At 41.7% G+C, this 230,686-nt stretch carries 212 protein-coding genes, 21 pseudogenes and 5 riboswitches (2 of these 238 cut by a window edge); of the genes and pseudogenes, 192 read left to right on the top strand and 41 right to left on the bottom strand.

The annotated features are described in order from the left end of the window. The 5 genes and pseudogenes from Len3610_RS18785 to Len3610_RS18800 all read left to right on the top strand — a co-directional run. Positions 1-527: the 3' portion of a DUF6414 family protein gene (locus Len3610_RS18785; RefSeq protein ID WP_176449277.1), read on the top strand. Its footprint begins 220 nt before the window's first position; only the last 527 of its 747 coding nucleotides appear in the window; its start codon lies beyond the left edge, outside the window; its stop codon occupies positions 525-527. Next, positions 520-1,446, top strand: coding sequence for an AAA family ATPase (locus Len3610_RS18790; RefSeq protein ID WP_176449278.1), 927 nt, complete (start codon positions 520-522; stop codon positions 1,444-1,446). Before Len3610_RS18785 ends, Len3610_RS18790 begins: the two co-directional genes overlap by 8 nt. A 1,743-nt stretch (positions 1,447-3,189) precedes the next feature. Next, a pseudogene (locus tag Len3610_RS21310) lies at positions 3,190-3,589 on the top strand (alcohol dehydrogenase); the annotation flags it as partial. Positions 3,590-3,787: 198 nt separating this feature from the next. Further along, positions 3,788-4,162, top strand: coding sequence for a hypothetical protein (locus Len3610_RS18795; RefSeq protein ID WP_176449279.1), 375 nt, complete (start codon positions 3,788-3,790; stop codon positions 4,160-4,162). Positions 4,163-4,196: 34 nt separating this feature from the next. After that, a complete protein-coding gene (locus Len3610_RS18800; RefSeq protein ID WP_176449280.1) occupies positions 4,197-4,682 on the top strand; it encodes a hypothetical protein in 486 nt (161 codons plus the stop codon). Positions 4,683-5,152: 470 nt separating this feature from the next. Here Len3610_RS18800 and Len3610_RS18805 read toward each other — a convergent pair whose 3' ends face one another. The 3 genes from Len3610_RS18805 to Len3610_RS18815 form a co-directional block, all read right to left on the bottom strand. Then, entirely contained in the window at positions 5,153-6,352 is a 1,200-nt protein-coding gene (locus tag Len3610_RS18805; protein ID WP_176449281.1) for a site-specific integrase, read from the bottom strand. After that, positions 6,327-6,806, bottom strand: coding sequence for an ImmA/IrrE family metallo-endopeptidase (locus tag Len3610_RS18810; RefSeq protein ID WP_176449282.1), 480 nt, complete (start codon positions 6,804-6,806; stop codon positions 6,327-6,329). The genes Len3610_RS18805 and Len3610_RS18810 overlap by 26 nt, the downstream gene beginning before the upstream one ends. A 124-nt stretch (positions 6,807-6,930) precedes the next feature. Continuing rightward, complete coding sequence (locus Len3610_RS18815; RefSeq protein WP_255259686.1) at positions 6,931-7,326, bottom strand: helix-turn-helix domain-containing protein; 396 nt, start codon at positions 7,324-7,326, stop codon at positions 6,931-6,933. 151 nt (positions 7,327-7,477) lie between these two features. Here Len3610_RS18815 and Len3610_RS18820 point away from each other — a divergent pair, with 151 nt between their 5' ends. The 11 genes from Len3610_RS18820 (at position 7,478) to Len3610_RS18870 (ending at position 12,681) form a co-directional block, all read left to right on the top strand. Further along, the gene (locus Len3610_RS18820) at positions 7,478-7,693 is read left to right on the top strand and encodes a helix-turn-helix domain-containing protein (protein WP_176449283.1); all 216 of its coding nucleotides are present in this window, start codon (positions 7,478-7,480) and stop codon (positions 7,691-7,693) included. A gap of 405 nt (positions 7,694-8,098) precedes the next feature. Then, entirely contained in the window at positions 8,099-8,908 is an 810-nt protein-coding gene (locus Len3610_RS18825) for a phage replisome organizer N-terminal domain-containing protein (RefSeq protein ID WP_176449284.1), read from the top strand. A 12-nt stretch (positions 8,909-8,920) separates the two neighbouring features. After that, positions 8,921-9,700, top strand: a complete 780-nt coding sequence (locus Len3610_RS18830) for an ATP-binding protein (protein ID WP_176449285.1) — start codon at positions 8,921-8,923, stop codon at positions 9,698-9,700. A 1-nt stretch (position 9,701) separates the two neighbouring features. After that, a complete protein-coding gene (locus Len3610_RS18835; RefSeq protein WP_138603602.1) occupies positions 9,702-9,884 on the top strand; it encodes a hypothetical protein in 183 nt (60 codons plus the stop codon). A gap of 89 nt (positions 9,885-9,973) precedes the next feature. Next, positions 9,974-10,177: a hypothetical protein gene (locus Len3610_RS18840; protein ID WP_138603603.1), complete on the top strand. Its 204-nt coding sequence runs from the start codon at positions 9,974-9,976 to the stop codon at positions 10,175-10,177. Between the two features lie 15 nt (positions 10,178-10,192). Beyond that, positions 10,193-10,420 carry a hypothetical protein gene (locus tag Len3610_RS18845; protein ID WP_138603604.1) on the top strand — a complete coding sequence of 76 codons (228 nt, stop codon included), beginning with the start codon at positions 10,193-10,195 and terminating at the stop codon, positions 10,418-10,420. A gap of 52 nt (positions 10,421-10,472) precedes the next feature. Further along, positions 10,473-10,895 carry a hypothetical protein gene (locus Len3610_RS18850; protein ID WP_138603605.1) on the top strand — a complete coding sequence of 141 codons (423 nt, stop codon included), beginning with the start codon at positions 10,473-10,475 and terminating at the stop codon, positions 10,893-10,895. Further along, a complete protein-coding gene (locus tag Len3610_RS18855) occupies positions 10,888-11,133 on the top strand; it encodes a hypothetical protein (protein WP_176449286.1) in 246 nt (81 codons plus the stop codon). The genes Len3610_RS18850 and Len3610_RS18855 overlap by 8 nt, the downstream gene beginning before the upstream one ends. 14 nt (positions 11,134-11,147) lie before the next feature. Then, the gene (locus Len3610_RS18860; protein ID WP_171046351.1) at positions 11,148-11,318 is read left to right on the top strand and encodes a hypothetical protein; all 171 of its coding nucleotides are present in this window, start codon (positions 11,148-11,150) and stop codon (positions 11,316-11,318) included. 54 nt (positions 11,319-11,372) lie between these two features. Continuing rightward, positions 11,373-11,855 carry an ArpU family phage packaging/lysis transcriptional regulator gene (locus Len3610_RS18865; RefSeq protein ID WP_138603606.1) on the top strand — a complete coding sequence of 161 codons (483 nt, stop codon included), beginning with the start codon at positions 11,373-11,375 and terminating at the stop codon, positions 11,853-11,855. Positions 11,856-12,345: 490 nt separating this feature from the next. Next, a complete protein-coding gene (locus Len3610_RS18870) occupies positions 12,346-12,681 on the top strand; it encodes a YolD-like family protein (protein WP_176449287.1) in 336 nt (111 codons plus the stop codon). Positions 12,682-12,900: 219 nt separating this feature from the next. On the opposite strand, the gene Len3610_RS18875 is transcribed toward Len3610_RS18870, so the two are convergent. The 4 genes and pseudogenes from Len3610_RS18875 to Len3610_RS22015 all read right to left on the bottom strand — a co-directional run bounded on the left by Len3610_RS18875 (position 12,901) and on the right by Len3610_RS22015 (position 14,455). Then, positions 12,901-13,365 (bottom strand): hypothetical protein, encoded by a 465-nt coding sequence (locus Len3610_RS18875; protein ID WP_010529113.1) that lies wholly within the window; start codon positions 13,363-13,365, stop codon positions 12,901-12,903. Between the two features lie 81 nt (positions 13,366-13,446). Next, positions 13,447-13,722, bottom strand: a pseudogene (locus Len3610_RS22005) (DUF3231 family protein); the annotation flags it as partial. 92 nt (positions 13,723-13,814) lie between these two features. Further along, a complete protein-coding gene (locus Len3610_RS22010) occupies positions 13,815-14,000 on the bottom strand; it encodes a DUF3231 family protein (protein WP_010529115.1) in 186 nt (61 codons plus the stop codon). Beyond that, positions 13,993-14,455 (bottom strand): annotated as a pseudogene (locus Len3610_RS22015) (DUF3231 family protein). The gene Len3610_RS22010 and the pseudogene Len3610_RS22015 overlap by 8 nt, the downstream one beginning before the upstream one ends. An 800-nt stretch (positions 14,456-15,255) precedes the next feature. On the opposite strand from Len3610_RS22015, the pseudogene Len3610_RS18900 reads away from it, so the two are divergent. Continuing rightward, positions 15,256-15,354: pseudogene (locus Len3610_RS18900) on the top strand (transposase); the annotation flags it as partial. A gap of 262 nt (positions 15,355-15,616) precedes the next feature. After that, positions 15,617-17,449, top strand: coding sequence for a CocE/NonD family hydrolase (locus tag Len3610_RS18905; protein WP_010529119.1), 1,833 nt, complete (start codon positions 15,617-15,619; stop codon positions 17,447-17,449). A 682-nt stretch (positions 17,450-18,131) separates the two neighbouring features. On the opposite strand, the gene Len3610_RS18910 is transcribed toward Len3610_RS18905, so the two are convergent. Beyond that, positions 18,132-18,677, bottom strand: a complete 546-nt coding sequence (locus tag Len3610_RS18910) for a CBO0543 family protein (RefSeq protein ID WP_176449289.1) — start codon at positions 18,675-18,677, stop codon at positions 18,132-18,134. 547 nt (positions 18,678-19,224) lie between these two features. Then, positions 19,225-19,671 (bottom strand): MarR family winged helix-turn-helix transcriptional regulator, encoded by a 447-nt coding sequence (locus tag Len3610_RS18915; RefSeq protein WP_010529123.1) that lies wholly within the window; start codon positions 19,669-19,671, stop codon positions 19,225-19,227. Positions 19,672-19,817: 146 nt separating this feature from the next. Here Len3610_RS18915 and Len3610_RS18920 point away from each other — a divergent pair. The 33 genes and pseudogenes from Len3610_RS18920 (at position 19,818) to Len3610_RS19080 (ending at position 52,406) form a co-directional block, all read left to right on the top strand. Further along, positions 19,818-20,246 (top strand): annotated as a pseudogene (locus Len3610_RS18920) (organic hydroperoxide resistance protein). After that, on the top strand, positions 20,246-21,271 hold the full coding sequence (locus tag Len3610_RS18925; RefSeq protein ID WP_176449290.1) for an NADP-dependent oxidoreductase: 1,026 nt from the start codon (positions 20,246-20,248) through the stop codon (positions 21,269-21,271). Before Len3610_RS18920 ends, Len3610_RS18925 begins: the two are co-directional and overlap by 1 nt. A 42-nt stretch (positions 21,272-21,313) precedes the next feature. Beyond that, positions 21,314-22,243, top strand: coding sequence for an NADP-dependent oxidoreductase (locus Len3610_RS18930; protein ID WP_176449291.1), 930 nt, complete (start codon positions 21,314-21,316; stop codon positions 22,241-22,243). Positions 22,244-22,293: 50 nt separating this feature from the next. Beyond that, a pseudogene (locus tag Len3610_RS18935) lies at positions 22,294-22,564 on the top strand (aldehyde dehydrogenase family protein). A gap of 190 nt (positions 22,565-22,754) precedes the next feature. After that, complete coding sequence (locus Len3610_RS18940) at positions 22,755-23,393, top strand: SDR family oxidoreductase (protein ID WP_010529126.1); 639 nt, start codon at positions 22,755-22,757, stop codon at positions 23,391-23,393. Between the two features lie 116 nt (positions 23,394-23,509). Then, positions 23,510-24,631 (top strand): annotated as a pseudogene (locus Len3610_RS18945) (NADH-dependent flavin oxidoreductase). A 651-nt stretch (positions 24,632-25,282) separates the two neighbouring features. Continuing rightward, a complete protein-coding gene (locus Len3610_RS18950; protein ID WP_176449292.1) occupies positions 25,283-25,540 on the top strand; it encodes a hypothetical protein in 258 nt (85 codons plus the stop codon). A 388-nt stretch (positions 25,541-25,928) separates the two neighbouring features. Then, complete coding sequence (locus tag Len3610_RS18955; protein WP_010529449.1) at positions 25,929-28,199, top strand: YhgE/Pip domain-containing protein; 2,271 nt, start codon at positions 25,929-25,931, stop codon at positions 28,197-28,199. 1,083 nt (positions 28,200-29,282) lie between these two features. After that, positions 29,283-29,585 carry a hypothetical protein gene (locus Len3610_RS18960; RefSeq protein WP_176449293.1) on the top strand — a complete coding sequence of 101 codons (303 nt, stop codon included), beginning with the start codon at positions 29,283-29,285 and terminating at the stop codon, positions 29,583-29,585. A 5-nt stretch (positions 29,586-29,590) separates the two neighbouring features. Next, positions 29,591-29,824 (top strand): pilin, encoded by a 234-nt coding sequence (locus tag Len3610_RS18965; protein ID WP_176449294.1) that lies wholly within the window; start codon positions 29,591-29,593, stop codon positions 29,822-29,824. Between the two features lie 14 nt (positions 29,825-29,838). Then, positions 29,839-30,024, top strand: a complete 186-nt coding sequence (locus tag Len3610_RS18970) for a hypothetical protein (protein WP_176449295.1) — start codon at positions 29,839-29,841, stop codon at positions 30,022-30,024. A 51-nt stretch (positions 30,025-30,075) separates the two neighbouring features. Next, positions 30,076-30,675, top strand: a complete 600-nt coding sequence (locus tag Len3610_RS18975; RefSeq protein WP_176449296.1) for a hypothetical protein — start codon at positions 30,076-30,078, stop codon at positions 30,673-30,675. Positions 30,676-30,714: 39 nt separating this feature from the next. Then, positions 30,715-31,488, top strand: coding sequence for a hypothetical protein (locus Len3610_RS18980; protein WP_176449297.1), 774 nt, complete (start codon positions 30,715-30,717; stop codon positions 31,486-31,488). Next, positions 31,463-32,506: a toprim domain-containing protein gene (locus Len3610_RS18985; RefSeq protein WP_255259687.1), complete on the top strand. Its 1,044-nt coding sequence runs from the start codon at positions 31,463-31,465 to the stop codon at positions 32,504-32,506. The genes Len3610_RS18980 and Len3610_RS18985 overlap by 26 nt, the downstream gene beginning before the upstream one ends. Next, positions 32,490-34,772, top strand: a complete 2,283-nt coding sequence (locus Len3610_RS18990; protein ID WP_176449298.1) for a VirD4-like conjugal transfer protein, CD1115 family — start codon at positions 32,490-32,492, stop codon at positions 34,770-34,772. The genes Len3610_RS18985 and Len3610_RS18990 overlap by 17 nt, the downstream gene beginning before the upstream one ends. Positions 34,773-34,797: 25 nt before the next feature. Then, positions 34,798-35,052 (top strand): YdbC family protein, encoded by a 255-nt coding sequence (locus Len3610_RS18995; RefSeq protein ID WP_176449299.1) that lies wholly within the window; start codon positions 34,798-34,800, stop codon positions 35,050-35,052. Positions 35,053-35,118: 66 nt separating this feature from the next. Further along, a complete protein-coding gene (locus tag Len3610_RS19000) occupies positions 35,119-35,712 on the top strand; it encodes a hypothetical protein (RefSeq protein WP_255259688.1) in 594 nt (197 codons plus the stop codon). A gap of 85 nt (positions 35,713-35,797) precedes the next feature. Then, positions 35,798-37,726 (top strand): pLS20_p028 family conjugation system transmembrane protein, encoded by a 1,929-nt coding sequence (locus Len3610_RS19005; RefSeq protein WP_176449301.1) that lies wholly within the window; start codon positions 35,798-35,800, stop codon positions 37,724-37,726. After that, positions 37,698-38,006, top strand: a complete 309-nt coding sequence (locus tag Len3610_RS19010) for a DUF5592 family protein (RefSeq protein ID WP_176449302.1) — start codon at positions 37,698-37,700, stop codon at positions 38,004-38,006. The genes Len3610_RS19005 and Len3610_RS19010 overlap by 29 nt, the downstream gene beginning before the upstream one ends. A gap of 28 nt (positions 38,007-38,034) precedes the next feature. Beyond that, positions 38,035-38,670 (top strand): TraC-like domain-containing protein, encoded by a 636-nt coding sequence (locus Len3610_RS19015; RefSeq protein WP_176449303.1) that lies wholly within the window; start codon positions 38,035-38,037, stop codon positions 38,668-38,670. A 13-nt stretch (positions 38,671-38,683) separates the two neighbouring features. After that, positions 38,684-40,612, top strand: coding sequence for a VirB4 family type IV secretion system protein (locus Len3610_RS19020; protein ID WP_176449304.1), 1,929 nt, complete (start codon positions 38,684-38,686; stop codon positions 40,610-40,612). Continuing rightward, positions 40,612-41,292 (top strand): hypothetical protein, encoded by a 681-nt coding sequence (locus Len3610_RS19025; protein ID WP_176449305.1) that lies wholly within the window; start codon positions 40,612-40,614, stop codon positions 41,290-41,292. Before Len3610_RS19020 ends, Len3610_RS19025 begins: the two co-directional genes overlap by 1 nt. After that, positions 41,289-42,416: a M23 family metallopeptidase gene (locus Len3610_RS19030; RefSeq protein WP_176449306.1), complete on the top strand. Its 1,128-nt coding sequence runs from the start codon at positions 41,289-41,291 to the stop codon at positions 42,414-42,416. The genes Len3610_RS19025 and Len3610_RS19030 overlap by 4 nt, the downstream gene beginning before the upstream one ends. 22 nt (positions 42,417-42,438) lie before the next feature. Then, the gene (locus Len3610_RS19035; protein ID WP_176449307.1) at positions 42,439-43,461 is read left to right on the top strand and encodes a hypothetical protein; all 1,023 of its coding nucleotides are present in this window, start codon (positions 42,439-42,441) and stop codon (positions 43,459-43,461) included. A 297-nt stretch (positions 43,462-43,758) separates the two neighbouring features. After that, positions 43,759-44,079: a hypothetical protein gene (locus tag Len3610_RS19040; RefSeq protein ID WP_176449748.1), complete on the top strand. Its 321-nt coding sequence runs from the start codon at positions 43,759-43,761 to the stop codon at positions 44,077-44,079. Positions 44,080-44,093: 14 nt separating this feature from the next. Continuing rightward, positions 44,094-44,555 carry a ribbon-helix-helix domain-containing protein gene (locus Len3610_RS19045; protein ID WP_176449308.1) on the top strand — a complete coding sequence of 154 codons (462 nt, stop codon included), beginning with the start codon at positions 44,094-44,096 and terminating at the stop codon, positions 44,553-44,555. Between the two features lie 3 nt (positions 44,556-44,558). Then, the gene (gene mobP2, locus Len3610_RS19050; RefSeq protein WP_176449309.1) at positions 44,559-45,803 is read left to right on the top strand and encodes a MobP2 family relaxase; all 1,245 of its coding nucleotides are present in this window, start codon (positions 44,559-44,561) and stop codon (positions 45,801-45,803) included. A 20-nt stretch (positions 45,804-45,823) separates the two neighbouring features. After that, positions 45,824-46,342, top strand: coding sequence for a restriction endonuclease (locus Len3610_RS19055; RefSeq protein ID WP_176449310.1), 519 nt, complete (start codon positions 45,824-45,826; stop codon positions 46,340-46,342). Then, positions 46,339-48,480: a type IA DNA topoisomerase gene (locus Len3610_RS19060; RefSeq protein WP_176449311.1), complete on the top strand. Its 2,142-nt coding sequence runs from the start codon at positions 46,339-46,341 to the stop codon at positions 48,478-48,480. Before Len3610_RS19055 ends, Len3610_RS19060 begins: the two co-directional genes overlap by 4 nt. A 4-nt stretch (positions 48,481-48,484) precedes the next feature. After that, the gene (locus Len3610_RS19065; protein ID WP_176449312.1) at positions 48,485-48,712 is read left to right on the top strand and encodes a hypothetical protein; all 228 of its coding nucleotides are present in this window, start codon (positions 48,485-48,487) and stop codon (positions 48,710-48,712) included. A 66-nt stretch (positions 48,713-48,778) separates the two neighbouring features. Further along, entirely contained in the window at positions 48,779-49,246 is a 468-nt protein-coding gene (locus Len3610_RS19070) for a hypothetical protein (RefSeq protein WP_176449313.1), read from the top strand. 12 nt (positions 49,247-49,258) lie between these two features. Continuing rightward, the gene (locus Len3610_RS19075; RefSeq protein ID WP_176449314.1) at positions 49,259-51,055 is read left to right on the top strand and encodes an LPD25 domain-containing protein; all 1,797 of its coding nucleotides are present in this window, start codon (positions 49,259-49,261) and stop codon (positions 51,053-51,055) included. Between the two features lie 673 nt (positions 51,056-51,728). Further along, positions 51,729-52,406: a site-specific DNA-methyltransferase gene (locus tag Len3610_RS19080; protein WP_176449315.1), complete on the top strand. Its 678-nt coding sequence runs from the start codon at positions 51,729-51,731 to the stop codon at positions 52,404-52,406. 86 nt (positions 52,407-52,492) lie between these two features. Here the strand turns inward: Len3610_RS19080 and Len3610_RS19085 are convergent, their stop codons facing one another. Beyond that, positions 52,493-53,848: an IS1182 family transposase gene (locus Len3610_RS19085; protein ID WP_176449316.1), complete on the bottom strand. Its 1,356-nt coding sequence runs from the start codon at positions 53,846-53,848 to the stop codon at positions 52,493-52,495. 77 nt (positions 53,849-53,925) lie between these two features. Between Len3610_RS19085 and Len3610_RS19090 the strand changes: the two genes are divergently transcribed. Together Len3610_RS19090 and Len3610_RS19095 are read left to right on the top strand one after the other, a co-directional pair. After that, positions 53,926-55,389 carry a site-specific DNA-methyltransferase gene (locus Len3610_RS19090; protein WP_176449317.1) on the top strand — a complete coding sequence of 488 codons (1,464 nt, stop codon included), beginning with the start codon at positions 53,926-53,928 and terminating at the stop codon, positions 55,387-55,389. A gap of 3 nt (positions 55,390-55,392) precedes the next feature. Then, positions 55,393-58,134, top strand: coding sequence for a DEAD/DEAH box helicase family protein (locus tag Len3610_RS19095; protein WP_176449318.1), 2,742 nt, complete (start codon positions 55,393-55,395; stop codon positions 58,132-58,134). Between the two features lie 335 nt (positions 58,135-58,469). Here the strand turns inward: Len3610_RS19095 and Len3610_RS19100 are convergent, their stop codons facing one another. Next, positions 58,470-59,477, bottom strand: coding sequence for a tyrosine-type recombinase/integrase (locus Len3610_RS19100; RefSeq protein WP_255259689.1), 1,008 nt, complete (start codon positions 59,475-59,477; stop codon positions 58,470-58,472). Between the two features lie 413 nt (positions 59,478-59,890). On the opposite strand from Len3610_RS19100, the gene Len3610_RS19105 reads away from it, so the two are divergent. The 6 genes from Len3610_RS19105 to ltrA all read left to right on the top strand — a co-directional run bounded on the left by Len3610_RS19105 (position 59,891) and on the right by ltrA (position 66,732). Beyond that, positions 59,891-61,141 (top strand): APC family permease, encoded by a 1,251-nt coding sequence (locus Len3610_RS19105; protein ID WP_176449320.1) that lies wholly within the window; start codon positions 59,891-59,893, stop codon positions 61,139-61,141. A gap of 5 nt (positions 61,142-61,146) precedes the next feature. After that, positions 61,147-61,719 carry a bifunctional transcriptional activator/DNA repair enzyme AdaA gene (locus Len3610_RS19110; protein ID WP_176449321.1) on the top strand — a complete coding sequence of 191 codons (573 nt, stop codon included), beginning with the start codon at positions 61,147-61,149 and terminating at the stop codon, positions 61,717-61,719. Further along, positions 61,709-62,188, top strand: coding sequence for a methylated-DNA--[protein]-cysteine S-methyltransferase (locus Len3610_RS21490; protein WP_176449322.1), 480 nt, complete (start codon positions 61,709-61,711; stop codon positions 62,186-62,188). Before Len3610_RS19110 ends, Len3610_RS21490 begins: the two co-directional genes overlap by 11 nt. Before the next feature lie 1,053 nt (positions 62,189-63,241). Beyond that, on the top strand, positions 63,242-63,769 hold the full coding sequence (locus Len3610_RS21320) for a YitT family protein (protein WP_255259690.1): 528 nt from the start codon (positions 63,242-63,244) through the stop codon (positions 63,767-63,769). A 3-nt stretch (positions 63,770-63,772) separates the two neighbouring features. Beyond that, complete coding sequence (locus tag Len3610_RS21325; RefSeq protein WP_255259691.1) at positions 63,773-64,024, top strand: DUF2179 domain-containing protein; 252 nt, start codon at positions 63,773-63,775, stop codon at positions 64,022-64,024. An 899-nt stretch (positions 64,025-64,923) separates the two neighbouring features. Continuing rightward, on the top strand, positions 64,924-66,732 hold the full coding sequence (gene ltrA, locus Len3610_RS19125; RefSeq protein ID WP_176449323.1) for a group II intron reverse transcriptase/maturase: 1,809 nt from the start codon (positions 64,924-64,926) through the stop codon (positions 66,730-66,732). 199 nt (positions 66,733-66,931) lie between these two features. Here the strand turns inward: ltrA and Len3610_RS19130 are convergent, their stop codons facing one another. Beyond that, the gene (locus Len3610_RS19130) at positions 66,932-68,023 is read right to left on the bottom strand and encodes a PRK06851 family protein (RefSeq protein ID WP_176449324.1); all 1,092 of its coding nucleotides are present in this window, start codon (positions 68,021-68,023) and stop codon (positions 66,932-66,934) included. Between the two features lie 253 nt (positions 68,024-68,276). Here Len3610_RS19130 and Len3610_RS22020 point away from each other — a divergent pair, with 253 nt between their 5' ends. The 3 genes and pseudogenes from Len3610_RS22020 (at position 68,277) to Len3610_RS19150 (ending at position 71,735) form a co-directional block, all read left to right on the top strand. Continuing rightward, the gene (locus tag Len3610_RS22020; RefSeq protein ID WP_176449325.1) at positions 68,277-68,576 is read left to right on the top strand and encodes an HNH endonuclease; all 300 of its coding nucleotides are present in this window, start codon (positions 68,277-68,279) and stop codon (positions 68,574-68,576) included. Positions 68,577-68,730: 154 nt separating this feature from the next. After that, positions 68,731-70,076 (top strand): annotated as a pseudogene (locus Len3610_RS21330) (transposase); the annotation flags it as partial. A gap of 1,074 nt (positions 70,077-71,150) precedes the next feature. Beyond that, positions 71,151-71,735 (top strand): pyridoxamine 5'-phosphate oxidase family protein, encoded by a 585-nt coding sequence (locus Len3610_RS19150; RefSeq protein ID WP_176449328.1) that lies wholly within the window; start codon positions 71,151-71,153, stop codon positions 71,733-71,735. Between the two features lie 869 nt (positions 71,736-72,604). Here the strand turns inward: Len3610_RS19150 and Len3610_RS19155 are convergent. After that, a complete protein-coding gene (locus Len3610_RS19155; RefSeq protein WP_176449329.1) occupies positions 72,605-73,507 on the bottom strand; it encodes a glutamate biosynthesis transcriptional regulator GltC in 903 nt (300 codons plus the stop codon). A gap of 136 nt (positions 73,508-73,643) precedes the next feature. Here Len3610_RS19155 and gltB point away from each other — a divergent pair, with 136 nt between their 5' ends. The 5 genes and pseudogenes from gltB (at position 73,644) to carB (ending at position 85,858) form a co-directional block, all read left to right on the top strand. Beyond that, positions 73,644-78,197, top strand: coding sequence for a glutamate synthase large subunit (gene gltB, locus Len3610_RS19160; RefSeq protein ID WP_176449749.1), 4,554 nt, complete (start codon positions 73,644-73,646; stop codon positions 78,195-78,197). 45 nt (positions 78,198-78,242) lie between these two features. After that, positions 78,243-79,730 carry a glutamate synthase subunit beta gene (locus Len3610_RS19165; protein WP_176449330.1) on the top strand — a complete coding sequence of 496 codons (1,488 nt, stop codon included), beginning with the start codon at positions 78,243-78,245 and terminating at the stop codon, positions 79,728-79,730. A gap of 3 nt (positions 79,731-79,733) precedes the next feature. After that, positions 79,734-80,966 (top strand): annotated as a pseudogene (gene glnA / locus Len3610_RS19170) (type I glutamate--ammonia ligase); the annotation flags it as partial. Positions 80,967-81,563: 597 nt separating this feature from the next. Continuing rightward, positions 81,564-82,663, top strand: a pseudogene (locus tag Len3610_RS19175) (carbamoyl phosphate synthase small subunit). Further along, a pseudogene (gene carB / locus Len3610_RS19180) lies at positions 82,656-85,858 on the top strand (carbamoyl-phosphate synthase large subunit). Before Len3610_RS19175 ends, carB begins: the two co-directional pseudogenes overlap by 8 nt. 166 nt (positions 85,859-86,024) lie before the next feature. Here the strand turns inward: carB and asnB are convergent. Then, positions 86,025-87,872: pseudogene (gene asnB, locus Len3610_RS19185) on the bottom strand (asparagine synthase (glutamine-hydrolyzing)). 228 nt (positions 87,873-88,100) lie between these two features. Between asnB and dapD the strand changes: the two are divergent. From dapD to Len3610_RS19200, 3 genes are read left to right on the top strand one after another with little or no spacing between them, the layout of a single operon-like run. Next, positions 88,101-88,832 carry a 2,3,4,5-tetrahydropyridine-2,6-dicarboxylate N-acetyltransferase gene (gene dapD / locus Len3610_RS19190; protein WP_176449750.1) on the top strand — a complete coding sequence of 244 codons (732 nt, stop codon included), beginning with the start codon at positions 88,101-88,103 and terminating at the stop codon, positions 88,830-88,832. 2 nt (positions 88,833-88,834) lie between these two features. Then, entirely contained in the window at positions 88,835-90,046 is a 1,212-nt protein-coding gene (locus tag Len3610_RS19195; RefSeq protein WP_255259692.1) for an aspartate aminotransferase family protein, read from the top strand. Next, positions 90,043-91,176: an N-acetyldiaminopimelate deacetylase gene (locus Len3610_RS19200; RefSeq protein WP_176449332.1), complete on the top strand. Its 1,134-nt coding sequence runs from the start codon at positions 90,043-90,045 to the stop codon at positions 91,174-91,176. Before Len3610_RS19195 ends, Len3610_RS19200 begins: the two co-directional genes overlap by 4 nt. Positions 91,177-91,517: 341 nt before the next feature. On the opposite strand, the gene dapF is transcribed toward Len3610_RS19200, so the two are convergent. Continuing rightward, on the bottom strand, positions 91,518-92,387 hold the full coding sequence (dapF, locus tag Len3610_RS19205) for a diaminopimelate epimerase (RefSeq protein ID WP_255259693.1): 870 nt from the start codon (positions 92,385-92,387) through the stop codon (positions 91,518-91,520). Between the two features lie 381 nt (positions 92,388-92,768). Here dapF and Len3610_RS22025 point away from each other — a divergent pair, with 381 nt between their 5' ends. Then, positions 92,769-92,897, top strand: a complete 129-nt coding sequence (locus tag Len3610_RS22025) for a CGNR zinc finger domain-containing protein (RefSeq protein ID WP_369693608.1) — start codon at positions 92,769-92,771, stop codon at positions 92,895-92,897. 500 nt (positions 92,898-93,397) lie between these two features. Here Len3610_RS22025 and Len3610_RS19215 read toward each other — a convergent pair whose 3' ends face one another. The 4 genes from Len3610_RS19215 to Len3610_RS19230 all read right to left on the bottom strand — a co-directional run bounded on the left by Len3610_RS19215 (position 93,398) and on the right by Len3610_RS19230 (position 95,638). After that, on the bottom strand, positions 93,398-93,775 hold the full coding sequence (locus Len3610_RS19215; protein WP_176449335.1) for a carbonic anhydrase: 378 nt from the start codon (positions 93,773-93,775) through the stop codon (positions 93,398-93,400). Positions 93,776-94,163: 388 nt separating this feature from the next. Continuing rightward, positions 94,164-94,499, bottom strand: a complete 336-nt coding sequence (locus tag Len3610_RS19220; protein ID WP_176449752.1) for a type II toxin-antitoxin system PemK/MazF family toxin — start codon at positions 94,497-94,499, stop codon at positions 94,164-94,166. After that, positions 94,499-94,738, bottom strand: a complete 240-nt coding sequence (locus Len3610_RS19225; RefSeq protein ID WP_176449336.1) for an AbrB/MazE/SpoVT family DNA-binding domain-containing protein — start codon at positions 94,736-94,738, stop codon at positions 94,499-94,501. The genes Len3610_RS19220 and Len3610_RS19225 overlap by 1 nt, the downstream gene beginning before the upstream one ends. Before the next feature lie 639 nt (positions 94,739-95,377). Beyond that, on the bottom strand, positions 95,378-95,638 hold the full coding sequence (locus Len3610_RS19230) for a hypothetical protein (protein ID WP_176449337.1): 261 nt from the start codon (positions 95,636-95,638) through the stop codon (positions 95,378-95,380). Positions 95,639-96,181: 543 nt separating this feature from the next. Here Len3610_RS19230 and Len3610_RS19235 point away from each other — a divergent pair. Beyond that, a complete protein-coding gene (locus Len3610_RS19235; RefSeq protein ID WP_176449338.1) occupies positions 96,182-96,880 on the top strand; it encodes a hypothetical protein in 699 nt (232 codons plus the stop codon). A gap of 345 nt (positions 96,881-97,225) precedes the next feature. Further along, positions 97,226-97,876 (top strand): DUF6241 domain-containing protein, encoded by a 651-nt coding sequence (locus Len3610_RS19240; protein ID WP_176449339.1) that lies wholly within the window; start codon positions 97,226-97,228, stop codon positions 97,874-97,876. A 79-nt stretch (positions 97,877-97,955) separates the two neighbouring features. Here Len3610_RS19240 and Len3610_RS19245 read toward each other — a convergent pair whose 3' ends face one another. Continuing rightward, entirely contained in the window at positions 97,956-98,462 is a 507-nt protein-coding gene (locus tag Len3610_RS19245; protein WP_176449340.1) for a YcxB family protein, read from the bottom strand. Between the two features lie 1,064 nt (positions 98,463-99,526). On the opposite strand from Len3610_RS19245, the gene Len3610_RS19250 reads away from it, so the two are divergent. From Len3610_RS19250 to Len3610_RS19305, 13 genes and pseudogenes are all read left to right on the top strand, one after another. Next, complete coding sequence (locus Len3610_RS19250; RefSeq protein WP_176449341.1) at positions 99,527-99,718, top strand: hypothetical protein; 192 nt, start codon at positions 99,527-99,529, stop codon at positions 99,716-99,718. Then, on the top strand, positions 99,669-100,709 hold the full coding sequence (locus Len3610_RS19255) for a hypothetical protein (protein WP_176449342.1): 1,041 nt from the start codon (positions 99,669-99,671) through the stop codon (positions 100,707-100,709). The genes Len3610_RS19250 and Len3610_RS19255 overlap by 50 nt, the downstream gene beginning before the upstream one ends. A gap of 860 nt (positions 100,710-101,569) precedes the next feature. After that, positions 101,570-101,830, top strand: coding sequence for a metal-sensitive transcriptional regulator (locus tag Len3610_RS19260; protein WP_176449343.1), 261 nt, complete (start codon positions 101,570-101,572; stop codon positions 101,828-101,830). A gap of 303 nt (positions 101,831-102,133) precedes the next feature. Further along, positions 102,134-102,433, top strand: coding sequence for a rhodanese-like domain-containing protein (locus Len3610_RS19265; protein ID WP_176449344.1), 300 nt, complete (start codon positions 102,134-102,136; stop codon positions 102,431-102,433). Positions 102,434-102,526: 93 nt separating this feature from the next. Beyond that, complete coding sequence (locus Len3610_RS19270; RefSeq protein ID WP_176449345.1) at positions 102,527-102,928, top strand: DsrE/DsrF/DrsH-like family protein; 402 nt, start codon at positions 102,527-102,529, stop codon at positions 102,926-102,928. A 27-nt stretch (positions 102,929-102,955) separates the two neighbouring features. Beyond that, a complete protein-coding gene (locus Len3610_RS19275) occupies positions 102,956-104,086 on the top strand; it encodes an MBL fold metallo-hydrolase (protein ID WP_176449346.1) in 1,131 nt (376 codons plus the stop codon). A gap of 235 nt (positions 104,087-104,321) precedes the next feature. After that, entirely contained in the window at positions 104,322-104,549 is a 228-nt protein-coding gene (locus tag Len3610_RS19280) for a sulfurtransferase TusA family protein (protein WP_010529525.1), read from the top strand. A 52-nt stretch (positions 104,550-104,601) separates the two neighbouring features. Further along, a pseudogene (locus Len3610_RS19285) lies at positions 104,602-105,366 on the top strand (sulfite exporter TauE/SafE family protein); the annotation flags it as partial. Between the two features lie 184 nt (positions 105,367-105,550). Continuing rightward, positions 105,551-105,634: pseudogene (locus tag Len3610_RS21335) on the top strand (hypothetical protein); the annotation flags it as partial. A gap of 67 nt (positions 105,635-105,701) precedes the next feature. Continuing rightward, positions 105,702-105,944 (top strand): hypothetical protein, encoded by a 243-nt coding sequence (locus Len3610_RS19290; RefSeq protein ID WP_176449347.1) that lies wholly within the window; start codon positions 105,702-105,704, stop codon positions 105,942-105,944. A 65-nt stretch (positions 105,945-106,009) separates the two neighbouring features. Then, positions 106,010-106,213 (top strand): hypothetical protein, encoded by a 204-nt coding sequence (locus tag Len3610_RS19295; protein ID WP_176449348.1) that lies wholly within the window; start codon positions 106,010-106,012, stop codon positions 106,211-106,213. A 207-nt stretch (positions 106,214-106,420) separates the two neighbouring features. Next, the gene (locus Len3610_RS19300) at positions 106,421-107,089 is read left to right on the top strand and encodes a hypothetical protein (RefSeq protein WP_176449349.1); all 669 of its coding nucleotides are present in this window, start codon (positions 106,421-106,423) and stop codon (positions 107,087-107,089) included. A gap of 114 nt (positions 107,090-107,203) precedes the next feature. Continuing rightward, entirely contained in the window at positions 107,204-107,809 is a 606-nt protein-coding gene (locus Len3610_RS19305) for a hypothetical protein (protein WP_176449350.1), read from the top strand. Between the two features lie 786 nt (positions 107,810-108,595). Here the strand turns inward: Len3610_RS19305 and Len3610_RS19310 are convergent. Beyond that, complete coding sequence (locus Len3610_RS19310) at positions 108,596-109,375, bottom strand: MBL fold metallo-hydrolase (protein ID WP_176449351.1); 780 nt, start codon at positions 109,373-109,375, stop codon at positions 108,596-108,598. 115 nt (positions 109,376-109,490) lie between these two features. On the opposite strand from Len3610_RS19310, the gene Len3610_RS19315 reads away from it, so the two are divergent. The 7 genes from Len3610_RS19315 (at position 109,491) to Len3610_RS19345 (ending at position 115,104) form a co-directional block, all read left to right on the top strand. Continuing rightward, positions 109,491-109,913 (top strand): Lrp/AsnC family transcriptional regulator, encoded by a 423-nt coding sequence (locus tag Len3610_RS19315; RefSeq protein ID WP_176449352.1) that lies wholly within the window; start codon positions 109,491-109,493, stop codon positions 109,911-109,913. 530 nt (positions 109,914-110,443) lie between these two features. Then, a complete protein-coding gene (locus tag Len3610_RS19320; protein ID WP_176449353.1) occupies positions 110,444-111,040 on the top strand; it encodes a TlpA family protein disulfide reductase in 597 nt (198 codons plus the stop codon). A 213-nt stretch (positions 111,041-111,253) separates the two neighbouring features. Further along, the gene (locus tag Len3610_RS19325; RefSeq protein WP_176449354.1) at positions 111,254-111,901 is read left to right on the top strand and encodes a hypothetical protein; all 648 of its coding nucleotides are present in this window, start codon (positions 111,254-111,256) and stop codon (positions 111,899-111,901) included. Beyond that, on the top strand, positions 111,901-112,659 hold the full coding sequence (locus Len3610_RS19330) for a cytochrome c biogenesis CcdA family protein (RefSeq protein ID WP_176449355.1): 759 nt from the start codon (positions 111,901-111,903) through the stop codon (positions 112,657-112,659). The genes Len3610_RS19325 and Len3610_RS19330 overlap by 1 nt, the downstream gene beginning before the upstream one ends. Before the next feature lie 60 nt (positions 112,660-112,719). Continuing rightward, positions 112,720-113,403, top strand: coding sequence for a response regulator transcription factor (locus Len3610_RS19335; RefSeq protein ID WP_176449753.1), 684 nt, complete (start codon positions 112,720-112,722; stop codon positions 113,401-113,403). Beyond that, positions 113,396-114,484 (top strand): sensor histidine kinase, encoded by a 1,089-nt coding sequence (locus Len3610_RS19340; RefSeq protein ID WP_255259694.1) that lies wholly within the window; start codon positions 113,396-113,398, stop codon positions 114,482-114,484. The genes Len3610_RS19335 and Len3610_RS19340 overlap by 8 nt, the downstream gene beginning before the upstream one ends. A 44-nt stretch (positions 114,485-114,528) precedes the next feature. Continuing rightward, on the top strand, positions 114,529-115,104 hold the full coding sequence (locus tag Len3610_RS19345; RefSeq protein ID WP_255259695.1) for a class I SAM-dependent methyltransferase: 576 nt from the start codon (positions 114,529-114,531) through the stop codon (positions 115,102-115,104). A 218-nt stretch (positions 115,105-115,322) separates the two neighbouring features. Here Len3610_RS19345 and Len3610_RS19350 read toward each other — a convergent pair. After that, positions 115,323-115,412, bottom strand: a pseudogene (locus Len3610_RS19350) (carboxylesterase); the annotation flags it as partial. Between the two features lie 494 nt (positions 115,413-115,906). Between Len3610_RS19350 and Len3610_RS19355 the strand changes: the two are divergent. The 13 genes and pseudogenes from Len3610_RS19355 to Len3610_RS21360 all read left to right on the top strand — a co-directional run bounded on the left by Len3610_RS19355 (position 115,907) and on the right by Len3610_RS21360 (position 127,966). Next, positions 115,907-116,320 (top strand): annotated as a pseudogene (locus tag Len3610_RS19355) (YugN family protein). Between the two features lie 362 nt (positions 116,321-116,682). Next, positions 116,683-117,294 carry an NAD(P)H:quinone oxidoreductase gene (gene wrbA, locus Len3610_RS19360; RefSeq protein ID WP_176449358.1) on the top strand — a complete coding sequence of 204 codons (612 nt, stop codon included), beginning with the start codon at positions 116,683-116,685 and terminating at the stop codon, positions 117,292-117,294. 357 nt (positions 117,295-117,651) lie between these two features. Beyond that, positions 117,652-118,968: a S8 family peptidase gene (locus Len3610_RS19365; protein WP_176449359.1), complete on the top strand. Its 1,317-nt coding sequence runs from the start codon at positions 117,652-117,654 to the stop codon at positions 118,966-118,968. A 555-nt stretch (positions 118,969-119,523) separates the two neighbouring features. Next, the gene (locus Len3610_RS19370) at positions 119,524-120,765 is read left to right on the top strand and encodes a Bcr/CflA family efflux MFS transporter (RefSeq protein WP_176449754.1); all 1,242 of its coding nucleotides are present in this window, start codon (positions 119,524-119,526) and stop codon (positions 120,763-120,765) included. Between the two features lie 700 nt (positions 120,766-121,465). Continuing rightward, positions 121,466-122,371, top strand: coding sequence for an endonuclease (locus Len3610_RS19375; RefSeq protein WP_176449360.1), 906 nt, complete (start codon positions 121,466-121,468; stop codon positions 122,369-122,371). Positions 122,372-122,486: 115 nt separating this feature from the next. Next, positions 122,487-122,748, top strand: a pseudogene (locus tag Len3610_RS19380) (ArsR/SmtB family transcription factor); the annotation flags it as partial. Between the two features lie 181 nt (positions 122,749-122,929). Continuing rightward, positions 122,930-123,259: pseudogene (locus Len3610_RS21340) on the top strand (ArsB/NhaD family transporter). Positions 123,260-123,272: 13 nt separating this feature from the next. Next, positions 123,273-123,458: an ArsB/NhaD family transporter gene (locus tag Len3610_RS21345; protein WP_255259696.1), complete on the top strand. Its 186-nt coding sequence runs from the start codon at positions 123,273-123,275 to the stop codon at positions 123,456-123,458. A gap of 207 nt (positions 123,459-123,665) precedes the next feature. Further along, positions 123,666-124,124 (top strand): ArsB/NhaD family transporter, encoded by a 459-nt coding sequence (locus tag Len3610_RS21350; RefSeq protein ID WP_255259697.1) that lies wholly within the window; start codon positions 123,666-123,668, stop codon positions 124,122-124,124. Positions 124,125-124,246: 122 nt separating this feature from the next. Next, positions 124,247-124,678, top strand: a complete 432-nt coding sequence (gene arsC / locus Len3610_RS19390; RefSeq protein WP_176449361.1) for an arsenate reductase (thioredoxin) — start codon at positions 124,247-124,249, stop codon at positions 124,676-124,678. 1,889 nt (positions 124,679-126,567) lie between these two features. Further along, a pseudogene (locus tag Len3610_RS19395) lies at positions 126,568-126,856 on the top strand (PadR family transcriptional regulator). Between the two features lie 250 nt (positions 126,857-127,106). After that, complete coding sequence (locus Len3610_RS21355) at positions 127,107-127,709, top strand: chromate transporter (protein WP_255259698.1); 603 nt, start codon at positions 127,107-127,109, stop codon at positions 127,707-127,709. A gap of 26 nt (positions 127,710-127,735) precedes the next feature. After that, a complete protein-coding gene (locus Len3610_RS21360) occupies positions 127,736-127,966 on the top strand; it encodes a chromate transporter (RefSeq protein WP_255259699.1) in 231 nt (76 codons plus the stop codon). A gap of 28 nt (positions 127,967-127,994) precedes the next feature. On the opposite strand, the gene Len3610_RS21365 is transcribed toward Len3610_RS21360, so the two are convergent. Next, positions 127,995-128,195, bottom strand: coding sequence for a hypothetical protein (locus tag Len3610_RS21365; protein ID WP_255259700.1), 201 nt, complete (start codon positions 128,193-128,195; stop codon positions 127,995-127,997). Between the two features lie 236 nt (positions 128,196-128,431). On the opposite strand from Len3610_RS21365, the gene Len3610_RS21370 reads away from it, so the two are divergent. From Len3610_RS21370 to Len3610_RS22035, 7 genes are all read left to right on the top strand, one after another. Further along, the gene (locus Len3610_RS21370; protein WP_255259701.1) at positions 128,432-128,734 is read left to right on the top strand and encodes a TetR/AcrR family transcriptional regulator; all 303 of its coding nucleotides are present in this window, start codon (positions 128,432-128,434) and stop codon (positions 128,732-128,734) included. Between the two features lie 521 nt (positions 128,735-129,255). After that, on the top strand, positions 129,256-129,669 hold the full coding sequence (locus tag Len3610_RS21375; RefSeq protein ID WP_255259702.1) for an MFS transporter: 414 nt from the start codon (positions 129,256-129,258) through the stop codon (positions 129,667-129,669). Positions 129,670-130,224: 555 nt separating this feature from the next. Next, entirely contained in the window at positions 130,225-130,371 is a 147-nt protein-coding gene (locus Len3610_RS19415) for a hypothetical protein (RefSeq protein ID WP_176449362.1), read from the top strand. Positions 130,372-130,391: 20 nt separating this feature from the next. Further along, positions 130,392-130,634 carry a class I SAM-dependent methyltransferase gene (locus tag Len3610_RS19420; protein ID WP_176449363.1) on the top strand — a complete coding sequence of 81 codons (243 nt, stop codon included), beginning with the start codon at positions 130,392-130,394 and terminating at the stop codon, positions 130,632-130,634. A gap of 118 nt (positions 130,635-130,752) precedes the next feature. After that, positions 130,753-130,995: a hypothetical protein gene (locus tag Len3610_RS19425; protein WP_176449364.1), complete on the top strand. Its 243-nt coding sequence runs from the start codon at positions 130,753-130,755 to the stop codon at positions 130,993-130,995. A gap of 151 nt (positions 130,996-131,146) precedes the next feature. Further along, positions 131,147-131,296, top strand: coding sequence for a trimeric intracellular cation channel family protein (locus tag Len3610_RS22030; protein WP_369693609.1), 150 nt, complete (start codon positions 131,147-131,149; stop codon positions 131,294-131,296). Between the two features lie 49 nt (positions 131,297-131,345). Further along, the gene (locus Len3610_RS22035) at positions 131,346-131,618 is read left to right on the top strand and encodes a TRIC cation channel family protein (RefSeq protein WP_369693610.1); all 273 of its coding nucleotides are present in this window, start codon (positions 131,346-131,348) and stop codon (positions 131,616-131,618) included. Positions 131,619-131,725: 107 nt separating this feature from the next. Here Len3610_RS22035 and Len3610_RS22040 read toward each other — a convergent pair whose 3' ends face one another. Together Len3610_RS22040 and Len3610_RS19440 are read right to left on the bottom strand one after the other, a co-directional pair. Next, positions 131,726-131,974 carry an EamA family transporter gene (locus Len3610_RS22040; RefSeq protein ID WP_176449365.1) on the bottom strand — a complete coding sequence of 83 codons (249 nt, stop codon included), beginning with the start codon at positions 131,972-131,974 and terminating at the stop codon, positions 131,726-131,728. A gap of 55 nt (positions 131,975-132,029) precedes the next feature. Further along, entirely contained in the window at positions 132,030-132,554 is a 525-nt protein-coding gene (locus Len3610_RS19440) for a DMT family transporter (protein WP_176449366.1), read from the bottom strand. 245 nt (positions 132,555-132,799) lie between these two features. Here Len3610_RS19440 and Len3610_RS19445 point away from each other — a divergent pair, with 245 nt between their 5' ends. The 12 genes from Len3610_RS19445 (at position 132,800) to Len3610_RS20330 (ending at position 143,535) form a co-directional block, all read left to right on the top strand. Beyond that, positions 132,800-134,428: an ATP-binding protein gene (locus Len3610_RS19445; protein ID WP_255259703.1), complete on the top strand. Its 1,629-nt coding sequence runs from the start codon at positions 132,800-132,802 to the stop codon at positions 134,426-134,428. Then, complete coding sequence (locus Len3610_RS19450; protein WP_176449368.1) at positions 134,421-135,137, top strand: response regulator; 717 nt, start codon at positions 134,421-134,423, stop codon at positions 135,135-135,137. Before Len3610_RS19445 ends, Len3610_RS19450 begins: the two co-directional genes overlap by 8 nt. 194 nt (positions 135,138-135,331) lie before the next feature. Next, positions 135,332-136,672 (top strand): CitMHS family transporter, encoded by a 1,341-nt coding sequence (locus Len3610_RS19455; protein WP_176449369.1) that lies wholly within the window; start codon positions 135,332-135,334, stop codon positions 136,670-136,672. Then, the gene (locus tag Len3610_RS19460) at positions 136,659-137,219 is read left to right on the top strand and encodes a hypothetical protein (RefSeq protein ID WP_176449370.1); all 561 of its coding nucleotides are present in this window, start codon (positions 136,659-136,661) and stop codon (positions 137,217-137,219) included. Before Len3610_RS19455 ends, Len3610_RS19460 begins: the two co-directional genes overlap by 14 nt. Before the next feature lie 714 nt (positions 137,220-137,933). Further along, positions 137,934-138,797: an ATP phosphoribosyltransferase regulatory subunit gene (locus Len3610_RS19465; RefSeq protein WP_369693611.1), complete on the top strand. Its 864-nt coding sequence runs from the start codon at positions 137,934-137,936 to the stop codon at positions 138,795-138,797. Continuing rightward, positions 138,781-139,215, top strand: a complete 435-nt coding sequence (locus tag Len3610_RS22045) for a His/Gly/Thr/Pro-type tRNA ligase C-terminal domain-containing protein (RefSeq protein ID WP_369693612.1) — start codon at positions 138,781-138,783, stop codon at positions 139,213-139,215. The genes Len3610_RS19465 and Len3610_RS22045 overlap by 17 nt, the downstream gene beginning before the upstream one ends. A 421-nt stretch (positions 139,216-139,636) precedes the next feature. After that, positions 139,637-139,849 carry a VanZ family protein gene (locus Len3610_RS22050; RefSeq protein WP_369693613.1) on the top strand — a complete coding sequence of 71 codons (213 nt, stop codon included), beginning with the start codon at positions 139,637-139,639 and terminating at the stop codon, positions 139,847-139,849. 148 nt (positions 139,850-139,997) lie between these two features. Continuing rightward, complete coding sequence (locus Len3610_RS19475) at positions 139,998-140,231, top strand: hypothetical protein (protein ID WP_176449371.1); 234 nt, start codon at positions 139,998-140,000, stop codon at positions 140,229-140,231. Positions 140,232-140,371: 140 nt separating this feature from the next. Beyond that, positions 140,372-140,548, top strand: coding sequence for a hypothetical protein (locus tag Len3610_RS19480; RefSeq protein WP_176449372.1), 177 nt, complete (start codon positions 140,372-140,374; stop codon positions 140,546-140,548). 152 nt (positions 140,549-140,700) lie between these two features. Next, on the top strand, positions 140,701-141,303 hold the full coding sequence (locus tag Len3610_RS19485; protein ID WP_176449373.1) for a hypothetical protein: 603 nt from the start codon (positions 140,701-140,703) through the stop codon (positions 141,301-141,303). 625 nt (positions 141,304-141,928) lie between these two features. Then, the gene (locus tag Len3610_RS21380) at positions 141,929-142,054 is read left to right on the top strand and encodes a hypothetical protein (RefSeq protein ID WP_255259704.1); all 126 of its coding nucleotides are present in this window, start codon (positions 141,929-141,931) and stop codon (positions 142,052-142,054) included. Between the two features lie 1,112 nt (positions 142,055-143,166). Then, a complete protein-coding gene (locus Len3610_RS20330) occupies positions 143,167-143,535 on the top strand; it encodes a hypothetical protein (RefSeq protein WP_217994041.1) in 369 nt (122 codons plus the stop codon). Positions 143,536-143,675: 140 nt separating this feature from the next. Here Len3610_RS20330 and Len3610_RS20335 read toward each other — a convergent pair whose 3' ends face one another. Both Len3610_RS20335 and Len3610_RS21495 read right to left on the bottom strand, forming a co-directional pair. Then, positions 143,676-143,903 (bottom strand): C40 family peptidase, encoded by a 228-nt coding sequence (locus tag Len3610_RS20335; RefSeq protein WP_217994072.1) that lies wholly within the window; start codon positions 143,901-143,903, stop codon positions 143,676-143,678. Further along, positions 143,848-144,474, bottom strand: coding sequence for a C40 family peptidase (locus Len3610_RS21495; protein WP_217994042.1), 627 nt, complete (start codon positions 144,472-144,474; stop codon positions 143,848-143,850). Before Len3610_RS21495 ends, Len3610_RS20335 begins: the two co-directional genes overlap by 56 nt. Positions 144,475-144,805: 331 nt before the next feature. On the opposite strand from Len3610_RS21495, the gene Len3610_RS21395 reads away from it, so the two are divergent. The 9 genes from Len3610_RS21395 to Len3610_RS19535 all read left to right on the top strand — a co-directional run bounded on the left by Len3610_RS21395 (position 144,806) and on the right by Len3610_RS19535 (position 155,034). Further along, positions 144,806-144,973: a transposase gene (locus Len3610_RS21395; RefSeq protein WP_255259705.1), complete on the top strand. Its 168-nt coding sequence runs from the start codon at positions 144,806-144,808 to the stop codon at positions 144,971-144,973. Then, positions 144,933-145,337, top strand: coding sequence for an RNA-guided endonuclease InsQ/TnpB family protein (locus Len3610_RS19500; protein ID WP_255259706.1), 405 nt, complete (start codon positions 144,933-144,935; stop codon positions 145,335-145,337). The genes Len3610_RS21395 and Len3610_RS19500 overlap by 41 nt, the downstream gene beginning before the upstream one ends. Before the next feature lie 397 nt (positions 145,338-145,734). Further along, positions 145,735-145,842, top strand: a riboswitch (SAM riboswitch). Positions 145,843-146,012: 170 nt separating this feature from the next. Further along, positions 146,013-146,132: riboswitch (SAM riboswitch) on the top strand. Between the two features lie 143 nt (positions 146,133-146,275). After that, positions 146,276-146,740, top strand: coding sequence for an OsmC family protein (locus Len3610_RS19505; RefSeq protein ID WP_176449374.1), 465 nt, complete (start codon positions 146,276-146,278; stop codon positions 146,738-146,740). 83 nt (positions 146,741-146,823) lie between these two features. Further along, positions 146,824-147,993, top strand: a complete 1,170-nt coding sequence (locus Len3610_RS19510) for a thiolase family protein (RefSeq protein ID WP_176449375.1) — start codon at positions 146,824-146,826, stop codon at positions 147,991-147,993. Then, positions 147,990-149,933, top strand: coding sequence for an acetoacetate--CoA ligase (locus tag Len3610_RS19515; RefSeq protein ID WP_176449376.1), 1,944 nt, complete (start codon positions 147,990-147,992; stop codon positions 149,931-149,933). The genes Len3610_RS19510 and Len3610_RS19515 overlap by 4 nt, the downstream gene beginning before the upstream one ends. Further along, positions 149,933-151,093: a thiolase family protein gene (locus Len3610_RS19520; RefSeq protein WP_176449377.1), complete on the top strand. Its 1,161-nt coding sequence runs from the start codon at positions 149,933-149,935 to the stop codon at positions 151,091-151,093. Before Len3610_RS19515 ends, Len3610_RS19520 begins: the two co-directional genes overlap by 1 nt. Further along, the gene (locus Len3610_RS19525) at positions 151,090-151,503 is read left to right on the top strand and encodes a Zn-ribbon domain-containing OB-fold protein (protein ID WP_176449378.1); all 414 of its coding nucleotides are present in this window, start codon (positions 151,090-151,092) and stop codon (positions 151,501-151,503) included. The genes Len3610_RS19520 and Len3610_RS19525 overlap by 4 nt, the downstream gene beginning before the upstream one ends. Positions 151,504-151,689: 186 nt before the next feature. Next, positions 151,690-153,096, top strand: coding sequence for a sodium:solute symporter family protein (locus tag Len3610_RS19530; protein WP_255259707.1), 1,407 nt, complete (start codon positions 151,690-151,692; stop codon positions 153,094-153,096). A gap of 543 nt (positions 153,097-153,639) precedes the next feature. Then, positions 153,640-155,034, top strand: a complete 1,395-nt coding sequence (locus Len3610_RS19535) for a sodium:solute symporter family protein (RefSeq protein ID WP_176449379.1) — start codon at positions 153,640-153,642, stop codon at positions 155,032-155,034. Here Len3610_RS19535 and Len3610_RS22055 read toward each other — a convergent pair. After that, positions 155,016-155,357 (bottom strand): DUF421 domain-containing protein, encoded by a 342-nt coding sequence (locus Len3610_RS22055; protein ID WP_369693614.1) that lies wholly within the window; start codon positions 155,355-155,357, stop codon positions 155,016-155,018. The genes Len3610_RS19535 and Len3610_RS22055 overlap by 19 nt on opposite strands. A gap of 176 nt (positions 155,358-155,533) precedes the next feature. Between Len3610_RS22055 and Len3610_RS19545 the strand changes: the two genes are divergently transcribed. From Len3610_RS19545 to Len3610_RS19590, 10 genes are all read left to right on the top strand, one after another. Continuing rightward, a complete protein-coding gene (locus Len3610_RS19545) occupies positions 155,534-155,791 on the top strand; it encodes a YkvS family protein (RefSeq protein ID WP_176449380.1) in 258 nt (85 codons plus the stop codon). Beyond that, positions 155,788-155,931 carry an FbpB family small basic protein gene (locus Len3610_RS19550; RefSeq protein WP_176449381.1) on the top strand — a complete coding sequence of 48 codons (144 nt, stop codon included), beginning with the start codon at positions 155,788-155,790 and terminating at the stop codon, positions 155,929-155,931. The genes Len3610_RS19545 and Len3610_RS19550 overlap by 4 nt, the downstream gene beginning before the upstream one ends. 354 nt (positions 155,932-156,285) lie before the next feature. After that, complete coding sequence (locus Len3610_RS19555) at positions 156,286-157,440, top strand: betaine/proline/choline family ABC transporter ATP-binding protein (RefSeq protein WP_176449382.1); 1,155 nt, start codon at positions 156,286-156,288, stop codon at positions 157,438-157,440. Between the two features lie 13 nt (positions 157,441-157,453). Further along, the gene (locus Len3610_RS19560) at positions 157,454-158,098 is read left to right on the top strand and encodes an ABC transporter permease (protein ID WP_176449383.1); all 645 of its coding nucleotides are present in this window, start codon (positions 157,454-157,456) and stop codon (positions 158,096-158,098) included. Positions 158,099-158,100: 2 nt separating this feature from the next. Continuing rightward, the gene (locus tag Len3610_RS19565) at positions 158,101-159,045 is read left to right on the top strand and encodes an osmoprotectant ABC transporter substrate-binding protein (RefSeq protein ID WP_303699853.1); all 945 of its coding nucleotides are present in this window, start codon (positions 158,101-158,103) and stop codon (positions 159,043-159,045) included. A gap of 1 nt (position 159,046) precedes the next feature. Next, complete coding sequence (locus Len3610_RS19570) at positions 159,047-159,694, top strand: ABC transporter permease (RefSeq protein WP_176449384.1); 648 nt, start codon at positions 159,047-159,049, stop codon at positions 159,692-159,694. A gap of 185 nt (positions 159,695-159,879) precedes the next feature. After that, positions 159,880-160,434 (top strand): GbsR/MarR family transcriptional regulator, encoded by a 555-nt coding sequence (locus tag Len3610_RS19575; protein WP_255259708.1) that lies wholly within the window; start codon positions 159,880-159,882, stop codon positions 160,432-160,434. Next, the gene (locus tag Len3610_RS19580; RefSeq protein WP_176449386.1) at positions 160,427-161,320 is read left to right on the top strand and encodes a beta-keto acid cleavage family enzyme; all 894 of its coding nucleotides are present in this window, start codon (positions 160,427-160,429) and stop codon (positions 161,318-161,320) included. The genes Len3610_RS19575 and Len3610_RS19580 overlap by 8 nt, the downstream gene beginning before the upstream one ends. A gap of 1 nt (position 161,321) precedes the next feature. Next, positions 161,322-162,290, top strand: coding sequence for a 3-hydroxyacyl-CoA dehydrogenase NAD-binding domain-containing protein (locus Len3610_RS19585; protein ID WP_217994043.1), 969 nt, complete (start codon positions 161,322-161,324; stop codon positions 162,288-162,290). Positions 162,291-162,323: 33 nt separating this feature from the next. Further along, positions 162,324-162,800, top strand: coding sequence for a thioesterase family protein (locus tag Len3610_RS19590; RefSeq protein ID WP_176449388.1), 477 nt, complete (start codon positions 162,324-162,326; stop codon positions 162,798-162,800). 126 nt (positions 162,801-162,926) lie between these two features. On the opposite strand, the gene opp4C is transcribed toward Len3610_RS19590, so the two are convergent. The 7 genes from opp4C to Len3610_RS19625 form a co-directional block, all read right to left on the bottom strand. After that, complete coding sequence (opp4C, locus tag Len3610_RS19595; RefSeq protein WP_176449389.1) at positions 162,927-163,850, bottom strand: oligopeptide ABC transporter permease; 924 nt, start codon at positions 163,848-163,850, stop codon at positions 162,927-162,929. A 10-nt stretch (positions 163,851-163,860) separates the two neighbouring features. Continuing rightward, entirely contained in the window at positions 163,861-164,829 is a 969-nt protein-coding gene (locus tag Len3610_RS19600) for an ABC transporter permease (protein WP_176449390.1), read from the bottom strand. Between the two features lie 125 nt (positions 164,830-164,954). After that, the gene (locus tag Len3610_RS19605; RefSeq protein ID WP_255259709.1) at positions 164,955-166,757 is read right to left on the bottom strand and encodes a peptide-binding protein; all 1,803 of its coding nucleotides are present in this window, start codon (positions 166,755-166,757) and stop codon (positions 164,955-164,957) included. A 93-nt stretch (positions 166,758-166,850) separates the two neighbouring features. Next, on the bottom strand, positions 166,851-167,888 hold the full coding sequence (locus tag Len3610_RS19610; protein WP_176449391.1) for an ABC transporter ATP-binding protein: 1,038 nt from the start codon (positions 167,886-167,888) through the stop codon (positions 166,851-166,853). Positions 167,889-167,902: 14 nt separating this feature from the next. After that, positions 167,903-168,874, bottom strand: coding sequence for an ABC transporter ATP-binding protein (locus Len3610_RS19615; protein ID WP_176449392.1), 972 nt, complete (start codon positions 168,872-168,874; stop codon positions 167,903-167,905). A 302-nt stretch (positions 168,875-169,176) separates the two neighbouring features. Further along, complete coding sequence (gene fetB / locus Len3610_RS19620) at positions 169,177-169,944, bottom strand: ABC transporter permease (RefSeq protein WP_176449393.1); 768 nt, start codon at positions 169,942-169,944, stop codon at positions 169,177-169,179. Continuing rightward, positions 169,941-170,669: an ABC transporter ATP-binding protein gene (locus tag Len3610_RS19625; RefSeq protein ID WP_176449394.1), complete on the bottom strand. Its 729-nt coding sequence runs from the start codon at positions 170,667-170,669 to the stop codon at positions 169,941-169,943. Before Len3610_RS19625 ends, fetB begins: the two co-directional genes overlap by 4 nt. A gap of 258 nt (positions 170,670-170,927) precedes the next feature. Between Len3610_RS19625 and Len3610_RS19630 the strand changes: the two genes are divergently transcribed. The 3 genes from Len3610_RS19630 (at position 170,928) to Len3610_RS19640 (ending at position 174,203) form a co-directional block, all read left to right on the top strand. Then, complete coding sequence (locus tag Len3610_RS19630) at positions 170,928-172,106, top strand: D-alanyl-D-alanine carboxypeptidase family protein (protein WP_176449395.1); 1,179 nt, start codon at positions 170,928-170,930, stop codon at positions 172,104-172,106. 709 nt (positions 172,107-172,815) lie between these two features. Next, positions 172,816-173,184 (top strand): DUF4181 domain-containing protein, encoded by a 369-nt coding sequence (locus Len3610_RS19635; RefSeq protein WP_176449396.1) that lies wholly within the window; start codon positions 172,816-172,818, stop codon positions 173,182-173,184. 452 nt (positions 173,185-173,636) lie between these two features. After that, positions 173,637-174,203, top strand: coding sequence for an SDR family NAD(P)-dependent oxidoreductase (locus Len3610_RS19640; protein WP_255259710.1), 567 nt, complete (start codon positions 173,637-173,639; stop codon positions 174,201-174,203). Between the two features lie 2,028 nt (positions 174,204-176,231). On the opposite strand, the gene Len3610_RS19645 is transcribed toward Len3610_RS19640, so the two are convergent. Beyond that, positions 176,232-177,233 carry a DUF3231 family protein gene (locus tag Len3610_RS19645; protein WP_176449397.1) on the bottom strand — a complete coding sequence of 334 codons (1,002 nt, stop codon included), beginning with the start codon at positions 177,231-177,233 and terminating at the stop codon, positions 176,232-176,234. A gap of 251 nt (positions 177,234-177,484) precedes the next feature. Between Len3610_RS19645 and Len3610_RS19650 the strand changes: the two are divergent. From Len3610_RS19650 to Len3610_RS19720, 15 genes and pseudogenes are all read left to right on the top strand, one after another. Continuing rightward, a pseudogene (locus Len3610_RS19650) lies at positions 177,485-178,917 on the top strand (spore germination protein). A 3-nt stretch (positions 178,918-178,920) separates the two neighbouring features. Beyond that, positions 178,921-180,024, top strand: a complete 1,104-nt coding sequence (locus tag Len3610_RS19655; RefSeq protein ID WP_176449398.1) for a GerAB/ArcD/ProY family transporter — start codon at positions 178,921-178,923, stop codon at positions 180,022-180,024. Continuing rightward, complete coding sequence (locus tag Len3610_RS19660; RefSeq protein WP_176449399.1) at positions 180,021-181,193, top strand: Ger(x)C family spore germination protein; 1,173 nt, start codon at positions 180,021-180,023, stop codon at positions 181,191-181,193. Before Len3610_RS19655 ends, Len3610_RS19660 begins: the two co-directional genes overlap by 4 nt. A gap of 14 nt (positions 181,194-181,207) precedes the next feature. After that, complete coding sequence (locus tag Len3610_RS19665) at positions 181,208-181,360, top strand: hypothetical protein (RefSeq protein WP_176449400.1); 153 nt, start codon at positions 181,208-181,210, stop codon at positions 181,358-181,360. A 591-nt stretch (positions 181,361-181,951) separates the two neighbouring features. Further along, positions 181,952-183,448: an amidase gene (locus Len3610_RS19670; RefSeq protein ID WP_176449401.1), complete on the top strand. Its 1,497-nt coding sequence runs from the start codon at positions 181,952-181,954 to the stop codon at positions 183,446-183,448. A gap of 138 nt (positions 183,449-183,586) precedes the next feature. Further along, a complete protein-coding gene (tnpA, locus tag Len3610_RS19675) occupies positions 183,587-184,000 on the top strand; it encodes an IS200/IS605 family transposase (RefSeq protein WP_176449402.1) in 414 nt (137 codons plus the stop codon). A gap of 80 nt (positions 184,001-184,080) precedes the next feature. Next, a complete protein-coding gene (locus Len3610_RS19680) occupies positions 184,081-184,953 on the top strand; it encodes an RNA-guided endonuclease InsQ/TnpB family protein (protein WP_255259931.1) in 873 nt (290 codons plus the stop codon). A gap of 12 nt (positions 184,954-184,965) precedes the next feature. Further along, positions 184,966-185,103 (top strand): annotated as a pseudogene (locus tag Len3610_RS22060) (zinc ribbon domain-containing protein); the annotation flags it as partial. Positions 185,104-185,245: 142 nt separating this feature from the next. Then, entirely contained in the window at positions 185,246-186,211 is a 966-nt protein-coding gene (locus tag Len3610_RS19690) for an AAA family ATPase (RefSeq protein WP_176449405.1), read from the top strand. After that, positions 186,208-187,476 carry a DUF58 domain-containing protein gene (locus Len3610_RS19695; protein WP_176449406.1) on the top strand — a complete coding sequence of 423 codons (1,269 nt, stop codon included), beginning with the start codon at positions 186,208-186,210 and terminating at the stop codon, positions 187,474-187,476. Before Len3610_RS19690 ends, Len3610_RS19695 begins: the two co-directional genes overlap by 4 nt. Continuing rightward, the gene (locus Len3610_RS19700; RefSeq protein WP_176449407.1) at positions 187,473-189,662 is read left to right on the top strand and encodes a transglutaminase domain-containing protein; all 2,190 of its coding nucleotides are present in this window, start codon (positions 187,473-187,475) and stop codon (positions 189,660-189,662) included. Before Len3610_RS19695 ends, Len3610_RS19700 begins: the two co-directional genes overlap by 4 nt. A 38-nt stretch (positions 189,663-189,700) precedes the next feature. Beyond that, positions 189,701-189,802: riboswitch (purine riboswitch) on the top strand. A gap of 77 nt (positions 189,803-189,879) precedes the next feature. Beyond that, positions 189,880-190,056, top strand: a complete 177-nt coding sequence (locus Len3610_RS19705; protein WP_176449408.1) for a hypothetical protein — start codon at positions 189,880-189,882, stop codon at positions 190,054-190,056. A gap of 86 nt (positions 190,057-190,142) precedes the next feature. Further along, positions 190,143-191,678: a glutamine-hydrolyzing GMP synthase gene (gene guaA, locus Len3610_RS19710; RefSeq protein WP_176449409.1), complete on the top strand. Its 1,536-nt coding sequence runs from the start codon at positions 190,143-190,145 to the stop codon at positions 191,676-191,678. Positions 191,679-191,751: 73 nt separating this feature from the next. Further along, positions 191,752-191,853, top strand: a riboswitch (purine riboswitch). A 242-nt stretch (positions 191,854-192,095) separates the two neighbouring features. After that, positions 192,096-193,430, top strand: coding sequence for an NCS2 family permease (locus Len3610_RS19715; protein WP_176449410.1), 1,335 nt, complete (start codon positions 192,096-192,098; stop codon positions 193,428-193,430). 96 nt (positions 193,431-193,526) lie between these two features. After that, positions 193,527-193,703, top strand: a complete 177-nt coding sequence (locus tag Len3610_RS19720) for a hypothetical protein (protein ID WP_176449411.1) — start codon at positions 193,527-193,529, stop codon at positions 193,701-193,703. A gap of 15 nt (positions 193,704-193,718) precedes the next feature. Here the strand turns inward: Len3610_RS19720 and msrA are convergent, their stop codons facing one another. After that, complete coding sequence (gene msrA / locus Len3610_RS19725) at positions 193,719-194,255, bottom strand: peptide-methionine (S)-S-oxide reductase MsrA (protein ID WP_176449412.1); 537 nt, start codon at positions 194,253-194,255, stop codon at positions 193,719-193,721. Positions 194,256-194,453: 198 nt separating this feature from the next. Between msrA and Len3610_RS19730 the strand changes: the two genes are divergently transcribed. Next, entirely contained in the window at positions 194,454-195,170 is a 717-nt protein-coding gene (locus Len3610_RS19730; RefSeq protein ID WP_176449413.1) for an MOSC domain-containing protein, read from the top strand. Here Len3610_RS19730 and Len3610_RS19735 read toward each other — a convergent pair. Then, the gene (locus Len3610_RS19735; RefSeq protein ID WP_176449414.1) at positions 195,167-195,595 is read right to left on the bottom strand and encodes an Hsp20/alpha crystallin family protein; all 429 of its coding nucleotides are present in this window, start codon (positions 195,593-195,595) and stop codon (positions 195,167-195,169) included. The genes Len3610_RS19730 and Len3610_RS19735 overlap by 4 nt on opposite strands. 116 nt (positions 195,596-195,711) lie before the next feature. Here Len3610_RS19735 and Len3610_RS19740 point away from each other — a divergent pair, with 116 nt between their 5' ends. Beyond that, a complete protein-coding gene (locus Len3610_RS19740) occupies positions 195,712-196,335 on the top strand; it encodes a DUF2179 domain-containing protein (RefSeq protein WP_176449415.1) in 624 nt (207 codons plus the stop codon). Positions 196,336-196,396: 61 nt separating this feature from the next. On the opposite strand, the gene Len3610_RS19745 is transcribed toward Len3610_RS19740, so the two are convergent. Then, on the bottom strand, positions 196,397-196,582 hold the full coding sequence (locus tag Len3610_RS19745; protein WP_176449416.1) for a hypothetical protein: 186 nt from the start codon (positions 196,580-196,582) through the stop codon (positions 196,397-196,399). A 132-nt stretch (positions 196,583-196,714) separates the two neighbouring features. Beyond that, positions 196,715-196,814: riboswitch (purine riboswitch) on the top strand. A gap of 181 nt (positions 196,815-196,995) precedes the next feature. Between Len3610_RS19745 and purE the strand changes: the two genes are divergently transcribed. The 10 genes from purE to purN all read left to right on the top strand — a co-directional run bounded on the left by purE (position 196,996) and on the right by purN (position 206,836). After that, complete coding sequence (purE, locus tag Len3610_RS19750) at positions 196,996-197,487, top strand: 5-(carboxyamino)imidazole ribonucleotide mutase (protein WP_176449417.1); 492 nt, start codon at positions 196,996-196,998, stop codon at positions 197,485-197,487. Further along, entirely contained in the window at positions 197,474-198,604 is a 1,131-nt protein-coding gene (purK, locus tag Len3610_RS19755) for a 5-(carboxyamino)imidazole ribonucleotide synthase (RefSeq protein ID WP_176449418.1), read from the top strand. Before purE ends, purK begins: the two co-directional genes overlap by 14 nt. Further along, positions 198,601-199,902 (top strand): adenylosuccinate lyase, encoded by a 1,302-nt coding sequence (gene purB, locus Len3610_RS19760; RefSeq protein ID WP_176449419.1) that lies wholly within the window; start codon positions 198,601-198,603, stop codon positions 199,900-199,902. The genes purK and purB overlap by 4 nt, the downstream gene beginning before the upstream one ends. Next, positions 199,902-200,615 (top strand): phosphoribosylaminoimidazolesuccinocarboxamide synthase, encoded by a 714-nt coding sequence (gene purC, locus Len3610_RS19765; protein ID WP_303699854.1) that lies wholly within the window; start codon positions 199,902-199,904, stop codon positions 200,613-200,615. Before purB ends, purC begins: the two co-directional genes overlap by 1 nt. Further along, complete coding sequence (gene purS, locus Len3610_RS19770) at positions 200,612-200,863, top strand: phosphoribosylformylglycinamidine synthase subunit PurS (RefSeq protein ID WP_176449420.1); 252 nt, start codon at positions 200,612-200,614, stop codon at positions 200,861-200,863. The genes purC and purS overlap by 4 nt, the downstream gene beginning before the upstream one ends. After that, positions 200,860-201,543 (top strand): phosphoribosylformylglycinamidine synthase subunit PurQ, encoded by a 684-nt coding sequence (purQ, locus tag Len3610_RS19775; RefSeq protein ID WP_176449421.1) that lies wholly within the window; start codon positions 200,860-200,862, stop codon positions 201,541-201,543. The genes purS and purQ overlap by 4 nt, the downstream gene beginning before the upstream one ends. After that, positions 201,527-203,746, top strand: a complete 2,220-nt coding sequence (gene purL / locus Len3610_RS19780) for a phosphoribosylformylglycinamidine synthase subunit PurL (protein ID WP_176449422.1) — start codon at positions 201,527-201,529, stop codon at positions 203,744-203,746. The genes purQ and purL overlap by 17 nt, the downstream gene beginning before the upstream one ends. Then, positions 203,731-205,137 carry an amidophosphoribosyltransferase gene (purF, locus tag Len3610_RS19785; RefSeq protein WP_176449423.1) on the top strand — a complete coding sequence of 469 codons (1,407 nt, stop codon included), beginning with the start codon at positions 203,731-203,733 and terminating at the stop codon, positions 205,135-205,137. Before purL ends, purF begins: the two co-directional genes overlap by 16 nt. 110 nt (positions 205,138-205,247) lie before the next feature. After that, positions 205,248-206,267, top strand: a complete 1,020-nt coding sequence (purM, locus tag Len3610_RS19790) for a phosphoribosylformylglycinamidine cyclo-ligase (RefSeq protein ID WP_176449424.1) — start codon at positions 205,248-205,250, stop codon at positions 206,265-206,267. After that, entirely contained in the window at positions 206,264-206,836 is a 573-nt protein-coding gene (gene purN / locus Len3610_RS19795) for a phosphoribosylglycinamide formyltransferase (protein ID WP_176449425.1), read from the top strand. Before purM ends, purN begins: the two co-directional genes overlap by 4 nt. Here the strand turns inward: purN and Len3610_RS19800 are convergent. Further along, positions 206,826-206,999, bottom strand: coding sequence for a hypothetical protein (locus tag Len3610_RS19800; RefSeq protein ID WP_176449426.1), 174 nt, complete (start codon positions 206,997-206,999; stop codon positions 206,826-206,828). The genes purN and Len3610_RS19800 overlap by 11 nt on opposite strands. A gap of 51 nt (positions 207,000-207,050) precedes the next feature. Here Len3610_RS19800 and purH point away from each other — a divergent pair, with 51 nt between their 5' ends. Together purH and purD are read left to right on the top strand one after the other, a co-directional pair. Then, positions 207,051-208,574: a bifunctional phosphoribosylaminoimidazolecarboxamide formyltransferase/IMP cyclohydrolase gene (purH, locus tag Len3610_RS19805; RefSeq protein ID WP_176449427.1), complete on the top strand. Its 1,524-nt coding sequence runs from the start codon at positions 207,051-207,053 to the stop codon at positions 208,572-208,574. An 18-nt stretch (positions 208,575-208,592) separates the two neighbouring features. Continuing rightward, positions 208,593-209,843, top strand: coding sequence for a phosphoribosylamine--glycine ligase (gene purD / locus Len3610_RS19810; RefSeq protein WP_176449428.1), 1,251 nt, complete (start codon positions 208,593-208,595; stop codon positions 209,841-209,843). A 75-nt stretch (positions 209,844-209,918) separates the two neighbouring features. Here the strand turns inward: purD and Len3610_RS19815 are convergent, their stop codons facing one another. Continuing rightward, complete coding sequence (locus Len3610_RS19815; RefSeq protein WP_176449429.1) at positions 209,919-210,965, bottom strand: NAD(P)/FAD-dependent oxidoreductase; 1,047 nt, start codon at positions 210,963-210,965, stop codon at positions 209,919-209,921. Between the two features lie 241 nt (positions 210,966-211,206). On the opposite strand from Len3610_RS19815, the gene Len3610_RS19820 reads away from it, so the two are divergent. From Len3610_RS19820 to Len3610_RS19895, 16 genes are all read left to right on the top strand, one after another. Continuing rightward, positions 211,207-212,205, top strand: a complete 999-nt coding sequence (locus Len3610_RS19820; RefSeq protein WP_176449430.1) for an ABC transporter substrate-binding protein — start codon at positions 211,207-211,209, stop codon at positions 212,203-212,205. 696 nt (positions 212,206-212,901) lie between these two features. Beyond that, positions 212,902-214,641, top strand: coding sequence for an adenine deaminase C-terminal domain-containing protein (locus Len3610_RS19825; RefSeq protein WP_176449431.1), 1,740 nt, complete (start codon positions 212,902-212,904; stop codon positions 214,639-214,641). A gap of 55 nt (positions 214,642-214,696) precedes the next feature. Further along, the gene (locus Len3610_RS19830) at positions 214,697-215,755 is read left to right on the top strand and encodes a DUF3048 domain-containing protein (protein WP_176449432.1); all 1,059 of its coding nucleotides are present in this window, start codon (positions 214,697-214,699) and stop codon (positions 215,753-215,755) included. A gap of 18 nt (positions 215,756-215,773) precedes the next feature. Continuing rightward, positions 215,774-216,076: a YerC/YecD family TrpR-related protein gene (locus tag Len3610_RS19835; protein WP_176449433.1), complete on the top strand. Its 303-nt coding sequence runs from the start codon at positions 215,774-215,776 to the stop codon at positions 216,074-216,076. 203 nt (positions 216,077-216,279) lie between these two features. Next, entirely contained in the window at positions 216,280-216,969 is a 690-nt protein-coding gene (locus Len3610_RS19840; RefSeq protein WP_176449434.1) for a heptaprenylglyceryl phosphate synthase, read from the top strand. A 77-nt stretch (positions 216,970-217,046) separates the two neighbouring features. After that, entirely contained in the window at positions 217,047-219,263 is a 2,217-nt protein-coding gene (gene pcrA / locus Len3610_RS19845; RefSeq protein WP_176449435.1) for a DNA helicase PcrA, read from the top strand. A 14-nt stretch (positions 219,264-219,277) separates the two neighbouring features. Beyond that, positions 219,278-221,281, top strand: coding sequence for an NAD-dependent DNA ligase LigA (gene ligA, locus Len3610_RS19850; RefSeq protein ID WP_176449436.1), 2,004 nt, complete (start codon positions 219,278-219,280; stop codon positions 221,279-221,281). 13 nt (positions 221,282-221,294) lie between these two features. After that, positions 221,295-222,470, top strand: coding sequence for a CamS family sex pheromone protein (locus tag Len3610_RS19855; RefSeq protein WP_176449437.1), 1,176 nt, complete (start codon positions 221,295-221,297; stop codon positions 222,468-222,470). A 256-nt stretch (positions 222,471-222,726) separates the two neighbouring features. Continuing rightward, positions 222,727-223,995, top strand: a complete 1,269-nt coding sequence (locus Len3610_RS19860) for a helix-turn-helix domain-containing protein (RefSeq protein ID WP_176449438.1) — start codon at positions 222,727-222,729, stop codon at positions 223,993-223,995. A 15-nt stretch (positions 223,996-224,010) separates the two neighbouring features. Further along, the gene (locus Len3610_RS19865) at positions 224,011-224,151 is read left to right on the top strand and encodes a hypothetical protein (protein WP_176449439.1); all 141 of its coding nucleotides are present in this window, start codon (positions 224,011-224,013) and stop codon (positions 224,149-224,151) included. A gap of 330 nt (positions 224,152-224,481) precedes the next feature. Then, positions 224,482-226,005 (top strand): sodium/proline symporter PutP, encoded by a 1,524-nt coding sequence (gene putP, locus Len3610_RS19870; protein WP_176449440.1) that lies wholly within the window; start codon positions 224,482-224,484, stop codon positions 226,003-226,005. Positions 226,006-226,179: 174 nt separating this feature from the next. Continuing rightward, entirely contained in the window at positions 226,180-226,383 is a 204-nt protein-coding gene (locus tag Len3610_RS19875) for a hypothetical protein (RefSeq protein WP_176449441.1), read from the top strand. A gap of 441 nt (positions 226,384-226,824) precedes the next feature. After that, positions 226,825-227,115, top strand: a complete 291-nt coding sequence (gene gatC, locus Len3610_RS19880; protein WP_176449442.1) for an Asp-tRNA(Asn)/Glu-tRNA(Gln) amidotransferase subunit GatC — start codon at positions 226,825-226,827, stop codon at positions 227,113-227,115. A 12-nt stretch (positions 227,116-227,127) separates the two neighbouring features. Then, a complete protein-coding gene (gene gatA, locus Len3610_RS19885; RefSeq protein ID WP_176449443.1) occupies positions 227,128-228,597 on the top strand; it encodes an Asp-tRNA(Asn)/Glu-tRNA(Gln) amidotransferase subunit GatA in 1,470 nt (489 codons plus the stop codon). Next, positions 228,594-230,024, top strand: coding sequence for an Asp-tRNA(Asn)/Glu-tRNA(Gln) amidotransferase subunit GatB (gene gatB / locus Len3610_RS19890; RefSeq protein WP_176449444.1), 1,431 nt, complete (start codon positions 228,594-228,596; stop codon positions 230,022-230,024). The genes gatA and gatB overlap by 4 nt, the downstream gene beginning before the upstream one ends. A gap of 271 nt (positions 230,025-230,295) precedes the next feature. Continuing rightward, a protein-coding gene (locus tag Len3610_RS19895; protein WP_176449445.1) for a diacylglycerol kinase crosses the window boundary here: on the top strand, positions 230,296-230,686 show its 5' end (the start). It continues 521 nt past the right edge of the window; only the first 391 of its 912 coding nucleotides appear in the window; it begins with the start codon at positions 230,296-230,298; the stop codon falls past the right edge of the window.

The following is a 230,686-nucleotide window of genomic DNA, read 5'->3' on the forward strand; positions in this document are numbered from 1 at the left end:
AAGTCCTTAAAAACACTTTTACAACCACGGTTCTAACAGATTTTGTTAGTGAAACAAAAGATGGAAGAAGTGAAGACATTACAGTTTTTAGGGATTATAGGTTGATGGCAAAAAAAGATTCATTTGCTTTTGCAAAAATGTATACCCCCTACACAGTTTTACTTAAAGACGATATTGATCATATAAACATTTCCAAGCTAGATGAGGCTTTAGAACACGCAAAAGGGTATTATGAGCTTATAGGAATAAAGAATAATAATAAAGTTGTTCTTCGATTTAATATAGATGCTTTTCGTAATAATTATGGATTGACTGATTTAATTAAAATGGATTTAAATTATTATGCCATTCAAGTAGGGGAATGTTTGGAAGACGACTTATTAATGGAGAAAGAAATGTCGGAGGAAACTAAAGAACCAAATAAATTAAGTGCCATGGATATATTTGAAGGGAAATGCCCTGAAAATCCATATTTAAAAGTATATGATGTTATTCTGGCAGGGGTAGGTACTGATTTGAATGAATAATAAAATTACAATTTTCAATGGACCTAAAAAAGAGTTCACAAAAATATTACCCGATACTTATGAGAATTTTACCGACATTATTCGAATAATTGATTCAAAGTTAAAAGAAGTGAAGTTAGTGACTGACCTTAACGATTATGATCATGATTCAGAAAAGTTGTATGCAGAAAATTTAGTGGTGTATTCTGATGAATACACTGGAGTTAATGACCATGTCATTGATAACTTTATAAATCATATAACCATGATTTATGAAATTGACAATTTATTTCTTCAAAACCCACCAGAAAAACTGCGAAATCAATTTAAAAGAGAGTCTAATGGTCGGTTAGAGATTGTATCGTACCCGTATAAATTAATAGACAAAGATATTTTAAAACAAATAAAAGAGGGCTTCTCCAATAAAATTATCGGACAAATTCACTTGAAAATGGATTTACTATCAGTTTTATATCCATTAGTTCAGGAACAATTTGAAAAGCCAGTTGTAATTTTGTTCTATGGACCAACTGGAGTAGGAAAGACTGAAACCGCAAGGTATATAAGTACTCTTTTAGAGGGGGAATTGTTTCGCAAACAATTTTCCATGTTTCAAAATGAAAGTTTTGCGTCATATCTGTTTGGTCAAGGTACGAAACAAAGCTCATTTGCTAAGGATTTATTGGATAGAGAGTCCAACATAATTGTTTTAGACGAATTTGATAAGGCCAATCAAATATTCCATAGTGCTTTTTATCAAATGTTTGACGAGGGTGTATTTGTTGATAAAGACCATACTGTAAATCTGGGAAAAGCTCTTATTATTTGTACGTCAAATTATAAATCAGAGTCAGATATAAAGAGGAATCTAGGAGAGCTTTTTTCGAGGTTCGATGGTGATGAGTTTAAACTTTATCCAGGACTGCCAAGCAAACAATAATTGAAAGCGAATATGATAAACAATTAGAACATTTTAGCAATGAGGAGCAAGGTAAAATTATAAAAGAAAATATTAAAGATAAACTATTGTATCATGTAGATGACTTTGAAAATGCAAGGCAAATAAAGAAGTTAGTAGACAGCTTTGGTCCATGCCATTAATCAAGGGATGTAGGTAAAAAGGTATGGGTGGAAAACAGGATCCCCCTTGTAAAAAATCTGAAGCAGATACTAATTAAGGTGTAAGTGAAGATCTTTGTTTCCAAAAACTATTCATTGCCGAATTTGGGAGTAATTCAACAATCAATCTAATCGCTTAGGTTTAGGGAGTCCAAATACTGCCATTTCGCGTTTTTGGTGGTTCTATAGGAAAATGATCTTTCCCCTGCAAAAATTGTTTAACTTCAAATACAATTCCATACTGGAAACCAATTTATATTCTTTCCGTAATCGGCCGCGCGACAAGTTCCGCTATAAACGCTTTGAAGCGTGAAACATGGCGGGGAGCAGCCGACAGAGAGAAAAGGAGAGTGTAAGTCTTTGCATCGCCAATTGACGATTCGGGGCGATTAGCATATCCAATGCGGGAGAGTACAACCACGAGCTTGGATGGGCGCGGGGCGGCCTATTACACAGAGAAATAAGGGTCGGAGCTGTGCGGCTAGCAAGAGGAGGGAAGGAAGGATACTGCAGCCCCGAAATCCCGGCGGCGCTCTGAAGCTGTTGAAGGGACATGCACGCGCGACCCATCCGGGGAGGGAGGCCGGAGTCCTGTGGAAAGAAACGGGTCACATGCACCATAGGGAGCAGCCCGGGGGTATGGGTCTTGGGCATCCAAGGAAAGTTCTCAGGAGATAACGTCGGAAAATCCTACTCCAGCGGGATGAACAACAACCAGCAAAGACCAACCTTATAAGCATAAGTGAAATGGGATTGGAGGATTTAGGATTGACGCATGAGGCCGTATTAACGAGAATAGCGGTAATGCCCGATTAAGTGCAGAAAATAGATGTACTTCAACAAAAGGTAACACCGGGAGTGAGTGGAAGGGCCTCTGGCGCCCGGGGTCGGTAGCGGGGGTAGTAAATAAACCCAGAACACTGAGTCTGGTAACTGTCCATCCCGTTGCAAAGACTAGCTATTAGGTAAACCTATTTATCTATGGGTGCATATGGGTGTCACCATTTAAACCTGGGATAGGCAGGGAAGGCCTAAACGGCGACAGAAGACCCGGGGTCAGAACCGGACTCGGGAAATCCGACCGTCCGGGATCGTAGGGCTCAAGGAAACGTGGTAAGTGAAACGGTCATACCACACTATGCGCGCCTGGAAATCTATCCCGACAATTTAATTAATTTCAAACTTTGGCCAACGGAGGATGGGAATGAATGAAACCTGAAACCATCCCGTCAACAAATCCTGCATGCGTCAAGGCTGACAGGTTTTGGGGTATGAAGCACAGATGATTGGGCAGAACGAAGGCTGGAGCCACTCTTTTCTTTAAGAGAAGATATGCCAACGGATATGCCGCACGGCTGAAAAACTGGATATGGTGAGAATGTTCTCACGAAAGGGAACTGACAAACTTCCGAATGTACGGGTCTAGAGTTTGAACATAGGGAAACTTATGTGTCATCCAACGATGACGTGAGTGGTGTAGAGTAAAATGCGCCCTCTGAAATACGCTATACCGAACAATGGCGGTATCCAGCTCACAGGCTTAAAGGAAGCACCTACGTCCAGTAGGGGAGAGGTTACTTGGCAGGAGTTCGTTAAAACATCAGCGGATATACAGTGACAATTCCAGATTCTATTGATGACTTTATAGTTGCGCAAATGTACATAAATCCAATCACAGCTTGGGTCATCTGTACCCAAAGAGTCAAGTTTAAGCCCAGATGATGTCCTCTTAGTCAACACCTGTGGCTCATCTGTTCTCATAAGCCGTATTGGGTATTTATTTTGCCCGATTATTTCCGATAACAAGGAATGATAATTATTTGAAGGATCTACAAAGACTTGGTGCTTCTTGTGTGCTTAATACCTCGGTCGATTCATTGGGTGAAACAGTTATGGATTTAACTGTTGGGGTTGGGTCCGATGCAGCTCTTGATTCAATTGGAGACCCAAATGGTAACGACATAGAGAGACCGTTATTAAACGGTCTCAATTTTGGTGTTTTATCCCTTCGGTGGATAAGGATCGTTTCCATAAAAATCTGCACCTCGTTTTTCTCCCTCTATAAATTAAATCTGATATTATAACTAAAAACCTACAATATATGCAGGAAAATAGAATTTATTGTCGAATTATGTAAATAAAGAAAAAGGAGCTGATATATATTGAGAGATAAAGAGTTTGAATTGGTATCCACTTTCTTGGGTGAAACTTTTAAGTTTCATAAGAATCCAAAGTCTAAATTACTATTTGAACTATCCAATAATAATATCATTATTGGCATAACTACCTCTATCTCATGTATAGATTGTTTTCTTCCAGACGAAGAAGGTATCTATCATTATGCCGGTGATATAAATTTCGGTCTTGATGACAATGAAAATTATATTAATTTACACAGTAGGTCAATTTCTGCTATAAGTTTTAATGGTGAAAAAATCTCAGTGCCAAATCATAATGATAATCTCACGAATGTTAAAATTAATTTAAATGTTGATAAGTCAGTTAATTGGTTTGAGAAACTGTCTAAAAAGTTTTAATAAAGAGAAAATAAATAACAAGGCGGGATCGTTAATGAATGAGTATGTATTAGAAGAATCACTAAGGGAAGAAGGAAAAATAACTATAGAACCACTTAAACAATGGTATTGTGATAATTGCGAGGAAATAATACAATCAGCTGATAAAGGTTGGTTGGAATGGCTAAGAAACATTAATGATGATAAAGAATATAATTTTAGAATTGTTCACCACAGCAGTGAATGTATGTATGATGATAGAAATATGAAAGATTATGTGACTAAAGATATGCATTTACAACATTATACGGGTGCAGATGGTCTTAGTAGGTTGCTGGAAATATTATTAAGAAATAAAGTAGACTCTAAAGAAGTTGTTCATATCATAAGAAGATTGCACGCTCCATTTTATGAACAATCCTTACTCTATAGGGATGTTGCAAAAGAAGATAATTATTTTTCAGGAGATCCCGAATTATATTTTACAGTCAGTGAAAATCTAAATATCATAAAAGAATATGCTATAAAAAACTCTTACTAATGCTGTTTTGATAATTTCAGAATTAGATAAAGGCAGGAGTTAATGTCTGTAAGGGAGGATTGCAGCGCCACATCTCTCGAAACATTTATTGATGAGCGTAAAAAGTACTATGTTAGCTGAAATTGCACTTTTTATGTTCATGGGAGATGGTGAAGGCGGTGCAGAAGTTTATTCAATTGCTTCCAACTTGACCAGACAAGATTCTATAGTAGTCACATAAAGAATATGATAAAGATAATTGTTCATGTTCATGTTTTGTTCATGTTTGTGTTTAATATTGGTCTTTTTTATGTTTGTTGAAAATACAAAAACATTGATTTAATAGGGTTTTTAGAGGTTGTTTGTTCATGCTTATATGGTTAATATATGGGCGGCATGATGTAAATCATCGCCCGTAAACCTTGATTTGAGAGTGTTTATAAGAGGTTTAAAGCCTTTGTAATATTAAAAATGTCACAAGAAAGTAACATTTAATTGATTTTTATTTTGGAAAGGGCGTTTTCGTATAAGTTGCTAACTTTTGCGGAAGCGTCCTTTTTCATCTTCTTGGTTACATGTGTATAGATTTTCAAAGTCGTTTGTGGGTCATCGTGTCCAACCCTTTCCATAACCGTCGCAAGGTCAACGCCAGCTTCAGCCATCATGCTTATGTGGGTGTGTCTGAAGATATGGGGCGTCGCCTTTTTTTCAATGTTGGTATATTCCATCAGCCTAGCCATCCTCATCACAATATTTTTTTGTATATAAGGATAACCATTCGCTCGGCAAAAAACGAAATCACCGTCATGTTCCACTTCATAACGATATTTCATTTTGATCTTTTTCTGACGTTTGTAATGTGATTTAATAAGCTGCATAATTTCAGAGTCCACTTCAATCGACCGTATTGACCCATTCGTTTTTGGCGGTGTTAATTCAAATTTGCGCATGTTGTTATCTTCGTTATAGAGTGTTTTTGTAATTCGAACGGTATTAGTGCTAAAGTTAATGTCAGACCATTTTAATGCACATAACTCTCCGGAGCGCATGCCTGAAAGGGCTAATAGATAGAAACGCTCGATATCTAATTCCTGGCCATTATCTAAAGTGGCATTTAAAAACTCGTTCAATTCTTCGTTTGTTAAATATTTTTGTTCAATAGGTGCTATTTCAATTTCCTCAACTGTTTTTCGTTTTTTAGGTATAATAACATCGCGATTTGGACTTTCTTTAATAAGCCTATCCTTTATTGCATGTTGAAAAATCATGCCAGCTGATGTGTTTACTCCTTGGACTGTAGTCCGGGCATAATTTGGGGAAATGTCATTAATGAATTTTTGATACATGGAATACGTAATCTTTCCAATTGGGCTTTTTGCCATGTAACGGTTTAGTATAGCGACTTCTTTTTCCCGGATCCGTACTGTGCTCCTTTTAACGCCTGTTTGTTTGTATACTTCCAACCAAGCAGCTGCAACTTGATCAAATGTAACACGTTTTCCTGAATTCTCGTCAATTTTATCTTCTTGAGTTGACCGGACAGCTTTTTTCACACGTTCTTTGGCTTCTCGTTGTGTCTTTGCACGTCGTTTTATTTGTTTGCGCTTTCCTGTTGCAGGGTCAGGTTCTCCATCGGCAATACACTCCCATTTAACTTGTCCAGATTTAGTTTTGAATTTTTGACAGTACATGATTCATGCCCTCCTTATATAGTTTGTTTTGATACATTTCTAATCGTCTAACAGCGAAATCATATTCAACGTTAAATAAATTCATAATGGTGTCTACTGAAATATAGTCTATTTTCTGTAACATGAAGGTTGGCACACAGAAATGGTAAGCAAAATGATTGGCTTGCCATTCCTGCATGTCTAAAAACAAACGATGCAAAGTTAGATGGTTTCCACAATGCCTCAAATAATGACCAACTTCATGACCAAATAACTGCCACTCTCGCTGTCTTGTCGATTTTTGGATCACTAAATCATTTCCGAAACGGAGACTGAATTTGCCGTAATAAATATTTAAATTGAGCCTCTTAGCAATATTATCAATTGTTAATTGTTCAGGTCTATTGATACGGAGAAACTTGTACAAATTCTGAATATAATCTTCAAGATGAGTATTAATATAACAACCCTCCACCGGAACGTATGTTCTAATAAAGTGTAAAATTAAAGGTATACAATTATATGTACACCGTGTAATTTCCTATTTTCCTAAATTCGCTTATCTTCTGCTACTATAGTCTCCGTATTTGGCTGTAGAATTATTTTTTTCCCTTTTTCCTTTTAAAATGGAGATATTCAATAGTATCAAGCACTTCTCTTCTTTCCTCATCAGACATGTTTCTCCAGTTGTTGAACATTAAGTCAGTTTGTGGATCTTTTAATAATTCTTTTAATTCCTCATCAACCCCCTTGATAGGATCGTCTGTTCTTCCATGAAGATAGTCTGTATCAATATCAAATAAATCAGCAATTTGATTAATGATGTCCAAAGGCGGTGTTTTAGTACCACGTTCATAAGCTGTATAGGTGACTCTAGCCACACCAATTTTCTCAGCAACATGTTGTTGGGTCCATTTTTTGTCGGTTTTCTTTAGTTCTTCTCTATAATTTTTTAGACGTTCAGAGAGGAGACTCATATTATCACTACTTTCCACCTACTACCTACATTATAAAGGTTTCTTTCAGTAACTTCATCCTTTGTTCCTAAAAGTATAACAAACTTTTTTATTATTATTGACAAGTTCCTTTAAGTAACATAACATTATAAGTATAACGTTTCTATAAGGAACATAAAGGAGGTGCGAAATGAGATTTTGGCTTAAAGAAATTCGGGGTAAAAGGGGATACACCCAAAATGAAGTTTCTTGTCTATCTGAGATTTCAAGAAGTCATTACACTCGTATAGAACGAGGAACAAAAAAGCCCTCTGTTGATACAGCGAAAAATATTGCTAATTCATTGAGGTTTAACTGGATAAAATTTTTTAGTAATGATTGTCCCAAAAAGGAACAAAATGAGTAATGTTATTTGAATTAAAAACTACATTTTAAGGATGGTGATGAGAATGCCAAGCACAACATTCAGCTCGGAGGAAATACAAACGTTCGCAAACGAAATCAAAAAACAATTGGTAGCCGATCCTCGTTGAAGAATTAAAGGAATCAGAATTGCCACCATTGCTGACAAGAAAACAGTTCATGGATATTACAGGGGTTGGTCCTACTAAGTGTAATGAGTTATTCAACCGTGGAGATTTCCCAGTCACGAGGGAGTTAGGTCATCCTAAAGTGCCTACAAAGATGTTTTTTGATTGGTTATACGCATCAGCACAGAATGCACAAGAAGTGCGTATGAAGTATCCATACAGCGCCATTTAAAATATATTAAGTAAAGAAACATGTCCCAAATAGGTAAGGAGAGATAGTAATGCAAGATCTAAAATGGATTAAATTAGATATATCTATGTTTGAGGATGAAAAAATAAAATTGATAGAGCAAATGCCAGAGGCAGATACCATTCTCATTATTTGGGTGAAATTACTTGCACAGGCAGGAAAAACCAACGCAAATGGATATATTTATCTTAATGAAAACATCCCGTATACAGAAGAAATGCTTTCCACTGTTTTTGATAGATCGCTAAACACTGTACGACTGGCATTAAAGACATTACGAGAGTTTGGGATGATCCAAATCGATGAGGAATCTTTCATACAAATCATCAATTGGGAAAAACATCAAAATGTTGATGGGATGGAACGTGCAAGGAAGTTGAATGCAGATCGTAATAAAAGGTATCGAGAGCGAAAGAAAAAACAAAAGTTATTGGAGGAAAAAGATAATAACGTTAGCGTGACGTCATGTGACGGTACAGAAGAAGAAGTAGAAAAAGAGAAAGAAGAAGAGAATATATCTACTACTAATAAAAATGTAATCGAATTTTATGAGAAAAATTTTGGGGGCACGAGCCCTTATGAACAAGAATCTATTCTTGAGTGGATAAATGATTTAGGTGGAGATTTAGTTATTGTAGCCATGAAACGAGCCATTAAACGTAATAAAAAGTCATGGGGATACACCGAGAGAATCCTCAAGTCATGGCAAAAAAACAACATTATCACTGTTGAGCAAGCAAATGCTGAAGAACAGGCATACCGGAATCAATTTCAGAATCGGACGCGAAAGTCGAGTAAGCAGGCAGGTTCAACGAATGATGGTTATAATTATGGATTTTAGGAGGACTTCCTGATGGAAAGTATTAAACAGCATATAAAAAGTCCGGAACAAAAACTGCTTCAAATGTTTGTGTGTGATGGTTGCGATCAGCACGTATCACAGACCGAATTGATCATCCCTTCTGGACCACGTGAAGGGGAGCGGGTCATAGCTAATTATGGATGCAGATGTGAAGATATCAAACTGGCAAAGGCAGCCGAACAAAACTACAGCCGGCTCAAACATCGTAAGCTGATGGACAGTTTTAATTATTATTCGTTGATAAATGACTCGCTGAAAGAAGCAACATTCGATAACTTTGATTCACCCGACAGCAACTTAAAGGAGGCCAAAGAAAAGGCATTGGCGTATAGCCATTCATTCGATCGAAAACAGAATCTCTTATTGACAGGCGATTATGGAACCGGAAAAAGTCATCTATCGATTTCTATAACGAAAGCATTGATGAAAAGAGACTATGAATGTTTGTTTCTCTCACTTCCAAAGCTGCTAACGAAGATCAAGCGGACCTATAATACAAAAGGTGTCACAGAAGATGAGCTGCTAAACGTTATTCAACATGTGGACTTATTAGTGCTGGATGATATTGGGGCAGAGCAGCAAACAGAATGGTCGACGTCCAAACTTTTCGAGATACTGGATGATCGCTCAGGTAAAGCAACTGTTTATACGACCAATTTAAGTAGTGATGAACTCAAAGAACGGGTGAATGAACGGAACTTCTCAAGAATGATGGACAATACAAACGTTATCGTTATGAACGGTTCAGATTATAGAAGGAGGGGTTTTTAAGATGTGGCAAGGTATGAAAAGTGTGATGGTGTTTGACCCGAAGGATAGTCAAGTGGACACCGACAGGAAATGGCGGGAATGGATGCAACATAAAAGCTCCGTTGGTGACAAATATGTACCAACGGCAGCTGAAACAAGAAAATATCTTAATGAACTGGAAAACAGAAAGCAACGATACGCCTAAATATCAAACTTTCTGATGTCCAAGAAGATATCTTCAATTATACCATGATTAGCTGATATGTGAAATTAAACTTAATCAGGAGGATTTAGATGCAAGTGATCAATAAAAGTGATGACAAGACATTGGTGGTTCATGCAGGCTATTCGGAAGCACACCTTATGCGAGAAGCGTTATCTTTATACAGGCTGCGGATGGAAGCATTGAATGGAAAAAATAGTGAAGAAGAAAAAGTTATAGGTGAGTTGCTGCATGATCTCATGAATCCGGATCCAGAAAAGACAATTACTGAATGATAAGGGGGTATCAAAATGAACATCAATCAGTCTATTCGCGAAGCTAGAAGTAACTTGAAGTATATGAAAGCAGTGAGGAGAAGGTTGTTTTGGCTAAACATCACGAATCCGAGAGCCGGATTTTACGAGCGATTGTGTTTAGCAAATGGTTATTCAAAAAGTAATATCAAAAATTTAGCAAACGAATATGGCGTTACGTCTGAAGAAGTTTGCGAGGAAGAAGTTATGGCATGGCAAAGCTGATTAGAAGGAAAGCTGTTTGAACGTAATATTTAGTGAACGGGGTGAATGTAGAATGACTGACCAACTGCCTGACAAGATCATTCATATGGATCAAATTCGAATCAATCGGGGGATGGAAAAGATATGTAAGTGCCAAAAAAGAAAATACATGCTTGACACACGAAATAGAAGCGTCATGTGTTCAAGCTGTGGGGCAATGATTGATCCCTATGATGCCATGTATGATATGGCGTCACGTTGGGAGCAAATGAATGAACAATTGGAATACATGCTTGAACAACGGAAGCGAATTATTAACTATAAGCCATGGTTAAAGACCATACGTCATTTAGAGCAAAAGTATCGAGGAAAAAAGATGCTGCCCTCCTGTCCACGTTGTGAAGAACCGTTTTATCTGGAAGAATTAACGTCTTGGACTGGGCGGCATTTTGGGGATGCGAGGATACGCAAATGGAAGGAAGAGCATCGTGACTGATCACATGGCTCATCAATTACACGTTTATGAATACCTAGGAAAAATGTCTGATCCATTGTATATGGCCATCGGTATGTTGCATGGTGAAGAATCGCTATTTATTCCTGAAATAAAGGCAACTGTTCAGGTAAATCAGCATGGCCTGTACGAAATGGTCACTAAATCAAACCATGAATGCTATTCAAATAAAGAAGACTTATATGATTGTGTCAGTGAGATTTTAAGTAATAACTTATAAAGGAGGATATAGTTGTGTCTCAAATTGATCAAGCGTATATAAAACAAGAATGGGATTATTATGATATGAACCTGGCTAAAGCTTTGGAATCTATTCAACAAGATGATTTGGATCATGCCTCAATTTATTTTCAACGGATAACATGGGTCATGCATTCATTGGCTAAGCATCATCCTGCCAATTGACGAAAATCTGGGTTGAAATCAATATCTGAGATGTAAGAAAGGGTGAATCGCTTCATGCAATTCAGCACGGATGTTGAGAACATATTCACGCAAGAGGAAATTGAAGACATTTTAAAGGATGAACAGAATTTCTATATTGAACATGCGGAAAAAAACTGGCTAAACCGGTATTTTAAAGTTAAAGCCATGGCGAACGAAACGAAGGTACCAAGCATCGTTTCATCTATATCCGATATGCCTCATGGATCCAGCAATTTCAAAAAGAGCAAGACAGAAATGTATGCTCTAAAAACAATACAAGCATCAGAGTGGTTAGAAATTTTGCATTCAACCATTCGTTCATTAAATCCGATTGAACAAGAATTGATAGAATTGAAGTATTTGCATAGACGTCATGACGGTTCTCGATATAGTGACGAGGTCATTTATCCGCAGCTATTTGTCGGTAAAACGAGGTATTATGAAATAAAGAAAGAAGCATTGGAAATACTCGGACGACATCTATACGGTGTCTTTGCTGAAAGGGGATTTTCTTGATGATGGGAGTTGTTCATACAGTCAAAAAATCATTGCTTATCATGTTATTCTTTATAGTGTTTATTGCTTTTTCAATTTTCTGTGGCATTATATTCCTGGCTGTCTTCCAGTGGTTTATGCATACCGACATGTATTTGAACATGGTTTATTCCGCCGAGTTTTGGTTATGGGTGTTAGGTATTCCATTTATCATCATTTTCCTCATGACTTGTGCGAAGTTATAATGCATAAAGCGTTAAAATTGGTTAATGTAAAATTAAAAAATAGTTCCGTTTACACTCCTTTGGACATGATAGTCTAAAGGGGTATTTTTGAGGTGAAAAATCTATTTGGTACAATTTTCATGAAAACGTTGCAAAGAATCCACGAACTAATTATGGATTCCATGCTATTACCGTGATATTAATTGACGCTTAATAAAATTCATTGTACAGAATTCCTAATGTTATGCTATAATACGAACAAATGTTTGATTTTAGGAGGTCTTAAAATGAGTGAAGTCAACGATAGAGGGACAAAAAAGTGGACTGCTATGATGATGCCGGAACATGAGGAGATGTTACAGCAAATGTGGCGAGAACAGGAATATAAAAAGAAGCCAATCCTCGATGAACAAAAGCAGTTTGAACTCAATACCAAGTTACAACTTGCCTTACAAAATGACCTTACAGTCGAGGTTGAGTATTACGATTATGGTGCACATGATTTTCAAAAAATAAAGGGAAAGTTATTGTTGGCCGATACACTAACCAATGCTTTAAAATTTGATAATGAGGAAAATTTGTCGGTTCCACTTGAGGATGTTATGGAGGTCGTGATTGACTAATATGTTGATAAATATCACTTAAACTGTTAGTATTCTGACCAATCATTTCGAATTTTATGTTAAAATTAATAAAGGATTTTAAAAAATGTTTCTTCAACAAACGGGCCATTTTGTTGAATAAGGGGGAAGATACTTTTTTATCACATATTTATAGTGTATTGCTTTCAAAAGTATGCGGTTATGTTGATTAGAAATACATTTGACTAAGGAAAAGGCTGATCATGGGGGCAGCCTTTTTGTAAGTATCCTTTTTAACAAAAATCCCACAAATAAACCCGGGAGTACGCTTAGCATTGAAAGCCAGATGGGCCCCAACAATACCCCAAATAGCATTAGTTTTGGTGAATAGATCGTACCTACAGTCACAAAATAGGCCGAAAAAACAAATGGCAAAAAAGAATAAGGTTCTTTTCCTCCACCAGCATCTTTGAAAGCATCCCATATTGCAAAAAAGTATAAACAAGGATAAAACATCAACCATCCATATTCTGTTTGGTACATAGCTTCTTCGATATTACCGTGGAAACTTAAGATAATTATTTTATTAAAATTTGATTGAACATTAATCAAAAATTCCAATCCAATAAAAAGAAAGCCTTTAAAAAGCTTACGGTTTAAAATTTGACCGATACCTGGTAATGCGATGCTCCAAAAGAGTTTTTCATACTTATTATTTTGATTCATATTATCTTGTCCTAAGTTATCATAGATTTTTTACATTGCTTTTTTCCTCCATTTAAGTATGGATTAAGCATCACGCCTAGATTATTTGCCCTGTCCTTTTGATAATTTTGTTCTGTCCGTTGCTTGAGGGGGTTCTTCCATCCAACCGTGTTTTATCATTATTTTCCCTCCGTCTTTGGCAAAATCAAACGTGTTGGTCATAATTGTTCCCATTTTTAAAAGTAGGTCATTTCGAAAGCTAAAGGCTGCGCCTACTGAGTTACCTCCCAAACCGAATATCGATAGCAAATGTGTCATATACATCATAATTTTGTCGGAAAACGGTGAAATGGTTGAATTGGTTACAATTCCTGACCATGTGGAAGGCGCGCTTGTGTATCACTTTCCAGTAAAAGATCATTCATTATTGACACTTGCTTTTCCGCAAGTTCTTTTCCGCGTTGAAAATATTATTTGACATCAGGGTTTTCAGCAACCTGTGCAAAGCCCGTCATCAATTGTGTTCCTGTAATGTTTACTTCTAGTGCCTGATACACTAAGCCAATTTCAACTGTATTAAGTACACGTTTTTTCCCAAAGGGATTCAAGCCACTGCTATAACTTGTGTCTTGGACGAATTCAATGTCGTTAGGCATGGGAACGCTGGGAGGACGTGCTACAACACCTTTCTTTAATAGACACTGTGTGCTTGTTATAAATCGTTTGACTATCCGATGTAAAGTCGTGATATAAGTTGTAGATATCCTCGCGATAAGACATACCAGAGTGCAAAGCATAAAGGCCAATCAAAATCTTGGCAAAAAGGCGTACAGTCATCAAATAAAAATTATCATCAAACAAATGCGGGGCATGTTTGTCAGTATCTTTTTCCCTAAAGGCAACAGGAATTGGAACCCCTTCATTCTGAAAAATGTTTAATAGTGTTTATATTTTTCGTTTCAATATCAAGGGCAGATTGGAGAACATCTTGGATTTCCTTATCGTCGGAACTTGTAAAAAAACGGTTCATAACATGTAACGCCATTGATTTTTCTTGATAGGCTTGCCACAGATTTCCTAATTCTGTAGATGATAAAGGTATGTCAGCCATGTTAGACCTCCTAATCAAAATGTTTTATATTATTATGTACATCCTTTTCCTTTTTATTAGGTATTTTCCTCGTGGGTGATTCCAAAATGCCAATTTTTGTTTACAACAGGAGTTTTTAATCATAGTTAGGCAATACGAACGGGCGCAAGAGTTGAATAGCTGACTGTCAATTAAGTTCTTTTTGCTGTTCTTACTCAGCTATAGGGTAGGACTACTGAAATTGGATTTATACAGCAAACAATTGCCAGTGTTAAAAATCTACTGCCAACATAATGTATAACGATTTTCAGTAAATAGGAACTCTTTGCTGTAGTAAAGAGATATGTAGTTGGGAAAAAATATGTCAGTGAAATAAGGGAGTTTGTAAATTCCAAACTAAGTGTATTTAAGGAATGAATAAAATGAATGTTACATTGTTTCTGGTCTTTCACTTAATTATAGGTTTGGTTTTAATCTACTTTTACGGAAATTTACCTAAAAGATTAACTGCATTTCTGACTGTGGTTTTTGCTATGAGCTTTATTTACTTTGGATCGGTTATTATGAAAATGTATTCATAACTTATGGGCTTTACTCCGATATATGTGTAACATCAACATTTGAATTGGTATAAAAAGTAAAACATTGATTAAACAATGTTTTTTAGACGTCCGATAACAGATATTATCGTACATACTCCCCCCTTAATTCTGATTCTTAATGTCCGTTAAGGTGCAACATAAAAGGTGAACCACTAAATTTATAACGATTATATCCGTAATTTGGAATGGTGAATGTAGATTTTGTCTCAGACATACCCCAATATGTTCATCACCTATATACCGGCCACGGATATAGGGAAAGAACACATTCATGATCTCTATACGCTTCGCTGGCAAATTGAGATCCTATTTAAAACATCTTGATAGCGGTTACATAGATGTTTATAATTGTGTCACAAGTTAAAATTATGGTGGAGACATGGAGACCCATACTGTAATAGTACTTTCTTCAGGAAAGTTCTATTGTTGTATGGGTTTTTGTCATTTTACACATTTGTTTGAATGACATCATGTTATTAAAAGGGGGCTTTTAACCAACCGTTATAGTGTTTGCGCCGTTAGATTGGTCTATTATTATTTTCAGGTTTAAAAATAATAATATCAAGAAAAGAGGGAGATTATGGAGAAAGTAAAGAAAAGAGCAAAACTGTTTGTGATACTATCTGTCATATTATGTTTGGTTAGTATGGTTGGAGCTTCGTTTGTTCAAACTTCCGGTGGTGACGTGGAAGTTAAGGAATTACAATGGGAGACTCCATCCGGTCATCTATTGAGTGCGTTACTTTTTGTGCCAGATGGTGTATCAGATGAGAATCAGGCACCGGGGATTGTTACAAGTCATGGTTGGTATAATAATAAGGAAATGCAGGATTTAAATTTTGTCGAGCTTTCCAGAAGAGGCTATGTTGTCATGTCCATAGATATGTACGGGCATGGGGATTCCGAAGCTGTTAAACCATCTGAATGGGATGACCGTGGTACTGGAATGTATGATGCTGTCGAACTGATGGCTCGTCTTCCTTACGTGGATAAATCGAGAATTGGAGTGACTGGCCACTCAAATGGTGCCAGAGCTGCCAACTGGTCGATTATGGTAGATAATAAAAAGGATAATCCATTGATTTCTTCCGTATTATTGGTTGGTAATGATGCTATTTATAAAAATCCAAAAACAAAAGAATATTTCAATTTATATGGAGCCAGAGATGTTGGAATCGTAGCTGCCAAATATGATGAATTCTTTTTTCGATCCCAAAAACCTGATGGAACGGTTACTCCCCCAAGAGAGTTTATACACACGGAGGCTGCGCAATCGTTTTTGCGTTTCGGAAAAAGTCCTGAAAACTTCAATTCCGAACGTTCCAGTTATGAAATGTATAAAAAAGAGATTAACGGAAAGACAACTACACGGGTTATTTATAATCCAACTCAAACACACCCGTGGAATCACTTTTCTGCTCATGTGGCAAAGGTAACTGTTAATTTTTTCGATGAAACGTTAGGAGCTCCGGAACCTATCCCGGCTACTAACCAAACATGGCAATACAAAGAGTTTTTTAATTTTCTGGGTCTCATTGGTTTTGGAGTGTTCATCGTAAGTTTGACAAAACTCTTACTGTTCACCCAACCTTTTTCGGACCTTCGTGCCTCACAAAAACCGGCTCCGACTGTGATGAGAACCAGAAGAGAAAAAGGATGGTTTTGGGGTGGACTCGTGGTCAGTGCCATATTTTCAGGGGTTTCTTACCTTGCCTTGTATAACTGGAGTGTAACCGTCCGACCGGATTTCTTTCCACAGCCATATACGTTCTATGTTGGCATTTGGGCAGCGGTAAATGGAGTGTTTGCGATTCTGTTAATGGTCTTGGCGCGAAAATTCACACCAAATGAGCAAAAGGCTTCTCTAAAAGAACTTGGTGTATCCATTCGTCCTAAATTGTTGGGTAAGACGGTGCTTTTAGCCGTATGTGTCAGCGCTGCTTCCTTTGGTTTAGTATTTGTCAGCGACTATTTTTTTAATACCGACTTTAGAATATGGTTTATTGCAGTTCGAACGTTTACGCCAGATAAAATCATTATAGCCTTAAAATACCTTCCGTTCTTCTTAATATTCTTTGTAGCTAATTCAGTAGTAGTGAATAGTTTTAATTACTACAGAAATAGCAAAAAAGAATGGGTTAATACTGCATTACTTGCTTTATTTAACACAATAGGTGTGGCAATTGTATTCGCGATCCAGTACATCACGTTTTTTGTTACAGGACATGTATTCTTTGAAAATGTATCAGCTATTGTTGGTATATGGTTAATAAGTTTTCTGGTTATTTTGCCTGTTGCTGCAATAATCTCAAGGAAAATCTTTCGGGTCAGCATGAACCCTTACCTTGGAGGCATAATTTACGCTATCATTGTCACATTGATTTCTGTGTCAAACACTTTAACTATTTCTTAAATAGACAGAAAGAATAAATACAATCAAAAGCACCTTTATTTTTGTAGGTGCTTTTTGTCTTATCAAAGGTTGCAGGTTGGGTAAGTGTGCATTGTTAATCGGGTGTTTTCATCATTTAAGTATATTATCAAACAAGCACATCCTTTCCCCCTCGTCTATATCATACAAAACTGGGGAAGATTGCTGGTACTACACCTAATAAACAGCTTTTAAAATCTATTCTCCCACAAAAATTCCAGAAAATATTCTCAGATGAAACAAATATTCAATAAGGATGTTTTTGCAAGTCCTCCGAAATGGCAGAATAAGGCTGTACCCCTTGTATGGGTTGGGTTCCAAAAGAGTCTTTCAAAAGGTGTTTTGAAAAATGGCGAAAATCCTCAAGACATTTTGATACAGACCATTTACCTTCTTAATCCCCTTTTTCAAGGCGTTGAGAAAAACGCTTAATCTTTGTCGGGTCTTTTGCCAATGGTATTTTGGTCACATGGTTAATTGTTAGTAGCCAGGCGATACAGTATCTTGCTTCGTGATAAAAAACACACCATACAATCTTCTTTTACGGAGGGTTGTGTGATTTTCCTTAATCATAGTTGTAATAAAGAGGACCGTTCTACTTTATTGATTTCTTTTACGGAGTATCCTCAAACTAATAGTCGCGGTCAGTCAAGGAGACGAAACCTCAAGAATCTGTATCCCTTTGACCACCTTTGGTCACCTTTTTAACAAGTCCGATAAAACTTCTCTCAAACAAGAGTGTGCCTGTGAGGGTGGCGAATGAATGACCAAGGTTCCAATGATGATATTTGAACAGTTTTGTTGTTTTTTCCAAAAACCATTGTCCGATTGTCATCGGGATGCTGAAGACGAGTGTCTTTAACAAGATCATCACCGGGTTGGAAGTGTAAGTCATTCGGGTATAGATGACGCCAATGATCGGGTACATCAAATAATCATAGAGGATGTTCAGTTTGAAGTGTTTGGACAGAAAGCGAACGGGATACCTAATTCGTTTGGATTCCACCACGTAAGTATCGACTAAGCTTGCTACAAAGGCCTTAAAAAGGAAGGCAATGATTAAAATTGGTAAAGGTCCCTTTTTGAATATGAAGGGTAAAATTCCGACACACGCGGCCAACAGGCCTTTTAACATTAAACGTTCCATGGGTGACTCACCTCTTTTGTTAGGGATAGGTTTATTATTTGCATTGTGGGGGAATTTATTCATTTTGCGAATCACGTGTCACAATTTACGAACCCACGTTTTTTGAAAACCTTTGCGTAATTGAACGAATGTCTTGACGTGGTCAATTCTATCCTTTGACCAATCATTGTAGTGTTCATCCCAATATTCGACTGTTGAAAAGAAGAAACCAAGAGCGACAAACTATTATTTTTTTGACTAAACTGTCTGGTTATTTGTATTAAATTTCTTAAAATAAATAGTAAAAATAAGAGTTAAATCTCCTTCATGTAAGGGATGAAAGACGGGATTTCTATGGATGAAACAAGGGTTGAGGTCAAGTGGGATAAGGGATCGAGGGAGATGGGGGAGATTTGTAAAAAGGAGTTACAAAGGCACAGCTGAGGAAGAAAAATGTAGTTTAATTTATGGAGGTGAGGTTGTCACCTTTTTTATGGTTGATTTTGGATTTTTTTCAGGAGCATCAGCCATCCCGGATACAAGAATATTCTAGTAAGAGAAAGGCATTTAAACTGTAAAAAGGAAAGAGGGGCCTGTTACCTTTTCTTTCCTTTTTGCTGAGGCACATGATTTACTCTGTATTCGCTTGCTGAATATGCTGTAATAAATTTGTGAAGTCGAAAAGGGTTCTCGAAAATTCCTCTTCAGTGAGACCACTCTTTTTAATAAGCTTACCGGGAATCTCCGCTGCCGTTTCCTTTAATTGTTTTCCTTCTTCAGTTAAGGAAATTAATACACGTCTTTCATCATCGGGATCTCGTTTTCGGTATGTTAACGCTCTTTCTGTAAGGCGCTTGAGCACTGGGGAAAGTGTTCCGGAATCGAGAAAAAGACTGTCTCCCAACTCCTTCATTGTACAGGATTCTTTTTCCCACAAAACAAGCATGACAAGATACTGTGTATACGTTAAATTGAGTTCTTCCAAAAACGGACGATACAATTTATTTATTTCCCTTGATAATGAATAGATAGAAAAACACAGTTGGTTGTTTAATTTTATTGCTTCATCTTTCTCCATTAATTATCATCCTTTCAGTCCTTCTCTATTTTAAACTATATGGAAGTTCATAAAATGTCAAACTGGTTTTTTGACGAGAAGAAATTTTTATGGTTTAATAAGTATCGCGCAATTAAATTGCACAAAATTAAATTGGGGTGATAAACTTGAATGCTTTATATACTGCTTCATCCACTGTCAGAGGTGGACGTAATGGACGTGTGATTTCAGATGATAAGATAATTGATATGCCATTAGTAATGCCTAAATCACTTGGCGGTGCAGGGGGAGAAGGGACCAATCCGGAATAATTATTTTCCGCTGGGTATGCGGCCTGCTTTGACAGTGCGTTGAATTTGGCTGCCAGAAAGCAACGAACTAAAATTGGCGAAACAGAGGTGAAAGCGCAAGTATCAATAGGAAAAGATACCGGTGGAGGTTTCGCTCTTACTGTTGCATTGGATGTTAAAATTCCAGGGGTTGAACAAGAAGTAGCTGAACAACTTGTTGAATCCGCCCATCAAATCTGTCCATACTCCAAAGCAACCAGGGATAATATTGCAGTCGACTTGAAGGCTAAAGGGGTGGAAAGATAATGACATTAAAAGAAAAATTAAAAAATAGTCAGATTCTATTGGCAAAGCGCCCAAAAGGGATGCCAACAAAAGAGAATTTTACATTTAAAGACAGTCCTGTACCACAACCGGAAGAAGGAGAGGTTCTTGTTAAAACAATCTATTTATCTGTTGATCCGTATATGAGGGGCAGGATGGATGATGCAAAATCGTATGTGAAACCTTTCGAATTAAATGAGATGATCTGTGGCGGAATTATTGGAGAGGTCGTTTTGTCTGATTCAGATCAGTTAAGCGTCGGTGATAAAGTAGTCGGGACGCTCGGATGGCAGCGATATAACGTTATTCAGGAATCCAAGGTACGTAAAATTGATGAAACAATCGCTCCTCTGACCGCATACCTGAGTGTCCTTGGCTTAACTGGCTTGACTGCTTATTTTGGTCTGCTTGATATTGGTCAGCCAAAAGAAGGGGAAACAGTTGTTTTATCCGGTGCAGCAGGAGCGGTTGGTATGATCGTTGGACAGATTGCCAAAATTAAAGGAGCTCGAGTTGTCGGAATTGCTGGTTCCGATGAAAAGACAACCTATTTAAAGCAGGAACTTGGCTTTGACGAAACGATTAACTATAAAACCTCTCCAAATATGGAACAGGCGCTTGAGAAAGCCTGTCCAAATGGAATAGATATATATTTTGACAATGTCGGCGGACCAATTTCTGACGCAGCGATAAATCTATTAAATGAATTTGCACGCATCCCTCTTTGCGGTGCGATTTCGTCTTATAACCGGACTGACGGTGATCTAGGTCCAAGAATTCAGACAAAACTCATTAAGAGCCGTGGATTGATCAAAGGCTTTATCATTGGTGACTATGCTGACCGTTTCAGTGAAGGTATCCGAGATCTTTCAAGCTGGTTAGCCGAGGGGAAACTGAAATATGAAGAAAATATTGTGGAAGGATTTGAGAACGTACCAGAAGCTTTTCTCGGGTTGTTTAAAGGTGAGAATCTTGGCAAGCAACTTATAAAAGTCGATGGGGAATAACGAATTAGGAATAAGGAAATGCATGATGAAGGAGGACCCAAATTGAAAGCAGTTATTATTGAAAATTACGGCGGGATTGATGAGTTAAAGTATACGGAAATAGACGAACCAAATTTGAAAGACAATGATGTTTTGATTGAGATAGCAGCTACGTCCGTAAACCCCGTTGATTGGAAAATACGTGAGGGGTATCTGAAAGGAATGCTGGATTATAACTTTCCGCTTACTCTCGGTTTGGATGCCGCAGGAACAATAAAAGAGGTAGGAAAAAAAGTGACGAAATTCAGGGTCGGAGACAAGGTATTTACCCGGCCGGATATAACCCGTAATGGAACCTATGCGGAATATGTAGCGGTTGATGAAAACCTTGTTGCAAAAAAACCGGAAAATCTATCTTTTGAAGAAGCTGCATCAATTCCGCTTGTTGGATTAACATCGTGGCAATGTCTTGATGACTTTGCTGACATCAAACAAGGTGACAAAGTGTTAATTCACGCTGGATCAGGGGGAGTTGGAAGTTTTGCCATTCAACTCGCAAAATCCTTGGGTGCCTGGGTGGCAACGACTTGCAGCACGAAAAATGTTGAATTTGTAAAATCGCTGGGGGCAGACAAAGTTATTGATTACCGCAACGAAGATTTCACACAGGTTCTTGCCGATATGGACATTGTGTTTGATACGCTTGGCGGTGACATCCAGACGCAAAGTTATGATGTGTTAAAAGAAGAAGGTGTTCTGGTTTCTATTGCTGGTCAGCCTGATCAGGAATTAGCCCATACGAAAAAGGTGAAAGCGGGCTATGTTTTCCTTGAACCTGATGGTGAACAGCTTGCCAAGATCGGGGAAATGACTGAACAAGGAAAGATCCGCGCAAATGTAGGGACAGTTATGAAACTTGAGGAGATTCAAGAAGCCCACCGATTAAGTGAAACACATCATGCCAAAGGAAAAATTGTCCTCCGTGTGAGGTAAGGAAAGTGCACAGATTTTACTAACGATTTTTTTCATGGCAAAGGAGTGACATCGCCAACGATTCACCGTATGGCTTAGGCGGAGCCGTCCATTCTTATTCCTTAGAACATGGGGTAAACATCGCTAGAAGACTTCATATCGGTATGGTTCATGTCAATGATCACCGTTAATGACGAGTTCCACGTCCCGTTTGGCGGGGAAAAAGAATCAGGTCTTGGTCGATTTAATGGGAACTGGATTCTTGACGAATTCACAACAGTACAATGGGTATCTGTCCAACACGAAAGACGCGATTATGGTCTTATTTTGATTAAGGGCTAGCGTGGTAAAATAGAATAAAAGTTCAATATCGCATCCATACTTGATGAATTCGGTATTGATAGCGTATAAGAGACTGCTTAATGGAATTGATTCGATTGTTTAATCCTATTAGAGAAGACAAATTTAAATATTAGGATGAAAAGTAACCGCCAGTTGGAGCTGTGAAATTATTATAAGAGGAGCTGTTGATATGAAAGTATTAGTGATCGGTGCATATGGACAAATTGGGCAACATATTTTATCTGTCCTGGACAAGAGCGAACATCAAGCAAAGGCGATGATTCGCAACGAAAATCAGGCGAATGAACTAGAACATTTAGGGGCGGAGGTTGTTGTTGCTGATTTAGAGCAGGATTTTTCTTATGCTTTTGACGGTTGCGATGCGGTGATTTTTACCGCTGGTTCCGGTGGCCATACCGGTCCTGAAAAAACGGAATTGGTGGATCGCCAAGGTGCTATGAAGGCGGTGAACGAGGCAGAAAATAATCATGTAAAGCGTTTTATCATGGTCAGTTCGATGAATGCTGATACCCCTGATAATGGCCCGGAGTCCATGAAATATTATTTCAAAGCAAAAGGCGATGCGGACAAAAACCTGCAATCCAGTCATTTGAATTATACCATTCTCCGTCCCGGAAGGTTATTAAACGAACCTGCCAATGGGACCATTACCGCGGCGGAACATATCGAAGACCGTTCCAATGGCATTCCGCGTGCTGATGTAGCGCAGGTTGCTGTCACTTCACTAGATACAGAAAATACATCCCATCGGGTGTTTGAAATTCTCTCAGGCGATGTTCCGATTGAAGAGGCACTAAGGAATATCTAAGGAATTTGCGAGTAATGAAAGTATTTATATGATATGCGATAGGTTGTTTTTATTATAGGAAATTTTTGTAAAATAATCTTTTTTAAGGTTGAAGTTATAAAGGGGAGGCAAAAACGTTGAATGAAAAATACCAGCCATTATTTGAATCCTTTTCTTTTCCGAATGGTACCCGATTGAAGAATCGTGTGATCATGGCCCCCATGACCAACTGGTCCTCAAATTCGGACGGAACGGTTTCTGATGATGAAGTGAAATATTATAAACGTCGTTCAAAAGGGTCAGCATGGTCGTCACAGCCTGTGCCAATGTGACAGCAGGCGGCAAAGGCTTCTCCGGCGAAATTGGCGTGCACAATGATGATATGATCCCGGGATTAAGAAGGTTGGCGACAACGATTCAAGATCAAGGCGCCAAAGCGGTCTTGCAAATTTATCATGGCGGCCGGTTGTGTCCACCGGATTTAGTCCCAAATGGGGACATTGTCAGTGCTAGTGCAGTTCCGGCAGGAGAGAACGAACCGGTTCCCCGTGCATTAGAGGATGGCGAAATCAAGGAAATCATTCATGCGTATGGGGAGGGCGCCCGTCGAGCCATTCAAGCCGGATTCGACGGGGTTGAAATCCATGGAGCGAATGGATACCTGATCCATCAGTTCTTTTCTCCTCATTCAAATCATCGTGACGACCACTGGGGTGGAAGCCTGAAAAAACGAATGAACTTTCCACTGGCTGTCATCAATGAGATCCAGAAAACCGTGGGTGACCACGCAAAAGATCCATTCATCGTGGGGCACCGGCTTTCTCCTGAAGAACCCCAAACTCCAGGTATTACAATGGCGGACACGTTGGAATTCGTCGATGTTTTAGCCGATCAGGAACTGGATTACATTCATGTTTCACTAATGAATTTTTGGTCCCGTCCTAGACGAGGCTTGGAAGATACACGTTCACGCTTAGACATCATCCAAGATCGTGTAGGGAACAAAGTCCCTGTTGTCGGAGTAGGCTCCATCTACTCAGCCGAGGATGCCCGATCCGCAATCCAAAGCGATGTACCCTTTGCTAGCTTTAGGACGCGAACTTATTATAGATCCCGACTGGGTAGGCAAAATCGAACAAGGAAAGGCTTCCGATATTGAGACGATTTTAGATACAAATGGTCAAGATCGGCTGGTCGTACCGAATCCTCTTTGGAAAGCGATTATCCACACCCCTGGATGGTTCCCTGGTGTTGATTAACAGATTTAAAGCCTTTGCCACCTACAAAAAGGTGGCTTTTCATAAGATTGATTCCAATAATAATGGTTACGGACTTTTTAAAAACCTTTCATAACGCCATTATACTCACAAACTGTATATTTTACTGTTATTCTGGTAGATGCCCCATCCAGTTCTTCAGCCGTTCAAGATATCCGTCGACATACCTTCTCTCGAAGAGAGGCTTCAAGCCTTCGTTCTGCCGAATCAACTGGCTTCATACCTCAAAAATAGATGCACTCAGGATTGTTGACGAGATGAATTCGGGAAACGTGGTTCCGTCATTTTCACCCTCCGTTGTAAAGTTGGAATTCATTTGAAAGTTCCCAGCATTTCGTGCCTCAAAGTGTTTATAGCAGAACTTGTCGCGTCGCCCGTTGCGGAAGATAGGTAATCAATTTCAGTAATATTTAAGGCTACCAACTTTATTGTTATATGACTGACTTATGTTAAACAACAACAATAACCATTACGGAAGGTTTTCTAAAAGAAATTTACGATGAATGGTATTAAGATAAAAGTATTCTTCAGCTAAAGGGCGCTTATCTCTAATAAGTATTGTACCAATGTTGCATCATAGGGCCATATTTTCGAATAAACACAATCAACAAAAGAAATGGGGGATTTTATATAATGACCGAGATTAGAGAAATAGGATCCTTATGTTCTTTGGATGACAAAGGCTACATAATAAACGAGTCTGATTCTGAAAAAATTAATCATAAATTTCAATTAGCAATCCAGCGAACAAAAGAGAGCTGCCTTTATGTTTTACCAAGGGAAATTCATAGTATTTATATAAGGGGATCTTTATATATGGGCTTTTCATTGGAGCAAATCAAGGAAAAGCTAGATGGCAACAATCGGTTGAACAGCAGTTGGAAATGGTAGGACGGCAGCAGAAACGGTTACAGGCATTAGAACAGGTCCTGCAAGGGATGCTATACTCCATTCAGTTTGAAGGTGAGATTAAGTGGCCCATCATTTTTGAGATTATACATTTATTCCAACCAACAGCAAATAGTATTACTAAAGTCTGTAGTTTGTCTAATGTTCCCATAAATAAATCTCTTTCTTTTAAAAAAGGGTTGTGAACGATTAACAGACCTTTAATTTTTGTGGAAAATATTTGCTGAAACCAAGTATACTATTAATAGGGGAATGCTAAGGTTTTCTTTTCGATTATGTTTTCAACGTGAAAAGTGCTACAATGTTTAAATGCGAAAAAGTTATTGATCCTCAAACTGTCAAAATGATAAAGAATAAAGAAGGTATATGCATGAAGAATGGCTGGAAAATTTACTCGAAAGATATGAAGAATATAACACGCAATTGGGTTGCAGCTATTTTGATTGGGGGACTTATTATATTGCCATCATTATATGCATGGTTTAACATAAAGGCCTCCTGGGACCCATATGGGCAGACCGATCAAATTCCAATCGGTGTTGTGAATGAAGATGCAGGGGGGCAGGTCAGGGACGAAAAAATCAACGTTGGTAACGACCTTGTCAATACACTTAAAAACAACGATTCAATGGATTGGCATTTTACAAACCGTGAAAAGGCAATGGAAAATCTAAAATATGGCGATTATTTTGCTGTCATTGTCATACCGGAGGATTTCTCCGATAACCTGTCAACGGTTATTACAGATAATCCAAAAAAAAGCAAAACGGAATACTACGTAAATGAAAAAATCAATGCCATATCCCCGAAAATAACAGACAAGGGTGCCAGTACGATTGTGGAGCAGGTCAGTAGCAATTTTATTTCCACAGTAAATGGCGTTATTTTTAATATGTTTGATGAAATTGGTGTAGAGCTGAACGAAAAGCTGCCTGATATCAAAAAGTTTGAGGATTATGTTTTTACGATGGAAAAAAAATTACCGGAAATTCATGATTTGATTTCAAATGGCCTGCAGGATACAAAGGATGCGCAGTCTATCATCAATAAAGCGCAAAACATGCTTCCGGAAGCTGAGCGGACAACCAATGATGGCCTTCAAACGGTTAATGAAACAGCTGACTTAATGTCAAAAGCTGAAGGCCGCTTAAATGAAATGGCACCGAAAATTGAGGAGGATTTGAAAAAAGCGCAAGGCACTGCTGAAAACATCAACAAACTGCTTAAAGATGCCCAGAATGTGAACATTGATTTTAGCAAGGGTAAAGAACTGCAGCAAAGCATTGACAGTTCATTGGGTGATGCAACCAGTCACATCGGTGAAATAGAAGCAAAGTTGAAGCAGCTGAAGGAAATGAATCAGGAGCAACAGGCCGATGGCGGTGAACATGGAAATAAGCAGAATAGTGATGAGGGTTCAAACGGTCAGGAAAACAGCGACCAGAATAATAATCAGAACAACGGTCAGAATAACAGCGCTAATCAGGATCAGGTAATTAAAGATGCCATAGAACGATTGAGCACACTGCGTGGAGCTCTTGAAGAAGCGCAGAAGAATGGTCAAAACATTACAGCATTCATTGAGGACAAAAAGCAGGAAGTCGATTCCGTTATCATCGATTTAGAAGAGTTATCTGGCAATACAGCAAACAGAATAGGAGATTTCCTGACAGATTATAAAGAAAATATTGAGCCAATAGTCAAACAGAAAATCAACAATGCGCAACAGACGTTATCTGATGCAAAAGGGATTTTATCAGAAATCAAGTCAACAATTCCGGAGGTAAAACAAGTCCTGTCAAATACCGAAAATAATATTGGTGAGGGGCAGGAAATGCTGAATACAATTCTTGGCGAATATCCGTACGTGAATAGTAAAGTCAATGAACTTGCTGATAAAATTCGTGACATCCAGGGTGAAACTGACATCAATGAAATTATTGAATTATTACAGAACGATCCTGAAGCAGAACGGAGCTTTTTTGAGGAACCGGTCAAGCTCAGCAAAAATGAACTTTTTCCAATTCCGAACTACGGTTCCGGGATGACCCCATTCTACACTGTCCTGGCTATATGGGTTGGCGGTCTGCTACTGATTTCCCTATTGGCCGCAGACGTTCATGGTGGGGAAGAACTAACGGGCAGGGAGCGTTATATTGGAAAGTTGTTCACGTTCCTTACGATAGGTTTACTGCAGACACTCATTGTAACGCTGGGTGACCGGTTTATTGTTGATGCTTACATGGCACATCCTGTCTGGTTTGTGATATTCGGCCTGCTGATCAGTTTGGTGTTTATGCTGATTATCTTCACACTTGTTTCACTTTTTGGCGATGTCGGAAAAGCAATGGTCATTGTCCTGCTTGTTCTGCAAATTGCCGGTGCGGGCGGCACATATCCGGTTGTTTTGCTTCCTGAATTTTTCCAGGCAATCAACCCGTTCCTTCCGTTCACCTATGCCATTGATTTAATGCGTGAAGCAGTCGGGGGCATTATATGGAAATCAGCAATACACGATATGGCTATTCTGGGTTTATTTGGACTCGGTTTTGTGTTATTCGGTGTCCTGTTTAAAAATGTGGTTAATAAACATACCGACAGGCTGATGAAAAAGTCCAAGGAGGCTGGTTTATTCCATTAATGTTTATCAGTATAGAAAAAGCCCGCTATAGTGCGCCGTTCAACAAGCTATGCTATAAGCACTTTGAAACGTGAAATGCAGAGGATTACTTATAGTTAATCCAAACTTTACAACGCAGGATGGGAATGACGGAACCATCCGTCAATACTCCTGCATGCGTCATGACTGGCAGGTCATGGGGTTTTTAAAGAACAGGTAGATCGGCCAGAACAAAGGCTGAAGCCATTCCTTTTGGAAAAGGTTATGCCGTACGGCTGAAAAAAAACTGGATAAAGGTGAGAAATGTTCGGACTGGCGAATTTTCCGAATGTACGGGTCTAAAGATTAAACATAGGGAAACCTATGAGTCATCCAACGATGGTGTGAGTGGTGTAGAGTAAAATTCGCCCTTTGAAATACACTATACCGGACAACGGCGGCATCCATCAAAGGCTTATAGTAAGCGCCTACGTCCAGAATAGATAGTTACGTTGTAAGGGACTTGGAAAGCAAGGAACGTTGGAACAAGGACTGTCATCCGAAACGGTTGCTATAAGGCTTATGCCAAAAAGCACTTATCCTTGTGGAAGAAGCCATTCAAATTGGAATGGAAGCTACTTCGGTAACCCAATACTAAGCAGCTTTTGTTTTATTCATCTTACGTGAATAATTACGTCTTTGTATCATTCAATTATCCAGTTTCATTTTGAACATTATAGTTCCAGAAACTGGCCCGTTTGTTGCATAAAGTTTGAATCTAAAGATGTTTATTTTAAGCCTACTTTGTTACAATCTACAGATTTAATTTTAACATAAATAATCGGAAAATCTGACTATTTTTTAACTTAGTAATGAAAATCGAAAACTATTGGTGGAGAATTCATTTAAAACTTCATAAAGTGTCTAGTCGTTAAATGTCAACAGGCAATGAAAAGATGCGAACGAAAAATGAACAATAAGCGAACAAAAAGGCGAACGAATAACGAACAAAAATGCTTAAAAAAGCTGTTAAATTATTAGTATCAGGAAGTTTAGGACTTCCCATTAACTCTTTTCTTTCACGGAAAAGGGTTTTTATTTTGGTCAGATGAGGAGGTGTAAATCATGTCTAACAATGAATTTGGAAAAGCAATGGATAAGCATCAGGACAAAGACGTTAAGCAGGACGATAAGACAGCCACTAAAGATTCTGCTGAACCATCGAAGAAAGAATCATCATCAAAAAGAAGACGCAGACCTGTTAAACCTGAAGGATTCAAGGAATTTGAAACACTGGCAAAAGGCATTATCGAAGCTGACGGGTCTTCATATTATGAGTGGCTTCATGAACAACACCAAGACATCATCTTGAATTTTAATGTATCGAACCAGAAACAGATCACGAATGTTGCGAAGAAAGGAGAGTGAAATACGTGCAAGACGCAATTCAAACCATACAAAATATCACAGACGGGATTAAACCGATAGCACCAGTCTTAGCCGGGCTGGTGCTTGTTGTTATTGGGTTAATGTGGACATTTGCCAAAGATCCCCAAAAAAAGGAAATGTATACGGGATGGATGGTCAACGTTGCAATCGGCTTTGGCATTGTTTACTTGGCAGCAAGCCTTGTCAGCTGGTTGGGCGGTCGTGTTGTTGGATTTTAAGGAGGTGAAGCATTGTGAGTGCTGAGTACAAATATTTCATAAGTTATCTTTATGAAGATGGCGGCGGCAATGTTGATATAACATTAGCGGAACCCATTCAATCGATAGATGATATTCGTGGTGTCGAAAAGGCAATCAGTGATGAGTTTGATTTAGGCGATTCTGTCACCATCCAAAACTTCATACAGTTAAACCATTAAACAAACGGGCGTTCCAATGAATGGAACCCTTTTTTATTGAGGAGGTTGAACATGCCGGAAACACATGATTTTGAAACAGAATTGGCAAACAAGTACGCTGACTTTCTGTCGGCGAAAGAAAAGGAAATATTAAATCCTGATAATGCAGGCTATAAATGGAAACGACAGAAGCTGGAATCCCTGTATCAAGACACAGTTCTGAAATCAAAGTATCCGAAGGAAAAACTTCAAACAATTGAAGATGACGTGCAAAAAGAACATGATGACCGGGTGAATCAATCAGAACAGTTTAAGCAAGCTTATAAACAAAATGTATTGGAAAAGCTGCAGCCTACAAGGGAAGAAACCCATTATAAGGATGCTTATAAGCGGCAAGTGCTGGATTCCTTAGATAAACAACCGGATGAAAAGGAAGAACCGACTGAAGATGTTCAAAAAAGAAATCAAGAGATGAAGGATTTTGAAGCAAAACACGGTTATGAGAAGGTCTATGAACTCAAACGCGAGGTGCTGGATGACATAAAAGATATGGACTTAACGCCGGTACAAAAGGAAAAGTTAAGTCAGATTGAAAAGGATCTGGAAAAAGAAAAGGCGATGAAACTTGGGAAGAAACAAAACAAGACACATGAACAAGAGATGGACATGTAGGGCTTCCGTTCAGGGAGTCCTTTATTGGAGGTAATATGAATGATAATGAAAGATAAACTGCTTTCCAATGTGAAAGCTGTTAAGCCGGAAAATAACACATTTGAGGCATTCAAAAAACGATTTTCTACCATCATGGGCGATCAACTAGACATGACGGAAGCTCAATTAAGACAAATTTATGATGGTATGTCACCCTATATTGACACGAGCATTTATGCGGAAATGGAAGATGTTCTGGCAGCGATACGAAACGCTTATCATGCGCTTGTGAATTGGGTGAGCGAAGAGACAGCTAAATCCTCTGAGAAACACGGAGACCAATCAGACAAACTCGCCAATGTAGGAACATTGGGAAGCCATAAGTCATTTTCGAAGCATAAACAATCGAATCATTCGGATGCGGAAGAACAGCGAAGCAAAGGTGAATCGTACGAGCATGACGCGATTCAACGCTATATGAACGATGAAAAATCGTTCAATTGGTTTGTAACGCATGTGGTCACGAATTATCAATCGCTTCCCAAACAGCGAATTGATGTATTGGTGTTCAAGCATGAAGGCTATCAGCATTTGGAACTGACGTTATTTGGCGAGTCTTTCATACAACAACATGGATTTAGAAAAGCCTATCATCTTCATAACAAATTGATGAAGGCATTTCACACAACTTTCGATGACTTATTAGCTAAAGGAACAGTTCTGACATCAGATCAAGCTATTCAAGAACACGTCCTTGCACCTGTATTAAAACGATTTGAAGCTAAGATCGCTGTCAAAGTAGGTGACGATGATGAGCAAGCTGAATCCCTATAAGAAACTCGTTTTTCAAAATATCGAAAATGCTTTAAGTGATTTGAATGCTGAAGATAAAGGCCGTTATTTTATCTGCAACTGCCCGGAATGTAACAAGCATGAAGCCTTTATGTATAAAAATAATAAGCATTTTATCCAGTGCAACCGGGAAAACCATTGCGGCTCACGGATGATGCTTGATTTTCATGAAAAAGGAGAGATGTCAGTTTATGAACAAAAGATCGAAAAACAGTACCCCAACCTGACGACACAACAACGGCAGTCCCTGGATTGGTCAAACCGTGTATTTTCGTATGCGAAAAACTACTTTAAAAGTGAGGCATTAGATAATGGTTACCGTGGTCTGTCAAAACAGACAACACGTGGTTTTGTAGCTGACTTACAAGATGAGGCTATCATGCAGCATGTTTTTCAAAAAGCCGAACCCTTATTGAACAAAAATTATGCCAATAATAGCTGGATGTGTAAACGAAACTTGATTTTCCCATTGTACGGCGAAGACAATACGCTGGATCGCGTTTTACTTCGTTCCAGTATCGATGAAAGCCTTGATCCCAAGGAAATACAGCTTATTTTCAATCCCTCCAAAGAAACGAGGGATTTTTTTATGGACATTCCGCAGGATGCTGAAAATGTCGTGGTGAGTGAATCCATATTGGATGCGTTGTCCTTTCGTGAGATAGATAAGAATGTTGGCATTATGGCTCTAACAGGCGCAACCAAAACAAGACAAATCAAAGATTATTTGGCAAAACACAAAGGACAGTTTGCAGATAAACACCTTTTAATTGCCATGGACGATGATCAGGCTGGCTGGAAGGCAACAAGGGATATCGTGAATACCATTGAAGATGCCGGTGTAGGCGAAAATTGGTCCGTTTTTGACTACACGTCAGAAATGAAAGACGCCAATGAAAATCTGCAACAAAACCGCAAAGCATTCATCAAAACGTATAACCGAATGGCAGCACGTACGAAGCAACATGAAAGGGTGATGGCCATTGAACACGAACCATAAGCCACTAACCGAGCGATTAAGTAATTGGAAGTTTATATGTGTTTTTATCCTGCTTACATTCATAGCAGGATTCTTTCTGTCTAACTTTCTATTACACTTTTTTCAGCAAGTGCTGCATTTGGTTGAAGGATTTGATAACAATCCGGAGCAAGTCAATTTGAATACCTTTTCCGTGGATTGGCATTACTTCTTTATTTTCCAAAAAGAATGGCTAGAATTTTATGTGGGTTTCTATATTGTCATAGGCATTAGTCTCACAAAATTCTTATACAACATCAAAATGAATTACCAAACCATTAACCGTGGACAACATGGCACGAATGAGTTTGAATCCGTCAAGAACATGAAGCAACAGTATCAGATTATACCGGCATCCAAAACAGAATACGACGGAAAAGGCGGGACAATTATTGGGGGATTGCAGGAAACAGGAAAACCATACCGGCTTCTGCTGGATGATGCCCCTGTTCATACCATGGTCATTGGGATTACCCGTTCCGGTAAAGGTGAAACATTCGTTGTGCCAATGATTGATGTTCAAAGCAGGGCTAGTCAGAAACCCTCCATGGTGATCAATGATCCAAAAGGGGAACTGGCTGGTGCATCTTATGAGACGCTGAAAGAGCGTGGTTATGTTGTCTATGTGTTTAATTTGATTGAGCATGCCATGAGTATGGGGTTCAATCCTTTACAGTTGGTCATTGATTCATGGAAACAGGGCAGGGTGAGTGACGCTCAAAAATATGCCAACAGTGTGGCATTCAGTTTGTATCATAATCCAAACGCCAAAGATCCGTTTTGGTCAAACAGTGCGAAGTCACTGGTGACAGCCATTATTTTAGCATTAACGGAGGATATGGTGAAAATCGGCAAGGAAGAACGGGTCACCATGTACTCTGTTGCCAACTTCCTTTCCAGTAAGGGCAGTGAAACAGATGAAGAAGGGAATAACGCGTTGGATGAATTTTTCCAGGCACGACATGAAAATAATCCAGCACGTTTGATGTATGCCACCAGTAACTTTTCAACCGGCAATACAAGAGGCAGTATCTTCAGTGTAGCGATGGATAAACTGCAAATCTTTACGCTTGAACCTAACGCAAAAGTAACCGGCCATAACAGTTTGGATTTAACCGAAATCGGGTTTGGCGATAAACCAGTGGCTGTCTTTTTAGCAACACCTGATTCGGACAATTCAAATGACGTATTGGCCAGTATCTTTGTCAGTCAGTTGTACCGTGTCAACTCAGAAAAGGCAACCAAAAGCAAGAATGGCAAAATGAAACGGCATGTGCAATTCATCCTTGATGAGTTTGGAAATATGCCGGCTATCGATGGTATGGCCAGTATGGTAACAGTCGGTGCCGGACGTGGCTTCAGGTATCACTTAATCGTTCAAGCTTATTCACAGGTGAAATCGGCCTATGGTGACGATTCGGATACGATTATTGGCAACTGTTCCAACCAAATCTATATTCTCACCGAAGATAATAGTACGGCTGAACACTATTCGAGCATGCTCGGGGCTAAAACGATTACGGATGTCAGTCGCAGTGGTGATTATCATTCATTCGATAAGTCGCACAGTGAATCGACAAAAGAACGCTCGCTTTTAACATCTGATGAACTGATGCGATTAAAAGAAGGGCAGTCCGTGTTGATACGCGTGAATAAACGGCAGGATAAGAACCGAAAAAAGATTGAGCCAAAACCGATTTTTAACCATGATAAAACCAGTCATAAATTCCGTTATCAGTATTTGGCTGATGACTTTGATACGGACCATTCCATCATGATGCTCCCAATTATGTCCGAAACGTATCATGATATGGACTTAAACAGCATGGTCTATTCTGCGGGGTCAAATGACGATTTATTTTTACGAATGGCTGACGTCATGACAGATAAGGCATTTGAGCAGTTTAAACGGCATATTTTACAAATTGAACAAAGTCAGGGTGAGATAGATGAGGAAAAAACCAAAACATTGCTTCAAGAGGTTGATCACTGGTCATTTCTCCATTATGTGAGTTTCATGGTTTATCATCCTCATTTTTCAAGAATACACTTTAAGGTACTGGCAGCATTACAGGATTATCTGCCGGATGACGTCATGCAAACGTGGCAGGATCAAGCAACGAAACGAATTGAAGAGCAAGTTAATCAAAATGAGAAAACTAATCAGGCAACCGAGCAACAACCATCAAATAAACAGTCCAATGGTGATCAAGAAGCCGAAAAATTACGTGAACAGGCACTATTTTAAAAGAAAAGACAAGGAGTGAGAAGTTATGAAAGAACCAAAATACCGTGTGGATTGGGATGTTATCGAAGAAATTGCCGTATTGCATGAAAGTCAAGCCGGATGGACAAAAGAACTCAACATCATTAGCTGGAATGGCGCTGAACCGAAATATGATGTGAGGTGGTGGAATCCGGATAAAACGAGGCTGGGAAAAGGATTCACCTTCACAGCTGATGAGCTAAGTAAGCTAAAAACGATTATTAATATAAAATTACCGGATGATCCGGATAGGACAAGATAACCATTTTAAGTGTCAAAAAGGCCTGTTATACTGTTCTCAAAAGGTTGTATGGGAGATGATGGTAACTTGATACGGAAACGAACGTTATTCAGCCTGATACTAATATCGGTTTTACTGGTTTTAAGTGCCTGTGGCGGGTCTGACAGTGCTGCAGAAGATAATAGCGATGAAGCGACAGAATCACCGAAAACTGGATTGAATGAAATTACGTTAGATGACATGATTACGAAAAAGGATAATAACGAAGCTTTTTATGTGTTGATTTATGATGCGCAACAAGACTATGTGAAAAACACCAAATTGCTTGAAGCCTATGATAAAGCTCTGAAAGATGAAGACATGACAGCATACTATATAAATATCGATAATCTTAATGATGAACAAAAGCAACAGATAAACACGTTTAGTGAAGAATATGAATCTCATTCGGGATCTTCTCACAGTCCTTTTGAAGACGGGGGACTCACTGTAGTTCATGACGGGCAGATTAATTCTGCATTTGATTATTTAGGGGAAGCATGGCTTTTAAATACGACTATTGATGAAACCAATACAAAAAATAGTACATTTCTGGATGACGATTTATATAGTGATGTAAAAGAAGGAATTCAAAAAAACGTAGATTATGTGGAAAAAGAAGAAATAAATTTAACGTATTAAAACAATACCATAGTTATCATGCTGGAACTTACCTGAACTTAGGTGAGTTCCTTTTTTATGGCAAAAGAGGGAGGGGAAGATCTTAATGGGTGATGATTTGAAAAAGCTTTATGAAGATTTAGCATCTATTTTGGATGTGAGCAGTGGATGGCTTTACGATGATCTCATCCGGAACATTTTATGGGGAATTATTCAAGCGTTAGTCTGGATTAACAATTGGATAGAAGGTGTGGCAACGGATGTTGTCACACTTGGCGGTGTGTATGATAATCCAGCCATGAATCGCTTTATTGAAACGATTCAACCCTATGTGTTTGGCATGTTTGTTGTCACATTAACCGTTGTAGGTTTTCAGTTTATGTTGAATAAAATTGAAAAGCGAAATGAAGTGCTCATGAATGTTTTGATCGCTGTGAGTGTCATCGTCATCCTGCCGAATCTCATGAGTATGATGGATGATTTGTTGAACGAAGGTGTTTCGGCATTAGATGAACCCGGCACACTATCCGATAACGTCCTTAAAAGGAATATTGCAGATATAATGTATTATGTTGAAAGTGACTTCAATTACGCAAATGGAAGTAATGAAGAAACCGTAGCAGGAAATGAAAACCTACTACCGCATCCACCCCATCCAGAGAATAAAGATATCGGGACAACAGATTATACTTACGGGAATCAATTAGAAAACCCTGAATCAATTGAAATAAATGAAAAGCTTGATATATATGAGGATGAGGGGTGGTTTAGCTGGACAACTGAGAATTGGGTAAAACAGTTATCAGACCAAGATAAGGATTTTCTAAAAAAACGCCTTATTTCAACAGGTGATGGTGGAACAAGGATAGTAGATTTAAACGAAAACACAGTGCCAGCTACTAACCTGGGGCAACAAAGCTACTACAGGTATCATGTCAATTGGGGTATTGTAATAGCTACAATGGCAGTAACAGCTTTTGCGCTGGTCATTACAACCATCAAAATCGGGCGAGCCATGTTTGACTTGGCATTTCATCAATTATTTGCCATGTTCACAGCAGCAACGGATTTAACGGGAGGCCAACGTTTGAAAAAAGTTTTAGTAGAGATTGCCAGTACATTTGCTGTCATTTTTGTGATGATGGTGCTGTTACGGATGTTCATCATCTATGCGCAATGGGCGAATGACATGGAACAGCATATTGGCATTATTGGAACAATCCTCCTCTTGATCGCTGGTGCTTGGGCGTTAATTGATGCACCTGATATTGTACAACGCTTGTTGGGCATTGATGCCGGATTGCGTTCTGGCTGGCAGGCTATGATGGGTGGTTATGCTGCCGGCCGCATGGTTGGCGCAGGCGGCAAAATGACAGCTGATGCTGGTGGTAAAATGCTAAAAACAGGCGGCAAGATTGGTGGCGGTGCGGTTGCTGGTGGTGCTGGCATGACAAGAGCATTGAAAAATAATAGCCATGTGAAACCAATGCCGTCTCATCGACATGCTGAATCGCCACGTCAAGAAGGTCAATTCTCTACAAACATGATGAACGGAGATGCTTCACGTTATGAAAACAACGGAGGAAGCACTGTTGGGAAGGGACAACCAACTCAGGAAGCTCGTCCGTCATCTGTCAATTCAATGCCAAGACAAGGTCAACAATCAACCAGTATTAGTTCCGGTCATTCAGGTGGTGTCACACCATCATCTGTTCATGGTGGACAGTCGCAAGAACCATCTGGCCATGTTAATATCCCAACATCACCGAAAATGACGAATCAGCCAAATGTGGGAACTTCAGATGGCCATATCCATCCAAAACCAAAACATACCTTGTTTGGTGGCAATCGTACGGTGCATCGAGCTAGTCATTTCCTAACACGGGCACATAACACCGGTTACGATGCAGGACAGAAAATGAATCATGTTCGTGGAAGTATCCGACAAGGCTTGGATAAAAAGGATGTGAAAAAACCAAAAGATATGCAAAAGGGGCTGAGAGACCATGACATACGAGATTCCAAAAGAGATTAAGGCAAAACCAAAAATTTTAGGGTTGGAAATGCGGGAGCTGGTCATTTTATTGATTAGCTCTCTTTTAGTTTTAACGATTTTGCGTGATTTGGTTCATAGTGTGTTTATGATGCCGTATTTTGTGGCCGTGATTGGCTTCATGATTTATCTGTTCATGCCATCCGGTCACAATCCGAAAAAAAGACATTATGAATCACTGATTCTATTTTTTCGCCATAAAAAGGCTGTTTACCATGCGATGGATAAACACAAACAGGAAAACAGTCAATTGCGCGGGTAACGCTAATGGAAGGAGGTCAACAGTTAATATGAGCCAAGATGGCAAGGTGACTCACGGTGAATCTAATAATAAACAGACGAAACGAAGGCAATGGGGAACTAAAATCAAGAGCGTTTTTCAAACGAAACAGCGTGACAAATCCTCAAGCATCAAGAAAGACAAAATGTTACGCCAGACACCAGAAATACTGCCATTTATTCAAATGCATGATGACCATATTCTTTTGAAGAATGGCGTAATGGATATTCTTCAGATTCAAACAAAAAACATTCATGCCTTGAACGATACGGATTTGAATGTTTTATTGATGAACCGAACCCGGTTTTTACGGAGTTATTTCCGTTCCTATAAAGAGATCATTTTAAATTTTCCTGCGAATACGCAAGCTCAGCGCACTTATTGGTTGAAAAAGCGCGAACAGACAACCAGCCCTATTCGATTGGAATATATCGACCAAAAATTAGTTGAGTTTGACTTCTTGGAGCGTGAACGTTCGAATCGCGAATTCTTCATTTTTGTGTATGCGGATGACAAGCAAGAACTTGTGGATCGAAAACATGATGCCATACAAGGGATGCAACAGGCTTTCCCATTGACAGAACTAACACGAACCAAAAAGGAACAGATTTTGTTTTTATTAAACAATCAAAACACGAAATTATGAAAGGATGGTTACGATGACAGTACAGACAAAACAATCAGGCAAACCAAAACCACCGGAACTGGATAAAGATTTTCTGACAGCGATCCAACCGCAAGGTGGTATTCGTTTTAAAGACAAAACCATTAAAAAAGGAGATGGTTATGAAGCGTGTATTCATGTTTTTGAGTATCCGTCCAGGGTCGATGTGTTATGGCTCGATAAAATCATGGCCATGTATGATGTGACCGTTGTAACAGACGTCGCAACAATGGACCAGGATGAGACGGTGAGTGCGATTAATAAAAGTATGGTGGAACAGGATGTCCGGTTCAGGAGCTCCAAGCATGAATCGGAACGAATGGATGCGCAACGCGGTTATCAGGAGATGGAAGACTTATACAGGCAAATAAGTGAAATGGGGGAGGTCATTAAGTTAGTGCATATTCGTTTATTTGTGGCGTCACCGACCATATGGGAACTGGATAAAAAAGTGGAGCGAACCATGTCCAAATTACAGTCATTCGGGTTTAAAGGCCAAATCTTTTTGAATGAAACTTACTGGGAATGGCAGTCTTTATTCCTTCCTTATGAACAGCAGCTGGCTTTTCCAAACAAACGGGAAGGAAAAGGCATGCCGGCTTTAACACTCGCATCAGGTCTGCCTTATCATTTCTCGGAATTAAATGATCGTACCGGAAGTTATTTGGGAACATCGTTCACCGGAGGGAACGTACTGTTTGATCTCTTTCATAAGGATAAAATGAGACGCTTTTTTAATGCGGTGGTTGTTGGGAAAATGGGTGCCGGTAAGTCAACCACGCTTAAAAAATTATTGATGGATAATGAAGCACGTGGAAACTTTATTCGCGGTTTTGATGTAACGGGTGAATTTAAGACACTTGTTCAGTCCGTGAATGGACACACAATCAGTCTCGATGGCAGTGATGGTGTCATCAATCCACTGCAAATCTTTCGTACAGAAGATAATAGCCATCCGGAAAAAAATGAAGAAATCAGTTTTATGCAGCACATATCCAAGGTGGCAACCTTTTATATGTTTCTGGCTGGTAACCCTTCCTCTGAGGAAATCGAAGAATTCAAGAAAGTGTTGCGACTATTTTATGATTCACTCGGCTTCACGGATAAAATGCATACAACAGGTATTACATCACTGGCTAATGAGGACTATCCGATTTTCAGTGATTTTTTAATGTTCATTCGTGATCAACTCTATGACAATACTGAGAAGCGAATCATTCGTTCAGAACTGTCATCTACAAGAGTTAAGCGACTCGAAAAAATTGAATTGGTGATTGATAATCTGGTGAACAGTTTTTCGTATTTGTTTAATGGTCATACAACGATTCCTGACATTACGAATGAACAAGTGATTTTCTTTTCGATTCGTAATTTAACAGGGTTAGAAAAAAGTGTGTTCAATGCTCAGATGTTTAACGCTTTGAACTTAATTTGGGATAACTTAATACAGATTGGATCATTACAAAAACAGAAAATGTATGACGATGAAGCGTTTGATGCTGATGAAGCGACACGTTTTCTGGTCATGATTGATGAAGCGCATCGACTGGTTAATTCGGAAAACATGCTGGCGGTTAAGTTTTTAACGGACTTTGCACGAGAAGCACGGAAGTATTTCGGTGGCCTCATCCTGGCCAGTCAATCCATCCGTGATTTTGTGCCAGACCACTCCGACACGGATACGGTTACCAAAATACGGACGTTATTTGAACTGACCCAATATAAATTTGTGATGCAGCAGGATGCCAACTCATTGGATACATTGCGAACCGTTTTTGAGGGACAATTGACGGATAGTGAATTGGAACATGTGCCGCAACTACAACAAGGGGAATGTTTATTGAGTATTAGTGGTGTTGGCAACTTAATGCTTTCCATTGAAGCATCGGACGAAGAGTTGCATCTGTTTGAGGGGGGCTTGTAATGGAAAAACGGGTTCTTTATAAGTTTACATTCCTCATCATTGTCGCTTTGTTAATCATAGCCATGTATGTCTGGAAATGGACAACCGATGATGAAGAAAAACAAAATCCGGAAGATTTATTCGATGAATCACAGCAAGAAACAGAGCAGCCGCCAACGCTTCAGGAAGACAAAATTGATGAAGTATTAGGTGCTAAACCAGATTCAAATGCTGAAGATGAAACACAAAATGCTATAAACAATAACGGTAATCAACAAACAATGGGAGACCAGCATGAAGCCACATATCAAAATAAATTTGGTGATCAAGCAGTCACCAGTGCCAAGGAGCAAGCGAAACAAGGGCTTGCTCTTTATTTATCGCAAATCGCCGACTGGGATAAATGGGAAGGAGTTGTGACGTCTTCATTTTTGCAGGACATCAAGCAAACTATTCCAACGGTGAAAGAAGCAAATGTTGAACGGCGTATTGAATCTATTGAACTGTTTGCATCTAATACGTCACAATCCAACAACATGGCATTCGGTGCATTTGCCACATGGCATGTGACATCAAATGAACGTTTGACCAATCAACGAACGCAGCTTTTTTACCTGACAATGGTGCAACAAAACGATCAATGGCTGATGAACAACATAGAAACCCCTGATGAAGGCATGGAAGGAAAGAAGGATACATGAAACATATTTGGGGTGCTGTGAAAGCCATTGGTAAGACAAAAGCGATTGGATGGATGATTGGTCTTGTTGCAGCGAATATTATTCCTATACTGATTGGTTTAGTTTTAATGAGCATTATGTTTGCCATTATTGGTGCGTTAGGTGGCAGCGTCGACGAACAACATTCCGAACAAAGTAATCCATCTGCCGGTTATGTATGTTCGGCAACAGGTGAGATTAATCAGGAAAAATGGGATGCTGTTTTTCAGAGTGAAGAGCGCGCGGGAGCCCTAAAAGGTCATGGCGATGACATTATACAGTTGTCGGAAGAAAAAGGCCTTGATCCTGTTTTATTTGCTGCCATTGCGTTACATGAAACCGCATGGGGAACATCAAATGCCGTTCAACAAAAAAATAATCCTGGCGGATTGATGAATCCGGATGGCAGCGGACTTTTTTCTTTTCCAACATTGAAGGAAGGATTGGCGTCTATGTCTAAAACATTATATAACCGCATCAAAGTCGATGGTTTGGTGACGATTGAACAATTGGGAAGTGTTTACGCACCAGTTGGTGCAGATAACGATCCGAATAATTTAAACGAACATTGGGTGCCAACGACCAAAGATATTGTTCAAGAGTTTGGTGGTTTAACCATGAATTGTGAACCATCGGACCAACCGGATCTGGAACTGATTGGCGATAAAGCATGGATATCACCACATACGAAAAATATTACTTCGGGCTTCGGTAATCGGAGCTGTGGTGGCTGTTCCTCGTTTCATGCTGCCATTGACGTCGCATCGAATGGTATTCATGGGACACCAATCACAGCATTTGCGGATGGTGAAATTGTTATCAGTAAAGCAAATGGCACGACGTTTCAATCAAGCAGCAGCAACATGGGAACAGGGTATGGCTGGTATGTGGAAATTAAACATGAGGGCGGCTTGCGGACACGATATGCGCACATGATGGAAAAAGGAGAGCCAGTAGGAACAAAAGTTGAGGCAGGTGATGTCATTGGTAAAGTTGGTTCAACAGGTGCATCTACCGGAGCCCACTTGCATTTTGAAGTGATCATAAATGGTGAAAAAGTTGATCCAATGCCGTATGTTAAACCATTTCTAACGGGTAAAAATTAATCAAGGAAGGGTGTGAGACCATTTGAAAAACAAATTGAATCGCGGACGTGAAAACAAAACCTATATCAGTCTATTGCTTGTCGCCGGCCTAGCGTTTGGCGTTTTTTTTACGTCCAAAACGTGGATGTATGATGACAGTGCGATAGCTCAAACAGCATTTAATGAATCAATTGGCGGGCTTAGTCAAACCACATTAACGCTTCGTGATTGGGAATATAACCCGAATGATGAACTGATGGAGGTGACATTGGAACGTAACCATACCGGCACAGATGCAGTGGAACCGACATTTTCGTTTTATGCGAAAGAACAAAATGAGAGTCAAAAATACAATGCAGAATTGGTGTATCAATCCGACAATAACATGATCGTTCAGATTGAAGATGTCCCTGAATCCTTTCAAGTGATTGGGTTATTCGTGAGGGAACATCGTAATCAAAACATCCTCAAACAAGAATACAAATCACAAATAGAAAACAAAGGTGGTGAAGCTACGGCGACCGATCAGAACATCCAAGAATCGGATTTACCTGAGCCGGAAGAAGTCATTATCGTTGGGGATTACCGAAAAATTGATATCAATCAATCATTGGTAACGAAGACAGATAAAGGCTACAAAAAAGAAAGTATTATGGCCGATATGGAACGTACGAAACAAGGAATCACGACGATTATCGATGAAGATATACCTTTTCAGGAAGAACTGGTGACGACACTTAAAGGAGAAAAAGAATCACTGGAACAAGACATGGCATTTGAAACGCAGGGTGAACAAACAGACACAAAACGCGAGATTGAACAAAAGGATAAAGCTATCGAAGACGCGAAAAATGAAATCCAAAAACTGAAAAACAAAGTGAAAGAACTCCGGGATAAATATCAAAATCGTGAAGAAAAACTGAATGCATTGACACAAAACAAGGATGACAATAAGCAACAAGATAATGACAAAGAGGATGCCGATAATGCGAAAAGGGATAAACAAACTGCCAACAAAAACAAAGAAGATAAGAACAACGAGGACTCCAAAAAGGATAAAAAGTAGCAGCCAAAACCTATATAAAAGCTATATAGACACCTATATAAAAGCTATATAGACACCTATATAAAAGCTATATAATCAGTTGAAAAATTGGTCTTACCGGAAAACTAGGCTCTGCCTAGTTCCCCACCTTGTGTGGGGACATTTTCCCCTTATCCTGTTCAATACTAATTGTTCAATACTAATTGCGATCTCATGAAGATGCTCCATTTAGTGAAGGGATTTGCCAAAGAGGGAAGGTATTCACATCCTATTGTGGTGTGAACATGCAGCAAATTAACAGAAAGGAATGATACCGTGATGGAAATAAAAGTGCGCGATGTAGACACCGGTGCCGTCAAAGTTTTAAATGACGAAGCACGAAAACAAAACGTGTCGCGGAATGAATTGTTAAAACGACACATTGAAGATTTAGCACAGTTTAATGGTGTCAAACGTGCAGAAAAAGAATTGGATTCGACATTAAGTCGTGTAGGTGATGCATTAGAGATGACGTACAATCGGCTTGACCAATTAGAAAAACAATCCTTGAAAATGTATTTGTTACTAACTACTGTGCTGGATGTTGATCCTGAAGAAGTTGATGATTATTTGGAGAAAGTATTCAAGATAAACATATAAGGAGATGATGACGAATGAATGAAAAAAAGACAACAAAGAAAGGTTCATACTTTTTGTTAAGTCCAGAAACCAAAGACAAGATACAAAGTATTGCAGACGAGAAAAATGTATCACAAGCTGATGTCATTACGGAAGCCATTGATCACTATTATGCAGATCGTAATGAAAAGAATGTTGCGTTAAAAAATATGATCTCAGATTTAATGGATGAAAAGTTGGCGACCATGCAAGAGAAATTACAGCGTATTCAAGTCACCGGCAATGTGGTTGACCGAGATACAAAAATTCTTCTGGAGTTTATGAACCATTATTACTTGATCAATGAATTTAAAGATTTGATTACCACTGAGAAATATAAGACGAATGGGATGCAGCAAGCAGAGGAACTAATTCAAAAACGTATTCACAAACATCGTCAAAAGAAACTGGATTATGAAAAGCGAAAGGCACAAAAGCAACAAGAAAGTGAGGCATAATGCATGAGCAGTCCTGCGGTAGTGTTACGAAGCAAATTTGTCACACCTGGCTCCAATACATTTAACGATTATATTAATTATATCGATCGGGAAGATGCCAAGCGTCATATTCATGTGAACCAGTCATCCAAAGAAACGGATGATTTTGTTGTCTTTCATGACTTCATGGACTATATGGATGACGAAGCAAAACAAGGTGAACTGTTCACAAAAAATAATGATCAGTTGAATCCGAATGACAAAAAAATCTTGAAGCAACAATTCCAAAAAGCACAACAAAATGAATCACCCATGTGGCAGGATGTTATTAGTTTTAATAATAAATGGTTGATGGAACAAGGTTTTTATAATCCAAAAACACATACAGTATATGAAGCAAACATGCGGAAGGTTGTCCGTGAAACGATGGATACGGTGTTGAAGTCAGAAGGCATGGAAAACTCAGCTGTATGGACAGCATCTTTGCATTATAATACCGACAACATTCATGTCCATATTGCTTCAACTGAAACCTATCCAACACGTGAAACAATGGACGTTTTCGATAAGGAAAGTCAAACATGGCGGGAAGAATACCGTGCCAAACGTAAACCCAAGACACTGGATAAAATGAAATCCAAAGTGGCCAACATGATTCTGGATAGAACGCATGAACGGAATAAAATTGATGACCTTGTCCGTGGAACCGTTCATCATAAAAAAGAAAATGGTGTCTCCTTGTCCACTTATCGCCAAACAAAAGAATTATTTCAAGAAGCCATGAATCACCTTCCATCGGATAAGAAACAATGGCGATATGGTTATCAATCGATTAATGAAGCAAGACCATATATAGATGACATAACAACGATTTATTTGCAGCAATTTCATCCGGATGATATGGAACAGTTGCATCAACAATTGGATGATGAAGTGAACGTGATGAAAGAGATGTACGGTGAAGGGAGTGATTATGAAACGTATAAGCAAACGAAACTGGATGACTTGAAAAAGCGAATGGGTAATGCAGTACTGTCTGAGATGCGTGACTATGCGAAAGCGCAAAACAATTTATCGTTTCAGCCAAAACGATTAAATCGGTGGCAATCATTCAATCAACAGCATTCATTTACTGATCGACATCAGACAGTTTATGCGTTTAATGCTTCCATGATGAAATTAAGCAAAGCCATGCGTCGAACATTTCATGATTATCAAAAAGACCGAAACATGCAGGAATTTGACCGAATGATGGATGGCTATGAATAAATAAAAAGGTGGTGGTAATTATGAACAATCTATTATTCTTTTTCAGTGCTATGTTAATTGTTCTGCTTGTTTTACCATTGATTATCAAATACGTTAGGAAGAAAAAACGGTTTAACCTGATGAAAAAGTCAGGCATAAGAGACATTGACCGTATGAAGGGTTATCAGTTTGAAGTGTACCTGCAAGTATTGTTTAAGGAACTGGGGTATCGTCCAGTTGTGACACAAAAATCAGGTGACTACGGAGCAGATGTGGTGCTTAAAGGCAAAAATAAAATTGTAATACAGGCAAAACGCTATGGTTACAGACACAATGTCAGTATGGATGCTGTACGTGAAGTATTAGCAGCCATGTTTTTTTATCAAGCAGATGAAGCGTGGGTGATCACGAATTCCTTTTTCACGAAGCAGGCTAAAACACTAGCCAATGTATGCGGCGTAAAATTATTAAACCGGTATGAGTTAGAGAAATTCATTGTGAAAATTAATCCAACGAAGCAGCCAAAACAATTCACACGGAAAAGGAGCGAATTAAGTTGACCGTTACATTAGTATTAGCCGAGAAGCCGAGTCAAGCGAAGCATTACGCAGAAGCTTTTCAACATGTCAGTCAAAAAGATGGCTATATGGAAGTGAACGATAATCGGTTCTTTCAAGATAAAACATATATCACCTGGGGTTTTGGTCATTTGGTAGAGTTAGTTCCACCGGATGCTTATAATGAATCGTGGAAACAGTGGCAATTAGACAACTTACCCATATTCCCGAACACATTTCAATTTCAAGTAGGTAAGGATAAAACGAAACAGTTTAACGTTGTGAAGCAATTATTGAAGGAAACAGATGAAATCATTGTTGCAACTGATTGCGACCGTGAAGGTGAAAACATTGCCAGAAGTATTATCAAAATGGCCGGTGCTTCCGATAAACCAACTAAGCGTTTATGGATAAACTCATTGGAAGTGGATGAAATTCAGAGTGGATTCAAGCAGCTAAAGGATGGGAACAACTATGTGTCATTATATAAAGAAGCCCAAACAAGACAATTGAGTGATTGGCTGGTCGGTATGAATGCATCCCGTTTATATACATTGCTCTTGCAGCAGAACGGCATGAAAGGCGTCTTCAGTGTCGGCAGGGTTCAAACGGTCACACTCTATTTATTGTATAAACGACAACAGGAAATTGAAAACTTTGTCTCTAAACCTTTTTTCGAATTGATTGGCAATGTGAGCGTCAAAAATGGTTCGTTTGATGCCAAAGTGAAAGCACGTTATCAAACGAAAGAGGATGCTATGAACAGCTTAGATGCTTATCGTCTATCATCTGGAGACAATCAAGGCACCATACAACAGGTTACAAAAGAACAGAAGAAACAGAAAGCACCGAAGCTGCATTCATTATCAACATTGCAAGCAACAGCCAATAAAAAATGGAAATACAGCCCGTCCGACGTCTTAAAAACAGCCCAATCATTATATGAGAAAAAATTATTATCCTACCCAAGAACGGACAGTCATTATATTACGGATAGTGAGTTTGCTTATTTAAAAAGTTATCTATCAACCTATCAATCCTGTTTAAACGTAACCATGGATATCGTCTATCCTGATGCACGAAAACGTTATGTGGATGGATCTAAAGTACAGGAACATTATGCGATCATTCCAACAAAACAGATACCAAACAAGCAGGATTTAACAGACAAAGAATGGAACATTTATCAGGAAATTGTGGCAAGGACACTCGTAATGTTTGCTGGCGATTATGAGTATGAAGAAACAAAGGTGGAGGTTGACGTAAATGGTTTGTGCTTTGAGAAAACCGGCAAAGTGGAGCTAAAGAAAGGCTGGAAATCTTTATTTACGGAAGATACACCGGATACAGAGGATGAAGCTGAACAAGACAATACGGTTCTTCCGTCCATGCAGAAAGAGGAATCTTGTAACGTTGAGATTGATATATCTGAGGGAAAAACGAAACCTCCGAAGGCCTATACGCAAGGTCAACTAATTAATGTCATGAAGCAGGCTGGTAAGGAAATCGATGATGAAGCATTGCAGCATACATTGAAAAAAAATGAAGGGATTGGAACTGAAGCCACAAGAGCAGGTATCCTTGATACGTTGAAAAAGCAGCAATATATCGAGATAAACAAGAATAAAGTTTCGGTTACGGGGAAAGGCCAAATTTTATGTCAGGCTGTTGAAGGAACGGTTTTAGCCAGTCCAGAGATGACAGCCAAATGGGAAACTTATCTACACAAAATCGGCCAAAATGAAGGCTCACAGGAACACTTCATTTCCAAAATAAAGCAGATGCTGGAATCACTTTTGAAGGATGCACCAGCAAAAATGAAGACGCTTGAATCACAATTTCAGGAGGTGAAAGAAGAGTCTACTGTAGGAGATTGCCCCATTTGCGGTAAAGAAGGAGGCAAAATAGAGAATAAAGGAAAGTTTTATGGCTGTTCTCGTTATCGAGATGGATGCACATTTACACTTCCTAAACGATTTTTAGGAAAAACAATCAGTGAAACGAATATTAAAAAGTTGCTGGTAGGTAACAAAACTAATTTAGTGAAAGGATTCAAGAGTAAAAAAGGAAAGACATTCGATGCGTACTTGCGCTATGATACATCAGAACAAAAATTAACATTTGAGTTTCCGAAAGGGTGATGATATGGATTTGTATGTGAATGGTGAGTATCAGTCCGTAGATATCGGTTATGTGAAGGAGATCAAAGAATCCAGTGTTGTATTCATTGTCAAAGACGGTGAAGTCGAAATAGATGTTGATCCTGTGACGCTGGATGTAATTAAAACCATTTGTATGGCTGATGAGGAAGCATTGATTCCGTTAGATATGGAGACGAATTCTGTCATCCTAGATGGTGAGCCAACCAAATAAAGCGATGTTTTCAAAAAGACTTCCACTTAGGGGGTCTTTTTTTAATAATTTTGGAGGTGGTTGATTGTGCAAAACACGTATAAGATTGTTTCATCCTTTGAAGCGAACTGTCCTGCTGAATTAGTCATGAAGGATGGAAGGAAGCAAAAAGAAATAACGATAGGCATATGGAATCCAGAGCCGGATGACAGGGATGACTTGTATGTATGCTTATTTAACCCGGCTGAATATGAAGCTCCAGGACTCGATGACTGGGACGATTCATTAGATGTTTATCAAATGGACGACATCCTGACACTAGATGCCTATGAGCAGTTGCAAATTGCGCTTTTTGACTATGAAGAGCCTTTTGAGATGGCATTATCTGAAAAAGAATTTTCGATTCATCCGACTGAAATATTGGAAGATGAACTGAAAGGTGAGTCGGCTAAAGCACAGATGAGATCGAATGAGAAGCAGCAACAATTTGATTATGGAGATGTGAGGGCTTCCTTAGTGGAGGTCCTTTTTTATTTACAATCATTTTTTATATAAGGGTGATATCGTATGGCTAAACGTAAAACATTGGAACAAAAGAAGGAAGAAGTTAAGGGCCTGACTACGAAAATGAATGACGCCATTGATTATTATTTTGAGTCGCCGGGACAAATGAATGAGTTAATGGCGTTCATGTTGAAGTTTTATCATTATTCACCGAAGAATGCAGCATTGATTCGCAGTCAGTTTGAAGGTGCAGAGGCTGTCGGTAGCTATAACTTCTGGAAGGATAAAGGATTTCAAGTTCAAAAAGGTGAAAAAGCTCTTAAGGTATTAGTGCCGAATAAAACGGCACCAAAATTCAAAACGGCTGAGGGCAAGTGGGAAAATATGAAATATGCAACAGAGCAGGAGAAGGGACAGATCTATAAAGGGGAACTTGAGCAACGAAAAAGCCGATTGTATTTTTCAACTGGCAATGTCTTTGATATAAGTCAGACGAATGCCAAAGAAAGTGATTTGCCGGAAATATTCCCGAATAAATGGATGGAAGGCGATGTTGCCAATTATCACACGATGCTGGCGAGTATGCATAGAATAGGCGATAAACTGGATGTCACGATCGGTGAGCCGTTTGATGAACTTGGTGCAGCAAAAGGGGCATTTTATCATAGCGTTCATGACAAGAATAATGGCCATATTGGTCTGAACCCTCGAAATGGCGAGCTGCAGAACGTTAAGACATTATTGCATGAACTTGCCCATGCCAAACTGCATAATCCAAAGAATGAACATTATCAAGCGATGCCTGCAGAAGAAAAGGAATTTCAGGCGGAAATGACGGCTTATGCGGTAGCATCTTATTTTGATATTGATACAAGTGATTATTCTCTTCGTTACTTGGCCAATTGGACACAGGATAAAGAAATGAAAGATAAAGCCAAACTCTTGGACCATGTTCGTCAAACGGCTGTTGAATTTATTGATGAAATAGAACCTGATTTGGTAAAAGAACGTGATAAAGAACAAGAGCAAGAAAACGATATGTTGTTACTGGAGTACGGTATGAATCAGATTACTGATGTAAAGGAAATATCTTTACAGGAAATGAAGTCATTTGCCAAAGGGAATACAAATGGTGCTGCATTTATTAAAATGCAAGCATCTGAGAATCTGAGGGATGAAGAGTATCAGAAACAGTTTAATGAAATATTTGCAGGTAAATATACTGTTATCGATAAAGCAATTGATGAACCGCAATTGTTGATTCAATGGTCGGAAGCACCGGAGTTAAAGGATAACACGATGTACCCTTTTGCAGAGGGAAATGATAAGATGGAAGCATTAGAGGAAAAGTATCAGCAGGAAACAGGCTATCGTAAAACACGATACCATGTTGTTCTTCCAGTAAATGAATATTCAACAACGCCAAATATTGTTAGTATATCAGATAGATTGGATATTGGTGATGGGGCATATATCCATCCTTATCATCATATTCGAAAAATGGGAGAGATGACAACTGGGCATCAAAAAATATTAGATGATGCTTACCACGATTATCTTATTGAAACAGAAAAAGAAGAATTAGAGGATTCAAAGATACAACAGCAACCTGAACTGGTCCAAAATAATTATGATGAGATGTTGTATTGGTATGAAATGTGCAAGCGGCCAGTATCGTTAGGCTGTCAGCCAAACGGGTTTATTGAATTTGATCATGATAAAGGAAAGCATGGAATTGTTGCTTACGATAGGGAGCTGACTGATCAAGAATTAAATGATTATGAAATGAAGGAATGGGATCTTAAACAAGGGGAAAAAGACAAGAAAAAGATAAGGAAACTAGAAATGGAGCTACAGTAAATTCCAAATTGTTACTATTACATTTTGATTCGATTGCTAATCAAGAGAAATATATTAGGAAAACGACTTACCATATTCGGTAAAGAGAAGGGATAAGGCTTGCTAAAATAAACGTCGAACAAAAATATCATGTTAAACGTGTAGGGGTGAATCATTCCGTTGGACTATAAGGGAAGCAAAGATGGAGGTTAGCATGATTTGTGACATCACAAATGTGTCGGAGTATTTTTTTGTATCGTCAGCTGAATGAAACATCCTGGAGTTAATTGGTTTATTAATTTATCCAGCTTCTGATATGGGGAACTGTGGATCTTTTAGGTGTGGGTAAGATGTTAAGCGAAAACACAGCCTTGTTTACAGACTTTTCATCCTTGTTTTCCGACATCCAGATACCTACAGGCATGACATTTTCGTTATTTATTTTATTCCTTTCAAGTGCACTCCTCTCAACACTCCTGTCGTCTCTGTAAATACAAAAAAGACCGTCACCTATCACAAATAGATTAACGACGGTCTAATGTAGAGAGGTGGGCATGAAACGGATTCCACTAAGATTTATTTGTATTTTTTCTTATATATTGAGATTCTTAGGCACTGAGGATAAAATTAAAAATAGTTGAAGTTGGTAAGGGTTTAGTGAATTAAATACCACATTTTATTGGGAGGAGAACTAATGAGAGACAACAGCAATTTAAAAGAACTAGTTTTTGAAGCTCTTAGGGCAGATGAACGACTGTGGGATGATGAAGGAAAGGAATTGAATCAGAGACTTTTAATTGACTTAATAGATAGCTACGATAAAAAAGTAATAAATATCTTGTTGAGCCATGATGGAACGAGGAATAAATTTTTCGTACAAATAAATGGTGCATATGTTTTTAAAACAAATGATTTTAAGTTTTTTATGGAAGAAAATAAAATAGATAATTCGTATACCGATTTTATTAACCGGATTGGTCTTTCCGATAATCAGGAGTTTATCAATAGTCGTGGTGAAGTTGTTGTTAACTTTCCATATAAAGATTGTATTTTAGCTGGTGGGCAAGCTACTGAAGAAGGGGAAGACATATATTTTGGGTATGAAGGTGAAAAAGTAAAAACAGTTAAAGGTGAAAAAGTTGTTCAACCAGCAGGTTTTAGAGAAAAACAAGCAAAAAGAAATGAAGTGTTTTTTAATGAGGTCTTAGCTCATGATGAGATTGACAGGCTCTTAGATGAAAAAGCATTTGTTAATTGGAGTAGATTCACTACAGATGGAAAATCAGAAATAACAGAATTTAGAAGAGACGAAAACGGCTATTTGAAAGACAATATTGTGATAAAAGGAAATAATTTAATTGCGTTACACTGAATCAATTTCATAATTGCTCTTTTTAAAAACACAAAGACCTGCAGAATTTTTAAAATGGATTTTTTAAAATTCCTTTAAACAGGTTGTTATGCAGCCTGTTGTAGGTTTAGCTCTGCATTAATACGGTCTGCAGCTAATTTTGAAGCATTATACATCAAAGTAACGATGTCAAAATGGACTTTAGCACGTTCACCTGTGCGATTACGAACATTGTTGAGCTGGAAGAACTCCTTTAAATACGCATTAACGCGTTCCACTGCTGAACGACGGTTGTAAATAGCTTTCCAGGCTTTGGAGCCACGAGCCGGCGCTGTGTATCGTCTGAGGTCTTTGGTAATTTTCATCTTGAACACTTTTTGGCAAATACCTTCATTGGCTAATGGGCAATCTTTGCATTCCTTCGGGCTCGTGTACTTCAGTGTTTCATATTTGGCATCGTAACTATCATAACGATACGAATACTCACGGAAACAAGTCGGGGCAAAATACTTATCAAACCCAATTGGTTCCGATTCATTCCGTTTATTATAGGCAATAATGGATTGCTGCCCCATTTGGTACACTTGCTGGTAAATCGGTTCAAAATCATAACCGGCATCCATCGTCTGATAACGCAGATCTGAAAGAGGCAAGCTTTCATCCATCCCTTTCAGTAAAGGAATCGCAGCTTTTCCGTCGTTCAGATTTGCGGATGAAAAAAGGGATTGTAAAATATATTGACTCGATGCACCGACCGCCAGATGGCCTTTATAGCCAAACCAGAATTCATTTTTGCCTTTACTGTTTTTCTTGACGCCCCATTGGGGATCCCGGGGAACTTCATCACGCAGTTCGGTTAAGGAAACGCCCAATTGGGCTTCAATTCGCTTGTCATAAAGCGGCATATTAGCTTCTTTTTCAGCTTGTTCCTTTAGCCATTGGTCACGCTCTTCCTTGGATTTGCGGCCGCGCTTTTTAGGCTCCGGCTTTGGCTTTTCTTCTTTAGGTGGTGCCTGATCGCGTGCTTCGAAGTGGGTTGCATCGATGGCGACTGTGTCATCAACGATAAAACCTTCCGCAATGGCTTGAAGGGCAACTTTTTCCTGTGCCTTTTCTAAAATGTTTGATTCGCTCAGCTTCGCAAAAAGCCGGGAATAAGAAGCTTCAGATGGGATTGGATCAGAAACAAGAAATCCGCAATTCAGTTTAAAGGCAATATCGTCATTTAGACGTTTGACCAGGTCTTTTATCGTTGGGATACGCTCGATGTATCGAATGAAAATGGAAATAATCATCGCTGCATAATTCAGCTCTTTCGGCGCACCAAGTCGCGATTTTTTGGTCACTTCATGGTAAATCGAATCCAAATCAATCGCGGAAATGATTGCCTCATATTTTTGGGTAGGTTCCATTTCATATAATTCTTGGATGCCAAATAAGCTCGTTTGTCGTATAATGGTCATAGGAAGTTCCTCCAGTCTTTTTGGGACGTTTTGGTCGACTACCATTATACAAGATTTGGGGAGGTACTTCCTTTTTTATGCTTTTGAGCCCTTGCGGCAGAAGGACTAAGAATTATGAAATTCGTTCACACTCATTAAAAAAAGAATTCTCTAGCAGGATAAAACTTTGCTATATTGATGTACCTTTTAATACTAGTTCAGACAGTTTTGCTTATAACGATAGGTTTAATCATTCAACTTGGCTTACATTCATGAAAAATCGTTTAGAAGTGACCAAAACACTAATGAAAAAAGATGGATTAATATTTGTCCATTGTGATAAGAATGAAGATGCCTATTTAAAAGTATTAATGGATGAAATTTTTGATCGGGAAAATTATATAACATCAATTTCTGTAAAATCTAATTCAATTTCTGGCAACAAAACAAGATTTAAAAATAAAACTATATTAAAAAATAAAGATACCATATTAGTGTATAAAGGGGATGGGGAAGTCACTATTAACCCTCAGTATACTGAAAAAACGAAGTGGGATACACACTACAATGCCTTTTTAGAAGTTGTAGATGAAGGAAAAAACATTTATAAACCTCGACGTCTGAAGGATGTTTTAATTGAGAACAGTATTATTGATTCGGCTACTACCATTACTGAGGATTTTATTAACAATAAACTTTTTATGGAATTCTGTATTAAACATAAAAGTCAAATTTACCGGTTAGTTAATTCAATTCCAGCTGATATTAAATCGAAAAGTTTAGAGAGCGAAAACAAAGTAATAAAATATAGCGATACAGACGGTAACATTCAATATGCCTTAAATGGTAGTAGGATCGCATTTTTATCAGGGGCTGTACAAGAAATAGATGGTTATGAAAAATTAGCCCAACTTTTAGGGGATATGTGGTCAGATATTGATTTTCAAAACACTCAAAACGAAGGTGGCAAAGGTGTATCCTTCCCTACAGGGAAAAAGCCCGAAAAGCTACTGCAAAGAATCATTGATATGGCAACAAAAAAAGGTGACATTGTATTAGACTTTTTCATGGGGTCAGCAACAACACAAGCTGTAGCAATGAAGTTAGATCGTCAATTTATTGGTATTGAACAAATGGATTATATTGAAGATATATCAGTTAAGCGTCTTAATAATGTGATTAATGGTGAAAAAGGCGGGATTTCTAAAGCCGTCAATTGGGATGGTGGTAGAGATTTCATATATTGTGAACTTGCAAAATGGAACGAATCAGCAAAAGAAAAGATCATCAAATGTGATAACTACAATGAATTAGTGAGTTTGTTTTCTAAGCTTTGTGAAAAATATTTCTTACATTATAATATTAAAGTTAAAGAATTCCAAGAAAAAATTATAAAAAAAGATGAATTTATAAATCTAACTCTTGATGAGCAAAAAAAAATGTTTATTCAAATGTTGGATTTAAATCAGATGTATATACACCGAACGGAAATGGAAGATAGTAAATATGGGATTGATGAAAGAGATCAAGAATTAACAAAGTTATTTTATGAGGGGGATTAAAATTTGACACAAGATCAAGAGTTATATAAAACCCTTAGCGAAAAGGCGCGGAAATTAAGACTTCCATTTCCAAAAGTACCTAAATATGTTATAGATAATTTGAAATATGATTTGTTCTACTGGCAAAGAGAAGCATTTGAAAATTTAATAACTTATGAAAACATTAAAGAAATAAAAAACCCTAACCCCCCAACTCATTTGATGTTCAATATGGCAACTGGAACAGGGAAAACTTTATTAATGGCAGCGTGTATATTATATTATTACGAAAAGGGTTATAGGCATTTTTTATTCTTTGTAAATCAGAATAATATTGTGGATAAAACTGAGAACAATTTTGTGGAAAGTCAACATCGCAAGTATCTTTTTACAAAAAATATAATTGTTAATGACAGAACGATTGATATTAAAAAAGTAAATACTTTTAGCAAACATACGAACGATATTGAGGTAAAGTTTACTACAATACAAAAACTTTACAACGATATACACGTGGAAAAAGAAAACAATATATTATTGGATGAACTGGATAACAAAAACATTGTTATGTTGGCGGATGAAGCTCATCATTTAAACACAAATACCCAACAAAATATTGGTCAAACTGAGTTGGACTTAGAGACTGAGATAACTGGTAAAACAGGGGAAGCTGAGGTGGAGCGTAAAGGTTGGGAACATACAGTAATAAACTTGTTATTAAATAAAAGAGGAAATTATGATATTAATAATAATATACTATTGGAGTTTACTGCCACTCTACCTGAAGATAAGCAAGTTGCAGAAAAATATATGGACAAAATCATTTATAAATTTGGTCTAAAGGAATTTCTAGGAGAAGGGTATACGAAGGAAATTAATTTAATTTCGTCCCATTTTGATAAAAAAGACAGAATCCTTCACGCTCTTCTTTTTAATTGGTATAGAGAAAAAATCGCATTGAAACATTATGGTTTAGGTAATAAAAGCTTAGCAAACTTTAAGCCAGTGGTGCTATTCAGAAGTAAATCTATTGATGAGTCAAAACAAGACTATGAATATTTTCAGCGCATCCTCAAGGAGTTAACAGTTAGTGACTTTTCATTTTTAGATGATATAGAGAATAAGATTATTGAAAATAAGAATGCCCATGAAAAGGGGAAATCAAGGACACGAGATGTTTTAGAATATATAAAACGAGAGAACATAAGCTACTCTCATATAGTTAATTATATTAAACACAATTTTTCTGAACGAAACTGTATTATTACTAATTCTGATAGAAATACTACTAAAAAAGAGAAAACTGATGACGAACAAGAAAGGTTATTAAATAGCCTTGAAGACAAAGAAAATAATATAAGAGCTATATTTACTGTAAAAAGGCTAACAGAGGGTTGGGACGTATTAAATTTATTCGACATAGTTAGATTATATCAAGGACAAAATGCTGGTGGTTCATCAAGGAAAACACCAAAAGCTACTATTGAAGAAAAACAGCTTATAGGTAGAGGCGTTAGGTACTATCCTTTTTCATATAAGAATCACGTTGAAAATAAACGAAAATTTGATGATGAGATGGATAATGAATTGCGGGTCTTAGAAGAGTTATATTATTATACTTACGATGAAGATTCTCGTTATATCTCTCACCTTAAAGAAGAACTAAGAAAAGATGGTTACATTAAGGATAATAAAGTCGAAAAAAGATTTAATCTGAAACCAGAATTTAAAGAAAAACCTTTTTACAATAACACTGTCTTATGGATTAACGAGAAAATCAATAATCCAAATCGTAAAAAGAAGTCTTTGGATGACTTAAAGGAAAATTGGTTTTTTGAATGCAAAGTTGCGGGTTTTGAATATACAGAAGAAGAGTTACATTTACAGAAAGACAAGGATGTAAGCAGGATAGAGTATCAAGAAAAAACAAATAAGACTCTGAACAAGAACCTTAGTGACTTTGATCGTCAAATCTTCTATAAGGCGATAAATATTAAGGCCCAACCAGAAAACTCAATATTTAAGTTTAAAAACTTAAAAACTGAATTAGATATTGATAGTATTGATGATCTATTGAAGGAAGAATTTATGGGTGGTTTAGATGTCAATATCGTAGTTAATCAAGATTTAGATTTTAAACAAATCTCGAATAAGGAAAAGTTAAAAATACTATCAAAGGTTTTGGATAAATTCATGGTGGAAATTAAAGAGTATATTAATCCCTATATAGGCACTGAATTTAAGCCAGTTAAGTTTTATGATGTGTTTGGTAAACCAAAGACAAAAGTTATTGAAGAAAATGAGGAATCGGTAAGGATTGCCCAAGAGTTATTTAATGAAGACTGGTACATCCTCAACGATTTTAATGGTACAGATGAAGAAATAGGATTGATAAATGAAATAAAAAACACTATTAGCAATCTAAAAATGAATTATCAGGAAGTATATTTGTTAAGGAATGAAGAGGTTTATAAATTATTTGATTTTGATACTGGCAGGGGGTTTCAACCAGACTTTATTTTATTGTTAAAGTCTAAAGACAAGAAAAATCAATTTTATCATGTTTTTATTGAACCTAAAGGTAACGGGTTATTAGATAAGGATAAATGGAAAAATGACCTATTAAAAGAGATAACTGAAAAGTATTCCACTGAAGGTACTTTGACTTTTGAAACAGATAACTACTCATTAATAGGATTGCCGTTATATAATATTAACAATAAACAAGATTTTCGGAATGAATATGAAAAGTTATGGAGATACTAGAAAATATTGATTGGTTCGGTGCTTGGTGTCAAGGTATGATATCTATAGGTGAACAAACGCATGAGGTGTTTGATTGTAGAGAATCTCCTATGTGACATTTTAAAATGTCACATAAAAGTAACTAAAAATAATAAATGCACGAAACGAAGCGAACTTAATTTCCCTTTTGGCAGGCTGATATATTTATGAAAAACTAAAAGGTGAGCTTATGAAATGCCAAGAAATTAAGTCAAGTACGGGCGGCATGATGTAACCTGCCCTCTGAACCCCTGATATAGAAGGATTTTATGTAAGATGAGAGTGAAATGCTAACATTTTGCTAACACCCGAGGTTTTTAGCGGAGGCTTCTCATAAGTTGTCCAAACTTGTGGGAAGCTTCTTTTTTCATTTCTTGCGTGACATGGAGGTACACATCTTTGGTGATTTGATCATCCGAATGGCCAAGTCTGTCCATGATTTGTTCTAGTGCGACACCCGCTTCGGCTAAAAGTGACGTGTGCGTATGTCGCAAAGAGTGTGGCGTTAAGTTTGTATTTAATTCTGCTAGGGAAAGCAGTCGCGCCATTCTGTTTTGAACGGTCTTGATGACAATGGGATAACCATGTTGACGTTCCATTTTTGCGAAGATGAAGTCCTTGTTATAGTAACCATCCCCTAATTGCTTAATGATTTGATCTTGAACTTCTTTATGCTCCTTCAAAGCGTTGATTATCTCTTCATCCACAATAATTTTACGACGTGATTTTTTTGTCTTTGGTGTGACTAGTAGGTATTCCAATGTATTATTATTGGGATTGTAATAGGTCTTGGTGATGCTTATCGTATGGTTTACGAAATCGACATCTTTCCACTTGAGGGAAACTAATTCACCAACTCTAATTCCTGTATAGGAAAGAATCAGGAACATCAAGTAATCATGTTCAAGTCCATAATCCATTGCTGTTTCTAAAAACAATGCAAGTTCCTCTTTTTCAAGGTACTTTGGAATTTCCTCTTCTTTCAGCTGTTCAATCGTTTTCTTATCTTTTTTGAGATAAGCAAACTCCGTTGGATCCTTTTTGATTAGCTCCATTTCGAGTGCTTTTCGAAAAATCATTCTCCCGGTTCGGTTGATCCCCGACATTGTGCTATCAGAATAGCCTTGGTCTTTTAAATCAATTAATGCATCCTGATACCTCTTTCTTGTAATGTTTTTTAATTTTAGCCGGGAGAGGTAAGGTAACCATTTGCCAATCTCATGTACCCTGACACGAATGGTTCCCGGTTTTACATCTTTTGAATCTTTGTTGATTTTAAGCCACTCATTTGCAAACTCGATAAATGTTTGGTTCGATTCCTCCACGTACATCCCTTGTTCTACTTCATGAACGAGGGCGGCTGCACCTGATTGAGCTTCTTTCTTTGTTTTAAAACCGCTCCTTACCTTTTAAATGTACCAGTAAGTGACATATGATTACCACCACATTTTCTGATTGATTAAGGTAAAAAACCATACGTGTTTTGAATTATAAATGTTATATTTGTTGTACTAATTTGATTAATTTTCAATAAGGACTGTCCTCAACAAACGGGCCATTATCTGGAATAAATGACTGCTTACAATCTTCTATTTTTTATGGATACCGTCCCCTATATAAATCACAAATATTGAAAAACAAGACCCATAAGAACTGCTATAAAGAATTAAAGCGCAAAAATCCGGAAGTGTGCCTCAATTCTACATTGATATAATTCATGTAGAAAAGGGGTGACAACATGAACAATACATCAATTGGATTATTTCAAGGAATTGCCTTATATATTGCAACAGTTTTAGGATCAGGTGTGCTTTTTTTATCCGGTGTTACGGCCTCAATAGCTGGGCCGGCGTCCATATTATCCTGGTTGATCGTGATTATGATTAGTTTTCCCCTGGCTTATTCGTTTGCCTGCTTGGCAAGGGAATACCCAGACGCTGGAGGGGTTGCTACTTTTGTAAGATATTCATTTGGGGAACATTCAGGAAATATTGTTGGATGGTTTTATTTTGTCACAGCAGCAGTTGGACAGACCATCGTGGCCTTAACAGGAGCTTATTATTTAGGAAATGCTTTTGATTTTTCTCAGATTCAAATAACGTTTGCTGCCTTATTGATGCTGGTTATTGCGGGAATCACTAACTATTATGGCATTCGAGTAAGCGGTAAAATAGCATTATTGTTAAGTGGGTGTTTATTTCTTCTATTAGTAATAACGATTGTGCTTGCTATTCCTAAAATAAGCTGGAATGAATTTAGCCCTTTTTTTCCTAATGGAAGTGGTTCAATAGGCTCTGCTTTAACCGTCATTTTTTGGGCTTTTTTTGGCTGGGAGGCGATTTGCAGCCTTGCAAGCAATTTTAAACACCCAAAACAAGACATCGTTAAAAGTACGATTAATAGTGCCATTGTTATAGGTGTGCTGTTTCTGGCACTTAGTTTTATAACCATTGGAACGGGGACATACGGTGATGAGGAGAGTAATTTATCGCCCATTGCAGTCATTATGAATGATACACTTGGTTTAAATGCGCAATTAATTACCGGTATTCTTGCTTACATCATTTGTATAGGCACAACAAATGCATTTGTCGCAAGTCTTACTCAGCTAGGTTATTCACTAAGTAGAGATGGTGCGTTTCCTTCTTATTTTTCTGTGTTACATCCAAAAATCCAAATATCAAGGCGCATGGTTTTGTTTGTCGTTATATTCGCAGGGGCGGGAGTTCTCATTACAAAGGCTCTTTCTCTTACGTTTAATGATATTTTATTTATTCCAACGTCTTTGGGTATTCTTGTTTATATTCTTGGGATGGCTGCTGGTGTCAAACTGTTTAAAAAAGGAAGCTTACCCTGGGTGTGTTCATTGATTGCCTTGATTTTATGTGCACTTGTGCTTCCGTTTTTTCGGTCATATATCATTGTTCCATTGGTTGTCGTTTCTATATATGCAGTCTATATGTTCTTTCGTAGTAATAAAAGGAGTTGAATGGGATGGTTGTTCATGCAAAGTTTTTTTTCAATGAAATGGTAAGAATCGCTAACAGCTGTGACCACTCATATGACGGCGTGTTTTTCTATGCGGTGAAAACAACAGGAATTTTTTGCCGCCCTTCTTGTAAATCGAGGTGCCCTAATAAAGAAAATATCACCTTTTTTCAAACAGCAGAGGACGCAAAACAAGCAGGTTTTCGCGCCTGCAAAAGATGCCAACCGGATATGGTGAATTTTGATCCTAAAATGGATCTCATTAATGACACAAAGGCATATATTCAAGAGAATTATACGGAAAACCTTACATTGAAACGAATAGCGCAAAACATTGGTATAAGCCCTTATTATTTAGGACGACTTTTTAAAGAGCACACATCAAGAACACCACGCACCTACTTAGAGAATCTACGAGTGCGTAAGGCCGTTCATCTTCTAAAAAACACGGACATGTCAACTATTGATATTTGTTATGAAGTAGGTTTTCAAAACGCATCAAGTTTTTATCATGCCTTTCAAAAACAGACTCAGTATACACCCCAACAGTATAGAAAGGATTTTAGCTATGATCTATGATGAATGTCAAACAGATATTGGGCTTTTAAGATTTGTGCTAAAGGAAAACGGAACGCTTGCACGCGTATTTTTAACCGATCATCATTGGTTAACTTTTGTTGAAAATAATACTGTTAAAAAGAGCTCTGAGCTGGGAAAACCCATTCGAGAACAGTTTCATGAATATTTTGGTGAAGAACGTAAGGGTTTTGATTTACCATTTGAACTTGAAGGGACATCATTCCAAAAGCAAACATGGAAAGCATTGCAAGCCATTCCTTATGGGGAAACAAAATCCTATTCTGAAATTGCTCGTTCTATTGATCGACCGCAAGCTATTCGTGCTGTAGGATATGCAAACAGTATGAATCCATTGCCGATTATATTTCCATGTCACCGGGTTATTGGAAAAAGTAAAAGTCTGACTGGGTACGTTGGAGGCATAGAAATGAAAAAGAAACTACTTCATATTGAAGGTATCGTTATTTAAATACCCCACGGAAAATCAATCTTCCAGAAACGGGCGCCGATCGACAAGTTCTGTTATAAGCGCTTTATAGCGTGAAGTACAGGGGATTATTAATCCTAAACTTACAACGGAGGATGGGAATGAAGGAACCATGTTTCCCGAAACCATCCCGTCAATACTATTGCATGCGTCATGTCTGACAGGTCATGGGGTTTGAAGTACAGGTAGATTCGGCAGAACGAAGGCTGGAGCCACTCCATAGGAGAAGGTATGCTAACGGATATGCCGCGCGGCTGAAAAACTGGATAAGGTGAGAATGTTCTCGCGAAAGGGAACTGACGAACTTCCGAATGTACGGGTCTAAAGTTTGGCCATAAGGAAACTTTATGGGTCATCCAACGATGGCGTGAGTGGTGTAGAGTAAAAATGCGCCCTCTGAAATACACTATACCGGAGGCGGTATCCAGCTCACAGGCTTATAGGAAGCACCTACGTCTAGTATTACTAGCTACGTTGTAAGGGACTTGGAAAGCAAGGAACGTTGGAAACATGGGCTGTCACCCTAACGGTTACTATAAGGTATAGCCGAAGTGTATTTATCCTTGTGAGGGAAGGGGCATGACTGATGAAACTCCTGTAATGGGAGTGGAGGAATAGCCCCAAGTCTAGCGAATGGAACTGTGGTTTTCCAAACGTGCATTGCACCGATCGGGTAGGAATGTGTGATTTTACACAGTGCGAGCTTTCAGGCAAGAGTTTTCTATTTTGGACGGTAGTTTTCCTCTTTTCTGAAGGTAACGAGGAACTTATCATTTAGTACATTCTGTTAGATGGAGCGCGAAGTGCGGGGAAACTTGCATGCTTTGCGCGGAGCAGGGGAAAAGCTGGAGATAACTTCAAACGCTTACCTATTGCTGACTTTTCCCTAATAAGGATTAGCGCCAATATTGCATCATAGGGCCATACTCTGGAACATTAAGTATCGTACACCAAAGAAGTTTCACTCAATTGTGCAACATAAACCAAAAACTTATATACTGGTTATTAATTAGAGAGAGAAAAAGGAAGTGCGATATGAAAGATTTTGGACTTATGGTGTTGGGTACTTTTTTCTTTGCTTTTTCAGTAACAATATTTGCAATGCCTAACTCACTTGCAGAGGGTGGCATCCCTGGATTATCCCTCTTACTTTATTTTGGGTTAGGCTGGTCTCCTGCATTGGTGAACTTCATCGCGAATGGAATCGTTTTATTAATTAGTTATCGTTACTTGCCTAAGTCAGTAATAATAAAATCAATTATTGCTATCCCCTTATTTTCAATATTTCTGTTCATATTGGAGGATTTGGGGTCTCCACTGAATGATCCCCTTCTCGCTGCCCTTTATACAGGAGTATTTACTGGGGTTGGCTTTGGTTTCATCTTTCGTTCGGGAAGTACTATAGGCGGAACGTCCACTATTGCAAAAGTGCTAAACTATAAATTCGGCTGGGAAATAACAGGAACAAACTTTGTGCTAGATGCTTTAATTGTTGTAGGTGGAATTTTTGTTATTGGCCCAATTCTAACATTAAACACTGTAGTAGCTTTATTTATTGGTTAGCGAGTGACTGACTACGTCTTAGAAGGGTTTGAATCAAAAAAGGTTGTTCATATATTCTCAGATTATAGCGAATCAATAGCTCGTTTTATTCGAGAGAATCTTGGTGCCCATACTACGATCTTGCAAGGTAAAAATGATGGGAATGGAAACGATGAGAATCTTATTTATGTTGCAGTTCCAAAACAGCAATTATTTTATTTAAAAAAATTGATCCGTGAGGTTGATGAGATGCGTTTATTGTTGTTAATACAGTAAAAGATGTGAGTGGTGGTTCGCTTGCAAAAGCTCACTATCCAACACAAAAAACGTTTAGTAGTACAAAGGAAGAAAAACAGTACTATAGAAAAAAGCTGAAGAATGACAAAAACATCTAAATTTTAACCAATTATTTACTTTAGAAAATACCCCACCTGTTTTTTAGATGGGGAGTTATGATACTATGCCACAAACGGGCGCGCGCGACAAGTTCCGCTATAAACCCTTTGAAGGGTGAACATGCGGGGAATTCTATTAATTCTAACGTTACAACGGAGGATGGGAATGACGGAACCATGTTTCCTGACACCACCCCATCAATATTTCTGCGTGCGTCATTGAATGACAGTTCATGGGGTACGAAGCACAGGTAGAGTCGGGCAGAAGGAAGGCTAAATCCAATCCAATTGGAGGGTATGTAAGATATGCCGGATGGCCTGAAAAAAGTAGACACGGTGAGAATGTTCCACTAGAGCGACTGACAAACTTCCGATGTAAGGGTCTAAAGTTTGAACATAGTGTAAAGCTATGTCCCAGCTAACGTTGGGCCGAGTGGTGTAGAGTAAAACTGCGCCTCTGAAATACGCCTATACGACAATGGCGGTATCGTCGTCCGCAGGCTTAAAGGAAGCACCTACGTCTAAAATGGATAGCTACGTTGTAAGGTACTTTGGAAGTAAGGAACGTTGAAAGAAGGATGTCATCCCGAAACGTTTGTAATAAGGCTAAAGCCGAAATACATTTATCCTTGCGAAGGTAGGGGTACGACTGATGAATCTCTGTAATGGGAGTGGAGGAACAGCCCCAAGTCTAGCGAATTAGAATGATTATTTTCTTCACGTGAATGACACCGATCGGGTAGGAATGTGGGAACATCACTCTTTGGGAGGGATGCCACAGTGTCAACTTTAAGATATTGGGATTACTACAATATGACGGAAACTTTTACGGATTTACACAAGAGGGCTAGTAACAACGATTCATTTAACCATTTATATGAAATGATTACATCACGAGAGAATATTTTACTAGCTTATCGGATGGTCAAATCTAATAAAGGTTCGAAAACATCTGGAACAGATGGAAAAACCATCAAAGACATCAAAAGGATTACGGAAAATGAATTAGTGAAAATAATCCAAACAAAACTAAAAAACTATCATCCTAAGAAGGTTAGAAGAAAATGGATTGAAAAGGAAAATGGTAAATTAAGACCACTTGGCATTCCATGTATCCTTGACCGTATTATTCAACAGTGTTTTAAACAAGTTCTTGAGCCAATTGCTGAAGCCCACTTTTATAAACATAGCTATGGATTCAGACCGTTACGGTCTACTCATAATGCTATGGCAAGAGTACAATTTCTAATTAATCAATCGCAGCTTCATTATGTTGTGGACGTTGATATCAAGAGCTTTTTCGATAATGTTAATCATACACTTCTCATCAAACAGTTATGGAATTTAGGTATCCATGATAGAAAAGTATTGGCTTGTATATCTAAGATGCTCAAAGCTGAAATTGATAAAGAAGGGGTGCCTTCTAGGGGTATACCCCAGGGCGGTATTTTATCGACGATATTAGCGAACGTTGTATTAAACGATTTAGACCAGTGGGTTGCAGGTCAGTGGGAGTTTTTCCCTTTCTCGAAAAACTACAAATCTCAAGCTGGAGAAAGAAATGCGAAAAAACGTACAAACCTTAAAGAAGGTTACCTTGTCCGCTATGCGGACGATTTTAAAATTCTCTGTCGAGATGGAAAAACAGCCCAAAAGTGGTACCATGCAGTTAGATTATATATTAAAGAACGTTTAAAACTGGATATCTCACCAGAAAAGTCGCAGATTGTGAATTTGCGAAAAAGAGAATCCGAATTCTTAGGGTTTACCATTAAAGCAAATGTGAAGAAGGATAAAAGAGTTGCCCATACAGGCATCAAACGTAAGAAAAGGGAGAAACTTAAAGAACAAGCCAAAAGGCACATCCGAAAGTTGAAAGACTCCCCTACAGTCCAAAATGCTTTACGCTTTAACAGTTTTGTTTTAGGTATTCACAATTATTTTAACAGAGCGACACATGTCAATCCAGAATTCTCACGTCTTGCCTATGATCTAAAAGCCTTTCTGTACAATCGCCTTCGTACTGTTGGGAAATATGGACATCCAATCAATCCTACTTCAACCTATAAGAAGTTTTATAGTAAAGGATTTAAGACGTTCAAAATTGCCACTGTACACCTGTTTCCTATAGGAAACGTCAAAACAGTAAATGCCATGAACTTTAGTCCATCATTATCTCTTTTTACAGAAGAAGGCAGGAAGAAAATTTACGATAAATTACAGCCAAATATTGAATTTGAAATCAGCGTACTAATGAAGGCAAATCTTCCAGATAGAACAGTTGAATACATGGATAATCGCATTAGCCGTTTCAGTATGAAAATGGGGAAATGCGAAATCACAGGTTGGGATTTAACTGCCTACGAAGTTCACTGTCATCATTATACACCTAAACATCTTGGAGGAACGGATAAGTTCAACAATCTTCGTATCCTTCATAAGGACATACATCGGCTAGTACATCGTAAAGATAACGAAATCATTGCATCCGAAACACAGAAATTCGGATTGAATAACTCAATAATAAAGAAACTAAATCAATACCGAATGGAATGCGGGCTGGAAAAGGTAGAACTATCTCACGTCTAAAAGTAACGAAGAACTTATAATCAATTATACATCGGTAGATGGACCGCCGAATGCTGGGAAACTGGCACGTTCGGTGCGGAGCAGGGGAAAAGCTGGAGATAATTTCAAAGGCTTACCTATTGCTAACTTTCGGGAATAAGAATGCATCCTTTCAGTATTTGGCGATAAAACCCATATTCTGTGAATCGTTACTGTATCCTTACTCGGCAAGACTGCTGATTTCCGATATTATTTCTTTGGTTTTCTCTCCGATCGCTTCAAAATCCATTGCGGTTACATAAAATCCTTCCAATTGATCGTGCGTTTCTTTGGCTTGCGCCAGATCGTTCGTTGCACGTTGCATTAAATATTTGTAAGACGTTTCTATTTTTCGGATATCCTCCAATTTTTCCATCTCAACAGCAGGTTCAATACAAAGCTCGAACATGTCGACAACTTCATCATGGGCACGATTTGGCTCGACTAAATGCGGTGCTGTTCCATCCAAAATGGCTGTGCTCAATGTTGGAACGATGACCATATCCATGCTTTCGGGGTCAAATGCACAAGGATAATACTCGACTTCCAGGCCAAGGTCTTCCGCATGCTTGCCGATTTTTTTCATCATTGTCGATTTACCGCTGCCAGCACGTCCTTTGACGATGAAACGTTTGTTTAAACCTTCCGTCAAGTTTTTGTAAAAATGCACTGCCCCCTTCGGCGTTACCGCTCCGAAAAATCGATATTTGTTAGCTGGATTTTGATCGGCGTCGACCGTTTCCGGAAAGATTTTTTCAATCAGATTATCTGCCACTTGATTTGCTTTATGAAAGTCAATGGCACTCAAATAAATGTCTTCCAAGTCATCATGTATCTTGCGGGCTTTTGAAAAGGTTTCATATGCTTTTGCAAAAGTTTCCGTAATCTCATTTGTTAGCGCGACGATTTCTTCTTTGTGCTCCGACAGTCTCTTATCATCGCGAAAGTCTCCCAAATTGATAATGCGGTCAACTGCACCCGGATATTTCGGATCCACAATATGCGGTGCCGTTCCGTCAACAATTCCGGCCTTTAGCGAAGGAACAAGCAAGCCATCCAACGAATCATTGTCCGACGAACAGTGTAGAAACTCTATGTCAAAGCCCTTTTCCGCAAGTGTGTTTCCAACCTTTCTGATAAGCGTGGATTTGCCTGTACCGGGTCCACCTTTCAATATATAAAGATATTCAAGGCCTGCCAGCGCTTCTTCATACAAAGAATAAAACCCGAGACTGGAGTTGCTTCCGGCATAATAATTTTTAATTTGGCTCACAGTATTTCCCCCGTATTTTCAAATTAGGCTTTTGCCCACTTATTAATCTATGCGAGAGTATTGTTTTTGTTAACAGAGTTATAGCTGGATTAGCTAAAATTGGTGGTGGCTATCTTATCTGGCTATGGCTGACCCAATAACCAATAATCAATTGAAAAAGGTGTCTTGGATACCAATTGTAAGACACGTGCTAATCACACATGATTATAGTCCTTTTAACAAAAATCTCAAAGATTATTTTGAGAAACGTGATATGAAAGAGTTTGATAGAAACAATGTAGCGTATAGACAAAAGCTAGCGAAAAAGCAGAAATACAAATGCTCTTTGTGTAGTAAATCAATTGCAGATGGAACCGAAGGTCTAGAAATGCATCATAAAATTCCTAGAGTCCAAGGTGGGAATAATGAATATAAGAACATAGAATTGGTTCACATATCTTGCCATCTGGAATACCACAAGGTATTCCCCGCAAGGAATAACATTCCAAATAAGGCTCAACTTCGGGGTGTTATGGACTACATAAAGAGAAAGAAGATAATAGGATTAATTTAGCCTAGACATGGATAAATGCATGCTTGAGCCGTATGTGCTGAAAGGCACACGTGCGGTTCTTAGAAGTCCGGTGAAAAAGTCAAATTGTACTAGGAATTTTCTTGCTTTATGTCGAATATAGTCTATAGAACACTTATAAAAGGATGATCCGATTATGCATTCACCGAAGCAAAACCACATTCAACCCAGCATGTTTCAATATATTGATATGGAGGATCTCGTTCCCGGGAACCATATCCTGAGAAGAGTGAAAGATGTGATCGACTTTTCAGCTGTCCACGATTGGGTGAAACCTCTCTACTCCGAAAAAACAGGCCGGCCATCTACAAATGCTGAATTGATCGTGCGGCTAGTTGTACTGGAGTATCTATTTAATCACTCGGAACGGGAACTATTTGAAACGCTCCCTATGCATGCTGGCTACCTGTGGTTTTGCGGCCTGGATTTTAAGTCTTCTCTTCCTGATCGGACAACACTTGTTAAGACAAGAGCGCTTTGGCGTCGTCACGGTATTTTTGATGATATCATGATGCATGTCGTTAATCAGTGCATTGCTTCCGGCCTCGTTCGCCCAGACGTTCATGCCGGTGTGGACGGCACACAAGTGCGTGCAAACGCGTCCATTCACAGTCTGGAAGAAATAGAGCTGGCCCCGGTTCAAACCATTGAAGGTTATCTGGAAATAAAAGCAACGTGACGAGGCATCCTTGGCTCCCATCAGACAATGACAATACGGACAGCGACGATGATGATCAAACTCCTCAGCCTCCGAAATCAAAGAACAATCATCAATCGGATCAACTTCAGGAAAATGCCAGCCATGAGGACTTTCATGGCAAAACATTTTCCAATCAAACCCATCGGAGTACGACAGACCCTGATGCCCGTTTGTACAAAAAGAGCAAAGGGCAGGAAGCTTATCCGCGTTTCCTCGTGCACAACCTGATAGACGTTGAATCAGGGATTATTTTGAAAACTGATGCAAGCATTGCTTCCGGTACAGCTGAAAGAGAAATAAGCCAGCAACAGCTAAACGCTGTTCGTTTTCAACATCCGCAAATCCAGATCCGGACGTTATCGGGTGACAAGGCCTATGGCACACCGGCGTATTTGGCCTATCTCATTTCCCAAGGCATCATTCCCTTGATTGCCTTGAGAAACCATGAATTGGAAGAGGTCCCGACTTGGCAAAGAAAAACCCACAACCCTGAACACCAAAGAAAACGGCAGGAAAAAGTCGATAACGTCAAGGCCAAAAATCAAGCAAAACAAATCCAGATTGATGGCAAATATCAAGATATCCAGGACGAGCGTGTCCAGTGTGAACATGAATTCGCTGAGGCCAAGACAGTTCACGGCATGGATCGTGCTAGAAGCAGAGGGCTGGACTTCATGCAGGAACAAGCACTCTGTACCGCCATCGTTCAAAATCTTAAGAAGTTAAGCCGGTTCAAAGGCAAAGGGCCCAGGACCGGTGTTTCAGCATGCGCTGAAACTGAAAAACGGGATGAAAGACACCACCGCCATCACTTTATTTCCCTTATTTTTAAGGGTATCCAAGAAAAATCCGGGTCTTGGTTTGCATATTTGATGGATAAAAAATATAGTTTTTCACCGGTCCTTTAGGGGGGAAGGGGGTAGTAATATCCCTGACCTACCCGACAAAAGCTGGAGATAACTTCAAAGGCTTACCTATTGCTGACGCTAATCTAATAAGTTCGTCCTTCTAAATCGAGCCATGTTATAGAAGAAGTTAAAGATCAATATCAATGAGTGAACTATCGAATTACAGCAAATACTTGTAGATAGGCATGTCCTTATTAGAAAGGTAAGATAAGCTCCTGTTGTGACAGAGCTGACCTTCTATTATTAATGATTAGGTAAATCCACTTTGACAGGCCTCATCTTAATAGAATTATTCATTCCAAAAATCCCAAACGGCACCATAAGCGAGTGATTATTCATCGTGAATTTTTCCGGCTTGTCGAGCTTAAACCTAGATTGAAAGTGCAATTCTTCTTGGTTAATTACTTTTCTTTTTTACCTAAAATGAGGGAATCCTCTTTTAAAGCTTCATACTGGTCTTGACCATCACCATTTGAAATCACAATCTTCAGATCGAATAAGTTTAATCTGATCAGCGAAATTCTGAAGAATATCTTTTTGTAGTTTTTTGAATCAACATATATAATAGTCTTAAAACTTTGTTTACAATGATCTTGTATCCAAAGCGATTGCTCTATACTTAAAATGGTATTGAATAGCATGAATCGTATCGAATTCGTCTCATTAAATCAGCTCTTGACCATTGCCCGCGCTATTGTTTCCGATCCGTAATGCCGACACAATTCTCGTCATGGATCAGGGCAAAATAGTTGAACAGGAAAGTCATGAAGTGCTGCTTGCGAGAGGCGGTTTTTACACAGAATAATATGCCAGCCAGTTCTCAGGCATGGAATGCACCATAAGGATGCTGGACAGGTTTTGTTTTAACGTTTTATCATCAAATTGGTGCGCTTAAAATCAGTGGACCCCGACAGGCTGCAGCATACCCGCCACTTAGGAGGATAAATATTGACCGAAAAACGAGGGGAGCATAGGCTCCAGGAGAAGTACGAAACACGAAAAAGGGCGCTTGCCTTCTATGACAATCAGATGCTGAACCGCCTAAACGATGTCATGAAGGATTTTATATTGGAGCAGGAAATGGTTTTTATTTCAACCTCTGACAGTGATGGAAACTGTGATTCGTCTTTCCGTTCAGGCAGGAAGGGCTTCATAAAATTGATTGATGACAAGACACTTGTTTATCCTGAGTATAAAGGAAATGGTGTTATGGCGAGTTTAGGCAATATAACGGAAAATCCCCATATAGGTCTGATGTTTATCGACTTTTTTGAGTATCAGATCGGATTGCATGTGAATGGAAAAGCAGACATACTGGAACATGACCAACTCAGGTCATTGGAATTGTCAGAGGAACGTCTAGCGGATATTATGGAAGAAGAACGTGATAAGGCACTCCGGTGGGTTTTGATAAAAGTAGATGAAGCTTACATTCACTGTTCGAAACATATACCGAAGCTGAAAAAGATGACAACGGCTGAACAAGCAAAAAAGTACGGTGATTTCTTTCAAATTAAGCGGGAAACGGAGTAGGCCCATGTTAATTGAAGTTATTCTCAGGACATTAAACGAATATATTTTTAAAGACGCCTGTTATTTATGCCACGCCTCAACCCATTGATCGAACAAAAAAGTCAGCCCCCTCATCACGAACCGGTTTCAAAAGCAGAAAAATATGTACATTAAGGATACGAATCAGTTGAATATGAAGCTTCCAATATCAGTAAAATATTTAATAATGCCTCACAGATGAGATTGGAATTATTCGTTAACATCTGGATTGTCCTTTATTGTCAATGCTTATATGTGGAAGAAGATTCAGCAGAAACATGCTTCTTTTTTGACCAATAGGCTATTAGACAAGCTGTCCGTGATATATTCTTTGCCAAGGGCATGCATATCAAAAAAGTTATGAACTTCAAAACGAACGAGCTATTTCAGGTAATGTTCCTGACTCAAAAGGAAAGGATGATTCGCGATGAGTATATTTGAAAGGCTAGCTTTTTTATCAATACCTTTTAATAAAAAGTGTGATATGATCAATGTTCTTTCATTGTGACATGTATTCAAAGAATAAATGTCAACTCCTGTTTCACCCTAGTTATCCAAGAGCGAACTTCGTTATGCCACAATCGCGCTTCTTTTGTTTAAGTTTAATTATTTATGTTTTTACCATTTTCGCAATCACTTCATTTCTTTTATATTTTGAGAATCTAAGAAAAAATTCGCATTTTTGGTTGATAAAAGTTGTAGTTTCACCACTCTTCTGGGAAATAGTTAAATTCTAATTCTTTACATTTATTCTCCTTTTGTCCTCCTTTCCCGAGGATAGCTTCCTTTTTCTTTCATGTACCCGTCTGTAATAATGAGTATTCGCAAATCCCTATATTTGAAAAAGTAACCTATTGAAATTGCTGTAACCGTGAGAAAAGCTGCTTTACGAAAGCGTAAAACACTTCCTCTGATGGCGAGAGTGTTTTTCCCTTTGGCTTAATGATTCCCACTGTTCGACTAACTTGCGGGAGCTTGATTGGTATTTTTACCGTCATGCTAGGGGTTGTATCATGAAATGTGCTTTCCGGTAACAGTGTGACACCAATCCCTGCAGAGACAAGACCTTTGATGGCGTCAAGATCTTCTCCCTCGGCAGAAATCGTTGGGTTAAAGCCTGCTTGTCTGCATGCATCGATCGTTATTTTATTCAGGACATACTCTTCAGGAAAACTGACAAATTGATCATGTTTCATATCAGTAAGCGATACACTTTTTCTCTCGGCAAAAGGGTGATTAATCGGCATCAATGCCATGATCTGTTCGGAAAATAAAATGTGGGACTCAATGTCAGGTTCATCTTTAGGGACCGGTCCGAGAAATGCCACTTGTATGTTACCTTTTTTGACGGAATCAATCAGGTAGCGATACGATCCTTGACGCAACTGAAACCTGGCATTCGGATATTCATCTTTAAAGGCGGAAATCACACTGGGCATCAGATGATTGGATAAGCTTGTTGGAAAGCCGATTTTGATTGTTCCGCGTTCAGGGTCGAGATATTCATCTATTTGCTTTTTGGCATTGTCAATCGCTTCCATGGCAGCCTTTGTATAATCATAAAATGTCTTTCCGATCTGGGTTAACTTAATATTTCTGCCTTCACGTTTAAACAAATCGACTTCAAGTTCACTTTCCAGATTGGCAATTTGCCTGCTTACGGCTGATTGAGCAACATGTAAATTAAGTGCAGCTTCCGAAACGTGTTCCCATTCTGCTACTTCCATAAAATAGCGTAACTGGCGTAATTCCATTCCTATCATCCACCATTCATATCAAAAATAGATTGATTGTATCTAAATTATATATTGTTTCGATTAATTTGAAAACCTATAATGACAAATACATAGTAAATACGGAATTAACTGACAATCCTGGGAGGGATGAATGATGCATTACAATCAAATACCGAAAGCTCAGGGTTTGTATCGCCCCGAATTGGAACATGATGCTTGTGGCATTGGCTTATATGCGCACATGCGTGGTAAGCCGACGCACGACATTGTTCAGAAAGGCCTGCACATGCTGTGTCAGCTTGACCATCGCGGCGGCAACGATGATCCGACGATGGGAGACGGGGCCGGACTGATGGTGCAAATTCCGGATTATTATTTCCGGCAAGTTTGTTCGGACATTGACCTCCCGGAAAAGGGACGCTATGGCGTGGGAATGATTTTTTTCCAGAATGATACGGATAAACGTGAATCACTGGAATATGAAATCAATACACTGATCGAACAAGAAGGGCAGACGGTACTTGGATGGCGAACGGTTCCTGTTAACGTTCATACGATCGGTGAAAAGGCGATTGCAAGCTGCCCGGTTATCCGCCAGGTATTTATTGGAGCTGATGGTACGGCTGGCGAGACAACCGCATTTGAACGAAAATTATATGTTATCCGTAAACAGGCGGAAAAAATAGCGCTGGAACAAAACGAATCGATTTATTTTCCAAGTTTGTCGAGCCAGACGCTTGTTTATAAAGGATTACTGACGCCTGAGCAGTTGGAAACCTTCTATACCGATTTGCAGGATGAACGCTTTACATCGGCATTCGCGTTAGTCCATTCCCGCTTCAGCACGAATACGTTTCCGAGCTGGGAACGCGCACACCCGAACCGCTATTTAATGCATAATGGAGAGATTAATACGCTTCAGGGGAATAAGAATTGGATGCAGGCACGCGAGAAACAGTTTGTATCTGAAGCGTTTGGCGATGATCTGGAAAAAGTGCTGCCGATTCTGGACACTGAAGCCAGTGATTCGGCGATGCTGGATAACGCACTGGAATTTCTGGTTCTTGCCGGCCGAAAACCGGCTCATGCTGCCATGATGCTTATTCCAGAACCATGGGCAAATAATCCGCATATGTCAAAAGAGAAGAAAGCCTTCTACAAATATCACAGTACGCTGATGGAAGCTTGGGACGGACCTACCTCCATATCGTTCACCGATGGCAAACAGATTGGTGCGATTCTGGACCGAAACGGGCTGCGTCCGGCGCGTTATTACATTACAAAAGACGATCATCTGATTTATTCCTCAGAAGTGGGTGTCATTGATGTCGAGGAAGACGAGGTTCTGTATAAAGACCGTCTCAGCCCCGGAAAGATGCTGCTGCTTGATATGGATGAAGGGCGGATTATCTCCGATGATGAGCTTAAACAGGAAATGACAGCTGAAAAGCCGTATCAACAATGGCTTTCCGAGCAAATGATGACCATTAGCAATGAGGCAGAAGAGGCTGAGTCCAACCAATTCAATGACTTGACAAAACGGCAAAAAGCTTTTGGCTACACGTATGAAGATGCCCACAAATATTTAATCCCGTTGATCACAGGTGAGAAAGATCCAGTCGGTGCCATGGGCAATGATGTGCCGCTAGCGGTGCTGTCTGATCATCCGCAATCACTCTTTTCTTATTTTAAGCAGCTGTTTGCGCAAGTGACGAATCCGCCGATTGATGCCTATCGTGAACAGCTTGTCACCTCGACGATGACAATGCTCGGGCCGGTTGGCAATATTCTTCATCCCAATGAGGCGAATTGCCGAAGACTTCAGGTTGATACACCGATTTTGTCCAATCATCAGCTGGACTTATTAAAGGGTGACAGCTATGACGGGTTTACAGCTGGGACGATTGACACATTGTTTGACGGTGATTTAGAAGGTGCAATGGAGCGTATTTTCCAGCAGGCAGATCGTTTGATTGCTGATGGCATCAGTATTCTGGTGTTGACAGATAAAAAGATGAATTACCAGACACCTGCGATTCCGTCGCTGTTGGCTGTAAGCGGTTTGCATCAACATCTTATCCGCACCGGCACGCGTACGGATGTGAGTATCATTGCTGAATCAGGCGAGTCCAGGGAAGTGCATCATTTTGCTGCATTAATCGGTTTTGGAGCGGATGCGATTACGCCGTATCTCGCTTATGCGACATTGAATCAAGCGATTGATGATGGCCACCTATCACTCTGCTACCAAGATGCTGTTAACACCTATATTAAAAGCGTGACAGAAGGTATCGTCAAAGTCATGTCGAAAATGGGCATCTCAACGATCCAAAGTTACCGCGGCGCTCAGATATTTGAAGCCATTGGCATCAGCAAATCAGTCATTGACCGCTATTTTTCCGGAACGGCATCACAGCTTGGCGGAATAGGCATTGATACGATTGCCAAAGAAGCACGTATGCGGCATAAAACAGCCTATGAAAACCATGTCGATTTTTCATTGGATCCGGGAAGTGATTTTCAATGGCGAAAGACCGGGGAGCATCACGCGTTCAACCCGACAACCATCCATAAACTGCAATGGGCATGCCGCAGAGGCAATTATGATTTGTTCAAGGAATATTCCACAGCAGCAAACGAGGAACGGCTTAACTTTTTGCGGAACCTACTGATATTTAAGGATCGGCGTGGGATTTCAATTGATGACATAGAACCGGCCGAATCGATTGTTAAACGGTTTAAAACAGGCGCCATGTCATTTGGTTCCTTAAGTGAGGAAGCGCATGAATCATTGGCAATTGCCATGAACCGCATCGGCGGCAAAAGCAACAGCGGGGAAGGCGGTGAAGATTCACGCCGCTTTGTCAAAGATAAAAACGGTGATCTGAAGAGAAGTGCCATTAAACAAATCGCATCAGGCCGATTTGGTGTCAAAAGCCATTACCTGGTCAATGCAGATGAACTTCAGATTAAGATGGCTCAAGGTGCCAAGCCGGGTGAAGGCGGACAGCTGCCTGGAAGCAAGGTGTATCCATGGGTGGCTGGTGTGCGCGGTTCAACCCCTGGTGTTGATCTGATTTCACCACCGCCGCACCATGACATTTATTCCATTGAAGATTTGGCACAGTTAATTCACGATTTAAAAAACGCGAATCGAGATGCGCGCATCAGTGTAAAACTTGTGGCCAAAGCCGGTATCGGCACCATCGCATCAGGTGTTGCCAAAGGGAAGGCCGATGTTATTTCCGTCAGCGGTTATGACGGCGGAACCGGTGCCTCGCCGAAAACAAGTATCAAGCATGCAGGACTACCATGGGAACTCGGTCTTAGTGAAACGCATCAGACGCTGAAATTAAACGATCTGCGAAAGCGGGTTGTGTTGGAGACGGACGGCAAGTTAATGACCGGTCAAGATGTCGTCATGGCTGCTTTGCTCGGGGCAGAAGAATTCGGGTTCGCGACGGCACCCCTGGTTGTGCTGGGCTGTGTCATGATGCGGGTATGCCATAAGGATACATGCCCGGTCGGCGTGGCCACACAAAACCCTGAACTACGCAAAAAGTTCATGGGTGATCCCGATCATGTCGTCAATTTCATGTTCTATATCGCCGAGGAAGTGCGGGAGATTATGGCTGAACTCGGCTTCAGAACGGTTGAAGAAATGGTCGGCAGGTCTGATGTTCTAAAAGTCAGTGACAGGAAGAAAGCGCACTGGAAAGCACGTGATTTGGATTTATCAGCGTTGCTTCACCAAATTGACGGACCATCAACCAACGAGACAAAACAGGACCACGAGCTTGATAAGTCACTTGATTCGAGGGAAATTTGGCCGGATGTTAAACAGGCGGTTGAACTCAAGCAAAAAGCAGACTTTTCTTATTGGATTAAAAATACAAACCGAGCAGTTGGGACGATTACGGGAAGCGAGATTTCCAAGCGATATGGTGAACAAGGAATGGAAGAAGATTCAATCACATTGCGATTCAGGGGCTCAGCGGGTCAGAGCTTTGGTGCTTATGTGCCAAAAGGCATGTCACTCTATTTGACAGGGGATGTGAATGATTATGTCGGAAAAGGCTTATCCGGCGGGAATATCGTTGTCTCATCGCCAGCGGAAGCAACAAACGCTGAATCCATCAACGTTATTGCTGGCAATGTCGCATTATACGGTGCTTCATCAGGTGAAGCGTATATGAACGGTTATGCCGGCGAACGATTTGCAGTGCGCAACAGTGGTGCACATGTCGTTGTTGAAGGCATCGGTGATCATGGCTGTGAGTATATGACAGGGGGACGTGTCGTTGTCTTGGGCGAGGCTGGCAAAAATTTTGCAGCCGGTATGTCAGGCGGTATCGCCTATGTTTATGCCAAAGACAAAGAAGCATTCAAGCAGCTGTGCAACCAGGAAATGATTGGATTTGAAACACTGTCTAATTCTGCTGAAAAAGAAGAAGTCAGACGGATGATTAAGAAGCATTTTCATTATACCGACAGCCAAAAAGCCCAACATGTTTTGGAAAACTGGGAACGGTGCATCGGCGATTTTGTTAAAGTGATTCCGAAAGATTATAAGAATATGCAGAACGCCATACAGACTTATAAAAATGACGGCTTAACAGATCAGGAAGCAGCAATGCGTGCATTTCAAGCAAAAAGTGAGCAAACGGCTCCGAGAAAAACAAAAGGACCGGAAAAAGTACCATTATAATCCGGGATTCCGGAGTCGGAAAGAACCAACGAAAGGGGCGATGACATGGGAAAAGCGACAGGATTTATGGAATATCAGCGTGAGGAGACCCAAAAACGCAATCCGCTTACTCGGACAAATGACTGGCGTGAATATGATACGCACTTCTCTGACGAAACACTGCAGCAGCAGGGCGCCAGATGTATGGATTGCGGCACGCCTTTTTGTCAGATCGGAGAAGTCATCAACGGCGCCACAACCGGATGCCCGATTTACAATTTGATACCGGAATGGAATGACCTGGTCTATAAGGGCAGATGGAAAGAAGCGCTGGAGCGACTGTTAAAAACGAACAACTTTCCTGAATTCACGGGAAGGGCATGTCCCGCACCGTGTGAAGGCTCCTGTACATTAGCCATTTCAGATCCTGCCGTCACCATTAAGAGTATCGAACGGACGATAATTGATAAGGGATTTGAAAATGGCTGGATTACACCGCGGATTCCGGAAAACAGAACAGGGAAAAAAGTGGCTGTCATTGGTTCCGGTCCTGCCGGTCTGGCCAGTGCCGATCAATTGAATCAGGCCGGCCATCACGTTACCATATATGAACGTCAGGACCGGGCGGGAGGCCTATTGATGTACGGTATTCCCAATATGAAATTGGAAAAAGATGTGGTCGAGCGCAGAATCCGGCTTCTCGAACAAGAGGGCATTGATTTCGTCCTCAACACAGAAGCAGGCAAAGACATCTCCTTTGAGGCATTAAACCGTCAATACGATGCGGTCATCTTGTGCATCGGCGCACAAAAACAGCGTGATTTGACATTGGATGGGCGAGATACAAAAGGTGTCCATTTCGCAATGGATTATCTGACAGCTTCCACGAAGCACTTGCTGCAGGATGAAGACTCTATCGATGCCAAAGGAAAAGATGTCATCGTCATTGGCGGCGGTGACACAGGGGCAGACTGCATCGCAACAGCGCTTCGTCAAGAGTGCAACAGTGTGGTGCAATTCGGGAAACATCCAAAACCACCATCAGCAAGAACTGGAAGCAACACGTGGCCTGAATTCCCGAATGTTTTCACCGTGGATTATGCCCATAAAGAAACAGCCGCTAAATTCGGGGAAGATCCGCGTCAATACTGTATTCAGACAAAGCGATTTGTTGCCGGTGAAGACGGTACGCTGAAAGAAGTGCATACCGTGGAAATGGAAAAAACAACTGATGAAAACGGCAAGGCAACATTTCGAGAAATACCCGGAACAGAACAGGTTTGGCCGGCTCAGCTTGTCTTTATTGCCATCGGTTTTGAAGGCCCCGATGCAGAGCTGAAGCAGTATGGTCTGGATACTGAAAATGGCAACGTAAAAGCGGCATACGGTGACTTTATGACCAGCATTGATAACGTCTTTACAGCAGGTGATGCCAGACGCGGTCAGAGTTTAATCGTCTGGGCTATTAATGAAGGGAGGGAAGCAGCTCACAAAGTCGACGACTATTTAATGGGAAGATCCGCGCTTCCGTCATATCTAAAAGAATCAGTCTAATATATGTTGAAAAGGATGAGTACTGTTATGAACAAAGAATATATTTATAAAATCATTGAAGAAGAAAATGTACGATTCATTCGCTTACAATTTACGGATATGCTGGGGACGATTAAGAATGTTGAGATCCCGTACAGTCAACTTGAAAAAGCGTTTGATAATAAAATGATGTTTGATGGGTCATCAATCGAGGGATTTGTCCGAATTGACGAATCAGACATGTATCTCTATCCTGATTTGGATACATTTGTTGTTTTTCCGTGGACAGCGGAAAAAGGGAAGGTCGCCCGTTTTATTTGTGATATCTATAATCCGGACGGTACCCCGTTTGAAGGCTGCCCGCGCTACAATTTAAAGCGGAACCTGAAACGTATGGAGAAACTCGGCTATTCAACCTTTAATATCGGAACGGAACCTGAATTTTTCCTGTTTAAGTTGGACGAAAAAGGTGACCCGACAATGGAGCTGAACGACAGAGGCGGCTATTTTGACTTGGCACCGACTGATTTGGGTGAAAACTGCCGGCGTGATATCGTGCTGGAGCTGGAAGAAATGGGATTTGAAATTGAAGCATCCCACCACGAGGTTGCTCCCGGGCAGCATGAAATTGATTTTAAGTATTCCGATGCCGTGAAACATGCGGATGACATTCAAACATTTAAATTAGTCGTGAAGACGATCGCCCGGAAGCACAACTTGCATGCGACTTTCATGCCAAAACCGCTATTCGGCGTTAACGGATCCGGCATGCACGTGAACATGTCGCTGTTTAAAGACGGCGAGAATGTGTTCTATGATGAAAAAGGCGATATGCAGGTCAGCACTACATTGAAGCAATTTACAGCAGGCATCATCAAGCATGCCACGAATTTTACAGCTGTGACCAATCCGACGGTTAATTCGTACAAGCGGCTGGTTCCCGGTTATGAAGCGCCTTGTTATGTAGCATGGTCAGGCCTGAACCGCAGCCCATTGGTCCGTGTGCCGTCCTCACGAGGGTTAAGCACCCGCATTGAAGCGCGGAGTGTTGATCCAGCGGCGAATCCCTATATGACGCTTGCAGTGTTATTGTCTGCCGGACTGGATGGCATCGAGAATAAGATGACACCACCGGAGCCGGTTGATCAAAATATTTATGAAATGGATAAAGCAGAACGTGAGGAGCATGGCATTAAAAGCCTTCCAGCGACCTTATGGATGCACTTGAAGAACTTGATCATGATCCGGTCATTACAGAAGCGCTTGGCAACATTTATATGACACTTTGTCGAAGCGAAACAATTGAATGGGATATGTTCGAACCGCTGTACATCATGGGAAACGTGAACATATTTTAACCTCTTTATGATACAGGTTCATATGTTTCCGTTTGAATTGTTTTCGCAGTCCGAATATACATCGCTTTCTGCGGCTCACTAGAACCCTCGAGCTGCCGCTCTGAGGGGGCTCTAGTGTCGCCGTCGAAGATGCTTGGTAAACTGTTCGATAACGAAAATGCAACCGTCTTGAACGAATTAATAGACTTGGTACTGTAAACCGGACAATACCTTTCAATTGCCCTTATTGCATGCTACAGGAAGGGCGACTAGTGGATTTGACGATTGTGGTTTGAATTAAGTGTCTTATTTTGACAAACACCCTTTTATTCTATGGGGAAAACACACCCCTTTCATTAGCTGGCAGGTACAGGGGATTCACTGGCAGCTATTGCATAGGGAAAAGTCGTGTATAGGAGGCAGTGGGAACTGATTTGCATATATATTAATTTTTTATGTATAATTATACATAATAACTAGATTATTAAATCATATATAAGCTCAAGGAGGCGTCTTCATATGGTTAAACGCCCAGCTTATTCTTGAGACAGTTACCATTTTCACTGGTTGAAAGGCTTTTGGCGCTGACCATCGCAACAGGTTGAGGTTGTTTTCAATACCGGTATGACCGGCTATCAGGAGGTTATAACGGATCCTTCCTATTGTGGGCAGATGGTTGCTATGACTATCGCGTCATTGGAAACTACGGGATTAAACCGGGATGATTTGGAAACGGTAACGCCATTTATTCAAGGGTTGATTCGTCAAAGAATTTAGTGAATTCCCCATCAAACTTTCGCAGTGGATGAAACATTACATGATTATTTTGAAAGCAAACGGGATTCGGAATATCAAGGCATAGATACACGAAAATTGACGAAAAATCATCCGTAGTATGGACCATGAAGGCCATGATGACCGATGATGATAAGTTCGTCTGAAGACTCATTGACATGGTAAAAAACCTGCCGGAGCGTACAGATCAGGTCAAAACGACATCAATTGTCAAGCCCTATGTCTTGCCCGGACGAGGCAGGCGGATTGTCCTGGTGGATTTCGGCATGAAACATGGTATTTTGCGTGAATTGACGAAACGGGATTGTCATGTGACGGTTGTTCCATATAATTACAGTGCTGAAAACATTTTACGCTTAAAGCCTGATGGCATTATGCTGACGAACGGACCAGGTGATCCGAAGAATGTGCCTGAGGTGGTTGAGATGATTAAAACGGTTTTGGGGAAAATTCCACTATTCGGGATTTGCCTCGGACACCAACTGCTGGCACTTGCCTGTGGCGCAGATACAGAGAAGATGACGTTCGGTCATCGCGGTGCCAATCAGCCGGTCAGGGATTTGGAAAAAAATAAAACATTTATGACGTCACAAAACCACAGTTATGCGGTGACACATGATTCATTGAGCGGGACAGATCTGGCATTGACGCAAGTTTCATTGAACGATTCTTCGGTGGAAGGATCAGACATAAAGCATATCCGGCCTTTTCGGTGCAGTTACCATCCGAAAGCTCACCGGTCCCGAAGATACACCATTTTTATTTGACGAATTTCTACAGATGATATCAGAATCCAGACAGAAGGAGAATATATATGCCTAAGAATCCCAGCATTAAGAAAATTCTCGTTATCGGTTCAGGCCCGATTGTCATCGGACAGGCAGCTGAATTTGACTATTTCCGGATCGCAGGCGTGTCAGGCAATTGAAAGAGGAAGGCTATACAGTCGTTCTTGGCCAACTCCAACCCGGCGACAATTATGACGGATGGAGACAGTAGCCAGATTCAAATTTAATATGGAACCTTTGACGGCCAGCTTTCTGACTAAATTATCCGGAAAGAACAGCCTGATGCAATCCTTCCAACACTCGGCGGGCAAACAGCGCTCAATTTGGCTGTGGAATTGGAAAAAACCGGTATTCTTCGTGAACACGGTGTCGAATTGCTGGGGACACCGCTCAATGCTATTGAACAGGCAGAAGAACGGGGAAAATTCCCGTGCTTTGCTGGGGAACTTAATGAACCTGCCCCAGACAGCCAAAGTTTTCATTCCGTTCAAGAGGCACATAATTTCGCACGTGATATTGGTTACCCCGGTCATCGTTTCGTCCCGCTTATACACTAGGCGGAACCGGGCATGTGTTATGATGAAGCGGACTGAGAAAATTGCCCCGCAACGATTGGCGTTTGTCCCCGTTAACAATGTTTAATTGAGAAAAACATAGCCCGGATCAAGGAAATCGAGTATGAAGTGATGCGCGATAAGCATGACCAGGCAATTGTCGTTTGCAATCTGGAAAATGTTGATCCAGTCGGCATTCATACCGGTGATTCGATTGTCGTTGCACCATCTCAAACGCTCAGTGACCGGGAGTATCAACTGTTAAGGAATGCTTCGCTGAAAATTATCCGGGCACTGGATATTGAAGGTGGGTGCAATGTTCAGCTGGCTCTTGACCCTGACAGTTTCTCCTATTATGTGATAGAAGTGAACCCGCGGGTAAGCCGATCTTCAGCACTTGCCTCCAAAGCAACCGGTTATCCGATTGCAAAGATGGCAGCTAAAATTGCGGCTGGCTTATCGCTTGATGAAATCGTCAACCCCCATTACAGGGACGACATACGCCTGTTTTGAGCCGGCTCTTGATTACGTGATTACGAAATCCCGCGCTTTCCGTTTGATAAATCACAACCGGCAATCGTACCGGCCGGTACGCAAAATGAAAGCAACCGGCGAGTTATGTCAATCGGCCGTAATTTGAGGAATCACTATAAAGGTGTCCGTTCGCTTGATATCGGAGCAAGAAGAATTATGGCTGCCGGATCTGGCAGAGCCCTGTGAGGAACTGAAAAACCGTCTGCAAAAAAGCGGATGATGAGCGGCCGGTTCGTCCTGGCCGAAGTTTTCCGCCGCGGTTTAACGGTGGAAGAGGTATGGCAATTGACTAAGATAGATCGTTTCTTTTTAGTTAAGATTGAACAGCTAATTCGCTTGGAGACAAGGTTGACCGAGAACAGATTTCTGCCTGAAACATTAATGGAAGCAAAGCAATCAGGGCTCTCAGATACCCATATAGCAAGGCTTTGGGGTGCAACCGTTGATAATATCTATGAACTGCGTACGGAGCATAACATCACACCTGTCTATAAAATGGTTGACACATGTGCGGCGGAATTTGAATCAGAAACCACTTTATTTTTTTATAAGCAGCTGAGATGAAATGACTTCTTAAATCCCGGCCCGCAAGAAATACTTGTTCTGGGATCAAGGGCCAATCCGGATTTGGCCAGGGGATTGAGTTTGACTATGCGACTGTCCATTCTGTATTGGCAATCCAAGGAGATGGCTATGAAGCGTTATTATGATAATAACCGGAAACGCTCTCAACCGATTTCAGTATTTCGATAACCTTTATTTTTGAACCGCTCACTTTGGAAGATGTCATGCATGTCATAATCTTGACAGCCCTGAAGGGGTGATTGTTCAGTTTTGGCGGTCAAACAGCCATCAATTCTGGCGGATGGGCTCGAGCGCCGCGGCGTGAAGATATTGGGACGTGATCTGAGGCCATTGATAAAGCAAGAGACAGGGACCTGTTTCGAACAGCTTCTAAGCGATTTGACCTGTTTGCGCCCGCAAGGAAAAGCTGTACCGAAACTGATCGGCCGAAGAAGCGGCGCATATATTGGCTATCCCGTTCTGGTAAGACCCTCATATGTCATTGGCGGCAGCCGTATGGAATCGTTATGGATGAATGACTGCTAGGTAAATCACTATATTTGCATGCAAAATCAAATGGAGCAGATGATGCACACCCCATCCTGATTGATAAGTATATAACCGGCATCGAAGTGGAAGTTGATGCCATCAGTGATGGCGAAACGGTAATTGTGCCAGGAATTATGGAGCATATAGAACGGGCAGGTGTTCATTCAGGCGACTCCATAGCCGTCTATCCGCCACAACGGCTCAGTGGTGCTGTGAAGCAGAAATGTATGGTGGCAACAGAAAAAATAGCCCGGGAATTGCGTGTAAAAGGGCTTATCAATATTCAATTCATCGTACGGGATGGCGAAGTTTATGTACTTGAAGTAAATCCGCGTGCGAGCAGAACGATTCCGTTCCTGAGTAAAATAACCGGTGTCACGATGGCCAACCTGGCAACACGGTGCATTTTAGGGGAGACATTACCGGACATGGGCTACCAATCCGGAATTTCGCCTGAAAACAATACTGTCTCAGTCAAAGTGCCTGTCTTCTCGTTTGAAAAACTGCGCAGTGTTGACACCATACTGGGACCTGAAATGAAATCAACAGGTGAGGCAATCGGTCATGACAAAACATTGGAAAAGGCGCTGTACAAAGGCTTGATTGCTGCTGGTTTGTCCGTTCCTCAGGAAGGCGCAGTGCTTCTGACTGTGGCGGATAAAGATAAAGCAGAGACGCTTGAGATTGCCGAGCGTTTTCATCAGCTTGGTTTCCAGCTTTATGCTACGGAAGGGACGGCACAATATATGGATGAAGCGGGTGTTCCCGTTACACAGGTCGGGAAAATCGGATCTTCAGAACGAAACGTCCTGTCCGTTATTGAAAATGGCGAAGTCCAGATTGTAGTGAATACTATGACGTCTGGCAAAAAACCACGGTCCGACGGCTTTATGATTCGTCGTGAATCAGTGGAGCATGGCATCGCGTGTTTGACAAACCTTGATACGGCGGGTGCGATATTGAATGTAATTGATGCGACTACATTCAGCGCACAACCCATGAATGATAAACAGGCGGTTTTAATATGAAACAGCATGTAGAAGTGACCGTAAAATTAGTGAGCGGCTCGCTGTCATAGGAGTCACCGTGTGTTGGGGCTGCTATTGTGATAGTATTTTTATCCAATTTAATAATCTTTTCAATTAAACGTCTGACAAAAGCGCCCCCATTTCTGCAGGAATGGGGGCGCTTTCTTTAATCGCAGACCTTAACATCATACGTTCTTAGCCAGTGATCAATCTGGCATAAATCAGCAATCAGCTGTGGTCCCGTCATCAACTGGCCGTACCATGGCTCAGTGAATTTGTTTCCTTCACTGTCGACAATCGTTTCAATTCGATCCCGCCTCACAAAATGAAACAATGGCGATTCAGTGTCCGCCAGTATGTCTTTCATCCAATTCACGACCTGACGCGTATATTCGGGCTGAAAGGTTTTAGGGTAGGGGCTTTTCTTTCGATATAAGACATCTTCCGGCAACAGACCTTCCAGTGCTTTGCGTAAGATACCTTTCTCTCTGCCATGTAAATTTTTCATATCCCATGGAATATTCCACACGTATTCGACGAGTTTATGGTCGGCAAAAGGCACTCGAACTTCAAGGCTGGCTCCCATACTCACCCGATCCTAACGATCTAATAATTGAGCCATAAACCATTGCATATTTAAGTGAAATAGTTCCCTTCGCCGTGTATCCTCTTTACTTTCCCCGGCTAAACGAGGTGTCTCACGCATGGTTTCCTTATAGCGATCCATCACATAGGATTTTAAATTGAGTTTGTGTTGCCATTCCGGCAGCAGTAAATCATTTTGCGCATCCAATGATGTCATCCAGGGGAACGTCTCTCTAGTTTGACTGGAAATGTCATGAAACCAAGGGTATCCTCCAAAAATTTCATCGGCACATTCGCCTGATAAACTGACGGTTGTATGCTCTTTGATTCGGCGGCAAAACCATAACAAGGACGAATCAATATCGGCCATGCCAGGCTGGTCACGCAGCTCCACCGACTCTTTTAATAAATCCACTAGCTCAAATCCGGTTATCGTTTCATGATGTTGATCCGTTTGGAAATGATCGGCCACTTTATCAATCCAATCCTGATCAGTGGAAGGCTGAAATGAACTGGCCTTGAAATAGCGATTATTCCCTTCATAATCAACTGAAAACGTCGTTAATGGTCCGCTCTCATTCGCTTTAAAATCGTTTGCTGCAATGGCAGTAATGGCACTTGAATCCAGACCGCCTGATAAGAATGCAGACACTGGAACATCCGCAACTAATTGCCGCTCGACTGCATCAACGAATAAACGCCGGATGTTTTCGGCTGTTTCATCTGCCGTGTCCGTGTGTTCATGGCTTTCCACATTCCAATAACGCCAAATGTTTAATCCCGCTTTTGAAAAGGTTAAGGCATGGCTTGGCCTGAGTTCCTTAATCCCTTTAAATATGCCATGCGCGGGTGTGCGTGATGGACCTAAACCAAAGATTTCCGCTAAGCCCGTATAATCGACTTCGGCATGGACATTATCATGTGCCAAAATCGCTTTTAATTCTGATCCAAATAGGAAACGTCCTTGAGATTCCAGAAAGAATAGTGGTTTAACACCAAGCCGATCACGTGCCATAAATAGCTGCTGTTCAGCCGAATCCCAAACACCAAAAGCATAGATGCCGTTTAAGTACCGGACACATGCTTCTTTCCATTCGATGTAGGCTGTCAGTAAAACTTCCGTATCCGATGACGTCGTAAATTGATGGCCCTTACTTTTGAGTTCCTGCCTTAATTCCTGTGTATTATATAATTCGCCATTGTAAACAAGTGTGTACGTTACGTTGTTATGTTCCTTGCTCATCGGCTGTTTTCCGCCGTCAGGATCGACCACGGCCAGTCTTTTGTGACCAAAGGCGGCGTGTTGACTCAGCCACACTTGCGAATCGTCCGGGCCTCTTGAAGTCAATGTATCCGCCATTTTTCTCAATGTTGCTTTTTCCGCTCTCACATCATTTTGCCAATTAATCATACCGGTAATGCCACACAAAACACTTCACCCTCTCCACAGTATTCCCCATGTTATGATATGCAGGAACCGGGATGGGTGTGACAAATAATAGATATTGCAGAGTGACGGGTTCCGATTCCTATTCACGAACTGAAGCAAGTCAGGGCATTTATTGATTTGGTAGCGGCCGGTTCATTCCATGGACCTCACCGCCAATCTTTGGTACGATGAATGAAACAAAAACACGAATTGGAAGGATGAAAAACAATAAACATGATGGATGCAGAAGAAATTATCTCTTTTATACAAAACAGTGAAAAATCGACGCCGGTAAAGGTACATATTAAAGGGGACCTGGATGGAGTTGATTTCGGCGAAAATACAAAGGCGTTCATTACCGGAAACACAGGGGTGCTTTTTGGGGAGTGGAAGGAAATCAAATCGGCGATTGAAGCAAACAAAGATAAAATAGAGGACCATGTGGTAGAAAACGACCGTCGCAACTCGGCGATCCCGCTGCTTGATCTAAAAGATGTGCCCGCGCGAATCGAACCAGGGGCGGTTATTCGCGATCAAGTGGAAATCGGTAAAAACTGTGTCATTATGATGGGGGCTTCTATTAATATCGGTTCTGTCATCGGCGAAGGAACGATGATCGACATGAACGTGGTTCTCGGCGGGCGAGCAACGGTTGGAAAAAACTGTCATATAGGTGCGGGCTCGGTGTTGGCCGGTGTTGTAGAACCACCTTCCGCCAAACCGGTCATTGTGGAGGATGAAGTCGTTGTCGGTGCGAATGCTGTGATTTTGGAAGGAGTTACCGTCGGAAAAGCTGCGGTCGTGGCTGCCGGTGCAGTGGTGACAGAAGATGTACCGGAAAATGCGGTCGTTGCGGGCGCCCCTGCACGCGTGATCAAGCGAATGGATGAACAAACCCGTGGCAAGACGGAGATCAAGCAGGAACTTCGGCAGTTGAAGGAAGATGAAAGGAGAGACTAACTGTGACAGACTGGCAGGAGCTTGACAAAGCTTATGTTATGCCGACGTACAGCCAATCAAAATTGCCGATTGCCGTCGAAAAAGGCGAGGGCAGCTATTTATACGACACAGAGGGAAACCGTTATCTCGACTTGTTTGGAGGACTGGCCGTGAATGTTCTTGGCCATTCTCATCCAGAGGTCGTTAAAACGTTGAAGGAACAGGGCGAAAAATTCCTGCACATTTCCAACATATATTTAAACCAGCCTGCCATTCAGTTGGCGAAAACACTTGTTGAACATTCAATCCGCGGGAAAGTGTTTTTTGCCAATTCGGGTGCAGAGGCAACGGAAGCTGCGGTCAAGCTGATTCATAAATGGAGAATGAAGCATGCACCGGAGCGAAACGGGATCGTTGTTCTGGAAAAAAGTTTCCACGGACGCACGCTTGGCGCATTGAAACTTACACGGCAGCCCGGTGTGCAGCAGGACTTTCCGCAGCCAGATTTTGAGGTCATCGAAGTTGAAAAAGAAAATTTAACAGAAATGGAAAAAGTAATCCAGGAGCATCAGCCGTTGGCGGTACTTATGGAACCCGTACTTGGTTCCGGCGGCATTTTCCCCCTTTCGGAAAGATATTTGCAAGAAGTGGAGAAACTTTGCCGCCAATATGAAGTGCTGTTTTGTATGGATGAAATTCAGACGGGTATGGGTCGAACCAGCAAACTGTTCGCTTACCAGCATGCCGGGGTGTGGCCCGATTTAATTTTATTTGCAAAAGGGATTGGCGGTGGTTTGCCGCTCGGCGGTATCATCGCAGGAGAAAAGCTGGAAAACAGTTTCAGCTCGGGGGATCATGGTACGACGTTTGCGCCGTCTCCACTTAGTGCGGCCCTCGGAAATACTGTCTTACGTGTTTTGCTTGATGAAGGACAGTTACAAGACGGGCGTGAAAGAGCCGTCTATTTATGGGACAAGTTGACGGACCTGAAAGAACAGTTTCCGGAAACCCTCGCCAGCATCCGCGGAAGGGGAATGATGATTGGCATTGTTTCGAAGAAAGATGCCGAGTTCGTCGCCGAATTAAGAAAAACCATGGTGGAAAAAGGTTTTTTGATTGATGTGACGCAGAAAACAATCATTCGGCTTTTACCGCCACTGACTTTGACGGAAGAGGAAATTGACACATTTATTGCGGCTTTGCAGCAAACGATCACGGAGTTGATATCGTTATGAAGTATGATTGGATCGAATTCCGCCGCCAACTGCATCAAATTCCCGAGCTCGGTTTTGAGGAAGTGAAGACACAGGCGTTATTGCTTAATAAGATCAGGCAGTTTCCGCAAAAGCATCTGGAGATACAAACGTGGCAGACGGGGATTTTTGTGAAAGTGAACGGAACCAATCCGTCAAAAACCATAGGTTGGCGTACCGATATGGATGGGCTGCCGATTACCGAGGAAACAGGCTTTGATTTCGTATCGCGTCATGAAGGAAAGATGCACGCCTGCGGGCATGATGTTCATATGAGTATTGCACTCGCGGTATTGGCACATTTTGCCCAACATCCTGCCCGGGATAACCTGCTGTTTCTATTTCAACCCGCTGAGGAAGGACCGGGCGGGGCATTGCCGATGATTGAAAGTATGCCGTTCAAAGAGTGGCGCCCGGATGAGCTGTACGCATTGCACATTGCGCCTGAGTATCCGGCAGGAACTGTAGCAACGAAGAAAGGCTTATTGTTTGCCAACACCTCGGAGCTTTTTATTGATTTGAAAGGCAAGGGCGGACATGCAGCCTATCCCCATACAGCCAATGACATGGTGGTTGCCGCCAGTTATCTCGTTACACAGTTGCAGACCATTGTCTCCAGAAACGTTGATCCGCTTGATTCAGCTGTTGTAACCATCGGAAAAATTACAGGCGGCACAAGACAAAATATCATTGCTGAAAAAGCCCGCATTGAAGGGACAATTCGTACGTTGTCGCAAGAATCGATGAAGCAAGTCAAACAGCGGATTGAAGCACTTGTTGGTGGAATTGAAGCCGGATTTTCCTGTGAAGCGGTCATTGATTATGGATCCAATTATCTTCAGGTGATCAATGATTCGGAGCTGACTCAAGATTTTATCCTTTTTTGTGAAACGTACCCGGACATGACGCTTCATATTTGTGATGAGGCAATGACTGGCGAAGATTTCGGTTATTTTTTAGATGAAATTCCCGGGACGATGTTTTGGCTGGGGGTTCATTCAGAATACGGCCTGCATTCCGCAAAATTAAACGCGGAGGAGGCGGCTATTCCGAAAGCTGTCGATTTTCTTACGGGATTTTTGACACACAAAGCCGATGGTGGGAATAATTGAAAAAAACGGTTGGACACATTAACGATTGAGCACAAAAACAGGAAGGTGATAGGGTGGCCAGAGTTTGCGTGGAACAATCGTTAATCGACGTTCAACAAGCCCTGAGGTAACGGGGGTTTGATGTAATGGCTACCAAATGAAAACGATACAGGCGAATGTGGTGATTACGGGCAAGATATTCAAAACGTGGCAACGCAAGAATTCGTAATTGAGGCACGAGGCTTGAGCGAGGGAGACATTTGCCAGGAAGTGGGGACCGAGATAACCCGGGATCCAAATCCACATTCCTTTACCCGTATATATACACATTACATGGGATGAACGTGACGGTATGCGAAGCGTTACACTCCCATCAAGTAAAGACCTTCACAAATTGTTACTGCTGGGCCCCTCATATACACTGAACCTTCATTTGCCCAAAGGATTTTCATGTCTCCGCCGAGCAAATGGACGGTGACTTCTTTACCTTGCTTTACATAATTGTTTAAAACGGCAGCGACGACGGCGGCACATGCTCCGGTTCCGCACGCCCGGGTAATGCCCGATCCGCGTTCCCACACACGGAATTGCAGTTCATGAGAGTTAACGACCTGAACGAATTCAACATTAAGACCTTCGGGAAACAGCCGATGATGATCAGACAAAACCGGTCCGTATGATTTCACGGGTGCCTCCTCAATATCATCGACAAAAAAAACTCCGTGCGGGTTTCCCATAGACACACCTGTCATTAACACAGTGTTCCCATCCACTTCAATGGGCACACCAACAAGGTCCTTTTCAGTTGTTCCGCCGGTCATTGGCAGGTCACTGCTTTTCAACTTCGGCGTTCCCATGTCCACTGTAACTTCATCGACTGTTCCGTTTACCACATGTACGTTGACTCGAACTAATCCGGATAACGTTTCAATGTGGAATGTCGTATTTTTAACCATCCCCTTTTCATAGACATATTTGGCAACACAGCGCAAGGCGTTGCCACAGTTTTTCGCCTCAGACCCGTCTTTGTTGAAAATACGCATTTTTACCTCGGCCGTCTCCGAGGGAGCCATAATAACCAAGCCGTCAGCACCAATGCCGGTATTTGGGTCAGATACGTTTTGAGCAAGTTCGGGCAAACGTTTCTCTGACAACGCTTGTTCAAAGCCGTTCACATAAATATAGGAATTTCCCAGTCCATGCATTTTTGTAAAGGATAATTGTGCTGGCATTTCTCTCACCTCTAAATATAAAGAAAACGCACTGCCCATGCAGTGCCACTAGATGTTCAATCATCGGATATTCTTAAAGTATACTCAATCCGCTTGTAATAAGTCAATGATAAAGCCCTAAAATAAAATTCAGCGCCGGGTTGCCCGATTGCGAAACCAGGGCGACTTCAGAATATTTTAGGAAAAAGAACAAAGTCGCTGTTGCGACCTCTTCCGTTCACGAGCCGAGGGTTACGATTTATCCTTGGCTTTTTCCTTCCCTTTTCGCATGGTTCAGTTGCAATTGAGACAACACATGTCCACTTAATCCGAAGGACAATTCACTTATAACAACCTGGTTCGGATGGACTCATTTCACTATTCGCTTTTGTTCTTCTTCAAATGCACGCAAATCGGGATATTGATAAGTTGAAAAGATGTGCGAACAACCAATGTCTAGCCTTCTGTGTTAATAAGAAAGGCAAAAGGAAATGGTGTTCCATGGATATATGTGAAAACTTGCGAAGGTAAAAAACATTATTATAAAAATATGAAATGATCGAAGGATTTCTCTTTTTCAAGAAAAGGGCGGTACTTCTGGAATAAAAGGCAGCGCCCAAATTGCCATTGTAAAGGCATTTAACGGAATAAATCCTTGTGAAATCTAAAAGGGGGAAGCTTATTTTATGAAATATATTCGGGGAATGTATGTATCACTTGTACTAATAATATTGGTTATTCTGGTAAATACAACGTTTTTTGATAGCGAATACTCAGGGATTGCCACATTTGCCTGTTTAGGTTTATTCATAATAGTGACTGCCTTTATAAATGCCAAACAGTTAAAAATCTCAAATGTGAAGAAGAATCTTAAATTAACGGGCGCGATTGTGAAGTAAAAAAGCCTAATTTCTCGATTACAACATTGAGGAATTAGGCTTTTTGGTTTTGTATGACGCTACTCCTTTATATAACAATACTTCCACTCTTAGCGTAGAATTTTTTTAAAAATGGCGTGACCCCTTCTAGGACTATTCTGTAACAGTTTCAACTTCCCAGTTTTCATTCACATAAAGCCCAAGAACCTTTAAAGATAATCCCCAGGTATTGATAGTTTCAACGGATTTTTTTATTTGTGTCCATTTTTCCTCTTTTGAAACAGGATTTCCCGCACAGCCATGGTGTCCTACAATCGCTATTACTCCTGATCCGTGAGCCTCATGTGAAACTTGAACCCTGGACTTAATCGATTGAATCTCCTGTTCCGTTCCCTCCAATAATAATTTGTTTGGCCCCGCTTCAGTGATCATGTCTATGTACTGTACTGAAAACTTTTCCTTCATCCATTCGATCACCGGCAGTTGGACTCTTCCGTCCATACAGTTAATCGCTGTAGCAAAATCTGACATAACTCTTCCTCCTGTGCTTTTAGTTAGGCTTTTTTGAAAGCTTACTTTAAGTATATCATTTACCGCATAAGGGAAGGTAGATTGTAAACGGACGAAAGTTATTTAGATTGATTCCAAGTATTCAAGAAAAGAGCGCGATTGTGGAATAACAGAAAACGATTTTATTGCGAAAGTGTACAATTAACATATTCGTGGCGGCAGACCCCCATAAAATAAGTACGACCGCCCATGTTTGCACGTGAGCGGCCGAATAGAGTAAAGCCCCAACAAGAGAGGCTAGGCGGCATGAAGAAAAATAAATCCCTCGGCGCCCGAGAAACGCATAGGAGGGGTTATTTTTTATGGTCAGACATCATGAACGCAATTAACATCCCAAAGGATATCATGGTTAACGCTCATCCATCGTTAAATAAGTATGAATTCGATTGAAGCATTTTTCAACTATCTCTTGCGGTGCTTTTCCTTTGAGGCCTGCTGACCTGGAACGCCAGTCCAACGTTCTTATTTGATCCGTGAGAATGACACCATACACCGGGAGGTCGTCTGGTAGTTCAATCTCAAATGGATAGCCTTTTTTCTCTTTCGTGATGGGGCAGACTGCGATGAATGCCCCTTGATTGAATAAGCTGGGTGACAGTACGATGGCCGGACGCATACCTCTTTGCTCATGCCCGGACTGCGGGCTGAAGTTAATATAAATTAAATCTCCTTGTTCCAATACCATTACCAAACTTCGTTCCCTTCCGGCTTACCCCAGTTAATCTCTTCGTGCTGGTTTTCCTTTGTGATCCCGGCCATTAATTCCTCCAAGGAAGGTTCTTTAGAAACTGGTTTTAATATAATACCTTGATTGTCTTCACTGATTTCCAGCTCGGAACCATTTACGATGTTATACTTTTTTGCTATCTTTTGGGGAATACGAACACCGATGCTGTTTCCCCACTTTTGAGCAGTTGTTGACATACGGCTCACTCCTTTATTCTTGTTTTGATTTGACTCCATTGTAACACGCCTTTCATTCCTTTGTATATATTAGTATATACATAAGTATGAAAAACGATACATGATTTTTATCATTTTTGCGCCCGTGCGAAAATACCGTCACGGGATGCGGTCCGGTTCAAAAATCATTGTTTGTTTTGGAATTAAAAAGCGTGGAGTGTACAATTATGATTTTCGTGGTATAATAACAGTAGAAGGTCATAAAATAATAACGACCGCCCATGTTGACACATGAGCGGCCGAATAGACCTAGCCCCGTCAAAGGGGGCGGCTCTTAGGAAGATAAACCTCCCGTTCCGAGCGTCCAACTCATTGGGGAGGTTTATTTATGTCTGTCAGACATAATGAATGCCACAAGCATTCCAAATGCAAACAGTAAGGTGAGCACCTGAAAAGTTGACATATATGCCTCACCCCCTTCCCCGTTATGACATGACCAATGTCTGCCTACGAGTAACAGAAGTGAGCCACCCTCCCATGAGAAGCCGATATATTATTCTTCTATTTTATCATACTTCCAGTAGATTATTCATCTGCATTTTAGTTATAGCGTTTCACAAAAAAAAGAACCGATAACCCTATTATCATAAGGCTACCGGCTTAGCATGAACCCGCATAATAGAACATCATATCTGCATAATCGATGGTTCGTGTGCTTGGAATATAGATCATATCGTCAGGTTGAATCACGGACTTTCCTGATCTTGGCGTGATGTTTTCACGCTGGATATGTTGCTCTAACTCGTGTATGGCAAGGTCTCTGTCTTCGCTGGATAAATAATCGAATTCCACATCGATTTCCAGTTCGGGAATTACGAAATAGGTATTATTTAGTTCGAAAGTCAACGTTTCTGGTTTCATTTGTCATCATCACTCCTAAATTTTTTCATGCGTTAATAAGTGAAACGTATAAAAACACAAGCACACCTGTGAACATGCAACGTAACTCCAATCCGTTTTGTTTTTCGGCATGTCTTCTTTAATCGAATTTTTGATAGATATGATTATTTTGGTGAATCCTGTATTCATGCGTGACCTCTCCTTGTACAAATAATCTCACGCGTTTCATTGGTTGCGGAACAGCCGTGGAGCAACGGGTTTTCTGGTTTTGATTTATCATTGATAACGCGTGACTATAAAAAAAGAACCGACAATCTCGTTAAAGGACTGTCGGTTTAATGGAGCACCGGGCGGTTCTATGTCACATAAGAGAAGGCACATCGTGAGTTCGTTATACGGTGAGGTGTTCGTGCAGGGATTGCAAATAAATCACGAAAAATCTTGTTATTTTGGATGATAGATAATACGATGTATGTTGGGTCTGAAATTTTTTCTTTTTTTCGCCCGAGTACATATATTTTTATTTAGAAAAAATGAATTGATGGGAAGGGATGGGTAGGTTGAATGCGAAAATTTAAAGTGCTGCTTTATTTTACAGCTCTGTTTTTAATTGCTTTGATTTTTACGGGTTGTCAAGATTCTGAGAGCGAAGAAGCGGATACCGAGCAAGACGGACCTGTCGTAAATTCTGAAACAGATGAGAATTCATCAGATACGGAAGAAGATGAATCAGAGTCCACAGCGGACACAGGTGATTCAGAGAAGAGCGATTCCAATAATAATTCATCAAACAAATTAGAAAACGATGAATCTAATATCTCCTCATCAGAAACGGAAGATGGATCTAAAGATGACGATGTTGATTTATCCAAATACTCCTCTGAAGAAATTGAATACGCAAGAATCTGGCACCAACTAGGCCCAAATCCGGAGATAGATAAATTATATGTCATAAAAAAACCTGCCGGTACGCCGCTTAGACCTAACCACGAAGATGTAAGTGCTACCTATCCTGAAGATGTGATTATGTTGAAGGGTACCCGCATCGTAGATGGGGCCGTCACTTATAGCGGGAATGGGGATGGTACCATTAATAGATATAAAGTACCTGTACGTTGGAATGAGGGGCTGGATGGTGAAACAGATAAAGAAGCCATAAAAAATGACACGGAACGTATTGTCGAAGACACAGAGAAAGTGGAAATTACAGCCTTTGCCAACGAAGAAATCATTAATTACATAGAAAAAATCGAAATGGATTAATAAAAAATAAAAAAGTGGCGGTCTTATTGAAGACAAATCGCCACTTTTTGTTTTGATTAAAGTTATGGAATTGCGTCCAGACATCGATTGTAATACATTTGACGCTCGGCTAAACCATTGTACCCGCCATTGACTCTATACGTCACTTCGGAAACGGAAGGGTTTGTATCACATAACGCATTCATGTTGTTATTATCCCACCAAAACCCGGCGCTTGTCTACGGATAATTGGCAGCAACATAATCAACGCCTATGTTTATTATGTCAGGGTCGCCGATTGCATTAGTTCCCAAATTAAGAAGTTTATGTAACAATTAGAAATAAAAAAGAAGGGGGAGAAAGCGAATGAAAAAGCTGTCCGCGATAATATTAATAGTATTATTATTTATTGGGGGAGTATCTTATGTTGTTTTATCATTAGATGAAGAAGCAGAAACAACTAGCCAAGAAAACCCAGAGTTTGTAGAGGATTTAGAATCACAAACCAAAATTAATAGCGAAACAATTCCGGAAGATTGGACACAAGAACGCTTTAACGAAACTAAAGACAATTTTGGGAGTATGACAATGATCGAGGATGTTAAAAGAGAAATTGTTCAGATGACTTCTCAAAAAATTGAATCAAAGAGGGTCAGAGAATTGAAAGGTAATGACGCCCCGACCTTTCCTTTTACACCGGTATATCCTTCTCAATTGGGAGAATTTGAAGCCCCATCAGATTATGCAGCTTTAACAGAAGATAATATAGTATATTTAAAAAATTACATTGAGGGCTTAGAATTAGATGCAGAAACGACTGAATACTTCCAAGAATTCTTAAATGAGTGGAAAACTGGAGACTTTAGTAATTTAATTGAACTTCATAAAACCTTTCTGCTTGAGGTGTCCAACCCACCTGAAGAGCTACGAGACTACTTAGAAGTAGATGATTACCGTTTGGCCACTGAAGAAGAAGAACAAGCATTTCTCGAACATTATGATTTAATTAATCAGTAGTGAAACATCATACTTTATTGTTTTATCTTGGTCAACGCGTTTTCAATTTTTTGGACGATTTCGTATGATTAAACCTGTATCATTTCCTTAACTTTCTTTTTATAAACGATTGATAATTCATAATTTGTTCTTCATTCATGTTGTCAGGTTCTTTTTTTATTGTGATTGCAGCTAGATCTGTAAAGTATAGGAAATAGCGCTCCTCATCTTCTGCGAGTCTTTCTAATTCATCCCATCGAAACTTTTCAGTTAAATTATGGGACTCTTTGATTAATTCTTCTTCTGATAATCTCAAAGTGAAGGCGCCTATTTTGTGTTTGTGTTGTTTAATAATATCTTTTTTATAGCGAGTTAGAATGGCGTGCTCGTAAGACTTCCATATCAGAGGAATGAGAATTAAACACAAAATAAACCCAAAAATAACAAAATGTGTTGAATATCCAGCCATTATTAAAACAAACATAACCAATGAAATTGATACGATTATCTGCATCACCCTACCCTTTTTATGGAATTTAGTGTTGTTTACAGCATTCCTTTGCTGAGCGATTAAATCTTCATCAAAGATATTGAATGTAGCAATCAAAGGGATCTTCTCCTTTTTGTTCACTTAGTTCAATATTTACAATTTTACCATAAAAGACAGGGATCATGTGCAGAATATTATTTCTGAAAAATATATTTTCCAACTGAGAAAAAAGTATTAGATAAGCTCTTGATACCACTAAGAGGTTTAGTTCGACCAAAGAGTCATCTATTTTTTTAAAAGGTTTAAAACAAAACACCGGTGCGGAATTCCGCATCGGTGTTTAAGAATCTAATTTTCTTCAGGTTCATTGAACTACAACATTGCTCACAGTAAGGCGAGCCGCTCAGCAGCTTGATTACTTTGTGAGTTCTATTGAAATAGAAAAATTTATGATTCAAGGTGGACAACCTCTCACGATCGATACGGATGGCGATCAGAATGAAGTAATCACCCCTGCTAATGCATTCATGCAATTGGTGGGTGAAGTGAAGTATCTCCAGGAGGCAGTGGTTTCAACCAGAGGATGAATTTCTTAAATACATAAAAAGTTAAAAACGCGAAATTCTTGTTCCACTGTACCCACCTTTTGCCCTCCAACCACAAAACATCAAGGAATCCTAAGTAATTCTAAGGATGAAAGAGCTATTAAGAGGACAAATGTCCTGAATGTAACTATTTAATTTAAATGATGAAGAGATAAAATTACTAAAAGAAAGCAGTAGAAACTAAAAGTGTTTATTTAATGAATGATTAAGTGGTGAACCTCATATCGTTGGAACAAACTCTACTGAAGTATTTTTGGGTGGCAAAATATTATAGGTATTCCAAGCTTTCACCTGAATGTCAAGAATCAGTGGAAGCAAGTATTGGGACACTTGGGAAAATGTGTTCCAGACATACCTGCAATAAATAATAACCCTATTCCAATGTAATAAAATAAGGAAGAATCGTTAACTCTGATGTATTCAGCAAACCCTAATTATAACAAATTGTATTAAAATTTAGAGTTATTTTCACATTGATACACCTGTTACAAGATAGAAAAATTATTATTCTTTAGAAAACGGATAATATCTATTACAATATACATAGTTTATAAAGCAAGGTAGGCGGTGTCGTAAATGGAAGTGAACATAGAGCAATTGGATTTAGAGAAATTAAGTCCGAAGATTGAACACCTTGATAAGAGAAGTGTTGTGGAAGTAATAAATAAATATTACGAAGGTGTTTCCGTTACACAACTCAAGGAAGAGTATGATATAAATGTTTCAGCTTCACAATTTGTTAGTGTCTTTCCCAAAAAAAATAACTGAAGATCAGTGTGAATATTGTGACGCTAAATTGGTGCAGGACTGGAGAGCAAAAAATAGTTTTCGCTTAGGACAGAATAGACCCTACTGTCCAATTTGTAGCCACGAGAATCATGATCAATGCAAGTGTAGCACATGTGAGGAGCAGCGAAGAGAGGCTTTAATTAAGGAAGAGAATAGAAAGAAGAATCTAATTCGAGAGCATTATAATCAAAAGAATTATGAAAAAAAGCTAGAAGAAAATTTGTCACTCGAAGACAAACTTTTCTTGTCTGTATTAATTAGGGGTGGACTTGATGAAAATCTAGGTCATATAGTGCCTATATGGACTTTAGATAATAAACTAACTCCTTCTAATAGTTTCACAATTGAATTAATTAAAACTCTAGCTGGTAGGGGGCTAATAGTACCTCATTCAAATTCTTCCATTGAAGCTTTTGTGGATGATGAAACTTTTCCAGGCACATATTACGTTGATAGAGTATTGTATAGAATAAATATAAATTCATTGGATAATAATTATCATAATATGATTGAACGTTTAATGTATCCTTCACAAGGAGAATTTGAAGCAGATAAAGATTTCTGTTTCAATATGTGGAAAAAGATTGCTTTAAATGAGTCGATAGAATATCTTTTGTATAGTTTCAATAAAGTAGGTTTTGACTTTAATCCGGGAGAAAAAACACATAAAGTTTTTGAAAATTTATTAAATCACTATTCAGTTGCTCAAGTATACAGCATTATATATAGAGCTGTTGCAAACAGTACGAAATTATACCAAGAGAAAAAAATGCCTAAAAAAAGAGCAGCTAATGCAGTGATTACATCTTGTGAGAACTTTGGAGAAAGAGCTATTGCGGAGGGCTGGAAATTATCAAAGTTTCGCAGGGATTATAATTTGCCGGAGACGGTAATAAGTAAAGTGTTTTTTACGTCCATTCTCAAAATAGCCTATATAGGATTTGAGGAAAAACCGACACCAAATATTTAAGTCATTGTGATTATTAATTAAAATGCTCATGTTTGTGCTTGGAATCAGCTATTTATATTTATGACTGGAAATTTAAAACGTTGATTTCATAGGATTTTTAGCTTTGATTTTTGTATGTTTAAATGCTTAAAACACGGTCGGCATGATGTGATCACGCTCCCACGCCTGAAATGACAGGGGTTGTCTCGGCTCAAAACTAAAATGTCACAAGAATGTACAATATAGTTTGAAAGTTAATGTGGAAAGGACGTTTTTCGTAGAAGTGTTTTACTTTTACGGCAGCGTCTTTTTTCATTTTTGGCTATATAGTATAGATTATAGTCGTTTGCAGTTCACCATGGGCTACCTGTTCCATAGCTATTCCGGGGTCGACACCGACTTCAGCCAACATGCTTATATCGTGTGCCTGAAGATATGAGGCGTTAATTTCTTTTCAATTTTTGTGTGTTCCAGAAGACTTGTCAACCTGGTCAATATGTTGCATGCAAACAGCGGTGCTGAAGAACGGATTGATGTTTATATTATCACTGATGTCTTAAAAATATCGACAAACAGACATGTGGTTATTGTAGTTTGACAAAATACCTGTTGGGGTATAAACTAAGAGTAGTCCTTCTGAAGAAAGGAAATTATGATAGCATCAAACACTTTCATAACTTTATTTGTAAAGACTTTTCTATCGCAGGATTGTCCCGGTTATTGGAACACTGGAAATATGATTTTAAATTCGATATTATATAGAAGCAATGATTTATTTTGTCAACGTCCAGGGATATATTCATGAAATACCGTCCGATTATTAGATGTGTATATTGTATTGCTTCCATTGATGTGGAATTAATGAAAGGAGTGACAATCGAATGCAATTTGAAGCAGACGTTAAAAACCGCGTTAAACGTATAGAAGGACAAGTCCGAGGGCTAGAGAAAATGATGGAAGAAGAAAAGGATTGCCGTGATGTTGTGACACAGATGACGGCTGTCCGAAATGCACTGGATCGCACGGTTGCGGTAATTGTGAGTCAGAATCTTGAGCAGTGTATCCGTGAAGAGAAACAAAACGGTGAAAACTCTGAGGATCTAGTTAAAGAGGCAGTCAATCTGCTTGTCAAAAGCAGATAAAAAAATAGCTGACAAATTGACCGTACATCTTCTAATCGACAAGATAGGTTAAGTCAAATAAATTGTACTAACCTTTTTTTATTGCACATTTTAATACCCGTACCGGTACATGTATATTAGAAACTTTTAGAAAAGGAAAGTGGTCAAAATCAACTATTGTTTTACTCAGCGGTAATTAAGATAAAGCAATGACAGCCTATTTTTTAATTAATTTATACCCCTACCGGTAAATGGTGTTATAGATTATAGTTTGCATACGGTAGAGTGAAATGTCAGCAATATAATACACAAGGAGGCTAACCTTTGAAACAAATAACGACCAAGGAACTCGAGAAGAAAATGAAAAACAACGAAAATGTCAATATTATTGATGTCCGTGAAGATGATGAGGTTGCACAAGGTAAAATTCCTGGTGCGAAACATATTCCATTGGGAGAGGTTTCTGATCGTCTTGACGAAATTGACAAAGACAAACACTATTATATGGTTTGTCGTTCTGGTGGAAGAAGCGGCAAAGCAAGTGAATTTCTGAAAGCTCAAGGCTATGATGTGACCAATGTAGATGGTGGCATGCTGGCCTGGAATGAATACGTAGAGAAGTAAATGGAAGTTAAGAATGCGGAAAATATTGTACCGGACATGTTCTAATGGGACGGACCAACTGCAAAATCAAACAACTATTTGGAGGAATTAACAATGGAAAACAATACACGCGTAGCAATTATTGCAGCTAATGGGGGTTTGTTTGATGCGTATAAAGTATTTAACATTGCGACCGCTGCTGCAGCATCCGATAAAGAGGTTGGCATATTCTTCACGTTTGAAGGGCTTAACCTGATTCATAAAGAAGCGCACAAGAATCTGCCGCTGCCTGAAGGAAAGGAACATTTTCAGGAAGGATTTGAAAAAGCCAATGTCCCTTCAATCAGTGAACTGCTGGGCATGGCACAGGAAATGGGCGTTAAAATGATTGGCTGTCAAATGACGATGGATGTCATGAATCTCGAAAAAGATAATTTTGTTGATGGCATAGAAGTTGGCGGAGCGGCATCATTTATTGAATTCGCCAAAGATGCTGATATCTCACTGACATTTTAATGAAGATTTTTTGAAGGAGGCTGGATAATGTCACAATCTATTACAACCGGGCAACTCGCAAGGCGCGTTGTCAATCGTGAAAAAACATTGATTCTCGACGTGCGGAACACGGATGAGTTCGATGATTGGAAAATTGAAGGCGACAGTATTGAGGTTATGAATGAGCCGTATTTTAACCTAATCGATGGCGTTGGTCCTGTTTCCGAAAAACTGAATAAGGATCAGGAAATCATTATTGTCTGTGCTAAAGGCAATTCATCAAAAATGGTAGCTGAATTGATGGAAGAAGAAGGGTTTACTAATGTTTACGATTTGGAAGGCGGTATGAAAGCCTGGAGTGAACATCTTGAGCCAGTTAAACTAGCTGACTTGGATGGTGGCGGCAGTCTGTACCAGTTTGTCCGTCTTGGTAAAGGATGCCTATCCTATATGGTCGTTTCAGAAAATGAAGCTGCGGTTATCGACGCCAATCGTATGACAAATATATATGAGAGGTTTGCTGAAGAGAAAGGTGCCACGATTAAGCATTCCATCGACACACATCTTCATGCTGATCATATTTCAGGTGGCCGTCAACTTGCTAACAATACAGGCGGAACCTATCACCTGCCGCCTAAAGATGCTGGGGAGGTCACATTTGACTATGCATCACTGGAAGAAGGCAGTGGTATAACAGTCGGCAGTACAACTGTAAAGGTGCAGCCGATCTATTCACCTGGACACACAGTAGGAAGCACATCCTTGATTATTGATAATCAATACCTGTTGACCGGTGATATTCTGTTCGTCAAATCCATCGGCCGTCCGGACCTGGCCGGCAAGGCAGACGATTGGGTGGGCGATCTCCGCGATACACTTTACAACCGTTACAAAGAGCTGTCTGACGACCTGGTTGTGCTGCCTGCGCACTACTCATTCGTTGAAGAATTGACTGATGACGGCAGTGTCAAAGCACGTCTGGGGGATCTGTATCAGCGTAACTCAGGCCTGCAGGTGGATGATGAAAATGAATTCCGGAAGATGGTTACCGAGAACTTACCGCCACAGCCTAATGAGTATGAAAATATACGCCAGACCAATATGGGTAAAATGAATCCGGAAGACGAAAAACAACGCGAAATGGAAATTGGTCCAAACCGTTGTGCAGTGCACGGATAAGATTCTGGCTGGATTCTTTCAAAACTGAAGAGAGAAGACCTCTGTGTAAAATTGATAGCTCTAAATTAGTGGTTGTCATATATGAAGTTTTCTGCGGGAAGTTAAACGGTCCAACACCATCTCAGTCAGTTAGGAATGAGCTGACGAGGAGGCTTGGCGCAGCCCGCGGAAACCCGACGTATATGAATAACTGTAAGAATATAACAATGCAATGTTAAATAAGGAGGAACTTATGATGGAAGCAGCAAAAGTATTAGACGCGAAAGGTATGGCATGTCCAATGCCTGTTGTCAAAACGAAAAAAGCAATTGATGAGATAGAGTCAGGCGACATTCTGGAAGTTCATGCAACAGATAAAGGAGCCAAAAGCGACCTGGCAGCATGGGCGAAATCCGGTGGTCATGAATTAATGGAAGAGGCAGAAGAAGACGACGTCCTGAAATTCTGGATTAAAAAGGCTTAATGGAGACCCCCTAACACTGGGGGTCCTCTTCTTTTAGGAGGGAAAGGTTCATATGGAATATAGTTTCGTTTATATCGTTGTTCTATTCCTGATTGGATTTGCCGGTTCATTTATTTCCGGTATGGTTGGAATTGGCGGATCCATCGTTAAATATCCGATGCTCTTATACATTCCACCTCTATTAGGGTTATCAGCGTTTACAGCCCACGAAGTTTCCGGCATCAGCGCAGTTCAAGTGCTGTTTGCGACGATCGGCGGTGTTTGGGCATACCGAAAAGGCGGTTACTTAAACAAAACATTAATTATTTACATGGGCATCAGCATTCTTATCGGGAGCTTTATCGGCGGATTTGGATCCCGTTTCATGACAGATGGCGGTGTTAATTTTGTTTATGGCGTGCTGGCTGCCATCGCAGCTGTTATGATGTTTGTTCCCAAGAAGCAGATTGATGATATTCCGCTTGATCAGGTTACATTTAATAAGTGGCTCGCCGCAATGTTGGCATTTGCGGCAGGGATTGGTGCCGGTATCGTGGGAGCAGCCGGCGCATTTATACTGGTTCCGATTATGCTGCTTGTCCTGAGAATACCGACACGGATGACGATTGCATCATCACTTGCCATTACATTTATATCTTCCATTGGATCAACTGCCGGCAAGCTCATGACGGGACAGGTACTTTTTGTTCCGGCTGTCATTATGATTATCGCAAGTCTGATTGCATCCCCACTGGGCGCAAATGCTGGGAAGCGCATTAACACAAAGGTACTGCAAGGTATTTTGGCAGTTCTAATTCTGGGAACGGCAATTAAAATTTTGGCTGGATTTTTTTTTAAACAACAATGTTCCATGCCAAGTAAATGCATCAAGTATAGTCCAAGAGGAGAAAGTGGAACCATTATGACCAGAACGGCGACTTTTCCCTTGATGCTACTAAATTACAAATGGCTAAAACCAAATACACTTTAGGAGGATTAGATAACACGAAACAATTCCCCAACAAATATGCCTTAATCCGCAATGCGGGTTTGCCTCAACAGAAGAAGGCAACATGCTGACGGAAGACGAGCAGTGGGCAAAGTAAAGTTACGACACGTCGCCCGAAATTGCAGAGGATGTTTGGAAGTAATAAGTCAAGGAGGTAATGATTGATGTCAAAAGAACATTGGGATGACAGCTTTTCGGATGATGATTTTGTTTATGGTGAAAGAGAAAATGTATTTATACATGATATGGGTGATATCATTCCAGATCATTCAAAAGTAGGCTGTTTTGCTGAAGGAGAAGGCCGGAATGCGGTTTACCTGGCCAAGCAGGGACATGATGTGACATCTTATGATCAATCGATAGTTGTCTTTGAAAACGAAACATTGGCTCAACAAAATAATTATTGACGTCGAAACGGTTGAAATTGATTTGACGAACGAAAAGTGAAGCCGATCAATTTGATGCTGCTATTATGGTATTTGGGCACGTTCCGAAACAAGACCAGCCATTTTTAATGGACAACATGATGGATTCCGTGCAATCCGGGGGTTATGTCATGTTTGAGGTTTATTCTGACGATCAGCTTAACTATCGAACAGGCGGCCCGCCAGCTCTTGACATGTTATATAATCCGGCAGACATTCTGGATTGGATTAAAAATTACAGAATTCACTGAACGAGAAAGCCCATCGTCTTGAGACATGTGATGAAAGTGAGGTCAGATACGAAGCGCCACAAAAGAAGGTTTTGTAGTGCTTGAAGTATCTGAAATGAATTAAGTTAAAAAGATTAAGTGTGTTTAGTAAACTATTTCTTGCTTTCTGATAGTCAATAGGATATAATAAAAGTGAAACATACGTTCCCTTCTAAAGAGGTGTTCACATTGGCTAAAACAACATCCCCAACGTTTGTGTTAACCCTTGAATTAGATTATAACACAAGAATGTTTGCTGTCATCACTGATGAATTGGAAATTTGCCGGGTCATATATAATACCGTTCTTGGTGAGTACTTGAAACGTGAAAAACAAATGAAACGGGAAAAGGCATATAAGCGGTTAATCCGCCAACTGCATAGCGTCAATAAGAAATTGGCAAAAGATGACCATGATGCCTCGCTTATTCATGAAAAGAAAATGATCAATCAAAAGCTTCATCTTTTAAGAAAAAAATATGAACTGACAGAATTTGCTTCACACGTGTGGGTAAAACCTATTCGTCAGCACTTCCATAATAAAGTGAATGCAGCTGTTGCGCAAAAAACAGCCTCCCGCGCCTGGCTGGCATTCAGTAAAAAGCTATTTGGCAAGGCCAAACATGTCCGCTTTGTTCGAAAAGGGGAAATGGAAAGTTTTGAAGGGAAAACTAACACGACAGGCTGGCGATTTATAGATGGATTTCTCGTTTATAAAGATTTAACAACACCACTGAAAATCAAAAAGAACGATGCCTATACTTCTGGAATCCTTCACCATTTGGATAACCAAAACACCATTTACATATACAATCACCTCGATGGCAACAAGAAAACAGTGGAGGATCAATACGGGTAAAATTGTGCGGATGTCAAAAAAGAAATAAGAGGGCGCATACGCTATTTTGCTGATTTGGTTATCAGCGGGTATCCGCCATCCAAAAACAGAATGCTTGGAAAGGGAAACGTTGGATTGGATATTGGCACATCAACCCTGGCTGTGTCATCATTAACAAAAGCTGTCTTATTCAATTTAGCGGAACAGGTTCAAGAAATATCACGTGATATTCGATTGATTCAACGTAAAATGGACCGTTCGAAACGGGCGACAAACCCGCAAAATTTCAATAGAGATGGCACAATCAAACAAGGCAAGAAAACCTGGGTATTTTCCAATCATTATCGGAAGTATCGTGTAAGATTAAAAGAATTGCATCGCAAACAAGCAGTGATTCGAAAATTATCCCACCGTACTTTAGCAAATGAACTTCTCACGCTTGGTGATCACTTTTGTACGGAGACCATGCATTTTAAAGCCCTGCAAAAACGAAAGCAGAATACTGAAACATCCGGGAAAACAGGAAAGTATATACGCAAAAAACGTTTTGGAAAAACACTCGGCCATCGGGCACCGGCCATGTTTATCACCATACTGCGTGAAAAAGTGATACGCCTCGGCGGCACCTTTGCAGAAGTGAATACTCAGAAGTTCAAAGCCAGTACTGTTGTCACAGCGCTGGCATGTTGGATTGATGACAATACGAAGGTGCAGCGCGACTATATTCAGCCTTTTTATTGATGAAATGCCAATAAGTCAGGACCAAGACCAAATTCGAAAGCAAAAATGTGAAGGCAAGCCTTTTCCATTGGTTTAAAAAGTTGCATGAACCAGGTAATACGGGCTATTGTAAACGGCAAAAGCATGATTTTAAATTCAGGAATCAGTGTCAAAAACTAATGCAACACATACGGCGGTGTGATACCACCGGGCTTGCGAAAGTCAAAGATGCGGTCGTTAATGGCAGCAAGAGGCTGCTTTGGCCGTGAAAGTTCTGAAGGAAATGGTCCCAGTATCCTGAATAACCCTAAATGCGAGCACATGTAAATGTGTCTGTGGCTGCCGGTCGGAAGAAGGACAATGGATTCAGAACCCCACTGCTTTAGCTGTGGGAGTATCAGAAATGTGTTCATTTTTATTACGGTGAAGCGACACGAGCAGAAGGAAAAAGACACGTGGGTTTAGGTCATGTTATACAGGCTGTGATCAAGAAGTGATAAATAGCAACTTCTGATCGGATAAGTGCCTGTTTACCGAACTGGCAATATGTTAGAAGATTGATCAGTGATTGATCGTTACCGTATTAGCAAGGTTAAAACTGGCATATATTTTACAAGTGGATAGTATGGATTAATTAAATAATTGTATTTTTCTTATCCAGAGAGGTTGAGGGACTGGACCTCAGCAACAGACATTTATACTGTGCTAATTCCAGAGGCGTATGCTGAAGATAAGCGAAACAGCAGCGCCATCACGATCAGTTCATAAAAGCAGGAAGAAAAATAATTTTTCTTCCTGCTTTTATTGTTAAAATGAGTAGGATTCACCGTCTTCCGGAACTGATATATTAGATGATATTCCTTTTTCACTTATGAAGTTTTTTAATTCGTCTCTTGATAGTGTCCAATGATTGACAGCTTCCATATGCACCGTAATAATCTTTGCGTTAGGGGCAGCCTGGTACACTTCATAGACATCATCTTTGCCCATGACGAGAGAACCGCCTTCCAGGAATTGATTATCGCCAGCATTGAGTACAATGATTTCAGGTTTGTGTGTTTCGATTTCTTTCTGAACCTTATCATTCCAAACCGTATCACCAGCTACATATAGCGTTTTTTCGTTTGAGTGCCTGAAAACAACGCCACATACGTTACCAGCAAGTTCTATCAATTCACCTCTGCCATGCTCGCCCTTTGTTTTCGTTAATTGGATGCCTGCAAAAACGGTATCCTTTTGTAAAACCTCGACATTTTTGAAACCGGTGCTTCGAATTTCTGTCGCATCTTCTTCATTTTGCGCAAACAATTTTATATCTTTTGGAAGTGCCTCTTTGGCAGCATCATCCCAGTGGTCTAAATGAAGATGGGTAACAATGATGGCATCAACATGATTAATTATATGATCAATAGACGTCGGTAAATCAACTAACGGATTATTTTGATCTTGTCTTGGTGCATCAGGAAAGCCTACACGAGGTCCAAAAGGCGGGAAGGCCCCTTTTTCCGCTAACATTGGATCGATTAAAAACTTTTTCCCCGCATATTCAACAACCAGCGTTGCATTGCGAATTTGTTGTATATTCATGGTAAACCTCCTTTGCTTTTATTTATATCTATTATATATTATCATCAATGAAAGAATACATGGATGAAATCAAGTCTTTTTGCCGTTCAACTTGAAACTTGAAAGGATTTGAAAAATGTTAGATGAGACAGATAAGCGTATCCTTGATGAATTATCCAATAACAGTCGTATCTCTATGAAAGATTTGGGTGAAAAAGTCCATTTGACCGGACAGGCTGCTGCAGATAGAGTAGCCAAACTGGAAGACAATGGTGTGATTGAGGGATATACCATAAAGGTTAACCAAGCCAAATTAGGGTATGTTGTACATGCCTTTATTACGGTCATGACACAAACGATTCACCATCAACCTTATCTCTCCTTTATAAAAACACAGGAACAATATATTATAGATAACTACAAAATCAGTGGAGAGGGCTGTTACCTTCTTGAATGTAAATTTCCATCCAATGAGGTATTAGATAGATTTTTAGAAGATTTAAATGAATATGCGAACTATAAATTATCGATTGTTATTAAAAATAGTGCAGAAAGATAGCGTGTTAGAACAGTTCTATACTTCAAGTAAGTAAAGCTTCTCCTGCAGCTGCTTCTTTTCCGGTAATATGAAAACAGCAGGGTTTTTCCCTTTGTTTTTTCTTTTAAATTGATTGAAGTTAGCATAAGCAACCATTATGTTTGTTATTTAGGTGGAAGGATAATGACAATCTAATTTATAACGCCTAAAACGAACTAATAATGACACCGGTGCCTCCAAAGGCAGCTATCATCCAGTCAATATTACTATCCTGCGCCAGTTCTTCACAAAGCTACTAAAGTGTCGCTCGCTAATCAGGAAGGTTCCTGAAAACTTCCCTGCATTCTTCATTGTTCTTTAAAGTTTTTACAATAATAAATGTCATTTTCATCAAATTTTCATATTGGTCTTGTACTGTGAATAATGAGGGAAATCATGGCTTGGTAAATTCCGGGTTGTTTAACGAGATCATTACGCAGCTTGCCGGGTTTTCTTTTTAACGTCACGGTTACGTAAATAACAGTATGCGAAAGGTTTGGAGGTTACAGGCAATGAAAAAAGCGATTCTTGTCCTTGTTGTTGTGGGCATGTTTGGATGGACTGTTTATGATTTTACAAGTTCAACTGGTGAAACGTCCGTTGAAGAAAATAATAGTTCGGATGGTGCCAAAATCACATCACCACCGTCTGCCGGGGAAGAAAGTCAGGTCGAGGAGTCCGATGAAATAGGGCTTTCTGTTGGACAAATTGCACCAGACTTTACATTAGAGACACTTGAGGGAGAAACGGTACAATTGTCTGACTATCGGGGTCAGCGTGTCATCGTCAACTTCTGGGCTACCTGGTGTCCGCCATGCAGGGCAGAGATTCCCGACTTTCAAAAGCTGTATGAGAATAAGGATGTGGAAATTTTAGCAGTTGATTTGACAGAAACGGAGACAAGCATAGAGGATGTTCGGGCGTTTGTGAAAGAATATGACATGACATTCCCGGTGCCGATGGATGAAAATTCCGATGTTTCAGAAACGTATCAGGTTATGGCATATCCGACTTCTTATATGATTGATTCCAGCGGTCATATACAATACGTTGCAATGGGCGCAATGAATTACGACCTTATGGTTCAGGAATTGGAAAAGATGGAATAGATGCAAGTACCTATCGTGAGGCAGCGCGAACGGCTGTGTATATTTGCCATAGAACAGTTGAAACCATTGTAAAAAAATACCTGATAAGCAGTGGAGGATTTTGATCATACCATGCCTTGATTGCTTTTTTTGGTCAAATAAAGTACCATTCATCAAATTTTCATATTGCTCGTGTATTATATGGTACGAGGTACGAATGGGAGGAATCATTTCGTGGTGATAACAAGTAAATTAATGTCAATCGGGATGATGGTTTTCAGTTTCGCGATTGGGTTCATTATCCTGGTGATGCTTGGTGAATTGTCAAAGGAACAACGAAAAATCTATCTGGAAGAAATGATTTCACAGCTCGTTAACCTGATCATCTTTGTCTGGGTAGGAAAAATCATATTGAATTTCCCTGTTTTTATAGAGGATCCGCTGACCATACTGGCATATCCCAGTGGTTCGGATTCATTTTATCTGGCTGTACTTTTCAGTGCGGTGTTGTTTCTTTATAAATCATCAAAGTGGCAGCTGGATACGCTGGTCTTCCTGGAATCCTTCCTGCTTGTATTATTGACCGCATCTTTTGCATATGAATTTAGTCAATACATATGGAACGATAATCAATTTGCCTTCGGGTATCTGATTCTACTGACCGTTCTCTGGTTATTATTTATTTTTATGCAAAATCGTTTTTCTTCGGGTACGTCAATCCTTGTTATATTAACTGTTTGGTCTCTTGGCGTTCTATTATTATTGTCTATTCAGCCATTTGTAACTGTATTTGGCTATATGATCACACCATGGTTCTTGGGTCTTTTTTTCGTCACCGGTTTTTCATTTATTCTATATTGTAAAAGAAAGAGGGGATCGTAATGGGTGGAATTGAAGCAGACACAATGTTAATCGCAGGAATGTTTCTGGCGGTGGGTGCAGGTGCCTTGTCCTTTCTGTCACCGTGCGTGCTGCCGATTTTCCCGGCTTATATGTCGTATATTACCGGTATCAGTGTAAAAGAATTGCAGGGAGATCAGAATACGAAAATTCGCCGGCAGTTATTAAGTCATTCACTCATCTTTCTGTTGGCGGTTTCCCTGGTATTTATCAGTTTGGGGGCAAGTGCCTCATTTTTAGGCAAGTGGGCACAGGATTTGCTCGTTGGGGAATCCGGGCTGCTTATTCAGCGTATTGCCGGTATTCTTATTATTGTGATGGGCTTATTTGTTGCCGGTTGGATTACCATTCCATCATTGATGAAGGAAAAACGATATCAATTCTCCAAAAGGCCGGCGGGGTATATCGGGACATTTTTTATCGGACTTGGCTTTGCGGCAGGTTGGACGCCATGTATAGGGCCGATTTTCGGGTCAATTTTGCTTCTGGCCGCCAGTAATCCCGGTCAGGGTGTATTTTACACGATCATGTATGTAATTGGTTTTGCATTACCGTTTCTTTTGCTGACGTTTTTCCTCGGTTCAACCAAATGGATTGTCAGACACAGCCAGGTGATCATGAAAGTTGGCGGCGTGATTATGATTATGATGGGCCTGGTGTTATTTTTCGGGTTGATGCCGATTATTTCAGGTTTCCTGCTTGATCTGGTGGAGGGTACGTGGTTATCTGAATTGGGATGATAAGTCGTGTGAAATCAATTTTTACTGTCATAATAGTACAATTAACTTGAGGTGGTCATGGTGAAACAAACCATTCTAGTAGTTGAAGATGACAAGATGATTCGTGAACTAATCAACATTTATCTCGAAAAAGCAGGGTATGACGTTATTGAGGCTGCAGATGGACAAGAGGCCAAGCAGGCATTTTTGACGTATCATCCTTGTCTGATTGTGCTTGATTTAATGCTTCCCAAAATGAGTGGAGAAGCCTTCTGTACATGGGTGAGGGAGCAGGAGCGAAATGAAGTGTCAGTTATAATGGTTTCCGCCAAAGCACGCACAAATGATAAAATAAACGGCTTGAAGATGGGTGCGGATGATTATTTAACGAAGCCATTCGATCCTGATGAACTTGTCGCACATGTTGAGGCTGTTTTGCGAAGGACAGGACAATTTTGTCAAAAGATTGCATATGGCGGGCTGTGCATTAAACCACGCAAAGGCGAAGTATTGCTTTTTGACCAACAGCTGGATTTGACGAAACACGAATTTAATCTGCTCTATTATTTTATGGAGAATCCGAATGTTGTCCTCTCCAGGGAAGATTTGATTAACCAGTTGTACCCATATGCTGATAAGACAATATTGGACCGTACAATTGACGCACATATTAAAAAACTCCGCGAGAAAATTGAAGACAAGCCATCCTATCCGAAACGAATATTAACCGTCCGGGGAATGGGGTATAAATTTGCTGATGAGTAAACATAGAAAGTCCTGGCTGCCAAAACAGTTTCTGTGGCGTTTATCCATCACCAATACAATTGTGATTACCGCATTTATTGTGTTAAGCGGGTGGTCCATCTATCATGCTGCATGTTCATTGGCTGACGGGATGGGGTCGATGAATGCACAAAAACAGGGGCAATTTGAAGCAGTACTCTTTCAATACTTGTGGATTTTCAGTGCTGCCGCAATCGTAACCGGCAGTTTAACCCATTTTTATATAACGAGAAAATTGACGGAGCCATTAAAAAAGCTGATTGATTCGACAAAACGTATGAAATCAGGACACTATCCGAAACCGATTGAAGTTAAATCCAAGGATGAGACAGCTCAATTGATTGGCCATTTTAATGATATGGTGTACCAGTTAAAAATGAATGAAGAGCATCGTCAGAAAGCTATTTCAGATCTGTCGCATGAATTCCGGACCCCTTTGTCAAACTTAAACGGCTATTTAAATGCATTAAGCAGTGGTGTGATTGACGGGGATGAAAAACTTTATCGGTCGCTCTATGATGAATCCCAGCGGCTTACCGACATGGTTAAACAACTGGAGCAATTGAAGGAATGGGACTATATCTCAAATCAGACGTTTTCCGAAAAAGAACCTGTCGACATGCATATGGCTGTCATGCAATCCGTTGAAATGTTTCATTGGACACTTGAAAATGCGGACATTTCGGTGGATGTCCATTCTGAATATGGCGTTGTCAATGTGGATGGTGGCGGCATTTTACAGGTGATTGGTAATCTGCTTGATAATGCTGTTTCGTATTACCAGGGAACAGGTCCTATTTTTGTTAAAGGGGAAAAACTGGACAATATATACCGGGTGTCGGTTGCCGGACCGGGCCAAGCAATTCCTGCTGAAGAACTGGACAGGATATTTGAACGGTTTTATCGGACGGACACATCCAGAAGTTATTATTCAGGGGGAACAGGCCTTGGTCTCGCCATATCCAAAGAAATTGTTGAACATCACGGTGGGAAGATTGGTGCAGAGTCAGATGGGAATTTCCATACGTTCTGGTTTGCGCTGCCGCTTTGGAGTCAAACCTGAAAATAACTGCAAGCTGAAATAAACGATTTAAGAGGTGAATAGTGGTGGAAAACAAACGTTTTGATCCGAGGAATGCTGATAAATTAATGAGTGAGGAACGAAAAGCAGAATTACAACCTGAGAAAATAATTGAACAGTTACATGTAAACGAAGATGATACGGTAGCAGATTTAGGAGCAGGACCGGGCTTGTTTAGCCTTGCTTTAGCCCAGCTGACAAAAAGTGATGTTTATGCTGTGGATATTGAACCTGAAATGCTTGAAAGGCTTAAAAGGAATGCAGAAAAGGAAAGTATCGAAAACATTAAAGTTATTGAGAGTGATCTTGAAAATATTAAACTCGCTGATCATTCGGTAACCCGTGTTCTAAATACATTTGTCATTCATGAGGTAACAGATATAAACCAGGCGATTTATGAAATGAAACGCATTCTTAAACCGGGAGGATATTTGTTATTAGTGGATTGGGAAGCTGTTGAAACGGAATCCGGGCCTCCGCTTGAAATAAGAATTCCATCTAAAGAAATGGATAACTTACTGAAAGACAATGGATTCAATACGGAATTATACTACCTGGATTCAGAACACTATGCCATTAAGGCGGGAAAAGAAGAGAATTAAGCATGTTTCATTATATACGGTTAAAACGAACAAATTTGCTAATGAAACAGTGAACGCATTGGAAGCCGCATTGTAGAGGCAAAAGTTTGGAGTAATCCAGGACTTCAATTAAAAGCAGAAAGAAAAGGTATTTTTTCTTTCTGCTTTAACTATTAAAGTACATATGACTCACCGTCGTCCGGAACCGAAATATTCGAGGAGATGCCTTTTTCATCAATAAGGAGGTCTTGCTCCGTCCCTCCAGTTCCATGCAATAATAGTAATGTCGGTTTCGATGGATCATTTCCTTTTTGGAAAATATGTTTCATGGTAATTCTCCTTTTCTTTATTATTTCTGATTTATCCGCGTCAACCCTCATATTCCTTTTCAAATACTTTTGTACTTCTAACTGTATCAATTGGTCGAACCAACTTTTCAATTTCCTCACGCTTAGCTTCACTTCCGACGGCGCCATTGTCCTTTCAAAGGCAGTCAGCAGATTCATTAACAGGTGATTCTTTCGTGAACAAGTAGATGCCATATGTTCCTATGAGGATGAAATAAATCATATTAAACATGGTTAAATAAACAATACCCTGATCTCCAAAAACAGCAAACCACATTGTGCTGGGGATTACATCCGTTACGATAAGGATTATGAACAAAAAGGGCGCTAAGCCAAAAACGGCAGAGTTTTAGCATGGGGCGGACAAGTATTTGGACTGGTATTCAAGTGGGTGTTTATTGTATAGAGTTTGAGGTATATTGCGTCATCATTAGGTTAAATCTAATCATGATATCCTAATCGGGGAGTGAAGGTGCATGTTAAAACTGGAAACGGAAATTGAAGGGAAGAAAGCCTATTTTGGTGATGTGTACAGAATGTTCCGGTCCAATGGATAAACACTTTGCGGGAACTGGGAATATGACCGCGGGATGTTCGATATGGTCCTGTACCGGGAAGGCGGCGAGACGATCTATATCAGAATTCCGTTTGACGTCATTGAAGGGGAGCTTGACAGTGCTAAGGCCTATTTGGAATTCCGGACGCCGTTTGTCATCAAGCATGTCGTAAACACCGGTCTGGACTGGGATGGAAATTCATTGCTGACAACCACAGGATTCAATCAATTCCAAGCGCCTCTTGACAAAGATGGAAACATAACTGATAAGAGCCGTTGGGAAGCGGCCGGTGAGAAGGAAGTAGATAGAATCATCAATTCGATTGGCGTTTGAAAATATCGTGATGCTATACGCCAGGAATGGCTGGTGGAGGAAGACGGATCTATAAGCTAAGTCTTCCTATTTTAAGAAGAGCCAATCAAATCTGATTCGTTTTTTTTAATTATATGAAATAATCTTTTTATTTCCTTCTTTAACCCACTCTGCAGTATTTTAATGCTGTCAACAGGTGATTTGAATGAATTGTAAATCAGGTTTATGACAGAACTTCTGGCAGTTTTGAATTCTTTTGTAAAGGATGTGACTTAGCAGGAAAACGACGTCATAATGCATATATATTTCAAATGAACGGAACAATAAGCTGGAATGAACACAATATCCAATTCCTGGAAATAAAGTGGTAAAGGAGAAGAAACATGTTAAACACTAAATTGGCGGTCATTTTTTACAGCATGAGTGGAACAAACTATCAATTAGCCAAATGGGCTGAAGAAGGAGCAAAAGAAGCAGATGCTGAGGTCAAAGTTTTTAAAGTAGAAGAATTGGCTCCACAATCAGTCATTGATGGAAATGAAGCATGGAAATCAACCGTAGAAGCAACAAAAGATGTTCCAGTGGCAACATCAGATGATATTGAATGGGCAGATGCTATTATATTCAGTACACCAACCCGTTTTGGCGTCATGGCATCGCAAATGAAACAGTTTTTAGATATTCAAGGCGGGATTTGGGCGAATGGCAAGACAGTAAATAAAGTTGTAAGTGCCATGACGTCTGCACAAAACCCGCATGGCGGTCAAGAAGCCACATTGTTATCTTTATATACATCAATGATGCACTGGGGAGCTATCATAGCATCGCCTGGGTACACTGATCCTATGTTATATGGTGCTGGAGGGAACCCATATGGAACAAGCGTTTCTGTTGATCAGGATGGTAACATGATTGAGGATGTTGAAGATGCAGTGAAACATCAAGCTAAACGAACCGTTACAGTTGCGGAATGGGTTAAAAATGGAAATGAATGAATTTGTTCCATTTAAAGAGCCAATTGTAATTTGATTGGCTCTTTTTGTTATTCAAAAAACGATTGGATTATCTGTTTTCTTTTATTGTTATAATGTCTTTTATGGGAAGGTTTTTTCTAAATGTATTTGCCGTGTAAACACACATTTATGATAGAATGCCTTCTTATTTTTTATCAGAACTCAGCCCCAAATCTTCGCGAGAGTATTTATGGGAACTCTGAATTAATAGTTCAGAGAATTCATTGTTTTTATTAAATAGTCCGGTTGTCGGATTGTACCCTCCCCATTAAGTTAATAGAATAATAGTAAGGGGGGCAATTTTCTGTTTTAAAATTCCTAATGAGGGAGGAGAAGAAAATGAACAGAAGAAAAAGAGTTTGGTTTGAAGAAAACGGCCGCAGATTGGATCCTGGTTTAGTCGAACAATTGCGCATCAATCGGAGAACCGACCCCCAGGAAACGAGTAACAATGAAATCCCTATTATTGTCAATTACAAGAAAGATTGTGAACAGGACAAAAAAGATGATCTTTTGCGAGCTTGCAACGTAGATTCTCATAATCACCTGCAACGGGAAATTCGCATTATCAATGGCATCAGAGGCCATCTTACACCCGGAATGATTAAGCAAGTCAGGAATCATGAAGCAATTCAGCGGATCTACTATGACCGGGCTGTTTCAGCATTTCTCGATGTAGCGGACACACAAATCGGTGCCGAGAATGTTAGAGAAGCACACAACCTTAGCGGGAATGATGTGACAATTGCTGTTCTTGATACCGGTATTCACCCCCATGACGATTTAACAACACCGGAAAACCGTATCACTGCGTTTCACGATTTGATTAATGGAGAGACCGAGCCATATGACGACAATGGGCACGGGACACACTGTGCCGGGGATGCAGCAGGGAATGGCGCACTTTCCAACGGGGAATATCAAGGACCTGCACCAGAAGCATCCATCGTCGGTGTGAAAGTGCTGGATGAAATGGGGGGCGGAAGTCTGTCTACCATTGTTGAGGGCATTGAATGGTGCATAGATAACAGAGAAGCGCACAATATCCGGATCATTTCCCTTTCTCTAGGTGCATCGGCACATGAGTCGTTTAGGGATGATCCGTTGGCAATTGCTGCACAGGAAGCATGGCACAGCGGCATTATTGTTTGTGCTGCTGCAGGAAACAGCGGGCCGGCTCCGGCAACCATCAGTACACCGGCGATTGATCCGTTCATCATCACTGTCGGTGCATCAGCCGACCAGGATACAGTTGATCGCTCTGATGATGAAATCGCTGAATACTCCAGCCGCGGACCGACCATTGACGAATTCGTAAAGCCGGACATTTATGCACCCGGAACGGATATTATTTCATTGCTGGCTCCTGATTCCGCACTGGAAACACAAATGGCTGAGCAGGTTATTGATGAAAATTATATTCAGATGTCCGGCACTTCCATGGCAACACCTATATGTGCAGGTGTCACTGCCTTGATACTTGAAGCGAACCCGGATTTGAGCCCGAATGATGTCAAAAGCATATTACAAATGACCGGTGAGCCGGTATTCGATGATCAATGGGGTTATATTGAGGCAGAAAGCGCAGTTGAAAGGGCTATCAGCTATGCAGAAAACATACAGGGATCTGTCTCGGGAAGCGGTGAATCATCATAAATGTATTTTGTTTGCCAAGGGGATTAAGAACCCATCAGCCGATTGGTTTTATTTAAAACCAGTCGGCCTTTTCTTTGATGAACGAATAAATAGCAGAACATTTCAATAGTTTCTGCATGTTGTCGAAGTGAACGTTGGAGGGTTACTAACGAACTGGACCCCTTTTACCATATTAGAGACGATATCAATCATTCTGTGATCGAATGCATTGTTGACAGATTGGTTAGAACGTGACATAAAGTCAATCAGAGCTCGTAGTAATTGATTGTGAATACAATGGGGCTGATATTCATAAATGCCAGGAAAAACGATGAGCTCATTTTATGAGTGAAAGGATGTTTTCGTATAAGAATGTAGCTTGTGCGGAAGCATCCTTTTTCATTTCCTTTTTTACATATGAGCTAATCAAGAATAATCCTAATCGCTGGATACTCAAAGTGCTTTCACGGTCATGACAGTAACTCTGATAAAACTGATAGAAGAAAAAATTCAAGCACTTAATTTAACAAAACCCATATTGACACTTATAATAATACAGATTAGGAGTGATGACTTATTTATCTCGAACAACAACAAGAATTACGCGAGTCTTTATTACATAATCCAAAGGGAAAAACGCGTTTGGGGTTAGCGCTCTTACTTGGGTTGCTTGCTTTTCTGGGACCGCTTAATATCGATATGTATTTGCCCAGTTTCCCCGGGATCGCTCAGGATTTCACAGCCAGCGCCACACAGGTGCAGCTTAGTTTAACCGCATGTTTAATCGGGCTTGCGATTGGGCAAGTGGTTGTCGGACCGATCAGTGATGCCGAGGGCAGAAAAAAGCCTTTGTTAATAGCTACTACTTTGTTTGTGTTAGCTTCCCTGTTCTGTGCATTTGCACCCAATATGACAACACTGATCACTGCACGGTTTTTACAGGGGTTTACCGCATCAGCCGGAGTTGTCCTTTCTCGTGCTGTGGTACGTGATGTATTCAGCGGTAAGGAGCTTACAAAATTCTTCTCGCTGTTAATGGTCATTAATGCTGTTGCACCAATGGTCGCGCCTATGTTGGGTGGAGCACTCCTGGCTTTTCCATCAGCAAGCTGGCAAACTATTTTTTACTTTTTAGCTATTATTGGACTTTTGATTGTTATTATTGTTGCCACGAAATTAAAGGAAACATTGCCTCGGGAGAAACGTATTCCAAGTTCTATTGGATCTTCTGTGATGACAATGGGCAGTTTGCTGAAAGACCGTTCTTTTATAGGCTACGCATTGGTTGTCGGGTTTGTACATGGGGGGAGTTTTGCCTATGTATCAGGGACCCCTTTTGTATACCAGGATATCTATGGCGTATCTCCCCAGGTATTCAGTGTGCTATTTGGGATAAATGGGATAGCAATTATTACAGGGAGTTTTATTATCGGGCGTTTCAGTGGAATCATCCCGGAGAAGAAATTACTTCAGGCAGCCGTTACAATTGCGCTGACGGCAACTTCCATTTTGCTGATTATGACAATTATTGAGGGACCGTTAGCATCACTTGTCATATTGATTTTTATATACATGACCACTATGGGAATGATCATCACAAGCACGTTTACCCTGGGAATGGCCAAGCAGGGGCATCGTGCCGGGAGTGCAAGTGCCGTTTTAGGCATGCTCCCAATGCTGCTCGGGTCAGGTTTTTCCCCGCTTGCTGGCATAAATGAAGCATCAGCTGTTCCAATGGGAGCCATATTATTCACGACTTCTCTCATCGGATTTATAGCTTTCTATACATTGGTGAAAACAGATAAGGAAGAAGGATAAAGTGATTGTCGAACGAATACGGTGTCCAAAATTAATCGTCAATTTTGGTTATAATGTATAAATATCCTTTGCATGTTCAATGGTTTGTAAACTTCAAACTAAATACATAGCAAAGGATATTTATTTTCTGATACCGGAGTTCTCAACAAATTAAAGATGGTGTTGAATGATCCCGCGTTCCACATTTGACTGGGCACCACGCGATAATGTCCTACATATATTAACGGATTTTCCCATGACTTTGATGTCGTCCCATATGGTGACCGGCCAGTTCCCATTACTGTTTATATACCCCCCTGAGCGTAATATATAACCCTTCTCACCCCTATAGTCGAAACGAATCCCGAAAAAGTAGCATCCTCCAGCTGAAAAAATTTAAAAAATATTTTTCATTTTCATGCCCCCGAATTGAGAAATGATTCGATTATAGAAGTGAATAGGGAATAAGATTATCCACTCAACATGGGGGGATTAGAGTGAAATTTAACCTTAGGGGTGTTTATTATGTTCAAATAACGTGAAAACATCGCAGGTCTTTTGTTACGGAAGATCCATTTCAAAATGGATATTAAATTTTATAAAAATTTAATATCAAGTATATATTCAGAAAACAATTATCCTGTAAAATAATAGGTGAAACAAAAATGAATGAGATGCTTTAAGAATCTAAAAATCACCGATCATAGGAGGTATGGCGTTAATGTTAACGAGCAAGCAAAAAGAAATCATGCTTCCCGTCGCGACAAATCGTGGGAGCATAATTGCAGTTCTCTCAAAGTTAAGGGATAATAAGAAGCGAATTGAATCAGATGAGAAGGCATATTTTAACAAGGAAAAGGACGAAAGGGATAGAAACGCATTTTATGAGGGGATTGATTTTGAGCTTGGTGACGCTGAAGTCGTTCAGGCGATAAGTGACCTGCTTCGGGAAGGCCATATCAATCAGGTTAGATATGACCCGAGTGAGTATGTGTATCCATGGGTAGATCTTCGGCCGGACGGTAATTTGACGAGTATTTATAATGGAAAAAACCGAGATCCTGAAGAAGTAATAGGGGCGGACTACATCATTTCTTTGGAACGGGAAAGAGAAATGGATCGGATACCGGATAACGACCTGGAACGGATTGCGCAAATTTCAGCCGATTATAAATATAACTGTGAGCATGTGGTGCCGCAGTCCTGGTTTAATGAAGAAGAGCCGATGCGTGGGGATATCCATCATTTGTTCACGTGTGATCCTTACTGTAATTCCTTTCGAAGTAATTACCCCTATCATGATTTTTCGGAATACACACCGGAACTGGGAATGAGTCGGATTGATGAAGGTTGCGGTAAAGCAGCGGAAGAATTATTTGAACCGGAATACGGAAAAGGTACTGTTGCCAGGGCAATGCTTTATTTTTTGCTCCGATATTCAGAGCGGATTGAAACGCGATATCTGAAGCAGGTGGATACGGATCTTCTTTTGGAATGGCATGCGCGATTTCCTCTTGATGTGTATGAAAAACACACCGTCAATCCATTTAGACTTTCCGCGGATGCTGGATGTGATGAAAAGAGTCAGGGGGTAAGCCTTCTGATTCTTGTTTTTTTCCAAATATAGATAAATTGGTTGGTGGATGGTATTTTATAAAAAGTTGACGTATTTGTACTTTTTGTTGTTTATATAAGCTAATCGTTATATAATTATATATAAATGACATAGGGAGGTGGATTTTTTGCAACAAACAGCTATTGAAATGGAGAAGGCTGCGGTAATTTTAAAATTGCTGGGTGATAAAACAAGACTGACGATGATGAAATTAATCGATAATCAGGCGTGCTGTGTTTGCGAATTTGTCGAGATTTTTAAAGCAAGCCAACCTTCCATAGTCCAGCATCTAGAAAATTAAGAGATGTTGGATTGTTTAAGGAAGAGCGAAAAGGACAATGGATTTTATTCCATAAAATAAAACAAATGACTATTATCCATTTGTTCAGCAAAAATTCTGATCAATTACACCGTCAAGATTACAACTCAGAGAATTGGATGAAAGGTACACGATCATTTGTTGTTAATTGGAGGGGAATTATTTTGTCATCACACTGATACTAGCTATTTTAATATTTTTAGTAAAAACTTGTTTTAGTTATTTGGCAGCCCAGAGGGATTGAATATTTGGTGGTCTCCATTGGTGGGCCATTGTCGCTGTTAGTAGGTGTAGTGATTTTTCAGCGATTATTGGACGTAACGGAAATGTGTGGAACGCTACCCTGGCTTTTTGTTGCCATTAATACTATTTCTTTGATATTGGGATGAAATCGGGCTGTTGAATGGGCAGCACTGCAATTGGCAAGGATTGCAAAAGGTAAAGGAATCAAGATGTTTATTTATATTAGTATTTTTAGGTGCGGTGGTAGCTGCCCTGTTTTTCCAATGATGGAGCACACTAATTCCCTACACCGATTGTCCTTGCCATGGTTGAATTTAAAAACTTTAAGGAAAAAATGAATTTTCCTTTATCATGGCCCATGGTTTCATCGCAGATAACCACGTCACTGCCTTTGTAGTCAGTAACCTTGTTAATATCGGTTCAGCTGACTCTTCTTTGATATCGGATGTGTGGAATATGCTCAATATTCCGAACTTATTTCTGCCAACGCACTTACGGTTTGTTGATTTATTCAGAAAGAGTATCCCGAGACTATAGAAGTTTCTTAAAATTAAGTGAGCCTGCAATGCCATACAGGATTTAAAAATGTTCCGTATGTCTTGGTATGTGCTCCGGGGTTATTGCTCATCGGTTACTTTGTTAGTGAGTTCATTCGTTCGGTTCCTTTCATTGTTGGTGTGATGCGATCTTCTTCCTGTTGATGGCCAAAATAGCCAAACGGTTGAATACAAAGCGGTTATAAAGGTGCACCATGGGACATTGTTGTTTTTCTCCTGGGTATGTATGTGGTTTGTTTATGGATTGGGAAACGCCGGGTTAACGAGTGCTTTGGGTACTGTGATTGAGGCAGCGGCAGAACAGGGATTATTTGTTGCCACCATGACCATGGGGTTCATTGCGGCTTTCTTGTCTTCCATTATGAACAATATGCCAACCGTGATGATTGATGCCCTGGCGATTGCTGAAACAGATACTTCCGGCGTCATCAGGGAGGCACTGATTTACGCAAACGTTGTGGGAGCTGACTTGGGTCCAAAGATAACACCAATTGGTTCACTTGCGACTTTAGTATGGCTCCATGTTTTGTCGCAAAAAGGCGTAAAGATCTCATGGGGCGCTTATTTTAAAATAGGAATTATTCTAACGATTCCGATCCTGTTTATAACGTTACTGGGGCTTTACTTAACGTTGCTGGTTTTGTAAGAATCCGGTGATAGGATTATGAAGTTTTTTGGAGGAGGCTGCCTTAGGACTTAATGTTTTATAGAAAGCTACTTCCAAAATCTTTGTCAAAAAAGAGAATATAATGAAAAGGAGAATTCGGGATGTCCCAAAAAAAGATTTATTTTCTGTGTACAGGAAACTCGTGCCGCAGTCAAATGGCAGAAGGCTGGGCAAAAAAATATCTGGGAGACAAATGGGAGATTAGAAGTGCTGGAATCGAAGCACATGGATTAAACCCAAATGCTGTAAAAGCCATGAATGAAGTTGGAATTGATATATCTGATCAAAATCAGAAAAAATTGAATACAGCGTTTTTGGAAAAAATGCAACGATGGGCAGTAAACTTATGTGCGGATGCGGAACATAGATGCCCAATGACACCACCCTATGTCAGAAGGGAACACTGGGGTTTTGACGATCCGGCAAAAGCGGAAGGTACGGAAGAAGAGGTGTGGGAAGTATTTCAACGCGTTCGTGATGACATAGGAGAACGGATTAAGCGTTTTGCAGAAACAGAGTCATGCGGAAGATGAAGCAGTAAAATGACTTTAGGCTTATCTGAAGGAAATTCAATAATAAAGTCCATTAAATAAGTCCCCCTAATTGCGAGAGGGACTTTATTATGATTCCCATATGTTTTTTGAAAAATTCGTTCACTGCAGGTAAATATTTACGTTAACTGAACAAATTCAAGTATTCAAACAGCACTGAAGAGGTTAAAAATTTTTCGAGCTAATACGACCTAAAATATGGAAAAACATGGTATAAATATAATTACGAGAAAGCCTATTATACCGCATATTTAGGGGATTTTAAGATGGTAACGAGAAAAATAAAAAGAAACATGGAAAAAGGTGAAAATTATTTTTTCGAGCTCATGAAATTCAGGAAACACTTTTTTAAAGATTTGCAAAACATAATGAAAACATGTCCTGATCCACGCCATCCAAAGCTATATCGATTATGGGTGCGATATCCTCTTTCATGATCATCCTGAAAATGTATGTGAACCTGAAAACATGCGATCGATGACGAATCATCAATTCAACAAAGATGAATGTATTGTCAACATCAAAAAGGCGTGAACAATTTGAAACCTTGGAGAATTACCACATACGACACCTTCAATGACTTCCTCTCGCGCTTTGGAACCGATGAAACTGGCGTAACATAACGGACTTATAATGATCAGGGGGAGTTTATTGAAAAAAGAGGTGTTTTGAAGATGGCCGTATTTTGGCGGCAAGTATTGGGGCGATTATATGATGGGACCGGGGTGTTATTCACGTCAATCAGAAGCATTGCGATCATTGCTTGAGGCGAGATAGACGATGTCGAAAAGACTGTTTACATGCATTCATGTCCTGGAGGCGGAAAACTGGTTGTTGGCAATATGGTTTTCAGTGTTGATCCGAGTTTATGAGAATGAGTCAGAAGAGGTCCCCAAACAGGACTGTGAATTAAAATGCGTTTTATCGTTATGGCTTCCGATCAAATTTAAGGCTGCCAATCTGCATTATTGCCGATAGTCTGTTATGCATTGTGAGAACGTATTTAAAACCTGTCATAACAACCATGGAGTTCCTTGTTACGCTTTAAAGAAGACCGCATCAAAAGCATCAGTGAAGAGTTTCATGGCGTTTGGATAAGATGAGAGACTAATGGAAAGGGCAGCAGGACAAAGATTCGTTTGGGTTAATCACATTGCGTAATAATGATTGGACATTCATGTATTGGAAGGTTACGATCAAAAAACGGCAGATGGCCAAAAGCGTTTCATGTTTTTGACCGATATCAAAATCACGGATAAAAACTGTCGAAAGCTTCTCTATGCAGGCAGAAGCCGCTGGAAGATTGAAATGAAGGTTTCAACAGACAAAAGCATATCCGATATCATATCGAACATGCATCAAGCCATGATTACACGGCCATGAGAACCATTATCTTTTTGACACAAAATAACGGGATATTTTGATGCAGCTATTTGAAAATGGCTCAAATACTTAAGTGTCAAAAGACGGCAAAAGAATATCCTCAAATCTGTAGAGACATCAGAACAAAACGACTAACAGACGAGGATATAACGAAAATGGTAAACCTATACAGGTGCGGTTCACCTGATAGATTCATTATAGCAAAGGATGTGATGCCAAGCAAAGAAATCTATTTGTGTAAAGTTTCAAAAAATTATCCCTGAAAATTCGGCTTCTCTTTTTTGGTAAAATAGGAGAAAAATAATTTCCGAATATTCAGTGTTTAATATAGTGAATTTCAAGAAACAAGTGATATGAAAATAAATTTAATCCTCAGTGCTGAGTATTCAAATAAGCACTTGCATTAACGACTAAAAACGTATATAATCATAAACGTCAATCGATATCGCTAATCGATATTGGTTTTCGAATAGGAAAGGAGTTATTCATTGGATAATAAGATATTACGCAAGCTTTTTTTAGGGTTTATCCATATTCATATACTTCACCATGCCAAAGAAGAGCCTATATATGGAACCTGGATGTTGGAAGAATTGCGCAGTCATGGGTATGAAATAAGTGCCGGAACGCTTTATCCGATTCTTCATGGCATGCAGGAAGATGAACTTCTTGATAAGCGTGAAGTGAATGTCAATGGAAAGATCAGAAAGTATTATCGGATAGGTGACGAGGTACTACGAGAGCAAAGCCTACGAACTGTTTAAGGAGATAAAGTGAAACTCATTTAGGCGAACGGTTTTTCCCCGCTAAATGTTAGTTGAACAGAATCGGGCATTTAAGGTAGTTAGCCGCCGTCCTTGGCGGTTACTAACATTATATGCGGGAAAAGTGAAACTTCATTTAGCGGAACGGTTTCCCCGCTAAAATGTTAGTTGAACAGAAATCGGGGCATTTAAGGTAGTTAGCTGCCGTCCTTTGGCGGGTTACTGACCGTTATATGCGGGATTAAATAGAGGGGGAGAAGACTATGGCTGACAAAAACAAAATATGGACGTTCATCGAAATCTTATTAACATCAACCAAATTGGGCCTGACGTCGTTCGGCGGGCCGGTCGCGCATCTGGCTTATTTTAAAGACGAATACATTGACCGGCGTAAATGGCTTGACGATAAGACTTACGCGGATATCATCGCGCTATGCCAATTCCTGCCTGGTCCGGCAAGCAGTCAGGTCGGCATATCAATCGGAATGATGCGCGGCGGTTTGCTTGGCGGACTCATCTCGTGGTTCGGGTTTACCGTTCCGTCAGTTATTGTGCTCGTTGTCTTTGCGATGATGTATCAGACATTTTCGCTGGCCGATGCAGGCTTCATACATAGCTTGAAAATCGTTGCAGCAGCGGTTGTCTTGCATGCACTGATTGGATTAGGCAAAAAGATGACACCTGATAAATCGCGGCTGGCGATAGCTGTTGTGGCGGCTGCCGTCATGTTATATACCCGTCAGCATGGATGCAGATTTAATCATTTTAGCAGCAGGTTTATTGGGACTATATTTTTAAAGATAAAGCCGAATCGAACGTTAAAGCCATTCTCATCAACAATTTCAAAAAACTTGGCCTACGTCTAGGCATTTTAATCAGTCTGCTTATAATATTGCCGCTGTTGTTAAACAGCACTACCAATAATCCGCTGCTCAACATTTTTGATATCTTTTTCAGGGTTGGTTCGTTAGTCTTTGGCGGCGGCCATGTGGTATTACCTATGATTGAGCGGGAAGTCGTCCCTGCAGGCTTATTGTCGGCAAATGAATTTTTGGCCGGTTATGGCATGGCACAAGCTGTACCGGGCCGCTGTTTAACATTCGCCAGTTACTCGGAACGATGAATGGAAGGCGTCATCGGAGCTATCATTGCTACATTGGGATCTTTCCTTCTTCATTCTGCTCATTGTAGCAGCACTGCCGTTTCTGAGTGAACTGCGTAAACGGGCATCTTTCAAGGTGGTTTAATGGGTGTGAAAACGCGAGTGTGGTCGGAATCTGCTGGCTGCCTTCTATGGATCCGGTCATCAGCAGCTCAATCGCCAGTACGACTGACTTTGCCCTGGCTGTCATCTTATTTGCGCTGTTAAATATCTGGAAAGTGCCAGCGTGGCTGATCGTGATTATAGGTGTTTTAGGCGGTTATGTTTTACAGTTTATAACGTTTTAATTCATTAAAATGGATGGGTGATGCGAGGTGGGGAGGTTTCTTGCAAACAGATGCAGCAAGTATTGGTTGACTTAAACTCGCTAATTGATAAACTAAAATAGAAAGATCATTCTATCTAATTAAAGAGGAAGTGTAAGACATGAGTCGATCTGTTAAAAAAGAAACCCTGCTCGAAGTAGCTGAACGATTATTTTATGAATACGGATTTCGCGGCGTCGGATTGAAGCAAATTATTAATGAAGCCGATGTCGCAACGATGACGCTTTATAATCATTTTTCGTCCAAGGACAATTTGGTTGAGGAAGTACTTAGGCAACGGGAAGAGCGCTATTGGTCTTATTTGATTCCCCGTGTGGGAAATGGATCAGATCGCCGTTCATCTTGCCTGAAGGCGCATGGACGTTGGTTGAAAGAACAATCATATCAAGGGACATGTTTTTAAAGAAGCCATTGCGGATTATTCCGGGAAACTGATAATGAGATGAAAAACATTTGCACGGGGGCATAAATCCAATTTGCTCGAATATTTTCAGAAATTGGCTCAAAGAAAAGGGTAAGATAACGAAACGTGACCTAGCTAATCAAGATGACATTGTTGCTTGAAGGCACCACATCTATGACCACACTGATTGGCGCAGAGAAGGCAAACCGAATACTCTATTGCGATGGCACGGATGCTTGTCCGGAATACATCGTAATTTTTGACCTTTAATTAGAAAGGTCGTTCTATATAATTTAAAAGTGAGGATGGATACGATGAAATTTTCACGGTTAGTTTTACCTGGCGTTACATGATGCTGTCACCTATGGATTGGCAAGGTCAGCTTTGGTCTGCTCTTCCCATATAAATGAATCCCTTGATATGTCCGAGTTTGTATCAGGGGTGATCTCGGTCGTATTTATTGGCCTTGCTTTACGATTGTCCTCTCCACTGTCATTACGACAGCAGCAGGGCCAAGAAGGATGATCTCAGCTGGCCTGTCAGCATTCCGGAATGTGTTGATGTCTGTAACGCCAAATGCCTGGATACTTGCGCTTGGCGTGTTACTTGCTGGCGGAAGCACGGGATTGGTATCACCACCTTATGGCGCTGCGATATCGTTATGGATTAAAGAGAATAAACAAGGAAGAGCAAATACATGGATTAATTCAGGAACAAGTTTTGGCATAGCCCTTTCCGGAGTCGGTGCTATTTTATTAACAGAGAATTGGCGACTGACGTATTTAATTTATGCTATCCTGACATTGCTGATTTTGATTTGGAACTTCCAAGTGATTCCGAAAGTAGGGGCAAATCCAAGGTTAAGGTTTGAAAAAGGGCAACTGTCTATACGCGGCGTAAAGGTCAATCCTTTGAGTCTGGCCTCACTATTTTAGGAATTTCCAACAGCGGCTTTTGGACATTTCGAGGACGTTATAGAAGTGGCCGGTGATTACAGTGATGGCAGCTTTCCGGATTTTGGGTCATCATAGGACTATGTACTGGGATTTCCGGTCTCTGATTGAAAGGGGGCGGACTGTCTTTAGCTATAAATTAGAAGTTTGGCGATCGCTTCTGCATCGATATTCTATCGATCTCACCTGAAAATTGTACGTGTCTACGTATCGGCTGGCATATTCGGCGCCTCTTATATATTTTAACCGCGTGCTCTTGTGTGGGGTTATCGTGTAATTTATGACGAATGCATCCCTAGGTATTGGCGTTCCGTTTTTGCTTTTGGCGGTTGGGCAGGTAATAGGGTCGGTACTTGCTGGATGGTTAATTGGAACATGGGGTTATGCGATGGTCTGTATTTATGGACTGTGGCTTGAATGGCTGCCCCTTGTAGGTCCAAGAAACGTAGAGCAGTTATGTAAACATAACAGGGGATTGAAAATAAGAGTGAAACAGTTGAGGTATGTTAAAATATAAAGCAAAAGGAGGGAATTAGTGTGAATAAGGAACATGAGCAGGAAATCAAGGAGCAATTCAGGAAGCAGGCAGCGGGCTTTTCAAATGAGCTGTTAACATTGAATCAAGAGGATCTGTTGACTTGGATTGTGGATAGTCTGGACTTGGATAATGGCATGACTGTCTGACGTTGCGGGGACCGGCATTTTTGAGTCGTTCCGATAGCACCTTTTTAATCATGTGGACGTCCATTGACATATCTCAGGAAATGATGAGTGAAGGACAATCAGAACAAAAGGGGCTGTCAAATATTGATTATCAAATTGCTGATGCTGAAAATCTCCCCTTTAAACAAGAATCCTTTGATTTGGTCATAAGCAGACTGGGTTTTCATCATTTTACAGATCCAGGCAGAATCCTTCATGAAATGAACAAAGTGTGCGTTCCGTAAACGAATGTCAGCGTCATCGATATGATTTCCCGCGGAAGAATGATGAATGTACCGCCTTTACAATCATTATGAAAGGCTCCGGATCCGTCCATGTGAATGCGCTAAGAGGTCACAGTTTATGAACTGTAAAACTACAGGACTGGAAATTGAACAAGCTGAAATTATCGACGTTCCGGTTCACTTGAACAGATGGCTGGCGCTGACCGGGACAGATGATCACATTAAAGAACAGATCACTCATGATATCAATACTGAACTTAAAACCGGGAATGTCATAACAGGTTTTTCGCCATACATAGAGAACGGGGAAACAATGTTTAAACAGAAGTGGATTAAAATGATCGGTAAGAAATCAACGTGATGGTATAAACATGGCAAAGGCCGGTGGAGCAGTGAATTGGCCTGCTTTCAAAACCTGTGATGATGACATTTTTGATGATAATGATATCATTTGAAAGTCTCTAAACTGGTTGCTATAGAATGGTAATAAAACAAAAAGGAAGAGAAGCGTCATGACATGGGAAATTCTTAATATCATCGGTACCCTTGCTTTTGCCATCAGTGGTGCTCTTGTCGCGATGCAAGAGGATTATGATATCGTTGGTGTTCTCGTTTTGGGGTTTGCAACGGCTTATGGAGGAAGCACGATTCGTAATTATTAATTGGTATCCAATCGGAGGCCGTCCCATCTGGACACAGGAGACTTAGGTTGTGCTGTCTTCATCACGATTATTATGTTTTCTGATTCCGGACCGGGTGGATCCAATATTGGAAAATGGTATTTTGATGCGATCGGGATGGCTTCATTTGCCTTACAGGGGGCTTCCGCTGCTATTCAAATTGGTGCGCCCATTAAGTGCGGTGATTGTCGCGGCAACCTTAACGGGTTGCGGCGGTGGAATGATCCGGGATGTCTTTGCAGGGAGAAAACCGATGATTTTCCGGGAAGAGATTTATGCGCTTTGGCGGCACTTGGCGGGCTAGTGATTGGGGCTCGGGATCATCGAGGCACCTTGGGCAGCAGGTGCGCTGTTTGCCGCGATTGTTACATTAAGACTATGCTCAGTCCGGTTTAATTGGAGGTTGCCCCGTCATTCTAATATAATGTTCGTTTTCTTATGAAAGGCGTTCCTTGAACCCAAAAGAGCAGCTGTATTAATGCCGCAGACGTTTCTGCTCCGGTGCTGGGGTAGTGGCAAAAACATAACACCGCCCACAATAAAAAGTGAGCCAATTATTTCGTGGCCGGTAATCGGTTTTTGCAGCAAAAGCACCCCCATAATCATGGCAATGAATGGTTCCAGGTTGGATAAGATAGAGGCCTTTGAAGCAGCGGCCATAGCGAATATAATGATCCATAAGTGTGGCTATGCCATGGACGACATCGCTGTTGCATCAAAAGACCCCATAACTTGCCAGCCGCCGGCCCAGTGTTACAGGGTCATCCATGATAAAAATGGCTGGCAATGAATATAACAAAAACCGATGACATTGAATAAAGCGTTGTGACAAGAGGGCTATGCCGTTGTGATAAAATCGGGTGATAATAATCAGAATGGCGAATGACACCATTGTACCGACAATCCACAACAAACCGGGTTCAAAATGGAGTGCAGCGCCTCCCTTGGTTACCACAAAGTAAATGCCTGTGATCGCAATTGCTGAACCAAAGAGCATGCGCGGCGTAAATTTTTCATTCAAAAAAATGGCTGCCAGGACTCCGGTCAATATGGGGGCTGTGGCAAGAATTAGTGCAGATGTTGTGGAATCTGCAGTGACAAGCCCTTCAAAAAAAGTCCACTGATTAATGAAAACACCTACGACACCGAGCAAAAGAATCCATGCCCAATCACGCGGTGAAATCTTCTGGAGTCCATGTCTTGACGAGACGAATATAATCAGAAAAAGAACAATAAACAATAATCTGAGAGATGTTAAAACTGCCGGCGAGAAGTATTAGGCAGTCACAGATAAGTTTTGAACATTGGATTATCCCTCTTTCTTCATGATGTCAACTGCTCTATTTTAGCTAATCAGCAACCCATTCACAAATAAAACAGTTCGTGAAAGGGGTCTGTCCCCCACTGCTTTAACGCGTTACCGTAGTGAGGGACAGACCCCAGAAAGGACCGTACCATATGAATCGTCTTCGGAAGGGTAATAAAATGCAAAATTTGTTGCCAACTGTCAAGTTCGGTTTAAAATTTAAAATGATTGGGTTAATCAGTCTGTTAATCGTTGGTATTTTTATCATTTTTGCCAGTTTCCTTCATACATTTATTTCCAATACCATCGAAGACCAGGTTGGCAAACGCGCTTTAAGCGTGGCACAGAGTATTGCCGATACACCCCAAATAAAAGAAGCCTTCCAATTGGAAAATCCATCCTCTGTGATTCAAGATATTGTAGAACCAATCCGGGAAGAAATAGATGCAGAATTTATTGTTGTTGGAAACAGGGAGGGGACGCGATATTCTCACCCAAAACCTGACAGGATCGGGGAGAAAATGATAGGCGGGGATAATGAACGTGCATTGCAGGACGGGGAAGAATATGTGTCTCGCAGTACCGGGTCACTCGGACTGTCTATTCGCGGGAAGGTGCCGGTTCAGAGTGAAGCGGGAGATATTATTGGTGTCGTGTCTGTCGGTTTTCTTAATGAAGATGTTCAGAGCATTATAGCGAACCAGAGTCAATCACTGTGGATTACCCTTCTGGCAGTGGTTTTATTAGGTATTGCTGGTGCGATTTTGATTGCCCGCTACATCAAAAAATTATTATCTGATATGGAACCTGAGGCAATTTCTGATTTATTGCTGCAAAAAGAAGCGATTATGCAGTCGACCCATGAAGGCATGATAGCTGTTGACAATGAGGGAATCATAACCATGATGAATAAAGCAGCTAACAACATTTTGTTTAATGAGACGGAGCAAAAACGTGATTATGCGGGCAAGTCGATCAGGGAAATATTGCCTCATACTGCTTTGTTTGACGTTTTGGAAAACGGTGAAAGCCAATATGACAAGGAAATGATACTTGGAGAATCGATTGTTTTGGTAAATCTGGTGCCTGTGTACAGAGAAGGAACGATTGCCGGGGCTGTGTCCACATTCCGTAAAAAAACAGAAATGGAACATGTGACACGTGAGCTTCAGCAAATTAAACAGTATGCGAATACACAGCGGGCTCAAACCCATGAATTTTCCAATAAACTCTATACGATTCTTGGTTTGCTTCAATTAAATCAATACCAGCAAGCTATCGACTTTATTAAAAAAGAAAAAAATATTCAGCAGGAGCGCTCCCACTTTTTGACACAGAATGTAGCAGACCCTGTGGTGCAGGGGCTGTTGCAAGGGAAAATCAATCAGGGGAATGAACTGGCAATCAATATATCTATCCATCCGGACAGTCAGCTTAATCATCAATATCATGGCATCAAACAGGAGGCCTTGATTACCGGTCTTGGCAACATGCTTGAAAATGCAATTGAGTCAGTCAAACAGAATCAGGAAGAGGATAAGCAAATAGCCGTCTTTTTCACGGATTTGGGAGATGACGTTGTGATTGAGGTGGATGATTCCGGTCCTGGTGTTACCGAGGAGGATGCACCGTATATTTTTGAACAGGGATACTCCACAAAAGAAAAGGAAAATGGAGGAACAGGGCTGGCCTTGAGCCGGCATATTGTCCATCAGGCAGGTGGTGAAATCATGCTGGAAGAAGGAGAAATGGGCGGTGCGTGTTTTGTCTTGATTATACCTAAAAATGGAGGAAACACCGATGAGTGATGATATACATGTTCTTATTATTGAAGATGATTTTCGGATTGCAGATATAAATCGGCAATATGTCGAAAAAAATGAAGGATTTTTGGTTGATAAAATGGTTAAGACTGGTGAGGAAGCACTGATTTATCTAAAAAATTGCCACACAAAGCCGCAGCTGATCTTGCTTGATATTTACATTCCTGATGTAAAAGGGATGGAGTTGCTGTGGCAGATTCGTCATCATTATCATGACGTGGATATTATCCCTGTTACTGCTGCCAACGAGACGAACATCATAAATGAAGCTTTGCGGGGCGGCGTCTTTGACTATATCGTAAAACCGGTGGATGCTGACCGTTTTGCAAAGTCTCTGAAACGATATAAGCAGCACCGGAGATTTTTCACCGCGAAAGACGCTTTGGAGCAGCATGAGATTGATTCTATTACAGGAATTCATGACCCGGCCCATTCCAGCACTACAAATGCTAGTTTGCCCAAGGGTATTGATCCGATCACATTGAATGATATCACTGAGCTTTTGAAATCTAATAAGCAACAAGGGATAACTGCTGTAGATCTAAGCAAACAGATTGGGACAAGCCGATCCACGGCCCGCCGCTACTTGGAGTACTTAGTATCTCAGAAGGTGATTCATACCCGATTAAAATACGGAAGTGTCGGGAGACCGGAACGCGAGTACATGCATCGTGAAACTTATGAACAAAATTAATAATATAAAAAATAAATAACTTATCATGAGAAGGTTTATCCTTCTTTTTTTTCGTGCTAATTTGTTTATTAATCAAAATAATATTTTTCTTCTGTAGTTTGCTAGCGTTTCCATTTAAATTGTTTGAACATTCTCCAAAGGGAGGGAAGCTAGTGACAGAGGAAACTTAACAGCATGAAAGAAAGGAAGATACTGTGTTAAGTTTAATCGGATTTGCGACTATACTGACAATTGTCATTTTACTCATTAAGGGAAAGGTTTCACCTATCATTGCCATGGTTATAATACCGGTAGTGGGTGCGCTTGCTGCCGGCTTTGGCTTGAGTGAAATTGGTGAGTTTTTTAACCAGGGAATGGATTCTGTAATCGATGTTGCCATCATGTTCATTTTTGCCATTCTCTTCTTTGGTATTATGCAGGATACCGGGCTTTTTGATCCTTTTATTAATAAAATGATTGCGATTTCAAAAGGGAATATCATTGCGATCAGTGTCGCGACTGTGTTGATTGCAGCTCTTGGCCAACTGGATGGTTCCGGTGCATCGACATTTTTGATTACTATTCCGGCGTTGCTGCCATTGTATAAGCGATTGCATATGAGCCCCTATTTACTGCTTCTCTTAATCGCCGGAAGTGCTGCCATTATGAATATGTTGCCATGGGCCGGGCCTTTGGGACGAACGGCTTCTGTTATAGGTATGGATGTTACGGAATTATGGTACCCGCTCATCCCGGTACAAATAATTGGGATGGTACTGATGATCGGTTTAGCTATTTTTCTTGGGTATAGGGAAAAACGGAAAATCACCGAACAATTTGGGCATCCAGAGGCTCTGCGGGAATCCGCAGCTGCACTTGAGGAGACACCGGAAGAAATAGCACAAGAGGATGAGAAAGCTTCTTTCACAGAAAATTCCCTTGCTCGTCCGAAATTAATCTGGGTCAATGCGATCATTGCAATCGGTGTTATTGCATTGTTGGTATCAGGCATCATTCCAGCTGGCTTTGCGTTTATGCTTGGGGTCAGTATTGCACTGCCTATTAATTATCCAAAAATGAAAGATCAAACTGAACGAATCAAGGCACATGCTTCAAGCGCCCTGACAATGGCAACAATCATTCTTGCTGCCGGTTCATTTTTAGGGATTTTAACTGGAAGCGGTATGCTGAATGCCATAGCAGAAGATGGTGTTGCTGTTATGCCTGACGCTCTTGGCCCCTATTTACATCTGATTATTGGCGTCTTGGGAGTACCCTTTGACATACTGCTAAGCACTGATGCGTACTATTTTGCATTGTTTCCGGTAGTGGAACAGATTGCAGCAGGTTTCGGCACAGCCACGTTAACAACAGCATATGCGATGATTATTGGTAATATCGTAGGGACATTTATCAGCCCGCTTGCACCAGCGGTTTGGCTGGCACTTGGTTTATCAGGCCTTGAGATGGGACGTCACATAAAATACTCCCTGCCGTGGTTATGGGGATTAAGCATTGTGTTACTCATTATTGCACTGATGATTGGCGTCATTTAAAAGTACATCAGCAAGTGATCAAGATGAAAATAAAGAGGAACAAGAAGAGTCAATCAATGTTGACGAAGGTCTGCTGGATGCAGAAATTACGATACCGCCTTCGTTACTGGAAGGTGAGGATAAAGAAGAGGTCATTGACGAGGCTGAAGAAGCAGGTGTGTCTGAAGTGGCGGAGAATGATGATGGCTCTCTCACATACAAAATGTCTAAGTCCACACATAATGATATGATGGTTAAACTTAAAGAGAACGTCAATCAAACGATTGAGGAGATTAAAAATGATGGGGAATATATTTCCATTGAAGATATTATGGCAAACGATTCATTCTCTGAATTTACAATGGTCGTAAATCAAGAAAAATTCGAGAATAGTTTTGATGGGTTTGCGGCAATGGGGCTGGCGATTTCCGGACTCTATTATCAGCTGTTTGATGGCGTAGACCCTGATAATTATGAAGTGACCATAAACATGGAAAATACTGATACCGGGGAAGTTTTTGATTCAGTTGTTTATCCTGATGCCATTGAGGAAATGGAGGAGCAGTAATCTATTATGATAGCATTCTTAATTAAGAGTGCTTGTTATTTTCACTAATCAAGAGAAAGCTCATTTATTTCTCTCATCAGTTTCCCGGCATTCACAAAATTATAATAATTGTTATCTCGCCAAACAATGCCTCCATTTGTAAAAGCAGGAATAAACAAAGAGGCTGTCTCTTATGGTAATGGCTTCCGTTGCCTATCGCAAACATTAAAAAATGTAAGCAAAAATGACTATCAAATTGTAGACTGGCGGTGATTGGAGGTTTGGAAGCGCTTCTTCCTTGGCGGTAAAAAAATTAAGTCTCGTAATTCTAAAATATTAAGGAATAGGGCGCAAATATTTAATAAGGAGTTGTCGATCCGTCAGCTCTTATTATGAAAATGGCAAGGTTAATTTAATAGGAAATTATAATTTTGGGATATTAGACATACCCTCTTAGGTAGGAGGGATTTATATGCAAAAAAAATACCAAGTTGTTGCTTTGATAGCTATCACGATTATTGCAATATGATACATTTAGTGGAAATTAGAGGTGGGTAAGATGTGTCCATTTAGAATTTCGTTCTCACAGTTACATCATCATATCAAGTAGCCTTGCTATTCGATTTTAAAATCGCAAAATAGGAAGGCTATTTATCATTAAATCGCATTTGAATTTGGTTATAAACTTAATTCAGGTGCGGTTTTTTATTTATCAAAAAACTGGAGGTAAGAAAAATGAAGAAAATGGATTACCAAAATGTAAAGGGTACACAAGATTATTTACCGAATGCGGAAAAAATGCGAAGAGACATTAGAAGGATTTTAGAAGACGTATTTATTCAATATGGATGTCAACCACTGGAGACACCTATATTAAATCACACTGAATTGCTTGCTTCTAAATATGGTGGAGGAGCAGAAATATTAGAAGAGATGTACACTTTGACAGACAGAGGAGAAAGAAGTCTTGCTTTAAGATATGATCTCACTATTCCGTTTGCAAAAGTAATTGCAATGAACCCAACATTGAACTTTCCTTTTAAAAGATATGAAATTGGTAAGGTATTTAGAGATGGCCCTATAAAAACGGGTAGGCTTCGAGAATTTACTCAGTGCGATGTGGATATTGTAGGCGTTGATTCACAAATAGCAGAGGCTGAACTAATGATTATGGCGTTGGATGCTTTTAGAAAGCTGGACTTAAATGTAATGGTCCAATATAACAACCGAAAACTACTGACAGGGATGCTTGAAGTGTTTGGTACAGAAGGTGAAAAGATGAATAAAGTAGTGTTAATACTTGATAAACTTGAAAAAGTTGGTTTAGAAGCTGTCGTCACCGAACTTAGTGAACAAGGATTATCAAAATCAACTATAAGCTCACTGAGACAGTTTTTAACCGATGGAAATAATTCAAGCTTCAGTTATTTCGAGTCATTTTCCAACCAAAATGAACAAGTGAGACAAGGTTTAGATGAATTGAGAGAGTTGGCAACTTATTTAGAATTTCTTGGTATCAATAATCAATGTGTATTTAACCCGTTTTTAGCAAGGGGGTTAGAGATTTATACGGGGACTACTTATGACATCTTCTTATGATCAATCAATTAAGTCAAGTATTGGAAGCGGTGGAAGATATGATAGTGCAATTGGTGGGTTGATAGGTACAAACGAGAACTTTTCAACAGTAGGAATTTCATTTGGCTTAGATGTAATTTATACAGCTATGAGTACATTTGATAAAGTATTAAAAGAAATTCCTAGTGTAGATTATTATATAATTCCATTAGGTACTCAAAAAGAAGCCTTAGTGGTAGCAAATGATTTAAGAAAAAAAGGGTATAAAGTCGAATTTGAAATGAGCAATAAAAAGATAGGAAAGGCGCTTGAGAAAGCAAATAAAGAAGGGGTTCGCAATGTTATAATTATTGGCGAAGATGAAGTCAAAAATAATCACTTTAAAATAAAAGATATGTTTTCAGGCGATGAAAAAATTGAATCGTATCAGTTTAGGTGACTTTGAATACCTTATTCAACTACCTTTTTTAATAACAATCTTACGAACGGCGCTAATCTGGAATAAATATTATCGCCTTAAACCAGATTGTGGAGCAACACATTGTGGATTTAACCGAATTATCTTAAACTAAAATGGCAGTAATGTTAAGAACGAAAAGTGGTGTAGTGAATGAAAAAGATTATAAAAACCGTTTTTGGTTTCAGTTTCATATTTTATATATTCGCATTGGTAATGCTATTGCTTATGGGCGGTAGGGGTTATATATAAACGACCTGTCATTACTAGAATATATAAAGTCCTCTTCAAATTTGGTTCCATTTAAAACAGTCAGTACATATATACAGGCGATATTTGACGGCAGTATGAATGCGGATATACCTATAAAAAACCTTGTTGGCAATTGTTTATGTTCTTGCCAATGGGCATTTATCTACCGTTTTTTATTAAAAAAATAAGAGGAACAAGCATATTTATCATCTCAATGATTGTCGTGCTGTTCTTTATTGAAGTGATACAAATAGTAACAAGAAGAGGAAGTTTTGACATAGATGATTTTATACTTAATATACTTGGCGCTTTGATAGGTTTTGGAATTTGGAAAACGAAATTTGTTCAGAAATTGCTTAGGTAGCGTTTAATTATTCTTGGCATTTCTTGAACAAGTGCCCTTAAATCTTGGAAAATGGTCTTCAATTATCGGGCATTTTAACGGAATAAAAAGCTTCCAAATCTGCATTATCGGGCCATTTTGTGGTATGAAACAAGGGAGGGGATTTTAAATGACATCGTGGATTACCTGGCTTGTTGTAGGGCTTATGGTAGCTGTATTACTTTATGCAATTTTTAGTGTGTTTTTTAAAAAACCAATAGGCTTATATATTGCAGCAGCATTCCATATTGTTTTAGGAATATTGTCGCTTCCATCAATCGGATTGTATGTATCAGGATTAGCCATTCTTGAATTAATTGCTGGAATTGTAATGACTATAAAAAGATCGGCGTCGAGTAATTGAAGCGGTTTTTAATTCCTTAATCGGGCGCAAATCTGGAATAAGACCTGACGCCGGTACCATATATGGCTAGTTAACTGTATAACAATTCTTGTTACAAATTGCAGAAATTATGCTGCAATCAATTACTAAGGGGGATCAGCGTGGAAGACCAATTTTTTGTTGGCTGGGGAACTCTGCCCCTTATTAACGCTGGATTGGCACAAGGGAAAAACAGATCGGGTCTTAATTGGTTTTTCATTTCTTTATTCCTTGGACCGATAGCAACACTTATATTAGTAACCTTAGAAAAGATGCCAGAAGAAGAAAAAGCCAATTAAGATTGGGGATTTCTGCAATCGGAACTTCCACGGAATAATTCTTTGCGCATATTATTATTGCTTCATCGGGACATTTAACGGAATTAGGTGAGTTTAATAGAAATGGCGTATTGTGAATAGAAAATCAAAATCGCTATAAAGGGGAAAGTGAATTGAAAACAAGGCTCGGTATTTTAATATTAATCACCATATTCGCTTTTGTATTAAGTGCTTGCGATAGCGACAGTAGTAATACCAAAACCGATACGAATACTATTTCCAGTACTGATTTATCAAAGATGGAAAAAGCGATTCTTTCAACAACTTCAGATGAATCATTTGTATTTAATTTCAATATAGACAACAAATATAATGAAATGTCTGTACATGTAGAGAAATACAAAAAAGGAGAACTAGTCGATGATAAATTAACCCAAATATCATTAGAGGTTAGTGATGGTGAGGGAACGATTATTATTACATCTCAAAAAGACAATGCTGAGGTGAATCACTCTGCATTTAATATTGGTATCAGCAGTGGCGGAAGTACAGGATCGACAAGTGTATTGGATAATGATGTAGAGAAAAAGGGTACTATGGGAACATTTCAAGAAAATGAAATATCTATAGAAAACGGAGAAGCAGTATTGTCGGGGATTGCTATATCTAATAACGAAAATAATTCAATGTCTTTTCGGTCAAATTTTTACGAGGATTCTAGTGAAATGAAAAAATATGATGTTGTTTATTTGTTTAAAGCTAAACCCAAAAGATGAATTTTTATATGATATTTCTTCATCAATCAGGCGCAAATCCGGAATAAGGTTTGGCGACGGGTTCGATACATAAGGGTCATATTGTGGAATAAAGAAAGGCCGTGATTTCTCCGATGAGGTGTATTCTTTTCAATGAAAACCGAACTCAATAACTTAAAGAGAGAAGGGGAGATTTATGGAAGTAATTACATCGATTAGTGGAATGCGTGAGGAATAACTGCCGGACGTATAAATTTTATGTACCCATACTAGTTCAAATTTCGGTAAAAATTCGATGCCCAAAGTTTCTATAATATGACATAGATGAATTAAAAAACTGAGAATATGATGATGATAAACGAAAGTATCGAAATAGTAAGAGTGATTGCACAAGTTCATTACGTATCAATAAATAATTATTATTCCTGATAAGGGAAGAAGTAAACTAAAAAATAACTCAGTTCTAATTGAACTGAGTTATTTTTTATCAACAAAAAGCACCGCATTTTGCGCAATTTAACCTGGATTCCCGCCATAACATAACGATAAATCAGGTGAAAATCCGATAATGTTGGGCTTCATGCCCATTTTTTATTGTTTTTATACTCGTTATGTGTTACAATATACATAACGAGGAGGCGGAAAAATGGCTATCGTCTATCAAACAGATAAGCGTTCAGGGATTACCTATGCGTATGAGTCCATTTCATACTGGGACAAAGACAAGCGCCAATCCCGATCCAAAAGGACCTTATCGACGGTGGACAGTTAAACCCGGAAAATGTCCCGACAGACGGCAGAGAGGACGGGAAAATAAAGAGGCGCATACCGTGGCAAAGAGAGTCCTGTCCATCTGTGCAAACGTCACGTTATTTTTTACGGCGCTACTTATCTCTGGATCAAATCGGTGCCAAATACCGGGGTTACAGAAGACCTAAAAAGCGTGTTTTCCGACAAGTATCGCCAGAATTCTATCCACGCATACTATCTGGTCCTGGAGGACCAGCGCTCCGCTCTACCGTTTTGAAATGGAGTCATTTACATAAACATCCCTTACGGTCAAAAACATCACGTCTCAGCGAACAGCGACCCTGTTCGCGTCCCATCACCGAAGACGCGAAATATAAGTCTTCCAGCTGCAGGGAAACGGCGGACGGAAAGGAATTTGGCCTATGATATCACCACATATCCAGCCAGTCCGAACTTTGAGAACAGTCCAATACGGCTGGAATAAAGAAAACGATCCACTGCCTCAGCTAAACCTGGCGTTGTGTTCGGCGAAACATCCAACCTGCCGTTTTTTATTATCGCAAAACTGGCCGGTAATATCCCGGATTCCAAGACCGTCAGAAAACTGCTTGCCGATTTTGGATATGCTTGGCTTCTCCAAGGTGAAGCTGGTCATGGACAGAGGCTTCTACAGTCAGGAAAATATCAACGCTTTGTGAAAAAACCATCTGAAGTTCCTGGTCTCCGTAAATGTCTCTTACTTTCGTCCGGAAAGAACTGGATGCCATCTATGACGGCTTTTCGATCGTTTGAACACTACAGTGAGAAATACGAGTTAATATGCCGCACGGTCCGGACAACGTGCATTATACGCAGCAACGTCCTTAATAAGGAGACGCCCTGACACAGTCCAGGGCGTATGTACATCACTTTTATTACAATATTGACCGGGCCGCGAGGATGAAAGCATTTGACCGCAAGTTAATCAAACCCTGCGTCGTGATTGGAAATCAGGGAAAGGCTCCCGGAACATGAAAAGCAGTATCCGATCAAACGTATTTTGAGACAAAAACCACCCCGAAACGCGGGACAAAAGTCACCGTCAAAGAAGAGGCTGTCAACAAAGCCAAGCGATATTTTGGATATTTTGCGCTGATGACCAATGAAACGATGGGCGCCATCGCTGCATTGGAGCTTTACCGCAATAAGGACGTTGTTGAAAAAGCGTTCGGGAATCTGAAGGAACGGCTGAACATGCGCCGCACACTGGTATCATCCGAACAGAGTCTTGATGGGAAACTTTTTTGTGGAGTTTGTGGGCTCTCATTTTATCTTTCTTATATCAAAAAACAAATGCAAGATACGATTTTATTAAAAATATACGTTTACAGAGCGTGCTGGATCAACTGGGATGTTATAGAATACTTTGAAGCGCCAGGGAAAGAACCGCGTATTGGCGAACTTCTTAGCAAGCAAAAAGAGATTTATGGAAAATTAGGTGTTACCCCGCCTACCTCGTTATGAGTAGGCGGGAATCCAGGATTTAATATACATTTTTACCTATAATTTGGTATGCAAATTAGAGTTTTGCGATAGGCAACGGAACCCGTTACTCTTATGGATAGCCTTTTTATTTTAACTATTATCCTGTATAATGGTTTGCTTTATTGAAATGATTTGGCCCCTAAATAGCGATTTTGCCAATAGTCTATGTTCATGTTAGTCATTTCAACGCCAGTGTCTTCAGTACCCGCGTGGATCATTTGGTTGTTTCCTATATAAATGCCGCTATGTGAGGCTCCCCCGGTATTATATGTGTCTTCAAAGAATACGACGTCACCTGCACTGGGTGAATCGACATGGACGCCATCTGACGCCCAACATATCAGAATGTTCTCTGCTCAAATCGACACCAACCTGATCAAATACATAGTTAATGAACCCGCTGCTGTCAAATCCATCCGGTGTTGTGCCTCCAAATGCATAATCACTTCCGATTAAACTTTCTGCAATAGACACAACTTCGGAACCTGAAGCAGACGAAGTTGAATTTAACGTCATGGTATCAGTTTGTTTTTCAATTTTGGTTTCAGCCTCGGTTTGGTTTCCCGATGAAGACAGGGCTTTTTTTGTTTTAGGACCTGCTATTCCATCAACGGTCAATCCATGGTCGGACTGAAAACCTTCTACAGCGTCTTTCGTGATAGGTCCGAAGATGCCATCAAGATTATATGTATAATAACCTTGGGAAGCAAGTTCTGATTGTACTGACTTAACTGCTTCACCACGGTCTCCCTGGTTTAACAGTGTCGTTTCTGATGCCTCAATGGCAGAACCGGTATCTGAAGAATCGACGTTAGCCTTGGCTGATACATCCTCACTTAATGCAGGTGTGAATGCCAAAGATGTGACAAATGCGGTGGAAACGACGGACATCTTGATTGGTTGTTTAAATTTAGTCATTTCGAATTCCCCCAACTTAGAATTGTCAGTTTGAAGCATGATCTTTTGATGGTGTCTTCAGATAATCAACGCATCTTCAAACTGAAACCCATTGTATCAGTTCATTGATACAAAGAGGTTTCAACTATTTTAAGCTTCAATTATGTTTTATTACAGATTTTCCCGAACGAGAAAGCCCATCGCTTTTAAGCGTGGGATGAAAGTGAGGTCAGATACTTGAAGTGCCACATAAAATGAAGGGTTATGTGGCACTTCAAGTATCTGTAACAAATCGTTGCAGCAGTTATTTTAAAAATGAAAAAATCTTGCAGTTAATGCTTGATTTAATTATATGAATGGGACGACAGTCGAAAACCCGAAGTTTCTCCTGAAAGAAGAAAAGAAACTGCAGCGAGCGCAAAAGAAACTTTCCCGCATGAAAAAAGGCTCAAACAACTGGAAGAAACAACTTCAAAAAAGTGCAGCAGCTGCACATAAAAATTGCGAACCAGCGCCGTGATTTTCTCCATAAGTTAAGTTTTCGTCTTTCGAAGACTTATAAATTTATTTTTGTTGAGAATCTAATTATCCAAAATATGATGAAAAATCGGCATTTGGCAAAGGCGATTCATGACGTTGGCTGGGGCGCTTTTTGTAACAAGCTCGAATATAAATGTAAAAACAATGGCGGGAAACTTATTAGAGTTAAACCGCATTATACCAGTCAAGATTGTTCCAACTGCGGGGAACGTGTTAAAAAGGCTTTGTCCGTTCGTACACATGTATGCAAGTCATGCGGAACCATTCTTGACCGCGATCATAATGCTGCCATCAATATTGAAAAAGGTGGACTGGTTCTTTTGAATCTCAGTTCAATTGCATAAATCGATTGCTCCAACTACCATGAAAATTAACTTCTTAAATATCGTAAAAAAGGCAATACTTAATAAGACGCAGCTCAATCATTTTTTAAAATAAAGAGGAAAGCGCCAGTTTTTAGGGTTTATAGGTTTATCTGATGCTGTGGTGCAGCGGCGAATTTCCGCTGCATGTGTGACTGTAGGGCAAGGTCCTGTCCGAACAGTATAAACAAAGCCCTTGGAGATGATGTGAGCCTCGGTTCAATAGAACAAAGCGATCGTCTGTGAATAGGGAAGCTCCATCAAAATCCTTGATTTAGGTGGAGAGGTTCACTACCCTATTTTTAAACAATTCGAAAAAACAGTTGACAGAAGAGACGAATTATTTTAATATAAATACAATTAATTTCATATGATTACTTTCTTATCCAGAGAGGTGGAGGGACATGGCCCGTTGATACTTCGGCAACAGGTTCTATTCTGGGAATACTGTGCTAATTCCATCAAGCGTTTGCTTGGAAGATAAGAAAAGAAGATGATTTGAATCAAAACTCTTTTCTTATCGGAAAAGAGTTTTTTGTTTGTTGGACAATGTAATCCCTTATTTGTCAGCCATTTGAAGAAGCTGGCGTACCAAGTTGCTCAGCCTTTCTTATGCAGTAGTGTGTGGGATTAAAAACAATTGAATAATGTGAAGACTTCTTATCCAGAGAGAGTGAGGGACTGACCCGTTGAACTCTCGGCAACCAGTCTGATGCTGCATTTGCGTATCGGACCCGGTGCCAATTTCAGGGATTTGCAGAAATCCGAAGATGAGAAGGCTGTAGCAAAACGATTTTTATATTTTGTGAACCCTTCTCTTTTGGAGAAGGGTTTTTGACGTTTAAGGGGGGATGTGTGGAGAAGAATTAGCGTAAGAGCGTATCCGGATTTAATTTCAAAAAATGAAAGGAGAATTATTAATGGCATTGGAAACGTTTAAAGCTACAGCACAGTTAGGTGAAAAATTGCAGGTTGAGACGCGGTCAAGAGGACATAAGGTGATTGTTGATGAGCCAGAAGATCTGGGAGGGACCGACACGGGCGAAAATCCCGTCGAACTGCTTCTTTCAGCACTCGGGGCCTGCCAATCGATCGCAGCACGGACCTACGCGGATAAGTTTGGTGTCAACATTGAGGATTTGCGTATCGAGCTCGAGGGGGATATCGATTTGGATGGTTTCCTGAATAAAGCGGATGTACGTCCAGGCTTTTCCGATATAAGGTATAAACTGCATTTAAAAACCGATGCGCCGGAAGATAAAGTGAAGCAGTTTACTGAATTTGTCGAACAGCACTGCCCTGTGGGGGATACGATTGCGAATACCGTCAATCTTGTTTCTGCTGGTGTTGTTATTGAAAACAGTGAGGATACACCAGCGAGATAAAACAGAGACATATAAAAATTTAGTAAAAAAAATTAATAAGGGCCGACAACATAAGAGTTTTTGATGATAGGGAGGCAGGTACGATGAAGACTGTTTTATTGGATGGGGTTAGAACACCTTTTGGAAAGTGGAAAGGGGCACTTTCCAAGCTGTCCGCTGTCGACCTGGGAACAAGCGCAGTGGCAGCATTATTACATCGTTATCCTGAAGCCAGGGAAGCAGATGGGGCCATACTTGCTCAAGTCATCCAGGCTGGAACAGGACAAAATCCCGCAAGGCAAGTTGCCTATCATGCTGGAATAGACCCGGAAACGCCTGCAATTACACTGAACAACGTATGTTTGGGAGGACTTGCAACGATCGCAGATGCTTCGCGGCGAATTCAACTCAATGAGGGCAATTTATTTCTTGTTGGCGGATTTGACTCAATGACGAATGCCCCGCATACCGTGAATGTCCGAATGCAAAGCGGGATTGGGCATACACAGTTAAATGACACATTACAAAATGACGGACTGTGGTGTGCCTTAACGGATCAATCAATGGGAATGCTCACTGACCATTACAACCAAACTTATAACATATCCCGTCAGGAACAAGATGAATATGCAGTCCTATCCCAGCGACGGGCAGCTGATGCCCAAGCTAATGGTAAACTGGCAGATGAAATTGCTTCTATAACTGATTTACTGAAAGTAGACGAAGGAATTCGTGCGAATACAACGATTGAGAAGCTGAGCAATCTTTCTCCCGCTTTTTCTCAGGAGGGCACGATCACAGCGGGGAATGCCTCGCAAATGACTGACGGCGCAAGCATAGGCCTCGTAACGTCTGAAGAAAATGCGCAAAGCTTAAATCAAACACCACTTGCGGATATTATTGACTGGCAGGAAGTGGCAGGGCCTGATGCCAGTTTGCAAACGAAGCCGGCGAAAGCTATCAAAAATTTGCTGGAGAGACAACATTTATCCATTGACGATATTGATTTGTTTGAAATTAACGAAGCCTTTACCAGTGTAGTCATTGCCAGCTGCCGCGAATTAGGTGTTAACTGCGATCGTGTCAATGTCAATGGTGGAGCGATCGCTCTCGGTCACCCGCTTGGCGGCACCGGACTCCGGCTCGTATTAACGCTTGCGCATGAGCTGAAGCGACGTGGGGGCGGAAAAGGAATTGCCTCTTTATGCGGAGGTGGCGGCCAAGCATTCGCTCTCTTAATAGAAGTACCAAAAACGAAAGGAGAATCAGCATGACAACGGAACTGACGCAGCAACGTTCCACGGTTCTTTGGGAGCCAGCCCGGAAAGATATTGAACAGTCACATATCAACGCTTTTGCAGCATTTGCCAATCAGCCTCTTTTTCCTTATGAAAGGCTGCATCACTGGTCCATTGCTCATTTAGATGAGTTTTGGTCAAAAGTGTGGGATTATACCGGGATTATTGGATACAAAGGAGAGCGGATTTACATACCAGCGGACTTCATGCCTGATGTCCAATGGTTCCCTGAAGCAGAATTGAATTTCGCTGAGAATTTACTAAGGGGTAACGATGAGCGGATCGTTGCCTATGAAGCAGATGAGGCGGGAATTCAATGCTCGATTCAGTTAAAAGAATTGAAACAACTTGTCGCCAAAGCACAAACAGGATTGAAACAATTGGGTGTTGAAAAAGGTGACCGGGTTGCCGGAGTGACAATCAACAACATTCAAGGCCTCGCTGCGTTAGTCGCAACGGTTTCACTTGGTGCGGTATGGACGTCTTGTTCTCCTGACTTTGGTGCAAAAGGCATGATTGATCGTATCGGGCAGGCCCAGCCAAAAGTGCTGATTTCTGTACTTTCCTATCAATATAAGCAAAAGCCGTTTGATATTACAGACAAGATCAAAGAAACCAGCGACGCTATCAGTAGTTTAACTGCCGTCGTCACACTGAACGGAGGGCTTGAATCGGATAAACTTGATATGCTTACGTGGGATTCATTATGTGATAATCAGGCGGAAGTACCTGAGTATACCAGGGTGCCATTCGAACATCCGCTGTATATTTTATATACTTCCGGGACGACCGGGCTGCCTAAGGCTATTGTCCATTCTGCCGGGGGGACTTTACTTCAGCATGTTAAGGAGCACCAGCTGCATTGTGACGTGCACAAAAATGATGTTCTTTTTTGGTATACCAATACCGCCTGGATGATGTATCCATGGCTTGTGACAGGACTGGCAAGTGAAACGGCAATTTTGTTGTATGATGGATCTCCTGTTCGGACTGATGATATCACACACCTTTGGCGAATTGCCGATCAAACAGGGGTCACCCATTTTGGGACAAGCCCAAAATACTTAGAAACACTAATGAAAAACAATGTCGAGCTGCAGAGGGATTATCAGCTCGAGACGCTCAGGAGTATTTTGTCCTGCGGTGCGCCTTTAAGCGCTGAGCAATATGATTGGGTATATCAGACGATTAAACAGGACATTGTGCTTGCATCCATTTCCGGGGGCACTGAAATTATTGGCTGTTTCGTAATGGGCACACCGGCTCACCCTGTCCGCAAAGGCGAAATTACGTGCAAGGCGTTAGGAATGGCCGTCGATGTTCTTGACGAAAGGGGAGCGTCGGTTTATGCCGAAAAAGGTGATCTTGTTTGTACCCAGCCAGCTCCAAGCATGCCGATTACCTTTTATGGAAAAGACGGAGATGAACGTTATCGAAAAACTTACTTTTCAAAATGGCCGGGGATTTGGACGCATGGTGATTTTGTGGAGCAGACAGTTGATGAAACATTTATTATTTATGGACGGTCAGATACGACGTTAAATCCTGGCGGCGTCCGGATCGGTACAGCGGAAATTTATAAAGTTGTCGAGCGGCATGCACAAGTCAAGGATTCTATAGTCTTTGGGCTGCCTGTTGATAATGATGAAGAAATTGTTCTTTGTCTTGTGGCTGGTCAACAAGACGAGCAGTTAATCAAAGAGATTCGCCGGCAAATTCGGACGAATGCATCTCCCCGACACGTTCCGAAACGGATTTACTTTGTAGACGAAATCCCATATACGATTAACGGAAAAAAGGTAGAAGGTGCAGCAAAAACTGAAGCGCTGGGAAATGAAGTGAAAAATAAAGCATCTTTAAGCAATCCAAACAGTTTAGCGGCTTTTACGAGATTGGTAGAAAGGAAGTATTACTAATGTCGCGCAATCCTCACGGAGCAATTATTGGTATCGGCGAGCTGAAACCGGAACGCTATTCGCAAGGGAAAACAACACTGAGTTTAATCGCGGATTCAGTAAGAAAGGCGATTAAGGATGCTGGTATTTCCAAAGATGTGGTTGACGGATTGCTTGTCGGTCCACAGGTTGGCGAGACACCCCAGCACGTTCCTGCAACCGTATCGGAATATTTAGGCATCAACCCGACAATGTCGAATATGGTAGATCTTGGTGGAGCGACGGGGCCTGGAATGATTTGGCGGGCAGCTGCTGCTATTAAAATGGGCATGTGCGAAACCGTCGTTTGTGTATTAGCGAACAAAAATGAAAAAGGCGAAACACTCCGTTCACCAAACCGCAATCCAATTCGGGAATTCGATGTACCATTTGGTGCTTTAGGTGCAAATACTTCTTATGCATTATTGAAGCGGCTGCACATGGAAAAGCACGGGTCGACACAAGAGCAATTCGCAAAAATTGCTTATTGGTCAAGAAAAAATGCCCAGCTCAATCCAAATGCAATTTTTCACGGCAAGCCATTGGAACTGAATGACATTCTTTCATCGCCAATGATAGCTGATCCGCTTCATCTATTAGAAATCGTGATGCCGGTCGCCGGTGGGGCGGCAATAATCGTTACCTCCAAAGATCGTGCGGAACAAGGGAAGCACAAACCCGTTTATTTGAAAGGTGCAGGCGAAAAAATCACCCATCGTGCAGTAAGCCAGGCACCGGACATTGATGATTTGCCATTTCAATATTCAATTCCGTCTGCACTTCAGCAAGCGGAAATTGATATTCATGACATTGATTTGTTGTCTCTATATGACTGTTATACCAGCGTTGTCGCCACACAATTAGAAAGCATCGGTCTCTGTGGGACCGGTGAATTTGGCTGTTTTATCGAAAATCATAGTTTTGGCCATGACGGGGACTATCCGCTAAACACGCATGGCGGTCAGCTCGGTTTTGGCCAGGCTGATTTAGCCGGGGGCATGTCACATGTGGTTGAAGCCGTCCACCAATTGCGAGGTGATGCAGAGCAACGACAAATTCCAAACGCCCGGCATGCACTTGTTACGGGTAATGGGGCAACTTTAAGCGAAACCACAGCACTTGTGTTGGGAGGCGTATCATGAACATTTCGTTACCGAAACCTGTCAAGACATCAATAAGTAAGCCGTTTTGGGACAGTATCGCTAAGGGCAGATTTTCACTCCAGTTCTGCGGTGACTGCAGCCATGCTATTTTCTACCCGAGGGCGCATTGTCCCCACTGCTTTAGTGATCAATTGACCTGGAAAGAGGCATCTGGACAGGGTAGATTAAAAACATGGAGTATCATTTATCGGACAGGTCATCCTGCCTGGCAGGAGAAAACCCCGTATGTCGTCGGTGTGGTGGAATTGGAAGAAGGCCCTTCAATGCTGACACATTTGTTGATAGAACCAAGTGAGATTACCTATCAAATGAACGTTTCGGTCTCCTTTACGACAATTGAAGGCGAAGTACTGCCCTTTTTCAAGGCAAAAGGAGTGGAGATGCAATGATCCTGACTTATTTTTTGTTGGTCATTTTATGCTGGATAATCGGCATTGTTTTATGGAAAAAAATTTATGTCGGTAGAAAGGAGGAAAGCTGAGGCATGCTAACTAGCTCGAGTGTTTTGTTATGGACGGTGTTATTCTATTGATCATTTAACTTTGCTCTTGTTACCTGGATTGGCAAGCGGGGAAGTGCTCATAGTCAAATCAATGAATGGCTTTGCTACAGCTCGGGGAAAGGTAAGTCCTGTGCTGGTTGGAGCCAGTTTTGCTACCTCCTACGCCAGTGCAAACTTGTTTATTGGTGTACCGGGACTTGCTTATGAATACGGTACTTCTGTTCTTTGGTATACGCTGGGTTGTTTTGGCATCTCCTGGATTGCCTTATTATTATTTGCCAAAGCCTTTTGGCGTTACGGAAAAAAACTCGGGCGTGTATCGACACTGCCTGAATGGCTGGGAAGACGTTACAATTCAAAAACGTTACAAGTCCTTGTTACTATATTGATTCTATTTAATGTCTTTTATATTGTCGGGCAAAATGTTGGTCTTGCGACGATCTTTGAAACCGTGATTGGCATCCCATATGAATGGGGAATAGTAATTGGTGTTACAATTACTATTCTTTATATCGGACTTGGCGGTGCATTCGCTCAAATGATTACTGATGGGATTCAAGGAATCTTAATGGCAGTGACATCGGTTTTGATTATGGTCTCGTTGTTTTGGACAATCGGTGGCGGATTCAATGTCTTCGGCGTATTGACAGAGCAATTAGCAGCGATTGATCCGAATTTAATTGCCGCAGTCGGCACTGATGGTCCATATAATAGTGTGCTTGCGATTATGGCTGTCCAATTCATGTTATTCAGTTTTGTATTAATGCCTCACCTATTAAACAAAGTTTTATCAATTGAAACCGAAGAGGAGCTTGCTCCATTTACGATGTCTGCTGGAATTATTTTGTGTATCATTTCCACATTAATGGTGCTCGGTGGGCTGGCAGCACGTGTCGTGTTCCCGACATTGGAAAGTGCCGATTCTGCGATACCGATGTACGTTATTGAAGCTTTCCCTGGTGTGATTGCCGCGATAATAATTGTCGGAATTATTTCAGCAATCTTATCAAGCACAGACAGTTTGTACTTAGGAATTACAACCAGTATTGGAAACGACTTTTATCGAATACTGGCACCACTTTTTATGAAAAATATTTCAGCTGCTGAACTGGACCGAAAATCTGTAATAGCAGCTAAAGGTTCCCTGATTTTGGTTGGACTTGTATCACTCTATTTTTCATTGGAGCGTCCGGATTCATTGTCGATTCTGATCCAGTTTAGCTTTTCGGCGATAATCTCTGGAATCATCGCACCGATTACTTTAGGCTATTTCTGGAAACATGCCAATAACTATGGCGCCATCGCTTCATTAATTACAGGAACAACACTTTATGTCGTATTTACCTCATTTAATTTAGTTGAGAATATTTATCTGGCAATGTTTTTAAGTTCACTTGCCGGGTTTGCAGTTATGGGAGTAGTTAGTGCTATTACATCTAATGAGAGTGATCAGGATCTCCTCTTAAAAAAATCAAGTTAGTATGGTTATTACGGACCGGTTCCAATTTCAGCAGATTATAATCCGAAGTGGATCAAACGGAAAAGATGTTGTCGGTGCAGGTAGTCCATCAATTCCGAGGCATGCATTACAGGAATGAAGAAGGTGCAGCAACACCTTCTTCACAAAGATATTTGCTGCGATGGGCTCAGGGGACGATTGCCCAAACCGCATGCTTCACAGGCGAGAAGACCCCCACTTCAATTTTGGGAAGGCAACAGTCCAAAATAAGTGGGGGATAAATCGTCTTCGGACAAAGGATGGCTGACTGTAAGGATGTCTTAAAGAATAGTCCTCAACATTTTATCTATGCAGACGTTTTTGGTATCGTTATCATGAATGTGATAATCTATTTATTATGTACCAAATGGTTTAATAAATGCTGCATAATTGAAAAGGGCACACTTAAAATATCATTCGGGGCAAATTTGGAGTGAAGATTGTACCGAGGTAGAGGACAAGCCGTGAACATCAGGGGTAGAAGTAAAAGTTAAAGATTCTAAACAACGCAGGAGGGCTATCAGCATGGAATTAACTAACAATCCAGCATTACTATGGTATGTCGGCGGATATGGCATTGTTATGATCATACTTGGTATCTATTTTTCCAGGAAAATCAAAAACAGCGAAGACTTTATTCTGGCCGGGAAAGGACTCGGAACGTTCGTTTTGGCAGGAACATTGCTGGCAACATGGACAGGGAGCGGCAGTATTACAGGCGGCGAAACATCAATGGCCTATACATATGGCATTATACCAGCACTCATAATGACCATACCGACATTGGCGGGTATCACCATTCTTTATTTTGTTGCTCCGAAAATCCGTGAATTCGGCAAATTTACAGTTTCCGGAATACTGGAGGCTAAATACGGCAAGACGGCTCGAATGATAGCAAGTATCATTATTATTTTGGCATTTGTCGGAATTGTCTCTTATGCTATGACAGGACTTGGGTTTGTATTAAACGTAACGACTGGCATGTCTGTTGAGATTGGAACAATTATCGGTGCTATCCTTATCATTTTCCTTGCAACGATTGGCGGACTCCGATCGGTTGCACCAACAGATGCCATCAGCGCTTTTCTTGCTATTATCGGTTTGTTTATTGCCCTTCCGGTGATGTTTTCTATTGCCGGAGGATGGGATCAAATAACGGCAAATGTACCAGAACAACATTTGACAGCAACTGGAACATTGACTACCGTTCAGCTGTTGGGTTTTTTATTGCCTTCCTTCTTCCTTTTATTAGGGGATCAGAACATGTATCAACGCCTTGCTGCATCAAAAGGAGGCAGTACTGGAAAAAAAGCACAAATCGGCTGGTTGGTAGGAATACTGCTTATTACACCAACGATTTCTCTCATCGCATTTACGTCACGATCCCTTTTTCAGGATATCGACCCAGGTATGGCACTGATTGGAACAACAACGGTACTGCCAACTATAGTTGGTGGCATTTTGCTTGCAGCTGCAGCAGCGTTTATTGTCACGACCGGCAACTCCTATTTGCTTTCGGCCGCAACCAATGTGACATATGATATTATTGGGAAATACTTTAAAACAGACGCAACAGACCGACAGCTGGTGTTGACGACAAAGATATTTATTGTCTTATTGGGAGTCTTATCCTTCATATTGGGAAACTATTTTCCAACCGTGCTGGAGGTACAAATGTACGCCTATACGGTTTATGGCGCCGGTTTGACACCTGCTTTACTAGCTGTTTTCTTTTGGAAGCGTGTCAATGCAAAAGGTGGTATCTCCTCCATGATTACAGGCGTAGGAACGACACTTATTTGGGAAGTCGTTCTCAGCAAGCCTTTTGAACTTAACAGTGTCATTATTGCCATTCCAGTAGCTGTGATTGTACTGATTGTTGTGACATTGATGACGACAGATCAAACAAATTCCAAATAGCAAGGTAGGATTTTATTAGAAAAACTGGGCAAAACGCGTGCCCAGTTCTTTTCTATATGAAAACCGTTTGCAGCAATGAAGGTGAATGGTGTTATTTGACTGATAACTCTTTTCCCGGTAAATTTTACAATCAAAAAAAGAAGGAAAAAACCAATAATGATTTCAATCGTTAATGACGTGATATCCATATGCCTAGCTCCTATCTGAACATTTCTGTACGGCCATATTTCATTCATAGACATATTAGCCAAATTACAAACCCCTGCTTCAATTGTTGGAGAAGGCACAGCCATGAATGGGTGATTTTTTTCAGTCTCTTCCATATAAGGAGGGGACTTTTTTCATTTTACATATTTGTGCCATATTTTCACCAACTCTTTGCCAAATTCTTTCAGTATAGTAAACCATATACCCCCCTTCGTCAGGGGTAAGGTTTAACAACCCCTGACAATAAAAATGGAGTTGGACAAAACAGGTTGATATCCAAGGAGGTTCAATAATGTTTAAACCTGACCGGAAGAAGGCCAAGTCCGGCGATATCATCGAATTTGAACAAGACGGTTTGATCATAAAAGGCGAAGTCATGCCATCTAAAACCAAAAATAGTGTTGTTGTCGACATATCAGCAATGAAAGACTATGAAAAAATTAATTACGGGTATCCTAACACCGTCGTTAACCACAATAATTACAGAATTATCGATGAAACTCAGGATGAAAGATTGAAGGCAAATCATCTAGGGAGTGCATTCGGATGAAAACGAAGTCATTAACATTTGAACAGCTCGTTCAGGAAAATAAACAAGAATTATTGGCTGATGAGAAACAACTCTCTCAAATTGAAAAACGTCTGGAAAAAAAGCAGACAGGCTTATTGCGTGATAAACAGAAGACATAGCGTTCTTTCTGTTTATATATATAACCCCCACCTCCCTTTGTAACTATAATCGATATAAAATCGGAAAAAGGGGCATGATCGAGAAAATTATTTTTTCTCTGATCATGCCCCTTTTTTTGCGTAAATTTCGATTGTAGTAAAAAGAGGGTTAAAGTTTTGAAAATACAGATTGGATCGAAATTCCACGAAATTTGGAGGAATTTTAAGATGCACACTTTATAAACTTTATACAATAAAAATTATATACATTTTTAAAACTGCACAGGATTATTTGCTTGTTTGCTCATAATGTCATTCTCGTTATACTAAGCAACATGATTTCAGATACGGAGAAATTATGGAGGTGGAGATACATTGTTAGAGTTCAATAATGTAACGAAACGATATGGCAACGGTGAACCTGCCGTGAGTCATTTAAATTTAAAAATAGAAAAAGGTGAATTTGTCTGTTTTATCGGCCCAAGTGGCTGCGGGAAAACAACAACGATGAAAATGGTGAATCGGCTGATTAATATTACCGGCGGATCAATTCTTGTCAATGGCAAAAGTATTGAAGATCAGGATGCGGTGGAACTGCGCCGGTCAATCGGCTATGTCATTCAACAGATAGGGCTGATGCCGCATATGACGATTAAAGAAAATATTGTTCTTGTCGGTACACTTCTGAAATGGCCGAAAGAAAAGAAAGATGAGCGAGCACGTGAGCTATTGAAACTTGTTAATATGCCGGAAGAATATCTTGATAAGTACCCGCACGAATTGAGCGGCGGGCAACAGCAGCGGATTGGTGTATTGCGTGCCCTTGCAGCAAACCCTCCACTGATACTGATGGACGAACCATTCGGGGCACTTGACCCAATTACAAGAGACTCCCTGCAGGAAGAGTTTAAAAAGCTGCAAAAGGAACTGGATAAGACGATTGTTTTTGTGACTCACGACATGGATGAGGCATTGAAGCTCGCTGACCGCGTTGTAATTATGCGGGACGGAGAAGTTGTTCAAGTGGATACACCGGATGAGATTGTCCGGAACCCTGCAAATGAATTTGTTGAGGAATTCCTTGGTAAAGACCGTCTGATTCAAGGTCGTCCGGATGTCACAACAGTTGGCCAGATTATGGATGATTCACCGGTTACCGTCCAAACCGGCACAACATTGAAATCTGCTATTTCAACGATGCGTGACAAACATGTTGATTCACTGCTCGTAGTCGATTCCGACAATGGATTACAAGGGTTTATTGATATTGAAGCCATTAACCTGAATTATAAAAAAGCCACATATGTCGAGGAAGTCATGGAGAATAACATCTTTAAAGTTTCCCAGGACAGTCTGTTGCGTGACACGGTTCACAAAATTCTTCGCCGTGGTGCAACGTATGTGCCGGTAGTGGATGAACAGGATAAACTGACGGGTATTGTGACACGGGCAACGCTGGCAAATCTGGTTTATGACACGATTTGGGGCGACGGTATGGAACTTGAGGAAATAACAGCCGCGGCAGAGTAGGAGGTGGATAACAATGATGGAATTTTTTGCGGAACATGGAAATGAACTCATGATAAAAACGTGGGAACACTTTTATATTTCACTGGCAGCTATCGTGCTTGGCGTAGTTGTTGCGGTACCACTTGGGATTCTTCTTTCGCGCGTACCGAAATTTGCTGATCGCTTCATTTCATTTATTGGTATTTTACAGACCATTCCAAGTTTGGCGATTCTCGCTTTTTTCATTCCGATAGTTGGAATTGGAAAAATCCCTGCAATTCTGGCACTGTTTTTCTACTCGTTACTGCCGATTTTGCGTAATACGTATATTGGCGTCCGTGATGTTGATCAGGGTGTCGTTGAAGCAGGTAAAGGAATGGGCATGAGTAATTGGCAATCGATCTTAAAAATGGAACTTCCATTATCGCTTCCGGTCATTATGGCTGGTATTCGGCTGTCAACCGTTTATTTGATTGGCTGGGCAGCGCTGGCGGCATTTATCGGTGGCGGCGGTCTTGGTGATTTTATTTTTGATGGATTGAACTTATATCAGCCGTCATTAATTTTGGCAGGGACCATTCCGGCTACGATTTTAGCCGTGATTGCTGATCGTTCGCTTGCAGTAATTGAAAATAAGCTCACACCTGATGGCTTAAAGAGTTCTTATGAAACGGCGTAATCTTGGAGGTGAATACAGTGAAGAAACTATTATCCAAAGGAAGTATTCTATTCCTTTTGCTCGTAATGCTTGCAGGTTGTGCATTGCCGGGACTTGCAGGAACATCTAAAGATACGATTAAGATCGGTTCACTTACACAATCGGAGTCGGAAATCATTGCACAAATGCTGGCTATCATGATTGAACGGGAAACCGATGCGACGACCGATCTGGTTACAAAACTTGGTTCATCGATTGTACAGCATCAAGGTATGGAACGCGGGGATATTGACATATCCAGTACGCGTTATACCGGCACGGATATAGCAGGTGCTCTTGACATGGAGCCGATTAAGGATCCCGAAAAAGCACTGGAAACAGTGGAGCGGGAATTTCAGGACCGGTTTAATCAAACGTGGGCAGAACCGTATGGATTCGATAACAGCTATTCCATTACGGTCACGGAAGAATTTGCCGAAGCGAATAATATTGAAACCATATCCGATCTTGAACCATATGCTGATGAACTCCGCTTCGGGGTCGATAATGCCTGGATTAACCGGGAAGGCGATGGTTATGACGGATTCCAGGAGACGTATTTCGAGTTTGGTGACGTTTATCCGATGAATCTTGGACTTGTCTATCAAGCGGCGGCAACCGGCAATATGGATGTTGTCCTGGCCTATTCGTCGGACGGCCGGATCCAGGAATTTGATTTGAAGGTACTGGAAGACGACAGGCAATTCTTCCCGCCATATGATGCATCACCGGTTATTAATAATGAGGTTTTGGAAGAATATCCGGAAATCAAAGCGATTACTGAGCGCCTCAGTAACCAGATTTCAACCGAACAAATGCAGGAATTGAATTACAGGGCAGATGTCGAGCGTGTCAATCCGCGGAAAGTTGCTGAAGAATTCCTGCAGGCGAATAACTACTTTGAGGATGCCGGAGAAGGAGGGGATTGATATGGATACGATACAGGAGTTAATTAATTATGTCAGTGCCAATGGCGGCTATATCTGGACAGAATTTTACAGGCATTTTCTGATGGCAGTGTACGGTGTATTATTTGCGGCCATCATATCGGTCCCGCTTGGTATTCTGATTGCCAAATATGGTAACTTGAGCAGCTGGGTGTTGGCGTTCGGCAGCATTATTCAGACCATCCCGGCGCTGGGGGCGATGGCCGTTATCATGATTGTTATGGGTCTCGGCACAAACACAGCCATTGTCACGTTAGTCCTTTATTCCATTTTGCCGATTACTCAAAACACATATGTCGGCATGAAAGACGTTGATAAGACAGTGATAGAAGCAGGGTATGCTTCGGGCATGACGCGCTTTCAACTATTACGCATGGTTGAACTGCCGCTAGCTGTCAGTGTCATTATGGCCGGCTTAAGGACGGCTTTGGTCATTGGAATCGGGATTGTAGCAATTGGTGCTTTTATCGGAGCTGGCGGTCTTGGTGCCATTATTGTGACTGGAACAAATGCGACCGACGGAACAGCTATCATTCTGGCTGGTGCGATACCTACAGCCTTAATGGCCGTTATCGCCGACTTGGTTTTAGGATGGATTGAGCGCAAACTGCAGCCCGCGAAAGCAGTCTGATTCAGTATTGTATGAGTGCCACTTGAAAATGATATAAATGTTATAAAAATTTTGCTTCATGTTATTTATAACGTTTATGCTTCAGATTGCTTCAAATTGTTTTAAAAACCTTGGCAGTGGAAGATTTTAACTTTTCTAAAAGGTATGATAAAGTTCAGTGAACATTCCGGAAAAGGGGGATGAAATTGGATAAAAGTGAGAAAATAGATGAAATCAACACGCAATTTATTGAAAAAATTACGGATAATATGAATGCATTTGGTGCTCCGACAAGCGTCGGCCGTGTCCTGGGTATTATTTACATGAACGGCGAGCCCATGACGCTGGATGAACTGGCATCCGAAACCGGGATGAGCAAAACCCGAATGAGCCAGGTTGTCAGGGAAATGATCGATATGAATATTGCTGAGCGTGTATTTAAAAAAGGTGTCCGCAAAGACTTGTATCAAGTTGAAGAAGATTATTATCAGACATTCATCTCACTGTTCACATCCACATGGCAGAGAGCAATTGGCCGCAGCCGAAACTTTGAGCAGCGGCTCATGAAGAAAATCAATGAATTAAAGCACGAACCGGAATTGACGGAAGAAAATGAACAGGCAATTAATGAATTGCTGGCAGAACTTCATGAGTGGAAAGAATATTATGACTGGATTCGCCGTGTAACCGACTTTTTCGATAGCGGTGAAATATTTAAACACGTACCTAAACAACAGACTGGAGGAGATACGTATGAATAAAAAAGTAATGCTATCATGTGCTTTGACGGGAGCAGGTGACACATTTGAAAAAAATCCGGACGTTCCGGTAACCCCGAAAGAGATCGCTGATTCAGCTATTAAAGCAGCCAAGGCAGGCGCGACGATTGCTCATATTCATGTGCGTGATCCGAAAACAGGTAAACTGAGTCATGATGTCAATTTGTTTCAGGAAACAGTGGAACGAATTCGCGAATCGGAAACCGATGTGATTATTAATATTACATCCGGTGGCGGCGGAGACTGGGTGCCGAGTGAAGACGATCCGACAAGAGGCGGTGAAGGGACTGACATCCAGACACCTGAAGAACGTCACGAACCCGTTGGAAAATTGCTCCCTGAGATGTGTACCCTTGATTGCGGAAGCACCAACTTTGGGAACATGCTGTATGTCAGCCCGACTGACTGGCTGCGCAGACAGGCGAAACTTGTCCAGGACAGCGGTGTGAAACCTGAACTGGAATGCTTTGATACCGGGCATATCCGTTTTGCGAATCAATTAGTGCAGGAAGGTCTGATTGATGGGGATCCGTTATTCCAATTCTGCCTCGGTATTCCATGGGGAGCTGCTGCAGATGCAGAAACGCTTTCCTATATGAAAAGCCGCATTCCGGAAAACGGCAGATGGGCAGCTTTTGGGATCGGGCGGATGCAAATGCCAATGGTAGCCGAATCGATTCTCCAAGGCGGAAATATTCGCGTAGGCCTTGAGGACAACCTGTATTTAAAGAAAGGGCAACTTGCCACAAACGAGCAGCTTGTCGATAAAGCAGCCGGTATTGTGCACAGCCTTGGTTCAGATATCATGACCCCGGCTGAAGCGCGTGAACAATTAAACTTGCTTAACCCATATGGAAAGGAAGACTAGCATGACAACAGAAACTTCAACCAAATATATTACCGTTGTCGGAACTGGTGTGATCGGCAACGGATGGATTACACGATTTTTGGCAAACGGCTACCACGTAACGGCATCAGATCCTGACGCGGCGGCGGAAGCCCGCACCCGTGATGCAGTCAAGCGCGCATGGCCCGCCATGGAACAAATGGGTCTCGCTGAAGGCGCTTCTCAGGATAATCTATTTTTTGAGCAAGATGTGGAAAAAGCATTGAGTCAGGCAGATTTTGTTCAGGAGAATGTTCCGGAGCGGGAAGAATTGAAACGAAATGTTATTGCAACTATTGATAAGTATGCCCCCGAGGAAGCGGTTATTGCATCAAGCACATCCGGTATATTGCCGAGCAAGCTGCAGGCAGATTGTGAGAACCATCCGGATCGTGTGATAGTGGCTCACCCGTTTAATCCGGTTTATCTGATGCCGCTTGTTGAACTTGTGGGTGGTGATAAAACAGAATCACGTTATATCGAGAAAGCGAGGGCATTTTACGATGGAATGGAAATGAAGCCACTCGTTGTGCGTCAGGAAATTGAAGGGCATATTGCCGACCGTCTAATGGAGGCAATTTGGCGTGAATCCCTGCACATCGTTAATGATGGAGTTGCCACAACGGACGAAGTGGATGCATCGATCATTTACGGCCCGGGACTTCGCTGGGCACTGATGGGGCCATTCATGACATTGCATATGGGCGGTGGCAAACAAGGCATGCGCCATTTGCTGGAACAGTTCGGTCCTGCATTGAAACTGCCTTGGACGAAACTGGAAGCACCTGAATTAACGGACGAATTGACCGAAAAAGTTGTCACTGGAACAGAGGATCAGACCGGCGACGTTGAGATGGAAAAACTGGAAGACCGCCGTGACCAGTTCCTGATCGAGCTGCAGCAGCTATTGGAAAAATACTGGCCCGGTGCAAAGCTGTCCGGTGGATTGTAATACAGACTATAACCTAATGGGGGTGTTCTCAAAATGGGTGAACCAAAAATAATCATTCAGCACAAGGTACCTGAGGAATGGATTGATTATAATGGTCATATGAATGATGCTGAATATGTACGTGCGTTCAGCTGGGGTGTCGATCGTTTTATGAAATTAGTTGGCATTACCGATGATTTTCGTGAGCAGTATGCGTATACAATTTTCACAATGGAAAATCATGTTTGCTATCTGGATGAAATGAAACGTGGCGAACCATTTGAAGTCCATATGCAAATGATCGATTATGATGTCAAACGTGCCCATGTATTCTATAAACTGTTCGGTGAAAATGGCAAACGTGCAGCCACAAGTGAACAGATGCTGATGGGAATTGACCAGACAGCCGGCAAGGCAGCTCCGTTCCCGGAAGAAATTTTTGAACAGGTGAAGGATCTAGCCAGCCGGCACACACCGGATGAAAAACCGAAAGAAGCCGGTCGTGTTATTGGAATTAGACGGAAAAAATGAGCATTAAAAAGAGGTTTCCTTTTATATTGGGAAACCTCGATGTTTACATATGGCATTTTTCCTTTAGCGAATCTTTAGTATTGATAGTGAAACGATAAACTACTGCAAACATACGATTCTATAGAACTATCGCTGTTTACTTTTCGGATCAAAGGCATCACGCATGCCGTCTCCTATGAAGTTGATGGCAAGAACAGTAACGAAAATGGCTAAACCAGGCGGAATCCATGCTTCCGGGTGCTCACGGAGAATCCTGACATTCATGGCTTCTGAAATCATATTTCCCCATGTCGGCGTTGGCTGTGGGATACCAAAGCCAATAAAACTCAGGCCTGACTCGATAATGATGTAAGTGGCCATCATCAGTGTTGCATTCACAATGATCGGACCGATAGCATTGGGGATAAAGTGTTTAATGATAATTCGGATATCACTGGCTCCGATCGCCCGGGCACCATGAACAAATTCCTGTTCCCGCAGTGACAGGTATGTCCCCCGGATGATCCGGGTCAGGTTCGGCCAGCTCGTCAGCGCTATAATCATAACGAATATTGGAATGGTGATTTCTTCTATAATGGCAATAATTGTGAGCGCCAATACTAAAAATGGCAGCATCAGCATTATGTCAGCCGCGCGCATAATAATACCATCCACTTTACCGCCGTAATAACCTGCGAGTGATCCCAGGAAAACACCAATAACCAGTGTAAAGAACATCGCGCTGAAGCCAACAATTAAGGAAATACGCCCGCCATACAGTAATCGTGAAAAATTATCCTGCCCCTGTCCATTCGTTCCGAGAATATGCTCGTCACTTGGCCCCTGCTCAATCAGCAGCACATTAGTTGCTTCCGGATCCTGGTCTGTAAATACAGGAGCCATTACACAAATGATAATAATAAAAAATATGACAAAAACACTGATGACAGCCATTTTATTTTTCATGAACCGGCGCATTGCCAATTGAAACGGACTTTTACTCTCTTGCTGTTCACTGCCCGGGGTATTTTCAGGCTGTGACGACAGCTGTTCTTCGGGATTGGATTGCATATGATTCACCTCAATCGTAACGGATTCTCGGATCAATAATGCTGTATAAAATATCGGCTATCAAATTGCCTATTAGAATGAGTGTTCCCAGTATGAGAGCAATCGCCATGACTACCGGGAAATCACGATTTGTGACCGAGTTTAAAAACAGTGTACCGATCCCCGGATACTGAAAGACTTGCTCAGTGATGACCGCACCACTTAATAAAACACCAATCTCAAATCCCATTAACGTAATAATTGGAATAAGGGCATTGCGGAGTGTATGTTTGTAGAGAACATTCGTATCACTCATCCCTTTAGCTCTTGCCGTACGGATATAGTCACTGCCAAGGACATCCAGAACTTCCGAACGCATGTAGCGCATATAGGTTGCTGTTCCCGCCAGGCCAAGTGTTATCCCGGGTAAAATCATATGGTGAATCCGGTCCGACAGTTCATTAAAGCCGGATTGGCCTGGTCCGGAAAGTGTCCCTTGTGCCGGGAACCAGCCCAAATGAATGGACAGTAAATAGATGGCAATCAGCCCGAAGAAGAAATTCGGGATAGCCAGGCCGAGAAACCCAAATCCCGTCGCACCATAATCAAACAGTGAATAAGGATGCCGTGCCGAGTATATACCGATAGGAATGCCGACAAGAATGGTTATACCCAGTGAAAAAAGCCCAAGGTAAAGGGTGTTGGCAAACCGTTCTTCAATCAGCTCAGCTACGGAACGGCCGTTATAGACCAGTGAATTTCCGAAGTCTCCCTGTGCTGCAGAACTAATCCAATCCCAATACTGAACAGGTACCGGATCATTCAGTCCCAACGCTTCCCGCTGCTGCTCGTACACTTCCGGATCGACATTCGGATCAGCGAGCTCGTTTCCTGATATGGCATCCCCGGGTGCTGCCATGGCCAGTCCGAATACGATAACGGTTAAGGCAAACAGCATGGGAATAAACACGAGTATACGACGGATAATATATTTGTACACAATCTTTCCCCCCTCCCAGAACTGGATGTTTGTGAGCCCCTAAAGGCGGTATCATGTATTTTTAGTGAATGAAAGAAAGAGCATGCGGCGGAACTCGCACGCTCTTTCACCATAATCATCCAACATTACTCTTCAGATTCAGATACCCACCATAACTCAGGATCATTATTGAACGAATATGGCATCGGTTCAACACCATTCACTCGTTCATTGAACGCATAAATTTTATTTTGTGCATAAAGGAGAAGAGCTGGCAGATCCTCTGAAAACTCAGCCTGCCATTCACTGTATTTTTCCGAACGGTATTCCTGCTCAAATGCCTCCGGTGGCTGCATAGCCTCTGCCATTAACTGCTCAGAATCGTCATTGTTCCAACGGGAGAAGTTGTACGCAGCCTCGGTTCCCCACAATGCGGATGGATCAGGATCACCGCTTCCCAGGCTCCAGCCAAGCAGATAAAGGTCCCAATCTTCGTTGTTGTCCGTCAGGTTTTCCTGGAAAGCTGTCATTTCGGTTGGCTGGCGCAGGTCAATTTGGATACCGACCTGCTCAAGGAAATCAGCTATGATTGGTGCTGAGTCTTCACGAAGCTGATTACCTGTCGGATAGTTCAGGTTCACAACCCATTCCTCGCCATCAGGTGTTTCTCTGTAACCATCATCATTCGTATCCTCATAACCTGCTTCGTCCAGCAGTGCCTCGGCCTGTTCAGGATCATATTCATATTGAGTAGCTGCGTCCTCATCGTATGCCCAGAATTGCTGTGCGATTGGTGCATTAATCATAGATCCGTGACCATGCAACAGATTATCAACAATGGCCTGGCGGTCGATGGCATAGGCCATGGCCTGCCTCACTTGCTGATTGCTCATATCTTCATTTGGAATCCACTCGTCCGGATTAAGTTCCCCGCTTTCGACTTGTGAATCCGGCCGGTGATTCATGATGAATCCCATCAGCTGATAGCCGAAGTCGGTTTGTTCAATGATTTCAACATGATCAAGCGCATCTACTGTTTCAAAATCAGGTGCCGGTACACCACTTGGATCACCGATAAAGTCGATTTCACCATTTTCAAGCAAACCAAGCATGACTGATTGATCGACTACTTGCCAGACAATTTGATCAAGGTATGGTTCACTCTTCCAATAATCAGCATTCTTTTCAAGGATGTATTGTTCACGTTCCAGCATCTCCGTAAATTTAAATGGACCGGTACCAATGACTTCCCCTGCATTTAATGTGGCAGGATGCTCAGTCATCTCATCAATTGGTACATCCCCAAAGATATGTTCTGGAATGATCGGGAAGTTCACATCTTTTAAAATCGTTACGTTCGGCTCGGCAAATTTAAAGGTGACCGTATGATCGTCTTCAGCAACAACCCCTTCAAATTCATCCGTTTCACCATTATTAAATTCTTCGTATCCAAGCAGCCTCACAACATATTCGGTACGGATACCGCCTGCTTCCACATAGCCGGGACTGGACATGGCTTTGTACGTATAGACAACGTCATCTGCTGTGAACGATTCACCGTCGTGCCATGTAACGCCTTCCTCAAGTGTTAATGTGATCTCAGTCTGGTCATCATTAATTTCCCAGTCATTGGCTAAATGTGGTTCAAATTCAAGACTATCATTTTGACTGAGAAGCGATTCATGTGTGAAATCCAGGATATTCGCTTCATAGGCCTCTTCGTAAAAAATCGGGTTAAAGACACCAGCAGGCGCAGTGTCCATAGCACCTGTCAGTGTACCGCCCATTTGCGGCTCATCAGAAGCCGGTTCTTCCTCTTCGGTATCACTGCCTTCTTCAGGTTCTTCTGCATCCCCCTCACTGGCAGAGTCCCCGCTGCAGGCAGCCAGAAACAGTCCAAACGCTAATACAAAAATAAGAAATATGAACCATTTGTTTTTCAATCTCAATGTATTCACCCCTTTTAGTTTTTCAAAAGACGGACACTCAGCTGTTCATTGAACGTCAGACATCACCTCCTGTTTATAATCAACACCCGCTTGTCATGTGTCAGGGCCGTCGTATAGATGGCATGCGACATAATGGCCGTTATGATAATGTTTTAGTTCCGGCCGTTCCACTGAGCATCGTTCGTGTGCGTATGGACATCGTGTTCGGAATGCACATCCGGATGGTGGATTGGCGGGGCTTGGCAAATCTCCCGACAATTTAATCTTCTCACGGCGCCTCCGGACGTTTGTTGATGGTATTGACGACAATAATGCCTGTGTATATGGGTGCAGCGGGTTATCGTAAAGTAAACCTTTAGGTGCAATCTCGGCGATTCGCCCGAGATACATGACAGCTACACGATCACTGATGTGTTTGACAACACTCAAATCATGCGCAATGAACAGATAGGTTAAATTAAACTCATCCTGCAGATCAGCCATTAAGTTCAGAACCTGGGCCTGAATTGAAACATCCAGGGAGGAGACAGGTTCATCACAAATAATAAATTTCGGGTTAAGAGTCAGGGCACGCGCAATACTTATGCGCTGGCGCTGTCCGCCGGAAAATTCATGTGGATATTTCATGCGGTCACTTGCGCGCAATCCAACCCTTTCCAATAATTTAGTACTTTTTTCTTTCCGTTCCGATTTACTTAAAGAAGTTTGCACAAGCAGTGGTTCTTCAACCAGTTCGCCAACACTCATTTTGGAATTCAGGGAAGCAAAAGGATCCTGAAAAACAATTTGCATATTTTTCCTGTAATCCCGGAGTTTTCGGTTACTGAGGTGTGATATATCGTTATTTTCAAATATGATGTCACCTTCAGTTGGCTCAAGCAGCCGGAGAATGACACGTCCCAGTGTTGATTTGCCTGATCCTGATTCACCGACGATGCCAAGTGTCTCTCCCTTGCTAATCGAGAGTGAAACATCATCAACTGCTTTGACATGCCCGACAGTATGTTTAAAGATGCCACCTTTAATCGGAAAGTATTTTTTAATATGTTTAGCTTGGACAAGTACTTCATGATCACTGTTTTCTTTATTTTCAGTTACTTTCTCACGCACCTCTTGCTCTGAAAGACTCATTTTATGTAACCCCCTTATTCATAGAGAAAACAACGGACATGATGATCAGATTCGACTTGACGTAATTCGGGATTCGATTCATAGCAGTGATCCATCACATGCGGGCAGCGGTCTGAAAAGCGGCATCCTTTGGGAAAACTGTGTGCCGGCGGGACAGTGCCTTTTATTGCACCGAGTCTGTCCATCTCTTTATCTATGTCTGGCAGGCTTTCGAGGAGACCGGTTGTATACGGATGTTTCGTATTTTCAAATAACTGCTCCACTGAAGCTTTTTCAACAATCTGACCGCCATACATGACGAGGACGCGATCAGCATATTCGGCAACGACACCTAAATCGTGCGTAATAAGCAGAATGGCCATATCAAGTCTTTCTTTCATTTCTGCCAGTAAATCCAATATTTGAGCCTGAATGGTCACATCCAAAGCTGTTGACGGTTCATCGGCAATGAGTAATTTCGGGTCACACGAAATGGCCATGGCAATCATCGCTCGCTGACGCATTCCACCTGAAAGCTGATGCGGATATTCATCGATGATTTTCTCCGCCCTTGGAAAACCAACAACTTTCAATAGTTCAATGGCTCGCTGGTGTGCTTCTTTTTTGGACAATTTCTTATGCTTTTTTAATGTTTCAGTAATTTGATTGCCAATTGTATAGACAGGATTTAATGCGGTCATTGGCTCCTGGAAAATCATACCAATATCATTTCCGCGGATTTTTGTCATCTGTTTACCGGACTTTTTCAGCAGATTATCATTTTCCAGTGAAATCGTCCCTTCAATAATCTTTCCCGGTTTTTGAATGAGTTGCATAATGGACAGTGAGGTGATGCTTTTACCACTTCCTGATTCCCCGACGATTGCCACGGTTTCGCCCGGAGATACTGTAAAATCAACCCCATCAACGGCTTTGGCAACCATATCATCGTCCAGATAAAAATATGTTTTCAGTCCTTCAACTTCCAGTAACGGTTTTTGCGTCATCCGCCTCACCCCCGATAAAAGATTTTTCAGTCAATTCCCACATTACAAATTATACCATGGTTTGTTTTATTTGCAATACTCTTTTAATTTAAAAATGGGAAATTTTACTTATTTACGGAAAGTTGGGAAATATATTGTTAGTATTATATTCCATTTCACAAGCATTATGCTGGTGATTTGGAAGGGTAGGCTCAAAGTCGCTATCCATATGAAAGGAGGGATTCTGTGTAACAAACAGTAACCTTTGGGGAGGAAGGGATAGCATTCAGTGGAGAAGACCGCTCCACTGAATGAAAGTCTTTTCAATCGGATTGAACATCACTGTCCTGAATCAGCTGCATGCGCTGGTTAAACAGGGTAGGGTAGGATAAATAACCCAGCATGATACTGGTGACGACAGCGGTTGTTAATAGAAGGAAAAGAACGAGCAGCTGGAAAAGTACCGCTTGAACCGGGTCGGCACCGGCGATAATTTGACCGCTCATCATCCCCGGCAGCTGGACGAGTCCGATTGTTTTTTGACTTTCAATCGTTGGAATCGTACTCGCCTGAATGGACGTGATAAGTTGACTGTGAATGGCCTGCTTTGGTGTGCCGCCGAGTGATAAAATGAGCTCGGTTTGGTCCTGATGTGTTTCGATTTCGGACGTGAAGCGGTTGAGGAACAGGATGGCAAGCACCATTGAATTGCCGACGACCATTCCACTGATTGGGATAATATATTGTGCAGTTGGTGGTGTTATGCTCAGTCCGAGCAAAATAGCCTGTGTCAGAACTTCCACAAAAATAAATGTGACGACCAGTTTCCAAATAATCCCCTTAATGCCGGCACCTTTTCTCTGAGCGTTATGTGTAGCAGCCACAATCATGAGCACGACCATCAGTATGATATAGAGCATATTCTCATAATCAAATACAAACTGCAGAACATAACCAACGGCAAGCAGCTGGATGATGGACCGAACCGATGCAATGATTGTATCTTTTTCCAGGCCAAGGTTCAGGGTTTTGGATAAAATGATCGGGATGATGACAAACAGCAGTGAGATAGCTAATGTTAGGAAGCTCATTCGATTTCACCTCTTACAAATTGCTTTACCCTATCATTCTGCGGATTTCTTAAGAAACTGCTTTCACCGGTTTCCACGACTTCCCCGTCCATCATAACCCAGGTATAATCACCGATTGATAATGCCTGCTGCAAATTGTGGGTGATCCATAGAATGGTTGTGCCGTTTTGATTGTTAATTTTGATGATAAGTTCTTCAATATCCTGACGGGAGACACTGTCCAGTGATGATGTGATCTCATCAAGCAGCAGAATATCCGGCCGGTTCACAAGCGTACGGGCGATTGATAACTTTTGTCGTTGACCACCTGATAAGTCTTTCGTTTTCTTTTGTAAAAATGTGTCATCCAGACCGACCATGTTCAACAATTCCTTAGCACGGTCTACCGCCAATTCCGACTCCTGTAATTTCAAGGGAAGCTCCAGGTTTTCCCGGACGCTGCCGCTGATCATTGTTGCTTTTTGCAGAGCAATTCCGACACTCCGGCGTAATTCGACAGGTTCATAATGGTCGATTTGTTTGCCTTTGACGAAAATATTACCTGAATCCGGAGACTGCAGCCCATTGCATAATTTAAACAACGTTGTCTTGCCTGCACCGGAAGGGCCGACTAACGTTGTGATTTTCCCCTCTGGAACACTCCCTGTAATACTTTTCAAAATATGTATATCCTCTGCGGAGTAATTCACATTTTCAAACGTTATGGCACTCGCATCAGCTGTCATCTACCTCACATCCTTCTTTCGCTAAAGCTGTATTCTAAAAGATTGTTGTATTTATGAAAAGAGTCTTCACCTAAGAGGATATTGTTCCCTTATCCATTATAATTATTATCCGTTACATAACCATAACAATTTAGCCTCTACCAAACCAATATTTACCTATTACAATCAGATAACAATTTATTAAACAAGCCAAAAATTCGACAAAAATATAATAGAATTGAAAAGTAGAATGTTTAAGAGCGTAAAGCAGGTGTTATTGTGCAGAAAATTTTATTATTGTTAACAACTATCCTAGCCTTAAATCCACTTTTCACGACTGTCGCCCAGGCTGAATCAGATGATACAGCTCCCTCTATTGTAAGTGAAGCCGCGATTATGATTGATGCTGAGACTGGTAACGTCCTCTATGAAAAGAATGCAGATGCCTCTATGTATCCGGCCAGTTTAACGAAAATCGCTACAGCCATTTATGTTATTGAGACAGCTGACCTTGATGAAACGGCAACGGTCAGTGAGAATGCGAGAAATACCGAGGGGAGCAGGGTTTATCTTGAGGAGGACGAGGAGGTCACGTTGGAGAAGCTTGTTAAAGGATTGCTGATTAATTCCGGAAATGACGCGGGTGTGGCAATTGCTGAACATGTGGGCGGCAGTGTCGAGCAGTTTGCATCTGATCTGAACGAATACTTGCAGCATAAAATCGGCGTACAAAACACGCATTTTGAAAACCCCCATGGTCTTTTTGATTCTGATCATGTAACAACAGCAGAAGATTTAGCCCAAATAACTCAATATGCCATGCAAAATGAAACATTCCGGGAAATCTTCGGGACAGTTGAAATGGATTGGAATGGAAAATCATGGGACACGACGCTTTTGACCCATCACAAGTTAATGCGGGAAATGCCTTATGATGGCGTAACCGGCGGGAAAACAGGCTTTGTTAACCAATCAGGGTATACGCTGGCAACTTCAGCACAAAGAGATGACTTAAATCTGGTCGTCATCACATTAAAGGCCAATATGCAGGAAGAGGCGTATGAGGATACAACGAATCTATTAGACTATGGATTTGACAATTTCGAGCAATCCACGCTTGATGAAGGTACAACTTTTGAGGCCGGCAACCAGGAATATAAATTGCCGCAAACGGTAACATATACACATGATTCGGACGGGGACGTGCGTCAAGAGGTCAGTGATGAAGGCTTACTTAAGCTGATTGATCAAAATGGTAAGGTCATTTCTTCTTTCCAGTTAGAAAATAATGATGAAAATCTTCCAGCGGCATCAGCTGAAAAAGATGTTAAGGAAGACTCAATATTGGACAGCAGCTCGCTAATGATTGTTCTGCCGTTCATCGTGATAATCGTTGGTATTATGGCTTTAGTGTACCGTCGCAAACGGAAACAAAAGCGGGAAAAGCTCTTTATATAAGGCTCTTTATGTAAACTTAACGGGTTCAGTTCAAGGAGAGAACATACAAAATAACATAAAACTCAGGGATACAAATCACAAGCGATTTAGTATCCCCTTTTTTATTGATATAACAGTCTTTATTTCAATTTATACAATGAAACAGCATACCAATTAACATACATAAACAATTGCGATAAAATAAGGAAAAGGCATAAGAAAGGAAGTCATCAATGGTACCCATTTCAATAGAATCGTATGTGAATAAGCATTGCAAGAATAATCCTGGAGAAGAACCAAACCGGTTTAAGAAAAATCTTAAACAAGCAGTTAAGGATAAGAAAAATGGAGCGACCTGTATCAACTGCGGTCAGGAAATATGGGCGATAGGCAGTGCAGTCGCTCATCAAGGATGTTTTTCATGTTTAACGGGTGAGGCGGACTCCTCGGAAGACTATGAGGTAGACGAAGTATGTTGGTCATAGATAAACTCTCTATTGGGATCCACATAGACTATTTCTGAATCCTTGAATACACCATAGCTTTCATCCCTCCTTCTCTCCGTGGTCGTATGCTGGTTAATCTTATTGATTGCGAACAAGATTCGTATGAAAGGTGACCTTGTTTAAACAACGACATTACCAAACGAGACTTTTTAATAAGAGATATTCTTAAATTAACGGGCGCGATTATGAAATAAGGTGATGGGCTATAAGGGGAGGCATATAAAATGGCAGTCCTTATTATTATTCTAATTGCTATTCTGGTTTTAGATCAATTTATCAATCGAAATCTAATAGCGAAATTTAATATAGAGAAATCCGATTTAGGTACAAAATACGTAAATAAACTACATAAATATGGTGAAAAAATACTCTATTGGACCAGTTTTATTGTGATGACCATAGTAATAAATGAATTCTTACATCTCGGAATACTTATTTTTGTTGGTATGACCGCTGTGTTCGCTTTTCGTACCATAATGAAATGGATTTATCAAAAAGAAAGTAAAACATATCTCTTAAGTGCTATAACTTGTGTCTTATCTATTTTAGGATTGGTTACCTATGGGGTAACGGATTACTTTAATTTTATTTAAGCAATACGAAGGGCGCAAATCCGGAATACTGTTAGGTTGGTTTTTTCATTGAAAAGCATTATAGAATTTTTCTCCAGTTTTATACTGATCATTGGCTGTGTGGTCACCATTATCGGGATCGGTATTTTGACATTTTTATTTTTTGCGTCAATTATCTATGGAACCTTTTACAACTTATATTGGCTTTTGGGATTTACAATACTTGGATTTGGATTACTTCTTATTTGCAGCTCAAAGAAGCTTATAAAATTTGCAGATGATCATTCTGTAGAAAAGTACATTGATTAGAGTTCTAAATCTTAAATTAATGGGCGCTTTTCCCTAATAAGGATTAGCGCTATATTGCATCATAGGGCGATTTAACGGAATAACGCTTTGTGAAAATAACAGAGGTCTGAAAGAATTGTTAAGCACTTTAGCTTTATTCATATGAATGAGAGAAGGGTTAATAATTGTTGGAAAGTAGAAAGATAATCATTACAGGTGCGGGTTCTGGCATAGGAAAAGCAATTGTTAAAGAATGCTTACGTCATCAGGCGTCAGTGATTGCATGTGATATTAATGAACAATCGTTAAACGATTTAAAGAAGCAACTAACCAATAGAAACGATGCTTTACATACATATCAACTGGATGTAAGTAATTATAAAGAGGTCTCTAATTTTTTTGAATATATAAAAGCAAATCATTCTGACGTTGAAAGCTTAGTTAATAATGCCGGGATCTATTTGGCGAAAAGTATTCTAGATTATCCAGTCGATGAAATTGATGATGTTTTAGATATAAATGTTAAAGGCTATATTTATTTTTCACAGTTATTCGCAAGGTTAATGTTCAGACAGCAGCGTGAGGGGGTCATTACTAATATAACTTCAGTTTCTGGGATGGAAGGAAGTTCAGATGCCATCTATGGTTCATCGAAAGCCGCAATATTGGGTTTAACCAAAAGCTGTGCAATGAATTTTTCTCCACTAATAAGAGTGAATGCGGTGCTTCCTACGATGGGTTTTAGCAACTGACATGGATGGGGTCGATACCTGATTGGAGAAAAAGAGGAGTTATTTAAATCACCAACTCATAATACACCTGTGAAGCCAGAAAGATGTAGCTGACACCGTAACCTTCTTTATCGGATAAATCAAAGCATTATACAGGAGCAAACATTGATAATATAAAATGGGGGGTATCTCAGTTAGTACTCCATTAAAAGGGCGCTTATCAAGATAGGATAGCACCCTATCATTGCGGAAACGGGCTGATTGTGCCAAGGGGAAGGAGTTAATATTTTTTGATTCTTTTGCTGAAAATTATACGTGTGTATCTGTGTACTTATTATTAGTGCTGGTTTCTTTTTATCATATTTAGAAAAAAATTAAAAGCCAAGAGACTTTCAACTTTTGAATTCAATGTACATAATTCTACTGATTGCGTTTTAGTTATTTTGCGATAAGTGTTCTGATTGCGTTTTTGCCAATTAAAGAATGAAACAAAAAAGTGTCCGTGTATTTCTGTAAACGGACGTTTACGCGAACAAAACATTGCCCGCATTATTGCTCATCGGGCCTTTCTGAAACACTTATGGTCAGAAGAAATAAGAAGCTGACTGTTGTAACGTTACACAGCTGTGTGGTTTTCAATGCTAAAAAAACACTATGCGCGGATGCCAAGATCAGTCGTCAAGGAAAATCATGGAGCGAGCCAGAGGAGTTTTTCGTTGATGAGCAATATGACTAAATCCAGAGTTAATTTGATGATATTAAGAGGGTGGACAACGTAATGTGCTATTAACTCTCGCTGGCATGTGGCCAACAATAAGCTTAAGGTACAATTTCTAAAAAGATGTGGCTGCACAATGGGCGTCCTAAGTTGCCGAAGCCATCAAGTGGAAAGTGCTCGAATATCGCTGGAAAAGCTTATCTTGGCGAGTATGATGATTGGGATGGAATGGAAGCCGAATCATGTCGGTTGGTCAATTATGAGGGCAAAATAGAGGCTTATTTAGTATCTGAGCAAGTCTTGGAAACCAAATCTCCTTATTGGGTTTTTCTGATAAACTATTCCGGATTTGGGCCATATTGTGCTTGCGGAATATAATGCGTGAACAGAATGAGTCTAACAAGTATCTGGGGAAATAAGTTATTAAGGGGTTGCTGTCATTAAAGCACTCTTATACAATATTATTAAACAATATTGGAATCGAGAACTTTCTCAAGTCCTTTTTAATCGTCTTCCTAACAAATCATTTCATGCCAGCTGCATCGTAACAAGCTATTCTAAAAAAAAACAGTAGTACTTGTGTCGCAGTTTATGGATTTTGTGGCAAAAACAAAAACCTTTGGGGTAAACTATCTGCCTGACTTGCCATAGCAAAGCCTCCCTCCTGAATGAGGTTTTAATTAATGTGTTCATCTCCAGCCTTTTAACAGCAGCCAGCGAATGATGCGCCAACAAATCAGCCCCGGCGGCAATCCCTCCGAGCAATAGGAGCCACATGGGTCCAATCAGTTTGTCCGAACAGGGTGAATGTTGGTGAAAAAATTAATCCTACTGTTACGAAATAGGCTGAAAAAATACGAATGGACCAGGCGTATGGCTTACTTCGCCTTCCCCTTCTTTATATGCACCACAATTGCAAAGAGAGAACAACGGATAAAACATCAGCCATCCGTAATTCGTCTGGTTGTAGCTTCCTGAATTCACCCATGAAAAGCTAAAAGGATGATTTCATTAAAGTTCCCGTTATACATGATAATGAATTCTAACGCATAAGTAAAATCCTTTAAATTTATGATTTTAATACTGTCCAAAGCCGGGCAGGGCAATATCCACAGCAGCATTTCAAGTTTATCTCTGTTTTTTGTTTTTTTTTTGCGTGTTTCGTTTACCTTTTACCGTCATTAATGTTGTCTGCTGTAATTGGTTCCGATATCCAGATATTGCTGCGTATCGAGGTTGCCCTATAACCTTTATCATGTATATGTTGATGTGTCATCACATTTTCTCCTTTCACGCTGCCAAACAGGCACTTTTGGAAATATGCCTTCTTTCTAATCATTGGCAAGCTTATTGCGGTCGACCATTCGGGGCGGTTCTTCAAGCCATCCGTTATCGATCGTGATGTTGGCACCGTCCTCGGAATATAACATGATTTCTTCCGTCAGGCGCAAGTAGTGTGTCGCCAAATCTCTGCGGATGTTCGTTGAGATGCTCAACCCATAAAATCCAATCCCAAGTGTAATCATTCCTGTTGTATGAAACATCATTAATTTATCCGAAAAAGGCGCATTGGTTGATTCAGCTGTGACAAATGTGTCGGATCCACTCGGTGCAACGATGTCGTCTTCCCGTAAAACTGAGCTGAATATCTCCACATGTTTATTGGCTATGTCCACGCCTCGCTTGAAATAGTCACGCACCTCTTTTGACTTTGCCACTTGGCTGAAGCCGGTTATTGTTGCGGCACCCAATGCATTTCGCTGAATGTTTTCAAACAGGTTGGCTACCTCAACAGCAAGCAATGGCCGACGCTTACCGAACCAACCTGTCAGGAAGTTTTGTTTTTTGACAAAGTCACGCCTGGTCGGTGTTGGTATCGTTGGCGGTCTGGTATAAATACCTTTTGAAAGGGCAGTCGTGACAGCGCGCTGATGCAATTGATTATAATCGGAAAACCCTTCTGTGAAAAATGCGTAAATATCCGGGCGGGTGGAACCGCTGATGGCCATGGAATAGGATTGCATGCCCAATTGTCCCAGTTGCATAATATGCTGCAGAAAATAATTGTCCGAATAGAGTCTTGGGGCATCGGTATTGACGTCTTCATCCCTAAAGCCATATGGTACAGGGATGCCTTCCGTTTCAAAAATAGCTGTTAATTGATTTATGTGGGATTGCGAAAGGTTGAAAGCTTCTTGAATTATCGGACGGATATCAGCATCTTCCACTTTTGCACGGAAATACATTAACACTTTGTTGCTTAAACTGGTATTCAAATACGCTCCCCATGTTTGTGATATTTCAGCTGAGGTCAATTTCGTATTTGCCGGCATGAATTTTGTCCTCCTTTTCATATGACACAATTTCACGTTTAGTTTGGCAGTAATGAAAAGTCTTATACCGTATAAATCATCAATTTTAGGGAAACCAAAGGGTGAATGACAAAGCAAAATGGGGTAATGGGATGAGACTTGGTTCTTTATTTAAGACGAGACAAAAACATGATGAAAATGCTAACCAAGCGCAGGCGTTTCCAATTCATCTAAAAAAGAACCTGGATAAAAACCTGGCCGTATTAAAACAGATGCTGGAAGAGCCAGGTGATCTGGTCGTTCGAGAGGTATCCCTCGGGCAGTCGAATTTTCGGTGTGCCGTTATCTATATTGACGGCCTGGCAGATAAGCAGCAAATTAATAGTAACCTGATGAAAAATCTCCAGCTGTTTGTGGAAAAAGAAAACCTTCCTAATAGGCCGGGCCCGGTCCTGGATGACATGGAGAAGGAACTCGTTTCGGTTGCTGATGTCAGCAGGGGCGATCATTTGGATGTGATAACCAATCATCTTTTGTATGGCAGTACATTAGTTTATCTGGATGGGATCGATCAAGCTTTAATCGTTAATATAAAAGGCTGGGAAATGCGTGCCATTATGGAACCGGTTTCTGAATCACTGATCCGGGGGCCGCGTGAAGGCTTCACTGAAGATTTGCGAACGAATACGATGCTGATTCGCCGGCAAATACGCGATCCAAATTTAAGATTTAAATCCCATGAAATTGGCAGACGTTCCAAGAAAAAATTAGTCGTTACATATGTTGAGGGGATCGTTCACCCGGATTTGACTCAGGAAATTAATCGGAGACTCGAATCGATCGATTTGGATGATGCACCGGAGTCCGGCTTTGTTGAGGAGTGGATTGAAGACAGTTTTTTATCACCTTTTCCGCAGCTGGTAAATACGGAAAGGCCTGATAAAGTTTCTGCTGCTCTCTTGCAGGGTAAGGTGGGCATTATCCTTGATGGAACCCCTTTTGCTTTGATTGCCCCGCTTACAATCGGGAATGCCATGCAATCTCCTGAAGATTATTACGAACGCTGGATGATTGGATCATTTCTCAGGGCACTGCGCTATCTGGGAGCCTTTCTTGCCATGTTTTTACCTTCATTATATATTGCGCTATTATCGTTTCATCAGGGTATGATTCCGTCTAATCTTGCTTTTTCGATTGCGGCTACACGGGAAGGTGTCCCTTTTCCGGCAGCGGTTGAAGCGGTGATGATGGCGCTGACTATGGAACTGCTCCGTGAGGCCGGGGCAAGGCTGCCGAGGACAATTGGTAATACAATCGGGATTGTAGGGGGATTGGTAATCGGCGAGGCAGCTGTACAGGCTGGGATTGTCAGCCCCATTATGGTCATTGTGGTAGCGGTAACGGCGATTGCCTCATTTTCCATTCCATCGTATAGTATGGCGATAGCATTCCGGCTGCTGCGGTTTGGTTTTATGTTAGCAGCTGCCATATTGGGCTTTATGGGATCATTCTTGTTTATATTATGATCAATATTCATATCGTGAATTTAAAGAGCATTGGGATACCTTACTCGACACCATATTCCCCGAGCTTTTTCCGGGACTGGAAAGATCTCGTTTTACGGGCGCCCATTACGATGCGCACGAGAAGACCATCTTATTTGAAATCAATTGATGACGAATCCACGAATAAAGGGGACACATAGGTCATGGAGCGGTTTGAGTATGCCGATAATATCATAGGTGACAGAGAAATTATGATTGCTGTCCCTTCGATAGTCATTGGAGTTGGTGTGTTATCAATGCCGAGGTATATAGCCAATCCGACAATCGCTGTGGATGGTCTTATGACAATAATCGCCGGTGGGGTCCTTGTGCTCCTCTTGACATGGCTGGTGGCAAAACTGGCCTCACAATTTCCCCGGCAAAATTTTATTGATTATGCAACGTTGATAACGTCCAGGCCGCTTGGAATTATGTTCACATTTCTATTAGCCGTTCAGGGGCTTATGCTGGCAGCTTATGAGACACGTGTCATCGCTGATGTTGCAACACAGTATTTGTTTGATCAGACACCATATGGAGTAGTGGGTCTGTCTTTTTTATTGGTTGTTGTCTATGCTGTCTCCGGAACGCGGGCGGGGCTGTTTCGGCTGAATATGATGTTCTTTCCGATTATTTTAGTCATTTCAATTCTTGTAATGTTGTTAACGACCGGACTGTTTGAGGCGGGAAATTTGCTTCCTGTTTTTAAAACGGATGTGAGCGGGCATTGGGAAGCGCTTAAACAAAGCATTTTTTCTTTCCTGGGGATTGGTATTTTGTTATTTTATACCGCGCTGGTCAGGAAACCGGAAAACGTGCCCAGGAAAGCTTGCATTGGCATGTCGATTGCGGTTTTCTTGTATTGTTTAATCTACATCACGTGTATTGCGGTATTTGGAAATCTGGTTGCCGGTAACCTGATGTACCCTACTGTTGAGTTAGCCAAGGATGTCCAAATTCCGGGTGGGTTTTTTGAACGGTTTGAATCACTGTTTTTTGTCATTTGGATTATGGCTATTTTTAATACAACGGCAATGGCATTTGATGTTACCGTGTTCGCATTAAATTCCATTTTCCGGAAAAACCGGAAAATGCAGCTGATTTTCCTGCTGGCTCCGATAATATATGTCATCGGTATGACCCCGAAAGATACGCCGGGAGTTACAGCGTTCGGCACATTCGTCAGTTACTATGGAATGGCTGTGACAACTGTTATTACAGTATTACTGTTCATTGTTGCAAGGTTGAGAGGTGTGAAAAGCCAATGATGAAGCGGAAAGGGCTGCACTTAGTCGCTTATATGCTGATTATCGTTGTATTATCCGGCTGCTGGGATCGTGTGGAAATTGAAGATCGGGGTTTTATCATCGGCTCTGCTATTGATTCGCCGGAAGACAGCGGTGCGGATGAAAATGCGGTCACCATGACGAATCAGTTTGTCGTACCATCCGGGTTGGGTGGGCCGAGTCAAGGCAGCCCTGATAAGCAAGCTTTTGCCAATATAACAGCCAGAGGTAAAAGTCTGTTCGCTATTCAACGGGAAATGGCAACACTATCGAGCCGCTCGCCTTTTTTCCCGCACCTTCAGACGATCGCAGTGTCAAGTGAGCTGGCACAGCAGGGAAATCTGTTTTCCGATGTGATGGATCTTTTTCTCCGCGATCACGAAATGCGGCGGGAAGTGGATGTTGTTATAGTTGATGGCAAGGCAAAAGACATATTGGATATACAGCCTGAAAATGAACAATTGCCTGTCATGCATATTCAATCAATTATGGAAAACAGTTATAAAAATGCAGGGACCCTCCAACCGTTAAGAATTGGCGAGCTTCATGAACATTTGTTGAATAACAGCAGCTATGTTATTCCGAGAATGGTTAAAAGTGGTGACGCATTGGATTATGAGGGGATAGGTGTTTTTCACGGCAACAGTAATCGAATGGTTGGCACCCTTAATCAACAGGAAACGAGAGGTTATATTCTTATAACTGGTGAGAAAGATGGTGGAAAAGTGGAGGTGGAAATGGATGATGAGACGGTAACGCTGGAGATCATGAATATTAGCAGTTCGATGACGATAACGAATAAATCAAAGGCGAATATCGGTGTTGACGTCAATACTGATGTCGAAGCATTAGTTGCGGAAACATTTGGTCAAGGAAGGTTGACGTCAAAGGAAAAATTGAAAGACCTCGAGCAAAAGGCCGAGGCAAAAATGGAAAGCCTTATGAAGCAGGCAATCGATAAAGTGCAAGGGGAATTAAAGACTGATGTATTAGGAGTGAATCATGTTTTGAATCAGTATCATTATGATTTTTGGAAGGGGATCGAGGAAGATTGGGATCACGGTCAAAACTATTTTGCGGATGCCAGTATCGATGTAAGTGCATCTGTTAATATTCAATCCTCGGGCTCTGTCGATCAGACGAAAAATTAAAGGGTTGTGTTGCTATGTGGGATGATTTACTGGAGAGATTACCTGAGATATGGGTGCTGATGGGTGCAGGTATCGTTTTTGCTGTACCTTTTACGATTTATAAAGTAAATCAAAAACTGCATAAACTCGGGGATCCTCCCTGGAAGAAACGTGATAACCAGCCATGATACATCCAAGCATATTAGAAGGCTGTTTTCTCAAAGATTATTTTTTGACACAAAATCCATAAACTGTGACACAAAGGGATAATGGTTGAGTGGAATGACACCGCTCCGGAAATACACTTCGCTTTCCGCGGGCGGCTGGTGAGCCTCCTCGTGCTCGTCGTGTTGCAAGTGTGTTCGGTGAAGCAGCACTCCTCGCAGAAAAAAACTCGCTGACGCGCTGCGGGGTCTCACCTATGCCTATCCTCCCGCTGGAGTCTCCGCGTATTTCCTCCGCTGTTTTGTTCTTTATAATTATATTTATTGTGTAATGAAAACTCTCTTGTGGTTGTTGATTGGAGTGGAGGGCAGGAGACTCCTGCGGGAAAGCGGGCAGCTAGACCTGAGCAGGAAGCGGTTTTCTTCCGAGGAGGCTGAAGCGTTGCCCTAAGGTGCGCGACTGCCCGAAACGGAAATCAACAAAGCACTTACGTCGAAGTTTATCTCAACTACGAGGTTAAAACCCACAAAGTTTAAGAAAGAGCCTATCAGAAAATCGGAAACAGTTGGATAACATGATACAATAGGCAGTAACAGATGATCAGGAGGAATAGAATGGAGCTGCGAACATATTTGAAATTAGATGCAACCGATATAGCCGAATTGATACAAATGAACGAATTGACTCCGGTTGAATTTTTGGAGATGGCCTTTCAGCGTATGAATGAGATCAATCCCGTGCTGAATGCCGTTGTTCATGATCGTAAAAGCCGAGCAATGGCGGATGCAGAAAACATAAATGCCGACCAGCCTTTTGCAGGGGTGCCGATGTTACTGAAAAACCTTTCCCAGTCACTTGAAGGTGAACGGCTGACATCTTCCTCAAAATTAATGAAAGAGGCAGTCAGTTACCACGATTCAAACTTAGTCAGCAAATTGCGAGCTGCCGGGTTTTCATTTATGGGGCATACGAACACGCCGGAATTTGGTCTGAAAAATATTACGGAACCTGAAGTTTATGGGCCCACCCGCAATCCTTGGAATACAAACTATTCGCCGGGAGGGTCCAGTGGCGGGGCTGCTGCGGCTATTGCTTCCGGTATTGTCCCGGCAGCAGGTGCGAGTGATGGCGGAGGGTCGATCCGGATACCAGCCTCATTTACCGGGTTGTTCGGCCTCAAACCGACACGCGGACGTACACCGGTCGGTCCCGGTGCCGGTCGCCAGTGGCAAGGAGCCTCGATTGATTTTGCCTTAAGCCGGAGTGTCCGTGACAGTGCAGCACTGCTCGATATCCTGCAAGTCGTTCAGCCAGAGGCGGCATTTCAAACACCGCCATTTTCAGGTCAGTATAAAGAGGATATGGCTCTGCCATTCGAGAAGCCGCTCAGGATTGCCTATACAACCCAGTCACCGGTCGCAACACCTGTTTCAGATGATGCGCGTGAAGCAGTTGCTAAAACTGTGCGCTGGCTGGAAAATGCCGGGCATATCGTCGAGGAAAAAGATAATGATGTGGATGGTATTCAGTTAATGCAAGATTACTATATGATGAACAGTGGAGAAATTTCGTCGGTCACAGCCAAGCTGGAACAATCGCTTGACAGGAAGCTCACACCTGATGATGTGGAACTTGAAACATGGCTGCTGCATGAAGCGGGAAAATCTGTTTCTGGCGCTGACTTTTCAGCAAGTCTGGCGTCATGGGATGTGGCAACGGCAAAAATGGAGGCCTTGCACCGGACATATGACTTTTTCATAACACCGGCAACAGCGTTTACCGCACCTGAAGTGGGCGAGTTGACCTATTCCCGGGAAGAGCAGGAAGCATGGCGCAGAAAAATGGAAAAGGCTGATAAGTCAGAGCAGCAGGCGATTATTTGGGATGTCTTTTTGCCAAGCCTCACCTATACACCATTTACACAGCTCGCCAATCTGACCGGCCAGCCGGCTATGTCTATGCCGGTACATCTTTCAGGTGAAGGTATGCCGTTGGGTGTACAAGTGATGGCATCCAAAGGAAAAGAGGATATGCTGTTGAAGCTGGCCTATCAGGTGGAACAATCCGACATCTGGAACGGCATGAAGGGCAACCCGATGCTGAATGTTTAAAATGAGAATACACAGCCTATAATAGATTAATAGAATGAAGACAAGTGGAAAAATTTCGCTTTCACTTCATATCCATCTTTGCATTTAATAATAACCATTATGATAGCTAATATACCTTATAAATGATATACTAAATGTATGAAGAAAAAGAATCTTATCCATGCAAGAACCTGTGTCTATAATATGAATTATCACCTTGTTTGGTCCGTGAAATATCGTCGAAAAATTCTAAACGAGGCTATCGAAAAAAGACTCAAAGAAATTTTCCGGGATATAGCGGAAGAAAAAGGTTTTATCGTCCATATGATAGAAGTGGATGAGTTTGACCATATTCATGCCTTTGTGTCCGCTCATCCAAAAGTAGCTCCTTCCTATATGGTGAAAATGCTAAAAGGGATTTCTGCCCCTAAACTATTTTTGGAATTTCCTCATATAAAGCAGTATCTGTGGAAAGGACGGCTTTGGAACAGTAGCTTTTATATTGAAACGGCTGGCTCTATTTCGGAAGATGCTATCCAAAAATATATTGCGAATCAATCCAAAAGGAGGTAGAGATGATAATGAAAAAAAACGTATAAGTTTAAACTGAACCGAACCAGAACAAGAAGCCAGCATGAAACTGGGTATTAATGATGTGCCGTCAGTTATATACGCCATGCTTGAGCAGCGAATCTTTGTATAAAACACGTGGTGTCGCCATTCATTATTATGGTCAAAAAAAGGAACTTCCCCTATTAAAGCAGGAGGTCCCTGAATACAAGCAGATACAATCTCAAGTGTTGCAGGATGTTGCCGGGCTTCTTGACAAAGCATTCCAGGCCTTTTTTCGACGACTGAAGGCTAAACAGAAAGCAGGATTTCCGAGATTCCAGGGTGACAATCGCTATCATAGTTTTACCTATCCTCAAAGTGGCTTCGCTCTAAACGGGAAATGCCTCAAGCTGTCCAAAATCGGCAATGTTCGCATTAAGTGTCATCGACAAATCGAGGGGACGATTAAAACTTGTACCATTCGCCGTCAAAACAACAAATGGTATGCGTGTTTTTCCTGTGAGATTGATGTGGAACCGGCCCCATCAACAGGCGGAGAAATCGGCATTGACCTGGGTATTCTGAATCTGGCAACCGCCTCGAACGGCGATTTATACGACAACCACCGTTTTTTAAAACAATCCGAGAAAAAAATTCGTTATTGGAACAAAATCCTGTCACGACGAAAGAAAGGGTCCCGTCGATGGCACAAGGCAAAGCAACAACTGGCAAAAGCTTATGAACAGCTGACAAATCGCCGTCATGACCGAGCACACAAAGTAAGCCGACAACTGGCAGATCAATACGACCTCATTGCATTTGAAGATCTCAACATTCAAGACATGGTTAAACATAAGACGCTGTCAAAATGGATACTGGATGCTTCGTGGCGTTCACTTGTTGTGTATACGACTTACAAAGCGGAAGAGGCTGGTAAGTGTGTCATTCAAGTGAATCCACAAAATACAAGCTAGGAATGTTCCAACTGCCGCCAAATGGTTCGCAAAACATTGGATGAACGTACACATTGTTGTCCAAACTGCGGTTATACGGCAAATCGGGATGTGAATGCGGCCCGAAACATTTTAAGCAGGGCAAAAGGGAAACTGGAAACGGCTTCTTAATTTTAGAACATATAGGCACGGAACAGGCCTTCGTGGAGAGGTGGGTTGCCGTCTCTGTGAAACGAGAAGCTCGCCATTTTAATGGCGATGTAGTTCACTATAGTTAAAATGTAATAGTTCCAAGCTGGGAGGCGTTAACCGGATGATGCAGGATACTGCTGCCTATAATGAAAAGATTGAAAAAGTTTTAGATAATATAAATGAAGTCATGATCGGGAAAGAGGAAGAAACGGTACTAAGCCTTGTTGCCCTTTTAGCGGAAGGACACGTTTTATTGGAAGATGTACCCGGTGTCGGCAAAACAATGCTTGTCAGGGCACTGGCCAAATCCTTGAATTGTGATTTCAGACGGATTCAGTTCACACCCGATTTATTGCCGGCAGATGTAACGGGTGTCTCGATTTACAACCCAAAAGAGCTGGCGTTCGAGTTCCGTTCAGGCCCCATTCTCGGTAATATTGTGCTTGCAGATGAAATCAATCGTACATCACCAAAAACGCAATCGGCATTACTTGAAGGGATGGAAGAAAATAACGTGACAGTGGATGGTAACACGATTCCGTTAAAAGAGCCATTCTTTGTGATGGCAACACAAAATCCGATCGAGTATGAAGGGACATACCCGTTGCCCGAGGCACAGCTTGACCGGTTTATTTTAAAAATGAAACTGGGTTATCCCTCGGCTGAGCAGGAAATGCAAATGCTTGAACGCACATCCAAACACCATCCGATTGACAGTATTTCGGCTGTGATGGATCGAGATGAATTAATAGCTGTACAGGAAGAAATCAAAGACGTTTATATCGATAAGAACGTTCAAGCGTACATTATTAATCTAGTGACCGGAACACGGGAGAATCGAGCCGTCTATCTGGGTGTGAGCCCGCGTGGTTCGATTGCCCTTATGAAAGCTTCAAAGGCATATGCATACATGCACGGACGTGATTATGTTTTGCCGGATGACGTTAAATATTTGGCACCATTCATATTAGCTCACCGTATCATTTTGAATGCCGAGGCAAAATATGATGGGTTGACCAGTGATTCGGTAATTGAAAATATCGTTCAGATGACTCCTGTTCCGATTCGAAAGGAATTTAATTCATGAACGGCACCATTCGATTCATAGGCAAATTGAGTTTCGTGGTCTTTCTATTATTGGTGCTATTTTCGTTTGCGATGTTTCAGGGCGGGTTTGTTAGCTGGTTTCTGTTTTTTGCTGCTATGCCGATTTTTCTGTACCATATCGGGTTGCTGCTCTACCCGATTAAAAACTGGCACGTGACACGGAGCCTTTCCCGCCATGTCACCAGAGCAGGTGATTCTATTCAGGTGAATCTGCGCATAAAACGATCCTTTCCGTTCCCATTATACTATTGTATTTGTGAAGAGCTTTTTCCGGAGACGCTGCAGAAAATGGATAATTACAACGAGCGGTACCGCTATCTGAGCCAACCGGAGAAACTGCGGATCACCCGCAGGATTAAAAAAATTGTTTTTCCAGGGTTCCGCCGTGTCATCGAGCTGCCGTATTCCATTGAACAAATACCGCGCGGTGAACATCAGCTGCAGGCAGTACGGATCAAGACCGGGGATGTGTTCGGGCTCGTGACCAAAGAGCATATTTTTCATGTTAAGGACCAGATTGCTGCCTTTCCAAATGAACGCCCTGTTACGATTGGTGAACGCATTAACAGCTATGACCAAGGAGCGGCTTCTTCACAGGCATTGAATTTAAAGAATACGCATGTTGCGACCGGAATCCGTGAGTATACACCGGGCGATAAATTTTCCTGGATTGACTGGAAGCAGACTGCCAGGAAGAATACTGTTATCACAAAAGAATTCGAACAGGAAAAAAGCGTGGATACGTTAGTTATATTGGACGCTTGTTATTATCAGGGTATCAATGAGCTGGCATTTGAAACGGGAATTGAACTGACGCTATCCCTGCTGGCGTCAATCCAAAAACAGACCTCTCAGGCAAGTTTTTTATCCATCGGGGAAAATACCGTTCATTTGCCATTGGTTCATGATCCGACTAAGAAAGATTGGATCAAACGGCACCTGACCAAAATTCAGCCCGGCGGAACCGTCCCTTTTCCCGTGAAATTGCGCGAGGAAATGATGCAAGTCACACCAGGTGCCAATACGATTTTAGTCAAAACACATTTGGAAAATGAGTTTCCGGATGTTGTCAGACAGATTCGTCAGCGCACGAAGAAATTTGTTGTTATCTTCATACAGGCTTCAACACGGATATCCGGACATGAGCAGACTTTGATCCGGCAACTCCGCGGTGAAGGTATTGCAGTCAATGTGCTTACTGAAAATGAACTCGCCAGGAAAATGATTGAGGTGACGATTGTATGAGCAGAGATACGCCAATTCTATACACCTCACTTTTATATGTTTGTGCATTTATTTTATTTTTGGAGTGGTTGTATCCGGTTAACCAAATTGGTGAAGTAACCAATATGGTGGTTTTTATTTTATATACACTGTTTTGTTTCCTGATTTCGCTCCTTGGGGTGAAATGGTGGCTTTCCATACCTTTAAAGGGATTCGGACTCTTATTTATTATTGACAGTTTGTTTATCACACCGCCACTATTAAGCGGTATGTGGTTTGAGCAGCTGCTGGTGGAAATCGGATTTAACCTCAATGCGCTGTTCGCTCAGCAGTGGCATGAATTAACGCCATTATTCCGCAGCGTGCTATTTTTGCTTTTGATTTGGATGTTAAGCTACTTGCTTTATTATTGGTTTATTGTCATGAAACGCATTTTTATTTTTGTGTTGCTGACATTTGTTTATTTGAGTCTATTGGATACATTTACCGTCTATGATGCGGGGGCTGCCATTGTTCGTACGTTTATAGTATCGTTTGCAGCTCTGGGCATGTCGAATTTTTTCAAGGAAATTGGCCGGGAGTCGATCCGATTTTCATGGGTGAAAAAAGCTCCATTATGGGCAGTTCCACTCGCAGCAGTTGTGTTATGTTCGACATTGATCGGCTACGCTGCACCGAAGTTTGACCCGCAATGGCCTGATCCGGTTCCATTTATTCAAAGTGCTGCGGAAAACGCCGGTGGTCCGGGTGCTGGATCGGGTATACAAAAAGTCGGATATGGTGAGGATGACAGCAGGCTGGGCGGATCGTTCGTCCAGGATTACACACCGGTTTTTCAGGCGGCAGCGCAAGATGAGCACTACTGGCGTGTGGAAACAAAGGATGTGTATACCGGCAAGGGCTGGGAAAAGTCCGGTGATCCGGCGTTTGAAGTACAGCGCGGGAATAGTATCGAGTTAGAAACATTCTCAGATAATGTGGAAACAGAAGCGTATCGGACCATGCTGGATTTTCAGGATGACAGTCATATGGAAAAGCTGGTCTATCCGTATGGTATTTCGCAAGTGGAAACGGCGCATCCGGTTGATTTTTTATTGGATCACCAATTTGGGGAGATCAGGGCAGAGCGTGAGGAAGATGGACCGAGCCTTGATCAATATACCATCACGTATGAAACCCCGTCATTTGATATAGATGCGCTGCGTGACACCAATCCCGGTGATACCCCGGAAATGATTCAGGACAGGTTCACACAGCTACCGGATTCTCTGCCTGAGCGGGTTCACGATCTGGCAGAGGAGGTAACGGAAGGTGATGAGAACCGTTATGATAAGGCAACTTCCATTGAATCTTATTTTGGTAGAAGTGGTTTTACGTACCAGATTAGTGATGTGCCTGTTCCTGACGAGGACCAGGATTATGTGGATCAGTTTTTGTTTGAAACGCAAGCAGGCTACTGTGATAATTACTCCACTGCGATGGTTGTCATGCTGCGGTCGCTGGACATACCGGCACGCTGGGCAAAAGGGTTTACCGGTGGTGACGTTGTGCAAAATGGTGATACGACTGAAGAATATGATATTTATGAAGTCACGAATGCGAATGCCCATTCATGGGTGGAAGTTTTTTTTCCGGGGTCGGGCTGGGTCCCGTTCGAGCCGACACAAGGCTTTTCCAATTTGACAGACTTCCATATGAGTTTGGATGAATCAGAACAGAGTGATGAAGAGGAATCTCCGGAAATGGAAACACCTGAAGACCAGCAGGAAGAGATGCCTGAGGAAGAAGAAGCAACAACGGCTGCAGCGCAAGACGATAATGATTCAGGCAATTTTGCCATCAACTGGTGGTATGTGCTGATTGGCGTGGTGATGGCTGCGCTGATTGGATTTATTATCTACCGAACCAGATTTCGCTGGCGAACGGCTTATTTATTCCGGAAGCTTGAGCTCCGACATGATGGCAAAACTTTCCAGGATGCCTATCATTGTCTTCTGGATTTGCTTGCGCACAGGGGCTTCCCTAAAAAGCCCGATCAGACATTGCGGGAGTTTGCCAATCGGATTGATTCCCGTTATGGCACAGATACGATGAATAAATTAACCCGGCATTATGAACGGATGCTTTATAAAAATGAAGTGGACAATCAGGAGACAGTCAGATTAAGCCAATCATGGAAAAATTTAATGAAGCAAATCATGACTTGACTCAGGTCCTGATTGATTAGTAGAATAGTTTCGTATTAATGATATAAATAGACGCCATTCATATATCCTCGAAAATAGGGTTCGAAAGTTTCTACCGGGGTACCGTAAATACCTTGACTATGAAGGCGGAATTCAATGGGTTGCGTGTATTTTTAACCTGGATTTCTGCCTTCGTACAGCTTTTTGCTGCATGCGGGCAGGAGTTCAGGTTATTTTAATGGATTTCGCGCGGGCGGAGCGTCCTTTTCGCGCGACGATGGCCAATTTCGTGCAGCAATCCGGAATTTCGCGCGACGATGGCCCGATTTCGCGCAGTACCATCGAAATTTCGCGCGGCGATGCCCTAATTTTGCGCAACAACAGCAAAATTCCGCGCGGGTCCAATAACCTGTAAAATGAATGGCATATGCAGCGTATCAGAGTTTATAATGTTTTTGCCCTTTGGCACAATATAAATAGCACGGGTAAGGAGCGAAATAAATGGAACAGAATGAAATGATTTTAGTATTGGATTTTGGGAGCCAGTATAACCAGCTGATCACCAGACGTATCAGGGAGCATGGTGTTTACAGCGAATTGCGTTCCCATCAAGTAACTGCTGAAACCCTCAGACAAATGAATCCAAAAGGTATCATCCTGTCAGGCGGTCCGCATAGTGTTTATGATGAGAACAGTTTTCGCTGCGACCCGGAGATTTTTAAATTGGGTATACCGGTATTGGGCATTTGTTACGGTATGCAGCTGATGGCACTGAACTTTGGCGGTGAGGTTGCCAAAACGGAAAACTGCGAATATGGCAAGGCGAACATAGAGTTGAATCAAAGCCCTGTTTTGTTCGGGGCTTCACCGGATGAGCAAACGGTTTGGATGAGCCATGGGGATAAAGTGATGAAAGCGCCGGATTCTTTTCAGATTGATGCGACAAGCGCTTCAACACCCATTGCAGCTATGAGCAGCCAGGAGCATCAATTGTATGGTGTGCAGTTTCATCCGGAAGTGCGTCATTCGGAATATGGCTGGCAGCTGTTGAAGAACTTTGTGTATGACGTGTGCGGGTGCCGGGGAGATTGGACGATTGAAAATTTTATCGACATGGAAGTTGCCAATATAAGGCAGAAAGTCGGCGATCGGAAAGTATTGTGCGCGCTCAGTGGCGGCGTCGATTCTTCAGTTGTAGCTGCTCTGATCCACAAAGCGATTGGAAAACAGCTGACATGTATTTTCGTTGATCATGGTTTGCTGAGGAAAAATGAAGCGGAAGAGGTCACACAGACATTCGCGGAAGACTTTGACATGAATTTCATTAACATTGATGCGGCTGACCGGTTTTTATCCAAATTAAAAGGAGTGGATGACCCGGAACAGAAGCGAAAAATCATCGGTAATGAATTTATTTATGTCTTTGATGATGAAGCCGATAAATTAAAAGATATTGATTTTCTCGCACAGGGAACACTTTATACGGATGTTATCGAGAGTGGTACGGAAACCGCTCAGACGATCAAGTCCCACCACAATGTCGGCGGGCTTCCGGAAGATATGCAATTTGAACTGATTGAACCGCTGAATGCTCTGTTTAAAGATGAAGTACGGGAGCTTGGCCTGCAGCTTGGTTTGCCGGAAAGTATTGTCTGGCGGCAGCCTTTCCCGGGGCCGGGGCTTGCGATTCGTGTCCTCGGGGAAGTGACAGAGGAAAAACTGGCGATTGTTCGTGAATCGGATGCTATTCTGCGTGAGGAAATTACAGCTGCCGGTTTGGACCGGGATATCTGGCAATATTTCACCGTACTGCCTGATATCCGAAGTGTCGGTGTGATGGGAGATGCGCGGACATATGATTATACAATCGGCATCAGAGCCGTCACATCAGTTGATGGCATGACGTCCGATTGGGCGCGTATCCCATGGGATGTATTGGAAAAAATATCAACACGGATTGTCAATGATGTTGAGCATATCAACCGGGTCGTGTATGATGTCACCAGTAAACCACCGGCAACGATTGAGTGGGAATAACGAACATTAATCCAATGAAAAGTGTTAAATGTTCGATTTTCAGATTGACGATATCGAATTTTTGTAGTAAGCTAAAACTATAATTTTATAGTTGCGTATAGTTTGGGGAATATGGCCCAAGAGTCTCTACCGGACCACCGTAAATGGTCCGACTACGCAGGATTGAGTCATCATGTTGAGTATTGCGCTTCTGATTGCTTTTTCTTGCATTGTCTTGTATAGCACTCTTGCCCCCGGCAGGAGTGTTTTTTAATAAGGTCAGAAAGTATAACATTTCAGATGAAGACTTCAATCTTGAAATCGGCTGGTTCGTCGATTTCTTCCAATCTGACTTCCGGCCTCTGACCTCTGAAAGACGAGGCTGGGCCTGGTTTTTCTTAAACACACATTTCCTTGAAAAAGTTGGGAGGAGAAATATTGAAAAAATACTTTCGCTTTGAAGAATTGGGGACAAATTACAGACGTGAATTCATGGCGGGAATGACAACATTTCTGGCCATGGCCTATATTTTATTTGTCAATCCGTCAACACTGGCACTGGTTGGTGTCGAGGAACTGCCAGAAGGTGTAACACGGATTGATCAGGGTGCGGTCTTTACGGCTACAGCCATTGCAGCTGCCCTCGGTACACTAATCATGGGGGTGCTTGCAAAATATCCGATTGCTCTCGCTCCCGGGATGGGGCTGAATGCATTTTTCTCCTACACGGTTGTATTAGGATTTGGAATCCCATGGGAAACGGCGCTTGCCGGTGTTTTGGCTTCCGGACTCATTTTTATCGTTTTGACATTGACCGGCCTGCGTCAAAAAGTCATTGATGCCATTCCGCCCAATCTGAAATTGGCAGTCGGCGCCGGAATAGGTCTTTACATTGCCTTTATCGGCTTTCAGAATGCCGGAATTATTGTTGGGGATGATGCGACACTTGTGGCACTGGGGGATTTAACCTCACCACCGGTTCTTCTGGCTGTATTTGGTATTGTGGTTTCGGTTATTTTACTAAGCCTGAATATTAAAGGCGGTATCTTTTACGGCATGATTATCACGGCGGTCGCCGGTATGTTAGTTGGGTTGATTGATCCGCCGTCCGGAATTGGCGGGATCGTCGGGGAGGTCCCCAGTGTAGCGCCGACGTTCGGGCAGGCAATTGCCCACTTTGGTGATATCTTTACGATTGAAATGCTTGTTGTTATTTTGACGTTTTTATTTGTTGATTTCTTTGACACCGCCGGAACTCTTGTGGCAGTTGCCAATCAGGCAGGGCTCATGAAAAATAATAAACTGCCGCGCGCTGGCAAAGCACTTTTTGCCGATTCTGCTGCAACAGTTGCCGGCTCAGTTATCGGGACATCAACGACGACATCTTATATCGAATCGACAGCAGGTGTTGGCGCGGGCGGCCGTACCGGGTTTGCGTCTGTTGTGACAGCGGGATTTTTCCTTTTGGCACTGTTTTTCTCGCCGCTGCTGAGCGTGGTGACAGGTGAAGTGACCGCACCGGCGTTGATCATTGTTGGTGTCATGATGTCTTCCTCGTTAAAAGATATCGACTGGGATCAGTTTGAAATTGCTGTACCGGCATTTTTGACGGTTGTTTCGATGCCTCTGGCGTACAGCATTGCAACGGGAATCGCCATTGGGTTTATCTTCTATCCGATTACGATGGTTCTGAAAGGCCGAATCAAAGAGATTCATCCGGTTATGTATGGGCTATTTGTGATATTTATCCTGTATTTTATCTTTTTGAGTTAATTGAGCTAGGGGTTGATCCCCAAGCGGAACCATCCTGGTGGTTCCGCTTTTTAACGTTGGTGTGCCTGATTTCTGATTATATATGTGTGGTACACGGTGAGGAATATGGCTCCTGCAGCTGCAGAGGCGCCTAGCACAGCATATAATGTTCCACCGCCATATGAATCAATCAGCGCGGGTATCAGCAGAAGAGACAAATTATCGAACATGAATCAGCAGAAGACCGGTAAAATCAGCAAAAAGGGAAGAGCAGTCAATGCTGACCTGACATAAAAGAAGGAGCGACTATTACGCCTGCTCCCCCCATATATTCGCTATAAATTCATCACGGCCGGATTCCGCCCGGTCCTGCCGATAATGTTCCTCATTCTTTTTATAGTAATCCTGATGGTACGCTTCAGCCGAATAAAACACCCGTGCCGGCAAAATTTTCGTAACGATCGGACCCTTGAATTTTCCGCTCTCGGCAATCGATTCCCGGGATTTTTCGGCAAGCTCTTTCTGTTCATCATCATGATAAAAAATGGCTGTCCGATATGAATCGCCGCGATCATGAAACTGGCCGCCATCATCCGTTGGGTCAATTTGCCGCCAGTAAATATCCAAAATTTCCTTATATGACATAACATCAGGGTCATAAGTGATTTCGACCGCTTCATAATGGCCTGTTGTACCACTTTTCACGTCCTCATAAGTCGGATTGGCAGTATGGCCGCCAGTGTAGCCTGATAAAACACCGTGGATTCCGTCCCATTGATCGAACGGTTTAACCATACACCAGAAACAGCCCCCGGCAAACGTGGCTTTTTTCAATTTGTCTGTCATGTTTGTTCCTCCAACTGTCGTGGGTTATTCATTTACTATAACATAATTAAAGTTGGATAAGGTAATAGAAATATTTAGTTAATTTTGCGCGTACGTCGCAGCAATTTAACCGCTGTTTATCAAAAAATTTCCGGGGACGTTCATGTCGTTTTTGTTTTTCATTCAATAAAGATACAATAACAATAGGAGGCGTGTTCAATGACTAAACCAATTGTAAATAAAATCCTGACGGGAAAAGTGAAACGTATGGGCAGTCCGGATGCTGAAGACCGGATGGATCGTCCGTGGGAAAGCGGTATTTTCAAAAACGTGGCAGACGGCAAGCGGTGGGTTGGGCCCGAGGGGTTTACCGATGACGAAGTAGCCGATAAGAAAAGTCATGGTGGCCCGGAAAAAGCCCTTTTCGCCTATCCGTCGAAACATTATGCCTATTGGCGTGAGGATCAGCAAATTGAGGATATGGGCACAGGCGCATTTGGAGAAAATCTGGCGATGGCCCATGTCGACGAATCAACGGTTTGCATTGGTGATAGATATCGGTTCGGCGACAGTATCATCCAGGTGTCCCAACCCAGGAGACCATGCTGGAAGCCTGCTCGCCGCTTTCGGGTGATGGATTTAGCCTTAAGGATTCAAAATAGCGGACGAACAGGCTGGTATTATCGTGTGCTGCAGGAAGGTTATGCCAAGGCGGGCATGGAGATGGAGCTAATGGAACGTCCGTATCCTGAATGGACAATTGCCGCCTGTAATGAGGTCATGTATGTGAAAAAACGCGATCTTCAACTGGCTGAGCAACTGGCATCGTGTGAACTGCTTGCGCCTAACTGGAAAAGAACATTGAATAAGCGCCTGCAAGGTAAACAGTCGTCAGACGAGAAACGTGTATATGGACCGAATAAGACTGAAACTTAATCCGTCAATTGGACATTCACTTTACTGCGGCTGTTTTCGTCCGATATGAGTCTGTGCAGATGAATCACCACTAAGCCATTCTGATAGGTTGCATTTATTTTGTCTCGTCGGACGGGGTACGGCAAAGCAATGTTTCGTTCAAAGACACCCTGCAGGATTTCTTCTTTGACGACAGTACCCCCTGTATAGGCAATGTCAATGACGCCTTTCAGTTCAAGTGTTGCGTGATCCACATAAATATCAACTTTATTAAGATCGGTCAATCCGGGAATACTGGCAATACATATCAGCTCATGATCGTATTGGTAAATATTGATTTGTGGAATCGTTGGTTTTATGATATTTTCAAATTCGTTCCAGAAATTATCACCAAAAAATTGATCCATATTTTTTCGCCAGTCAGACATTTGTTGAAAAGGATCCATGCTGATCACACCTCCCATCCGGCAATAGTCTTTAATAATATATGCATTGGCGGTACGTTGGGTGAATATCATGGTTTTACGAAGATAATTGGCTGAATCGGCAGGAGGGACCCTTGTTGCTTAGTAATGCATTTGTGATGGTAGCTATTATATTAATCGTTAATATTGTTTATGTCTCCCTTTCCACCATGCGTATGATCCTGACGTTAAAAGGGCGGCGCTATATGGCGGCGTTTGTCAGTATGTTTGAAGTTATTATGTATGTCCTGGGTCTTGGTCTTGTACTGGATAATTTAAACGAGATCCAGAATATTCTTGCCTATGCAATCGGTTTTGGAATCGGTGTTGTCGTCGGTACGAAAATTGAAGAAAAACTGGCATTAGGCTATATAACCGTCAATGTCATATCATCCAATCCCAATATTGACTTTACCCGGCAGCTGCGGGATAAAGGCTACGGTGTAACAAGCTGGTTTGCTTATGGGATGGAAGGTGACCGGCTTGCCATGCAGATTCTGACCCCGAGAAAATATGAACTGACACTTTATGAGACGATCAAGGCTATTGATCCGAAAGCATTTATTATCTCCTATGAGCCGAAACAGATCCATGGCGGTTTCTGGGTGAAACAAGTGCGGAAAGGCCGGTTATTCAATAATCGCAATAAGGTGAGCGAGGGCGGGACACCGTCAGCCACGCAAAGGTCGATAGCGAGACCAGGGAACAACCGAAAATTGTAAGGAACTTGACATGCTATAATCCAAAAAAAACAACACCTCACTTTTTATGGGGTGTTGTTGGTCAGGTTAAGCGTATTGTGCTATTTTCGAATATTTCTTTTGCCCAATACTCAGGTTGATAGTGACATGTTTCATTTGGGAATTCGGCAATCAGTTTTTGAAAGCCGTATTTTTTGATTAATGCCTTGGCAGCCTGCTCATCAATATTATCCAGGGAAGATTTCACATTTTTAATTAGCAGTGGCATGTTACTCCCCAAATCACTGATGGAGTATATTTAGGTGTGTGAATGAATGATTAAAACCGAATATTAAACATAAATGTAATTTAATTGTTCGATTTTCATTGACCAGTCAACGTAAATCTGCTATGATTTAACTACCAAATAAATACGCTGCCTCATATATTTTCGGGGATATGGCCTGAAAGTTTCTACCCGGCACCGTAAATGCCGGACTATGAGGGAGGATGGGACGTAATCGAAATACGTCTGTTTAATTGCACTGCATGTATTCCGGCGTCGGTTTTTAGCCGGGAATACTGATATGGTCAGGCTAAGTCTATCATCTTCTCTCATAGATATGGAGGAGACGGATAGACTTATTTATTTTAATGAAAAAATAACAGGGTTTAATATTCAGTCATGGAAAGAGGGATAGGATGGCATGCGTTGGCGTTATTATGGGCAGCATCTCGGATTGGGAAACGATGAAACATACATGCAGCACATTGGATGAATTACACATCCCTTATGAAAAAGAAGTGATTTCCGCGCACCGGACACCTGATGATATGTTCACATACGCAAAAGAGGCAAGAAAGAAGGGGCTGAATGTGATTATCGCGGGGGCAGGCGGAGCGGCGCATTTGCCCGGGATGATCGCAGCACAGACGACACTGCCGGTTATCGGGGTGCCGGTTCAGTCAAAAACACTGAACGGACTCGATTCTTTACTTTCAATCGTGCAAATGCCCGGCGGTGTGCCAACTGCAACGGTGGCAATTGGAAGATCAGGTGCAAAAAACGCCGGACTTCTCGCTGCTCAGATAATTGGGGCATTCAACGATGAGGTTACTGATAGATTGGAAGATTACCGTGAAAACATGAAACAATCGGTGAATGAAATGAGGGATGAACTTGCAGACCAATAAGGTAATACTTCCCATGAAAACCATCGGCATTATCGGCGGTGGCCAGCTTGGGCGGATGATGGCTATCGCGGCAAAATATATGGGCTATCAGGTGGCGGTCCTCGACCCGACGCCAAACTGCCCGGCCGCACAGGTTGCTGATTGCCAGATCACGGCAGCTTATGACGATATGGGCGGCATACAGAAACTGACTGACATCAGTGATGTGGTCACATATGAATTTGAAAATGTTGATCTTAATGCAGCTGCTTATATTGAACAAACAGGTAAACTTCCCCAGGGTACATATGCATTGGAAATCACTCAGAACCGGGAAAAAGAAAAGTCGATAATGCGTGAAGCGGATCTGCCTGTACCTGCCAATAAGGTTGTCAGGGACAGTGAAATGTGTAAAAGGACTCTGGAAAATATATCCTTACCGGCCGTGATTAAAACGATTAGAGGGGGATACGATGGCAAAGGTCAGCTCAAGATAAACACGAATGATGACATCAAAGCGGCATGTGAATTTTCCGATCAGCATGACATATGCATTATCGAACAATGGATTCCTTTTGATAAGGAAATATCTGTTGTATTTACGCGCGGACAATCAGGTGAGATTATGTTTTTCCCGATTTCCGAAAACGAGCATAAGGATCATATTTTATATAAAACAACAGTCCCTGCGTCCATTAGTGCCGCGGTACAGCAAAAAGCGCTTGATGCAGCAGGGAAACTTGCCGGAAAAATGAATATCACCGGAACGTTTGCGATTGAAATGTTCGTCAAGGGTGACGCTATTTATCTGAACGAAATGGCGCCAAGGCCGCATAACTCCGGGCATTATACAATTGAGGCTTGCACAATATCGCAATTTGAGCAGCACATCCGGGCCATTTGCGGGCTGCCGCTGATGCCAATCGAACGCTTGCGGCCTGCTGTCATGGTCAATATTCTTGGTAACGATGTGGAAACGGCCTTGAATGTGCTTCCGGACATGCGGCATGGTTTCCTGCACTTATACGGCAAAGAAGCAGTCAAACCTAAACGGAAAATGGGGCATATGACCTTTATCGCGGATACATTGGATGAAGCAAAACAACAACTGGCAGTATACGAGGAGGCAAAGCAATGATTGAACGCTATACCCGGGAAGAGATGGGCGCGATTTGGAGCGAGGAAAACAAATACAATGCATGGCTGGAGGTCGAAATTCTCGCATGTGAAGCATGGCGTGAATTGGGAACTATTCCGGCTGAAGATGTGGAAAAAATTCGCCGGAACGCTTCTTTTGACGTTGAGCGGATTCAGGAAATCGAGCAGGAAACACGCCATGATGTGGTCGCTTTTACCCGCGCGGTTTCCGAAACGCTGGGAGATGAGCGCAAATGGGTCCATTACGGTCTCACGTCCACAGATGTCGTTGACACCGCGCAATCCTATTTGCTGAAGCAGGCGAATGACATTATCCGTAAAGATCTGCACAATTTTATCGATGTCCTGAAAAATAAAGCCATTGAACATAAACATACCGTTATGATGGGGCGCACCCATGGCGTTCATGCCGAGCCGACAACGTTCGGGTTGAAAATGGCGCTCTGGTATGAAGAAATGAAACGCCATCTGGAACGCTTTGAACTCGCGGCAAACAATATCGAGTTTGGTAAACTGTCAGGCGCAGTCGGCACTTATGCGAATATCGACCCGTTCGTTGAGCAGCACGTGTGTAAACAGCTCGGCCTGACACCTGCACCAGTATCGACCCAGACATTACAGCGCGACCGTCATGCTGCCTATATCTCCAGCCTGTCGCTGATCGCAACGTCGATTGAAAAGTTTGCCACTGAAATCCGCGGCCTGCAAAAAACGGAGACACGTGAGGTAGAGGAATTTTTTGCAAAAGGGCAAAAAGGTTCATCAGCCATGCCGCACAAACGCAACCCGATCGGATCGGAAAACATGACCGGCATTGCGCGTGTTCTTAGGGGGCATATGGTGACAGCGTACGAAAATGTCTCACTCTGGCATGAACGGGATATCTCCCATTCATCGGCGGAACGGATTATTTTGCCTGATTCAACAATTGCACTGAACTACATGCTGAACCGTTTTTCCGGTATCGTCCGCAAACTGACCGTATTCCCGGAAAATATGAAACGGAACATTGATAAAACACATGGCGTTATTTTCTCCCAGCGCGTCCTGCTCGCACTTGTTGACAAGGGCATGAGCCGGGAAGAGGCCTATGATCTGGTACAGCCCAAAGCAATGCAGGCATGGGAGAGTGGAACGCATTTTAAAGCGCTGGTGGAGGGAGATGAACAGGTTAATGCAAAGCTGACACAGGATGAGATTGACGATTGTTTTGATTATACGTACCACCTGAAAAATGTGGATGCCATATTCAATCGAATCGGACTTGAGGTGGAATAATGAAGGCAGATTTGTTATACGAGGGCAAAGCAAAACGGGTGTATCAGGCTACGGATAACACAGGGCATCTCGTGCTTGAGTACAAAAATGATGCAACGGCATTTAATGGCGGGAAAAAGGAGATTTTTACTGGAAAAGGCCGTCTGAACAATGAAATATCCGCTTATATTTTTAACGTTTTAAATGAACAAGGCATTCAGACACACTTTGTTGAAAAGCTTTCGGAAAACGAGCAGCTTGTCCACCAGACGGAGGTTATCCCGCTGGAGGTTGTTGTCCGGAACGTGGCTGCGGGCAGCATTACACGACGCCTCGGGATTGGAGCTGATACGCCGTTCAACCCGCCGCTTGTCGAGCTGTTTTATAAAGATGATGATCTGGGGGATCCACTGATCAATGATGAGCACGCTTTATTTCTGAGTGATATCAATAAATCCGAACTGCAGGAGATCAAAACGAAAGCACTGGAAATCAATCAGCAGCTGAGGAAGATTTTCGAAGCAATCAATCTTAAATTGGTTGATTTCAAGCTGGAATTCGGCCGGCTGGCAAGCGGATGCATCGTATTGTCCGATGAAATTTCGCCTGACACGTGCAGACTGTGGGATATAACGACAAATGAAAACCTGGATAAAGATGTTTTCCGTGAGGGGAACGGTGATTTGCTGGAAGTCTATCAAAAACTATTGAATCGACTGGAGGCCAGATCATGAAAAAAGTGACCATTCATATTATGCCGAAAAAGGATGTGCTCGATCCGCAGGGCAAAGCCATTCAGACATCACTCAGCGCGCTGGGATTTTCTGAAGTGGAAGAGGTACAGACAGGGAAGCTGGTTGAGGTGTTCATGAAAGATTCCGAGGATATTAATCAGCGTATCGGCGAAATGTGCGACAAATTATTGGCCAATCCGGTTATGGAAGACTATCACTTTGAAGTGGAGGAGGCTGTGCGTTCATGAAGTTCGCTGTCATCGTGTTCCCCGGTTCGAACTGTGACCGTGATATGTACCATGCCGCGGGAGATGTTCTCGGGATGGAGGCTGATTTAGTCTGGTATGAAACTGGCAATCTCGAAAACTATGATGCAATTCTTTTGCCGGGCGGGTTTTCATACGGTGATTACCTGCGTTCGGGGGCGATCGCATCAGCATCAGGTGTGATGCAGCAAATCAAAGCACATGCTGGTGCGGGCAAGCCGGTACTGGGTGTCTGCAATGGATTTCAAATACTGCTGGAAGCCGGTTTGCTGCCCGGGGCAATGCTCCCCAACAAGCATCTGTCATTCATGTGTCACCATGAAGCGCTTGCTGTTGCCAATCATGAAACACGCTTCACAACAAGCTATGATAAAGGTGAAATTATTCATTTGCCGATTGCCCATGGTGAAGGGAATTATTTCGCTGATGATGAGACCTTGTCTGAGTTGAAAAGGAATAATCAGATTGTTTTCACATACGAGAACAACCCGAACGGATCGGCTGCGAATATCGCCGGCATCATAAATAGACAGGGTAATGTGCTCGGCATGATGCCTCACCCGGAACGCGCCGTGGAAAAATTGCTCGGCAGTAATGATGGCTTCAGGCTGTTTCAGTCATTAATCGAAAATTGGAGGAACGCATATGCCGCTAACTTATAAGATCAGTCCGGAAAGTGTTGAACGGGAAAAACGCTACCTTGAGATGGGGCTGAGTGATGAGGAATATGCGAAGGTGAAAAATATTCTGCAGCGGCGTCCGAATTTTACCGAAACAGGAATCTTTTCGGTCATGTGGTCGGAGCATTGCAGTTACAAAACATCGAAACCGCTCCTGAAAAAATTCCCGGCAGATGGTCCGCGTGTTTTACAGGGTCCCGGAGAAGGCGCCGGGGTCATTGATATTGGTGACGGGCAAGCGGTTGTTTTCAAAGTGGAAAGCCATAATCATCCATCGGCGGTGGAACCATATCAGGGGGCTGCAACAGGTGTCGGTGGCATCATTCGCGATGTGTTTTCAATGGGAGCACGACCGATTGCTTTAATGAACTCACTAAGGTTTGGCAATCTGACAGCCGGCCGGACGAAATATCTGTTTCAGGAAGTCGTTCACGGCATCGCCGGCTATGGAAACTGTGTCGGTGTCCCGACGGTCGGCGGTGAGGTTCAGTTTGATGACAGCTATGAGGAGAATCCCCTCGTTAATGCGATGTGTGTTGGACTGATTGACCATGGGGATATTCAAAAAGGCATTGCTTCCGGTGCTGGCAACACGGTTATCTATGCGGGCGCACCAACTGGCCGTGATGGTATCCATGGGGCCACATTCGCCTCAGATGATTTAAGTGATGAATCTGACGAGGACCGGCCATCTGTCCAGGTGGGTGATCCGTTTATGGAAAAACTGCTGATTGAAGCCTGCCTGGAAGTCATTCAATCTGATGCGCTCGTCGGGATGCAGGATATGGGGGCAGCCGGACTGACGTCATCGGCAAGTGAGATGGCAAGTAAGGCTGGTACAGGAATTGCCATGAATCTTGATTTCGTACCGCAGCGCGAGAAGAATATGAATGCCTATGAATTGATGCTGTCTGAGTCACAGGAGCGGATGCTGCTTGTCGTGAAACAGGGGCGTGAACAGGAAATCATTGATGTTTTTGAAAAATATGGTTTGCAGGCAGTGGCTGTCGGTGAAGTTACCGGGGAAAAATCATTTCTGCTCAAACAGCATGGTGAGATTGTTGCCGATATTCCGGTCGATGCTTTGGCCGAAGAAGCACCGGTTTATCATATGCCGGCTAAAGAAGCGGCATACGTTAAGGCGTTTCAGCAATTGGAAAATAAGGTGCCGCATGTGGCTGATCATGGTGAAAAGCTGAAACAGTTGCTCCAGCAGCCAACAATCGCCAGCAAGGAAAGTGTCTATGATCAGTACGACTCGATGGTGCAAACAAATACCGTGGTGGCACCGGGATCGGATTCGGCTGTTATACGGATTAAGGGAACGGATAAAGCGCTGGCGATCACAACAGATTGTAATTCACGCTACATTTATCTCGATCCCGAAACCGGCGGCAAGATTGCTGTAGCTGAGGCAGCACGGAACATTGTCTCTTCAGGTGCACGGCCGCTTGGTCTGACGGATGGACTGAACTTTGGGAATCCGACCAATCCGGAAGTTTTCTGGCAGATGAAACAAAGTGTTGCAGGCATGAGTGAAGCCGCCTATACCTTGGAAACACCGGTCGTCAGCGGAAATGTCTCACTTTATAACCAATCAAACGGCAGGTCGATTTTTCCGACACCGGTCGTTGGCATGGTCGGCTTGATTGAATCGCTTGACCATTTGACACCGAGCTTTTTTCAGGAGCCGGGAGATCTGATCTATGTGATTGGGGAAACGAAGACTGAATTCGGCGGCAGTGAATTGCAAAATGTCGTGGAAGGGAGATATGAAGGAAAAGCGCCTGCCATTGATTTGCAGGTGGAGGCTGACCGTCAGAACCAGCTGCTCGCGGCAATCCGGAATGGTTTTGTCAAGTCGGCACATGACCTGGCTGAAGGCGGCCTTGGTGTTGCACTTGCCGAAAGTGTTTTTAATGGAAAAGGGCTTGGTTTGGAAGTGAAAATTTCCGGTCATCCGACGACTGCAATGTTCAGTGAATCCCAGTCACGTTTCCTCGTCTCGGTCAAACCGGAACTACAAATACAATTTGAAGCGGCAGTAGCTGATGCCAGTCAGATCGGCAGCGTTACTGATACTGGACAGTTCGTTGTAAGAGCCAATGATGGTGCTTTAATCGACGAAGATGTGCAAATATTGCGAGACTCATGGAAAGGGGCCATTCCATGCTTGCTGAAATGAAAGGCATTAATGAGGAATGTGGCGTTTTCGGAATTTGGGGACATGAAAATGCAGCGGAACTGACATATTACGGCCTTCATTCAATGCAGCACCGCGGTCAGGAAGGTGCCGGCGTTGTGGTCAGCGACGGGGAACAGCTGAAGGCTCATAAAGGACTTGGCCTTGTTAACGATGTTTTTAAACAAGCCGATTTCAGTAAGCTTTCAGGTGCCTCAGCTGTCGGCCATGTCCGCTATTCCACTCAAGGCGAAAACACTCCCGAGAATGTCCAGCCATTGATGTTTAAATCACAGACAGAAGGCATGGCTCTGGCGCACAACGGCAACATCATGAATGCTGAAACACTAAGCGGCGAGCTTGAAGGTCAGGGAAGTATTTTACAGACGTCCTCCGATACAGAAGTGCTCGCACACTTGATTAAACGCAGTGGCATGGGGATTAATGAAACATCCATAACCGACGCGATCAATAAAATTACCGGTGCATATGCGTTTGTCATGTTGACCGAGGATAAAATGTATGCAGCACTGGACCCGAGCGGAATCAGGCCGCTGTCAATCGGCAGGCTCGGTGATGCCTATGTGGTAGCATCCGAAACGTGCGCTTTTGACCAGATCGGCGCAACGTTCGAACGAGAAGTTTTGCCGGGGGAACTTGTGACAATCAATGACGAGGGAATTGCATCAATCCGCTTTGCAATAAGAGGCCAGCGGAAAATGTGTGCGATGGAATACGTGTATTTGTCACGTCCGGACAGTGATGTCAATGAGGTGAATGTTCATGCATCACGCAAACGAATGGGAAAGGAACTGGCAGAAGCGTCGCCGGCTGATGCCGATATGGTCATCGGTGTTCCGGATTCAAGCATTTCAGCAGCCATTGGTTACGCGGAAGCGAGCGGCCTCCCGTATGAAATGGGCATCATCAAAAATCGCTATGTCGGCCGGACGTTTATCCAGCCGTCACAGGAATTGCGTGAACAGGGTGTGAAATTGAAGCTTGCCCCGGTCCGCGGGATTGTTTCCGGAAAAAGGATTGTCATGATTGATGATTCCATTGTTCGTGGCACAACCAGTAAACGGATTGTCCATATGCTGAAAAAGGCAGGTGCGGCGGAAGTCCATGTCCGGATCGCCTCACCGTCGATTCAGCACCCATGCTGCTACGGGATAGATATGTCGACACGGGATGAATTGATTGCAGCCAATCATTCAGTTGATGAAATAGGTGAGATTATTGGAGCAGACAGTGTGGCGTATTTATCAGAAGCAGGGCTGACGAAAGCAATCGTCAAAGATAAAACGATTCATCAGGGTATTTGCATGGCTTGTATGACGGGAAACTATCCAGTGAAGGAAAACGGAGAACAGGAAGCGGTTTATAGAGGCTGAACAGAAACGGGCATCTATCTTATGTAAAACTGTTTTTTGGTTCTAGTTGGTGGCACTCTGATTTATGGACGGCTATCAGTTACATGCAGGAAAAAGAGGTGGGGCAAACAATGGAAAACATATACAAGTCGGCCGGCGTCGACGTTGAAAAAGGGTATGATGCGGTAGAGCGCATGAAAAAGCATATTGAAAGAACTGGCCGCAAAGAAGTACTGGATGATATTGGCGGGTTCGGCGGGTTGTTTGATCTGTCGTCACAAACCTATCAAGAGCCTGTTCTGGTTTCAGGCACAGATGGTGTCGGCACAAAGCTGAAGCTGGCGATTGATTTGGCGAAGCATGATACTGTCGGCATTGACCTGGTTGCGATGTGTGTCAATGATATTGTCGCCCAGGGTGCAAAGCCGCTGTTTTTTCTCGATTATATTGCATGCGGCAAAAATGAACCAGCAATCATTGAGCAAATCGTGGCAGGCATCGCTGACGGCTGCAAGGATGCAGGAGCAGCGCTGATTGGCGGTGAAACAGCGGAAATGCCCGGCATGTACGATGATACAGATTATGACTTAGCCGGTTTCATCGTCGGAATTGCGGAAAAATCCCGGTTAGTAACGGGTGAAAATATTTCAGCCGGCGATGCAGTAATTGGTCTGGCCTCAAGCGGCATTCATTCCAACGGGTATTCACTTGTGCGCAAGCTGATGCAGGATTTGGATTTGGAAAAAACGTATGACGGCCTGGATGGAAAGCTCGGTGACGTTCTGTTAACCCCCACCAGAATTTATGCCAAATCAGTTGGTATGCTTTTTGATGAAGTACCTGTTAAAGGCGTATCGCATATAACCGGCGGAGGGTTTTATGAAAACTTGCCCCGCATGATGCCTGCCGGACTTGGCGTGGAGATTGATTCAACAAGCTGGGAGCGCCCTTCAATATTTCCATTTTTGCAGCGGCTCGGAGATATGGCTGATGAGGAGATGTACGGTATTTTTAATATGGGAATCGGTATGGCACTTGTTGTCGCACAGGATGATGCCGAAGTTGTGCTGGGGATTCTCAGAGAACAAGGCGAAACAGCATCAGTCATTGGCAAAATTGTTTCAAAAGAAGGAGTGCATATAACGTCATGACAAAGGCACGGGCGGCCGTATTCGCATCTGGAGCCGGCAGTAATTTTCAGGCTATCATGGAGGCAGATGATCTGTTATGTGATGTTGTGCTGCTTATTTGCGATAAACCAGGTGCTGCCGTCATTGAAAAAACGGAAAAATTTGGGGTACAGGCGTTTATTTTTAACGCGAAAGAATATGGTTCGAAAACGGATTATGAGCGCGTCCTGCTGGAAAAATTGCGTGAAGCGGGTGTGACGTGGCTCTTTTTGGCCGGTTATATGCGGATTGTCGGTCCGACGCTTTTGAGTGAGTTTCCTGAGCGGATCATTAACATCCATCCGTCATTATTACCCGAATTCCCTGGTTTGGACGCTATTGGCCAGGCATATGAATCCGCAGTCGACCAGACGGGCGTGACCGTTCATTATATCGACGATGGTATCGACACTGGTCCGATTATCGCGCAAGAGGAAGTCCCGGTTTATCCAAATGACACGAAGGAACAGCTGACAGAACGGATTCAGCAAGTTGAGCACAAGCTTTATCCGCGAGTGATCCGGCAAATAATGAGTCGATTTATGCACTGAGTTTACGACAGTGCATAAATCGTGCGACACCAGCATCAAATCGTGCGACATCAGCATCAAATCGTGCGACATCAGCATCAAATCGCGCGACACCAGCATCAAATCGCGCGAGAAGCGGCCAAACTATTGCGGCAACAGCAATAACTCGTTGAGATCTACTCAAACTTAACTTATAAGACGAACCACTACAAAATCTTTAACAAGGAGTTTTTCCATGAAAAAGCAGGCATTAATAAGTGTTTCCGACAAAACGGGCATTACTGATTTTGCCAAAGGACTGGCTGAACAAGGCTATGACATCATTTCTACCGGCGGCACTTTGCGTACAATTCAGGAAGCAGGCATTGAGGCAACGGCTGTGGAAGACGTAACGGGTTTTCCCGAGATGCTCGAAGGACGTGTCAAAACGCTTCACCCGGTGATTCATGCAGGATTGCTGGCCAAACGGGATAATGATGATCATAACCAGCAGCTTTCAGATCGAGATATTAACCCGATTGATGTTGTTGTTGTGAACCTTTACCCATTTAAACAAACGTTTGATCAAACGGATGCCACTGAAGAAGATATCATTGAAAACATTGATATCGGCGGGCCCGCAATGCTAAGGGCAGCTGCAAAAAGTTTCCGTGACGTGATGCCGGTTGTTGATCCGGACGATTATCATGATGTTCTTGAAGCCATCCAACATGATGCGCTTGATATGACCATACGCAAAAAATTAGCTGCAAAGGTTTTCCGCCATACAGCACAATACGATACGCTGATTGCCGGCTATTTTACTGATGAAGCATTTCCTGAAAACTACACCATTACATATGAAAAGGTCCAGACATTAAGATACGGTGAAAATCCGCATCAGAAAGCGGCATTTTACAAAACACCAATTGAATCACCGATGAGTCTTGCATCCGCCAGGCAGCTTCATGGCAAGGCATTATCCTACAACAATATTCAGGACGTGAATGCGGCACTCGGTATCATTGCGGAATATGACAGACCGGCAGCCGTGGCTGTGAAGCATATGAACCCATGCGGCATCGGAATGGCTGAAGATTTGAACAAAGCATTTTCGCGAGTCTATGATGCCGATCCGATTTCGATTTTCGGCGGAATTGTTGCCTGTAATCGGACAATCGATGCAGACACAGCTGAACAATTAAGCGGTATTTTTCTGGAAATCATCATTGCGCCGGGATTTACCGCTGAAGCTTTCACGATTTTAACGAAAAAGAAAAATATCCGGCTGCTTGAATTGAATATGGATGGAGCCAAAATTAACGCTCACAAATTAACAAGCATCAACGGCGGCGTACTTGTCCAAGACAATGACAACAAGGAAATCAGCCGCAATGATCTGACATACCCGACTGAAAAGAAACCAACTGAGGCCGAGCTGGATGATTTATTATTTGCCTGGAAAGCGGTCAAACATGTTAAATCGAATGCCATTGTACTCGCAAGCGACATGCAGACTCTTGGTGTCGGCGCAGGACAGATGAACCGTGTTGGCGCGGCAAAAATAGCGCTGGAACAGGCGGGGGATAAAGCAAAAGGGGCAGCCCTTGCATCGGATGCATTTTTCCCGATGCCTGATACGGTGGAGGAAGCAGCGAGAGCAGGGATTACAGCGATTATTCAGCCTGGCGGGTCCAAACGTGATCAGGACGCGATTGATATGTGCAATCAATATGACATTGCCATGGTTTATACAGGCACACGACATTTCAAACACTAGACTGGAAGGGGTTTTCCTATGAATCTATTCGTCATCGGGCGCGGCGGTCGTGAGCATAGCATGATCATGAAACTGGCTGAAAGTGATAAGGTTGATACGATTTATGCAGCACCGGGAAACGCCGGGATCAGCGAGGCTGCAGAGTGTGTGGACATTGATGAACTGGACATCGGTGGACTGCTGGAATTTGCGGTAAAAAAGCAAATAGACTTGACGATTGTTGGTCCGGAAAACCCGCTTCTTGCCGGGATTGCCGATGAATTTCATGAAGCAGGGCTTGTTATTTTTGCCCCGGAAAAGGATTCGGCTTTAATCGAGGGCAGTAAGCGGTATGCGAAAGCTTTTATGGAAGAGAACAGTATTCCCACGGCTTCATATGCCACTTTTACAGATGCCGGTGAAGCCAAATCCTATATCGAACAACAGGGTGCCCCGATTGTTGTCAAAGCTGATGGACTTGCTGCGGGCAAAGGTGTGATTGTTGCAGAGACAGTTCAGGAAGCAATGGGGGCTGTTGATGACATGCTTGTTAATAATGCTTTATCCAAAGCGGGCAAGTCTATCGTCATTGAAGAATGCCTGATGGGTGAAGAGTTTTCACTGATGGCGTTTGTTCATGGGACGAACGTATTCCCGATGATACCGGCTCGTGATCATAAACGTGCCTTTGATCAGGATAAGGGTCCGAATACCGGTGGGATGGGGGCATACGCGCCGGCCAGGGATATTTCCCCGAAAACGCTGGCATTTTCAAGTGAAAACGTTCTGCAAAAAGCCGCTGATGCAATGGCTGCCGCGGGACAATCGTTTACCGGGATTTTGTATGCAGGATTGATCATGACGGATAATGGGCCAAAAGTAATCGAGTTCAATGCCCGATTTGGCGACCCGGAAACGCAGGTTGTCCTGCCGCTTTTAAAAAACGATCTGCTTCAGGTCTTTCTCGATGTTCTTGGTGGAAAAGACCCATCCCTGCAATGGGAAGAACAAAGCTGTGCTGGTGTAGTACTCGCTTCAAAAGGGTATCCGGGAAGTTATAAAAAAGGTGTTAAGTTACCCGAAATGGATATGGATGCCCATTCTTTTGTCGCCCATGCCGGAACACGGAAAACACGTGATGGGATTGTTTCTGACGGCGGAAGAGTGCTGCTTGCGGGAGCAAAGGCAGCCGAGGTGGAAGATGCTGCTGAATACGCATATAAATGGCTGAAACAAAATGTACACTCAGAGGAATTTTTTTATCGAAAAGATATCGGGAAATGTGATTGAATAGTACGGATATCACGCCCGTTCCATTACAAAACCCGCATTCTGTCCTGAAGAATGTGGGTTTTGTACGGCTATTTACTCAATCATCTGTTTTTTCAATTCTTCATTACGTTTTTTAAATACGTCATTATGTGAGGAGACCATTGCAGCCTTTTCAGCATCAGGCTGGATGAACTGCTTTGCCTGGTTGACGGCATTGGCAGCGTCCTGGAAGGCACCAGCTATCAGGTTCAATTTACCTTCATGCATCAGAATATCACCTGCAGCATATAATCCATCCAGTGAGGATTCACTGTTGGCACTTCCCGAAATAAAATAATTATCTGCTATGGCAATGTCCAGGTCGCTATTTTCAAGTAATGCTGTATCACGCTCATAGCCATGATTGACAATTACATTATCAACAGGCAAATAGTTGACGGCTCCTGTTTCATGGTTACTCAGTTCAACTTCTTTAATGGTATCACCGCTCTCCCCGGCGACAAGATCGGTAATCGTTGTATGGAAGAAGCAGACGACCGAGCTGTTTTTAAGCCGGGTTGCCAGCGATTCGTGACAGTCAAAATTATTTTTTCGGCAGGAAATAAACACGCGTTCAGCAATTGACTCCAGCTCGTTTGCCCAGTCTGTTGCCGAACTTCCACCGCCGGAAATCATAACGGTCTTGCCCTTGAAATGCTTCAAAGATTCAACGGAATAATGCAGATTGGATTCTTCAAATCTTTCTGCACCTGCTATATCCAATTTTTTGGGATTTAAGATGCCACTGCCCACTGCCACAATGACGGCTTTGGAATAATGAATCCCTGAATCACCATGCAGCTCATAAATGCCCGATTCATTGCGGGTGATGGATGCTACTTTTTCGTTCAGTACAACATCAGGATTAAACGTCAGTCCCTGCTCAACCGCCCGATCAATATATTTAGCCCCTGAAATCGGCGGCACTCCGCCAATATCCCAGATCATTTTTTCAGGATAAACATGAACTTTACCGCCTAAATGAGGCTGATATTCAATAATTTTTGTTTTCATTTCCCGAAGTCCGCTGTAAAAGGCTGAAAAAAGCCCGGCAGGCCCGCCGCCAATAATTGTCACATCAAACAGTTCGCCTTTGGTCAAGTCTGCTCACTCCTCAGGATTCCAGTAACTGATTATCATTCTCATTAGATTATACACGATTTCATCTCAAATGAAAAGGTTGACATTCATTTGGATACACGATAAAGTTTAGTTGCTTTCAATAATGAGAATCATTCTCAGTTGAGTGTTAGGGATAGGGTTATAATAGTACATACGATATGTTAAAAATAGGTGTTAGATTCTTTTTGAGAACATATCGTTTCGGCAGGGAGTGAATGATATGCGGAAATGGTTGATGATACTTAGTGTTTTTGTACTGATGGTATTAGCGGCATGCGGCTCAGACGACAGTGAAACCGAAACAGGTAATGAAGACAGTGAAAGCAATTCAGGACGTACGGTTACCATAGAAGATGCGACAGGTGAAAAAACAATCGAGGGAGTCCCTGAAGATATTGTTGCCCTGGAGTGGTATAACGCTGAGCAGCTGCTTTCCCTTGGCATCCAGCCTGCAGGTGTACCAAATATAGACGGCTTTAACTCCTGGATGAATATTGAGGAAGAACTGGCAGATAGTGTTGAAGACGTTGGAACCCGTCAAGAGCCGAATCTGGAAGCCATTTCACGAATGGATCCTGATTTGATTATTGCGGCCCAATTCCGTCATGAGCAGATAATAGACCGACTGGAGGATATAGCACCGGTCGTGATGTTTGCGCCGTACAGCGAAGAAGGGTCAGTCGACTTGTATGGCGAATTGATGAATGAATTTGAGACCATAGCTGAAATCACCGATAAGGAGCAGGAAGCTGTGCAATCTATGGAAGATTTGAATGATTTTTACGAAGAGCAAAGACAACGGTTGGCTGATGCGGGTCTGGAAGGTACGAAATATATAGCAACGATGGCTTTTTCTTCTCAAAATTCACCGGTGCTGCGGCTTTATACAGATACCTCTTATCCGGCAGCAGTTATGGAGGAACTCGGCTTTGAGAATGCCTATCAACCGGATGAAATCGAGCCGTACGGGTTCACTGAAGTCGGTGTTGAAACCTTGCAAAATTTCGAGGAAGAAGATCTGCAATTCCTTGCGATAGTTCAGGAAGATGATAATATTTTTGAAGGTCAGCTTCAAGGAAACGCAGTCTGGGAAAATCTGAGCTTTGTTCAGGAAGGGAATACCCATTTCCTGCCTGGTGACACCCCGGTAATCGGCGGTGTATCATCCGCAAAAGCACTGGCTGAGCAAATCGTTGATACTATGCTGAATGATGCGTGATTTACCAGGGAGGAATTAACTTTTCCTCTCTTTTTTTAAGTTTTTCTAAAGGGTGTTTTCTCAAATATTGTTGTATTTGCCACAAAACCCATAAACATTGATGTAAAGAGATAATGGTTGAGAGTAGTGACACCGCTCCGGAAATACACTCCGCTTTCCGCGGGCGGCTGGTGAGCCTCCTCGGGCATTCGGTGTGCTCGTCGTGTTGCAAGTGTATTCGGTGAAGCAGCACTCCTCTCAACTCGTAGCGTACTCGGTGGATGTATCGCTCGTCCCTGTGGGGTCTCACTTTGGCCACTTTTCCCGCAGGAGTCTCCGCGTATTTCCTCCGCTGTTTTGTGTTTATAATTATATTTATTTTTGTGTAATCAAACTCCTCATGTGGTTGTTGATTGGAGTGGAGGCCAGTCGACTCCTGCGGGAAAAGCACGTGTCTAGACCTGAGCAGCGGCGGTTTTCCGCAACGGAGGCTGAAGCCGTGCCCTAAGGTGCGCGACTGGCCGAAACGGAAATCAACATAGCAATTACATCGCAGGTTAAAAAGAGTCAAACTTTACAAAAGCAGCCTTTTGAATGGATATAATTTCCTTTGTTAATTTGTTCACAAAAAAGTCAACTTCATTCTTTAAAACAGCACCGTATGAAAGCGTTGTATATGTTATGATAGAAGAAATCATATATTGGAGCGTTGTTGTTATGACAGAGAATATACATTGGAGAAACCGAGAATTAAGAAGACATGTTGCTGTTATTGATGGGGAGGAGAAACCGACCATTGTATTAAAAAATGGCATATACTTAAACACATATACGAAGCAGTGGCTTCAAGCGAATATTTGGATTTTTAATGACCGGATTGTTTACGTTGGGGATGAACTGCCGGAAAACAGCTCATCAATAGAAGTCATCGATTGTGATGGCTTATATCTGGTCCCTGGGTATATCGAGCCGCATGCACACCCATTCCAGTTATATAACCCTGAGTTGCTTGCGATGCACGGGGCTAAATTCGGGACGACAACATTCATAAATGATAATTTAATGTGGAATTTTTTATTGGACAGAAAGAAAGCGTTTACTTTATTGGATAACTTTAATCAGCTGCCTGTATCCATGTATTGGTGGGCACGGTTTGACTCACAGACGGCTCTGCAGCATGGGGATGATTATTTCAGCACGAATAAAGTCCTGTCATGGCTTGAGCATCCGTCTGTCATTCAGGGAGGCGAGCTTACAGCATGGCCGAGACTCCTTAATGGGGATGACCGCCTGCTTTATTGGATTCAGGAGTCAAATCGCCTCGGCAAACCGGTAGAAGGTCATTTGCCGGGAGCGTCAGAAAAAACATTAACCAAAATGAAGCTGTTAGGTGTCGCTGCAGAACATGAAGCGATGACAGGCAAAGAAGTCATTAAGCGGCTGCAGCTTGGTTATCAGACGGGGTTGCGCTATTCATCGATTCGCCCGGACTTGCCTGTCATATTGGAAGAAATGCTGGCAGAAGGCTTTGAGACGTTCGACCATGTGACGCTGACGACGGATGGGGCAACACCTGCTTTCTATGAAAATGGCATCATAAATAGTTGCATCGATATTGCGATAGAAAAAGGTGTTCCGCTGACTGAAGCGTACCGAATGGCCACGCACAATGCAGCTGATCATTATGGCTTGCTTGATGAACTGGGATGTATTGCACCGGGCCGGATAGCGAATATTAATATACTGGAAGCGAAAGATAACCCCCATCCGATCAGTGTTCTGGCAAAAGGCGAGTGGATTCTGAAAGACTCTCAGGACCGGAATATTCCGCCGAAAATTGATTGGGGCAAATATGAAATCAATCCGATAGACTTTGATTGGGATCTTAGTTTAGGAGATATGCAATTTTCCGTTCCAATCGGGTTAAACATGGTGAATGATGTGATCATCCAGCCTTATGCTATCAAAACGGATGTGACGCTCGATGTCATACCGGATGATACGGATGATGCCTTCCTGATGATGATTGACCGACAAGGAAAATGGCGGGTTAACACAGCGATTAAAGGTTTTACGAACAGACTGGGAGCACTGGCGAGTTCTTATTCAACGACAGGTGACCTTATCTTTATCGGGAAAAGCAAACAAGACATGCTGCTCGCTTGGAAACGTCTCAAAGAACTGGGCGGTGGAATTGTGCTCGTTCATGAAGGAAAGATTTTGTTCGAGATGCCGCTGAAATTGGGCGGCAGTATGTTTGACGGCAGTATGGCGGAACTGATGGAACAAGAACGTCATTTGAAAAAACTGCTGCAGGAATTTGGCTATCCATTCGGTGACCCTGTTTACTCAGTCCTGTTTTTATCGGCCACCCATTTGCCATACATCCGAATCACGCAACAAGGCATTATGGATGTGAAAAAGCGTGAGGTGCTCTTTCCAGCAACGATGCGATGACGTATAATAGATTCCATAGGTATTTCACGAGTACCTGAGGCGAGGAGGTGGAATCTTGAGAAAGATCTTTACTTGCATGTGTCTCGTCATGCTGGCGTTCCTTGCTGCATGTTCAGATGATGAGCCGGATGCACAGGATAATGAGTCGAAGGAAAATGACGTTGAGGAGAAAGAAAAAGCTTCTGAATCCGCGGCTGAGATGAATACGTTCCCACTGACAGGGGTGCAGACGGATGGGCCGGTAAACAATCGGATCGTCAGCGTCATGGTCAATAATCATCCGAAAGCGCGTCCGCAGTCAGGTCTCAGCAAGGCAGACATTGTTTTTGAAATACTGGCTGAAGGACAAATAACACGCTTGTTGGCTATGTATCAGAGTGAACTGCCGGAAGTTGTTGGGCCGGTCCGAAGTGCAAGAGAATATTACTTTGATCTGGCAAACAGCTACGACTCGCTTTATATTTACCATGGTGCGGCCAATTTTGTGAATGAGATGATCAAAAACCGCGGAATTGCACATTTGGATGGTGCCGTTTATGATAATGATGGACAGTTATTTAAACGCGAATCATTTAGACAAGCACCGCACAATTCTTATCTGCAGTTTGGCACAGTGTATGATACCGCAGAGCAAAAGGGGTATGACATAACAAAAACATATGAGCCTCTGACGTTTGCTGCAGAGGAAGAAGCAGCTGACATCAGCGGTGATCCCGCATCCACTGTGGAAATTGATTATTCCAACAGGTTGAAATATACTGTGGAATACATATATGATTCAAGCAGCGAGAAGTATACCCGTTACAGTGACGGCGAAAAAACGGTTGAATTGAATTCCGGGGAGCCGATTACAACCGACAATATTTTAATTGTGGAAACACCACATCAGGTCATTGATGATGCCGGCAGACGATCAATCGATTTAACATCAGGCGGCAACGCTTATCTGGTTCAGAAAGGAAAAGTCCGGGAAGTCCAGTGGGAAAAGCGTGATGGCAGGATTATACCGGTACAGGACGGCGAGCCTGTACAGCTGGTTCAGGGCAAAACATGGATAAACGTTGTACCATCTAATCCGGGAATCTCACAATCGGTTACGCTATCAAACCAATAAAAGGCAGGTGATGTCATCATGCAGATTGATAAACTGCGCGGTGAACAACTGGATCAACTGTTTGATGCAATTCTTTCATTAAAAAATCGTGAGGAATGCTACAAATTTTTTGATGATATTGCAACCATGTCTGAGGTCCATGCGCTCGCTCAACGGTTGCAAGTAGCCAAAATGCTGACAGAAGGCGATACCTATAACGCCATTGAACACGACACAAACGCCTCAACCGCTACCATTTCCCGCGTGCGCCGCTGTATTAACTACGGCAGTGATGGGTATAAAATTGCGCTGGACCGCTTACTTGATGATCATGAATCATAGAAATGCTATCTCCCACTCGGGGGATAGCAAAAACCTCTTACTTAGACACCCGAAACTATCCACCTGCACGAATTTCCGCAAAATCACTTCACGAACCCCTAAATTCATAGCATAATTTTTGGTATACTTTTATAATGAAAGTAATTAAACGACATGAATCACTGACTTAATGAATTTAATCTTTTATAAATGGAGGATTATACGTGGAATTTTCACTTGATAATTGGAATCATTTATTTAAACTGGACCCTGCCAAGGAAATATCAGATGAAGATCTTGATGCTGTTTGTGAGTCGGGGACTGATGCTGTGGTCGTTGGCGGGACGGATGATGTGACACTGGACGGTGTGCTGGATTTACTATCGCGCATTCGTCGCCATACGGTGCCATGCGTTTTGGAAATATCCAATTTAGAATCGATCACACCCGGGTTTGATTATTATTTCATTCCGATGGTCATGAACAGTACGGAGAAAAAATGGATGATGGACATCCAGCATGAAGCGATTAAGGAATATCAGGACTCCATGAACTGGGATGAAATCGTTGTGGAAGGCTACTGTATTTTAAACGAGGAAGCCAAAGCATTTAAACAGACGAAATGTGAGCTGCCGGACGATGATGATGTGGTGGCCTATGCGTACATGGCAGAGCATATTTTCCATTTGCCGGTTTTTTATATGGAATATAGCGGCACATATGGGAATACGGAACTTGTCCAAACTGTGAAGGAGCAGTTAAAGGATACGAAGCTTGTTTACGGCGGCGGGATCGAAAATAGCGTGCAGGCGCGTGAAATGAAGGAGCATGCTGATACCATTGTCGTTGGCAACCTGATTTATTCGGATATCAAGCAAGCACTGAAAACAGTGAACGCAGTTAAAGATAAATAAATGTTGAAAGTCGATGATCTTGATGAGCAATTTTACATCGGCTGACTTTCCTGAACATCATTAAAGGCGGTGTCACCGTGAGTCAAACAATACAAAATTTACTTAATGGATTAAATAAAGAACAACAACAAGCCATCAAGCATACAGAAGGACCACTTCTGATCATGGCCGGGGCAGGAAGCGGCAAAACCCGGGTGCTGACACACCGGATTGCTTATTTGCTCGGTGAAAAGGATGTCGCTCCCCGCAATGTGCTGGCTATTACATTTACGAATAAGGCCGCACGGGAAATGAAAGAGCGTGTCAATAAACTGGTTGGAGCAGGCGGTGAACAAATCTGGGTATCCACATTTCACTCAATGTGTGTGCGTATTTTGCGCCGGGATATTGACCGGATCGGCTACAACCGTAATTTCACGATCCTGGATAGCAGTGATCAGTTATCAGTCATCAAACAAATTTTGAAAGATCTTAATATCAATCCGAAAAAATTCGATCCGCGGGCCATGCTTGGGCAGATAAGCGGTGCAAAAAATGAACTTGTTACCCCGGGAGAATACAGCAAAAATGCCGGGGACTTTTTCCAGCGCCAGGTATCGCAAGTTTATGAACGTTATCAGAAAACACTGCAGAAAAATCAGGCACTCGACTTTGACGATCTGATCATGCAGACGATTCATTTATTCAAACGCATCCCCGAAGTGCTGGAATATTACCAGAACCGGTTCCAGTACATTCATGTGGACGAGTATCAGGATACCAATCATGCCCAATACTATTTGATAAAACAACTGGCAAACCGGTATGAGAATCTCTGTGTTGTCGGTGATTCCGACCAGTCAATTTACCGTTGGCGCGGAGCAGATATTGCTAACATCCTGTCGTTTGAACAAGACTATCCATCTTCAAGGGTCATTTATTTGGAGCAAAATTACCGTTCGACGAAATCAATTCTTGCTGCAGCCAATAGCGTTATTGACAATAACTCAGGCCGCAAACCGAAAAATCTTTGGACAGAGAATGATGAGGGCAAAAACCTTCATTATTTTCAAGGGGCAACCGAGCAGGAAGAAGCGCTGTTTATAACGGATAAAATCCAGGAGCTGACACGCGAAGAAGGGTTCTCCGGGAATGATATTGCAATTCTGTACCGGACCAATGCCCAGTCCCGGGCAATTGAAGATACATTGATGAAGTCGAATATCGCGTATCAAATGGTCGGGGGCACCAAATTCTACGACCGTAAAGAAATAAAAGATCTGACCGCATATTTACGCCTGATCACCAATCCTGATGATGATATAAGTTTCGAGCGCGTGGTCAACGTACCTAAACGCGGCATCGGAAAAACATCAGTGGATAAACTGCGTGCATATGCGGCTGAACATGGCATTTCATTTTACCAGGCCGTCAAAGAAGTTGATTTTGTCGGGGTTACGAAGAAGGCGGCCAATGCGTTGGCGGAATTTGGCAAACTCATTCAAACGCTGGCGCAGCAGCAGGAATTTTTGACGGCAACCGATATGGTCGAAGCGATACTGGAACGGACAGGTTATGAGACAATGCTGAAAAATGAACGGTCACTGGAATCACAGAGTCGTCTGGAAAACCTGGAGGAGTTCCAGACGGTTACCCAGAATTTTGAAGAATATGCAGAAGATAAAACCCTGATCGCTTTTCTCACTGACTTGGCATTAATCGCGGATATCGATCGTGTTGATGACGAAGAAACCGATAGTGAACCGAAAATTACACTCATGACGCTTCATGCTGCCAAAGGACTGGAATTTCCGGTTGTCTTTTTGATCGGTATGGAAGAAAATGTATTCCCGCACAGCCGGTCCATGTTCGATAATGAAGAGATGGAAGAAGAACGGCGTCTGGCTTATGTCGGTGTGACACGGGCAGAACAGGAACTTTATTTGACCCATGCCAAAATGCGGACACTTTATGGCCGGACGAATATGAATCCAATCAGCCGGTTCATTAACGAAATTCCGGAAGACCTTGTTGATGGCATTGAGCAGGCACGCGCGGCTATGTACGGATCGTTTGAAAAAGCGCCCGATAAGCCGTCTGCACCAAAACGCAGCGCCGGCAGAATGCAAGAAACAACCGGTGCCGAATCTCAAACCTGGAGCCCCGGTGATAAAGCAGAACATAAGAAATGGGGCATTGGTACGGTTGTCAAAGTTCAGGGAGAGGGCGAGGCGATGGAACTCGACATTGCGTTTCCTGCGCCGACCGGCATTAAACGGCTGCTGGCTAAATTCGCGCCCATCACGAAACAATAGGAGGTGCTTGCTGAATGGAAAAACAACAAGCACAACAGAAGATTGCTGAACTAAGGAAATTATTAAACCAATATGGTCATGAATATTATGTCCTGGATAACCCAAGTGTCCCGGATTCAGAATATGACCGGAAAATGCAGGAACTCCTTAAACTCGAGGAATCATTCCCTGAATTGGTCACTGCCGATTCACCATCGCAACGAATCGGCGGCGAGCCACTGGATGCGTTTCAGAAAGTCCAGCACAATGTACCGATGATGAGCCTCGGCAATGCGTTTAACGAAAGTGATTTGCGTGATTTCGCCAGACGTGCTGCTCAACTGACCGATGAGCCGATTTCATTTGTATGTGAGCTGAAAATTGACGGTCTGGCGGTATCACTCACTTATGAAAATGGCACGTTTGTCCGTGGTGCAACCCGTGGTGATGGAACAACCGGTGAAGATATCACGAGCAATTTGAAGACCATTCGCAGCATACCACTTTCCATTCAGGAGGAAAATACGCTTGAGGTCCGTGGTGAAGCGTTTATGCCGCATCAATCATTTTTGAAGATGAACGAACAGCGACAAGCGAACGATGAAGAACCATTCGCCAACCCACGCAATGCGGCTGCGGGGTCACTAAGGCAGCTTGATCCAAAAATCGCGGGCAAACGGAATCTGGATATTTTCCTGTATGGTGTTGGTGAATGGCAAGCAGGCAGCCTGGAATCCCACAGTGAGCGTCTGGATTACTTGCAGGAACTCGGATTTAAAACAAATCCGGAGTGGCTGAAGTGCGAGACGATTGATGAGGTCATCGAATTTGTGACGTACTGGGAGCAAAAGCGTCCGGAATTAAATTATGAAATCGATGGGGTTGTCATTAAAGTCGATAATCTCACACAGCAGGAAGAGCTGGGCTTCACTGCCAAAAATCCGCGCTGGGCGATTGCCTACAAATTTCCCGCTGAAGAAGCATTGACGACACTTCGCGAAATCGAACTGAGCGTTGGCCGGACCGGTGTTGTGACCCCGACGGCTATATTGGACCCTGTCAGAGTGGCCGGTACAACGGTCAAGCGTGCCTCATTGCATAACGAGGATCTGATACGGGAGAAGGACGTCCGTCTTGGTGATCAGGTTGTAATTAAAAAAGCCGGTGATATCATTCCGGAAGTCATTCGCCCTGTTGAAGAAAAGCGGACAGGTGATGAGAAGGAATTCTTTATGCCGGATGATTGTCCGGAATGCGGCAGTGAACTCGTCCGTCTTGAAGAAGAAGTTGCGCTGCGTTGTATGAACCCGAACTGCCCTGCGCAATTAAAAGAAGGATTGATCCATTTTGTTTCCCGGGAAGCCATGAATATTGACGGTCTGGGTGAAAAAGTGATTATTCAGCTGTTCCGGGAAAATCTGGTTCATACCATTGCCGATTTATATCGATTACAACGTGAAGACTTATTGCAACTGGAGCGGATGGGAGAAAAATCAACCGACAATCTGCTTAAGGCGATAGCGTCGTCAAAAGAGAATTCGCTGGAAAGACTGTTGTTCGGGCTTGGCATCCGTTTTGTCGGTTCCAAAGCTGCGAGAACACTTGCCGCTCAATTTGAAACGATGGAAAAACTGCAGGAAGCAACGTTTGAAGACGTTGTGGCCATCAACGAGATGGGCGACAAAATGGCTGATTCAATTGTGAGCTATTTTGCAGGAGACGAAGTGAAAAGCCTGCTCAATGAGCTGAAAGAGCTCGGTCTCAATATGAAATACAAAGGTGCCAAACAGCAGGAAATTGAAGACGATACGGCATTCTCCGGCAAGACAGTTGTTCTGACAGGGAAAATGAATGATTTTACACGATCAGAGGCAAAGGCATTGGTTGAGAAGCTTGGCGGGTCTGTCACCGGCAGTGTCAGCAAAAACACGGATATTCTCATTGCTGGGGAGGATGCCGGTTCAAAGCTGGACAAAGCAGAAAAACTCGGTGTTACCATTTGGAACGAACAACAGCTTAGAGACGTCACAGATGATTAAGGAGTGGAGTAAGTTGAAAAAAATAACAGCCCTGCTGGCAAGTGCCATCCTGATCCTGACAAGTTGTTCACCGTCGATCAACAATGAGGATGAGGTTGTGCAAAACGAAGATGAGACACAACAGCAGAATTCGATTGTCTCAAGCAACCAGTTATCAGATGAAAATTACCGGACCATTCTGCCATACCGTCCCAGTGCATCCCGCGGTGTTATCACCAATCAGATGGGAAATCGTGTCGACATTGATGAGATGGAAACCGGATTGCGAAGACTTTCCAAAGAATACTTCGATCCGGAGCAATACTTCTTTGAGGAAGGTCAATATTTAACATCGGATATGCTTTATAATTGGCTGGATACGTATCCGACGGAAGAAGAGTTGGAAGCCGCTAGTGAGGAGGCGGCAGAGGAACTGAAGCTGGCATTGAACCCGCCGCTTGACGAAGAGTCAGCTGCAAAGGAAGATTATGAGAACAATCCGAAGTACTTATCCCATATTTTGGAGCATAATTTTCTGCAGCGAAATGAAGATGATTCGGTAGAACTGGTCGGGGCATCAATCGGAATCGCTTTAAAATCGGTTTTCACATATGAAGTGGACGGCAATACAGAGCATAGAGAAATTTCTGAGTCGGAAATGATGGAAAAAGGTCAAGAAATTGCTCAAACTGTTTTGGAACGCATTCGGAACATTGAAGAACTCAGTAATATCCCGATCATGATCGCTTTGTACAGAGAAGAAGATCAAAGTTCACCTGTACCTGGAAATTATGTGGCTAAAACAGGTGTTGAAAGCGGCCAGTCAACGATTGACGAATGGGAAACCATAAATGAGGAAAATATCCTGTTCCCTTCTGATGAAGCTGAAGAAAAATACTATGATACGCAACAATTAGTTCAAAATTTCGGTGCACGCGTTGAAGAATTCTTTCCGGATTATGTCGGTGTTATCGGTGAAGGCTTTTATATAAATGAAGAATTGCAGCAATTAACGTTGGAAATCCCACTGGAGTTTTACAGCAAAGGTGAGGTTATCGGCTTTACTCAGTACGCGGTTGGTCTGATAGATGAAATGTTCCAGGACTATTATGATCTGGAGGTAAAAATCATGTCCAACGAAAAAATGGAAAGCCTCATTTATCGGGAAGCAGGCAGCAATGAAGCGGACGTTCGCATGTTTGATTCATAAAAGATAAGGAAATTTGAATCAATGCAATAGACCCAAAATCGATAAGAAAGCCCTTTTTTTAAATGAAATGTATGAAAAAAGGGCTATTTTTAACCAACTTTCCTCAATTCAGGAAAGTCGGCAATTTTCGAAGGGGTTTATTGCTATATTTACCCCTCAACTTTCCCAATATGAATTTTTGGAATTTATGTTATTATATAAATATAGCGTTATTACCAAATCATTCTAAATTTCAGCTAGTGAGGTGGGTAAAAAGATGGAAATCGGACCTCATATCAAACTTCACCGAATTAAACAGGAAATGACCCAGGCAGAACTGGCTGAGGGCATTGTCTCGAGCGCTTATTTATCCAAAATCGAAAATGAGAAAACAGAGGCAAGCCCACATGTTATAAGCTTATTGTGTACCAGATTGGGTATTCAGTTGGATAATGAGACGGATGAAATGGTCAGGCAGAAGTGTCAGGAATGGTTTGGCATGCTAACAACAAATCATGACAGGGATGAAATCATACGAATCTACCAGGAATTAAACGAGATTATGTACAACAATCATTCAGCAGATAGTCTACTCATGTTTGAAATTCATAAGATTAGGTATTTTCTGGTCATAGGTGAGATGGACAAAGCGTTGCGTCAGATTAACAAATTAGTGGAAATGTCCGGTACCTTTGACAGTCTGCATCAATATTATTGGTATAAGTTTAGAGGGAATTATTACACAGCTAACAATGAATCCAACCAGGCAATGCGGATGTATAAAGCTGCGGAAGAGAAGTTTAATCAGCTAGAATTATCCGAAGAGGAGATTGCTGATTTACAGTACACGATTGGTGTAACACACAGTAAGCTGCGGAACACACTTGAAGCGATTGACTATGCTGAAAAGGCTATTGCCACTTTTCGGGTCACATATAATTTTACTCAATGTGCGCAATGTCATATTGTGCTTGGAATTTCTTACCGTAGAATACGGATGTATGATAAAGCCATAAAAAATTATAATCTTGCCAAACATCTAGGCGAGCTGAAGCAGAACAGGCGTGTTATACAGTTAACGAATCAAAATTTAGGTTATTTGTATTCGACGGTTGGGGATAGAGAAAAGGCCATTGTCCATTATGAGGAAATAATAAAAGAACAAGATATACTGTTGTTTGAACGAATACTTGCAGCTACCTCATTGATTAAAGAATATTATTCTATTTACAACTTTGATAAAGCAAAAGAAATGGTTGAATTTAGCCTACAATTATTGGAAGAAGTTGATGAAAAAGAAAGGTTCCAACTATTTTATTTCATTACCTATACTTATAATTATGCAATTAATCAAGAACTTGAGAAGTTTGAATCATTGGTGATTGATGAATTTATACCGTACTTGAAGAAGCATAAGGATTACGCAAACTTGGTAATTTACGCGAATATGCTGGCAAACCATTTTGAAGGGAATAACAGATACAAAGAATCTGTTAAATATTATAAACTGGCTAACAATACTTATGAAGAATTGGTTAGCCTGTAAAAAAGGGGGGATAATATGAGAAAAGTTATTGCAACTGTTGCATTTGGAGCTTTGCTTGTAGCAGGGTTATCAGCAGTACAGGAAGCGCCTGCCGATTCTGCGATGGAATGGGAACCTAAAGTATTTTCAGTAGGGCAGGATGTTAGTCTCTTTTAATTTAGTTTAAAGCGTAAGATCAGTAATTTATTACCCTATTACTTTATGATGATGTGCCTGAAATAGTGTGGAAAGCTATTTCAGGCTTTTTTTGCCGTTTTCCGGGCCGGATGCACCATTATTTGTAGATTTTCCAGATATAGTTCAAGTAATTCATAATATTTCATTAGTTGAAACGTATGTTATAATGAAGTACAAATATTCAGAAAGGGGTGAGTGCGAGTGGAGTATGCTATTTCCGGGGCGACGTGGTTCTGGATGTTTGCCCCAATGCCTATCATTGTAATACTTTCGATCATTACACTGTTCACGGAGGGGAGGAATAAGTAAATGGATCAGACCACACTGATCGTATTTATTGTGTATCTGCTCGGGATGCTGACCATTGGTATCATCATGTATCGGATGACGAATAATTTATCCGACTATGTCCTCGGTGGCCGTAAATTGGGTCCTGGGGTGGCTGCGCTAAGTGCTGGTGCGTCAGATATGAGCGGCTGGCTTTTGCTGGGCTTGCCCGGGGCTGTTTATGCTGCCGGTCTGGCTGAAGCCTGGATGGCGATTGGTCTTTCCATCGGGGCTTATTTGAACTGGCAGATTGTTGCAAAGCGGCTGCGCGTTTATACGGAAGTATCCAATAACTCGATTACGATTCCGGATTTTTTGGAAAATCGTTTCAAAGACAATTCCCATATACTTCGGGTTGTTTCTGCACTTGTTATTCTATTATTTTTCACGTTTTATACATCGTCCGGTATGGTGGCCGGCGCAAAATTATTTGAGGCCTCATTCGGGCTGGAGTACCAGGCAGCTTTATGGATCGGAACCATTGTTGTTGTCTCATATACATTGTTAGGCGGATTTTTGGCCGTTGCCTGGACGGATTTCATTCAGGGCAGTTTAATGTTTGTAGCTCTTATAGTTGTGCCGATTATTGCAATCAATCATATTGGCGGGTGGGATACCGCAGTTCAAGCAGTCGGTGAAATCAGCCCAAGTCACTTGAACATGATTGAAGGTGTTGGCATGGTGGCTATCATTTCATCCCTGGCTTGGGGACTTGGCTACTTTGGTCAGCCACATATCATCGTGCGGTTTATGGCATTAAGGTCGCCAAAAGATGTTCCGAAAGCCCGGTTCATTGGTACGACTTGGATGGTACTCGGCTTATATGGTGCCATTTTTACCGGTTTTGTTGGTTTGGCGTTCATCAGTACACAGGATGTCAATGTATTAAGTGAGTTTGGCATTTCGGTTATTACGGAAAATGGTGTGCAGATGCTTGATGATCCGGAAAAAATCTTTATTGCCTTTTCACAGATTTTATTCCATCCGGTGATTGCAGGGGTTCTATTGGCTGCCATTCTTGCTACAATCATGAGTACGATTGACTCGCAATTGCTTGTCTCATCATCTGCTGTGGCGGAAGATTTCTATAAAGCCATTTTCAAAAAGGAAGCAGGCGAAAAGGAACTGGTTTGGGTTGGCCGAATTGCCACCCTTATCATCGCAGTGATTGCAGCGCTAATTGCCATGAACCCGGAAAGCAGTGTGCTTGATCTGGTGAGCTATGCATGGGCGGGCTTTGGTGCCGCATTCGGGCCGACGGTGCTGCTTGCACTATTCTGGAAACGGTTCACACGGAATGGCGCGTTTGCCGGTATACTGGCAGGTGCTGCTACTGTAATTATTTGGGGCGACATATTGTCAGGTGGCATCTTTGATCTGTACGAAATTTTGCCTGGCTTCCTGCTAAATCTGATCATAGCTGTTGGCGTCAGTCTGGCTGAGAAACCAAAAGCTGAGGTAGAAGCAGAATATGATCAGGCTGTTGATAAAATGAACGAATACTAATATTGAAAAATCGAAAACCACTTTCCCTGTTTTGAAGCGGAGTGGTTTTTTCTTTATGCAAAGAGCAGGGGTGCTTCAACCCCCGGGAGTAAAACTTACAGCAGTGAGAAAAACTTTAGCGAGGCTGCAAAACATTCGTGATTAGAAACACTACATGGGCGGAGAAACGGAAACATGGGCGCGAAAACCGGAACATGGGCGGGAAAATGGAAACATGGGCCTGAAATCTGGAATATGGGCCAGAAAATGGAAATATGGGCCCGAATTCCGAAACATGGGCACGAAAATGGAAATATGGGCCCGAATTCAGAAATATGGGCCAGAAAATGGAAATATGGGCCTGAAATCCGGAACATGGGCCCGAAAGTAGAAATATGAGCGGGAAATTCAAAACATGGGCCCGAAAAACATGAGCGCGAAGTCAGAACATGTCTGGCTTAATTTAATAGGAGAAAAACATTCCACTAAAGTCGGCTTTTCCCCGCATATAACGGACACTAATCCCCCCAAAAACGGGGGATAATTGTCCGTAAATGCCCGATTCTGCTCAACTAACATTCAACAGGGAAAAAGCACCCTGATGAATACAGTTTCGCTTTTCCCCGCAAATGGTCAGTAACCCGCCAAACAACGGCGGTTAACTGACCCTAAATGCCCGATTCGGCTCAACTAGCATTCATCAGAGAAGAACGCTCTGTTGAATGCAGTTTCGCTTTATTTGCTCAGTGGCGGTGAATTCTGCTATTATCAGTAGTGTCTTTAGGTAAAAATAATGATAAAAAAGTAAGAATAAAAATCATATTTATGGAGGTGTCCACTATGGCGGATATTTCAAAAGAAGAGGTCAAGCATGTTGCTGGTTTGGCACGGCTTGCTATTACGGAAGAAGAAGCTGATATGTTTACAGATCACCTGAGTTCGATCATCGAATACGCTGAGCAACTAAATGAACTCGATACAGAGCATGTAGAGCCGACGACACATGTTCTCGACCTTAAGAATGTCTTGCGTGAAGACGAGCCAAAAGAGTGGATTTCAAAGGATGAAGCACTAAAAAATGCGCCGGACAAGCAGGATGGTTATTTCCGCGTGCCATCAATTCTGGAGTAAGGAGGGAAAGACATGTCATTATTTGACCATAGCATTAAACAACTGGAAAAAATGTTACATAAAAAAGAGATATCGGCAGAAGACCTGGTCAATGCTTCATACGACCGGATCAATGCGGTCGATCATGAGGTTAAGGCATTTTTGACGCTTGATGAAGAGCATGCTCGCAGTCAGGCGAAACAACTGGATGCTGCCCCCGATGAGGAAGCACGTTTAATGGGTATCCCGGCCGGTATTAAAGATAATATCGTCACGAAAGGCTTGCGGACAACGTGTGGCAGTCAATTTCTGAACAACTTTGACGACCCGCTGTACAATGCAACGGCCATTGAAAAGTTAAACGCCGAAAAAACCGTTACAGTCGGTAAATTGAATATGGATGAATTTGCGATGGGCTCATCTACTGAGAATTCCAGCTACACACCAACTCGCAATCCATGGAACACGGATTATGTGCCGGGCGGATCAAGCGGCGGATCGGCTGCCTCTGTTGCAGCTGGTGAAGTTCTCTATTCCCTTGGGTCTGACACAGGCGGTTCGATTCGTCAGCCAGCATCATTTTGCGGTGTTGTCGGAATGAAGCCGACATACGGGCGTGTATCACGTTTTGGTCTGGTCGCGTTTGCGTCATCACTTGATCAAATCGGCCCAATTACAAGAAGTGTAGAAGATAACGCACGTATTCTTGAAATTATTTCCGGGCATGACAAGATGGATTCAACCAGTGCTAACGTGGATGTTCCGGCTTATACCGAAGAGCTGACAGGCGACGTTAAAGGTATGAAAATCGCCGTGCCGAAAGAATACCTTGCAGAAGGTGTGGCACCTGAGGTCAAAGAAGCGGTCATGAATGCCTTGAAACAATATGAAGAACTCGGGGCTGAGTGGGAGGAAGTATCCTTGCCGCATTCCAAGTATGCCGTGGCTGCTTATTACTTACTCGCATCATCTGAGGCGTCCGCCAACCTGGCCCGCTTTGACGGTGTCCGGTACGGGGTGCGTTCGGATCAAGCGGATAACATGATGGATATGTTCACTTATTCCCGCAGTGAAGGATTTGGCGATGAAGTGAAGCGTCGGATCATGCTCGGCACATTTGCTTTGAGCTCCGGGTACTATGATGCCTATTATAAGAAAGCACAAAAGGTAAGGACATTGATTAAAAATGACTTTGACAATATTTTAAAAGATTACGATGTTGTCATCGGTCCAACAGCGCCAACACCAGCATTTAAAATCGGCGAGAACATTGATGATCCATTGACGATGTATGCCAACGATATTTTAACGATCCCGGTCAATCTGGCTGGTGTTCCGGGTATTTCCGTGCCATGCGGTTTTTCAGAAAAGGGGCTGCCAATCGGCCTGCAAATTATCGGAAAACCGTTTGATGAAAATACGGTTTATCGTGCGGCACACGCTTATGAACAAGCAACAGAACATCATACAAAACGACCTCAATTGGGAGGTGCCAAATCATGAACTTTGAAACGATCATCGGACTTGAGGTACACGTGGAGTTAAAAACAAATTCAAAAATTTTCAGCCCGAGTCCCAACGCATTCGGTGATGAGCCAAATGCTAATGTCAATCCGATTGACCTCGCTTATCCGGGCGTTTTGCCGGTATTGAATGAAGAAGCGGTTAACTATGCTATGAAAGCCGCACTCGCACTGAACTGTGACATTGCAACGGACACTAAATTTGACCGGAAAAACTATTTTTATCCGGACAACCCGAAAGCCTATCAGATTTCCCAGTTCGATCAGCCCATCGGCGAAAATGGCTGGATTGAGATTGACGTGAACGGTGAGAAAAAGCGCATCGGGATTACCCGTCTCCATATGGAAGAGGACGCCGGAAAGCTGACGCACCAGGATAACGGCTATTCCCTGGTTGACTTTAACCGTCAGGGCACACCATTGATTGAAATTGTCTCTGAGCCTGATATAAGTTCACCGGAAGAGGCATATGCCTATCTGGAAAAATTGAAAAATATTATTCAATATACTGGCGTTTCCGATTGTAAAATGGAAGAAGGCTCACTCCGCTGTGACGCCAACCTATCCATCCGGCCAATCGGACAGGAGGAATTTGGTGTCAAAACTGAACTGAAAAACCTGAACTCCTTCTCATTCGTGCAAAAAGGGCTGGAATTTGAAGAAAAACGTCAGGAAAAAGAACTGCTGTCAGGCGGCGAAATTTTATCAGAGACACGCCGCTTTGATGAAAAAACCAAAGAAACGATTCTCATGCGGGTCAAGGAAGGTTCAGACGACTATCGTTACTTCCCTGAACCGGACCTTGTCCCATTGTATATCGATGAAGAATGGAAAGAGCGCATTCGCCAGCAGATTCCCGAACTGCCTGATGCCCGTAAACAGCGCTACATTAATGAGTTACAGCTGCCGGAATATGACGCGGGTGTGTTGACCAGCTCCAAAGAAATGTCTGATTTCTTTGAGGAGGCTGTCAACAATGGTGCGGATATTAAACAGGCGTCGAACTGGCTGATGGGTGACGTATTAGCTTACATGAACAAGCATTATAAAGAATTGAATGAACTGGCCCTGACACCGGAAGCATTGGCTAGTATGATTAAACTGATTGAGGACGGTACGATTTCATCCAAAATCGCCAAGAAAGTTTTCGCAGAACTCGTCGAAAATGGCGGCGATCCGGAAAAAATCGTTAAGGAAAAAGGACTTGTCCAAATTACTGATGAAAGCCAGCTGACTGAAATTATCACGCAAGTTCTGGATGAAAATGAACAATCGATCATTGACTATAAAAATGGAAAAGACAAGGCAATCAAACACCTTGTCGGACAGGTTATGAAAGCAACAAAAGGACAGGCAAACCCGCCGATGGTCAATAAGATTTTGCTAGCCGAGATTGAAAAACGATAAAGCAGTGAAACGCCAAAGTTTTGGGCAAAATCGCCAAACATCATGAGAAAAACGCCAAAGTTTAAGCCAGAATCGCCAAACATGAACATATAAACGCCAAACTTTCGAGTGAACGCTCTGGATAAGTCGCACACGCACCGGAGCGAATATGGACTACTGCCATCACAGCGGTAGTCCATATTTTTCGCTGAATGACTTTTCAAATAGGATGAAAAACGCTATTATAGAGGTTAGGTGTAAAACGGAATTGCGTGTTGTGAGGGGGATAGCCATGGGAAAAACTCGTATTATTTATAACCCGACATCCGGCCGTGAAGCATTTAAACGCGAACTGCCAAATGTCCTTGAACGATTTGAAGTGGCCGGTTACGAAACATCGACACACGCCACAACAGGTGAGGGTGATGCCACCGAAGCAGCAAAGGCAGCTGCGGAAAGACATTTTGACCTGATTGTAGTTGCTGGCGGTGATGGGACCATTAATGAAGTCATTAATGGGATTGCCGGTTTGACTCACCGGCCGAAACTTGGAATTATCCCGACCGGAACGACCAATGATTTTGCCAGAGCTTTAAGCATCCCCCGTGATATCGAAGCAGCTGTCGATGTTATTCTGACAGGTCAATCAATGCTATTGGACATCGGCCGTGTGAATGAGCATT

Source organism: Lentibacillus sp. CBA3610, assembly GCF_013373365.1.
Taxonomy (GTDB): Bacteria; Bacillota; Bacilli; order Bacillales; family Amphibacillaceae; genus Lentibacillus.

Bases quoted from the DNA above. Each gene is read 5' to 3' on its own strand.
- Len3610_RS18790 (WP_176449278.1), top strand. From the start codon at position 520: ATGAATAATAAAATTACAATTTTCAATGGACCTAAAAAAGAGTTCACA.
- Len3610_RS18800 (WP_176449280.1), top strand. From the start codon at position 4,197: ATGAATGAGTATGTATTAGAAGAATCACTAAGGGAAGAAGGAAAAATA.
- Len3610_RS18805 (WP_176449281.1), bottom strand. From the start codon at position 6,352: ATGTACTGTCAAAAATTCAAAACTAAATCTGGACAAGTTAAATGGGAG.
- Len3610_RS18820 (WP_176449283.1), top strand. From the start codon at position 7,478: ATGAGATTTTGGCTTAAAGAAATTCGGGGTAAAAGGGGATACACCCAA.
- Len3610_RS18825 (WP_176449284.1), top strand. From the start codon at position 8,099: ATGCAAGATCTAAAATGGATTAAATTAGATATATCTATGTTTGAGGAT.
- Len3610_RS18830 (WP_176449285.1), top strand. From the start codon at position 8,921: ATGGAAAGTATTAAACAGCATATAAAAAGTCCGGAACAAAAACTGCTT.
- Len3610_RS18835 (WP_138603602.1), top strand. From the start codon at position 9,702: ATGTGGCAAGGTATGAAAAGTGTGATGGTGTTTGACCCGAAGGATAGT.
- Len3610_RS18840 (WP_138603603.1), top strand. From the start codon at position 9,974: ATGCAAGTGATCAATAAAAGTGATGACAAGACATTGGTGGTTCATGCA.
- Len3610_RS18845 (WP_138603604.1), top strand. From the start codon at position 10,193: ATGAACATCAATCAGTCTATTCGCGAAGCTAGAAGTAACTTGAAGTAT.
- Len3610_RS18850 (WP_138603605.1), top strand. From the start codon at position 10,473: ATGACTGACCAACTGCCTGACAAGATCATTCATATGGATCAAATTCGA.
- Len3610_RS18865 (WP_138603606.1), top strand. From the start codon at position 11,373: ATGCAATTCAGCACGGATGTTGAGAACATATTCACGCAAGAGGAAATT.
- Len3610_RS18870 (WP_176449287.1), top strand. From the start codon at position 12,346: ATGAGTGAAGTCAACGATAGAGGGACAAAAAAGTGGACTGCTATGATG.
- Len3610_RS18875 (WP_010529113.1), bottom strand. From the start codon at position 13,365: ATGAATCAAAATAATAAGTATGAAAAACTCTTTTGGAGCATCGCATTA.
- Len3610_RS22010 (WP_010529115.1), bottom strand. From the start codon at position 14,000: ATGCCTAACGACATTGAATTCGTCCAAGACACAAGTTATAGCAGTGGC.
- Len3610_RS18905 (WP_010529119.1), top strand. From the start codon at position 15,617: ATGGAGAAAGTAAAGAAAAGAGCAAAACTGTTTGTGATACTATCTGTC.
- Len3610_RS18910 (WP_176449289.1), bottom strand. From the start codon at position 18,677: ATGAATAAATTCCCCCACAATGCAAATAATAAACCTATCCCTAACAAA.
- Len3610_RS18915 (WP_010529123.1), bottom strand. From the start codon at position 19,671: ATGGAGAAAGATGAAGCAATAAAATTAAACAACCAACTGTGTTTTTCT.
- Len3610_RS18925 (WP_176449290.1), top strand. From the start codon at position 20,246: ATGACATTAAAAGAAAAATTAAAAAATAGTCAGATTCTATTGGCAAAG.
- Len3610_RS18940 (WP_010529126.1), top strand. From the start codon at position 22,755: ATGAAAGTATTAGTGATCGGTGCATATGGACAAATTGGGCAACATATT.
- Len3610_RS18950 (WP_176449292.1), top strand. From the start codon at position 25,283: ATGACCGAGATTAGAGAAATAGGATCCTTATGTTCTTTGGATGACAAA.
- Len3610_RS18955 (WP_010529449.1), top strand. From the start codon at position 25,929: ATGAAGAATGGCTGGAAAATTTACTCGAAAGATATGAAGAATATAACA.
- Len3610_RS18960 (WP_176449293.1), top strand. From the start codon at position 29,283: ATGTCTAACAATGAATTTGGAAAAGCAATGGATAAGCATCAGGACAAA.
- Len3610_RS18975 (WP_176449296.1), top strand. From the start codon at position 30,076: ATGCCGGAAACACATGATTTTGAAACAGAATTGGCAAACAAGTACGCT.
- Len3610_RS18980 (WP_176449297.1), top strand. From the start codon at position 30,715: ATGATAATGAAAGATAAACTGCTTTCCAATGTGAAAGCTGTTAAGCCG.
- Len3610_RS18985 (WP_255259687.1), top strand. From the start codon at position 31,463: ATGATGAGCAAGCTGAATCCCTATAAGAAACTCGTTTTTCAAAATATC.
- Len3610_RS18995 (WP_176449299.1), top strand. From the start codon at position 34,798: ATGAAAGAACCAAAATACCGTGTGGATTGGGATGTTATCGAAGAAATT.
- Len3610_RS19005 (WP_176449301.1), top strand. From the start codon at position 35,798: ATGGGTGATGATTTGAAAAAGCTTTATGAAGATTTAGCATCTATTTTG.
- Len3610_RS19010 (WP_176449302.1), top strand. From the start codon at position 37,698: ATGACATACGAGATTCCAAAAGAGATTAAGGCAAAACCAAAAATTTTA.
- Len3610_RS19015 (WP_176449303.1), top strand. From the start codon at position 38,035: ATGAGCCAAGATGGCAAGGTGACTCACGGTGAATCTAATAATAAACAG.
- Len3610_RS19020 (WP_176449304.1), top strand. From the start codon at position 38,684: ATGACAGTACAGACAAAACAATCAGGCAAACCAAAACCACCGGAACTG.
- Len3610_RS19025 (WP_176449305.1), top strand. From the start codon at position 40,612: ATGGAAAAACGGGTTCTTTATAAGTTTACATTCCTCATCATTGTCGCT.
- Len3610_RS19030 (WP_176449306.1), top strand. From the start codon at position 41,289: ATGAAACATATTTGGGGTGCTGTGAAAGCCATTGGTAAGACAAAAGCG.
- Len3610_RS19040 (WP_176449748.1), top strand. From the start codon at position 43,759: ATGGAAATAAAAGTGCGCGATGTAGACACCGGTGCCGTCAAAGTTTTA.
- Len3610_RS19045 (WP_176449308.1), top strand. From the start codon at position 44,094: ATGAATGAAAAAAAGACAACAAAGAAAGGTTCATACTTTTTGTTAAGT.
- mobP2 (WP_176449309.1), top strand. From the start codon at position 44,559: ATGAGCAGTCCTGCGGTAGTGTTACGAAGCAAATTTGTCACACCTGGC.
- Len3610_RS19055 (WP_176449310.1), top strand. From the start codon at position 45,824: ATGAACAATCTATTATTCTTTTTCAGTGCTATGTTAATTGTTCTGCTT.
- Len3610_RS19065 (WP_176449312.1), top strand. From the start codon at position 48,485: ATGGATTTGTATGTGAATGGTGAGTATCAGTCCGTAGATATCGGTTAT.
- Len3610_RS19075 (WP_176449314.1), top strand. From the start codon at position 49,259: ATGGCTAAACGTAAAACATTGGAACAAAAGAAGGAAGAAGTTAAGGGC.
- Len3610_RS19080 (WP_176449315.1), top strand. From the start codon at position 51,729: ATGAGAGACAACAGCAATTTAAAAGAACTAGTTTTTGAAGCTCTTAGG.
- Len3610_RS19085 (WP_176449316.1), bottom strand. From the start codon at position 53,848: ATGACCATTATACGACAAACGAGCTTATTTGGCATCCAAGAATTATAT.
- Len3610_RS19090 (WP_176449317.1), top strand. From the start codon at position 53,926: ATGCTTTTGAGCCCTTGCGGCAGAAGGACTAAGAATTATGAAATTCGT.
- Len3610_RS19105 (WP_176449320.1), top strand. From the start codon at position 59,891: ATGAACAATACATCAATTGGATTATTTCAAGGAATTGCCTTATATATT.
- Len3610_RS19110 (WP_176449321.1), top strand. From the start codon at position 61,147: ATGGTTGTTCATGCAAAGTTTTTTTTCAATGAAATGGTAAGAATCGCT.
- Len3610_RS21490 (WP_176449322.1), top strand. From the start codon at position 61,709: ATGATCTATGATGAATGTCAAACAGATATTGGGCTTTTAAGATTTGTG.
- Len3610_RS21320 (WP_255259690.1), top strand. From the start codon at position 63,242: ATGAAAGATTTTGGACTTATGGTGTTGGGTACTTTTTTCTTTGCTTTT.
- Len3610_RS22020 (WP_176449325.1), top strand. From the start codon at position 68,277: ATGAAAGAGTTTGATAGAAACAATGTAGCGTATAGACAAAAGCTAGCG.
- Len3610_RS19155 (WP_176449329.1), bottom strand. From the start codon at position 73,507: ATGGAATTACGCCAGTTACGCTATTTTATGGAAGTAGCAGAATGGGAA.
- gltB (WP_176449749.1), top strand. From the start codon at position 73,644: ATGCATTACAATCAAATACCGAAAGCTCAGGGTTTGTATCGCCCCGAA.
- Len3610_RS19165 (WP_176449330.1), top strand. From the start codon at position 78,243: ATGGGAAAAGCGACAGGATTTATGGAATATCAGCGTGAGGAGACCCAA.
- Len3610_RS19200 (WP_176449332.1), top strand. From the start codon at position 90,043: ATGAAGTATGATTGGATCGAATTCCGCCGCCAACTGCATCAAATTCCC.
- dapF (WP_255259693.1), bottom strand. From the start codon at position 92,387: ATGCCAGCACAATTATCCTTTACAAAAATGCATGGACTGGGAAATTCC.
- Len3610_RS22025 (WP_369693608.1), top strand. From the start codon at position 92,769: ATGCACGCAAATCGGGATATTGATAAGTTGAAAAGATGTGCGAACAAC.
- Len3610_RS19215 (WP_176449335.1), bottom strand. From the start codon at position 93,775: ATGTCAGATTTTGCTACAGCGATTAACTGTATGGACGGAAGAGTCCAA.
- Len3610_RS19220 (WP_176449752.1), bottom strand. From the start codon at position 94,499: ATGGTATTGGAACAAGGAGATTTAATTTATATTAACTTCAGCCCGCAG.
- Len3610_RS19225 (WP_176449336.1), bottom strand. From the start codon at position 94,738: ATGTCAACAACTGCTCAAAAGTGGGGAAACAGCATCGGTGTTCGTATT.
- Len3610_RS19230 (WP_176449337.1), bottom strand. From the start codon at position 95,638: ATGAAACCAGAAACGTTGACTTTCGAACTAAATAATACCTATTTCGTA.
- Len3610_RS19235 (WP_176449338.1), top strand. From the start codon at position 96,182: ATGCGAAAATTTAAAGTGCTGCTTTATTTTACAGCTCTGTTTTTAATT.
- Len3610_RS19240 (WP_176449339.1), top strand. From the start codon at position 97,226: ATGAAAAAGCTGTCCGCGATAATATTAATAGTATTATTATTTATTGGG.
- Len3610_RS19250 (WP_176449341.1), top strand. From the start codon at position 99,527: ATGGAAGTGAACATAGAGCAATTGGATTTAGAGAAATTAAGTCCGAAG.
- Len3610_RS19255 (WP_176449342.1), top strand. From the start codon at position 99,669: ATGTTTCAGCTTCACAATTTGTTAGTGTCTTTCCCAAAAAAAATAACT.
- Len3610_RS19260 (WP_176449343.1), top strand. From the start codon at position 101,570: ATGCAATTTGAAGCAGACGTTAAAAACCGCGTTAAACGTATAGAAGGA.
- Len3610_RS19270 (WP_176449345.1), top strand. From the start codon at position 102,527: ATGGAAAACAATACACGCGTAGCAATTATTGCAGCTAATGGGGGTTTG.
- Len3610_RS19275 (WP_176449346.1), top strand. From the start codon at position 102,956: ATGTCACAATCTATTACAACCGGGCAACTCGCAAGGCGCGTTGTCAAT.
- Len3610_RS19280 (WP_010529525.1), top strand. From the start codon at position 104,322: ATGGAAGCAGCAAAAGTATTAGACGCGAAAGGTATGGCATGTCCAATG.
- Len3610_RS19290 (WP_176449347.1), top strand. From the start codon at position 105,702: ATGTCAAAAGAACATTGGGATGACAGCTTTTCGGATGATGATTTTGTT.
- Len3610_RS19295 (WP_176449348.1), top strand. From the start codon at position 106,010: ATGGTATTTGGGCACGTTCCGAAACAAGACCAGCCATTTTTAATGGAC.
- Len3610_RS19310 (WP_176449351.1), bottom strand. From the start codon at position 109,375: ATGAATATACAACAAATTCGCAATGCAACGCTGGTTGTTGAATATGCG.
- Len3610_RS19315 (WP_176449352.1), top strand. From the start codon at position 109,491: ATGTTAGATGAGACAGATAAGCGTATCCTTGATGAATTATCCAATAAC.
- Len3610_RS19320 (WP_176449353.1), top strand. From the start codon at position 110,444: ATGAAAAAAGCGATTCTTGTCCTTGTTGTTGTGGGCATGTTTGGATGG.
- Len3610_RS19330 (WP_176449355.1), top strand. From the start codon at position 111,901: ATGGGTGGAATTGAAGCAGACACAATGTTAATCGCAGGAATGTTTCTG.
- Len3610_RS19340 (WP_255259694.1), top strand. From the start codon at position 113,396: ATGAGTAAACATAGAAAGTCCTGGCTGCCAAAACAGTTTCTGTGGCGT.
- wrbA (WP_176449358.1), top strand. From the start codon at position 116,683: ATGTTAAACACTAAATTGGCGGTCATTTTTTACAGCATGAGTGGAACA.
- Len3610_RS19365 (WP_176449359.1), top strand. From the start codon at position 117,652: ATGAACAGAAGAAAAAGAGTTTGGTTTGAAGAAAACGGCCGCAGATTG.
- Len3610_RS19375 (WP_176449360.1), top strand. From the start codon at position 121,466: ATGTTAACGAGCAAGCAAAAAGAAATCATGCTTCCCGTCGCGACAAAT.
- Len3610_RS21345 (WP_255259696.1), top strand. From the start codon at position 123,273: ATGGCCCATGGTTTCATCGCAGATAACCACGTCACTGCCTTTGTAGTC.
- arsC (WP_176449361.1), top strand. From the start codon at position 124,247: ATGTCCCAAAAAAAGATTTATTTTCTGTGTACAGGAAACTCGTGCCGC.
- Len3610_RS21355 (WP_255259698.1), top strand. From the start codon at position 127,107: ATGGCTGACAAAAACAAAATATGGACGTTCATCGAAATCTTATTAACA.
- Len3610_RS21365 (WP_255259700.1), bottom strand. From the start codon at position 128,195: ATGACAGCCAGGGCAAAGTCAGTCGTACTGGCGATTGAGCTGCTGATG.
- Len3610_RS21370 (WP_255259701.1), top strand. From the start codon at position 128,432: ATGAGTCGATCTGTTAAAAAAGAAACCCTGCTCGAAGTAGCTGAACGA.
- Len3610_RS21375 (WP_255259702.1), top strand. From the start codon at position 129,256: ATGATCTCAGCTGGCCTGTCAGCATTCCGGAATGTGTTGATGTCTGTA.
- Len3610_RS19425 (WP_176449364.1), top strand. From the start codon at position 130,753: ATGAACTGTAAAACTACAGGACTGGAAATTGAACAAGCTGAAATTATC.
- Len3610_RS22030 (WP_369693609.1), top strand. From the start codon at position 131,147: ATGACATGGGAAATTCTTAATATCATCGGTACCCTTGCTTTTGCCATC.
- Len3610_RS22040 (WP_176449365.1), bottom strand. From the start codon at position 131,974: ATGGCCGCTGCTTCAAAGGCCTCTATCTTATCCAACCTGGAACCATTC.
- Len3610_RS19445 (WP_255259703.1), top strand. From the start codon at position 132,800: ATGCAAAATTTGTTGCCAACTGTCAAGTTCGGTTTAAAATTTAAAATG.
- Len3610_RS19450 (WP_176449368.1), top strand. From the start codon at position 134,421: ATGAGTGATGATATACATGTTCTTATTATTGAAGATGATTTTCGGATT.
- Len3610_RS19465 (WP_369693611.1), top strand. From the start codon at position 137,934: ATGAAGAAAATGGATTACCAAAATGTAAAGGGTACACAAGATTATTTA.
- Len3610_RS22045 (WP_369693612.1), top strand. From the start codon at position 138,781: ATGACATCTTCTTATGATCAATCAATTAAGTCAAGTATTGGAAGCGGT.
- Len3610_RS22050 (WP_369693613.1), top strand. From the start codon at position 139,637: ATGGGCATTTATCTACCGTTTTTTATTAAAAAAATAAGAGGAACAAGC.
- Len3610_RS19475 (WP_176449371.1), top strand. From the start codon at position 139,998: ATGACATCGTGGATTACCTGGCTTGTTGTAGGGCTTATGGTAGCTGTA.
- Len3610_RS21380 (WP_255259704.1), top strand. From the start codon at position 141,929: ATGGCTATCGTCTATCAAACAGATAAGCGTTCAGGGATTACCTATGCG.
- Len3610_RS20330 (WP_217994041.1), top strand. From the start codon at position 143,167: ATGACCAATGAAACGATGGGCGCCATCGCTGCATTGGAGCTTTACCGC.
- Len3610_RS21495 (WP_217994042.1), bottom strand. From the start codon at position 144,474: ATGACTAAATTTAAACAACCAATCAAGATGTCCGTCGTTTCCACCGCA.
- Len3610_RS21395 (WP_255259705.1), top strand. From the start codon at position 144,806: ATGAATGGGACGACAGTCGAAAACCCGAAGTTTCTCCTGAAAGAAGAA.
- Len3610_RS19505 (WP_176449374.1), top strand. From the start codon at position 146,276: ATGGCATTGGAAACGTTTAAAGCTACAGCACAGTTAGGTGAAAAATTG.
- Len3610_RS19510 (WP_176449375.1), top strand. From the start codon at position 146,824: ATGAAGACTGTTTTATTGGATGGGGTTAGAACACCTTTTGGAAAGTGG.
- Len3610_RS19515 (WP_176449376.1), top strand. From the start codon at position 147,990: ATGACAACGGAACTGACGCAGCAACGTTCCACGGTTCTTTGGGAGCCA.
- Len3610_RS19520 (WP_176449377.1), top strand. From the start codon at position 149,933: ATGTCGCGCAATCCTCACGGAGCAATTATTGGTATCGGCGAGCTGAAA.
- Len3610_RS19525 (WP_176449378.1), top strand. From the start codon at position 151,090: ATGAACATTTCGTTACCGAAACCTGTCAAGACATCAATAAGTAAGCCG.
- Len3610_RS19535 (WP_176449379.1), top strand. From the start codon at position 153,640: ATGGAATTAACTAACAATCCAGCATTACTATGGTATGTCGGCGGATAT.
- Len3610_RS22055 (WP_369693614.1), bottom strand. From the start codon at position 155,357: ATGGAAGAGACTGAAAAAAATCACCCATTCATGGCTGTGCCTTCTCCA.
- Len3610_RS19545 (WP_176449380.1), top strand. From the start codon at position 155,534: ATGTTTAAACCTGACCGGAAGAAGGCCAAGTCCGGCGATATCATCGAA.
- Len3610_RS19550 (WP_176449381.1), top strand. From the start codon at position 155,788: ATGAAAACGAAGTCATTAACATTTGAACAGCTCGTTCAGGAAAATAAA.
- Len3610_RS19560 (WP_176449383.1), top strand. From the start codon at position 157,454: ATGATGGAATTTTTTGCGGAACATGGAAATGAACTCATGATAAAAACG.
- Len3610_RS19570 (WP_176449384.1), top strand. From the start codon at position 159,047: ATGGATACGATACAGGAGTTAATTAATTATGTCAGTGCCAATGGCGGC.
- Len3610_RS19580 (WP_176449386.1), top strand. From the start codon at position 160,427: ATGAATAAAAAAGTAATGCTATCATGTGCTTTGACGGGAGCAGGTGAC.
- Len3610_RS19585 (WP_217994043.1), top strand. From the start codon at position 161,322: ATGACAACAGAAACTTCAACCAAATATATTACCGTTGTCGGAACTGGT.
- Len3610_RS19590 (WP_176449388.1), top strand. From the start codon at position 162,324: ATGGGTGAACCAAAAATAATCATTCAGCACAAGGTACCTGAGGAATGG.
- opp4C (WP_176449389.1), bottom strand. From the start codon at position 163,850: ATGCAATCCAATCCCGAAGAACAGCTGTCGTCACAGCCTGAAAATACC.
- Len3610_RS19610 (WP_176449391.1), bottom strand. From the start codon at position 167,888: ATGAGTCTTTCAGAGCAAGAGGTGCGTGAGAAAGTAACTGAAAATAAA.
- Len3610_RS19615 (WP_176449392.1), bottom strand. From the start codon at position 168,874: ATGACGCAAAAACCGTTACTGGAAGTTGAAGGACTGAAAACATATTTT.
- fetB (WP_176449393.1), bottom strand. From the start codon at position 169,944: ATGAGCTTCCTAACATTAGCTATCTCACTGCTGTTTGTCATCATCCCG.
- Len3610_RS19625 (WP_176449394.1), bottom strand. From the start codon at position 170,669: ATGACAGCTGATGCGAGTGCCATAACGTTTGAAAATGTGAATTACTCC.
- Len3610_RS19635 (WP_176449396.1), top strand. From the start codon at position 172,816: ATGGCAGTCCTTATTATTATTCTAATTGCTATTCTGGTTTTAGATCAA.
- Len3610_RS19645 (WP_176449397.1), bottom strand. From the start codon at position 177,233: ATGCCGGCAAATACGAAATTGACCTCAGCTGAAATATCACAAACATGG.
- Len3610_RS19655 (WP_176449398.1), top strand. From the start codon at position 178,921: ATGGAGCGGTTTGAGTATGCCGATAATATCATAGGTGACAGAGAAATT.
- Len3610_RS19660 (WP_176449399.1), top strand. From the start codon at position 180,021: ATGATGAAGCGGAAAGGGCTGCACTTAGTCGCTTATATGCTGATTATC.
- Len3610_RS19665 (WP_176449400.1), top strand. From the start codon at position 181,208: ATGTGGGATGATTTACTGGAGAGATTACCTGAGATATGGGTGCTGATG.
- Len3610_RS19670 (WP_176449401.1), top strand. From the start codon at position 181,952: ATGGAGCTGCGAACATATTTGAAATTAGATGCAACCGATATAGCCGAA.
- tnpA (WP_176449402.1), top strand. From the start codon at position 183,587: ATGAAGAAAAAGAATCTTATCCATGCAAGAACCTGTGTCTATAATATG.
- Len3610_RS19680 (WP_255259931.1), top strand. From the start codon at position 184,081: ATGTGCCGTCAGTTATATACGCCATGCTTGAGCAGCGAATCTTTGTAT.
- Len3610_RS19690 (WP_176449405.1), top strand. From the start codon at position 185,246: ATGATGCAGGATACTGCTGCCTATAATGAAAAGATTGAAAAAGTTTTA.
- Len3610_RS19695 (WP_176449406.1), top strand. From the start codon at position 186,208: ATGAACGGCACCATTCGATTCATAGGCAAATTGAGTTTCGTGGTCTTT.
- Len3610_RS19700 (WP_176449407.1), top strand. From the start codon at position 187,473: ATGAGCAGAGATACGCCAATTCTATACACCTCACTTTTATATGTTTGT.
- Len3610_RS19705 (WP_176449408.1), top strand. From the start codon at position 189,880: ATGGATTTCGCGCGGGCGGAGCGTCCTTTTCGCGCGACGATGGCCAAT.
- guaA (WP_176449409.1), top strand. From the start codon at position 190,143: ATGGAACAGAATGAAATGATTTTAGTATTGGATTTTGGGAGCCAGTAT.
- msrA (WP_176449412.1), bottom strand. From the start codon at position 194,255: ATGACAGACAAATTGAAAAAAGCCACGTTTGCCGGGGGCTGTTTCTGG.
- Len3610_RS19730 (WP_176449413.1), top strand. From the start codon at position 194,454: ATGACTAAACCAATTGTAAATAAAATCCTGACGGGAAAAGTGAAACGT.
- Len3610_RS19735 (WP_176449414.1), bottom strand. From the start codon at position 195,595: ATGGATCCTTTTCAACAAATGTCTGACTGGCGAAAAAATATGGATCAA.
- Len3610_RS19745 (WP_176449416.1), bottom strand. From the start codon at position 196,582: ATGCCACTGCTAATTAAAAATGTGAAATCTTCCCTGGATAATATTGAT.
- purE (WP_176449417.1), top strand. From the start codon at position 196,996: ATGGCATGCGTTGGCGTTATTATGGGCAGCATCTCGGATTGGGAAACG.
- purB (WP_176449419.1), top strand. From the start codon at position 198,601: ATGATTGAACGCTATACCCGGGAAGAGATGGGCGCGATTTGGAGCGAG.
- purC (WP_303699854.1), top strand. From the start codon at position 199,902: ATGAAGGCAGATTTGTTATACGAGGGCAAAGCAAAACGGGTGTATCAG.
- purS (WP_176449420.1), top strand. From the start codon at position 200,612: ATGAAAAAAGTGACCATTCATATTATGCCGAAAAAGGATGTGCTCGAT.
- purQ (WP_176449421.1), top strand. From the start codon at position 200,860: ATGAAGTTCGCTGTCATCGTGTTCCCCGGTTCGAACTGTGACCGTGAT.
- purL (WP_176449422.1), top strand. From the start codon at position 201,527: ATGCCGCTAACTTATAAGATCAGTCCGGAAAGTGTTGAACGGGAAAAA.
- purF (WP_176449423.1), top strand. From the start codon at position 203,731: ATGCTTGCTGAAATGAAAGGCATTAATGAGGAATGTGGCGTTTTCGGA.
- purM (WP_176449424.1), top strand. From the start codon at position 205,248: ATGGAAAACATATACAAGTCGGCCGGCGTCGACGTTGAAAAAGGGTAT.
- purN (WP_176449425.1), top strand. From the start codon at position 206,264: ATGACAAAGGCACGGGCGGCCGTATTCGCATCTGGAGCCGGCAGTAAT.
- purH (WP_176449427.1), top strand. From the start codon at position 207,051: ATGAAAAAGCAGGCATTAATAAGTGTTTCCGACAAAACGGGCATTACT.
- purD (WP_176449428.1), top strand. From the start codon at position 208,593: ATGAATCTATTCGTCATCGGGCGCGGCGGTCGTGAGCATAGCATGATC.
- Len3610_RS19820 (WP_176449430.1), top strand. From the start codon at position 211,207: ATGCGGAAATGGTTGATGATACTTAGTGTTTTTGTACTGATGGTATTA.
- Len3610_RS19825 (WP_176449431.1), top strand. From the start codon at position 212,902: ATGACAGAGAATATACATTGGAGAAACCGAGAATTAAGAAGACATGTT.
- Len3610_RS19835 (WP_176449433.1), top strand. From the start codon at position 215,774: ATGCAGATTGATAAACTGCGCGGTGAACAACTGGATCAACTGTTTGAT.
- ligA (WP_176449436.1), top strand. From the start codon at position 219,278: ATGGAAAAACAACAAGCACAACAGAAGATTGCTGAACTAAGGAAATTA.
- Len3610_RS19860 (WP_176449438.1), top strand. From the start codon at position 222,727: ATGGAAATCGGACCTCATATCAAACTTCACCGAATTAAACAGGAAATG.
- Len3610_RS19865 (WP_176449439.1), top strand. From the start codon at position 224,011: ATGAGAAAAGTTATTGCAACTGTTGCATTTGGAGCTTTGCTTGTAGCA.
- putP (WP_176449440.1), top strand. From the start codon at position 224,482: ATGGATCAGACCACACTGATCGTATTTATTGTGTATCTGCTCGGGATG.
- Len3610_RS19875 (WP_176449441.1), top strand. From the start codon at position 226,180: ATGGGCGCGAAAACCGGAACATGGGCGGGAAAATGGAAACATGGGCCT.
- gatC (WP_176449442.1), top strand. From the start codon at position 226,825: ATGGCGGATATTTCAAAAGAAGAGGTCAAGCATGTTGCTGGTTTGGCA.
- gatA (WP_176449443.1), top strand. From the start codon at position 227,128: ATGTCATTATTTGACCATAGCATTAAACAACTGGAAAAAATGTTACAT.
- gatB (WP_176449444.1), top strand. From the start codon at position 228,594: ATGAACTTTGAAACGATCATCGGACTTGAGGTACACGTGGAGTTAAAA.